219 protein-coding genes (2 of these 219 only partly in view) are annotated in these 223,959 nt (G+C 71.2%); 129 read left to right on the top strand and 90 right to left on the bottom strand.

What is annotated here, in order from left to right:
* The 3 genes from ACX27O_RS11920 to ACX27O_RS11910 form a co-directional block, all read right to left on the bottom strand.
* On the bottom strand, nucleotides 1-416 hold the 5' portion of the coding sequence (locus tag ACX27O_RS11920) for a hypothetical protein (protein ID WP_030332589.1). Its footprint begins 433 nt before the window's first position; only the first 416 of its 849 coding nucleotides appear in the window; its start codon is at nucleotides 414-416; its stop codon lies off the left edge, out of view.
* A gap of 1,190 nt (nucleotides 417-1,606) precedes the next feature.
* A complete protein-coding gene (locus tag ACX27O_RS11915) occupies nucleotides 1,607-2,032 on the bottom strand; it encodes an OsmC family protein (RefSeq protein WP_030332593.1) in 426 nt (141 codons plus the stop codon).
* Nucleotides 2,033-2,102: 70 nt separating this feature from the next.
* The gene (locus ACX27O_RS11910) at nucleotides 2,103-3,041 is read right to left on the bottom strand and encodes a serine/threonine-protein kinase (protein WP_030332595.1); all 939 of its coding nucleotides are present in this window, start codon (nucleotides 3,039-3,041) and stop codon (nucleotides 2,103-2,105) included.
* Nucleotides 3,042-3,169: 128 nt separating this feature from the next.
* Between ACX27O_RS11910 and ACX27O_RS11905 the strand changes: the two genes are divergently transcribed.
* The 3 genes from ACX27O_RS11905 to ACX27O_RS11895 all read left to right on the top strand — a co-directional run bounded on the left by ACX27O_RS11905 (nucleotide 3,170) and on the right by ACX27O_RS11895 (nucleotide 5,794).
* A complete protein-coding gene (locus ACX27O_RS11905; protein ID WP_245233643.1) occupies nucleotides 3,170-3,460 on the top strand; it encodes a hypothetical protein in 291 nt (96 codons plus the stop codon).
* A gap of 98 nt (nucleotides 3,461-3,558) precedes the next feature.
* Nucleotides 3,559-4,305, top strand: a complete 747-nt coding sequence (locus ACX27O_RS11900) for a response regulator transcription factor (RefSeq protein ID WP_400445732.1) — start codon at nucleotides 3,559-3,561, stop codon at nucleotides 4,303-4,305.
* Nucleotides 4,283-5,794, top strand: coding sequence for a sensor histidine kinase (locus tag ACX27O_RS11895; RefSeq protein WP_400445735.1), 1,512 nt, complete (start codon nucleotides 4,283-4,285; stop codon nucleotides 5,792-5,794). The genes ACX27O_RS11900 and ACX27O_RS11895 overlap by 23 nt, the downstream gene beginning before the upstream one ends.
* Nucleotides 5,795-5,806: 12 nt before the next feature.
* Here ACX27O_RS11895 and ACX27O_RS11890 read toward each other — a convergent pair whose 3' ends face one another.
* Genes ACX27O_RS11890 through ACX27O_RS11880 form a run of 3 tightly spaced genes read right to left on the bottom strand, consistent with a single transcriptional unit; the run spans nucleotide 5,807 to nucleotide 8,567 of the window.
* Nucleotides 5,807-6,931 (bottom strand): FUSC family protein, encoded by a 1,125-nt coding sequence (locus ACX27O_RS11890; protein ID WP_400445737.1) that lies wholly within the window; start codon nucleotides 6,929-6,931, stop codon nucleotides 5,807-5,809.
* A 47-nt stretch (nucleotides 6,932-6,978) separates the two neighbouring features.
* Nucleotides 6,979-7,353, bottom strand: coding sequence for a sensory rhodopsin transducer (locus ACX27O_RS11885; protein WP_030332602.1), 375 nt, complete (start codon nucleotides 7,351-7,353; stop codon nucleotides 6,979-6,981).
* Nucleotides 7,353-8,567, bottom strand: coding sequence for a D-arabinono-1,4-lactone oxidase (locus ACX27O_RS11880; protein ID WP_400445740.1), 1,215 nt, complete (start codon nucleotides 8,565-8,567; stop codon nucleotides 7,353-7,355). The genes ACX27O_RS11885 and ACX27O_RS11880 overlap by 1 nt, the downstream gene beginning before the upstream one ends.
* Nucleotides 8,568-8,635: 68 nt before the next feature.
* On the opposite strand from ACX27O_RS11880, the gene ACX27O_RS11875 reads away from it, so the two are divergent.
* From ACX27O_RS11875 to ACX27O_RS11855, 5 genes are all read left to right on the top strand, one after another.
* Nucleotides 8,636-10,477 carry a glycoside hydrolase family 15 protein gene (locus ACX27O_RS11875; RefSeq protein ID WP_458939411.1) on the top strand — a complete coding sequence of 614 codons (1,842 nt, stop codon included), beginning with the start codon at nucleotides 8,636-8,638 and terminating at the stop codon, nucleotides 10,475-10,477.
* Between the two features lie 217 nt (nucleotides 10,478-10,694).
* A complete protein-coding gene (locus ACX27O_RS11870) occupies nucleotides 10,695-10,844 on the top strand; it encodes a hypothetical protein (RefSeq protein ID WP_165947858.1) in 150 nt (49 codons plus the stop codon).
* Between the two features lie 17 nt (nucleotides 10,845-10,861).
* Complete coding sequence (locus ACX27O_RS11865; protein ID WP_210867011.1) at nucleotides 10,862-12,295, top strand: class I SAM-dependent methyltransferase; 1,434 nt, start codon at nucleotides 10,862-10,864, stop codon at nucleotides 12,293-12,295.
* Nucleotides 12,288-14,333 carry a sulfatase-like hydrolase/transferase gene (locus ACX27O_RS11860; RefSeq protein WP_210867012.1) on the top strand — a complete coding sequence of 682 codons (2,046 nt, stop codon included), beginning with the start codon at nucleotides 12,288-12,290 and terminating at the stop codon, nucleotides 14,331-14,333. Before ACX27O_RS11865 ends, ACX27O_RS11860 begins: the two co-directional genes overlap by 8 nt.
* Nucleotides 14,334-14,589: 256 nt before the next feature.
* Nucleotides 14,590-15,873: a citrate synthase gene (locus ACX27O_RS11855; protein ID WP_030332612.1), complete on the top strand. Its 1,284-nt coding sequence runs from the start codon at nucleotides 14,590-14,592 to the stop codon at nucleotides 15,871-15,873.
* A gap of 181 nt (nucleotides 15,874-16,054) precedes the next feature.
* Here ACX27O_RS11855 and ACX27O_RS11850 read toward each other — a convergent pair whose 3' ends face one another.
* A complete protein-coding gene (locus tag ACX27O_RS11850) occupies nucleotides 16,055-16,699 on the bottom strand; it encodes a maleylpyruvate isomerase N-terminal domain-containing protein (RefSeq protein ID WP_357639357.1) in 645 nt (214 codons plus the stop codon).
* Nucleotides 16,700-16,923: 224 nt separating this feature from the next.
* Complete coding sequence (locus ACX27O_RS11845; RefSeq protein WP_458939410.1) at nucleotides 16,924-18,363, bottom strand: glycosyltransferase family 4 protein; 1,440 nt, start codon at nucleotides 18,361-18,363, stop codon at nucleotides 16,924-16,926.
* A gap of 316 nt (nucleotides 18,364-18,679) precedes the next feature.
* Here ACX27O_RS11845 and glgX point away from each other — a divergent pair, with 316 nt between their 5' ends.
* The 3 genes from glgX to treZ are packed head-to-tail and all read left to right on the top strand — an operon-like array spanning nucleotide 18,680 to nucleotide 24,826.
* Nucleotides 18,680-20,797, top strand: coding sequence for a glycogen debranching protein GlgX (glgX, locus tag ACX27O_RS11840; RefSeq protein ID WP_030332618.1), 2,118 nt, complete (start codon nucleotides 18,680-18,682; stop codon nucleotides 20,795-20,797).
* Between the two features lies 1 nt (nucleotide 20,798).
* Nucleotides 20,799-23,105, top strand: a complete 2,307-nt coding sequence (gene treY, locus ACX27O_RS11835) for a malto-oligosyltrehalose synthase (RefSeq protein WP_358128733.1) — start codon at nucleotides 20,799-20,801, stop codon at nucleotides 23,103-23,105.
* Nucleotides 23,102-24,826: a malto-oligosyltrehalose trehalohydrolase gene (gene treZ / locus ACX27O_RS11830; RefSeq protein WP_458939409.1), complete on the top strand. Its 1,725-nt coding sequence runs from the start codon at nucleotides 23,102-23,104 to the stop codon at nucleotides 24,824-24,826. The genes treY and treZ overlap by 4 nt, the downstream gene beginning before the upstream one ends.
* 182 nt (nucleotides 24,827-25,008) lie before the next feature.
* Here the strand turns inward: treZ and ACX27O_RS11825 are convergent, their stop codons facing one another.
* Nucleotides 25,009-26,304, bottom strand: coding sequence for a helix-turn-helix domain-containing protein (locus tag ACX27O_RS11825; RefSeq protein WP_458939408.1), 1,296 nt, complete (start codon nucleotides 26,302-26,304; stop codon nucleotides 25,009-25,011).
* A 542-nt stretch (nucleotides 26,305-26,846) separates the two neighbouring features.
* On the opposite strand from ACX27O_RS11825, the gene ACX27O_RS11820 reads away from it, so the two are divergent.
* The 3 genes from ACX27O_RS11820 to ACX27O_RS11810 all read left to right on the top strand — a co-directional run bounded on the left by ACX27O_RS11820 (nucleotide 26,847) and on the right by ACX27O_RS11810 (nucleotide 30,713).
* Complete coding sequence (locus tag ACX27O_RS11820; RefSeq protein WP_458939407.1) at nucleotides 26,847-27,434, top strand: toll/interleukin-1 receptor domain-containing protein; 588 nt, start codon at nucleotides 26,847-26,849, stop codon at nucleotides 27,432-27,434.
* A complete protein-coding gene (locus ACX27O_RS11815; protein WP_458939406.1) occupies nucleotides 27,427-29,667 on the top strand; it encodes a hypothetical protein in 2,241 nt (746 codons plus the stop codon). The genes ACX27O_RS11820 and ACX27O_RS11815 overlap by 8 nt, the downstream gene beginning before the upstream one ends.
* Before the next feature lie 224 nt (nucleotides 29,668-29,891).
* Complete coding sequence (locus ACX27O_RS11810) at nucleotides 29,892-30,713, top strand: SPFH domain-containing protein (protein ID WP_458939405.1); 822 nt, start codon at nucleotides 29,892-29,894, stop codon at nucleotides 30,711-30,713.
* 109 nt (nucleotides 30,714-30,822) lie between these two features.
* Here the strand turns inward: ACX27O_RS11810 and ACX27O_RS11805 are convergent, their stop codons facing one another.
* Together ACX27O_RS11805 and ACX27O_RS11800 are read right to left on the bottom strand one after the other, a co-directional pair.
* Nucleotides 30,823-31,329, bottom strand: coding sequence for an NUDIX hydrolase (locus tag ACX27O_RS11805; protein ID WP_099853043.1), 507 nt, complete (start codon nucleotides 31,327-31,329; stop codon nucleotides 30,823-30,825).
* Nucleotides 31,330-31,368: 39 nt separating this feature from the next.
* Nucleotides 31,369-32,727, bottom strand: coding sequence for a hypothetical protein (locus tag ACX27O_RS11800; protein ID WP_458939404.1), 1,359 nt, complete (start codon nucleotides 32,725-32,727; stop codon nucleotides 31,369-31,371).
* A 216-nt stretch (nucleotides 32,728-32,943) separates the two neighbouring features.
* Between ACX27O_RS11800 and ACX27O_RS11795 the strand changes: the two genes are divergently transcribed.
* Nucleotides 32,944-33,105, top strand: coding sequence for a hypothetical protein (locus ACX27O_RS11795; RefSeq protein ID WP_357997029.1), 162 nt, complete (start codon nucleotides 32,944-32,946; stop codon nucleotides 33,103-33,105).
* Nucleotides 33,053-34,321 carry a helix-turn-helix domain-containing protein gene (locus ACX27O_RS11790; protein ID WP_458939403.1) on the top strand — a complete coding sequence of 423 codons (1,269 nt, stop codon included), beginning with the start codon at nucleotides 33,053-33,055 and terminating at the stop codon, nucleotides 34,319-34,321. Before ACX27O_RS11795 ends, ACX27O_RS11790 begins: the two co-directional genes overlap by 53 nt.
* Nucleotides 34,322-34,471: 150 nt before the next feature.
* Here the strand turns inward: ACX27O_RS11790 and ACX27O_RS11785 are convergent, their stop codons facing one another.
* Entirely contained in the window at nucleotides 34,472-35,263 is a 792-nt protein-coding gene (locus tag ACX27O_RS11785) for an SDR family NAD(P)-dependent oxidoreductase (RefSeq protein ID WP_458939402.1), read from the bottom strand.
* Nucleotides 35,264-35,514: 251 nt separating this feature from the next.
* A complete protein-coding gene (locus ACX27O_RS11780) occupies nucleotides 35,515-36,609 on the bottom strand; it encodes a fatty acid desaturase family protein (RefSeq protein ID WP_458939401.1) in 1,095 nt (364 codons plus the stop codon).
* 106 nt (nucleotides 36,610-36,715) lie between these two features.
* Here ACX27O_RS11780 and ACX27O_RS11775 point away from each other — a divergent pair, with 106 nt between their 5' ends.
* The 4 genes from ACX27O_RS11775 to ACX27O_RS11760 all read left to right on the top strand — a co-directional run bounded on the left by ACX27O_RS11775 (nucleotide 36,716) and on the right by ACX27O_RS11760 (nucleotide 38,556).
* Nucleotides 36,716-36,949, top strand: a complete 234-nt coding sequence (locus ACX27O_RS11775) for a hypothetical protein (protein ID WP_458939400.1) — start codon at nucleotides 36,716-36,718, stop codon at nucleotides 36,947-36,949.
* A gap of 51 nt (nucleotides 36,950-37,000) precedes the next feature.
* Complete coding sequence (locus ACX27O_RS11770; RefSeq protein WP_458939399.1) at nucleotides 37,001-37,432, top strand: phage holin family protein; 432 nt, start codon at nucleotides 37,001-37,003, stop codon at nucleotides 37,430-37,432.
* Nucleotides 37,429-37,896 (top strand): DUF3618 domain-containing protein, encoded by a 468-nt coding sequence (locus ACX27O_RS11765; protein ID WP_358128759.1) that lies wholly within the window; start codon nucleotides 37,429-37,431, stop codon nucleotides 37,894-37,896. Before ACX27O_RS11770 ends, ACX27O_RS11765 begins: the two co-directional genes overlap by 4 nt.
* A 270-nt stretch (nucleotides 37,897-38,166) precedes the next feature.
* The gene (locus ACX27O_RS11760) at nucleotides 38,167-38,556 is read left to right on the top strand and encodes a hypothetical protein (RefSeq protein ID WP_030332624.1); all 390 of its coding nucleotides are present in this window, start codon (nucleotides 38,167-38,169) and stop codon (nucleotides 38,554-38,556) included.
* Between the two features lie 268 nt (nucleotides 38,557-38,824).
* Here the strand turns inward: ACX27O_RS11760 and ACX27O_RS11755 are convergent, their stop codons facing one another.
* Both ACX27O_RS11755 and ACX27O_RS11750 read right to left on the bottom strand, forming a co-directional pair.
* Nucleotides 38,825-39,187, bottom strand: coding sequence for a nuclear transport factor 2 family protein (locus ACX27O_RS11755; protein WP_030332625.1), 363 nt, complete (start codon nucleotides 39,185-39,187; stop codon nucleotides 38,825-38,827).
* A gap of 136 nt (nucleotides 39,188-39,323) precedes the next feature.
* Complete coding sequence (locus ACX27O_RS11750; RefSeq protein WP_030332627.1) at nucleotides 39,324-39,932, bottom strand: TetR/AcrR family transcriptional regulator; 609 nt, start codon at nucleotides 39,930-39,932, stop codon at nucleotides 39,324-39,326.
* A gap of 149 nt (nucleotides 39,933-40,081) precedes the next feature.
* Here ACX27O_RS11750 and ACX27O_RS11745 point away from each other — a divergent pair, with 149 nt between their 5' ends.
* Nucleotides 40,082-40,768 (top strand): SDR family NAD(P)-dependent oxidoreductase, encoded by a 687-nt coding sequence (locus tag ACX27O_RS11745; protein ID WP_358128764.1) that lies wholly within the window; start codon nucleotides 40,082-40,084, stop codon nucleotides 40,766-40,768.
* Between the two features lie 191 nt (nucleotides 40,769-40,959).
* Here ACX27O_RS11745 and ACX27O_RS11740 read toward each other — a convergent pair whose 3' ends face one another.
* Nucleotides 40,960-41,337 (bottom strand): hypothetical protein, encoded by a 378-nt coding sequence (locus ACX27O_RS11740; protein WP_458939398.1) that lies wholly within the window; start codon nucleotides 41,335-41,337, stop codon nucleotides 40,960-40,962.
* A 79-nt stretch (nucleotides 41,338-41,416) separates the two neighbouring features.
* On the bottom strand, nucleotides 41,417-42,055 hold the full coding sequence (locus tag ACX27O_RS11735) for a TetR/AcrR family transcriptional regulator (protein ID WP_458939397.1): 639 nt from the start codon (nucleotides 42,053-42,055) through the stop codon (nucleotides 41,417-41,419).
* A gap of 61 nt (nucleotides 42,056-42,116) precedes the next feature.
* On the opposite strand from ACX27O_RS11735, the gene ACX27O_RS11730 reads away from it, so the two are divergent.
* A complete protein-coding gene (locus tag ACX27O_RS11730) occupies nucleotides 42,117-42,773 on the top strand; it encodes a class I SAM-dependent methyltransferase (protein WP_458939396.1) in 657 nt (218 codons plus the stop codon).
* Nucleotides 42,774-42,813: 40 nt separating this feature from the next.
* Here ACX27O_RS11730 and ACX27O_RS11725 read toward each other — a convergent pair whose 3' ends face one another.
* Nucleotides 42,814-43,887: a glycoside hydrolase family 43 protein gene (locus tag ACX27O_RS11725; RefSeq protein ID WP_210866887.1), complete on the bottom strand. Its 1,074-nt coding sequence runs from the start codon at nucleotides 43,885-43,887 to the stop codon at nucleotides 42,814-42,816.
* A 218-nt stretch (nucleotides 43,888-44,105) separates the two neighbouring features.
* Here ACX27O_RS11725 and ACX27O_RS11720 point away from each other — a divergent pair, with 218 nt between their 5' ends.
* Entirely contained in the window at nucleotides 44,106-44,447 is a 342-nt protein-coding gene (locus ACX27O_RS11720; protein ID WP_210866888.1) for a GlsB/YeaQ/YmgE family stress response membrane protein, read from the top strand.
* Nucleotides 44,448-44,612: 165 nt separating this feature from the next.
* Here ACX27O_RS11720 and ACX27O_RS11715 read toward each other — a convergent pair whose 3' ends face one another.
* From ACX27O_RS11715 to ACX27O_RS11705, 3 genes are all read right to left on the bottom strand, one after another.
* Entirely contained in the window at nucleotides 44,613-44,891 is a 279-nt protein-coding gene (locus ACX27O_RS11715; RefSeq protein ID WP_458939395.1) for a S41 family peptidase, read from the bottom strand.
* Nucleotides 44,806-45,498: a S41 family peptidase gene (locus ACX27O_RS11710; protein WP_458939394.1), complete on the bottom strand. Its 693-nt coding sequence runs from the start codon at nucleotides 45,496-45,498 to the stop codon at nucleotides 44,806-44,808. The genes ACX27O_RS11715 and ACX27O_RS11710 overlap by 86 nt, the downstream gene beginning before the upstream one ends.
* A gap of 63 nt (nucleotides 45,499-45,561) precedes the next feature.
* Nucleotides 45,562-46,227: a TetR/AcrR family transcriptional regulator gene (locus ACX27O_RS11705; RefSeq protein ID WP_210866889.1), complete on the bottom strand. Its 666-nt coding sequence runs from the start codon at nucleotides 46,225-46,227 to the stop codon at nucleotides 45,562-45,564.
* A gap of 102 nt (nucleotides 46,228-46,329) precedes the next feature.
* Here ACX27O_RS11705 and ACX27O_RS11700 point away from each other — a divergent pair, with 102 nt between their 5' ends.
* Nucleotides 46,330-47,244 carry an SDR family NAD(P)-dependent oxidoreductase gene (locus ACX27O_RS11700; RefSeq protein WP_357639386.1) on the top strand — a complete coding sequence of 305 codons (915 nt, stop codon included), beginning with the start codon at nucleotides 46,330-46,332 and terminating at the stop codon, nucleotides 47,242-47,244.
* Between the two features lie 74 nt (nucleotides 47,245-47,318).
* Here ACX27O_RS11700 and ACX27O_RS11695 read toward each other — a convergent pair whose 3' ends face one another.
* The 3 genes from ACX27O_RS11695 to ACX27O_RS11685 form a co-directional block, all read right to left on the bottom strand.
* Entirely contained in the window at nucleotides 47,319-47,462 is a 144-nt protein-coding gene (locus ACX27O_RS11695) for a hypothetical protein (protein WP_210858489.1), read from the bottom strand.
* Between the two features lie 59 nt (nucleotides 47,463-47,521).
* Nucleotides 47,522-50,134 (bottom strand): rifamycin-inactivating phosphotransferase, encoded by a 2,613-nt coding sequence (gene rph / locus ACX27O_RS11690; protein ID WP_210866891.1) that lies wholly within the window; start codon nucleotides 50,132-50,134, stop codon nucleotides 47,522-47,524.
* A gap of 168 nt (nucleotides 50,135-50,302) precedes the next feature.
* Nucleotides 50,303-50,998 carry a DUF4396 domain-containing protein gene (locus ACX27O_RS11685; protein WP_210866892.1) on the bottom strand — a complete coding sequence of 232 codons (696 nt, stop codon included), beginning with the start codon at nucleotides 50,996-50,998 and terminating at the stop codon, nucleotides 50,303-50,305.
* A gap of 193 nt (nucleotides 50,999-51,191) precedes the next feature.
* Between ACX27O_RS11685 and ACX27O_RS11680 the strand changes: the two genes are divergently transcribed.
* Nucleotides 51,192-51,830: a TMEM175 family protein gene (locus tag ACX27O_RS11680; RefSeq protein ID WP_210858436.1), complete on the top strand. Its 639-nt coding sequence runs from the start codon at nucleotides 51,192-51,194 to the stop codon at nucleotides 51,828-51,830.
* On the opposite strand, the gene ACX27O_RS11675 is transcribed toward ACX27O_RS11680, so the two are convergent.
* Nucleotides 51,827-52,918 (bottom strand): winged helix DNA-binding domain-containing protein, encoded by a 1,092-nt coding sequence (locus ACX27O_RS11675; RefSeq protein WP_210866893.1) that lies wholly within the window; start codon nucleotides 52,916-52,918, stop codon nucleotides 51,827-51,829. The genes ACX27O_RS11680 and ACX27O_RS11675 overlap by 4 nt on opposite strands.
* A 216-nt stretch (nucleotides 52,919-53,134) precedes the next feature.
* Between ACX27O_RS11675 and ACX27O_RS11670 the strand changes: the two genes are divergently transcribed.
* Together ACX27O_RS11670 and ACX27O_RS11665 are read left to right on the top strand one after the other, a co-directional pair.
* The gene (locus ACX27O_RS11670) at nucleotides 53,135-53,737 is read left to right on the top strand and encodes a hypothetical protein (protein ID WP_210866894.1); all 603 of its coding nucleotides are present in this window, start codon (nucleotides 53,135-53,137) and stop codon (nucleotides 53,735-53,737) included.
* A gap of 33 nt (nucleotides 53,738-53,770) precedes the next feature.
* A complete protein-coding gene (locus ACX27O_RS11665; RefSeq protein WP_357639396.1) occupies nucleotides 53,771-54,277 on the top strand; it encodes a hypothetical protein in 507 nt (168 codons plus the stop codon).
* Nucleotides 54,278-54,364: 87 nt separating this feature from the next.
* Here ACX27O_RS11665 and ACX27O_RS11660 read toward each other — a convergent pair whose 3' ends face one another.
* Complete coding sequence (locus ACX27O_RS11660) at nucleotides 54,365-55,375, bottom strand: saccharopine dehydrogenase family protein (RefSeq protein WP_357639398.1); 1,011 nt, start codon at nucleotides 55,373-55,375, stop codon at nucleotides 54,365-54,367.
* A 94-nt stretch (nucleotides 55,376-55,469) separates the two neighbouring features.
* Here ACX27O_RS11660 and ACX27O_RS11655 point away from each other — a divergent pair, with 94 nt between their 5' ends.
* On the top strand, nucleotides 55,470-56,411 hold the full coding sequence (locus tag ACX27O_RS11655) for a helix-turn-helix domain-containing protein (RefSeq protein WP_357639401.1): 942 nt from the start codon (nucleotides 55,470-55,472) through the stop codon (nucleotides 56,409-56,411).
* A gap of 30 nt (nucleotides 56,412-56,441) precedes the next feature.
* On the opposite strand, the gene ACX27O_RS11650 is transcribed toward ACX27O_RS11655, so the two are convergent.
* The 5 genes from ACX27O_RS11650 to ACX27O_RS11630 form a co-directional block, all read right to left on the bottom strand.
* On the bottom strand, nucleotides 56,442-58,508 hold the full coding sequence (locus tag ACX27O_RS11650) for an amylo-alpha-1,6-glucosidase (RefSeq protein ID WP_458939392.1): 2,067 nt from the start codon (nucleotides 58,506-58,508) through the stop codon (nucleotides 56,442-56,444).
* A 3-nt stretch (nucleotides 58,509-58,511) separates the two neighbouring features.
* A complete protein-coding gene (locus ACX27O_RS11645; protein WP_458939391.1) occupies nucleotides 58,512-58,874 on the bottom strand; it encodes an SCP2 sterol-binding domain-containing protein in 363 nt (120 codons plus the stop codon).
* 80 nt (nucleotides 58,875-58,954) lie between these two features.
* On the bottom strand, nucleotides 58,955-60,163 hold the full coding sequence (locus ACX27O_RS11640; RefSeq protein ID WP_358135952.1) for a WD40/YVTN/BNR-like repeat-containing protein: 1,209 nt from the start codon (nucleotides 60,161-60,163) through the stop codon (nucleotides 58,955-58,957).
* Nucleotides 60,150-60,686, bottom strand: coding sequence for a sigma-70 family RNA polymerase sigma factor (locus tag ACX27O_RS11635; RefSeq protein WP_210866900.1), 537 nt, complete (start codon nucleotides 60,684-60,686; stop codon nucleotides 60,150-60,152). Before ACX27O_RS11635 ends, ACX27O_RS11640 begins: the two co-directional genes overlap by 14 nt.
* Before the next feature lie 72 nt (nucleotides 60,687-60,758).
* Nucleotides 60,759-61,769 carry a carboxypeptidase-like regulatory domain-containing protein gene (locus ACX27O_RS11630; protein WP_458939390.1) on the bottom strand — a complete coding sequence of 337 codons (1,011 nt, stop codon included), beginning with the start codon at nucleotides 61,767-61,769 and terminating at the stop codon, nucleotides 60,759-60,761.
* Nucleotides 61,770-62,007: 238 nt separating this feature from the next.
* On the opposite strand from ACX27O_RS11630, the gene ACX27O_RS11625 reads away from it, so the two are divergent.
* From ACX27O_RS11625 to ACX27O_RS11615, 3 genes are all read left to right on the top strand, one after another.
* A complete protein-coding gene (locus tag ACX27O_RS11625; protein WP_458939389.1) occupies nucleotides 62,008-62,958 on the top strand; it encodes an SRPBCC family protein in 951 nt (316 codons plus the stop codon).
* A gap of 27 nt (nucleotides 62,959-62,985) precedes the next feature.
* Nucleotides 62,986-64,158 (top strand): zinc-dependent alcohol dehydrogenase, encoded by a 1,173-nt coding sequence (locus ACX27O_RS11620; RefSeq protein ID WP_030332667.1) that lies wholly within the window; start codon nucleotides 62,986-62,988, stop codon nucleotides 64,156-64,158.
* Between the two features lie 376 nt (nucleotides 64,159-64,534).
* Nucleotides 64,535-65,110: a GNAT family N-acetyltransferase gene (locus ACX27O_RS11615; RefSeq protein ID WP_458939388.1), complete on the top strand. Its 576-nt coding sequence runs from the start codon at nucleotides 64,535-64,537 to the stop codon at nucleotides 65,108-65,110.
* Here the strand turns inward: ACX27O_RS11615 and ACX27O_RS11610 are convergent.
* A complete protein-coding gene (locus ACX27O_RS11610) occupies nucleotides 65,107-66,126 on the bottom strand; it encodes a S66 peptidase family protein (RefSeq protein ID WP_358128819.1) in 1,020 nt (339 codons plus the stop codon). The genes ACX27O_RS11615 and ACX27O_RS11610 overlap by 4 nt on opposite strands.
* A 364-nt stretch (nucleotides 66,127-66,490) precedes the next feature.
* On the opposite strand from ACX27O_RS11610, the gene ACX27O_RS11605 reads away from it, so the two are divergent.
* On the top strand, nucleotides 66,491-66,877 hold the full coding sequence (locus ACX27O_RS11605; RefSeq protein WP_051708528.1) for a DUF2267 domain-containing protein: 387 nt from the start codon (nucleotides 66,491-66,493) through the stop codon (nucleotides 66,875-66,877).
* A gap of 30 nt (nucleotides 66,878-66,907) precedes the next feature.
* Here ACX27O_RS11605 and ACX27O_RS11600 read toward each other — a convergent pair whose 3' ends face one another.
* Entirely contained in the window at nucleotides 66,908-68,386 is a 1,479-nt protein-coding gene (locus ACX27O_RS11600; protein WP_357648185.1) for a glutamate--cysteine ligase, read from the bottom strand.
* Nucleotides 68,387-68,538: 152 nt separating this feature from the next.
* Between ACX27O_RS11600 and ACX27O_RS11595 the strand changes: the two genes are divergently transcribed.
* Complete coding sequence (locus ACX27O_RS11595; protein WP_030332675.1) at nucleotides 68,539-68,877, top strand: DUF3817 domain-containing protein; 339 nt, start codon at nucleotides 68,539-68,541, stop codon at nucleotides 68,875-68,877.
* Nucleotides 68,878-68,911: 34 nt separating this feature from the next.
* Here the strand turns inward: ACX27O_RS11595 and ACX27O_RS11590 are convergent, their stop codons facing one another.
* Nucleotides 68,912-69,460, bottom strand: a complete 549-nt coding sequence (locus ACX27O_RS11590) for a hypothetical protein (protein WP_030332677.1) — start codon at nucleotides 69,458-69,460, stop codon at nucleotides 68,912-68,914.
* 142 nt (nucleotides 69,461-69,602) lie between these two features.
* Here ACX27O_RS11590 and ACX27O_RS11585 point away from each other — a divergent pair, with 142 nt between their 5' ends.
* The 3 genes from ACX27O_RS11585 to ACX27O_RS11575 are packed head-to-tail and all read left to right on the top strand — an operon-like array spanning nucleotide 69,603 to nucleotide 73,621.
* The gene (locus ACX27O_RS11585; RefSeq protein ID WP_030332679.1) at nucleotides 69,603-70,727 is read left to right on the top strand and encodes a baeRF2 domain-containing protein; all 1,125 of its coding nucleotides are present in this window, start codon (nucleotides 69,603-69,605) and stop codon (nucleotides 70,725-70,727) included.
* Complete coding sequence (locus ACX27O_RS11580) at nucleotides 70,720-72,474, top strand: thiamine pyrophosphate-binding protein (RefSeq protein ID WP_210861457.1); 1,755 nt, start codon at nucleotides 70,720-70,722, stop codon at nucleotides 72,472-72,474. Before ACX27O_RS11585 ends, ACX27O_RS11580 begins: the two co-directional genes overlap by 8 nt.
* Before the next feature lie 49 nt (nucleotides 72,475-72,523).
* Nucleotides 72,524-73,621 carry an iron-containing redox enzyme family protein gene (locus tag ACX27O_RS11575; protein WP_210861455.1) on the top strand — a complete coding sequence of 366 codons (1,098 nt, stop codon included), beginning with the start codon at nucleotides 72,524-72,526 and terminating at the stop codon, nucleotides 73,619-73,621.
* A 176-nt stretch (nucleotides 73,622-73,797) separates the two neighbouring features.
* Here the strand turns inward: ACX27O_RS11575 and ACX27O_RS11570 are convergent, their stop codons facing one another.
* Nucleotides 73,798-74,028, bottom strand: coding sequence for a CDGSH iron-sulfur domain-containing protein (locus ACX27O_RS11570; protein ID WP_030332684.1), 231 nt, complete (start codon nucleotides 74,026-74,028; stop codon nucleotides 73,798-73,800).
* 145 nt (nucleotides 74,029-74,173) lie between these two features.
* On the opposite strand from ACX27O_RS11570, the gene ACX27O_RS11565 reads away from it, so the two are divergent.
* Nucleotides 74,174-75,616, top strand: coding sequence for a hypothetical protein (locus tag ACX27O_RS11565; RefSeq protein WP_374224342.1), 1,443 nt, complete (start codon nucleotides 74,174-74,176; stop codon nucleotides 75,614-75,616).
* A gap of 222 nt (nucleotides 75,617-75,838) precedes the next feature.
* On the top strand, nucleotides 75,839-76,981 hold the full coding sequence (locus ACX27O_RS11560) for a SigB/SigF/SigG family RNA polymerase sigma factor (protein ID WP_030332689.1): 1,143 nt from the start codon (nucleotides 75,839-75,841) through the stop codon (nucleotides 76,979-76,981).
* Between the two features lie 96 nt (nucleotides 76,982-77,077).
* Here the strand turns inward: ACX27O_RS11560 and ctaD are convergent, their stop codons facing one another.
* The 5 genes from ctaD to ACX27O_RS11535 form a co-directional block, all read right to left on the bottom strand.
* Complete coding sequence (gene ctaD / locus ACX27O_RS11555; RefSeq protein WP_030332691.1) at nucleotides 77,078-79,069, bottom strand: aa3-type cytochrome oxidase subunit I; 1,992 nt, start codon at nucleotides 79,067-79,069, stop codon at nucleotides 77,078-77,080.
* Between the two features lie 125 nt (nucleotides 79,070-79,194).
* Nucleotides 79,195-79,923 (bottom strand): ATP-binding protein, encoded by a 729-nt coding sequence (locus ACX27O_RS11550; RefSeq protein ID WP_210866909.1) that lies wholly within the window; start codon nucleotides 79,921-79,923, stop codon nucleotides 79,195-79,197.
* Between the two features lie 110 nt (nucleotides 79,924-80,033).
* Nucleotides 80,034-80,492, bottom strand: a complete 459-nt coding sequence (locus tag ACX27O_RS11545) for a DUF4383 domain-containing protein (RefSeq protein WP_458939387.1) — start codon at nucleotides 80,490-80,492, stop codon at nucleotides 80,034-80,036.
* 40 nt (nucleotides 80,493-80,532) lie between these two features.
* The gene (locus ACX27O_RS11540) at nucleotides 80,533-81,684 is read right to left on the bottom strand and encodes a glycosyltransferase (protein WP_458939475.1); all 1,152 of its coding nucleotides are present in this window, start codon (nucleotides 81,682-81,684) and stop codon (nucleotides 80,533-80,535) included.
* A gap of 23 nt (nucleotides 81,685-81,707) precedes the next feature.
* Nucleotides 81,708-82,691 (bottom strand): glucosyl-3-phosphoglycerate synthase, encoded by a 984-nt coding sequence (locus ACX27O_RS11535; protein WP_307857937.1) that lies wholly within the window; start codon nucleotides 82,689-82,691, stop codon nucleotides 81,708-81,710.
* Nucleotides 82,692-82,918: 227 nt separating this feature from the next.
* Between ACX27O_RS11535 and ACX27O_RS11530 the strand changes: the two genes are divergently transcribed.
* From ACX27O_RS11530 to ACX27O_RS11495, 8 genes are all read left to right on the top strand, one after another.
* Nucleotides 82,919-83,929 (top strand): Gfo/Idh/MocA family protein, encoded by a 1,011-nt coding sequence (locus tag ACX27O_RS11530; RefSeq protein WP_458939386.1) that lies wholly within the window; start codon nucleotides 82,919-82,921, stop codon nucleotides 83,927-83,929.
* Nucleotides 83,922-85,010 (top strand): zinc-dependent alcohol dehydrogenase, encoded by a 1,089-nt coding sequence (locus ACX27O_RS11525; RefSeq protein WP_030332703.1) that lies wholly within the window; start codon nucleotides 83,922-83,924, stop codon nucleotides 85,008-85,010. Before ACX27O_RS11530 ends, ACX27O_RS11525 begins: the two co-directional genes overlap by 8 nt.
* A 55-nt stretch (nucleotides 85,011-85,065) precedes the next feature.
* On the top strand, nucleotides 85,066-86,871 hold the full coding sequence (locus tag ACX27O_RS11520) for an ABC transporter ATP-binding protein (protein ID WP_387220977.1): 1,806 nt from the start codon (nucleotides 85,066-85,068) through the stop codon (nucleotides 86,869-86,871).
* A 75-nt stretch (nucleotides 86,872-86,946) separates the two neighbouring features.
* A complete protein-coding gene (gene secA2 / locus ACX27O_RS11515) occupies nucleotides 86,947-89,238 on the top strand; it encodes an accessory Sec system translocase SecA2 (RefSeq protein WP_030332707.1) in 2,292 nt (763 codons plus the stop codon).
* Nucleotides 89,239-89,418: 180 nt separating this feature from the next.
* Nucleotides 89,419-90,159, top strand: coding sequence for a GAF and ANTAR domain-containing protein (locus ACX27O_RS11510; RefSeq protein ID WP_358128832.1), 741 nt, complete (start codon nucleotides 89,419-89,421; stop codon nucleotides 90,157-90,159).
* Between the two features lie 521 nt (nucleotides 90,160-90,680).
* The gene (locus ACX27O_RS11505; protein ID WP_030332709.1) at nucleotides 90,681-91,166 is read left to right on the top strand and encodes a DUF2231 domain-containing protein; all 486 of its coding nucleotides are present in this window, start codon (nucleotides 90,681-90,683) and stop codon (nucleotides 91,164-91,166) included.
* Nucleotides 91,167-91,398: 232 nt separating this feature from the next.
* Nucleotides 91,399-91,593, top strand: a complete 195-nt coding sequence (locus tag ACX27O_RS11500; protein ID WP_030332711.1) for a helix-hairpin-helix domain-containing protein — start codon at nucleotides 91,399-91,401, stop codon at nucleotides 91,591-91,593.
* A 69-nt stretch (nucleotides 91,594-91,662) separates the two neighbouring features.
* Entirely contained in the window at nucleotides 91,663-92,421 is a 759-nt protein-coding gene (locus tag ACX27O_RS11495) for a class I SAM-dependent methyltransferase (RefSeq protein WP_458939385.1), read from the top strand.
* A 131-nt stretch (nucleotides 92,422-92,552) separates the two neighbouring features.
* On the opposite strand, the gene ACX27O_RS11490 is transcribed toward ACX27O_RS11495, so the two are convergent.
* Both ACX27O_RS11490 and ACX27O_RS11485 read right to left on the bottom strand, forming a co-directional pair.
* Nucleotides 92,553-93,503 carry a DUF3500 domain-containing protein gene (locus tag ACX27O_RS11490; RefSeq protein ID WP_458939384.1) on the bottom strand — a complete coding sequence of 317 codons (951 nt, stop codon included), beginning with the start codon at nucleotides 93,501-93,503 and terminating at the stop codon, nucleotides 92,553-92,555.
* Between the two features lie 31 nt (nucleotides 93,504-93,534).
* Nucleotides 93,535-93,882, bottom strand: coding sequence for an ankyrin repeat domain-containing protein (locus ACX27O_RS11485; protein ID WP_400446865.1), 348 nt, complete (start codon nucleotides 93,880-93,882; stop codon nucleotides 93,535-93,537).
* Nucleotides 93,883-93,991: 109 nt separating this feature from the next.
* Here ACX27O_RS11485 and ACX27O_RS11480 point away from each other — a divergent pair, with 109 nt between their 5' ends.
* From ACX27O_RS11480 to ACX27O_RS11435, 10 genes are all read left to right on the top strand, one after another.
* Complete coding sequence (locus ACX27O_RS11480) at nucleotides 93,992-94,369, top strand: signal peptidase I (protein WP_030332718.1); 378 nt, start codon at nucleotides 93,992-93,994, stop codon at nucleotides 94,367-94,369.
* Nucleotides 94,370-94,481: 112 nt separating this feature from the next.
* Nucleotides 94,482-94,937, top strand: coding sequence for a cysteine dioxygenase (locus ACX27O_RS11475; protein WP_210863130.1), 456 nt, complete (start codon nucleotides 94,482-94,484; stop codon nucleotides 94,935-94,937).
* A 41-nt stretch (nucleotides 94,938-94,978) separates the two neighbouring features.
* Nucleotides 94,979-95,467: a rhodanese-like domain-containing protein gene (locus tag ACX27O_RS11470; RefSeq protein WP_387220993.1), complete on the top strand. Its 489-nt coding sequence runs from the start codon at nucleotides 94,979-94,981 to the stop codon at nucleotides 95,465-95,467.
* Between the two features lie 49 nt (nucleotides 95,468-95,516).
* Nucleotides 95,517-96,065, top strand: a complete 549-nt coding sequence (locus ACX27O_RS11465; protein WP_387220996.1) for a winged helix-turn-helix domain-containing protein — start codon at nucleotides 95,517-95,519, stop codon at nucleotides 96,063-96,065.
* Between the two features lie 247 nt (nucleotides 96,066-96,312).
* Nucleotides 96,313-96,918 carry a winged helix-turn-helix domain-containing protein gene (locus ACX27O_RS11460; RefSeq protein ID WP_030332725.1) on the top strand — a complete coding sequence of 202 codons (606 nt, stop codon included), beginning with the start codon at nucleotides 96,313-96,315 and terminating at the stop codon, nucleotides 96,916-96,918.
* A gap of 41 nt (nucleotides 96,919-96,959) precedes the next feature.
* Nucleotides 96,960-97,622, top strand: coding sequence for a nucleoside/nucleotide kinase family protein (locus tag ACX27O_RS11455; protein ID WP_030332727.1), 663 nt, complete (start codon nucleotides 96,960-96,962; stop codon nucleotides 97,620-97,622).
* A 163-nt stretch (nucleotides 97,623-97,785) separates the two neighbouring features.
* Nucleotides 97,786-98,184, top strand: coding sequence for a TraR/DksA family transcriptional regulator (locus ACX27O_RS11450; protein ID WP_030332729.1), 399 nt, complete (start codon nucleotides 97,786-97,788; stop codon nucleotides 98,182-98,184).
* A 48-nt stretch (nucleotides 98,185-98,232) separates the two neighbouring features.
* Nucleotides 98,233-99,105, top strand: a complete 873-nt coding sequence (locus ACX27O_RS11445; RefSeq protein WP_210859558.1) for a DUF72 domain-containing protein — start codon at nucleotides 98,233-98,235, stop codon at nucleotides 99,103-99,105.
* 110 nt (nucleotides 99,106-99,215) lie between these two features.
* A complete protein-coding gene (locus ACX27O_RS11440) occupies nucleotides 99,216-99,401 on the top strand; it encodes a hypothetical protein (RefSeq protein WP_030332733.1) in 186 nt (61 codons plus the stop codon).
* Nucleotides 99,394-99,822, top strand: a complete 429-nt coding sequence (locus tag ACX27O_RS11435) for a DUF2267 domain-containing protein (protein ID WP_030332735.1) — start codon at nucleotides 99,394-99,396, stop codon at nucleotides 99,820-99,822. Before ACX27O_RS11440 ends, ACX27O_RS11435 begins: the two co-directional genes overlap by 8 nt.
* A gap of 42 nt (nucleotides 99,823-99,864) precedes the next feature.
* On the opposite strand, the gene ACX27O_RS11430 is transcribed toward ACX27O_RS11435, so the two are convergent.
* A complete protein-coding gene (locus tag ACX27O_RS11430) occupies nucleotides 99,865-100,644 on the bottom strand; it encodes a DUF72 domain-containing protein (protein ID WP_458939383.1) in 780 nt (259 codons plus the stop codon).
* Between the two features lie 157 nt (nucleotides 100,645-100,801).
* Between ACX27O_RS11430 and ACX27O_RS11425 the strand changes: the two genes are divergently transcribed.
* Together ACX27O_RS11425 and ACX27O_RS11420 are read left to right on the top strand one after the other, a co-directional pair.
* Nucleotides 100,802-101,107 (top strand): hypothetical protein, encoded by a 306-nt coding sequence (locus tag ACX27O_RS11425; RefSeq protein ID WP_030332739.1) that lies wholly within the window; start codon nucleotides 100,802-100,804, stop codon nucleotides 101,105-101,107.
* A gap of 9 nt (nucleotides 101,108-101,116) precedes the next feature.
* The gene (locus ACX27O_RS11420) at nucleotides 101,117-102,403 is read left to right on the top strand and encodes a cupin domain-containing protein (RefSeq protein WP_458939382.1); all 1,287 of its coding nucleotides are present in this window, start codon (nucleotides 101,117-101,119) and stop codon (nucleotides 102,401-102,403) included.
* A 169-nt stretch (nucleotides 102,404-102,572) separates the two neighbouring features.
* On the opposite strand, the gene ACX27O_RS11415 is transcribed toward ACX27O_RS11420, so the two are convergent.
* The 5 genes from ACX27O_RS11415 to ACX27O_RS11395 all read right to left on the bottom strand — a co-directional run bounded on the left by ACX27O_RS11415 (nucleotide 102,573) and on the right by ACX27O_RS11395 (nucleotide 107,851).
* Entirely contained in the window at nucleotides 102,573-103,235 is a 663-nt protein-coding gene (locus tag ACX27O_RS11415) for a hypothetical protein (RefSeq protein ID WP_210859554.1), read from the bottom strand.
* Nucleotides 103,232-105,910: an FtsK/SpoIIIE domain-containing protein gene (locus ACX27O_RS11410; RefSeq protein WP_210865907.1), complete on the bottom strand. Its 2,679-nt coding sequence runs from the start codon at nucleotides 105,908-105,910 to the stop codon at nucleotides 103,232-103,234. Before ACX27O_RS11410 ends, ACX27O_RS11415 begins: the two co-directional genes overlap by 4 nt.
* Complete coding sequence (locus ACX27O_RS11405; RefSeq protein WP_458939381.1) at nucleotides 105,903-107,039, bottom strand: hypothetical protein; 1,137 nt, start codon at nucleotides 107,037-107,039, stop codon at nucleotides 105,903-105,905. Before ACX27O_RS11405 ends, ACX27O_RS11410 begins: the two co-directional genes overlap by 8 nt.
* 6 nt (nucleotides 107,040-107,045) lie before the next feature.
* Nucleotides 107,046-107,306: a hypothetical protein gene (locus ACX27O_RS11400; RefSeq protein WP_030332749.1), complete on the bottom strand. Its 261-nt coding sequence runs from the start codon at nucleotides 107,304-107,306 to the stop codon at nucleotides 107,046-107,048.
* A 152-nt stretch (nucleotides 107,307-107,458) separates the two neighbouring features.
* On the bottom strand, nucleotides 107,459-107,851 hold the full coding sequence (locus ACX27O_RS11395) for a PIN domain-containing protein (RefSeq protein WP_030332751.1): 393 nt from the start codon (nucleotides 107,849-107,851) through the stop codon (nucleotides 107,459-107,461).
* A 140-nt stretch (nucleotides 107,852-107,991) separates the two neighbouring features.
* Here ACX27O_RS11395 and ACX27O_RS11390 point away from each other — a divergent pair, with 140 nt between their 5' ends.
* Genes ACX27O_RS11390 through ACX27O_RS11380 form a run of 3 tightly spaced genes read left to right on the top strand, consistent with a single transcriptional unit; the run spans nucleotide 107,992 to nucleotide 111,112 of the window.
* The gene (locus ACX27O_RS11390) at nucleotides 107,992-110,550 is read left to right on the top strand and encodes an ATP-dependent Clp protease ATP-binding subunit (protein ID WP_030332753.1); all 2,559 of its coding nucleotides are present in this window, start codon (nucleotides 107,992-107,994) and stop codon (nucleotides 110,548-110,550) included.
* Nucleotides 110,547-110,762, top strand: a complete 216-nt coding sequence (locus ACX27O_RS11385; RefSeq protein WP_030332755.1) for a hypothetical protein — start codon at nucleotides 110,547-110,549, stop codon at nucleotides 110,760-110,762. The genes ACX27O_RS11390 and ACX27O_RS11385 overlap by 4 nt, the downstream gene beginning before the upstream one ends.
* Entirely contained in the window at nucleotides 110,762-111,112 is a 351-nt protein-coding gene (locus ACX27O_RS11380) for a DUF3140 domain-containing protein (protein ID WP_030332757.1), read from the top strand. The genes ACX27O_RS11385 and ACX27O_RS11380 overlap by 1 nt, the downstream gene beginning before the upstream one ends.
* A gap of 58 nt (nucleotides 111,113-111,170) precedes the next feature.
* On the opposite strand, the gene ACX27O_RS11375 is transcribed toward ACX27O_RS11380, so the two are convergent.
* The 3 genes from ACX27O_RS11375 to ACX27O_RS11365 all read right to left on the bottom strand — a co-directional run bounded on the left by ACX27O_RS11375 (nucleotide 111,171) and on the right by ACX27O_RS11365 (nucleotide 113,153).
* Nucleotides 111,171-111,416, bottom strand: coding sequence for a hypothetical protein (locus ACX27O_RS11375; protein WP_030332759.1), 246 nt, complete (start codon nucleotides 111,414-111,416; stop codon nucleotides 111,171-111,173).
* Between the two features lie 60 nt (nucleotides 111,417-111,476).
* Nucleotides 111,477-112,457, bottom strand: coding sequence for a LysR family transcriptional regulator (locus ACX27O_RS11370; protein ID WP_030332761.1), 981 nt, complete (start codon nucleotides 112,455-112,457; stop codon nucleotides 111,477-111,479).
* An 84-nt stretch (nucleotides 112,458-112,541) separates the two neighbouring features.
* Entirely contained in the window at nucleotides 112,542-113,153 is a 612-nt protein-coding gene (locus ACX27O_RS11365) for a hemerythrin domain-containing protein (protein ID WP_030332763.1), read from the bottom strand.
* Nucleotides 113,154-113,301: 148 nt separating this feature from the next.
* Between ACX27O_RS11365 and ACX27O_RS11360 the strand changes: the two genes are divergently transcribed.
* Both ACX27O_RS11360 and ACX27O_RS11355 read left to right on the top strand, forming a co-directional pair.
* A complete protein-coding gene (locus ACX27O_RS11360; RefSeq protein WP_030332765.1) occupies nucleotides 113,302-114,630 on the top strand; it encodes a M20/M25/M40 family metallo-hydrolase in 1,329 nt (442 codons plus the stop codon).
* Nucleotides 114,631-114,688: 58 nt separating this feature from the next.
* On the top strand, nucleotides 114,689-115,351 hold the full coding sequence (locus ACX27O_RS11355; RefSeq protein ID WP_030332766.1) for a hypothetical protein: 663 nt from the start codon (nucleotides 114,689-114,691) through the stop codon (nucleotides 115,349-115,351).
* Between the two features lie 51 nt (nucleotides 115,352-115,402).
* Here the strand turns inward: ACX27O_RS11355 and ACX27O_RS11350 are convergent, their stop codons facing one another.
* From ACX27O_RS11350 to ACX27O_RS11340, 3 genes are all read right to left on the bottom strand, one after another.
* On the bottom strand, nucleotides 115,403-115,594 hold the full coding sequence (locus tag ACX27O_RS11350; RefSeq protein WP_030332768.1) for a DUF5703 family protein: 192 nt from the start codon (nucleotides 115,592-115,594) through the stop codon (nucleotides 115,403-115,405).
* Between the two features lie 189 nt (nucleotides 115,595-115,783).
* Nucleotides 115,784-116,704 (bottom strand): SseB family protein, encoded by a 921-nt coding sequence (locus ACX27O_RS11345; protein ID WP_458939380.1) that lies wholly within the window; start codon nucleotides 116,702-116,704, stop codon nucleotides 115,784-115,786.
* Nucleotides 116,701-117,120: a YbaB/EbfC family nucleoid-associated protein gene (locus tag ACX27O_RS11340; RefSeq protein ID WP_210865910.1), complete on the bottom strand. Its 420-nt coding sequence runs from the start codon at nucleotides 117,118-117,120 to the stop codon at nucleotides 116,701-116,703. The genes ACX27O_RS11345 and ACX27O_RS11340 overlap by 4 nt, the downstream gene beginning before the upstream one ends.
* 93 nt (nucleotides 117,121-117,213) lie before the next feature.
* Here ACX27O_RS11340 and ACX27O_RS11335 point away from each other — a divergent pair, with 93 nt between their 5' ends.
* From ACX27O_RS11335 to ACX27O_RS11325, 3 genes are read left to right on the top strand one after another with little or no spacing between them, the layout of a single operon-like run.
* Nucleotides 117,214-117,546: a hypothetical protein gene (locus ACX27O_RS11335; protein WP_167337304.1), complete on the top strand. Its 333-nt coding sequence runs from the start codon at nucleotides 117,214-117,216 to the stop codon at nucleotides 117,544-117,546.
* Nucleotides 117,543-118,604, top strand: a complete 1,062-nt coding sequence (locus tag ACX27O_RS11330; RefSeq protein WP_030332776.1) for a WXG100 family type VII secretion target — start codon at nucleotides 117,543-117,545, stop codon at nucleotides 118,602-118,604. The genes ACX27O_RS11335 and ACX27O_RS11330 overlap by 4 nt, the downstream gene beginning before the upstream one ends.
* A 14-nt stretch (nucleotides 118,605-118,618) precedes the next feature.
* Nucleotides 118,619-119,524, top strand: coding sequence for a hypothetical protein (locus tag ACX27O_RS11325; protein WP_458939379.1), 906 nt, complete (start codon nucleotides 118,619-118,621; stop codon nucleotides 119,522-119,524).
* Nucleotides 119,525-119,616: 92 nt separating this feature from the next.
* On the opposite strand, the gene ACX27O_RS11320 is transcribed toward ACX27O_RS11325, so the two are convergent.
* Nucleotides 119,617-120,588, bottom strand: a complete 972-nt coding sequence (locus ACX27O_RS11320) for an aldo/keto reductase (protein WP_030332779.1) — start codon at nucleotides 120,586-120,588, stop codon at nucleotides 119,617-119,619.
* 186 nt (nucleotides 120,589-120,774) lie between these two features.
* Here ACX27O_RS11320 and ACX27O_RS11315 point away from each other — a divergent pair, with 186 nt between their 5' ends.
* The 12 genes from ACX27O_RS11315 to ACX27O_RS11260 all read left to right on the top strand — a co-directional run bounded on the left by ACX27O_RS11315 (nucleotide 120,775) and on the right by ACX27O_RS11260 (nucleotide 132,644).
* The gene (locus ACX27O_RS11315; RefSeq protein ID WP_210860215.1) at nucleotides 120,775-121,827 is read left to right on the top strand and encodes an LLM class F420-dependent oxidoreductase; all 1,053 of its coding nucleotides are present in this window, start codon (nucleotides 120,775-120,777) and stop codon (nucleotides 121,825-121,827) included.
* On the top strand, nucleotides 121,824-122,660 hold the full coding sequence (locus ACX27O_RS11310; protein ID WP_210860214.1) for an undecaprenyl-diphosphate phosphatase: 837 nt from the start codon (nucleotides 121,824-121,826) through the stop codon (nucleotides 122,658-122,660). Before ACX27O_RS11315 ends, ACX27O_RS11310 begins: the two co-directional genes overlap by 4 nt.
* Nucleotides 122,661-122,839: 179 nt before the next feature.
* Complete coding sequence (locus tag ACX27O_RS11305; RefSeq protein ID WP_357639482.1) at nucleotides 122,840-124,285, top strand: sugar porter family MFS transporter; 1,446 nt, start codon at nucleotides 122,840-122,842, stop codon at nucleotides 124,283-124,285.
* 172 nt (nucleotides 124,286-124,457) lie between these two features.
* Nucleotides 124,458-124,760, top strand: coding sequence for an urease subunit gamma (locus tag ACX27O_RS11300; RefSeq protein ID WP_210860212.1), 303 nt, complete (start codon nucleotides 124,458-124,460; stop codon nucleotides 124,758-124,760).
* Nucleotides 124,761-124,770: 10 nt separating this feature from the next.
* Nucleotides 124,771-125,232 (top strand): urease subunit beta, encoded by a 462-nt coding sequence (locus ACX27O_RS11295; RefSeq protein WP_030332786.1) that lies wholly within the window; start codon nucleotides 124,771-124,773, stop codon nucleotides 125,230-125,232.
* Nucleotides 125,233-125,280: 48 nt separating this feature from the next.
* Nucleotides 125,281-126,999 (top strand): urease subunit alpha, encoded by a 1,719-nt coding sequence (locus ACX27O_RS11290; RefSeq protein ID WP_030332788.1) that lies wholly within the window; start codon nucleotides 125,281-125,283, stop codon nucleotides 126,997-126,999.
* Between the two features lie 61 nt (nucleotides 127,000-127,060).
* Complete coding sequence (locus ACX27O_RS11285) at nucleotides 127,061-127,624, top strand: urease accessory protein UreE (RefSeq protein ID WP_051708532.1); 564 nt, start codon at nucleotides 127,061-127,063, stop codon at nucleotides 127,622-127,624.
* 22 nt (nucleotides 127,625-127,646) lie between these two features.
* The gene (locus ACX27O_RS11280; RefSeq protein WP_357639487.1) at nucleotides 127,647-128,324 is read left to right on the top strand and encodes an urease accessory protein UreF; all 678 of its coding nucleotides are present in this window, start codon (nucleotides 127,647-127,649) and stop codon (nucleotides 128,322-128,324) included.
* 43 nt (nucleotides 128,325-128,367) lie between these two features.
* Nucleotides 128,368-128,997 (top strand): urease accessory protein UreG, encoded by a 630-nt coding sequence (gene ureG / locus ACX27O_RS11275; protein WP_030332796.1) that lies wholly within the window; start codon nucleotides 128,368-128,370, stop codon nucleotides 128,995-128,997.
* Entirely contained in the window at nucleotides 128,994-129,911 is a 918-nt protein-coding gene (locus tag ACX27O_RS11270; protein WP_210860805.1) for an urease accessory protein UreD, read from the top strand. Before ureG ends, ACX27O_RS11270 begins: the two co-directional genes overlap by 4 nt.
* Nucleotides 129,912-129,930: 19 nt before the next feature.
* Nucleotides 129,931-130,956: an urea transporter gene (gene yut, locus ACX27O_RS11265; protein ID WP_210860803.1), complete on the top strand. Its 1,026-nt coding sequence runs from the start codon at nucleotides 129,931-129,933 to the stop codon at nucleotides 130,954-130,956.
* A gap of 26 nt (nucleotides 130,957-130,982) precedes the next feature.
* A complete protein-coding gene (locus ACX27O_RS11260; RefSeq protein WP_358129429.1) occupies nucleotides 130,983-132,644 on the top strand; it encodes an ammonium transporter in 1,662 nt (553 codons plus the stop codon).
* 32 nt (nucleotides 132,645-132,676) lie between these two features.
* On the opposite strand, the gene ACX27O_RS11255 is transcribed toward ACX27O_RS11260, so the two are convergent.
* A complete protein-coding gene (locus tag ACX27O_RS11255) occupies nucleotides 132,677-133,396 on the bottom strand; it encodes a YoaK family protein (protein ID WP_210860798.1) in 720 nt (239 codons plus the stop codon).
* A 198-nt stretch (nucleotides 133,397-133,594) separates the two neighbouring features.
* Here ACX27O_RS11255 and ACX27O_RS11250 point away from each other — a divergent pair, with 198 nt between their 5' ends.
* The 4 genes from ACX27O_RS11250 (at nucleotide 133,595) to mshC (ending at nucleotide 137,155) form a co-directional block, all read left to right on the top strand.
* Nucleotides 133,595-134,308, top strand: coding sequence for an MSMEG_4193 family putative phosphomutase (locus ACX27O_RS11250; RefSeq protein ID WP_458939377.1), 714 nt, complete (start codon nucleotides 133,595-133,597; stop codon nucleotides 134,306-134,308).
* Nucleotides 134,309-134,453: 145 nt separating this feature from the next.
* The gene (locus ACX27O_RS11245) at nucleotides 134,454-135,035 is read left to right on the top strand and encodes a DUF3090 domain-containing protein (RefSeq protein ID WP_030332806.1); all 582 of its coding nucleotides are present in this window, start codon (nucleotides 134,454-134,456) and stop codon (nucleotides 135,033-135,035) included.
* Nucleotides 135,032-135,850, top strand: coding sequence for an SCO1664 family protein (locus ACX27O_RS11240; RefSeq protein WP_030332808.1), 819 nt, complete (start codon nucleotides 135,032-135,034; stop codon nucleotides 135,848-135,850). The genes ACX27O_RS11245 and ACX27O_RS11240 overlap by 4 nt, the downstream gene beginning before the upstream one ends.
* Before the next feature lie 66 nt (nucleotides 135,851-135,916).
* Nucleotides 135,917-137,155: a cysteine--1-D-myo-inosityl 2-amino-2-deoxy-alpha-D-glucopyranoside ligase gene (mshC, locus tag ACX27O_RS11235; RefSeq protein ID WP_357639494.1), complete on the top strand. Its 1,239-nt coding sequence runs from the start codon at nucleotides 135,917-135,919 to the stop codon at nucleotides 137,153-137,155.
* A gap of 310 nt (nucleotides 137,156-137,465) precedes the next feature.
* Here mshC and ACX27O_RS11230 read toward each other — a convergent pair whose 3' ends face one another.
* Both ACX27O_RS11230 and ACX27O_RS11225 read right to left on the bottom strand, forming a co-directional pair.
* Nucleotides 137,466-138,257: a GntR family transcriptional regulator gene (locus ACX27O_RS11230; protein ID WP_210865973.1), complete on the bottom strand. Its 792-nt coding sequence runs from the start codon at nucleotides 138,255-138,257 to the stop codon at nucleotides 137,466-137,468.
* 123 nt (nucleotides 138,258-138,380) lie between these two features.
* Nucleotides 138,381-139,250: a PAC2 family protein gene (locus ACX27O_RS11225; RefSeq protein ID WP_030332815.1), complete on the bottom strand. Its 870-nt coding sequence runs from the start codon at nucleotides 139,248-139,250 to the stop codon at nucleotides 138,381-138,383.
* A gap of 276 nt (nucleotides 139,251-139,526) precedes the next feature.
* Here ACX27O_RS11225 and metH point away from each other — a divergent pair, with 276 nt between their 5' ends.
* From metH to ACX27O_RS11195, 6 genes are all read left to right on the top strand, one after another.
* The gene (gene metH, locus ACX27O_RS11220) at nucleotides 139,527-143,027 is read left to right on the top strand and encodes a methionine synthase (RefSeq protein ID WP_458939474.1); all 3,501 of its coding nucleotides are present in this window, start codon (nucleotides 139,527-139,529) and stop codon (nucleotides 143,025-143,027) included.
* Between the two features lie 145 nt (nucleotides 143,028-143,172).
* The gene (locus ACX27O_RS11215) at nucleotides 143,173-144,798 is read left to right on the top strand and encodes a DUF885 domain-containing protein (protein ID WP_081883855.1); all 1,626 of its coding nucleotides are present in this window, start codon (nucleotides 143,173-143,175) and stop codon (nucleotides 144,796-144,798) included.
* An 85-nt stretch (nucleotides 144,799-144,883) separates the two neighbouring features.
* Complete coding sequence (locus tag ACX27O_RS11210) at nucleotides 144,884-145,207, top strand: PadR family transcriptional regulator (protein ID WP_210859510.1); 324 nt, start codon at nucleotides 144,884-144,886, stop codon at nucleotides 145,205-145,207.
* Between the two features lie 3 nt (nucleotides 145,208-145,210).
* Nucleotides 145,211-145,738 (top strand): PspC domain-containing protein, encoded by a 528-nt coding sequence (locus ACX27O_RS11205; RefSeq protein ID WP_458939376.1) that lies wholly within the window; start codon nucleotides 145,211-145,213, stop codon nucleotides 145,736-145,738.
* Nucleotides 145,739-145,814: 76 nt separating this feature from the next.
* On the top strand, nucleotides 145,815-146,591 hold the full coding sequence (locus tag ACX27O_RS11200) for an MBL fold metallo-hydrolase (RefSeq protein ID WP_247680764.1): 777 nt from the start codon (nucleotides 145,815-145,817) through the stop codon (nucleotides 146,589-146,591).
* Between the two features lie 629 nt (nucleotides 146,592-147,220).
* Nucleotides 147,221-147,433, top strand: a complete 213-nt coding sequence (locus ACX27O_RS11195) for a hypothetical protein (protein WP_210859500.1) — start codon at nucleotides 147,221-147,223, stop codon at nucleotides 147,431-147,433.
* Here the strand turns inward: ACX27O_RS11195 and ACX27O_RS11190 are convergent.
* Nucleotides 147,430-147,555: a hypothetical protein gene (locus tag ACX27O_RS11190; RefSeq protein ID WP_458939375.1), complete on the bottom strand. Its 126-nt coding sequence runs from the start codon at nucleotides 147,553-147,555 to the stop codon at nucleotides 147,430-147,432. The genes ACX27O_RS11195 and ACX27O_RS11190 overlap by 4 nt on opposite strands.
* Nucleotides 147,556-148,562: 1,007 nt before the next feature.
* On the opposite strand from ACX27O_RS11190, the gene ACX27O_RS11185 reads away from it, so the two are divergent.
* Nucleotides 148,563-149,003, top strand: a complete 441-nt coding sequence (locus tag ACX27O_RS11185) for a VOC family protein (protein ID WP_030332827.1) — start codon at nucleotides 148,563-148,565, stop codon at nucleotides 149,001-149,003.
* Between the two features lie 125 nt (nucleotides 149,004-149,128).
* Here the strand turns inward: ACX27O_RS11185 and ACX27O_RS11180 are convergent, their stop codons facing one another.
* Nucleotides 149,129-149,848 carry an SDR family oxidoreductase gene (locus ACX27O_RS11180; RefSeq protein WP_030332830.1) on the bottom strand — a complete coding sequence of 240 codons (720 nt, stop codon included), beginning with the start codon at nucleotides 149,846-149,848 and terminating at the stop codon, nucleotides 149,129-149,131.
* A 168-nt stretch (nucleotides 149,849-150,016) separates the two neighbouring features.
* Here ACX27O_RS11180 and ACX27O_RS11175 point away from each other — a divergent pair, with 168 nt between their 5' ends.
* Entirely contained in the window at nucleotides 150,017-150,922 is a 906-nt protein-coding gene (locus ACX27O_RS11175) for a LysR family transcriptional regulator (RefSeq protein WP_030332832.1), read from the top strand.
* Here ACX27O_RS11175 and ACX27O_RS11170 read toward each other — a convergent pair.
* Nucleotides 150,896-151,807: an NAD-dependent epimerase/dehydratase family protein gene (locus ACX27O_RS11170; protein WP_030332834.1), complete on the bottom strand. Its 912-nt coding sequence runs from the start codon at nucleotides 151,805-151,807 to the stop codon at nucleotides 150,896-150,898. The genes ACX27O_RS11175 and ACX27O_RS11170 overlap by 27 nt on opposite strands.
* 174 nt (nucleotides 151,808-151,981) lie before the next feature.
* Here ACX27O_RS11170 and ACX27O_RS11165 point away from each other — a divergent pair, with 174 nt between their 5' ends.
* Together ACX27O_RS11165 and ACX27O_RS11160 are read left to right on the top strand one after the other, a co-directional pair.
* Complete coding sequence (locus ACX27O_RS11165; protein ID WP_030332835.1) at nucleotides 151,982-152,566, top strand: hypothetical protein; 585 nt, start codon at nucleotides 151,982-151,984, stop codon at nucleotides 152,564-152,566.
* Between the two features lie 29 nt (nucleotides 152,567-152,595).
* Nucleotides 152,596-153,540 carry an acyltransferase domain-containing protein gene (locus ACX27O_RS11160; RefSeq protein WP_210865925.1) on the top strand — a complete coding sequence of 315 codons (945 nt, stop codon included), beginning with the start codon at nucleotides 152,596-152,598 and terminating at the stop codon, nucleotides 153,538-153,540.
* Here the strand turns inward: ACX27O_RS11160 and ACX27O_RS11155 are convergent.
* Nucleotides 153,537-153,923 (bottom strand): nuclear transport factor 2 family protein, encoded by a 387-nt coding sequence (locus tag ACX27O_RS11155; protein ID WP_458939373.1) that lies wholly within the window; start codon nucleotides 153,921-153,923, stop codon nucleotides 153,537-153,539. The two genes, ACX27O_RS11160 and ACX27O_RS11155, sit on opposite strands and share 4 nt — an antisense overlap.
* A gap of 80 nt (nucleotides 153,924-154,003) precedes the next feature.
* On the opposite strand from ACX27O_RS11155, the gene ACX27O_RS11150 reads away from it, so the two are divergent.
* Nucleotides 154,004-154,771 carry a helix-turn-helix domain-containing protein gene (locus tag ACX27O_RS11150; RefSeq protein ID WP_210865926.1) on the top strand — a complete coding sequence of 256 codons (768 nt, stop codon included), beginning with the start codon at nucleotides 154,004-154,006 and terminating at the stop codon, nucleotides 154,769-154,771.
* A 53-nt stretch (nucleotides 154,772-154,824) separates the two neighbouring features.
* Here ACX27O_RS11150 and ACX27O_RS11145 read toward each other — a convergent pair whose 3' ends face one another.
* The 3 genes from ACX27O_RS11145 to ACX27O_RS11135 all read right to left on the bottom strand — a co-directional run bounded on the left by ACX27O_RS11145 (nucleotide 154,825) and on the right by ACX27O_RS11135 (nucleotide 159,983).
* A complete protein-coding gene (locus ACX27O_RS11145) occupies nucleotides 154,825-157,656 on the bottom strand; it encodes a PQQ-dependent sugar dehydrogenase (RefSeq protein ID WP_210865927.1) in 2,832 nt (943 codons plus the stop codon).
* Between the two features lie 87 nt (nucleotides 157,657-157,743).
* Nucleotides 157,744-158,883, bottom strand: a complete 1,140-nt coding sequence (locus tag ACX27O_RS11140) for a ThuA domain-containing protein (protein ID WP_425339850.1) — start codon at nucleotides 158,881-158,883, stop codon at nucleotides 157,744-157,746.
* Nucleotides 158,884-159,320: 437 nt separating this feature from the next.
* Complete coding sequence (locus tag ACX27O_RS11135) at nucleotides 159,321-159,983, bottom strand: TetR/AcrR family transcriptional regulator (protein ID WP_081883856.1); 663 nt, start codon at nucleotides 159,981-159,983, stop codon at nucleotides 159,321-159,323.
* Nucleotides 159,984-160,090: 107 nt separating this feature from the next.
* On the opposite strand from ACX27O_RS11135, the gene ACX27O_RS11130 reads away from it, so the two are divergent.
* From ACX27O_RS11130 to ACX27O_RS11120, 3 genes are all read left to right on the top strand, one after another.
* Complete coding sequence (locus ACX27O_RS11130) at nucleotides 160,091-160,564, top strand: MarR family winged helix-turn-helix transcriptional regulator (protein WP_307857840.1); 474 nt, start codon at nucleotides 160,091-160,093, stop codon at nucleotides 160,562-160,564.
* A complete protein-coding gene (locus ACX27O_RS11125) occupies nucleotides 160,561-162,201 on the top strand; it encodes an MDR family MFS transporter (protein ID WP_030332850.1) in 1,641 nt (546 codons plus the stop codon). The genes ACX27O_RS11130 and ACX27O_RS11125 overlap by 4 nt, the downstream gene beginning before the upstream one ends.
* Before the next feature lie 104 nt (nucleotides 162,202-162,305).
* Nucleotides 162,306-163,265: a phosphatase PAP2 family protein gene (locus tag ACX27O_RS11120; RefSeq protein ID WP_458939372.1), complete on the top strand. Its 960-nt coding sequence runs from the start codon at nucleotides 162,306-162,308 to the stop codon at nucleotides 163,263-163,265.
* Here the strand turns inward: ACX27O_RS11120 and ACX27O_RS11115 are convergent.
* Entirely contained in the window at nucleotides 163,244-163,987 is a 744-nt protein-coding gene (locus tag ACX27O_RS11115; RefSeq protein ID WP_210859148.1) for an SAM-dependent methyltransferase, read from the bottom strand. The genes ACX27O_RS11120 and ACX27O_RS11115 overlap by 22 nt on opposite strands.
* A gap of 61 nt (nucleotides 163,988-164,048) precedes the next feature.
* Between ACX27O_RS11115 and mug the strand changes: the two genes are divergently transcribed.
* A complete protein-coding gene (gene mug, locus ACX27O_RS11110) occupies nucleotides 164,049-164,618 on the top strand; it encodes a G/U mismatch-specific DNA glycosylase (RefSeq protein WP_030332853.1) in 570 nt (189 codons plus the stop codon).
* Here mug and ACX27O_RS11105 read toward each other — a convergent pair.
* Nucleotides 164,615-165,121 (bottom strand): SRPBCC family protein, encoded by a 507-nt coding sequence (locus tag ACX27O_RS11105; protein WP_210865929.1) that lies wholly within the window; start codon nucleotides 165,119-165,121, stop codon nucleotides 164,615-164,617. The two genes, mug and ACX27O_RS11105, sit on opposite strands and share 4 nt — an antisense overlap.
* Nucleotides 165,118-165,480 (bottom strand): ArsR/SmtB family transcription factor, encoded by a 363-nt coding sequence (locus tag ACX27O_RS11100; protein WP_030332856.1) that lies wholly within the window; start codon nucleotides 165,478-165,480, stop codon nucleotides 165,118-165,120. The genes ACX27O_RS11105 and ACX27O_RS11100 overlap by 4 nt, the downstream gene beginning before the upstream one ends.
* Before the next feature lie 109 nt (nucleotides 165,481-165,589).
* On the opposite strand from ACX27O_RS11100, the gene ACX27O_RS11095 reads away from it, so the two are divergent.
* Nucleotides 165,590-166,690: a calcium:cation antiporter gene (locus ACX27O_RS11095; protein ID WP_030332858.1), complete on the top strand. Its 1,101-nt coding sequence runs from the start codon at nucleotides 165,590-165,592 to the stop codon at nucleotides 166,688-166,690.
* A 63-nt stretch (nucleotides 166,691-166,753) separates the two neighbouring features.
* Here ACX27O_RS11095 and ACX27O_RS11090 read toward each other — a convergent pair whose 3' ends face one another.
* Nucleotides 166,754-168,010 (bottom strand): RNA polymerase sigma factor, encoded by a 1,257-nt coding sequence (locus tag ACX27O_RS11090; RefSeq protein ID WP_210859144.1) that lies wholly within the window; start codon nucleotides 168,008-168,010, stop codon nucleotides 166,754-166,756.
* Nucleotides 168,011-168,013: 3 nt separating this feature from the next.
* Entirely contained in the window at nucleotides 168,014-168,406 is a 393-nt protein-coding gene (locus tag ACX27O_RS11085; protein WP_245233651.1) for a YciI family protein, read from the bottom strand.
* Between the two features lie 204 nt (nucleotides 168,407-168,610).
* On the opposite strand from ACX27O_RS11085, the gene ACX27O_RS11080 reads away from it, so the two are divergent.
* The 3 genes from ACX27O_RS11080 (at nucleotide 168,611) to ACX27O_RS11070 (ending at nucleotide 170,467) form a co-directional block, all read left to right on the top strand.
* Nucleotides 168,611-168,814, top strand: coding sequence for a hypothetical protein (locus ACX27O_RS11080; protein WP_358135899.1), 204 nt, complete (start codon nucleotides 168,611-168,613; stop codon nucleotides 168,812-168,814).
* Between the two features lie 138 nt (nucleotides 168,815-168,952).
* Nucleotides 168,953-169,696 (top strand): neutral zinc metallopeptidase, encoded by a 744-nt coding sequence (locus tag ACX27O_RS11075; protein ID WP_030332866.1) that lies wholly within the window; start codon nucleotides 168,953-168,955, stop codon nucleotides 169,694-169,696.
* A gap of 120 nt (nucleotides 169,697-169,816) precedes the next feature.
* Nucleotides 169,817-170,467 carry an HAD family hydrolase gene (locus ACX27O_RS11070; protein WP_030332868.1) on the top strand — a complete coding sequence of 217 codons (651 nt, stop codon included), beginning with the start codon at nucleotides 169,817-169,819 and terminating at the stop codon, nucleotides 170,465-170,467.
* Nucleotides 170,468-170,513: 46 nt separating this feature from the next.
* On the opposite strand, the gene ACX27O_RS11065 is transcribed toward ACX27O_RS11070, so the two are convergent.
* The 4 genes from ACX27O_RS11065 to ACX27O_RS11050 all read right to left on the bottom strand — a co-directional run bounded on the left by ACX27O_RS11065 (nucleotide 170,514) and on the right by ACX27O_RS11050 (nucleotide 176,003).
* Nucleotides 170,514-173,069 carry an ABC transporter permease gene (locus ACX27O_RS11065; RefSeq protein WP_030332870.1) on the bottom strand — a complete coding sequence of 852 codons (2,556 nt, stop codon included), beginning with the start codon at nucleotides 173,067-173,069 and terminating at the stop codon, nucleotides 170,514-170,516.
* On the bottom strand, nucleotides 173,069-173,836 hold the full coding sequence (locus tag ACX27O_RS11060) for an ABC transporter ATP-binding protein (RefSeq protein WP_030332873.1): 768 nt from the start codon (nucleotides 173,834-173,836) through the stop codon (nucleotides 173,069-173,071). The genes ACX27O_RS11065 and ACX27O_RS11060 overlap by 1 nt, the downstream gene beginning before the upstream one ends.
* A 360-nt stretch (nucleotides 173,837-174,196) precedes the next feature.
* Nucleotides 174,197-174,883, bottom strand: a complete 687-nt coding sequence (locus ACX27O_RS11055; RefSeq protein WP_030332874.1) for a response regulator — start codon at nucleotides 174,881-174,883, stop codon at nucleotides 174,197-174,199.
* Between the two features lie 205 nt (nucleotides 174,884-175,088).
* A complete protein-coding gene (locus ACX27O_RS11050) occupies nucleotides 175,089-176,003 on the bottom strand; it encodes a RecB family exonuclease (protein ID WP_030332877.1) in 915 nt (304 codons plus the stop codon).
* A gap of 140 nt (nucleotides 176,004-176,143) precedes the next feature.
* Here ACX27O_RS11050 and ACX27O_RS11045 point away from each other — a divergent pair, with 140 nt between their 5' ends.
* From ACX27O_RS11045 to ACX27O_RS11035, 3 genes are read left to right on the top strand one after another with little or no spacing between them, the layout of a single operon-like run.
* Entirely contained in the window at nucleotides 176,144-177,235 is a 1,092-nt protein-coding gene (locus tag ACX27O_RS11045) for a site-2 protease family protein (protein WP_036411658.1), read from the top strand.
* Nucleotides 177,232-178,233 carry a tRNA (adenine-N1)-methyltransferase gene (locus ACX27O_RS11040; RefSeq protein WP_030332881.1) on the top strand — a complete coding sequence of 334 codons (1,002 nt, stop codon included), beginning with the start codon at nucleotides 177,232-177,234 and terminating at the stop codon, nucleotides 178,231-178,233. The genes ACX27O_RS11045 and ACX27O_RS11040 overlap by 4 nt, the downstream gene beginning before the upstream one ends.
* 46 nt (nucleotides 178,234-178,279) lie before the next feature.
* Nucleotides 178,280-178,852 (top strand): hypothetical protein, encoded by a 573-nt coding sequence (locus tag ACX27O_RS11035; RefSeq protein WP_458939371.1) that lies wholly within the window; start codon nucleotides 178,280-178,282, stop codon nucleotides 178,850-178,852.
* A 48-nt stretch (nucleotides 178,853-178,900) separates the two neighbouring features.
* Here the strand turns inward: ACX27O_RS11035 and ACX27O_RS11030 are convergent, their stop codons facing one another.
* A complete protein-coding gene (locus tag ACX27O_RS11030) occupies nucleotides 178,901-179,194 on the bottom strand; it encodes a ferredoxin (RefSeq protein ID WP_030332886.1) in 294 nt (97 codons plus the stop codon).
* Between the two features lie 178 nt (nucleotides 179,195-179,372).
* On the opposite strand from ACX27O_RS11030, the gene arc reads away from it, so the two are divergent.
* On the top strand, nucleotides 179,373-181,157 hold the full coding sequence (gene arc / locus ACX27O_RS11025; protein WP_030332887.1) for a proteasome ATPase: 1,785 nt from the start codon (nucleotides 179,373-179,375) through the stop codon (nucleotides 181,155-181,157).
* A gap of 83 nt (nucleotides 181,158-181,240) precedes the next feature.
* Here the strand turns inward: arc and ACX27O_RS11020 are convergent, their stop codons facing one another.
* Entirely contained in the window at nucleotides 181,241-181,603 is a 363-nt protein-coding gene (locus ACX27O_RS11020; protein WP_167337305.1) for a GtrA family protein, read from the bottom strand.
* 159 nt (nucleotides 181,604-181,762) lie between these two features.
* Here ACX27O_RS11020 and ACX27O_RS11015 point away from each other — a divergent pair, with 159 nt between their 5' ends.
* The 10 genes from ACX27O_RS11015 to prcA all read left to right on the top strand — a co-directional run bounded on the left by ACX27O_RS11015 (nucleotide 181,763) and on the right by prcA (nucleotide 191,196).
* Nucleotides 181,763-182,296, top strand: a complete 534-nt coding sequence (locus ACX27O_RS11015) for an acyltransferase (RefSeq protein WP_030332890.1) — start codon at nucleotides 181,763-181,765, stop codon at nucleotides 182,294-182,296.
* Between the two features lie 18 nt (nucleotides 182,297-182,314).
* Nucleotides 182,315-183,415 (top strand): DegT/DnrJ/EryC1/StrS family aminotransferase, encoded by a 1,101-nt coding sequence (locus tag ACX27O_RS11010; protein WP_030332892.1) that lies wholly within the window; start codon nucleotides 182,315-182,317, stop codon nucleotides 183,413-183,415.
* Nucleotides 183,408-184,355 (top strand): Gfo/Idh/MocA family protein, encoded by a 948-nt coding sequence (locus ACX27O_RS11005; protein WP_081883858.1) that lies wholly within the window; start codon nucleotides 183,408-183,410, stop codon nucleotides 184,353-184,355. The genes ACX27O_RS11010 and ACX27O_RS11005 overlap by 8 nt, the downstream gene beginning before the upstream one ends.
* Nucleotides 184,356-184,357: 2 nt before the next feature.
* Entirely contained in the window at nucleotides 184,358-185,290 is a 933-nt protein-coding gene (locus tag ACX27O_RS11000) for a glycosyltransferase family 2 protein (protein WP_030332896.1), read from the top strand.
* Between the two features lie 57 nt (nucleotides 185,291-185,347).
* Nucleotides 185,348-186,895, top strand: a complete 1,548-nt coding sequence (locus tag ACX27O_RS10995; RefSeq protein WP_030332898.1) for a DUF2142 domain-containing protein — start codon at nucleotides 185,348-185,350, stop codon at nucleotides 186,893-186,895.
* A gap of 141 nt (nucleotides 186,896-187,036) precedes the next feature.
* Nucleotides 187,037-188,554, top strand: a complete 1,518-nt coding sequence (gene dop / locus ACX27O_RS10990) for a depupylase/deamidase Dop (protein WP_036411579.1) — start codon at nucleotides 187,037-187,039, stop codon at nucleotides 188,552-188,554.
* Nucleotides 188,555-188,658: 104 nt separating this feature from the next.
* Entirely contained in the window at nucleotides 188,659-188,874 is a 216-nt protein-coding gene (locus ACX27O_RS10985) for a ubiquitin-like protein Pup (protein ID WP_030332902.1), read from the top strand.
* 6 nt (nucleotides 188,875-188,880) lie between these two features.
* Entirely contained in the window at nucleotides 188,881-189,552 is a 672-nt protein-coding gene (locus ACX27O_RS10980; RefSeq protein ID WP_030332904.1) for an endonuclease VII domain-containing protein, read from the top strand.
* Nucleotides 189,471-190,310, top strand: coding sequence for a proteasome subunit beta (gene prcB, locus ACX27O_RS10975; protein ID WP_030332906.1), 840 nt, complete (start codon nucleotides 189,471-189,473; stop codon nucleotides 190,308-190,310). Before ACX27O_RS10980 ends, prcB begins: the two co-directional genes overlap by 82 nt.
* Nucleotides 190,311-190,374: 64 nt before the next feature.
* Nucleotides 190,375-191,196 carry a proteasome subunit alpha gene (gene prcA, locus ACX27O_RS10970; RefSeq protein WP_030332908.1) on the top strand — a complete coding sequence of 274 codons (822 nt, stop codon included), beginning with the start codon at nucleotides 190,375-190,377 and terminating at the stop codon, nucleotides 191,194-191,196.
* Nucleotides 191,197-191,257: 61 nt separating this feature from the next.
* Here prcA and ACX27O_RS10965 read toward each other — a convergent pair whose 3' ends face one another.
* Genes ACX27O_RS10965 through rfbB form a run of 6 tightly spaced genes read right to left on the bottom strand, consistent with a single transcriptional unit; the run spans nucleotide 191,258 to nucleotide 196,540 of the window.
* On the bottom strand, nucleotides 191,258-192,286 hold the full coding sequence (locus ACX27O_RS10965) for a glycosyltransferase family 2 protein (RefSeq protein ID WP_030332910.1): 1,029 nt from the start codon (nucleotides 192,284-192,286) through the stop codon (nucleotides 191,258-191,260).
* Nucleotides 192,283-193,596, bottom strand: a complete 1,314-nt coding sequence (locus tag ACX27O_RS10960; RefSeq protein ID WP_307857843.1) for a polysaccharide biosynthesis protein — start codon at nucleotides 193,594-193,596, stop codon at nucleotides 192,283-192,285. Before ACX27O_RS10960 ends, ACX27O_RS10965 begins: the two co-directional genes overlap by 4 nt.
* Nucleotides 193,593-194,294: a glycosyltransferase family 2 protein gene (locus ACX27O_RS10955; protein WP_030332914.1), complete on the bottom strand. Its 702-nt coding sequence runs from the start codon at nucleotides 194,292-194,294 to the stop codon at nucleotides 193,593-193,595. Before ACX27O_RS10955 ends, ACX27O_RS10960 begins: the two co-directional genes overlap by 4 nt.
* Nucleotides 194,287-194,658 carry a DUF2304 family protein gene (locus ACX27O_RS10950; RefSeq protein ID WP_458939370.1) on the bottom strand — a complete coding sequence of 124 codons (372 nt, stop codon included), beginning with the start codon at nucleotides 194,656-194,658 and terminating at the stop codon, nucleotides 194,287-194,289. Before ACX27O_RS10950 ends, ACX27O_RS10955 begins: the two co-directional genes overlap by 8 nt.
* Nucleotides 194,655-195,542 (bottom strand): dTDP-4-dehydrorhamnose reductase, encoded by an 888-nt coding sequence (gene rfbD / locus ACX27O_RS10945; RefSeq protein ID WP_030332918.1) that lies wholly within the window; start codon nucleotides 195,540-195,542, stop codon nucleotides 194,655-194,657. Before rfbD ends, ACX27O_RS10950 begins: the two co-directional genes overlap by 4 nt.
* Entirely contained in the window at nucleotides 195,539-196,540 is a 1,002-nt protein-coding gene (gene rfbB, locus ACX27O_RS10940) for a dTDP-glucose 4,6-dehydratase (protein WP_458939369.1), read from the bottom strand. The genes rfbD and rfbB overlap by 4 nt, the downstream gene beginning before the upstream one ends.
* Before the next feature lie 85 nt (nucleotides 196,541-196,625).
* Here rfbB and rfbA point away from each other — a divergent pair, with 85 nt between their 5' ends.
* The 4 genes from rfbA (at nucleotide 196,626) to ACX27O_RS10920 (ending at nucleotide 199,846) form a co-directional block, all read left to right on the top strand.
* Nucleotides 196,626-197,516 (top strand): glucose-1-phosphate thymidylyltransferase RfbA, encoded by an 891-nt coding sequence (rfbA, locus tag ACX27O_RS10935; RefSeq protein ID WP_210857778.1) that lies wholly within the window; start codon nucleotides 196,626-196,628, stop codon nucleotides 197,514-197,516.
* Entirely contained in the window at nucleotides 197,513-198,136 is a 624-nt protein-coding gene (rfbC, locus tag ACX27O_RS10930; protein ID WP_030332924.1) for a dTDP-4-dehydrorhamnose 3,5-epimerase, read from the top strand. Before rfbA ends, rfbC begins: the two co-directional genes overlap by 4 nt.
* Nucleotides 198,137-198,204: 68 nt before the next feature.
* Entirely contained in the window at nucleotides 198,205-199,563 is a 1,359-nt protein-coding gene (pafA, locus tag ACX27O_RS10925) for a Pup--protein ligase (RefSeq protein WP_030332925.1), read from the top strand.
* A gap of 79 nt (nucleotides 199,564-199,642) precedes the next feature.
* Nucleotides 199,643-199,846: a hypothetical protein gene (locus ACX27O_RS10920; protein WP_210857777.1), complete on the top strand. Its 204-nt coding sequence runs from the start codon at nucleotides 199,643-199,645 to the stop codon at nucleotides 199,844-199,846.
* Between the two features lie 108 nt (nucleotides 199,847-199,954).
* On the opposite strand, the gene ACX27O_RS10915 is transcribed toward ACX27O_RS10920, so the two are convergent.
* Both ACX27O_RS10915 and ACX27O_RS10910 read right to left on the bottom strand, forming a co-directional pair.
* Nucleotides 199,955-201,040, bottom strand: a complete 1,086-nt coding sequence (locus ACX27O_RS10915; protein ID WP_030332929.1) for a DUF3866 family protein — start codon at nucleotides 201,038-201,040, stop codon at nucleotides 199,955-199,957.
* Nucleotides 201,041-201,089: 49 nt separating this feature from the next.
* Nucleotides 201,090-202,094: a cation diffusion facilitator family transporter gene (locus ACX27O_RS10910; RefSeq protein ID WP_458939368.1), complete on the bottom strand. Its 1,005-nt coding sequence runs from the start codon at nucleotides 202,092-202,094 to the stop codon at nucleotides 201,090-201,092.
* A gap of 117 nt (nucleotides 202,095-202,211) precedes the next feature.
* Here ACX27O_RS10910 and ACX27O_RS10905 point away from each other — a divergent pair, with 117 nt between their 5' ends.
* The 6 genes from ACX27O_RS10905 (at nucleotide 202,212) to ACX27O_RS10880 (ending at nucleotide 207,092) form a co-directional block, all read left to right on the top strand.
* Nucleotides 202,212-203,210: a helix-turn-helix transcriptional regulator gene (locus ACX27O_RS10905; protein WP_458939367.1), complete on the top strand. Its 999-nt coding sequence runs from the start codon at nucleotides 202,212-202,214 to the stop codon at nucleotides 203,208-203,210.
* A complete protein-coding gene (locus tag ACX27O_RS10900) occupies nucleotides 203,207-204,262 on the top strand; it encodes a helix-turn-helix transcriptional regulator (RefSeq protein WP_458939366.1) in 1,056 nt (351 codons plus the stop codon). Before ACX27O_RS10905 ends, ACX27O_RS10900 begins: the two co-directional genes overlap by 4 nt.
* A 10-nt stretch (nucleotides 204,263-204,272) precedes the next feature.
* On the top strand, nucleotides 204,273-204,518 hold the full coding sequence (locus ACX27O_RS10895; protein WP_030332934.1) for a hypothetical protein: 246 nt from the start codon (nucleotides 204,273-204,275) through the stop codon (nucleotides 204,516-204,518).
* Between the two features lie 159 nt (nucleotides 204,519-204,677).
* Nucleotides 204,678-204,992, top strand: a complete 315-nt coding sequence (tatA, locus tag ACX27O_RS10890; protein WP_210860995.1) for a Sec-independent protein translocase subunit TatA — start codon at nucleotides 204,678-204,680, stop codon at nucleotides 204,990-204,992.
* Nucleotides 204,993-205,010: 18 nt separating this feature from the next.
* Nucleotides 205,011-205,961 carry a twin-arginine translocase subunit TatC gene (tatC, locus tag ACX27O_RS10885; RefSeq protein WP_030332936.1) on the top strand — a complete coding sequence of 317 codons (951 nt, stop codon included), beginning with the start codon at nucleotides 205,011-205,013 and terminating at the stop codon, nucleotides 205,959-205,961.
* Nucleotides 205,962-206,159: 198 nt separating this feature from the next.
* Nucleotides 206,160-207,092, top strand: a complete 933-nt coding sequence (locus ACX27O_RS10880) for a diacylglycerol kinase (protein ID WP_358129446.1) — start codon at nucleotides 206,160-206,162, stop codon at nucleotides 207,090-207,092.
* Here ACX27O_RS10880 and ACX27O_RS10875 read toward each other — a convergent pair.
* Nucleotides 207,055-207,972 (bottom strand): EamA family transporter, encoded by a 918-nt coding sequence (locus ACX27O_RS10875; protein WP_036411586.1) that lies wholly within the window; start codon nucleotides 207,970-207,972, stop codon nucleotides 207,055-207,057. The two genes, ACX27O_RS10880 and ACX27O_RS10875, sit on opposite strands and share 38 nt — an antisense overlap.
* Nucleotides 207,973-208,053: 81 nt before the next feature.
* Entirely contained in the window at nucleotides 208,054-208,812 is a 759-nt protein-coding gene (locus ACX27O_RS10870) for an HAD family hydrolase (protein WP_210860993.1), read from the bottom strand.
* Between the two features lie 86 nt (nucleotides 208,813-208,898).
* Between ACX27O_RS10870 and ACX27O_RS10865 the strand changes: the two genes are divergently transcribed.
* Both ACX27O_RS10865 and ACX27O_RS10860 read left to right on the top strand, forming a co-directional pair.
* A complete protein-coding gene (locus ACX27O_RS10865; protein WP_030332942.1) occupies nucleotides 208,899-211,700 on the top strand; it encodes a DEAD/DEAH box helicase in 2,802 nt (933 codons plus the stop codon).
* A gap of 166 nt (nucleotides 211,701-211,866) precedes the next feature.
* Nucleotides 211,867-212,751, top strand: a complete 885-nt coding sequence (locus tag ACX27O_RS10860) for an MHYT domain-containing protein (protein ID WP_030332944.1) — start codon at nucleotides 211,867-211,869, stop codon at nucleotides 212,749-212,751.
* Nucleotides 212,752-212,847: 96 nt separating this feature from the next.
* Here the strand turns inward: ACX27O_RS10860 and ACX27O_RS10855 are convergent, their stop codons facing one another.
* From ACX27O_RS10855 to ACX27O_RS10845, 3 genes are all read right to left on the bottom strand, one after another.
* Nucleotides 212,848-213,723, bottom strand: coding sequence for an endonuclease/exonuclease/phosphatase family protein (locus ACX27O_RS10855; protein ID WP_051708539.1), 876 nt, complete (start codon nucleotides 213,721-213,723; stop codon nucleotides 212,848-212,850).
* A 131-nt stretch (nucleotides 213,724-213,854) separates the two neighbouring features.
* A complete protein-coding gene (locus tag ACX27O_RS10850) occupies nucleotides 213,855-214,793 on the bottom strand; it encodes an NHL repeat-containing protein (protein ID WP_358129379.1) in 939 nt (312 codons plus the stop codon).
* A 159-nt stretch (nucleotides 214,794-214,952) separates the two neighbouring features.
* Complete coding sequence (locus tag ACX27O_RS10845) at nucleotides 214,953-217,286, bottom strand: beta-L-arabinofuranosidase domain-containing protein (RefSeq protein WP_030332948.1); 2,334 nt, start codon at nucleotides 217,284-217,286, stop codon at nucleotides 214,953-214,955.
* A gap of 693 nt (nucleotides 217,287-217,979) precedes the next feature.
* Between ACX27O_RS10845 and ACX27O_RS10840 the strand changes: the two genes are divergently transcribed.
* Both ACX27O_RS10840 and ACX27O_RS10835 read left to right on the top strand, forming a co-directional pair.
* Complete coding sequence (locus tag ACX27O_RS10840) at nucleotides 217,980-219,752, top strand: family 43 glycosylhydrolase (RefSeq protein ID WP_210858104.1); 1,773 nt, start codon at nucleotides 217,980-217,982, stop codon at nucleotides 219,750-219,752.
* 340 nt (nucleotides 219,753-220,092) lie between these two features.
* A complete protein-coding gene (locus ACX27O_RS10835; protein ID WP_458939365.1) occupies nucleotides 220,093-221,463 on the top strand; it encodes an endo-1,4-beta-xylanase in 1,371 nt (456 codons plus the stop codon).
* Nucleotides 221,464-221,555: 92 nt separating this feature from the next.
* On the opposite strand, the gene ACX27O_RS10830 is transcribed toward ACX27O_RS10835, so the two are convergent.
* Nucleotides 221,556-223,959: the 3' portion of a glycosyl hydrolase gene (locus ACX27O_RS10830; protein WP_458939364.1), read on the bottom strand. Its footprint extends 464 nt past the window's final position; 2,404 of the gene's 2,868 nt are visible here — the last part of the coding sequence; its start codon lies off the right edge, out of view — the gene reads right to left on this strand; the stop codon is at nucleotides 221,556-221,558.

The following is a 223,959-nucleotide window of genomic DNA, read 5'->3' as shown; positions in this document are numbered from 1 at the left end:
CGGGGCCGGCGGGGCTTGACCGGCTTCTTGGGTGTCTTGCGGACGGCGGTGGGGGTGGGTGTCGGCTTCGCCGTCGGGCTGGGCAGGACCCGGGCGGGGGCGAGGTCGCGGTCCAGTGACCGGGAGGCGCGTTCGTCGGCGATGGCGGCGCGCTCGGCCACCGCCTCGGCGAGCGGCTCGACCGTACGGGGGGTGTCGTCGTTGCCCTGGGCGGTGGCGACCGCGACGAGGCTGAGGCAGCAGGTGACACCGGTGGCCAGCGCCACCCGCACCGGGGTCGAGCCCAGCAGGGCCCGTCGTCGCGGTTCGGGAGCGCGGTGACGGCCGATCGTCCGTTCGGTTGATGCGGCGTCGTCCGGTGGGGTGGTCGGGCGCGCGTCGGTCAGCTTCTGGGCGGAGGGGTCGTCGGGATGCACCTGCCGAGGCTAAAGAGCTGAATGCTCGATGCCATAGGCCGGTACGGTGGCATGCGCCACAATTTGCCCTGATCATGATGACTTTAGCGGGCAAAAGCAGAGCGAAGCTGATCAACGTCGCGGATGCCTCCAGACGGTTATTCCCGACTTGCCGGCTGAATGCGCTCGCGGCGAGGGGCCGTCGGTCCGACGTCCGACCGCGCTCCAGGTTCCACCGAACACCCGATGCGATGCCCCCGGAAAGCCCACCGCTCCCTCGGCCGATCCTCCGGCGGCGGCGCAGCGAAGTGCCGCGATCGGCAGGCATCGGCGTGCCGCGTCACGGTGCCCCGTCACGGTGCCCCGTCACGGTGCCCCGTCACGGCGCCGCGTCATGGTGCCGCGTCATGGTGGCGCGTCATGGTGGCGCGTCATGGTGCCGCGTCATGGTGCCGCGTCACGGTGCCGCGTCATGGTGCCGCGTCACGGTGCCGGGTTGCGACACCCGGCCCCCTGGCTCGGCCCGCGGGGGTGTTCCCACTGACCGCCGTCGGTTCGCTTGGTGGTGGGGGCGGTCTCGCCGCTCGCGATGATCGTGCTCGATCCTTGTTGTAGTGGCCTCCTCGGCATGGGGAGGGGCCTGTTTCCTGGATCGGGCACGATCTTGAGGGTGCGGTGCCTCGTTCGCCCGGCGAGGCCGGCGGAGGCCGGTTTGGCCGGCGCAGGTTGGTCGCGGGTCCTGCTGGGCGGCCGGGCAAGGGTCTTGATCGACCGGTTGTTCACCATCATCGGGGTTGCCGCACGGCGCGGTGCGCCCGGGTCGGCCCAGTCAGGCTGCGCGAACGACGCAGACCGACATGATCCACTCGGCTTTCATGAAGTCGGGGTATCCCCGCCACCTGGACACCGCGACTTTCAGAAACCCGAGTCGATCAGCGGGTGATGGCCGCGGTGCCGGTCGGCGTCGTAGACGAATCGGGGTAAACCCCCCACCTGGACGCCGCGACTTTCAGAGACCCGAGTCGATCAGCGGGTGATGGCCGCGGTGCCAGTCGGCGTCGTAGACGAAGTCGCCGAGGCCCCCCGCAAGATCGTGCTCGATCCAGGAAACAGGGCCCTCAAGCAGGAACGAGGCACCTACAACCAGGATCGAGCACGATCATGCGGGGCCGACACGCGTCACGATCGTCGGGTCGGGGCCGCCCGGCGGGTCAGTGTCGGCCGTTCTCGGCCGGGGTGACGGTCAGCCGGTGTCGGCTGGCGTCGCCGCTGGAGAACGGCCAGAGCCGGTCGGCGTACTCGACCAGGTCGGCCAGTTGATCTCGGCTCAGGCCGGCCGAGGAGATCTCCGCGTGCACGTCGGCCCGGTACCGGCCGTCGTTGTCGCGTCCCAGCTTCGCCTCCGCCCGGACCTGCACGGTGTGCGCCTCGTCGGTGATCTCCCCGGCCACCTCCACCGCCGCGTGGTGCAGGCAGGAGGCGAAGGCCGCGGCCAGCAACTGTTCCGGGGTCAGCCCGGTGCAGTGCGGCGCCAGCGGTGAGGCCAGCGCTGTGGAGAGCCCGCCATCGTCGGTGCGTACGTGACCGCCCTCGGCGGTCGCTGTGGCCTCACGCAGCCAGGAACTCTGATCCGGCATCGCGTTTCTCCCGTCGCTCACCAGGCCGGCTACCCCGCCGTCGCCCGGCGAAACGCCGTGCGCCGTACGGTCAGCGCCGCGAGGGCTCGTCCACCAGTGCCACCGCCTCGGTGGCCTCCGCGGCGGCCCGTTCGGTCCACGGCGATGTCGGGGCCGGCCGTCGGGCCGTCGGGATGGTCATCGGCACGTACACCCGGGCGTCCACCGCCTCGGCCAGCAGCAGCGCCGCGACCAGGCTGCTCGGACGCTGCTCGGGGTCGTCGGCGAGGCAGGAGTGGCACAGCTCGGCGACCTCCGCCGGGAGCCCGGCGATGTCGGGCAGCGGCTCCGGCGGCTGACAGCGGCGGGCGAGGAGCAGTTCGCTGGCGGTCTCCGCGCGGTACGGCAGGCGAGCGGTCAGGCTGTAGTAGAGCAGCACGCCGAGGGCGTACATGTCGGCGGCCGGGGTGGCCGGCGTCTTCTCCAGTTGTTCGGGCGCCAGGTACGCCGGGGTGCCGAGCACCATCCCGGACGGCATCGGGTCCAGTGCGCCGGCGGCGATGGCGATGCCGAAGTCGAGCACCTTCACCCCGGCCGGGGTGAGCATGACGTTGGCGGGCTTGACGTCCCGGTGCACGATGCCCTCGGCGTGCGCGGCGGCCAGCGCGGCGGCGACCTCCGCGCAGACCCGCACCGCGATCCGCCAGTCCAGTGGCCCGGAGCGCAGGTGCACCGCGAGCGTCTCACCCTCGGCCAGCTCCATCACGATGTAGGACACCGGCCGGCCGGGCCACGTCGAGGAGGTGCCGAAGTCGTGCACGCTCGCCACGTTCGGGTGCTCCAGGCGGGCCGCCGACCGGGCCTCCGCGCGGATCCGGTCCACCGGGCCGTCCTGGTCGTCGCGACCGGGCGAGATGAGCTTCACCGCGACCGGCCGGTCGAGCACCTCGTCGTACGCCCGCCACACCTCGGACATCCCGCCCACCCCGATGCGCTGTTCGAGCCGGTACCGCCCGTCCAGCGTCCGCATCGACCACTCCTCGCCCTCGCCCCGCCGACGGCCGGGTGCTCGATCGCGGTACCCGTACTCCGAACTGGGCAAACCGAGGCCGGACGGCCCCGGGCACTCGCTGCGCCCCGGCGGCGGGGTGCGGTAGCTTGCGAGCCAGAGCCGGTGTCACCGATTGTGCCGGCACGGTCACCTGGGGGGACACCGCGATGGGCGAGGTCACCGTACGCTTCGTCGGCGGGCCCGCGGACGGCCTGGTCCGGCTGCTGCCGGCGGGGTCGGACGGCGCCCCACCCCAGCGTTGGATCATGCGGCACCCGGACGGTACGGGCCCGGTGCAGCCCGGCCCCGACCATCTCTACGAACGCGACCGGCCCGACGAGGCTGGTGGCTGGAGCATGCGTTTCGTGCGCACCGACGCCTACGGGGTGTCCGAGTGACCATGAGGCGGGGCTGACCGGTGGCGGCGGCCCGGCCGCACAGCTGGCACACAGCGTCCGCAGGGGCCCGGCACAGGCATCGTGGCCACGATGGGGGCATGGTCATGAACGGGCAGGCCGCGCCGAGCCGGATCGAGCTGCGTCGCCCCGACGGTGAACCCGTCCGGGTGCTGGTCGTCGACGACGAACCCACGCTCACCGACCTGCTGTCGATGGCCCTGCGCTACGAGGGGTGGCAGGTGCGCACCGCCGGCAGCGGCATGGCGGCGTTGAGCACCGCCCGACAGTTCCAACCGGACGCGGTGGTGCTCGACGTGATGCTGCCCGACCTGGACGGCTTCCAGGTGCTGCGCCGGCTGCGCGAGAACGCCCCGACCGTGCCGGTGCTCTTCCTGACCGCCCGCGACGCGGTCGAGGAACGCATCGCCGGGTTGACCGTCGGCGGCGACGACTACGTCACCAAACCGTTCAGCCTGGAGGAGGTGATCGCCCGGCTGCGCGCGTTGCTGCGCCGCTCCGGGCTCGCGGTCGCCGCCCGGGAGGAGGCGGTGCTGACCGTCGGTGATCTCAGCCTCGACGAGGACAGCCACGAGGTCCGCCGGGGCGGCCAGCTCGTCACCCTCACCGCCACCGAGTTCGAGCTGCTGCGCTACCTGATGCGCAACCCGCGCCGGGTGCTCAGCAAGGCGCAGATCCTGGACCGGGTGTGGAACTACGACTTCGGCGGCCAGGCCAACGTGGTGGAGCTGTACATCTCGTACCTGCGGAAGAAGATCGACGCCGGTCGGCCGCCGATGATCCACACACTGCGCGGCGCGGGCTATGTCCTCAAACCCGCCGAGTAGCCACCGCCGTCCGCTGCGCGCCGTCCGTGGCTGGCTGGCCGGGCGCTCCCTGCGTACCCGACTGGTGTTCGCCCTGCTCGCGCTGCTGGCGTTGGTCAGCGTCGCCATCGGTGGCCTGACCACCGTGGCGCTGCGGCACTTCCTCATCGACCGGCTGGACGCCCAGCTGGCCCCCGCGACGGCCATGCGGGGGGACCGGCCGGGCCGGCCGGCCTTCCCCGGCAACGGACCGGGCATCCCACCCGGGTTGCCGTCCGGCACCGTGGTCGCCGAGATCACCGACGGCCGGGTGACCAGCGCCCGGACCCTGACCAACAGCGCCTCCAACGCGTTCCCCGACCCGCGGTCCGTGCCGGTGGGGGAGGTCGCCGCGCTGGCGGACCTGCCGGTCGACACCACACCGCGCACCGTCGACCTCGGTGACCGCGGCGACTACCGGGCCGTGGCCCGGCAGTACTGGGACGGCCGGGTACGCGTCGTCGCGATCCCCCTCTCCGGCGTCCAGGAGATCGTCTGGGGGATGATCGCGGCGCAGCTCGGGGTGGCCGCGATCGGGCTGGTCATCGCCGGTGCCGCCGGGGCGTTGATCGTGCGGGCCACCCTGCGACCGCTGCACCGGGTGGCCGCCACCGCCACCCGCGTCACCGAGCTGCCCCTGGACCGTGGGGAGGTGGCGCTCGCGGTCCGGGTGCCGACCGCCGACACCGACCCACGCACCGAGGTCGGTCAGGTCGGCGCGGCGCTGAACCGGATGCTGGGCCACGTCGCCGACGCGCTCGCCGCCCGGCAGGCCAGCGAGACCCGGGTACGCCAGTTCGTCGCCGACGCCAGCCACGAACTGCGCACGCCACTCGCGGCGATCCGCGGCTACGCCGAGGTGGCCCGGCGCGGCCGCGACGAGGTACCCGCCGACGTGGCGCACGCGTTGCGCCGGGTCGAGTCGGAGAGCACCCGGATGACCAGCCTCGTCGACGACCTGCTGCTGCTGGCCCGCCTCGACACCGGCCGTCCCCTCGCTGTCGAACCGGTCGACCTGACCGCCCTGGTGGTGGACGCGGTCAGCGACGCGCACGTCGCCGGCCCCGACCACCGCTGGCAGCTCGACCTGCCCGAGGTGGCGATCCGGGTGCCCGGCGACGCCGCCCGGCTGCACCAGGTGGTGGCGAACCTGCTCACCAACGCCCGGGTGCACACCCCGCCGGGCAGCACCGTCACCACCATTTTGGCCGTCGACGGCACCGACGCCGTGCTCACCGTCGCCGACGACGGGCCGGGGGTGCCGGCGCAGCTGCAACCGGAGATCTTCGAGCGCTTCGCCCGGGGCGACAGCTCCCGGTCCCGCGCGCAGGGCAGCACCGGTCTCGGCCTCGCGATCGTCGCGGCGGTGGTGGAGGCCCACCACGGCACTGTCGGGGTGCACAGCCGTCCGGGTCGGACCGTGTTCACCGTCCGGTTGCCGAATCCCACAGCGGACGCCGAACCGGCGTGACCGGGTCGCCGGTCAGCCGGCGGCGGCCTCGCGGACCAGCCGGCGTGCCTCGTCCCGGGGCACGCCGGTGGCCCGGAGGAGGTCGTTGGCGGCGGTCCGCAGCTGGGAGACCACTATCGTCCCGGAAAAACCCAGATCCTGCCGGCAGGCCACGCCCGCCTCCCGGACGGCGTGCAGCACCCGCTCCCGGGCCCGCACCGGCTCCTGCGCGGCCACGAACTCCCGGTGCAGCAGCCGGACCGCCTCGCCGAGGTGCTCCACGGCGGCGGGCAGGGCCGCCGGCACCGGTTCCTCGTCGCGTAGGGCGGTGCCGATCCGGCGGACCAGACCGCGACTGTTGCGGAAGGCCCGCTCCATGTGCGTCACCCCGGCCCGGTAGGTGGCGATCGCCCGGCGTCGTCGCCACCGCACCGGGGAGAGCCGGACGACCTCGTCGGCGGCGGTCGTCACGGCGACGAGCTGGCGCAGTTGCGGGTCGGCGGCACGCATCCGGTCCAGCACCGCCCGCGCGCGGCCCCAGTCCGCCTCGGCCAGCGCCTGCGCCGAGGCGGTCATCTCCCGGGCGAACAGGTTCAGGGCGGGCTCGGCGGAGCGGCGCACCATCCGCATCGGGTTGAGGGGCAGCAGGACGAGCATCACGAACAGCCCCGCCGCCCCGCCGACCAGGGCGTTGATCGTTCGGGGCAGCTCCAGGTCCGGCGCGGTCGGGGTGAGGGTGGCGATGAGCACGGCGGTACCACCGGCCTGGGTCATCAGCGCGCCGGTGCCGCGTACCAGCACCGACGCGGTGATCGCCAGGAAGACGATCGCACCGGTCTGCCAGGGGCCGGTGCCGAACAGACTGATCAGCAGGTCACCCACGCCGATGCCGAGCACCACCCCGGCGACCAGCTCCAGCGCGCGGTGAGCACGGTTGCCCAGCGACGCCGCGATGACACCGACCGCCGCGGCCGGTGCGAAGGTCGGCTCCGGGTTGCCGAGCAGTTCGCGGGCCACCAGCCAGGCCAGGGCGGCAGCCACACCGGCCTGGAGCGCCACGATCAGATAGAGCCGCATCCGCTGGCGACTCTCCCGCACGGCCCGCCCGGCGCGGGTCCGCAGCCTGCCCGCCGTCCGCGTCCCGGCCGTGAGTCTCATGGCGGGGGCTACCCGGCCCGGCCCCCGACCGAACCTGCGGCGAACGGCTACGCCGGGTACGCCATCGCCGCGGTGAGGGCGACCACCCCGGGCAGCCGGGTGTCCTGGCGCAGGAACTGCACCACCACCGGGACCGGGGAGCGCAGCAGACAGCCGTACGGCCGGTCGAGCCGCACCGCCTCCGGGTCGATCAGGTCGTTGAGCCGCACGTGGCGCACCCGACGGGCGTCGACGGTGATGGCGTACGGGCCGACCGGCTCGGCGTCGGCGTAGTAGAGGTGCAGTTCGGTGTCGGCGCGGGTGTCGGTGGTGTTCAGGACGCACAGCTGGTCGAAGCTGGTGAACGCCGGCTCCGGGCCGGTGCTGGGGAACGGGATGTGCCCGCCCGGCACGACCCACAGGCGGGCCCCGATCTCGGTCATCAGCTCTCCTCCAGCAGCCGGGCGAGGTCGGGGCTGAGGAACACCCCGTCCGGGTCGAGCCGGCGGCGGGCGTCCTGGAAGTCGTCCCACCGCGGGTAGAGCGGCCGCAGGTCACGGGCAGTCATCCAGTGCTTCTTGCCCCAGTGCGGCCGGCCGCCGTACTGACGGAAGACCGCCTCCATGTCCCGGAAGTAGTCCTCGTACGGCAGCGACGTGTTCTGCAGGCAGGCGATGGTGGTGGTCGGTCGGCCGTACGCGTTGCTCAACCAGATGTCGTCGGCGGCGATGGTGCGCACCAGGACCCGCCAGCCGACGACGGTGCGGTGCCGTTGCAGGATCCGGCGTCGGACCTCGGCGAAGCAGGCCGGGAACGCCTCCGACGGCAGCATGTACTCGATCTCCTCGAACCGCAGCTCCCGTTCCCGGGGGATGGTGCGGTGGATCGGACCGGACCGGATCTCGTGGGGCGCACCCCACGGGCCGGAGTCCGGCACCCGTGGCGCGGCCCACACCCGTTCGCCGGACGTCCCGTCCGACCGGTTGAGGGTGCGGATCTGGGTCTGGTCGCTGCGCGGGTACCAGTAGAAGTCCATGTTGCGGTTGGTGTGCTGCAACTCGGCGAGGTGGTCGAGGGTCCAGTCGACGTGCGCGCACCACGCCCGACGGCGCAGCTCGTACTGCTGTTGCACGTCCAGGGTGACCTGGGTGACCACCCCGAGAGCGCCCAGCGAGAGCCGGGCCGCCGGCAGCAGGTCCGCGTTGTCGTCGGCGGAGATGTCCAGCACCTCGCCGGTGCCGGTGACCAGGCGGACGCCGACCACCTGGGTGCACAGGTTGCCGAAACCGACGCCGGTGCCGTGCGTGCCGGTGGCGGTCGCGCCGGCGATCGACTGGTAGTCCACGTCGCCGAGGTTGTCCATGGCCAGCCCGGCGTCGTACAGGCCCTCACCGAGGGCCTTGAGTTTGGTGCCCGCACAGGCCCGCGCCCGGTCGGCGTCCTCGGCGATGACACCGGCGAGCCGGTCGACGCTGAGCAGGATGTCGTCGGTGCGGGTCAGCGGGCTCGACGAGTGGCCCGACCCGACCGGCCGGATCGTCCGCCCGGACTCCCGCGCCCGGACGACCAGCTCCCGCACCGCGTCCTCGTCGGCCGGCTCGGCGAACTCCCTCGGGGTGAACGAGAGGCTGCCGGACCAGTTGACGAACTGTCGCATGCGGCGGGGTACCCACCGGCATGACCGGTAGTCGCGTTTCCGCGCCGACCCGCCGGGTAGGCAGTCGCGTGCCGGCCTTCGGCTCCGCGAGCACGCCGCCGATCGACTCGTACGCGTTCCTCTCCGACACCCACACCGGGGCGCTGATCGGCGCGGACGGCGCTGTCGACTGGTTCTGTGTGCCGCACTTCGAGGGCGACGCGGTCTTCGCCCGGCTGCTGGACCGTCGCGTCGGTGGCGCGTTCACCTTCTCCGTCGCCGCTGACGCCGCGCCGGTCCGCCGGTACCTGCCCGGCACCCTGGTGGTGGAGAGCGCGTACCGGGCCGCCGGTGGCACCGCGACCGGTCAGGACTTCCTCGCCGTCCGGACCGGCGACGAGGCGCAGCCGTTCCGCGCGGACATGCTGCTGGTGCGCCGCCTGCACGTGCGCGCCGGGTCGGTGCGGGTACGAGCCGAGGTGACACCGCGCCCCGGGTACGGTTCCCGCCCGGTGGACTGGCGGTGGGACCACGGCCAGTGGGTGGCCGCCGAGGCGGGGCTGCGGCTGCGTTCCGGGCTGTCGTTCCGGGTCGACGGCGCGACGCTGCGCGCCGAAACGGTGCTGCGCGCGGGGCAGACGGTCGACGTACTGCTCGGTTACGGCCCCGGCCGCATCGACGAGGTCGACCCGGCCGAGCTGCTGGCGCGGACCTGCCGGACCTGGCGGGAGTGGACGGACCGTACCGACTACACCGGGCGGGGCAGCGCCGAGGTGCGGCACAGCGCGGCCGTCCTGCGGGGCCTGTCGTTCGACGAGACCGGTGCGTTGCTCGCCGCGCCGACCGCCTCGCTGCCCGAGGAGATCGGCGGCGTGCGCAACTGGGACTACCGCTTCACCTGGCACCGCGACGCCGCGCTGCTGCTGCTCGCGCTGTTCCGGCTGGGTCACGCCGAGGAGGGCCGTCGTTACCTGCACTTCCTGCTCACCATGTGCGATTGTGCCGGCGAGGTTCTCACCCCCCTCGTCGGGATCCACGGGGTGACCCGCGAGGAGGCGGTGCTTGAGCACCTCGACGGGTACGCCGACTCACGGCCGGTGCGTATCGGCAACGAGGCCGCCCACCAGCTGCAGTTCGACACGTACGGGCACGTGCTCGACGCCACGCTGTCGTACCAGCAGCTCACCGGTGAGTTGACCACTGAGCAGTGGCAGGTGCTGCGCCGGCACGTGGACACCATGGCCACCCGGTGGCGGGAGCCGGACCACGGCGTCTGGGAGATCCGCGGGCCGCTGCGGCACTACGTCAACTCGAAGATGATGGCCTGGGTCTGCCTCGACCGGGGCATCCGCCTCGCCGACCTGGTCGGCGACCACGACGCCCCCGTCGAGCGGTGGCGCGGGGAGCGCGACGCCATCCACGCCGAGGTCGTCGAGCGTGGTTTCGACAGCGGCATCGGCAGCTTTGTGCTGGCGTACGACTCGACCGAACTCGACGCGTCGTTGCTGCGGATGCCCCTGGTCGGCTTCCTCTCCGGTGACGACCCACGGGTGCTGTCCACCATCGATCGCATCCGGCGGGATCTGGCCGTCGCCCCGGCGCTCATCCGCCGGTACACGGCCGACGACGGGTTGCCCGGGCAGGAGGGCGCGTTCCTGCTCTGCTGCTTCGAGCTGGTCTCGGCCCTGGTCCTGGCGGGGCGACGCGAGCAGGCCGCCGAGTTGTTCGACCAGTTGTGCGGGTACGCCGGGCCGCTCGGCCTGTACGCCGAGCAGCTCGACGCCGACGGCACCGCGTTGGGCAACCACCCGCAGGCCTTCACCCACCTGGCGTTGATCGAGGCGGCGCTGAACCTCGACGGTGCCGGCGACCGCGACGCGCTGCACGCGTGGGCGCAACGGGCGGCGCGACCGGGAACAGCCGACGGCTGACCGCGTCTCGGTGAGGTCCCAGCGCGTGTCCGCAGCGTGCCGGCGTGCCCGGCCGTCGCTGCCGCATTCTGTGCCGAGTCTGGGAGTCCGCCGATGTGGCCGCGACGGCAACGGGGACCAGCGTACGGTGATGGACAAGTCCGGCTTTCCGGGTTAAAAGCCTCATTGGTGATGACCGGGATGCCGGTGTCGAGACGGCGAGGGCAAGGAGCGATCCGTGGAACATCTGGCCTACCTGGACGCGGGGTCCGGCAGCCTGATCGTGCAGGCGGTCGTGGGCGGGGTGGCCGGCGCCGCGGTCGCCGCGAAGCTCTACTGGCGACGGCTCGTCGACCGGTTCCGCCGGCAACCCACCGACCAGCGCTGAGCAGGCCAGTCCCGACCATGGCGATCTCACCCACCGGGGTACGGCCCGAGCCGGCCTCCTTCCGCGACCCGGCCAACCGGGTCTTCCACGTCGGCGACGAGGTGCTGCGCGGGCTGGACCCCCAGGCCGCGCAGCACTGGCGGGCGTTGACCGGCAGCACGTTCTTTCCGGCGCTCGTCGCCGCGCGCAAGGTCTGCGCCACCGAGGACGCCCCGCCCACACTGGTGCCCGCCGCGACCGGAACACCGTGGGCCGCCGTGCTGCGTCACGAGCGCATCCCGTTCGTCTCCCACCCGTACGAGTGGTCGTTCAGCATGCTGCGCGACGCCGCCCTGCTGCACCTGGAGATCCTCAACGCCGCGCTCGGCGAGGGTTTCACCACCAAGGACGGCTCCGCGTACAACCTCCAGTGGCGCGGCGCCGAACCGGTCTTCATCGACATCGGCTCGTTCGAACCGGTCCGCGACGGCGAACCGTGGGCCGGCTACCGGCAGTTCTGCCAGACAGTGCTCTACCCGCTGATGCTCACGGCCCACCTGGGCGTCGACTTCCAACCCTGGCTGCGCGCCCGGGTCGACGGCATCGAGGCCGACGAGCTGCGGCCCCTGTTCACCGGTGCCCGCCGGCTGCGCCCCGGCGTGCTGACCCACCTGCACCTGCACGGGGCCATGCAGCAACGCAACGCCGCCGCCAGCACCACCGAGGTCCGCGACCAACTGCGGGCTGCCGGCTTCTCCCGGGAGTTGCTGCTCGCCACCGTCCGCGGCATCGAGAAACTGGTCCGCAAGCTGGAGCACCGCCCGGCCGGGACCCACTGGTCGGACTACCAGCGCACCTGCGGCTACACGGTGCGCGACCGGGTGGCGAAGGAGCAGTTCGTGGCCGCCTCGGTGGCTGCCGCCGGCACCCGCCCCCGCCTGGTGCTCGACCTCGGCGCCAACGACGGCCGGTACTCCCGGTTGGCGGCCGGGCACGCCGACTACGTGGTCGCCGTCGAGCAGGACCCGGCCGTCGTCGACGAGCTGTACCGCAAACTGCGCTCCGAGGGGCAGCGCCGCATCCTGCCGCTGGTGCTGGACCTGGCCGACCCCTCGCCGGGCGGCGGCTGGCGCGGCGTCGAGCGGGCCGGCTTCGCCGAGCGGGCGTCCGCCGACGTGGTGCTCGCCCTGGCCGTCGTGCACCACCTGGCGATCGGGCGCAACGTGCCGCTGCCGGAGGTCGTCGACTGGCTCGCCGGGCTGACCGCACCGGGCGGGGCGGTGGTGGTGGAGTTCGTCCACCCGGAGGACCCGATGGCGACCCGGCTGCTGGCCAACAAGCCCGCCGGCCTCTTCCCGGACTACCGCCGCGACGCCTTCGAGACGGTGCTCGCCGCCCGGGGTCGGATCACCGACCGGCTGGAGCTGCCCTCGGGCACCCGCACCCTCTACCGGACGGTGATGGGTGGCTGAACCGGCCTCCGTCGACCCGCCCGCCCTGCCGGACCCGCCGGCCGGGCGGTGGGAGCGGGGCTGGCGCGCAGAGCTGGGCCGGCTGCTGGAGATCGTCGCGCTGGTCGGTCTCGTGGTCACCCAACCCCTGCTGGACGTGCTCGGCCGCAGCCCCGACTTCTTCCTCTTCCACCGCGCCGACCCGGCCGAGATCCTGCTGCTGGTCGCCCTGGTGACGGTGGTCCCCACCGTCGCGGTGGCGCTGCTCGGGGCGCTCAGCCGACTCGCCGGCCGGACCGCCCGCGCCGTCACCCACACCGGGCTGGTCGGGCTGCTGGTCGCCGCGCTCGCCGTGCAGGTGGGCCGGCACGTGACGCCGCTTCGGGGCGTACCGCTGCTGCTGGTGGCCGTGCTGGCCGGAGCCGCCGGCGCGCTCGCGCACCGGCGGTGGCGGGCGCCGGGCCGGGTCCTGCGACTGGCCGCCGCCGGCCCGGTGGCCTTCGTGGCGCTCTTCCTGCTCGTCTCGCCCACCTCGGCGGTGGTCCTGCCGCGCGGCGACGGCGGTGCGGCAGGGACCGCGCAGGGTTCGGCCGTGCACCCACCGGTGGTCATGCTGATTCTCGACGAGCTGCCACTGGTCAGCCTGCTCGGCCCGGACGGACAGATCGACGCCGGGCGGTACCCGCACTTCGCCGAACTGGCCGGAGCCTCCACCTGGTACCGCAACTCGACAGGGGTCAGCGGGTGGACACCGAACGCGCTGCCGGCGATGCTGACCGGCCGCTACCCGGCGAAGCCCGTCGCCCCGCACTACTCGCAGTACCCGGACAACATCTTCACCGCCTTCGGCGGCCTCTACGACATCAAGGCCGAGGAGAGCATCACCCGGCTGTGCCCACCCAGCCGGTGCGAACAGCCGGTCACCCCGGAACAGGGGATGGGCGTGCTGGTCCGCGAGACCGGCAAACTGCTCGGCCGGGTCGCCGGGCCGACCGAGAGCACCGTCGACCCGGAAGACTCCTATCGCGAGCAGACCCGGGCCGAAGCCGGCCTGGACGCCGCCGAACCGGTGCCGGCCGACCCGAAGTTCCGGTGGGACAGCCTGGACGACAACCAACCGGCCCGGTTCACCAGCTTCCTGGCCGGCCTGAAGCCGACCGCCCGCCCCACCCTGCACTTCCTGCACCTGCTGATGCCGCACTCACCGTGGGCGTACCTGCCGTCCGGTGCGCGCTACGACGCCCCCGAGGACCTGCCCAACGACGGCGCCGGCTGGGTCGACCTGGCCCGGCAGCGGCACCTCGCCCAGCTCGGCTACACCGACCGGCTGATCGGCGAGACACTGCGGACGCTGCGCGCCAGCGGCCTCTACGACCAGGCGCTCGTCGTGGTGACCGCCGACCACGGGGTGAGCTTCCGCCCCGGCGCCCAGGGCCGGGGCATGGACGCCATCAAGGCCGCCGCCGGCGAGGTCGCCTGGGTGCCGACGTTCGTCAAGGAACCCCGGCAGCAGACCGGCCGGGTCGACGATCGCAACTGGGAACACGTCGACCTGCTGCCGACGGTTGCCGACGAGGCCGGCATCCGGTTGCCCTGGCGGGTCGACGGGCGCTCCGCCCGGCAGGCGCCCCGCACCGACGGTACGAAGCACTTCTACGACCGCCCCGGCGAACCGGTCACCTTCCCCGGCGGCGTACCCACCCCGCCGCCGCTGCCCACACCGCACCCTCTGGTCGGCACCGAGGTACGCGCCGGCCCGGCCGCCGGCAGCGCCCGGGTCGCCGACCTGGCCGCGTTCACCGCCACCGACCCGGACACCGGCACCCTGCCGGCGCTGGTCTGGGGCGACGTCCCGGACCGGATCCCGGACGGCACCCTGCTCGCCGTCGCCGTCAACGGTCGCGTCGGCGCGGTCGTCCCGGTGGTGCCGGCCGACCCCGGCGGACGCCGGTTCGCCGCGCTGCTCGCCGACGACAAGCTGTTCCACGCCGGCACCAACACACTCGACGTCTACCAGGTCGCGGCGGACGGTGCGCTGCGCCGCCTCACCCTGTCGTGACCTGGCCTCCGGGGTCGGCCCAGCCCGGTTACCGGGGTTGGCCCGGCCTGGTTGCCGGGGGTCGGTCCGGCCTGGCTTCCGGGTCCGGTCCGGTCCGGTCCCGGTTGGCGGGATGCCGGGTTTCCCGGCCGCCTGGTCGGGAATCGGGTGACGCATACCTCACCGCCGAACCACGGCGGGCGTTGTCCCCCGAGCCGCAATTACGGTAGAAGCGAAGGCAATTCAACGTAGATCTGCCGGCGAAGCGAGGAACCACATGACGGAAGTCAAGCTCGATCACCCCGGTGGGCAGCTGTCGATGCCGGTGCATCCTGCGGTCGAGGGCCCCGCCGGTATCGGGGTGAGCAAGCTGCTGAAGGAAACCGGGATGACCACGTACGACCCCGGTTTCGTCAACACCGCCGCTGCCTCATCCGCGATCACCTACATCGACGGCGACGCGGGCATCCTGCGTTACCGGGGGTACCCGATCGAGCAGCTGGCCGAGAAGTCCTCCTTCCTGGAGGTCTCCTACCTGCTCATCTACGGTGAGCTGCCGACCGAGCAGCAGCTGACCGAGTTCACCGAGTGGATTCGGCGCCACTCGCTGCTGCACGAGGAGATGCGTCGCTTCTTCGACGGCTTCCCCCGGGACGCCCACCCGATGGCGGTGCTCTCGTCCGCGGTGAGCGCCCTGTCCACCTTTTACCAGGACAGCCTGGACCCGTTCGACTCCGAGCACGTGGAGATCTCCACGGTCCGGCTGATGGCCAAGGTCCCCACCATCGCCTCGTACGCGTACAAGAAGTCCATCGGTCAGCCGCTGCTGTACCCGGACAACTCGCTGGGCTACGTGGACAACCTGCTGCGGATGACGTTCGGCGTGCCGGCGGAGCCGTACGAGGTCGACCCGGTGATGTCGAAGGTGCTGGACATGCTCTTCGTCCTGCACGCCGACCACGAGCAGAACTGCTCCACGTCGACAGTCCGGCTGGTCGGCTCCAGCAACGCCAACCTGTTCGCCTCGGTCTCGGCCGGCGTGAACGCGCTGTTCGGCCCCCTGCACGGCGGCGCCAACCAGGCGGTGCTGGAGATGCTCCAGCAGATCCACGCTGGCGACGACGACGTCCGGTCCTTCGTCCGCAAGGTCAAGGACAAGCAGGACGGCGTCAAGCTGATGGGCTTCGGCCACCGGGTCTACAAGAACTACGACCCGCGGGCGGCGATCGTCAAGAAGGCCGCGCAGGACGTGCTGGGCCGGATGGCCAAGCCCGACCCGCTGCTGGACATCGCCATGGAGCTGGAGGAGATCGCCCTCGCCGACGACTTCTTCGTGTCGCGTCGGCTCTACCCGAACGTGGACTTCTACACCGGTCTGATCTACAAGGCCATGGGCTTCCCGACCAAGATGTTCACTGTGCTCTTCGCGCTCGGCCGGCTGCCCGGCTGGATCGCCCAGTGGCGCGAGATGATCAACGACCCGGAGACCAAGATTGGCCGCCCGCGGCAGGTCTACGTCGGCTCCGCCGAGCGGAACTACGTCCCCTTCGGCGAGCGCTGACCCGCTCTTCGTTGCACAGCAGGCCGTCGACCCCCCGGGTCGGCGGCCTGCCGCGTTTCCGCTCTGGCCGTGCCCGATCGGCCTTGATCGACTCGGGATTCTTGAAGGCGCGGTGTTCCTCGGTCCGGGACACCCCGACTTTCAGGAAGCCGAGTCGATCACGACCGGGCACCGCCGGGAGTCAGAATGCCGAGATGTCCTGGGACCGCTCGCTGCGGCTCAGGGCGCTGATCAGCGCCGACTGACCACGGCGGCGCACCGCCAGGCGGACCAGCAGGTCCCGGACGGGGTCGAAGACGTCCGCCGGGAACTCCGGCGTGGGTACGCCGACGCTCACCGCGAGGTCGTCGGAGTGCACGACGATCTCCAGCTGGCGGGTGAGCAGGAAGTCCCCGCGCCGCAACGACCAGCCCTGCCACGGGATCGGCACGACCTCACCGGCGGCACCCCGGGAGAGCAGGTCGCCGACCACTTCCAGCGCCTGGGCGCAGCGGGCGTGCAGGTCGGCCGGTCCGCGGGCCGCGTCCGCCTCGTCGTTGCTCTCGGCGACCGACTTCTCGTCCGGGGTGCCCTCGCTGACCCACGGTGCCTGCGCGTAGTGGTCGTCCGCCGAATCCAACGTCGGTAGGTCGGTCGGCATCGGCAGCAACTCGGCGGCGCGGACCGCCTGACGTCCCAGGTGGCACGCCAGGCCACCCACCGACAGGTGTGGCAGCGCGCTCGGGTGTGACCACCGCTCGGTCACCTCGGGGCGTCGGATCAGGTCCAGCGCGACGGCGGCGGCGGTCGGAAAGGCGGCATCCAGGGCGTCGACAGCGCGAAACATCAGCACATTCTGGCAGGACCGGCCGACAGGCGCCGAGCGGCGCGGCCCGGCCCGACGGGCACCACACCCGGCGGGCCGAGCGTGATCGACTCGGCCCGACCGGCACCACACCCGACGGGCCCAGCGTGATCGACTCGGCTTTCAGGAAGTCGGGGTGTCCCCGGCACTGGGACACCCCGACTTCAAGGAAACCGAGTCGATCAACCGCAAGCAGCCAGTGTGGGTCAGCGCAGGCCGGCGGCGGCGAGCAGGTTGCCCTCGGGGAGCGCCGGAAGCGCACGGCCCTGCGACATCCGCTGCTCGGCGCGCTCGGCGGTGAACGCGGCGTCGTGCTGGATGGCGGCGGCGTAGCTGGCGGCGGTGTGCTGGGCGATCGCGGCCCAGCCGTACTGGTCGTGGACCATCCGGCGGGCGTGGCGGGCCATGGCACGGGTGCGGTCGGCGTCGGACAGCAGGGCGTGCACGGCGTCGGTCAGGCTGTCCGGGTCGTGCGGGCGGAAGGTCATCCCGGTGACACCCGGTTCGACGATCTCGGCGAGGCCACCGGTGGCGGCGACGGCGAGCGGCGCACCGGCCGCGGCGCCTTCCAGGGCGACCATGCCGAACGGCTCGTAGATGCTGGGCACGGCGAAGCAGTCGGACGCGGCCATCAGCGCCGGCAGGTCGGTGCCGCCGAGGAAGCCCGGCATGCTGACCATGCCGCCGAGGCCGCGGCGGTGCACCTCGGCCTCCAACTCGGCGCGGTACGGGCCGTCGCCGGCGATCACGGCACGCAGCCCGGGGTGCCGTTCGCGCAGCCGGGGGAGCGCGGCGATCAGGTGCTGCACGCCCTTCTCGTACACCAGGCGGCCGGCGAAGGTGACCAGCGGGCCGTCCCCGGCGAACCGGGCGCGGGCGGCGGCCACCGCGCTCGCGGGCACCCGCCAGCGGTGCGGCTCCACGCCGTTGGCGACCACGTCGACCCTCCCGGCCGGTACGCCGAACAGCGCGTTCACCTCGTCGCGCATGTACCCGGAGCAGACGATCACCCGGTTGGACTCGCTGCTGAGCCAGTGCTCGACACCGTGGATGGTGCGGTTCATCTCCTCCGGCAGCCAGCCCTGGTGCCGACCGGCCTCGGTGGCGTGGATCGTGCTGACCAGCGGGATGTCCAGGTGCTCGCGCAGCGTCATCGCGGTGTGGGCGACGAGCCAGTCGTGGGCGTGGATGACGTCGTACGAGCCGGCCTGGGTGGCGCGCAGCGCGGTGCGGGTGAGGGTGTGGTTGAAGGCCATCGTCCAGGCCAGCAGCGAGCTGGTGGCGAGGGGGAAGGTGACCGGGTCCTCGGGAGCGCGCAGGATGCGTACGCCCTCGGCGTACTCCTCCAGGGGCGCGCCCTCGCTGTGCCGGGTGACCACGGTGACCTCGTGGCCGGCGGCGGCCAGGGCCACCGACAGGGCGTGCACGTGGCGGCCGAGGCCACCGACGAGCACCGGCGGGTACTCCCAGGACAGCATGAGGATGCGGCGGGTCTGCGGGGGCACCCCGGGGCCGGACTGCGCCGGCACGACCGGGCCGGACTGCGGGCTCGGGCCGGGCTGCGCGTTGGGCCGTGAGGTGACTGTGGGCCGGTGGGCCCGGTCCTTGGTGGCAGCGAGCTGCTCGTCGACCCGCAGGGTCGTCACATCAATCTCCGTCCATGCATGGTGGTGCGCGCCGGCGTCAGTGGCGGCGGAGCGAGAGGTGTAAGGGGTGGCCGAGGGCCTGGCGGGCGCGAGCGGACGCTTGCCCCCGAACAAGGAAAGGGCATCCGGCCCAAGAACGCATCTCGAAAAGGGCCATCGTGACGGAGGACACCCGATGGTTTAGGTCGCATCAGACAGGTGGTTTCCGGGCACCGCCTGAAAGGATGGATTGGCGCGCACGGGCAGCGGGCACTACCTGCCTGCGCGCGGGGCAGCGTCGGCCGGTGCGCACATCACCATGGGTTGAGGGAGCAAGATGCAGGTCTGGCCGGGCGAGCGGTACCCCCTTGGCGCCACCTACGACGGAATGGGCACCAACTTCGCCATCTTCTCCGAGGTGGCCGAGCGGGTCGAGCTGTGCCTCTTCGACGAGTGGGACACCGGCGCGGAGCGCCGCGTCGAGCTGCGCGAGGTGGACGCCTACGTGTGGCACGCGTACCTGCCGGGCATCGAGCCGGGCCAGCGCTACGGCTACCGGGTGCACGGTCCGTACGACCCCGCGAACGGGCTGCGCTGCAACCCGAACAAGCTGCTGATCGACCCGTACGCGAAGGCCATCGACGGTGACGTGACGTGGGACCCGGCGGTCTACGACTACGACATGGACGAGCCGGAGCGGATGAACGAAACCGACTCCGCGCCGTTCATGCCGAAGTCGGTGGTGGTGAACCCGTACTTCGACTGGGGCAACGACAAGCCGCCGCGCACCCCTTACCACCACTCGGTGATCTACGAGGCGCACGTACGCGGGCTGACCATGCGCCACCCGGACATCCCGGAGGAACTGCGCGGCACGTACGCGGGCATCGCCTCCCCACCGATGATCGACTATCTGACCCGGCTCGGGGTGACGGCGATCGAGCTGATGCCGGTGCACCAGTTCATCCACGACAACCGCCTCGCCGACCTGGGGCTGCGCAACTACTGGGGTTACAACACCATCGGCTTCTTCGCCCCGCACCACGGCTACTCGGCGCTGGGCCGGCTCGGCCAGCAGGTCCAGGAGTTCCGGGGCATGGTGAAGGCGCTGCACGCGGCCGGCATCGAGGTCATCCTCGACGTGGTCTACAACCACACCGCCGAGGGCAACCACCTCGGGCCGACGCTGAGCTTCAAGGGGGTGGACGCGCCCAGCTACTACCGGCTCAGCGAGGAGGACCCCCGCTACTTCGTCGACTACACCGGCACCGGCAACAGCCTCAACGTGCGCAGCCCGCACTCCCTGCAACTGATCATGGATTCGTTGCGGTACTGGGTGACCGAGATGCACGTCGACGGCTTCCGGTTCGACCTGGCCGCCACCCTGGCCCGCGAGTTCTACGAGGTGGACCGCCTGTCCACCTTCTTCGAGGTGGTGCAGCAGGACCCGGTGGTCAGCCAGGTGAAGCTGATCGCCGAACCGTGGGACGTCGGCCCCGGCGGCTACCAGGTGGGCAACTTCCCGCCGCTGTGGACCGAGTGGAACGGCAAGTACCGCGACACCGTGCGGGACTTCTGGCGCGGTGAGCCGGCCACCCTGGCCGAGTTCGCGTCCCGCATCTCCGGCTCGGCCGACCTCTACCAGGACGACGGCCGCCGCCCGTTCCACAGCATCAACTTCGTCACCGTGCACGACGGGTTCACCCTCAACGACCTGGTGTCGTACAACGACAAGCACAACGAGGCCAACGGCGAGGACAACCGGGACGGCGAGAGCCACAACCGGTCCTGGAACTGCGGGGTCGAGGGCGACACCGACGACGAGGCGGTGCTCGCGCTGCGGGCCAAGCAGCGGCGCAACTTCCTGGCCACCCTGATGCTGTCGCAGGGCGTGCCGATGATCGGCCACGGTGACGAGCTGGGCCGCACCCAGCACGGCAACAACAACGTCTACTGCCAGGACAGCGAGCTGGCCTGGGTCGACTGGGACAACGCCGACGAGCAGCTGCTGGACTTCGTCCGCACGCTCACCGCGTTCCGCAAACGACACCAGGTGTTCCGCCGCCGCCGGTTCTTCACCGGCCTGCCGGTGGGCGGGCGCGGCATCGACGAGCCGCTGCCCGACCTGGCCTGGTACACCCCGGACGGGCGGGAGATGACCGGCGAGGACTGGGGCAACGACTTCGGCCGCTCGGTGGCGCTCTTCGTCAACGGCGAGGGCATCCGCGAGCGCGGCCAGTACGGCCAGAAGCACCACGACGCGTCGTTCCTGCTCTGCTTCAACGCCCACGACGCGCCACTGGACTTCACCATGCCCGGCAGCGAGTACGGCCAGAAGTGGGAGCGGGTGATCAGCACCGCCGAGCCGGAGCCGGACGACGCCACGGTGATCAGCGCGGGCGGCACCATCCGGGTGCCGGACCGCTCCCTCGTCGTGCTGGAGAGGATGATCTGACATGCCGGCCACCCCTCCGAAGGCCACCTACCGCGTCCAGGTCCGCCCCGGTTTCGACCTGGACGCCACCGCCGCGATCGTCGACTACCTGGCCGACCTCGGCGTCAGCCACCTCTACAGCGCCCCGCTGCTGACCGCCACCCCGGGCTCCCAGCACGGCTACGACGTGGTCGACCACCGGGCCGTCAACCCGGAGCTGGGCGGGGAGGCCGCCCGGCAGCGGCTGCTGCGCGCGCTGCGCGACAAGGGCCTCGGCCTGGTCGTCGACATCGTGCCCAACCACGCCGGGGTGGCCGTCCCGGCCGCCAACCCGGCCTGGTGGGACGTGCTGCGCCGGGGGCGCGACTCGGCGTACGCCGACTGGTTCGACATCGACTGGGACCGTGGCCGGCTGCTGCTGCCGGTGCTGGCCGACGACGCGGGCGCCCTGGACGACCTCAAGCTGGTCGACGGGGAGCTGCGCTACCACGAGCACCGCTTCCCGGTCGCCGACGGCACCGGCGACGGCACCGCGCGGGAGGTGCACGACCGGCAGCACTACGAGCTGGTGTCCTGGCGGCGCGGTGACGCCGAGCTGACGTACCGCCGGTTCTTCGCCATCGCGGGCCTGGCGGGCCTGCGGGTGGAGGACCCGGCGGTGTTCGCCGCCACCCACGAGCTGATCCTGCGCTGGGCCGCCGCCGGGGAGGTCGACGGCATCCGCGTCGACCACCCGGACGGCCTGCGCGACCCGGCCGGCTACCTGGCCCGGCTGCGGGCCGCCGCGCCGGACGCCTGGCTCGTGGTGGAGAAGATCCTGGAGTACGGCGAGGAGCTGCCGGACTGGCCGGTGGACGGCACCACCGGCTACGACGCCCTGGCCATGGCCGGTGGGCTGTTCATCGACATCGACGCCGAGGGTGACTTCACGGTGCTGGACACCCAGCTGGCCGGTCGGCGTACCTCCTGGGAGGACCTGACCCACACCACCAAGCTGGCCGCCGCCACCCAACTGCTCGCCGCCGAGCTGACCCGGCTGGCCGCTCTCGCCCCCGAGGTGCCCACCGAGCAGGCCCGCGCGGCGCTCGCCGAGCTGGCCGCCGCGTTCGACGTCTACCGGGGCTACCCGCCGCACGGCGCCCGGCACCTCGCCGCCGCCCGCTCCGAGGCCGGCCGCCGCCGCCCCGACCTTGCCGCCGCCCTGGACGCGATCACCCGCCGGCTGCGCAACCCCGACGACGAGCTGGGCATGCGGTTCCCCCAGCTCACCGGCGCGGTGATGGCCAAGGGCGTGGAGGACACCGCGTTCTACCGGTGGACCCGGTTCGTGGCGCTCAACGAGGTCGGCGACAGCCCCACCCGCTTCGGGGTGCCACCCGCGGAGTTCCACCGCTTCGCCGCCGCCCAGCAGGTCCGCTGGCCGGCCAGCATGACCACCCTCTCCACCCACGACACCAAACGCGGCGAGGACGTCCGCGCCCGCCTCGCCGTGCTCAGCGAACTGCCGGGCCGCTGGGCCGAGCAGGTCAAGACCTGGATGGAGTACGCGCCGCTGCCCGACCCGGCGTTCGCGCACCTGCTCTGGCAGACCGCCGTCGGCGCGTGGCCGATCGAACGGGAGCGGCTGCACGCGTACGTCGAGAAGGCCGCCCGGGAGGCCGGCGCCTCGACCAGCTGGGCGGACCCGAACCCGGCCTTCGAGCAGGCACTGCACGAGGTGGTCGACCGCATGTACGACGACCCGAGCCTGCACGACGAGCTGACCGAACTCGCCGCCGCGATCACCCCGGCCGGCTGGTGCAACTCCCTCGGGCAGAAGCTCATCCAGCTCACCATGCCCGGGGTGCCGGACACCTACCAGGGCACCGAGCTGTGGGACAACTCCCTCGTCGACCCCGACAACCGCCGCCCGGTCGACTTCGACGTACGCCGAGAGTTGCTGGCACGAATCGACGGCGGCTGGCGTCCCCCGATCGACACCGACGGAGCGGCGAAGCTGCTCGTCGTGTCGCGGACCCTGCGGTTGCGGCGGGCGCACCCGGAGCTGTTCACCACCTACCGACCGGTGCCCGCGCACGGGCCGTTGGGCCGGCACGCCCTGGCCTTCGACCGGGGTGGCGTGATCGCCGTGGCGACCCGCCTGCCGCTGGGCCTGGCCCGCGCCGGCGGGTGGTGCGACACAGCCCTGTCACTTCCCGTTCACGAGATGAAGGACCTGTTCACCGGGCGGGTCTACAGTGGCGGGGAGACGCCGCTGGACACTCTCCTGGCCGACTATCCCGTCGCTCTGCTGGCTCCTCCCACCGCTGCCGAGGAGGCCGTTTCATGACCGAATTCTCCGTCTGGGCACCGGACGCCACCCGGGTGCGGCTGCGCCTGGCCGGCGACACCGACCACGAGATGCGCGCCGCCGCCGACGGCTGGTGGCGGGTCGAGGTGCCCGACGCCGGCCTCGACTACTCCTTTCTGCTGAACGACGACGAAACCCCACTGCCCGACCCCCGGTCACCGTGGCAGCCTGCGGGAGTGCACGGGCCCAGCCGCCGCTACGACCATTCCGCCTTCGCGTGGACCGACAGCTCGTGGACCGGGCGGCAACTGCCCGGCAGCATCCTCTACGAGCTGCACATCGGCACCTTCACCCCGGACGGCACCTTCGACGCCGCCATCGACCGCCTCGACCACCTCGTCTCGCTCGGTGTCGACCTGATCGAACTGCTCCCGGTCAACGCCTTCAACGGCGAACACAACTGGGGGTACGACGGCGTCTGCTGGTACGCCCCACACGAGCCCTACGGCGGCCCCGACGGCCTCAAACGGTTCGTCGACGCCGCCCACGCCAAAGGGCTGGGGGTGATCCTCGACGTTGTCTACAACCATTTCGGGCCCTCCGGGGCCTACGCGCCGCAGTTCGGGCCCTACCTCGCCGAGCAGAGCAACAGTTGGGGGCGCTCGGTCAACCTGGACGGCCCGCAGTCCGACGAGGTTCGCCGCTACATCATCGACAGCGTCCTCATGTGGCTGCGCGACTACCACGTCGACGGGCTACGCCTGGACGCCGTGCACGCGCTGCCGGATTCGCGGGCGGTGCCGCTTCTGGAGGAGCTGGCGATTGAGGTCGAGGCTCTGTCGACGCACCTGGGTCGGCCGCTGTCGCTCATCGCCGAATCCGACCTCAACGACCCGCGGCTGATCACGCCTCGGGAGGCTGGTGGGTTCGGGCTGCACGCCCAGTGGAACGACGATGCGCACCACGCGCTGCACACGTTGTTGACGGGGGAGCGGCAGGGGTACTACGGCGACTTCGGCTCCCTGGAGACGCTGACGGACGTGCTGACCGGTGGGTTCTTCCACGCGGGGACCTGGTCGAGCTTCCGCAATCGGCACCATGGGCGGCCGCTGGATTCGCGGGTGCCTGGTCATCGGCTCGTGGCGTATTTGCAGAACCATGATCAGATCGGCAACCGGGCTACCGGGGATCGGATCTCCGCTTCGTTGTCGCCCGCGCTGCTGCGGGTTGGCGCTGTGCTGCTGCTGACCGCGCCGTTCACTCCCATGCTGTTCATGGGGGAGGAATGGGCGGCCTCCACGCCGTGGCAGTTCTTCACGTCGCACCCCGAGCCGGAGTTGGCGTCTGCGGTGCGGACGGGGCGGCGAAGGGAGTTCGCGTCGCACGGGTGGCCTGAGGGGGACGTGCCGGACCCGCAGGACCCGGAGACGTTCGTACGGTCGCGGTTGGACTGGGCGGAGCTGGACAAGCCTGAGCATGCTTCGATGTTGTCGTTTTACCAGCGGTTGATTGGGCTGCGGCGGTCTCTTCCTGATCTCTCGGATCCTCGGTTGAACGCGGTTTCTGTGCAGCACGGGGATCAGTTTTTGGTGATGCGGCGGGGGGACACGCTGGTCGTGGCGAACTTGGCTGGGCGTGGGCAGGGGGTGTCGTTGCCTGGGGTGGCTCGGCGGGTGCTTCTTGCCACGGGGGAGGGGGTCACCGTGATGCGGGACCGGATCGAGCTGCCTGCGGAGACTGCGGCGATTGTGGCGCTCTGACAGGCTGCTCAATTCGGATCAATCTGCGGTCGTGGCCCAAGGAGCTACTCCTAGCATGCTCACGGAATTGCCTGCATAGCCGTGCGAAATCGATCATAAGAGTGATCTGGCCGTTGTCGGCAGCGATCGATTCATATCGATCTGCTCTGCCTGGTTCCACTTCGGATCTGCTTGCCGAGCCGTCAGAACAACAGTTTCGCCGGTGACAGCGCCTCGGCCAGACGTGGCACAACATCACGAGCGGCGAGATTGTGCTGTGCCCGACTCAGTTCTTGCATCAGCCTCCGCAGATCGAGCTGGATCGTCGCGGAGTTGGCACGCGCTAAGGTTTCCAGAACCTGATCGACCTCGTGGCACGCACGCTCTGTCTCTCCGACTGCGGCGAGGGCAAGTGAATACCGGGCGGTGTAGCGTGCTCTCGCTCGGTGGGCATGTGCAGGGATTTGCGGCAGAGCGAATTCGAATAACTCGGCAGATTCCCGTGGGCGTCCGAGATCGTGCAAACACCAGGCGGTGACTAGCGTAACGGGATCGCTCAGGGTGGATGTTCCGATAATAGGGCCCTCCTCGATGTGCGGCCGACTAAGAAAATCACGCGCGCGGTCAAGTGCGCGAGAGCATTCCTCGTAGTTTCCAGCGAGCGCGTGGCCTTGGGCTTCCCGTTGTGCTGCTAGCCCGCAGACCCTCGGATTTTGCGTCTGTTCTTGCGCGAGCCTCGCCAGTTCGATGGTATTGCTTGCGTCATGGCGGTACATCGTAATCAGAGCTTGGCGGACAAGTGCGTATGCGGCGAGGTCGTGGAATTCGGCCGCTTCCGCTAGATCACAGGCATGGTCTGTCCACCACATTGCGGCATCATCATCCCCCGCTTCCTGAGCCATCCAGCCGGTGTACTCGGCAAAACGCGCAGCCAATATCAACAGGCGACTTCGCTCGTCAGGTTGCGCCTGTGGCGCCATTACCCGAAGGGCGTTGGTCTGCGCAACGAGCACCGGGATCAGCGCCGCAGGGGAGATCGTCTGTCCAAGCCGACGCGCCTCTTGGAACATCGTTAAGAACGCGGGTAAGGTCGCGCCCTCGGTATGCCGTGGACTAACCGTTGGCCGCAGATGCCAGTTGAAGACCGTCACCACTCCCGCCGAATGAAGGTCTTGTCTATGCAGGCCGGTGAATTCACTACGCCCGTCGGGGCTGAGCCCCATGGTCCAAATATCCGCAGGCCGTGCTGCGCTGAGAGTGGCGGCTGGCGGCAGTTCTTGGACGAGCGCAGCCAAAGCTCCGCCTGCCTCCAACTGTGCGTCGCATCGACGCGCAAGATCTAGGCTGGGGACCTTAAGGCCATTCTCGATCTTACTGAGGTAGCTCTTACTGTAATGGACTATCCGGCTTAGGTCAGCAAGCGATAGCCCCGCATCAATGCGCAGCTTCCGCAGTCTACTTCCGAAATGCGCGGGATCTCCCTCGATGTTGTTGTTCATATGGTCTCCCGTTTCCTAAGGGCCAGCGAGCCGGTCAACGGTTTCCGTTGATCTCACCGACGTGCAAGCTGTTAATCACGAGCGCTGAAACGAACCTAGCCGACGACCGTGATTCATTGGAAGAGTCCGGCGGCCTGAATCCCAAGGATTGGATGATCTAAGTGAAACTCCTTCGTTCAAGCCGAACCCGCTGGGTGCCCGTCGGCATCTTGACCTTCAGTGGCGCAGCGGTGGCCCTCTTGTGGCCCGAACTAACCTCTGCACTTGCGTTCGGTTGGGCGATCGCTGCAGGTGCATCCGCTTGGGGTTGTCCGCGAGACGGAAGCTGGCTGCCTCTCCTGACAAGGTTTCCCGTGTCTCCTGAAGCGGTCAACGGTCACCGGGTGGCCCCAGAATCCTCAACGGACGATCATCGAGTGATGGACCTTCGGGCAGTCAGGTCTAACGATACGGTGCACCCCAGGGTGCCTGTATGACATATAGCATCGATCGCAAATCTGAATGGTCTCGGTTCATGTGATCTAACCTCGGGGTGGGCCCAAGTGGCGAAGGTGTTTGTCAGCTACCGCAACAACGACGATCCGTCGACAGCAGTGCTCTTGGCCGAAGCCATCGACCAAAAATTTGGAGAGGGAACAGCGTTCTTCGACAGTAAATCAATCCCGCTCGGATCTGACTTTCGGTCAATTCTATGGGGGCAGCTCGCGAAATGCGTTGCGATGGTCGTCGTAGTGGGGCCCAAGTGGTTGCTTCGCGACGGGGAGCGTGGAAGGCGTATAGACCGCGAGGACGACTTTGTGCGACAGGAGATTGAATTTGCGCTGCAAATAGGCATCGGTGTCATCCCCGTCCTGGTTGGGGGAGCCGTCAGGCTGAAGGCCGGTGAGCTCCCAGCGTCGCTTAGCGCTCTAGCTGATAGGCAATACCTCACGTTCCGTCACCGAAGCATTGATCAAGACCTCACGCGCCTGTTTCGTGGTCTTCGAGAGTTTATGGTCTCCGAAAGTCCAGGTGTGAAAGTTGAGGCGAGCAGTTCCGGGCTCACATCAACCGGTATCACCTTCAATGGTGCTGTACGGGTAGGTGGAGATGTCGTCAACGGCTCAAAGTACGTGATGCGTAATGAGTGACGACGCTGCCGCTACCTCAGAGGTCCCGATTCAGGGCGGCGGCGAGACACGAAAGGCTGCCAAGTTCAGCGATTCCAGCGAAACCTCTAAAAACGTGAATGGGGGATCCGATGGCGGACCACCTACCAATGGTGTTCACGAGCCCAGCACAGGTGCACCCCTCCGGGGCGGTGAAGCGAGAGGTCGGCCTGGCGCCGCCACTGATCGACAGGAATGGCTGCAAGAAGCAGAACAGGTAATTATTCGCGGCGACCTAGTCGGCGGTGACAAGTACGTCATTTCATTCGGTCGTGCTGAAAATCTAGCCCGTATGAGTCAAATCTCGCCTCTCTTGCTCGATCGGTCCATCCATGCATTTGTTCCGCCGCGCGAGTGGAGCAGCATCCAGACTGAGTTCATGACCCGGCATGCATCCATTATGCAATCCGTCGCGGGTAGTGGGAGAACAACGCTTGCCATTCGACTTCTTGCAGAGGCAAACCACGAACCCATATACATGGTAGATTCCCACGTCAATCTTGCGCAGCTTAACGATGCAATCAGTGCCGGACGAACCAGTTCCGACGACGCCATATCCGGCGTAGGCCTCATACTTACGGAGCCTGCCGCGATGTCAAGCTTGTCCGGACGTGACCTACGGAATTTGGATCACGCGCTAATCGAGGCGAAGACTCGACTGATCATAGTCACTGGGACGGAAACTCGGCTTGATGATGAAGAGGCACTAGACTATCGGCTCCCTCCCTTCGAGCCACCCTCCCACCGTGCCATCGTCGAGAAGCATCTTCGGTGGCGCTTCGACAAGCAGGCGAACGATTTGCTTTCGCAAGAGGGTGTTCGTGAAGCTATTGATGAACTGCTACCGCCAACGCTGCCCTGTCGGCGGGCAGGTCATCTTGCTGACATCATCCATCAGATAACGAAAGACGGCACCGTCGACCTAGCTGTTCTGAGGCGAATGATGAATCGGCGCGATGTCGACAACTTCACAATCTGGATGGAAGGATTCAATGATCTCGAAGACGCTTGTTTCGCCGTAACGCTCGCGGTACTCGACGGTCTTCCGTACGAGGTTGTTTCCGATGCCTCTACGGTCCTTGCTGAAGGGCTAGAACCTGCGAAGAATAGGCGCGGGACTAAGGTGGGACGGACGGCCTCCGCCGCAAGGCTCGAAGAGTTCCGAGCGCGTACACGGAAGGTGTACTCCCGCGGGCCTTACGGGCGTTCAGTGGTCCAAGCTGTCGAGTATGCAGATCGGACCTATCCGCGACGTGTCATTGAGCATTTCTGGCAGCGGTCCGGTAGGAGTAAGGAGATGCTCGCCTGGCTGCTGGATCTCGCGGCTGGAGAGGAGCAGTCAGAACGTGTCCGGATTCGAGCGGCCACTGCTTTAGGGCTGCTCTCAATTCTAAATTTCGACTACCTTCACCATTCTATGTTCGAGCGATGGGCGGGTGATGAGAGCTATCTGCGGCGTGAGGCAGTTGCTAACGCGCTGCGGGTGCCGGCAGCGAATCCGCTCACGGCCGCTAACGTCCTGCGCCTTATCGAGACATGGCACGGATTGCAGCGGGAGCGAAGGAAACAGGCCACCGCTGCCCGTAGTTACGGGGTTAGTCTAGCTTTGAGCGATCCAACATGGCTGATCGATCGGCTCGGTAGGCTTGCAGGGTGCGGTGATCTCGACGTCACGGCAGCTGTTTCCCGGAGCTTGTCTGACCTAGCCGGGAGGGATAGTTGTGAACTATCCGGTTCTGTGCTGACGTCTCTTTGTGAGTGGCTTCCGAACTACCGGCGGGAATTTGCTGCACAAATGGCTTTTCTCCAAGCCGCGACGTCCTTGCTCACCGAGGTGCCCGATGTTCACCCAGATCTCACTCCTGAATTGTGGCCGACACTCCTCGTTTTAGCGGACCGGGATCAAGAAATTCGGAGCGAGCTTTGCCTTATGTGGGCGAGCGTGCTGCACTCCGGAAATTCTCTTGACGCTGCTACCACTCTCACTGATTGGGCTGTCATGGCGGAGAGAACTCCAGCGATGCGCCAAGTTTTAACATATCTGCTTGTGGGTGTCAGCTCGTACAGTCCTCGCGTCCGGGAGATAGTTCATCATATAGTGGATCACTGGGGGCAGGCGGACCATTTGCAGCCTTTGACGGCCACCGCCGCTGCGTTGAAGCGGCAACTTGAGCAACTCGATCTGAACACGACGAGCTCGGAGTTTTCGCTATGACAAATGGGTTTCGTCCAATCCTTCGATCTGCACTCGTTCGGCCTGGCTGGCAAAAGAACCCAGCCTTGCGCCCGGGTGTCGCGATTGTGTATTCGGATGCGGATGGCAGGGTGCAGATCCCGCAAGGCGGTGGGCGCCCCTGGGCTCGGCATTCAACCACATCTAGCTGGATCCGACACGAAGTAGACGTATCTGATCAACGTCGCATCGCCAGGCTTGGGGGTATGGACTTACCAACCGCCAGGAACGCCCATTTCTTGGAAGCGGTGGTCGATATAGGTTTCCGCGTGACGGATCCAGCCGAGATAGTCCGTCGTTATGTGACGTACGGCGCCTCTGTGATTCTCAATTATGTGAGTAGCGAGCTCAGGGCCGTCACCCGAAGTTTCGATCTTGAGGAGATTCATCTAGCCGAGGATAAATTCAACGCAGAGTTCTATCGGGATATCCCGCTTCCTGAAGGAATAACGATCTATCGTCTCAATGTGCGACTGACGCCCGACCGGACGGCTTTTGAGTATCTTGAGGATCTAAGAGGTGCGTCGCGCAGCCGCGATCTTGCGGCGGAACAACACGAACGCGCTAAGGTCGAGGCGATCCGTCTCAACGAGATCAAGCAAATCGAGCATGCTGCAGAGCTGGAAAGGCGCAAGGCTGCGTTGATTGCAATGCGCGACCTCGAGATGGATCCCTACGAATTGCTGCTCGCACATGCTGCTGAACATCCGAATGGATCTGAGAAGCTTTTTGAGATGCTTAACGAGGCTTGGAGGGCAGGGGTGGAGCAGGAGGAGGCGCGCGACACTAGATTCGCGGATCTGGTCAAGTACTTGATTGAAAGTGGCATTATGCAGGCTGTCGACATTGAGAAATTCCGTGACGATTTGACCAACCGGGTTCGCGAAGCTGCTGTCCGGAAGGGCTCCACTGGCCTAGGTTGGTCCGAGTCGTCGGTTCTTCCAGAGATGAAGTTGAAGAAGGCGCCCAGTGCCCCACCGCAAAGGTCGTCTGGCGGTGATCAATCATTCAACGGTGTCGAGCGCTGAGCTGCTCGCGCCCGAGTCTTCAGATGCAGGCATCCATAAGAAGTCCTGTCGAATATTTCTACTCTTCAGGCTGGTTGCGATGTTGCTGCCCGGATGCGATTGACCGTGCCTACCGACGATCTTTCCCCCTCTTGCCCGGAACACTCCGGCCGGCGGTGAGGTAAACCGGGGTGCATTGGCTTCGGGCTAGTCTCGCGGAGCGGGCTCTTGGAGCAACGCTGGCGGGAAGACGCTGGGCGGCAGAACCCTCTGAGAAGAAGGCGGCCCCTGTCAGTTCCTCACCGGCCAGTTCAAGCTTGTCGAGACTCGTTATTGTCCCACAATCGAACGTGAAGCTTATGATCGCGCGAGGTCGTTCCCCGGCGGGCGGTGCCCAGTCCACGACTAGTAGGTCGCCCACCTCCACGGCGACGCCCAACTCCTCGCGGACCTCGCGGGCGCACGCATCGTGTGGATACTCGCCCTCGTCGACGTAGCCGCCCGGAAAGGCCCAATAGTCGCGGTAGGTGGGTTTGACAAGCAACACGTTGTCGTCCTGGTCAGTGATGAAGGCTGCAGCGGCGGCGTAGAAGGAAGCTAGGTTCGCATACCACGTGGCGGGTTCAGTCCAGGTCACCTCGGTGACGCTAGCGGAGATGTCTGGGCGCGTTCGGCTCTAGATAGGTGTTGGCATGGCAGCGAGGGTGTGCAGGACTTCGTTGACCTGGGGCGATGCCCGCCGAGGGCTTAGCGTGGCGATGAGTTCACGGACGCGCTGTTGAACACGCTCCGACTGGATGCTCGCTGCAGGTTGCCCGATCTTTGAGGCCCAGTTGCAGGCGGCGTCGGTGTCTCCAGCGCGGGCATGAGTCATGGCGACGAGGGCGGTGTGCAGGGCGCGCGTCCGGGTGTTTTGGCCGGCAAGGGTGAGCGCCTCCGGAGCGTGTCGAAGGGCCTGCTTGTACAGGTGCAGGTCGCCCAGGCACCTCAGCGCGGCCCCGGCCAGGTGGGCGGGGCTGAAGTATCCGACCCAGCGCGGACCGGGCTCTGTGCCCGTCCGGTCGAGAGCGCGTTCAGCCTTAGTGAGGGCGAGCTGGCACGCACGTCGCTCGCCCGACTGTCCGTAGGCGGTAGCTGCGGTGGCATGCAGGCGAGCGAGGACTGCGGCGGGTGCGCGTCCGGCCCCGTCAATGGCCGCTTCGATGAGCCGCCCCGCCTCTCGGGCGTGCCCCAAGAACACAGCCTGAGTGGCCAGATTGGCCAGCAGGTGAGCACCGTAGAGGCGGTCGTCGGCGGCCTTGGCGAGCCGCAGGCCAAGCGTCACATGATGTTGCGCCATCGCGTGCTCGCCGGCGTCGTACGACATGAAGGCGAGTTGGCCGGAGAGCGTTGCCGCTGCGCGCATGAGGTCGCATCCCACGGCATCGGTGTAGGTGCCGTGCAGCATCGGCGCGACCTGACGCACCAGGAAGTCGGCCATGACGGCACGGGTGCGCGAAGAGCCGCTGCCATGACGTCGATCAAGATCGGTGAAGTGGTCCGCCAGCGCGTACAGCGATTGAACGTCGGTGGGGGTGACCTGTTGCCGGCCGCTCCGGCTGACCGCCTTGTCGGGCAGGTCATACCGCCAGCCAAGCGCCGCCTCTAGCGCTTTGCCGCTATCGAACACCCCGCTGTCCTGTTGGTTGAGGCGCTTGGTCAACCTCGTCCAGATCAGCTCGGCGGTAGCGATCGCCCCATCGACGGTCGCGGGGTAGACGCACATGCCGATGCTCTCGGCCGCGCCAAAGCCCAGCTCGGTCACGCCGACCGAACGACCGAGCTTGCGGGCTAGGGTCTCAGCCATTGCGGCCTGGACGTGCTCGCCAGGCCGCCGACCGCGCAACCACCAATAGACGCTGGCAGCGTCGTAGCGCCAAGCGCCCACATTGCGGCCGGCGTGGTTGAGCTGTCGAGCGAAGGCGGCGTGAGCGTTACCGTAGCCGGCGGCGAGTAGCAGCCCTTCGAACGCTACGTTCGTCACCGGTCGCGCCATGGTTCCGCCTCCAGGCATCAGTCAACTACCAACAGTGACGAGCCTATGGGTTGCCGAAGTCCTACGGGGACCCGCGCAACCCTGCGCAACCCACGTCCTGAGCAGCGCAACCGAGCGCATCGCTTGCCATCTGGTCCGTCGACCGGCAGCCCGCTTCGCTGATCGCAGGGGTTCTGAGTGACGGCAAACGTCACACCCCGGCCGGCGGAGGTGTCAATGCAGGGCGACGAGTCAGCGAACAAGGGTAAGCAGTCCGAGGCGGCCGAGCGGGAGGCTGCCAAGCAGCGCCTCCTCGCCCAGGCCGAGGCGGAGCGCGTACCCGTTGATGACACGACCCGCGCGGTCCCGGACCGGCGGTGGCGGCGTGACCAGCGATGACATCCCTATCGGCCGCCGGGTGGCGAGTTGGCGGATACGGCGGTCGATGACGCAGCAGATGCTCGCCGATCGGTTGCGCAGGTCGAAGAGTTGGGTGGACAAGATCGAGCGGGGTGCCCGCCCCCTGGACCGGTACTCGGTGATTCAGGAGGTGGCCCACGTCCTGCGGGTCGACCCGGAGGTGCTGCTCGGCCAGCCGCGGAGCACTCCGGCGGGCACGCCGGACGGGGTGGACGATATCCGGGCGGCGCTCGCCCGCTACGACGTCCCGCAGGCTCCACCGCAGACGGACGAGCTGCGACGGCAGGTCGGGCATGCCTGGTTGACCTACCAGCATGCGCACTACGGGCAGTTGGTGCGCCTGTTGCCGGGTCTGCTCGACGCCGCCCAGAGCGCGCGGTCGGCGGAGTTGCTGGTGCAGGCGTACCGGATCACCTCGTCGCTGCTGGTGAAGCTCGACGAGCCCGACCTGGCCTGGCTGGCCGCCGACCGCGCAATGGCCACCGCCGGCGACAACCAGATCCTGGCGGCAACAGCAGCCATCTCGGTAGCCCAGGCGCTACGCGCCGCAGCCCGAAACCACCTGGCCCTAACGGCAACCCTCACTGCGGCAAACCGCATCCTCCCACTCCCACCTCGCCGCGTTGATCATGAGGTTGACGGGCTCCGTGGAGATCAAAGTGCCCGTCAATCTCATGATCGACAGGGCGAGGGTGAGGGCGCGGGGGAGTGGGCTGTGGGTGGGACGTTGTTGGTGCAGGCCGCTCTCGCCGCCGCTGGCAGCGGCGACCACCACCGGGCGGGGGAGCTGACCGACCGGGCCATGGGCGTTGCCGCAAACCTTCGGGGGTACGACGACACGCACCGCACCAGCTTCGGGCCGATCGTCGTCGACCTGGCGCGGGTGCTGTCAGCGGCGCAACGGGGTGATGCCGACGAGGCGCTGCACAGGCACTCGGCCGCGATCCGGCGGGAGGCGTTCCGGCGGTTGCCGGCCGAGTATCGGGGCGCGTACCTGGTTGATGTCGCAGGGGCGTACCTCCAGGTGGGTGACCTGCGCGGGGCCGCTCGCGCGCTGGTGGACGCGGACAGTGTCGCGCCGGCTGAGGTTCGGTGCCGGCCTCTGGCGCGTACCGTGATCGCCGAGATCGCCCGCGCGAACCCGGCGCCGGCCGGCGTGGCGCGACTGGCGACGCTGGTCGGCCTCACCCGCTGACTGGCCGGCTACTCCGGCCCAGGACGACGGCGCGTGGCTACGCCGGGGCGTCATGATGCGCGGTCCTGACCCCGATGCCCTGCATCGCGGTCAGGACCGCAGCCCAGGTCCTGCTCGACCGGCGACGGAAGCAGCGTCGCCGCCGCGGACTCACAGAATCGTTGTCAGCACGCCTCCATCGACGCGTACCGCCGATCCGTTGATTGCGGACGCGGCGGGACTGGCGAGGAAGGTCACGGTGTTCGCGATCTCACTCGGTTCGATGAAGCGTCCCAGCAGGGAGGTCTGGTTGGCACCGATGATCGCCACTTTCAGGTCGTCCTCCAGCAGGGATTGGGCATCGGCCAGCGACTTGACCGTTTCGGCGACGCCGGCGGAATATGTGGGGCCGCCCAGCACCGAGTTGACGGTCACCGCAGTGCCCTTCGTCAGCTTCGCCAGGCCGTTACCCACTGCGAGCATCGCCGTCTTGGACGTGCCGTAGTGAAGCATGTCGGCGGGGATGTTGACGCCCGACTCGCTGCTCACGAACACGATCCGGCCCCACCCCCGATCGAGCATCGCCGGCATGAGGTGCCGCGCGAGCCGGACCCCGCTGAGCACGTTCACCTCGAAGTAGAGCCGCCATTCCTCGTCGGAAATGAGTTCGAAAGGTTTGAGCTCAAAGAGCCCGACGTTGTTGATGAGAATGTCAACGCTGGGCAGCTCGTCGCACAGCCTGTCGACGTCATCGGCAACCGAGAAGTCGGCTTGAATGCCAGTGACGGATACGCCGGGCGCCTCCCGACGCAACACGTCGACAGCCTCGGCCAGCTTTGCCGGGTCGCGGCCGTTGAGGACCACGTCGACGCCCTCGCCGGCCAGGGCCTTCGCGGTCGCGTAACCGATGCCTTGACTGGATCCGCTGATGAATGCCGTCTTGCCGCTGAGTTGCAGGTCCACGTGCTGCTCTCCTAGTGAGTGGTCGCCGACCGGTGCACCTGCCGCAAGTCGGCAGGCGCTCCTCTCGACCTTGCCGCAGACCGATGAGCATCTGATGAGTACCGCGTGAGTGGCTGACGCTGGTGTGGTCCCGCCTGAGCGCAACGCCCGACCGGTTCCCCTGGCCGGCCGAGGCAGCCGAGTGGCCAGGCGACCGCGACCCCGGCCGGCCCTCGGCAAGGCCAAGAACAGTGGCCGGAGACCAACCAGTCTCAGCGGTTGCCCGATCGCGTCGATGCGGCACCCATTGCCCGTAGGTGTGCCAGCCCTTGCGCCCAGGACTGAATGAGGCTCGTTTCGTGGTAGGCGATGTCGTGTTCCACGCAGAACCGACGGATCAGCGGCTGGGCGCGGGGGAGGTTGGGTCGGGGCATGCTGGGGAAGAGGTGGTGTTCGATCTGGTAGTTGAGCCCACCGAGGAGCGCGTCGAGGAACGGGCCACCGCGCACGTTGCGGGAGGTGAGGACCTGTCGGCGTAGGTAGTCGAGGTTGTCGGCCTCGGTGAGGATCGGCATGCCCTTGTGGTTCGGGGCGAAGGAGCTGCCCAGGTAGAGCCCGAAGAGGGCCTGGTTGACCAGGATGAACACGATCGCCTGCGGAACGCTCAAGACCAGGAAGACGGCCCCGAGGTAGCCGGCGAAATGCACGACGAGCAGGCCAGCCTCGGTGCGTCGACGCCTGAGTCCGCCGCGGCTGACGACCGCCCGGACGCTGGCGCCGTGCAGGTGCAGACCCTCCGCCAGCAGCAGCGGAAAGAACAGCGCCGCCTGGTGCCGGACGAACAGCGCCCCCAGGCCGCGTTGCGCCGCAGCCTGACCGGGGGTGAAGGACAGCGGAGTCACCACGAGGTCGGGGTCGCGGCCTTCGGTGTTCGGATTCGCATGGTGGCGGTTGTGCTTGTCAACCCACCATCCGTAACTGATCCCGGTCACCAGGTTGGCGCACACCAGGCCGACCACGTCGTTCGCCCGGCGGGAGCGGAAGATCTGCCGATGCCCGGCATCGTGACCGAGAAACGCCAGCTGCGCGAGGAGCACCGCGACGCCGGCCGCGATGGCCGTCTGCCACCACGACGACCCGAGCCGCACGAACAGCACGCCCATCAGTACGAGACAAGCCAGGATCACCGTCACCCGGGCCGCGTAGCGGCGGGGTCGTCGGTCGAGGAGGCCCGTGTTTCGGACCAGGCGGGAAAGGTCGGCGTACTCACTACCCCGGTCGCTGCGGGTGCCAAGATCCGTATCTCTCAACGTCGCCACTCCCTTGTCAGCCACGCCCATCAGCTCGTCGGCTCCGCCGTCAGCCATGACCAGGCACTCGCCCTCTCGGGTAAGTCTGCCGATCGGCTGCGAGCTTCGTTCGTCAAGTCCGACAATCAGCACCATGAGGTCACGTTGGGTTCAGGGGGTAGTCATGGCACGCAAGAAAAAGTCCACCGCGAGGCAGGCACTCATCCTTGCCTTCGCGGCCGGGACGGTGGCCGGAGCGGCGGGCATGCTCACGCTGCGACGTGCCCGGCAGGATGGTGACTTCGCGAGAGGTGACGTCGCTGGGCAGCTCGATGAGAGCATCGCTCCGCCGCTGGGCGGGCGTTTCGACGCCTCCCCTCAGGGGCCCGTGAGCGCCCGTGCGGCGCAGCACGGCTGACCTGGGCAGCGTCTGGGACCACTGCGGTGTGCGAGAGAGATGAGAGCACTGATGTCAGAACGGCCTAGCGGCAAACCCGGCGCCGCGTCTGCTGACACGCCGGTCGCGGAGTTGGTGCAGCGTGCCACCGAGCAGATCACCCGACTGGTGCGCGACGAGCTGACGATGGCACGGGCGGAGATGACCGCCAAGGGCAAACGCGCGGGCACCGGCGCGGGATTGCTCGGCGGCGGCGCGATACTCGGGATTTTCGCCGGCGGGACCGCCGTCGCCACGGTCGTGGTGCTCCTGGCCGCGGTCATGCCCGACGCTGTGGCAACCTTGATCGTCACCGTGATCCTGGCCATCGCCGCCGCCATCGCCGCCCAACGCGGTAAGAAGCAGGTCAGCCAGGCCATGCCCGCCACGCCCGCAGCCACGATGGACAGCGTGCGAGCCGACGCCGAGACGATACGTGGCGCAGCGGGTCGGAGGCGGCCATGAGCACGCCGTCCGGAAGCAGCGACCAGACCCGCCGGGACATTCAGCAGACCCGCGCGGAACTCGGCGAGACCGTAGCCGCACTGGCCGCCAAGACCGACGTCAAAACCCGTGCACGCAGCAAAGCAACCACCGCCGTCGGCGGACTGCGAGGGCGGGTCACCGAGGCCGGGCAGTCGGCGAAGACCAGAGCGACGCAGCTCGCCCGCACGGTGAGCCAGAAGGTCTCCCAGCGTGTCACCTCGGTCGAGCAGAAGTCACAGCACACCATTGGCGCGATACAAGGCTCGGCGAAAGCCGGCGCGCAGACCGCCGGCAAGGCGGAGTCGTCAGTGGTCACCTCCGCTCGCGTTATGACCACCAAGATCGGCAGCTCGGTGCGCGCGAAACCCTTGCCAGTCCTCGCCGTCACCGGCACCGCCGCGACCCTGGCGGTCCTCACCTACCGACGCCGCCGGTCCCGATAGACGATTCGATACGACGACACGCACCGCACCAGCTTCGGGCCGGTGGCCGTCGACCTGTCGCGGGTGCTGGTGGCAGCCTCGCGGGGTGATGCCGCCGAGGCGGTGCGTTTCAGCGTGCTCGTACGCAACGAGCGGGCACTCGTTGCCGGAGCGATTTAAGCGGAATCACAGAATATTTTAAGGTTAGACGACAGTGAATTAGATGCTTGACCTTTCAACTTTCCCGGTGGTAACTTCCATTGACCGAAGCCTCTGGGAAAAGAGAGATCTGTGCGACTGAAGTCCCTCGCCCTTGCCCTGTCCACCGCAGGCCTGCTGGCCACCATCCCCGCCGCGTCGGCCTCCGCCGCCGGCCCGTGGCCGAGTGAGGAGCCGTGGCCGCCCGGCAACTGCCAGCAGGGCACCTTCTGCGCCTGGCCCAACTGGGCTCCGGTGAACACCGGCCCCACGGAGACTCCGTCCCTGGTGACCACCGGCCCGTGGACCGGCAGCGCCCCGACGAAGACCTTCTACAACTACACGACCGCGAACGTCGAATTGGAATACCACCACACGTGGCAGGACGACTCGACTGTCATCACGCACTGCGCTACTCCGCGCGGCAACATTTTCTACCTTCAGGTCATCGTGACAAAGGTGAATTGGCACGGCTCCTGCTAGCCGCGTAGCGTCGGCCGCCGGTGTGGGCGCGACGGGCCACGCTCATCGACCCCACCCGGCGGCCCGGCCGCTGATGCCGCAGACGATTCAGCTCCACAGGCACTGACCATCACGGCAGCCGCCCCCGCCGCGCCAGCGTGCCGCGGATGGCCGCCAGGCGACGAACGTCCAGCCGGCGATGATGTCACGAGCGCACTCCGACCGTGGGTGCCGTCGCCAGCCGTCAAACGCCGGGCTCAGCGGCAGTGCCAGCCAACTGCGGACGTCTTTATGCTCGGATTTCCATCTCTGCCACCAACCCGTCGTTGAATCGGTAGACATGCGTGACGGTGTGATCCGCGATTGTCGCTCCGGTTTTGTTGCGGACGACCTGGTGGACGGTGACGACGATTCGCCCGTCGGCCTCCGCGACGAACGCGGTCGGCATGACGGTCGGTTCGAGCTGGTCCCATTGCCTGCGCCAGTAGGCACTCACCTCGTCGCGGCCGTGAACGAGGCCTCCCTCCCAGCCATTTGGCCACGACACATCCGGCGTCATGGCGGCCAGCAGTGCGGGGATGTCGCGCTCGTTGAATGCCGCGTAGAGGTTCGTGAGCAGCCTCTCCGACGTTGCGAGATCCGGCGACTTCATCGAGCCAGCATGGTTGGTGGACCAGACCTCAGGGAAGTCACTTCGCGGTCAGCAGAATGTGGGCGGTGGGTGGGAGCTGCTGTTCCAGGGCCCCTGCGGCCGCCGGGTGCGGTGAGCGCCGCCGACGCGGCGCGGCTCACTGACGCAGCGCGAGGGCTCGCAGGGCGATGTCGACCGAGGCGTGGAGGTCTTCGCGGCTCGCGCCGGACGCGGCGTGGACAGCGTGCCCTTCGCTGAGGGCCATCACGAACCGCGCCAGCGCGCCGGGATCCATGCCGTCCGGGAGGTCCCCCTCCTTCGCGGCGCGGGACAGTCGCTCCTCCACGGCCGCCTCGGTGGCGGCGCGGCCGGCGGCCAGGATCTCGGAGATGCGGGCGTTCTCCGGCGAGCAGGCCAGGCCACCCTGGATGGAGAGGCAGCCCGCCGGGTGGTCACGGTCGGTGAGGCCGTCGGCGCTGGCGCGCAGGAAGGCTTCGATCGAGGCGTACGCGGTGGGTTGGCCGAGTGCGGCGCGGGCGTTGGCCACCTGGGTGTCGTGGTAGCGGGCGAAGGCACGCTGGAACAGCTGTTCCTTGCTGCCGAAGGCGGCGTACAGGCTCGGCCGGTTGATGCCCATCGCGCTGGTGAGGACGCTCAGGGACGCGCCCTCGTAGCCGTGCCGCCAGAAGGCCTCGGTTGCCCGGTCGAGGACCGTCTCCTCGTCGAAGGCCCGGGGGCGTCCCACGGCGGGCGTCTCGGTGCTCATGGCGCCAGCGTACCGCTCGGTACAGATCGTGACCCGGGTCACCAACTGATCAGTACAAAACCCTGTTACGGTCATTGGCAACCGAGCGGTACAAAACCAGCGGCGGTCGCTCACAGGGCGCCCCGTGGCTGCACATGTAGGAGATAAGAATGACCGTCACGCTCATCACCGGTGGCAACAAGGGCATCGGGTTCGAGACCGCCAGGCAGCTTCTCGAACTGGGCCACACCGTCTACATCGGTGCCCGCGACGTCGAGCGGGGCGAGAAGGCCGCAGCCGAATTGGGCGCACGGTTCGTGCAGCTCGATGTCACCGACGACGCGTCGGTGAGCGGCGCGCTGGCGACTGTCGACTCGGCGGAGGGTCGACTCGACGTCCTCGTGAACAACGCGGGCATCCTCGGCGACGGCCCCGTCGACGGCCCCACCGCCCTGCGGGTGTTCGACACCAACGCGGTGGGGATCGTCCGCGTCACCGAGGCGGCACTACCCCTGCTCCGACGGTCGTCGAACCCGACGGTGGTCACCGTGTCCAGCAGCATGGGGTCCTTCTGGGCGGTCACCAACCCGGAACGGCCGGAATTCAATCTTCCGGCGGCGCTCTACGCGGCTTCCAAGTCGGCGGCGACCATGCTCACGATCCAGTACGCCAAGGCAAATCCGGGCATCAAGTTCAACGCGCTGGAGCCCGGCACCACCGCCACCGACATGACCGCCGCCCTCGGAATCGGACGGCCGGTAGCGGAGAGCGCCAGAACCGTCGTACGCCTGGCCACCCTCGGCCCCGACGGCCCGACCGGCACCTTCACCGACGAGCTCGGCCCCTTGAACTGGTAGCACGGGCAAACAGGGCCGGGGATGGTCGGCGGGGGAGTGGGCGGCCGGGGAACGGCCCTTGGGCGACACCGATGTCCGGCGTCGCTCAAGGGCCGCTCCTGCGTCAGGTCACAGTCGCGCGGTGCTCAGCAGCTGGGATCGTTGTAGCCGCCGTGGTACGTGTTCACCTGTATCTCGAACCAAGTGCTTTCCTAGGCGTTGCGACGTTGGGCGAGTGCGTCGCGGATGGCGAGAACGACGAGCGAGAGCGGCACGACCACCCAGAGCTGGAGCACCGTGTACCGGCGCAGCTCCCGGTCGATGTCGGCGCCGGCCAGTTCCGCGTCGAGGACGCCGGGTCGCATCAGCGCGAGCGCGTACAGGGACAGGGGCGCGTAGTTGAGACCCGCGCCGACCAGCCACACGCCGAGCGCTCGGCTGCCGAAGCCGGTCGACGACGCCAACAGCCAACCGCCCCACGTCACCATCAGCACCACGCCGACGAGGAACTCGGCCACGATGATCCGCCGTCGGCGGGTGGTTCCCCGGCTGCCGTGCATGTCGATGGCCGCCAGGCGACGAACGTTCATCAGAGCGATGGTGCCACCGGCGGGCAACCTCTGGTCGGGGCGTGGCGCTGGGCTGGCGAGCGACAGTGACGCCTTCCGCTCAGCCGCCGTCGGCGCAGAGTTGGGAGGTCAGGGTGGCGCGGGCCCACTCTTCCCACGCGTCCGGTGACCAGCCGCGGTCGCGGACGAAGATCAGATAGAGCTCTGGGCTGAGCACGCCGTACAGCAGGTCCGCCGCCATCTCGACGGAGAGGCCGGGGCGGGCGTCGGGCTTGCCCACCAGGGCTTCGGCTGCTGCGTACTGGACCGTGTAACGCGGATCGGCGTCGTCCGGCCACTGTGCGGCGATCTCCGGGTCGGTGGCTGCGGCGGCCGCGATCAGCGGCATGATCGGGGCGACCCGGCCCAGGATCTCGCTGGCGCCGTGCACGTGCGCGCGCAGTTGCCCGGCTGCGGTGGGCTCGGCGCACGCGGCGCGAAACCACTCACGGTCCATGGTGGCGACCGGCGCGGTGTCCCCGGCGATGGACGTGTCGACGACGTCCTTGAACAGCGTGCGCTTGTTGCGGAAGACGAAGTAGACCGTCTGGACGGCCACGCCCGCCCGGTCCGCGACCTCCTGCAGGCTCGTCGCCCCGTAACCCTGCGCGACGAACAGCTCGCGAGCCGCCTCGATGACCTTCTCGCGGGTGCGTTGTGAGCGCTCGGCCCGCTTGTCCGGCCGCTTGACCTTCTCCATGGTGCGAGCCTATCTTTAGAGTACGTCACTAGAGTTCAACTCTAATATTCTGGAGGAGACGATGTCCCAGCTCGACGCCAGCCAGAACCCGGCCACGACGCGGCGGGACCCGGAGGAGGAGGCCGTTCACCGCGCCCTGGAGGGCTACTACCGCACCGGCAAGCCGCCGTGGGACACCGGCGTGACGCCGCCCGAGTTGGTGGACCTGATCGAGGGGCACGGCGCGCTGCCGCCCGGCCGGGCTCTCGAACTCGGCTGCGGCACCGGGACCAACGCCATCTACCTCGCGCGGCACGGCTGGGAGGTGGCCGCCGTCGATCTGATCGACAGCGCCGTCGACCAGGCCAGGGAGAAGGCCGCGGCGGCGGGAGTGGCGGTACGGGTGCGGCACGGAGACGCCACCCGCCTCGACGACCTGGACGTGCCGGGCCCGTTCGACCTGTTCTTCGACCTGAGCTGCTACTGCGGAATCCCGCTGCACCGCCGCGACGCCTACGCCGCCGGGCTCACCCACCGCGCCGCTCCCGGAGCGCTGTTGCTGATGTTCGGGTACGGCCCCGAGACACTCGACAATCCGGTCTCCGAGATCACGTCATGGGCGGCGGGCGTCACCGCCGACGAACTCCGCGACAGGTTCCCCGGCTGGGCACTCATCGACGTCACGCCGGGCACCAACTCGGTGCCGACCTTCTGGTTCACGCTGCGCCGCGACGCCTAGCACCTTCCGACCGCGTGGAGCCGGCGTGCGCGTTGCGCGATCACTCGAAGAACTTGAGGCTGAACCCGGTGTCGCTGGTCGGGCCGGGCACGTTGGCGCGGCGGTAGGTGGTGTTGCCCCACCAGCAGAAGGTGCCGGTGTACCAGTACCGGTTCGCCCAGGAGTACGCCGTGCCCTTGGGTACGGCGTGGAACATCAGCGGGAACCTCGGCCCGGCGGGTGGGCTCGTGGCGATGTCGCCATTGAGCAGCACGAAGCTGTGGTGCCCGGGGCCGTTCACGTACAGGGTGGGATCCCAGCCGGCCATCATGGTGGCCCGGTTCGAGCCGAACAGGCAGCCGTTGGACTTGTACCAGTCCCACACGTACGTGGGGTCGCCGCCGGCGCGCAGTCGCAGGTCGGCCAGGCAGTACTGGTCACTCCAGCTGCCGTTGGCGGAGTAGACGATGTGCAGCTGCCCGTTCGGGTCCCTGATCGCCTCGGGGGACTCGTTGATGAACGGGTTGCCCACCACACGCTCCCAGCTCTCGCGCGGCTGGGAGATGACGTACCGGCTACCGGTCGGGGTGAGCGGGTCGCTCATCCGGCTGAGGTAGATGTTCTGCTCGACGTTGGTGTCGCCGGCCCAGCCGGACCAGACGAACCATCGCTGCCCGTTGAAGGTGAACAGGCTGCCGTCGATGGCCCACTTGCCGCCCGGCAGCGCGAGCTGCCGCTCGGACGTGTAGCCGCTGGCCGGCGACGCCGAGTGGATCACGTACATGCGGTGGGCGGTGCTGCGCCCGGCCGAGAAGTAGATGTAGTAGCGGCCACCATCGGTGACGATCTCCGGAGCCCAGACCTCACCGAGGTTGCGGCTGTCCGTCCACACCTGCCGCGCGGTCGCGGCGGCCAGCGCGTCGGGTGACGCTGCCTGCCGTACGGCGATCCCGCCGTTGAGCGACTGGACGGAGATGTAGGTGGAACCGACGCGGATCACGCTCGGGTCGGCGGCCCGGAGGCTGGTCTGCCCGGCCGCCGCCGGCCCGGCGCCGACCACTGGCAGGCCGGTGGCGAGCACGGCGGCCAACAGGGCGGCGAGGAGTCGCGGAAGGGTTCGACTGTCGGCGTTCACGATCGGGATTCCTCTCCTCGACGTGAGCTGGCCGACGGTCGGACCCGGATCGGGTCGGCCAGCCGTCGCGCACCTCAGAACGACAACGACTGATATCGATAGATTAGGCCAGGAGCCGACGAGCCGCAGCGTGGGTTGCCGGGCATGGAGCCGGCGGGGTTTCCGGGAACGTGAGAATCGGGCATGTATCTCTGCACTGCTGGAGGGGAGTGACGGCAATGCTGGTATACGGCTATCTCGGCGCGGTGCTCATCGGTGCCCTCGTCGGCCTGCTCGGACGACTCATCCTGCCGGGGAGGCAACGGATCGGCGTCGTCGCCACGTTCGTTATCGGCGTCGGCTCGGCGGTGCTGGGCACAGTGGTCGCCAAGGCGCTGCACATCGACGATGAAGCCAGCGTGCGGGTCTGGGTGCTGCGCTGGGACTGGATCGTGCTCGCGATCCAGGTCGGCGTCGCGGTCATCGCCGTGGCGCTGGCGAACATGCTCACCTTCACCCGGCTTGCCGGCGGCGACGAGACGCCCCGTCGGCGGGCCCGTCGCAGCAAGGCCAAAAGCTGAGCTGACCCCGACCAGCGCAGGGACCACCCTCGAAAGGCCGCCCCGGTTCAGATCTTCTCCGAGCATCCGCACCTGCGGCTGTTCGCCGGGAACTCGATAGCGGTCCTGGAGTGTCCGCCCCCGCCCGACTGACAGTCCCGCCGGCGCGCGTGAGCGAACAAGCGCCTATCCACTCGAGATGGCCTTGAGTGCCGCGTCGAGTGCCTGGTCCGCCGGGACGGGTACGTCGGGGATCACGCCGACGCCTTCCCAGTTGGTGCCGGTGACGCTGTTGATGGTCCGGGCGGTCGGCACGGTCACGAGGATGTGTTCGGTGACCGGGTGGCGGGCCGTCGGGTGTGCGCCGCCGCGGGTCGTCTCACCGACGACGACGGCCCGGCCGTGCGCCTGGAGGGTGTACGCCACATCCTCGCCCCCGGAGAACGTCATCGCGCTGGTGAGCACGTGGACCGGGCGGTCCACGTAGCGCGGCGCGGGAAGATGCGCGGTCGGTCCAGAACTGGCGGGTGTTGCCGGTGGACCTCTCGTAGAAGTCGTTGAGGTGCACCTGGTCGTCGCGGAAGAAGTAGCTGCACCACATCGCGGCTCCCTCCGGCGTTCCGCCGGAGCAGGCGCGCAGGTCCAGGATGAGCGCGGAGCTGAGGGCGACCAGTTGCATGGCCGCGCCGATCGCGGCGGCGCCTTCGTCGGCGTACGCGATGCGCCGCACGTCGATGAGCCCGACGTTCCCGTCCAGGTGCTCGACCCGGCGGATTCCCTGGTTCTCCGTCCTGAGGAGTGCGAGGAACGCGGCTCGCCCTCCGTCTTCGTCGGCGGCGTCCAGCGACTGCGGCTGGTCCGTCCAGAGCAACCGCAGATGCTTGTCCGGGCAGGCCTGTTGAAGGTGGGCGGTCACCGTCTCGCAGAGCGCCGGTCCCTCCAGGTCGTCGTACTCTCCTGCTGCGAGACGGCGCCGGATCGCGGCGTCGATGTCCGCGACCTTCTCAGGAAAGACGTACCCGGCCTCGATCCGGTCCAGGGCCTGTCCGATGATCTGTTCGTGTGAGGGCACGGCGGGCCACGGTAGACCGCGAACGGCCTCACGGCCATCGAATTTCGCGCTCCGACCCAGACGCTAGGAGCGCGGTAGCATGCCCACGAGCGACGTGATGATCGCGACCCGCAGGGCCGTCCGCAGGTCGACATGGTGGACCGCGAGCGCCGGCTCGGACTCGTAGACGGCGAGCAGGCTGGGCGGCGGCGAGTCGTAGGCGGACAGCGCGCCAGCGATGAGCAGGGCGTGCAGGCAGAACAGCTCGGCGGGGTCGCCGACCTCGGGCAGGTGTCGCCGGACGAGGGCGGCCATCACCGCGAGGTTGCCCAGTGAGGCCCGCTTGTGGCGGCGGACCGCCTCGACCGACACGTTGTGCTCCAGCACCCCGCCCTGCGCGCCGTAGAGATCACAAAGCACCGGCTGGGCGGCGAGTGACCGGCTGAGCACGTCGGCCATCTGCTCGGCCCGTTCCGGCGCGGACCGGCTGCTGTCGACGCCGTCGGCCAACTCCTGCTCCAGCTCGGCCAGCCAGGTTGCCGTCCGGTCGTCCATCAGGTCGAGCAGCACCGCCTCGCGGGACTCGAAATAGCGCAGCACCGCCGTCTTGGCCAGGCCGACCCGCCGGCTCAGCTCGTTGAGGGTCACCTCGGCCACCGGCATCTCGTCGAGCATCGCCGAGGTGGTCTCCAGGATCGCCCGGCGCCGGATCTCACGCTGCTCCTCGCTGCGCGCCCGCTGGAACGTCATGACACCAACCCTAACTTAGGTACCGCCGGTCCCTTGACAGTGTACCGGCGGTACCTTACCGTTTCGAGCATAAGTTACCGGCGGTACATTGGGGAGCCTGAGATGAAGTGGACCGAGCAGCAGATTCCGCGCCAGGACGGCCGGGTGGCAGTGGTCACCGGGGCCAACACCGGGCTGGGCTTCGAGACCGCCCGGCTGCTCGCCGAACGCGGCGCGTCCGTCGTGCTGGCCGTACGCGACACCGCGAAAGGCGAACGGGCTGCCGCCCGGATCAACGGCGACGTCTCCGTACGGGAACTGGACCTGACCTCGCTGGAATCGGTGCGCGCCGCCGCGGCCGGCCTGCACGCCACCCATCAGCGGATCGACCTGTTGATCAACAACGCCGGGGTGATGTACACCCCGAAGCAGACCACCAGAGACGGCTTCGAACTGCAGTTCGGCACCAACCACCTGGGCCACTTCGCCCTCACCGGACTGCTGCTCGACCTGCTGCTGCCGGTGCCCGGCTCCCGGGTGGTCACGGTCAGCAGCGTCGGTCACCGCATCCGCGCCGCCATTCACTTCGACGACCTGCAGTGGCAGCGTTCGTACAGCCGCGTCGCCGCCTACGGCCAGTCGAAGCTCGCCAACCTGATGTTCACCTACGAGTTGCAGCGCCGGCTCGCCGCGCACGGCACCACCGTCGCGGTGGCCGCACACCCCGGCGTCTCCAACACCGAGCTGGTCCGCAACGCCCCGGCGGTCGTCCGCGCGCCGATCACCTGGCTCGCCCCGGTGATCACCCAGCCCGCCGCGGCGGGCGCGCTGCCCACGCTGCGGGCCGCCACCGACCCGTCCGTCCTCGGCGGGCAGTACTACGGCCCCGACGGCCTCGGCGAGACGCGCGGCAACCCGAGACTGGTCACCTCCAGCCCCGAGTCCTACGACCTGGCCGTGCAGCAACGCCTCTGGGCCGTCTCGGAAGACCTCACCGGCGTGCGGTTCCCGCTCGGCCAGGCAGTCGCCGCAGCCTGACCGTGCCGAGGGTGCTGGCCGGCACTGCGCCGTTCGGGGAGGTGGGTCCCTGTGGAGCTGATATCACAGACGATTCAGCTCCACAGGGACCGAACGTCGCGGTGCCCGCCGGCCCGCTCGTCGCGCAGATACTGGCGCGTCCACTCCGCGAAGGTCGTGAGCGGAATGCCGAGGGCCCGCGCGTGCTCCGGGCGGGCGGGTCGCCCGATCGCGTTCATCTGTTCATGGGAGATGCCGGCACGTTCCGGCATTCCTGCGGCGATCGCCTCCTCCTCGGTCAGGACAGGATCTCGACGTACCCGTCGCTGCCGTGCACGCGGATCCGCTGCCCATCCTTGATCAGCCGGGTCGCGTCGAGCACGCTGACGACCGCCGGCAGGCCATACTCCCGCGCGATCACCGCGCCGTGCGTCATCAACCCGCCGACCTCCGTCACCAGGCCGGCGATGCCGACGAACAGGGGCGTCCAGCTGGGGTCGGTGTGGGTCGTGACGAGGATGTCACCCGCTTCGAGATCAGCCTGCGCCATGTCCAGGATGACGCGGGCGCGCCCGTCGACAGTCCCGGCGGACACCGGCACACCGACCAGCGCACCGGCCGGCACGTCGTCGCGCCGGTACGATCCGGTGATCATCTCGCCGTCCGAGGTGAGCACCCGGGGCGGGGTGAGCGCCTGGTCCGCCCGGAACGCGTCCCGCCGTCGCCGGATCAGGTCGACGTCCACCCGCTGCGACCGGACGACCTCGTGGAACTCCCCGAAGGTGAGGTAGAAGGCGTCTTCGGTAGCGGTGAGGACGCCGGCCCGTACCAGCCGCTCGGCCTCGGCCAGCAGGGCCTGCTTGTAGATGAAGTAGCGGGTGACGATGTCGTACTTCGGGTACTCCCGGTAGCCGATGAAGGTCCGTACCCGGTCGATCATCCGTTCGGTCTCGGCGGCCTTCTGCTCCCCGTCCGGCAGCGCCCGCAGGCGCGTCACCACCTCCTGCGCCTTGCGCTGCGCCTGCTGCCGGCCCTGCTCGAAGCGCCGCCGGGCGGCGCCCGGCTCGAAGAGCTTGACGTTGTCGAGGAGCACCGGCACGAGGGTGCTCGGGCGTTCGCTCCACCGCGGCCGGGTGATGTCGATCTCGCCGACGCAGCGCATCCCGTACCGGTCGAGGTACGCCTCGATGGCGGCGCGCGCCTCGGCCCCGCCGGCGACCTTCGGCAGCTCGTCGAGGAAGTCGTCGTCCGCGACGTCCTGCAGGAACGCCACCACCTCCGGGTGCGGACGGATCACGTCGGCGACGTCCAGCAACGCCAACCCCATCTCGGAGGTGATGTTGCCGGGGGCGGAGAGGGTGAGGGTGTCCGCCGCGTTCTTCTCGCCCAGCCATTCGTGCAGCCGGTCGTTGAGCCACCAGGTGGCCTCCATGCCCGCCATGATCGCCCGCATGTTCAGCGGATCGGCGAGGACCCGCTTGTGTTCCTGGAAGGCCTCCAGCAGGAAGTCGAACAGCGCCGTACCGGTCACCGTCGCGATGTCGCGCCGCAGGGTGGCGATGGACGCCTCGCTGCGCGCGATCAGCTCGGGCACGATCGCCGGATCGGCCTCGACCGACGCGCCGCCGGCCGGCAGCCTGGCCGGACCGGCACCGCTCGGGGGCGTCGTCGGAATGAAGCCGGGCCGGTCGAGGAGCGTCTCCAACGCGTCCTTCGTCAGCGGATCGGACTTCCCGACCATCTCCAGAAAATTGGCGCGGCTCGCCGGCGAGGCCAGCAGCCCGGTGGCGTCGACGAACAACCTGCCGCCGGCCTCCCGCATCTGGGCGATGGCCGTCAACTGCCACATGGACAGCCCCAGGGGCCGCATGGCGTCGGTCATCATCTGCTGGTGACCGACCGAGAGGTAGACGTGGTTCTCCTGGTCGTCGGCCTCGGGGACGGGGAACAGCGTGGTGATCGGTCGGCTCTGCACGATCTGGAAGTCGTCGTCGACCAGGCACCACTCGATATCCTGCGGACGGCCGAAGTGCGCCTCGATCCGTCGCCCGAGCCGCACCAGCCGGAGGACCTGCGCCTGCGTCAGCGCCGGCTGGTCCCGCCGCTGCGCCTCGATCGCCACCTCCCGCGTTCCGCCGCCGGGCACGGCAGCGACGGCGCGCTGTTTGACGGCGACCGACCCGGCCACCACCTCCCCGTCGCGCACCCGGAAGACGTCCGGGTTCACCAGGCCGGACACCAGGGCCTCGCCGAGGCCGAAGCTGGCGTCCACCGTCGCGACCTTCCGGTTGCCCGTCACCGGGTCCGCCGTGAACAGGATGCCCGCCGCATCCGGAAAAACCATCTTCTGTACGACGACAGCCATCTGAACCGTCCGGTGGTCGACACCGTTGCGCAGGCGGTAGATGACGGCCCGCTCGGTGAACAGCGACGCCCAGCACCGGCTGACGTGCCGCAGGATCGCCGCCGACCCCACCACGTTCAGGTAGGTGTCCTGCTGCCCGGCAAAGGACGCCGTCGGTGTGTCCTCCGCCGTCGCGCTGGAGCGCACGGCGTACGCGGCCCGATCGCCGAACCGGGCGAGCGCGCCGGTGATCGCGGCGGCCAGGTCGCCCGGGATCGCGCTCTCCTCGATGCTGCGGCGGATCGCCGCGCTGAGCGTCCGAATCGCCTCCGCGTCGTCCGGGCTCAGCCGCGACAGCTGTTCGAGCTGGTCGTCGACCGCCGGCACCTGCGCCATGACCTGCCGGAAGGCGGCTGTCGTCACGCAGAATCCGGCGGGCACCCGGATGCCGTCGACCCGGGCCAGCGCGCCCAGGTGCGCCGCCTTGCCGCCGACCACCGACACCTGCGTCTCGTCCACCTCTCGAAGATCCACCAGCGGTACCCGGTCGCCGCGGTCCTCGCCCATCGACAACACATCCACGTCGCGCCCCCGTCACCTCGTCTGTGCTGGTCCGGCCGCCGATTCTGCGCCACGACCGGGGTCTTGCGGCAAGCCCCCAGGTGCGATATACGTTAGAAGTGGCAGGGAGTGTGATCTCCTTGCCGCTTGTTTTTTGGCGGCCGATCGCGGCGCTCACTCGTCGGGGCGCGGCTCGATGCGCAGCCGTCGGCCGATCTGCCAGGAGGCGGTGGGCCAGGCCGCGACGAAGCCGGCTATCAGCCCGAGCTGACCGAGGAACCAGAACGTCGGGTTGTCGGGTCGCAGTGGTGGCTCCGGAAAGAACATGTGATGCGCGACCGTCAACCACGCGAACAACGCCGCCTCGAACACGGTGATGGTCAGCAGCTCGATCCTGCCCACGCCCGACAGCGCGTTCCCGACCTTCGCGAGGCCGCGCCCCGGCCCGGCGAAGTACCGGAAGAGCACGGCTATCGTCACCGCCGCCAGATAGTCGCCGGCGTAGCCGACCCAGAGCGGGTCCTTCGCCGGGTCGAATCTCACCGCGAACAGGGCGACCTCGGCGACGACGAAGCCGAGGGCGCAGTGGGCGCCACAGCGGGACACGTGGGTGACGACGATGCCCCGGCGGGGCCGTCGCGGTTGATCCTCCCGCCGACGCTGAGCGAACGCCTCGGGCCGGCCCCAGTTCCAGTAGAGGCGGACGGCGGCCAGGCCGACATAGAGGACGGTCACCAGCCAGACGATCTCCATGACCCTGACCGGCTGGCGGTGCCCGCGAAGATAGGTGTCGGCGAGCACGATCGCGAAACTGACCACGCCGACCGTGAGGGACGCCCACGAGAGCGCCACGAGCCACGTCGGTTGCATCCCCGCCCTCTCCGCACTCCGTTCCCAGGGCCTCCCGGAACCGAACGTGAGGGGGGATTCGCTGGCCGGCGTCGGCGGCCGAGGGCACCTCGCAGTCTGTCACGCCGTACCCGGACGGGCCGGAGGATCGGGTGTTGCGCAGGACGGCCGGCTCCGCCGACGAGAAAAGCTGACCTATAGCATAATTTTCGCCTTGCCCCCCAAAAGGGAAATTCCACGGCTAACCCGCGGTTCGGGCCGGTTACTGACCTTCAGCGACGGCGTCTTCGCGATCGCCGTGACACTTCTGGTGCTGGAGATCCAACCGCCGCATGACTTCGAGCACCTCGTCCAGGGGCTCAGGGCGCTGTGGCCGTCGTACCTGGCGTACACGCTGAGCTTCCTGCTCATCGGGCAGGTGTGGGTCAACCACCACGTGATGTTCGACCGGGTCCGGCACGTCGACCGAGGCGTCCTGTTCCTCAACACGCTGCTCCTGATGGTCATCGCGTTCCTGCCGTTCTCCACCTCACTGCTGGCCGACGCGTTGCGGGCAGAGCAGGGGCTGCGCGCGGCGGTCGTCGTCTACGGCGGCACACTGTGGACGGCGGCGGCCCTGTTCAACATCATTTGGGCTCACCTGCGCCGCGCCGGACTGCTGGACCCCGGCCTCGGCCCCTGCGGTGCGCGGGCCATCGGCCGCCGATTCCTCCTCGCGCTGGTCTGGATCGGATCCGGCGTCCTCGTCGGCGCGTTCGCGCCGATCGCCGGCGTCGTCATCATCGCCGGCTTCCTGCCCACCTACTACCTGCCCATCCGAGGCGAGTACGGCGAGGACGACCGCGCACCCTAGCTGCCGAACTCGACACCGCTGAGGGAGACGGCGCGGTACGTGGCGAGGCGTTCGGCCTGCCCGGTGACGGCCTTACGGGTGGCGTCCGACAGTCGGCGCCACGGCTGGACGGCGACCGTGAACGTCCTGCCGGACTTGCGGGGGCGCCAGGTGCCGACCAGTTCGCCGTCGACCAGGACCGCGCCCGGGCGACCCAGCACCGGCCACAACTGTTTGGCGTGGGCGCTGTCCGGCACCAGCGTCGCCCGGTCCTTGGCCTGCAGGAACAGGTCGTACGGGCCGAGCAGGCGGGTGCCGGTGCCGTCGGCCGACCCCAGCGCCTCCTCGTCCACGGCCAGCAGGGAACGCACCTCGCCGCCGACGGTCACCTCGATCACGTCGTCGGGCCAGCGTGCCTTGACATCCTTCAGCGGGGCGTCGAGATAGTCGGCCACCTGCTTCGGCGTGGCCGGGCCGAGCAGACGCAGGTACGCGCGGATGAGGTCGAACCGGTCACCCGCAGCGGACGCCTTGCGGAACCTGGTGATGCGCTCCAGGACCGGCGGTGAGGTGTCGAGCCGCAACTCCAGTCCGGCCCGCACGGCGGCGAGCCGGAACGGCATCTCGTAGAGGTGCGTGGCGTCGCACGGCCGGCAGAACCGCAGATACGGCTCGGGCAGCGCCGTGGCCAGGCGGCCGGAGACGTCCCCCTTCACCGTCGGTGTGCTGACGATGGCCCGCATCCGGGCGGCGATCTCGTCCAGCGCCGCGAGAGTGTCGATGCCGGCGGCCTTCAACGGCTTCGCGGCGTCGTAGACGCGCTTGCCCGCGTCGGCCTCGGAGAAGGGCTCGACCGCGGCCGCCACCCGCGCGATGTCGGCGCGGCGGTAGAGGTGCGGCGCGCCCCGCACGGTCCACAGCAGGACCACGTCCCGGTCGGACAGCGCCCTCACGTCGACCCCGCGCACCGCCAACGCCCACCGGGCGCCGTCCGGGCCGGTGTTCTGCACCCCGATGTCCAGCACAGCGGTGTCGGCGAGCGTGCCCTCTTCCCGGTCGAGCTGTTGGGCCCGGACCCGGAAGTTCATCACCTGGTGCCGATCGACCATGTCTGCACAGTAATTGCAGCGGCGCTTCCGATGGGTCCAGGCGCAGCCCGGCGTCCGGAGCGGGGCACACCGCCGGGACGTGCTGTCGGCGCCGGACAGACAGCGTCCCCGGGCCGGGGGAGGGGACTCCCTCCGCGCGGCGATCCGTTCGTCGCGCCACTCAGCCAGGGTGGTCTCGGAAGGCCGACACCCGGCCAGAGACAGGGAGACGACACCGTGACTCGACACCCGCCCGCGCCCGCCCCGCCACCGACCTGGGCCCGCCGGGCCGGCCACGTGGCCTGGATCGCCCCCGTGCTGGGGTTCATCCCGCTGCACGTGCCGTGGATCCTGGGCATCCCGATGTTCGCCGATCCCGACCGGTTCCGCGAGTGGTACCACGGTCGCGGCCCCGGGGTGGGGGAGTACCCCGTCGACGGGTTCCTGGGCCTGCCGGCCGGTGCGTTCTACCTGGGTCTGCTGTGCGTCCTCGCCGGACTCGGCGGGGTTCTGGCGCTGGGACTCATCAAGGACTGGGGTGTGGTCTTCCCCCGCTGGGTGCCGTGGCTGCGCGGACGTCGGGTTCCGCCGTGGGTACCGCTGACCCCGACGGTGCTGGGCTCCGCCCTGATGATCGGCTACTCGGCGACGCTGCCCTGGCAGTTCGCCGCTGACCTGTCGGACCCCGGCGGGGAGGAGATCTTCACCCCGACCGGTGTCCTGATCGGTCTCCCGCTGCTGCTGGCCTGGATGTTCGCGTTGCCGGTGGCCGGCTGGTCCTACTACCGCCGTACCCGACCTGCTGGACCTGTCGCACCACGAGGGTCGCGGGCGAATTGATCACCGATGGGACATCGGCTATCGTGCGCGTCCGTGAAGCAATCTCGTCTGACCTCCGCCCTGTTGATCCTTGCCGCCACCACGGCGCTCGCCGCCTGCGGCGACGGCGACAAGGCGACGAACGCCGGATCCACCACCCCCGCCCCGACGTCCGCAGCCCCGTCCTCGGCGGCCACCTCCGCCGCCGCCACGCCGGCCTCGTCCGCCGCGGCGGGCGGCGCGAACGACAAGCAGGTCTGCGAGTCGGTGAAGAAGGCCAACGACGAGATGCGGGCCGAGTTGGTGAAGGTCGCCACCACCGGCGACGCCTCGGCGGCGGACTTCAAGAAGATCCTGACCGAGTTGGAGCAGAAGGTGAGCGCGGTCGCCGCCACCGGCGACGGCAAGCTGGCCGATGCCCTGCGGGCCTTCGGCGCCGAGGCCGCGAAGGCCGCCGCCGCGGCGGACCCGGCGACCGCCGCCGACAACCCGGCCTTCGAGAAGGCCGGCAAGGACATCAGCACCGCGTGCAAGGCCGCCGGAATCAATGTGATCCTCTGACCGACGTAATGCGATGACGGACGGCCCCCACGCCTGAGCGGGGGCCGTCCGTCGACAACGGAGGCGATGGTCAGCCGCGGGCGGGCCTCAGTCGCTGACCGGCTCGACGCGGATGGCCGGCGACAGCGCGCGCAGGAAGTCGGGAGCGTCGAACATCTCACCGGCGGAGGCGACCCCGCTCGCCTTCGTCTGACCATCGAGGATGCGCCGGACCGCCTCCACCGCCAAGGGTGCGCTGACGGCGTAGATGTCGCGGCCACTGGCGACGACGCGGCGGCGCGCGTCGCCGCGACGGACGATGACGTCGACAGTGAACGTCTGCGCCGACCGGCCCAGCCCGTCGACAGCGACCGGCGCCGCCCCAGCAGCCAGGTCGGTGGTGGCGTCGACGGTCATGTAGGTCCGGACCTCGGGAATGACCAGGTGACGGGGGATGGTGACGACGTCGGCCATGCTGAACTCGCCGAGGACGGTGCGCCGGCCCAGCGGCGCGGGGAAGTCCCAGTCCATCCTCGGCAGCTCCCCGCCGGGGTGGTACTCCAACCGGCCCCCGGTGTAGCGGACCCGACGGCCGGCGCGGCGCTCGCGGGACACGACACCCGCGGCGACCGTCCCGGCCGTCGGGTGCCAGCTGCTCAGTCCGTACGCGACGTGCGCCTCGTCGGCCGACGTCCAGTCGCCCATGGCCGTCGTCGCGAGCAGGTCGCCGAGCCCGCCGAAGAAGGCCATCGCCGGGACCACCGCGACACCGGCAGCCCGGGCGCGCTCGGTGAAGTGCGTGAACGTGTCGAGGTTGGCCTCGATCTCTGCGGCCACGTCCACGTACGGGATCCCGGCGCGCAACGCGGCCTCGATCACCCCGGCGGCGGTCGACGCGAACGGGCCGGCGCAGTTGATGACCGCGTCCACACCGGTCAGCGCCGCGTCGAGCGAGGCCGGGTCGTCGACCGACGCCACCCGGAAGGGGAGTCCGAGAGACGCCAGCCGGCCCGCGTCGCGACCCACCGGCAACGCGTCGAACCCGCGTTCGCTCAATTCCGTCACCACGAACCGTCCGGTGTGCCCGTACGCACCGAACACCGCCACGCTGTGGCCCATCACTGCCCCCTCGAAAGATCGACTGAGCCCAGCCTTCCGCAGCGGCCCGCTACCGACCAGTGTCGGGAACGCCAACGCGCGTACAGTTTCGGACATGGCCCTTGTCGCGATCGCCGCCACCGACGGGATGCTGCACCTCGAGTTGGCGCTGGCCTGTGAGGTCTTCGCCCACGACCCCTCCGGCCTGGCCGACCCCTGGTACGACCTGATGGTCTGCGGCCCCGGCCCGGTCCGCGTCGGCCGCTTCCTGCTGGAGCCCGACGACGGGTTGGACCGTCTCACCCACGCCGACACGGTGATCATCCCGTCCGTCGAGGACGTCGACGTGGACGTACCCCCCGACCTGCTCGACGCGGTCCGCGCGGCCCACCGGGCGGGCGCCCGGATGGTTGCGCTCTGCACCGGCGCGTTCGTGCTCGCCGCCGCCGGGGTGCTCGACGGGCTGCGGGCCACCACCCACTGGGCCCACACCGACACGCTGGCCGCCCGTTATCCGCGGGTCCGGGTCGACCCGGATGTGCTCTACGTCGACAACGGCACCGTGCTCGCCTCCGCCGGCAAGGCCGCCGCGATCGACCTGTGCCTGCACCTGATCCGCCGCGACCACGGCCCGACCGTCGCCAACGCCGTCGCGCGCCGCCTGGTCGTGCCACCGCACCGCGCCGGCGGTCAGGCCCAGTACGTCACCACACCGGTACCCGCCCGCGACGACCACCCGCTCACCACCCTGTTCCCCTGGGTGCTGGCCCGCCTCGACCGGCCGCTGACAGTCGAGGACCTGGCCCGGCAGGCGAACATGAGCTCGCGCAACCTGGCCCGCCACTTCCGGTCGGCCACCGGCACCACCCCACTGTCGTGGCTGTCGACGCAGCGGATCCGCCGCGCCCAGGAGTTGCTGGAGAACACCGACGACAGCATCGACGCCATCGCCCAGGCAGCCGGCCTGGGCACCGCCACGACGTTGCGTCGACACTTCCACCGCACCGTCGGCGTCCCGCCGGACGCCTACCGGCGTACCTTCCGGGCCACCGGGTGATCCTTCAGAGCCCGCGCGCCGGCTTCGCCGTCAGCTGACCGTGCCGTCAGCGCTGGTCGGGCGTTGCCGGGCGAACGCGTCGCGCCTGCCCCACCGGCCGGGGATGTCCAGCAGCGCGATCCGCCCGAAGGTGGCGGGCAACGCCGGGTCCACGGCCAGATGGTCCTCGTGTGGGTTGATACCGAGCATGGTGCGGAGCAGCAGCATGGTCGCCCCGCTGGACCACGCCTGCGGACTGCCCGCGGTCGGGTACCGGATCGGGAACTTGGTGGTGTCACGGTCGAACCCGCCGAACGCCTCGGGCAGCCGACCCTCGAAGTAGGTGGCCGCGGACAGGATGCCCTCGGCGATGCGGGCCGCCTCGTTGCCGAACCCGTACCGGCGCAGTCCCCAGGCGATGAAGGAGTTGTCGAACGGCCAGACCGTACCGTTGTGGTAGCCGAGCGGGTTGTAGCGGCGCTGCCCGTCGGCGAACGTCCGCACACCCCAACCGGAGAAGAGCGCCGGACCCATCAGGTGCTCCACCACCCGGGGCGCCCGCTCCGGCGGCACGATGCCGCTCCACAACAGATGCCCGATGTTGGACGACAGGCTGTCCACGGCCGTGCCGTCGTGGTCGAGCGCGAGGGCGTAGAAGCCGCGGTCCTCAAGCCAGAAGTCCCGGTTGAACCGCTCGTACAGCGCCGCCGCCTCGCTCTCCAGCCGCTCGGCGTAGGCCGGATCACCCCACACGGTACGGGCCAGCCGCGCTCCTCTGATCTTGGCGTCGTAGGCGTACCCCTGGGTTTCGCAGGTCGCCCTCGGGAAGCCCGGCAGCCGCCCGTCGGCGTAGGAGATGCTGTCCCAGGAGTCCTTCCAGCACTGGTTGTCCAGGCCAGTGGCCCGGTTACGTCGCTGGTACCAGACGTAGCCGGTGGAGGTCAGGTCCGCGTACCTGTCGATCCAGGTCAGCGCCGCGCGAGCCTCCTGCTCCAACTCCAGCGCCAGCGCGGTGTCACCGCTCCACCGCTCGTACTCGTCGAGCAGCACCACGAACAGCGGCGAGGCGTCCACAGTGCCGTAGTAGGGGGAGTGCGGCTGCTCCTCGAACGCGGCGGACTCTCCGTAGCGCAACTCGTGCAGGATCCGGCCCGGGTCCTCCTCCAACACGTCGTCGGTCCGGGCGCCCTGCAACGACGCGAGAATCCGCAACGTCGGTGGGGTCAGCGACGGGGTGACGGGCAGGGTCTGCAAGCAGGTCAACAGGCTGTCGCGGCCGAACAGGGTCATGAACCAGGGCAACCCGGCCGCGGGCACGCTCGCTCCGCCGAGCGACAGCGGGGCGAAGCGCAGCGCCGCCAGGTCCACGAGGCTGCGGTGGTAGACCTGCTGGAGGCCGACGCTGTCGGTGTCCAGGGTCGGGGCCGCCGCGACCCAGTCCCGCATGCTGGTGGGCAGGGTGGAGTCGTCCGGCCGTTGGGCCCGCAGGGCGGAGCGCAGGTCGACGCCGTCCGGACGCAGCGCCAGCATGACGGCCTGCAACCGGGTCGACCACTGCTGCCCCGGGCGTAGCCGGACCGCGAACCGAAGGCCGCCCGGGTCGAACTGCGCGGGCTCACTCGCCGACACGACAACCTCACGGTGGTAGGTGCCCCGCCGGTAGCCCAGGCGCAACTCGTTCTTGCCGACCTTGGTGTAGTAGGTGCCGGCCTTCTCCTCGATGTCGAACTTGATCTCGAAGATGTCGGCGAAGTCCGCTTCCACCTCCAGGCGTACGTCGAGCGTCATGTCCTCCTCGCCGTAGTTGAAGATCGTGAGCGATTCGGTGAGGTCCGGGCCGATGCGCCGGCGCCGAATGGCTGACACGTCCGCCTCCACGTAGTCGACCGCCCGACCCGGCACCGCGAAGAACGTCACCTCGAAGTACTGGCTGTCGTCCACCGACAGCGCCGTCATGCACTCACCGTCGACGGTGAGCCGCCAGCGGGACAGGAAGCGGGTGTCGGCGGCGAAGAGGCCGACCGGAGTGCTCGGGGACGACTCCACGTCCCCGCTGGCGTCGGAGACCATGAAGGTGTTCCCGTCGATGCACGCCACGGTGCCCGCGATGTCCCTCACCGGTCACGCCCCACTGTCGGGATCGTCGGGCTGAGACCGGCCGGACGCTCGCGGAAACAGCCGCCCGATGCGCAACGCCAGAGCGAGATCACCGTCGACGATGACCTCGCCCCGGGTGATCGCCGCCAGCCCGTTCACCTCGCCCCGCGCCATCGCGTCCGCGACCTGCGCCGACACCTTGATCACCGTGGTGGCCGGACCACCGCTTTTGATCACCCGCATCTGGCCATGGTCGATGTCCAGCAGCCACTGCTCCAGACGGCCACCGTCGTGGATGTCGAACCGGACACTCCCACGGACCTTGCTGAACCGCGGATCCTGGCCGGCGACCGCCAACCGCTCGAAGAAGTCGCTGGTCTCCGACATCCCACCTCCTCGGGCGCTGGTATCAGCCGATGCCGGCTACCCGGTTCGGGTAACACCTAACGCCGGGCGGCACCAGTGGTTCAGGGAGCGAGCGAGAAGCGGGTCCAGGTGCTTCCGTCCGTGGTGACCAGGACGTGGTCCGGCTCGCCCGTCGAGCCGTCGTCGCTACCGAAGAGCCAGGCGAAGCCGGGCGCGACGCTGACCGAACCGACGAGTCGGCCGTACTCCCTGGCGACTGTGAAGTGCCGCCCGCCATCCCGGCTGACCAAGAGCCGCGCGCGGCGGTCCGGTTCGGTGCCCCCACCGGGCGTGACCGCCAGCAGGGACCCGTCCGACCCCACAGTGAGGTCGTAGTGGATCTGATTCGACAGCTCGGCACCCGTGTCCGTCCAGGTCTTCGCGCCGTCCGTGGTCCGCAACAGCCGCACCCCGCCGCCGGTGGCCGACGGTTTGGTCAAGACGTACCCTTCCCGGTCGTTCAGCCCGACCGCCGTGATCACCCCGGCGTCGTCACCCGCCTCCCAGCTGGTCCAGGTCGCGCCGCGGTCGGCGCTGCGGGCGACAGTCGAGCCCCGGCCGCTCCCCATCCGGTACGTGGCCCAGATGCTGCCGTCGGCCGCCGGATAGAGGCTGAACAGCGGACGCCACGAGGGTGCCGCAGCGGTGAGCCGGTACACCGTTCCGCTCGACGGATCCACCGCCAGCGGCTCCGCCACCGGCCCACAGCCGAACCCACAGGGCACCGGCCGAGCCGTCACCGGGAACGCCGGCACGGCAACGATCGCGGAGTTGCCGTCGCGCCAGGTGCGGCCGTAGTCGGTGGACAGGTGGGTCACCCCCGAGTCGGTGACCAGATAGGACCGCTCACCGAGGACGGAGAAGTCAGTGCCACTGCCAGGTGTCCCGGCCGCCGTGCCGGCCGCGCACCTGGTGCCCTCGAAGCGCGCCGCGTCCCAGTCCGACCAGCTGCGGCCGCCGTCGCCGGTGTACGCGAAGCGCACCACGCAGCCGTCGTGGCGCACGTCGACCCCGGAGGTCGGCCCGGTCAGCGTGAGTTGGCTGACCGACCCACCCGACGGTGGCGGCGGTTCGGCCGGCGCGGCCCGCTCCGGCCCGGACACCATCGGTACGACCGCCAGCCCGACCAGTGCGACCAACGCGGTCGCCACCACCCCGACCGACCGGCGTCGACGGGACCGGGCCGTGGCGTGCAGCTCGTCGAGAGGCGGCTGCGACACGGCCTCGGTGATCGTGTCCAGGTCGAATCCGGAGAACTTACGATTGGACATCGATCCTCCCGGCTTGGGTAGCGTCGGTTTCCCCCGTGGTGGTGTCGTCGGTGTCGGCGAGCAGCGCCGCCAGGGCGACCCGGCCCCGCGACAGCCGAGACTTCACCGTCCCGGACGACACGCCCAGCGTGGCGGCGACCTCGTCCACCGGCAGGTCGACGAGGTAGTGCAGGGCCAGCGCCTGCCGCTGCCCCTCCGGCAGCACGCGCAGCGCGGCGAGCAGGGCGAGGTGCTCCGGGGAGTGGTCGGCGACGGCCGGCGGCGGGCCGATCCGGCGCAGCAGCCCGTCCAGCACCCGACGGCGGCGGTACCGGCTGCGGGCCCAGTTCACCGCGACCCGACGCAACCACGCCTCCGGGTTGTCCAGCCCGGCGAACCGCCCCGGCGACACCAGCGCACGGGTGAACGCCTCCTGAACCGCCTCCTGCGCCTCGGTCAGGTCGCCGGTCACCGCGTACAGCTGGACCACCAGGCGCCGGAAACAGCCGGCGTACAGCTCGGAGATCAGATCGCCGTCGGACACCGCCACCCCCCTTCTCCACCACTCCCACCAACGGGCCGGGGAGAAGGTTCCGGTGGCTGGCCAGAATCCCTGTCAGTCGAGGTTGAAGTCCACCACGACCGGTGCCCGCCCGACCCGCACGGCGGTCGCGGCGTCGAAGCCGGCGGCGCCGCGGTGCCAGACCGGTGGGGCGTACGCGCAGTCGCAGCGCAGCTTCACCCGCTGCCCGGGGAGCAGGCGCAGGTCGTAACCGCTGCCCACGTCCGCCACACCGGCCAGGTCCCCGGTGGCCGCGTCGAACGCGATCACCTGGGCGTAGGTGAGCAGTTCGTCGACCCGTACCGCCCCACTGAGCGGTGTCCCGGCGGGCAGCGCCTGATTCAGGGTCGCCGTCTGCTGGGCGCGTACCCGCACCGGACGCGCCTGCTGCCGGCTGCCCACCCCACCGGACCAGACGGTCGCCAGGCCGGCGGCGGCGAACTGGACCGGCCAGTGGTACGGGCCGAGACCGGTGATCGTGTAGCGGCCGTCGTCGTCGGTGGTCGGGCCGTGGTCGCCGTACTTCGGATCCGGCACGTACGGCACCGCCATGACCCGGGCGCGGGGGACCGGCGCGCCCGTCGCCGCGTCGGTCACCACCCCGACGACGGTGCCGGGCGGGTCGAGTCGGACGTCCGGCACAGCGGTCACCGCACCGGCGCGCACCTGGACCACCCGGGCCCGCTCGCGCTCACCGGTGCCGCCGTGCCGGCCGACCCACTGCCAGCCGTGCGTCGTCGTGTCGTAGGGGCGCACCAGCAGCCGGTACCGCCCCGGTGCGACATCGCCGGTCACCAGGACACCCTGCTCGTCGGCGCAGCCCCCGTACCGCCCGAGCTGATCCTCGCCGAGGGTGACCGCCGCCAACGCCGCGGCGTCCACCGGGACGAGCGCGGCGCAGGCCCGGGGGACCGGCGCGCCGCTCGCCGCGTCGCGCACCACCGTCCGGACGCCGCCGGGCGCGGACGACCCGGGGGGAGCCGCGGCGGCCGGCGCGGCGGCCTCCACGACGAGCAGGGCGACGGCGGCGATGGCGGTCAGCTGGCGCAGGAGTGCGCGGCTCATGGGGTGTCCTTCCGACGGCGCCACGGGTGGGCCGACGGTAACCGCAGACAGTGATCCATTTCGGTCAATGTCGCCATGTCGACCGTCGCCGGTCGGGTAACCGGCCACCCCCTCCCGGATCGGACGTTCTCCCCCGAACCCGGCGCGGACGGCACCGGTACGACATAGCGTCACGGGGGCGGGACCACCGCCGCCCCCGGCAGCGGACCGGCGGCGACGCCACCTGAGAGGACCGGACATGAGTCGTGTCGACACTGTGCTCCTGCCCGAGCTGGACGGGCCGGTGCCGGCGACGTTGCCGCGCGCGCTCGGCCTGCTGAGCCTGGCCCTGGGCGTGGGCGCCCTGGCCGCGCCCGGTCCTGTCGCGCGGATGACGGGCGTGGACGACAGCCCGGCCGCCCGGTCCGTACTCCCCGCCATCGGCCTGCGGGAGTTGGGCAGCGCCGCCGGCCTGCTCAGCGGCCGCCGCCCGGCCGGTTGGGCCTGGAGTCGGGTGGCCGGCGACGCGATGGACCTCGCAGTGCTCGGGCGGGCCCTGGCCGACCGTGCTGGTGACCGCCGCCGCCGGGTCGCGCTGACCACCCTCGCCATCGCCGGCATCACCGCCGTGGACGTGCTCGCCGCCGTCCGCACCGGCCGGGCCCGACGGGCCCGCGCCCGGGTGATCCAGATGGAGATCGCGGTGACGGTGAACCGGTCGCCCGCCGAGGCGTACCGGTTCTGGCGGGACATGGAGAACCTGCCCCGGTTCATGGCGCACCTGGAATCCGTCCGCGCCGACGACCTGCGCCGCTCGCACTGGATCGCCAGGGGGCCGGCCGGGCGCCGCGTCGAGTGGGACGCCGAGATCATCGACGACCAGCCGAACAAGTCGATCACCTGGCGGTCGCTGCCGGGAAGCCGGGTGCCAAACGCCGGCCGGGTCCGGTTCGTACCCGCCCCCGGTGACCGGGGCACCGAGGTGCGGGTGGAGTTGCGCTACGCGCCGCCAGCCGGCGCGCTGGGTCGAGCGGTGGCGAAGCTCTTCGGCGAAGAACCCGAGCAGCAGGTCCGTGACGACCTGCGCCGGTTCAAGCAGGTGCTGGAGACCGGCGAGGTCGTCCGGTCCGAGGGCAGCCCCAACGGCATCTCCGTCCGCCAACAGGCCATGCAGCGTCCCGCCCAGCCGCTGCCGCCGTCGCGTCGCTGACCGTCCACGCTCCGAAAGGGACCGATAATGAAGGCCACCGCCTGGATGGGCGCCGACAGCGTCAAGGTCATCGACGTACCCGACCCGAAGATCATGAACGCCCGGGACGCGATCGTGCGGATCAGCACCACCGCGATCTGCGGCTCCGACCTGCACCTCTACCACGGCTACATTCCCGCGATGCGCAAGGGCGACATCCTCGGCCACGAGTTCATGGGCGAGGTGGTGGAGGTGGGCCCGCAGGTCCGCAACCTCGCCCCCGGCGACCGGGTGGTGGTGCCCTTCCCGATCGCCTGCGGGCACTGCGCCTCCTGCCAGCGCGGCCTCTACTCGGTCTGCGAGAACTCCAACCCGAACGCCGGCATCGCCGAGAAGATCATGGGGCACTCGCCGGCCGGCATCTTCGGCTACTCGCACCTGCTCGGCGGGTACGCGGGCGGCCAGGCCGAGTACGCCCGGGTGCCGTTCGCCGACGTCGGCCCGATCAAGGTGCCCGACGAGATCAGCGACGACCAGGCGGTCATGCTCGCCGACGTGTTCCCCACCGGCTACATGGGCGCCGAGATGTGCGACATCAAACCCGGTCAGGTGATCGCCGTCTGGGGCGCCGGGCCGGTCGGGCTGCTCGCCGCCGCCAGCGCCCGGCTGCTCGGCGCGGAGCGGGTCATCATCATCGACCGGTTCCCGTACCGGCTGCGGCTGGCCGAGAAGCACATCGGCGCCGAGACGATCAACTACGAGTCCGTCGACGTGCTGGACACGCTCAACGCGATGACCGCCGGCCGGGGCCCCGACGCGTGCATCGACGCGGTGGGCATGGAGAGCCACCACGGCAACACCGCCATGTACGCGTACGACCGGGCCAAGCAGGCCGCGCGGGTCGAGACGGAACGGCCGTTCGCCCTTCGGCAGGCGATCCTGGCCTGCCGCTCCGGAGGGGTGGTATCGGTCATCGGCGCGTACGGCGGCTTCGTCGACAAGTTCCCGATGGGCGCGTTCATGAACCGGTCGCTGGTCATGCGGACCGGCCAGTGCCACGTTCAGCGCTACACCCGACCGCTGCTGGAGCGCATCCAGCGCGGCGAGATCGACCCGAGCTTCATCGTCAGCCACCGGATGCCGCTGCGCGACGCCCCGAAGGGCTACAAGATCTTCCAGAAGAAGCAGGACGACTGTACGAAGGTGCTGCTCAAGGTCTGACCAGGCGCAGAGGTGCTGGCGGGGGAGTGCCGCTCAAGGTCTGACCAAGCGCGGAGGTGCTGGCGGGGCGGGGAAGTGCCGCGCCGCCTTTGGAGCTGATGCCGCAAACGAATCAGCCCCGGCTGGTCCGGGATCTCCTGCCGGGGGTCGAGCGGCCGGATGCGTGCAGCCGTAACGCTCCGGGCGCGTGATGCCGTCAGTGAATCAGCTCTAAAGGACCCGACCATCACCCCGGCCGCCACCCCGGGTCGCCACCTCGACCACCACCCCGACCACCACCTCGGTCGCCACCGTGGCCGCCACCTCAGGTCGTCCCCCGTCCACACGGCGCGAACGCGGGGCGCGCCTAACCACGTCGGACAGCTAGCGTGTCGCCATGGACAGTGGTGACACATCGCTGCCGGCATCGGCCGACCTCACCGTCCGGCTGCGGCCGGTTGCCGAGCCCGACCTGGCGATGTTCCGACGGTTGTGCACCGAGCCGGGCCTGATCGGTCTGGACTGGGCCGGCTTCACGGACGCCGGCGCACCGGCGCGGCGGTTCGCCGTCGACGGCTACCTCGGCGAGGACGACGGGCGGCTCATCGTCGAGGTCGAACAGGAGCGGGCCGCCGCCGGCATCGTCAGCTACACCGCGGGGTGCTACGCGGGTCGGGCGTCGTACTGGTCGATCGGTATCGTCCTGCTGCCACCGTGGCGGGGGAGGGGCATCGGCTGGCGCGCGCAGGCGCTGCTCTGCGACTACCTCTTCCAGCACACCCCGGCGCAGCGCATCCAGGCCGGCACCCACCCGGAGAACGTGGCCGAGCAGCGGGCGCTGGAAAGGGCCGGCTTCCAGTTGGAGGGCATCGTGCGGGCCAGCGAGTTCCGGGCCGGTCGGTGGCGCGACGGGTACCTCTACAGCCGGCTGCGCGACGACCCTTCCCCGTGGGACGCGGTAACCGGAGGCTAACGCGGGCGGACTCCCGGCTGCACCGTCAAGGTCCCGGCCTCGGCGTCGATGGTGGCCCGTGCGCCGAGCGGAACGGTGAGCTGCCCGTTGCCGTGTCCCAGCCGTAACCCGCCCAGGACCGGCACGCCGAGGTCGTACAGGCGGTCCTTCAGCACCGCCGCCGCGTCCCACTCACCCGGACCACCGACGCTGTTGGTGATCTGGCCGATGGCCACCCCGGCGACCCGGGACAGCACACCCACCCGGCGCAGCTCGGTCACCATCCTGTCGATGCTGTACGGAGCCTCGTCCACGTCCTCGAAGAACAGGATCGCGTCGTCGAACCTCGGGGCGTCCTCCGCGCCGAGCGAGGTGGAGATCAACGTCAGGCAGCCGCCGAGCAGGGGACCGGACGCCCGCCCGGGCACCAGGACGGGGGCTGCCGTCTCGGCCGGATCCCTGGTGATCGTGACGGGCTCGGTGGTCATCACCGCCTTGCGCAGCGCCTCGGCCGACTCGGGGCCGGTGCGGGCGTCGTTCCAGTTGACCATCGGGCCGTAGAAGGTGACCAGGCCGATCTCACGCCAGAGCTTGCCCTGGATGCTGGTGATGTCGCTGAAGCCGACGACCACCCGAGGATCCCGGCGCAGACCGGACACGTCGATCTGGTCGACGATCCGCTGGGTGCCGTACCCGCCACGGGCGGCGAAGACAGCACGAACCCCCGGGTCGTTGAGTGCGGCGTTCAGGTCGGCCAGCCGCTGCGCGTCGGTGCCGGCGAGGTAGCCGTACCTGGCGAACACGTTCGTGCCCAGCTCGACCTCCAGGCCCCAGCCGCGCAGGATCTCGATGCCGCGGGCCATGGCGGTGGGGTTGGGGGTGCCGCCGGGCGACACGACCCGGACCCGGTCACCGGGTGACAGCACCGGCGCCCGCAGGACGCGCTTCGCACCACCCGGCGCGGTCTGCGCGGACGCGGCCTCCGCCGAGCCGACGAGCGCCGCGCCACCGGCCGCCGCCGCTCCCATCCGCAGCATGCGTCGACGGGACACGGGGACCCGCGCGGACCCCTGGATCGTGGCTCGGTCTGTTCCAGAAGCGGTCACCGGCGCGTCCCCTCATCGTGATCAGACGATGTGCGAGCGGCCCCAGCCTACGACAGTCATCAGTGTGATGCGGGGTCCACAAGGGACCGAGTTCACCCCGGCGGGCGCGCGGTGCCCCGGTATTGGAGGGCACCGGTGACCCGTCCGGTTCGCGGCGGCTTGCGAGGCCTCGGGCGTCGACGGCGGGAAGTCCGGGTCCGCGCGCGACCCGTTTGTGGCCCGAGAGCGTGGGAACTCGCCCCGTTCGTCCGCAGGCGCGCCTGACGGCATGCCGACGAGACCGAAGGAGCGGGGCATGGAGTACGAGCAGATGATCGCCACGGTACGACAGCGCGCGGGCCTCGGTGAGAACGAGGCCGTCCGGTCCATCCAGGCCGTCCTGTCGGTGCTCGGTGAACGGCTCGCCGGACAGGAGGCCGACAACCTGGCGGCCCAGCTACCGGACGGACTGGACGCGTCCGTCACCCGCAATCCCCAGGGTCGCCGGTGGGACGTCGGTGAGTTTCTCAAACACGTCGGCGACCGGGAGCAGGTCGCGAACGCGGACCAGGTGCGCCAGCACGCCCAGGCGGTGTTGCGAACCGTCGCCGATGCGCTGAATGACGACGAGCGACACGACCTGTTCGCCCAGCTTCCCGGTGGCATCACCGATCTCTTCGGCGTTCCCACCCCGCGCGGCTGAGCCCCGCGCCGATCGGGCCACCCGGGGCGCTCACGGGATCGGCCACTCGTGCACCGGCCGGTTGCTGTGCATCAGGTCCACGTAGTGCCGGACCACCTCGCGCAGCGCCGCCGGCCGGTCCAGGTGGTCGGCGGTCTCCAGCCGGTGCAGTGTCTCCACCTGCCAGGTCGCCCCGTTGCGGCCGGTCAGGCAGCGCTGCTCGATGATCCCGAGCAATCGGTCGCGCTCGCCCGGGTCGAGCCCCCACCGGTCCAGGCCGTGATGCGCCATCGGCAGCAACCGGCGCAGCACCAGTTCGGTGACCGGCAGGTAGCCCAGGCCAGGCCAGAAGACCTGCGCGTCGATGCCGTGCCGGGCGCAACTGGTGAAGTTCTCCTCGGCGGCGCTGAACGACATCTGCGACCACAGTGGCCGGTCCGATTCGGCGAGGGCGCGCACCAACCCGAAGTAGAAGGCGCCGTTGGCGACGGTGTCCAGCACGGTCGGCCCGGCGGGCAGCACCCGATTCTCCACCCGCAGGTGCGGACGACCACGCGACACGTCGTACACCGGGCGGTTCCACCGGTAGACGGTGCCGTTGTGCAGGCGCAGCTCGGCCAGATTGGGCACCTCGCCGGCCGCGAGCGCCTGCGCCGGGTCCTCCGGGTCGCAGACCGGAAGCAGCGCCGGGAAGTAGCGCACGTTCTCCTCGAACAGGTCGAACACGCTGGTGATCCAGCGTTCGCCGAACCAGACGCGGGGGCGTACCCCCTGGGCTTTGATCTCTTCCGACCGGGTGTCGGTGGCCTGCTGGAACAGCGGAATGCGGGTCTCGCGCCACAGCTCCCGGCCGAAGAACAGCGGCGAGTTCGCGCCGACAGCGACCTGGATGCCGGCCACCGCCTGCGCGGCGTTCCAGTAGTCGGCGAACTGGGCCGGACTGACCTGCAGGTGGAACTGGGTGCTGGTGCAGGCCGCCTCCGGGGTGATCGTGTCGGCGGTGACCGCCAGGCGTTCCACCCCACTGATGGCGATCGGCAGATCCTCACCGCGGGCCGCGAAGATCTGCTCGTTGAGCAGCTTGTAGCGTGGATTGGCCGACAGCGTCTCGGCGGTCAGGTGCTCGGGGCGCAACGTCGGCAGGATGCCGATCATGACCATGTGCGCGCCGATCGCCCGGGCCTTCACCTCGGCGGCGTTGAGGCTGGCCCGCACGTACTCCTCGAACTCGGCGGTGCCGGTGCCGGTCAGCCGGCGCGGCGGCACGTTGATCTCGATGTTGAACTGGCCCAGCTCGGTCTGGAAGCTCTCATCGGCGATGGCCGCCAGCACGTCGGCGTTGCGCATCGCCGGGTTCGACGCCTCGTCGACGAGATTCAGCTCGATCTCGACGCCGGTCATCGGCCGGTCGAGGTCGAAACGGGACTCGCGCAGCATCTCGGCGAAGACGTCCAGGCAGCGGCGGACCTTGTCGCGATAGCGGGCCCGATCCTCCCGACTGAAGGTCCGCACGCCGACGTCCTCGCCCATGGTCACCACCCCGTCACCGCTGGTCCCCCTAACCTCGCACTGATCGGCGGGCAGGGGAAGACCCGATGGTCCTTTCCTACCCAGTCGCCCGCCCCGCCACCCCGGCCAGAGCCGACCGATAGCATTGCGGCCCGAGAGGTGGTGGCGTGCGAATGCGCGAGAAGGTGACCCGGCTGTTCGTCGCGGCGGCGATCGCCGAGGCCTGCTCCTGGCTGGCCCTGCTGGTCGGCATGCTGGTCAAGTACGGCCCGACCGACAACGAGCTGGGCGTCAAGATTTTCGGGCCGATCCACGGCGGCCTGTTCGTCGCGTACGTCGTGCTGGTGCTCGCCGTGGCCCGGCTGCACCGGTGGAGCCTGCTGGCCACGGCGGTGGCCCTGGCCAGCGCGGTGCCGCCGTTCGCCACCCTGGCCTTCGAGCGCTGGGCCCGCCGCCGCGCGATGCTCGGCGTCGACCGGCAGCCGGTCCGCGAGCCCGCCCCCGTCGGCTGAACCACCGACCGGCGGACGAGCCCGCCGGGACCGATCAGGTCAGCGCGGAGCAGGCCACCACGCCGGCCAGCAGCAGCGAGCCCACCAACGCCTGCAACAGCAGCGGTGGCCCGAGGTGCGACCAGAGCGTCGCGGTCCGTGGGGTCAGCAGCTGCCCGGTGGTGAGGTTGACGATCCGCTCGATCCGGGGCGGCAGCTCCGGGTCGCGTTGCGGGCGCACCGTGAGCTGCACCTGATCCGCCGGGTGCAGGGCGCTCTGCGGCAGGTGACCGTGCAGCTCCACCTCGCAGAGCTGACCGGCGGCGTTGCGCAGCCGCACCGGTGTGACCAGGTATTCCGGGCCCTGCTTCAGCTCCTTCCAGCGGCGTCGGGTGCCGCCGCCGCCGAAGGAGAAGAGCGAGCGCAGCAGCAGGGCGGGCAGCCGGGCGAAGGCCGCCGCGGCGAGCACCGCCACCAGCACCGGCTGACCGATGCGTACCTCCCGGGTGTAGCCGTCGAGCAGGCGGATCAGCCGCCCGGTGACGATTCGTTCCGTCGGGTACACGATCCGTCGGGTATCGAGTCCGCTGTCCATTTCCACCATCGAGAGTTCGCGTGTGTTCACAGATCGTATCGACGTCTTCGGTTGAACGACGTGAATGAAACCTGGTCACGGGCTCACGGCCGCGAGGTGACATCCCCGACGACCCGGGTAAGCGGGGGGCCGAGCTGGAAAGGGGTCGAGCATGCAGCTGTCCTTCCTGCGCCCGCTCTACGACCGTCCCGGGCCGTGGTGCTCGGTGTATCTGGACGCCTCCGCGGACACGGAGGACGCCCACCCCGCCCTGGATCTGCGCTGGCGTGCCCTGGAACGCCGCCTGGCCGAACAGGGGGCGGACGAGGCGAGCATCGCCGCGCTGGACCGGGTGGTCCGAGGTCACGACCCGATGGTCGGGGACTACGGCCTGGCGGTCTTCGCCAGTCACGGCCGGGTGGTGCTCTCCGAGTACCTGTCCGCGCCACCACTGCGCGACCTGGCCCACGTCGGCCCGCTGCCGCACGTGATGCCGCTGCTCGCCCAGCGCGGCGAGCAGGTGGCCTGGGTGCGGGTGGTCGCCGACCGGGTCGGCGCCGACGCGATGGCGGTCAGCGCCGGCGGGGTGCCCCGGCGGGCGCACGTCGCCGGCCGGGACGAGTACCCGCTGCGGCGGGCGAAGCCCGGTGGCTGGTCCCAGTCGCGCTATCAGCGGGCCGCCATGGAGGCGTGGCACCAGAACGCCGGCGACGTCACCGCGGCGACGGTGCAACTGGCTGACCGGGTCGGCGCGGACGTGGTGGTGGTGGCCGGCGACGTCCGGGCCACCGGCATGATTGCCGCCCAGATGCCGGAGCGCTGGCAGGACCTGGTGGTGCGCACCGATGCCGGGTCCCGGGCCGGCGGCGCCGACCAGACGATGTTGGACGACCTCACCGTGCAGACCATCGCGGAGATCGCCGACCAGCGGATCAGCGCCGCGCTGGACAAGTTCGGCGTGCAGGAGGACGTCGGCGGCGGCCTCGACGCGGTCGTCTCGGCCCTGCAACGCAACCAGGTGGACATGATGCTCATCGTGGACGACCCGTCGGCCAACGGTGAGCTGTGGATCGGGGCGGAACCCACCGAGATCGCCGTCGACCCGGGGCAGCTGGCCGCCATGTCGGTGGCCGACCCGCAGCGGGTACGCGCCGACGCGGCACTGGTCCGGGCGCTCGTCGGCACCGACGCGGCACTGACCGTGCTCGGCCCGGACGAGGCGCCGGACCTGACCGACGGCGTGGGCGCGGTACTGCGCTACGTCGACCCCAGCACACCGGGGCGCGGCAATGGTTGACCGGTCGGTGGCCGACGTGGTGGTCGAGCGGCTTCTGGCCTGGCGGGTGCCCCGCGCCTTCGGGTACCCGGGGGAGGCGATCGCCCCGCTGGTCGACGCGCTGGACCGCACCGGCGGGGAGCCGGCGTTCATCCCGGCCCGGCACGAGGAGACCGCCTCGTTCATGGCCACCGGGCACGCCAAGTTCACCGGCGGCATCGGGGTCTGCCTCGCCACCCAGGGGCCCAGCGCCGTCCAGCTGCTCAACGGCCTCTACGACGCCAAGCTGGACAGCAAGCCGGTGGTGGCCATCGTCGGTGAGGACATCTCCGGGCCGCTCGGCGGCGCGCACCAGGAGATCGGGCTGAGTCGGCTCTTCGCTGACGTGTGCAACCAGTTCGTCCGGTACGGTCGCCGCCCCGAGGAGGTGGGGGCGCTGCTGGACCAGGCGTTCCGGACGGCGGCGGCGACCCGCAGCCCGACCTGCGTGGTGCTGCCCCGGCAGTTGCAGGAGGCGCTGGTGCCCGACCTCCAGTCGTACAGCGCCGGGGTGATCACGGCGACCCCCGGTGAGCCGCTGGCCCGGGTGCTGCCGCACGAGGCGGACCTGGACGCCGCCGCGCAGCTGCTCAGCGGCGGCCAGCGGACCGCGATCCTGGTGGGCCAGGGTGGTCGGGACGCCGCTGCCGAGATCATCGAGATGGCCGACCGGCTCGGCGCCGGGGTGGCCACCTCACTGCTGGGCAAGCCGGTGCTCGACGAGCGGCTGCCGTTTCACACCGGGGTGCTCGGCGAGGTCGGCACACCGGCGGCGGCCGAGCTGATGGGTGGCTGCGACACCCTGCTGATGGTCGGCACCAACGACCCGTGGACCGACTACTTCCCGATGCCGGAGCAGGCGCGCACGGTGCAGATCGACATCGACGGCCGCCGGATCGGCACCCGGTACCCGGCCGACGTGCCGCTGGTCGGTGACGCCGCCGAGACCCTACGGGCGCTGCTGAGCCGGGTGCGCGGTCGGCCCGAGCAGCAGTGGCGGGCCACTGTGGAGAGTTCGGTGGACCGGTGGCGGGAGGCTGCCGCCGAGCGGGCCGCCGCCGCCGCGGACCCGGTCAACCCGCAGCTCGTCCTGCAGGAGTTGTCCGCCCGGCTGCCCGGCACCGGCGCGGTGGCTGTCGACGTCGGCTCGGTCCTCTACTGGTACGCCCGGCACCTCACCCTGCCACCCGGGGTCAACGCGCAGCTGTGCGGCACCCTCGGGTCGATGGGCTGCGCGCTGCCGTACGCGGTGGCGGCCAAGCTCGCCGCCCCGGACCAGCCGGTGGTCGCGCTGGTCGGCGACGGGGCGATGCAGCTCAACGGGCTCGCCGAGCTGATCACCGTGTCGCACCTCTGGCAGCGGTGGAGCGACCCCCGGCTGGTGGTGCTGGTGCTCAACAACCGGGACCAGAACGGGATGGGTGGCGGGCGGCAGCCGTCGTCCGACCCGACCCACCGCCGGCCCGACGTGCCGTACGCCGGCTGGGCCCGGCTGCTGGGGCTGCACGGGGTGCGGGTGGACCGTCCGGAGCTGGTCGGCGCGGCCTGGGACGAGGCCCTCGCCGCGGACCGCCCCTGCGTACTGGAGGCGGTCGTCGACCCGGCGGTGTCGCTGGCGCCGCCGGAGCCGGCGTTCGCCGACCTGCGCGGTCTGTACGCCGAGGGCGCCGCGGCCCGGAAGGTCCGCGAGCAGGTGGAGGTCACCGTGACCGCGGATGATCTCGTTTAGCGACCCTGGACCAGGGCATCAGTAGCGGCCCGACGACGCTGGAGGTCCGATGTCCGTACCCGCCGACCGCCGCTACGGTCCCGCGACCCTGCCGAGGGCGCGGGGTCCGCTCTCCACGGCGGTCATCGAAGCGCTGCGGCGTCCGCCGCACGACCTGCCGACCGATCTCGGCGTCGGCCTCGACCCGGCGGACCCGATCGTCGACGAGGACCTTCAGCTGACGCTGTTCCTCTGCTACGAGCTGCACTACCGGGGTTGGCTCGGGGTGGACGAGTCGTGGGAGTGGCAGCCGACACTGCTGGCGTTGCGGGCCCGCGGCGAACGCGTCTTCGAGGCGGCGCTGCGCCGGCTGGTCGGGGCGCCGTCGGTGCCTGCCGCCGGGGTGGCGGCCGGCCTGACCGAGCTGGTCGCGGCCGACGACGGACCGGCGCTGGCCGCGCAGCTGCAACGACGCGCCGATCTCGCCCAGTTCCGCGAGTTCGTCGCCCACCGCTCCGTGTACCACCTGCGCGAGGCGGACCCGCACAGTTGGGCGCTGCCCCGCCTCGGCGGTCCGGCCAAGGCCGCGCTCGTGGAGATCCAGACCGACGAGTACGGCAACGGGCGGCTGGACCGGATGCACGCCGAGCTGTTCCGGCGCACCCTCGACCGGCTGGGCCTGGACACCGGTTACGGCGCCCACGTCGACGTGGTGCCGGCGGTGACGTTGGCGACCAACAACCTGATGTCGCTGTTCGGGCTGCACCGACGGTTGCGCGGTGCGCTGCTCGGGCACCTGGCCGCGTTCGAGATGACCTCCTCGCTGCCCAACCGCCGCTACGGCAACGGGCTGCGCCGGCTCGGCTTCGACGAGGTGGCCACCCGCTTCTACGACGAGCACGTCGAGGCCGACGCGGTGCACGAGCAGATCGCCGCGCACGACATGTGCGGTGGCCTGGTCCGCCTGGAGCCGGCCCTCGCCTCCGACGTGCTCTTCGGCGCGGCGGCCGGGCTCGCGGTGGACCGGCTGTTCGCCGCGCACCTGCTGGACAGCTGGGCCGACGGCCGTAGCTCGCTGCGGACACCAGCCCCGCCGGACCTGCCGCCCACGGTGTCGCTTGTCGCGTTGCCCGCGGTGGCCCCGCCGTCTCCGCCCGCGCTCGTCTGATCCACACCGCCGGCTGTCGGGGTGGGGCCTGCCGCGCGGAATCCGTCCTTTGCTCTGCACCCGCCTGCGCACCACGCACGCTGCGTAACTGGCGCGTGGGCGGGTGCAGAGCAAAGGCGGCGTGACTCTGGTGTGGCCCGACCGTGCGCCTGCGCGGCGTGACGCGACGACCTGGGTCAGCGCTCGCGGGTGGTGCCCGCCCGGAAGTTGATCGCCTTGTGGGTGCCGTCGCAGAACGGCTTGAGCGCCGACTTGCCGCACCGGCACAGCGCCACCGTGCCGCGCCGCGCGTCGATGCGCTCGCCGTCCGGGGTGACCAGCGCGAAGTCGCCACGGACCAGCAGCGGTCCGTCCTCGTACGGGGTGATCGTGGCGGCGGCGGGCTCGCTGGTGTCGTCGGTGTGCATGGCCCCGGAAGTGCCCGCCCTGACCCTGCCGAAACCCGCGCGACCGAACGCCGGTGATGACCGGGGCACCCCGCTGACCAGCGGAATGTGCCGCCGGGTGGGTGATGCCCCGTTTGAACCCCATCGGGACGGGAAGCCGGGCCGCGTGGTGAGCGAACGAGGCAAGGTGGGGCCGGTGCACAAGGTGCGCAAGGGGCTCACGGCCGATGGCGCCGGTCTCGCCGGCGACCGGGTCGTGGCAGCGGGTAGTAGCGCCCGGGTGCTGGTCGCCGCCACCGCGCGGGCGCTGCGCGGGGTCGACTGCGCCGACCTCGGGCACACCGGGCCGACGTCGCGCTTCCCCGGCGCCCCCGAGCCGGTACGCCGCGCGGCCGCCACCCGCGCCGCCGGCCGGGTCGCGCTGACAGTGGCCCAGACCGACGAGGTGGACGCCGCCCGGGTGGCCCGCTGGTTCGTCGACCAGTACCCCCGGCGGCGCTACCCCGGGGTGCTGATCGGCTCCCCGCACGGCGCGGTGGCCCACCTCGCGGTGGCTCTCGGCGTGCCGTGGCTGCCCGCGGGATTCGAAATGACGGTGCACTGGTCCGAGGGTGGGGTGGACCGCCCGGCGGACGCCGCGGAGCACGGCGCGGCACTCGCCACCCGGTTGCTCGCCGGCAACGCCGACCTGCACCTGCGTCAGGTGCACTGCCCGGCCAGCCGTGGCGCGCTGACCGGGGCGACCGTGTCGCTGACCGCCGCGTGGCGGGCCCTACCGGCCGCGTACGCGACGTTTCTGGCCGACCGGCTGATGCCGGGTGCGCCGGTGCTGCTCGTCCGCGACGCGCGCACCTGGCCGGCGCTGGAGCGCGCCCCGGGGCACAGCTTCCAGGTCGGCTGCCCGGGCAGCGGGCTGGACCCGGTGGACTTCCACCCGGACAGCCACGCCCTGCGGCAGGTGCTGCGCTCCGTCGGCGGCGACGCGACCCGGTGGGAGCCACCGGAGGTGTCCGTACCGTCGGCGGACGCCGAGCACGGCGTCGACCCGGGCTTCGAGCTGGCCGCGCGGGACTGGACCGCCCAGCACCAGCACCCGCTGCACCGGGTGCTGGTGCCCCGGCCGGCGGCGCTGAGCGCGGGCGTGGCCGACCTGTACCGGCGGTGGCTGCGGCGCGCCGGCAAGACCGGTGATCGGTTGGTGGTGGAATGCGGCCGGCTGCTCGACCCGTGGCAGGTGGTGCGGGCGGGGCTGGTGCCGTACTGGTGCGAGAACGCCACCCGCCGCAGTGTCGACGAGGCCGAGTGGTGGTTGGCCGGCAGCGAGGCGTTCAGCTCGGTGGACGTGCTGCCCGAGCCGCCCGGGGTGCGCTCGCCCGCGCTGGCCGGGCTGCCGCAGTGGCTGGCCGTCGCCGGGTTCGGCCGGCGGCGTCGGGCGCTGGACCGCACCACCGCCCGGGGCTACCCGGTCACCTCGGTGCCCACCCGCCGGGCCACCGAGGTGCTGCGGGCCCAGCCGTACGACCTGCCCGCGCCGCCCCCTCTGGGGGTCGCCGAGGCGTTGGCAGTGCTCCGCGACAGCGGCGGCCACCAGGGGTTGTTGGTCTCCTGAGACGGAGGACGCCGAAACATCCTCGCGAACCCGGGGTCCCGTGATTGAGTACCTACGGAGCGGGAACATCGCTGGCTGCGACGGCCTAATTGCGCTGCGTAGAGGCGGTGTCGCCCGCTGGCATCCCAGTCACTGACCCACTTTCCGGCCCGGTGCGTGGCTCGACCACGCGCACGACCGGTTTCCCGATCCGGGCGGGGGACCTTCCTGAGGGAGGCGCGGATGTTCGGACAGACGAGCACGACCACGACCACACCACCACCCACCGATCGAGGTCTGGAGGATCTCGACGCGGCGGCGATGGCGTACGCGGCCCGGATCGCCGGGCTGCCGCCGGAGCGGCGGGGGGAGGCTCGGGACGACCTGGTGCGATTCGCGCTGCCGTTCGCCGGGCGGTTGGCCCGCCGCTACCGGGGGCGCGGAGAGCCGCTGGAAGACCTGGAGCAGGTGGCCCGGCTGGGGCTGGTCAACGCCGTCGACCGCTATGACCCGGAACGGGGCTCGTTCACCGCGTACGCCGCGATCACCATCGTGGGCGAGATCAAACGACACTTCCGGGACCGGACCTGGGGCGTGCACGTGCCCCGCCGGCTGCGGGACCTGATCCTGGAGGTGGGGCAGGCCACCGCCGCGCTCACCAGTGAGCTGTCCCGGGCCCCGTCGGTGGCCGAGCTGTCGGCCCGGCTGGAGACCCCGGAGGAGGAGATCCTCGCCGCCCTGGAGTCGGCGGCCGGCTACAGCCCGGCCTCCCTCAACGCCCCGGTGGGTGGGGAGAGCTCCGCCGAGTTCGGCGACCTGGTCGGCGAGTCGGACAACGCGTTGGAGTCGGTCGACGACCGGGTGACGGTGAGCGGCCTGCTGCACCGACTGCCCTGGCGGGAACGGCGGATCCTCGCGATGCGCTTCTACGGCAACCAGACCCAGGCGGAGATCGCCGCCCGGTTCGGCATCTCGCAGATGCACGTGTCCCGGCTGCTGTCGCGGGCGCTCACCTGGCTGCGCCAGGCGATGCTCGCCGACGCGCCGCCGCCGTGGCAGAACGGCGCCGCCGAACCCGACCCGGGCAAGACCCGGATCTCGGTCAAGCAGAACGGCGACTCGGTGGTCGTCGAGGTGGGCGGCGAGATCGACCGCGACGGCGCGGACCAGTTGCGTCGGGCCATGCTGGAGGCGGTCACCGGTCAGCCCAGCGAGGTGGTCGTCGACCTGGTCGGCGCGGGCGGCTTCGACGCCGGTGGGATCGCCGCGCTGATGGCCGGGCGGGAGGCCGCGGAGCGGACCGGGGTGCCGCTGCGGCTGACCCGGGTCCAGCCCGCGGTACGCCGTTCGCTCACCGCCGCCGGACTGGCACCGGCCCGGGACTGACCGCACCACGTACCCGCACCGCACGCACCAGGTACCCGCACAGGCGCAGGGCCGACACCCGGCTGGGTGTCGGCCCCGCTGCTCGCGTACCAGTGGTCAGTGCTCTTCGGGGTTGCCGTCGCTGTGCGGGTGCCGCCAGCGCTCGTGCGGCTTCGGCGCGTCCTCGGCGTCCTGCGGCGGGTCGCTCTGCTCGAAGCTCGGCCGGCGGACGCCCTCGGGCTCCGGCACGTCCACCGGCCGCGCGCCGGAGCGCGGCGCCGGCTGGTAGTCGGCCGCTTCGCGGGCGCCGTGCGCGCCCTCGGCGGCCGGCGACTCCGGGACGTGGTGTTCCAACCGCAGTTCGTCGCTGAACTGCTGCGGCGGTTTCGTGGTGCGTTGCGGCAGGTCGCGGCCGAGATCGGCGACGAGCGGACCGTACTTCAGGTCGAAGGCGGGGCGCTCGGAGCGGATCCGGGGCATCCGGTCGAAGTTGCGCAGCGGCGGCGGGCAGCTGGTGGCCCACTCCAGGGAGTTGCCGAAGCCCCACGGGTCGTCCACCGTCACCATCGCCCCGTACCGCCAGGACTTCCAGGCGTTGTAGATGAAGAAGAGGGTGGACAGGCCGAGGATGAACGCGAAGACGGTGGAGATCGTGTTCAGGGTGGTGAACCCGTCGGTGGGCAGGTAGTCGGCGTACCGGCGGGGCATACCCTCGTTGCCCAGCCAGTGGTGCACCAGGAAGGTGCCGTGGAAGCCGATGAACATGGTCCAGAAATGCGCCTTGCCGAGCCGCTCGTCGAGCAGCCGCCCGGTCATCTTCGGCCACCAGAAGTAGTAGCCGCCGAAGAGGGCGAAGACCACGGTGCCGAACACCACGTAGTGGAAGTGCGCCACCACGAAGTAGCTGTCGTGGGTGTGCCAGTCCACCGGCGGGCTGGCCAGCAGGACGCCGGTGAGCCCGCCGAGCAGGAAGGTGACCAGGAAGCCGATGGCGAACAGCATCGGCGTCTCGAAGGTGAGTTGCCCCTTCCACATCGTGCCGATCCAGTTGAAGAACTTCACACCGGTCGGCACCGCGATCAGGTAGCTCAGGATGCTGAAGAACGGCAGCAGCACCTGACCGGTGGCGAACATGTGGTGCGCCCACACCGTCATCGACAGCACGGTGATGGCGACGGTGGCCAGCACGATCCCGGTGTAGCCGAACAGCGGCTTGCGGGAGAACACCGGAATGATCTCGGTGATGATGCCGAAGAACGGCAACGCGATGATGTAGACCTCGGGATGGCCGAAGAACCAGAACAGGTGCTGCCAGAGCATCGGGCCGCCGGTGGCCGCGTCGTACACGTGCGCGTTGAGCAACCGGTCGGCGGAGAGCGCCAGCAGTGCGGCGGCCAGCAGCGGGAAGACGAGGATCACCAGCAGGCTGGTGAACAGCATGTTCCAGGTGAACAGCGGCATCCGGAACATGGTCATGCCGGGCGCGCGCAGGGTGAGGATCGTGGTGATCAGGTTGACCGCGCCGAGGATGGTGCCGAGCCCGGAGACGACCAGGCCGAGCACCCACATGTTCGCGCCCACCCCGGGGGAGTTCTCGACGCTGCTCAGCGGGGTGTAGGCGGTCCAGCCGAAGTCGGCCGAGCCCTGCGGTGTGATCAGCCCGCCGATCACCATCAGCCCGCCGAACAGGTACAACCAGTAGGCCAGCGCGTTGAGGCGGGGGAACGACACGTCCGGCGCGCCGATCTGGATCGGCACGATGTAGTTGCCGAACCCGAAGGCCGCGGGCGTGGCGAACAGCAGCAGCATCACCGCGCCGTGTGAGGTGAAGAGCTGGTTGTACTGCTCGGGGGAGAGGAACTGCATCCCCGGGCGGGCCAGCTCGGCCCGCATCATCATCGCCTCCAGGCCGGCCAGTATGTAGAAGCCGAAGGAGGTCAGCAGGTACAACAGGCCGATCTGCTTGTGGTCGGTGGTGGCCAGGAACTTGATCAAGGTGTTGCCGGGGATCGGTGTCCGTACCGCTCCCGGGAACCCCCCGAACCGGGCCGGTGCCAGGATCGCCGGGCCCCGATCGCGACCGGGTTCCGTGGTTACCCGCTTGGGCATGGCTGCTCACCCCGTCGTGACGGCAGAAAGGACGGGCGTGCCTACCCGACCCTCGCACCATGTAACCAGGCCAGAGCGGTAAATTCGGTCAGAACGCTGGTACCGGGCGCAAGCGCCTCGAACCGTCAGGTCGCCGGCAGCATCGCCCAGACGGCCTTGCCCTGGCCGGCCGGCACGCTGCCCCACCGCTGGGCCAGCTCCCGGACCAGCATCAGCCCGCGCCCGCCCTCGGCGCGCAGGTCCGTGCCGCCCGCCCGCGCCTGGGCGCTGCTGCCGTCCACCACCGCCAGGTGCAGGTACGGTCGGCGCAGGGTCACCGTCACCTGCATGGGCGTGCCGGCGTGCCGGACCACGTTGCCGACCAGCTCGCTGAGCACCAACGCGGCCGGGCCGGACGCGTCGGGCAGGTTCCACCGCGTGCACGCGTCGGTGACCAACTCCCGGGCCCGCCGGCAGGCCTCGGCCACCGGCTCCAGCCGGGCCCGCATCCGCGGCGCGGACGACGCGTCGGCCAACCGGGTCGCCTCCGCGCAGTCCGCGGACACCGGGAGCACCCGGCAGGTGCTCGACTCGGCCAGCCACCGCGCCGCCACCGGCGACGGGGCGCAGAGCAGCACCGGCACGGCCGGCCACTCCTCGGCCCGCCGGGCGGTCGCGGCGAACACCGACAGCGCCAGCCGGTCCTCGACGGTCACCCCGGCCATGTCGACCACCAGCGCCTCCGGCTGGTCGACGAGCGCGTCGCTGAGCATCTGATGCACCGTACGCATCGTGCCGAGGTGCAGCGGGCCGGTGAGCCGGACGACCGCCACCGGTGCCGTGGTGCGCACCTCGCAGGTGATCCCGCTCGACATCGGCGCCTCAATTCGCTGCTGGGTCGGGATCTGCCAACTACCCGACGCCGTTCCCCGTCAAACCGGACCGACGGCGGAGGCGAGACAGGTCACCCGCCGCGACCGGCCGGTCAGCGACGCGACCGGCCGGTCAGCGCACCCGATGCGATCATGACCACGCCGAGGCCCAGGTGCAGCCAGCCGTCGGCGTCGTTGACCGGTAGCACGTTCGCCCCGGTGCCCTGGTCCACCACCAGCCCGTAGAGCCACAGCACCAGGAGCACCGCGCCGCCGCCGACCAGGAACGCCCGCGCGCCGGTGACCGTCCGCGCCAGCAGCAGACCCGCCACCCCGAACGCCAGGTGCACCAGGTTGTGCAGCACCGACACCTGGAAGACACCGAACAGGTACGCGCCCGAAGCGTGGCCGGCGAAGCGCAGCGCGTCCATGCCGCTGGTGATCCCCGGCACGAAGCCGAGCACGCCGAGCAGCAGGAACAGCACCGCCACCGTCGCCGCCGCGCGCCGGACCGGCGGTTTACCGTCCGCCGGGTTGGCCCGGGCCCGGGAGTGCGCCATCGGTCCGACCATTCCCGGCTCCTCGTCGCACGGCGGGCATGAGCGCTGCCGGCTACCCGCTGCCGCTACCGACAAACCGGCTGGCCGCGCGCGCCGACTGCCGGACCCGCTCGTACAGCTCGACGTAGCGCTGCGCCATTACCGCGGGCGTGAAGCGCTGCGCGGCCACCCGCCGGCACTCGTCCGGGTCGAGCAACTCGGCGGCGAGCAGAAGATCGCCCAACTCCTCCTCGTCGGTGGTGAGCAGCCCGGTGCGACCGTGCTCGATCAGCTCCGGCAGGCAACCCCGGGCCGTCGCCACCACCGGTGTCCCCAGGGCGAGCGACTCGACGACCGCCGTGCCGCCCGGCTCCTCCCACCGCAGCGGGAACAGCGACGCGCGGGCGCTGGCCAGCAGGTCGTCGCGCTCCTGGCCGGCCACGGTGCCGACCCAGCGGACCAGGTCACCGTCGACGTGCGGGGCCACCTCGTCGAGGAAGAACCGCACGTCCGGGTTCTGCCGGGCCTCGTCGCCCGCCGCGGCCAGATCGGCCGGCCGATGGTACGGCCCGACCGGGCCGGCCAGCACCAGCGGAAGACCGACCCGGTGCGCGAGCCGGGCACCCACGTCCTGCCCCTTGCCCGGGTTGATCCGACCCAGGATGAGCAGGTGCTCGCCCTTCTCCGGCCGGCGTCGCCGGTCGGCGTCGACCGCCAGCGGGGTGGACAGGTGCACGTGCCCCACCGAGTGCTCCCGCAGCGCCAGCGGGGCGCGAGCCAGCTGCGACGCGGAGACGCCGTTGACCCGGACCCGGTCGCCGCCGTCCAGGCTGCCGTAGAGCGCCGGGTGCTTGGCCAGGTCCCAGTGCAGGGTGTGCAGGGTCGGCGGCCCCGCCGGCCCCATCGCGGCGAGGGTGGCCAGCCCGACCGCCTCGACATGATCGTGCACCAGGTCGATGTCGTCGCGGGAGTGCAGCTCACGGACCACCCCGGCCAGGTGCGCCTGGGCGATTCCACAGACCTGGTTGTACGGCCGTTGCAACGCGGCGAACTGCCCGTCGGCGAAGACCGAGACCTGCTCGTCGACCGGCAGCGTGCTGGTGCCCACCGAGGCGAGCACCACCCGTACGCCCAGTCGCCGCAGCTCCGGCACCAGGGTGGCGATCACGTTCTCGATGCCGCCGTAGCCGGGCGGTGGCACCGACAGCCACGGACCGGCGTTCATCAGCACGGTGAGGCTCTGCGCGCTCACGCGGCGGCCACCCGGCGACGGGGAACCCGGTGACGCAGTTCGGCCAACGGCGGGCGTTCCTCGATGGAAACGTCGCTGACCACGATCTCGCGGTCCAGGTTCGGCAGGGTGTCCGAACCGCCACGACGGAACTGGGTCAGCAACGCCTCCGGCGCCAACCCGGGGGTGGCCCACCCACGCCGTTGCAACCGCGACCAGGCGGTCAACATGATCTGCGCGGACATCCGACCCAGGGCGGCGGTGTCCTGGTGCCGGTGTTTGCGCTCACCGAGATCGACCTGCGCCAGCGCGTCCAGGCCGACCAGATCGAGCAGGTCGATCATCATGGCCGTCTCCACCCCGTATCCGGAGACGAACGGCACCTGGGCCAGCACGTCGCGGCGACCCGCGTACTCGCCGGCCAGCGGCTGCACGAAACCGGCCAGCTCCGGCCAGAAGAGGTTGAGCAGCGGACGGGCCATCAACTCGGTCACCCGGCCCCCACCGTCCTGTTCCACGCTGGCGGTGCCCACCAGGGGCCGGTGGTAGAAGCCCTTCACGAAGTCGACCGACGGGTCGGTCAGCAGCGGGCCGAGCAGCCCACTGACGAAGTGCGGCCGGAACTCCCGCAGGTCGGCGTCGATGAACGCCACCACGTCGCCCTCGGCGGCGGCCAGCCCGGCCCAGAGCGCGTCGCCCTTGCCGGTGAGCCGGGGCAACCCGCGGGTCATCGCATCCTGGCTGACCACCTCCGCGCCGGCGGCGCGGGCCACCTGAGCGGTCCGGTCCGTCGATCGGGAATCCACCACGATCAGCTCGTCGACCAGCGCGACCCGATCCATCAGGTGTTCGCGGATCGTCGACACGATCGCGCCGACGGTGGCCTCCTCGTTGCGCGCCGGCAGCACCACGCTGACCCGGGTCTCACCCTTGGCGCGCATCAGCCGACGGGTCGGCCAGTCCGCAGCCGACGTCGTCCGGTACGTGGCCCACGCCTCCACCACCGGTGACACGCTCGATGTCGTATCCCGCACGGGCACCCCTCCATTCGTGCGTGGAAAAACCGAATTTGGTTGTTCCCATTCCGCATCACGCGCTAACCGCTTTCCTGGCAACAGCTTGATCACAGAGGGGACGTCAGTGCGTTCCCGGGGGATGAACGTTTGATTGCGCACAGCCCAGGGGACTGCTCCCAGCGCAGCTGAAAAGTCTTCGAAGGGGTGTCGGGATGCGGAAATGCCGGGTGGGTCTGGTCGGAGCCGGCGGCGTGGCACAGCGCCACGCACGGGTGCTGGCCGGGTTCGACGACGTCGAACTGGTCGGCGTCACCGACGTCGCACCGGAGGCCGCGTCCGCGCTGGCCGCCCAGCACGGCGGACGGGCCCGCGCCGACGTCGGCGAACTGCTGGCCACCGGCCTGGACGCCGTGTACGTCTGCGTGCCTCCGTTCGCGCACGGCCCCGTCGAGGAGGCGATCATCGAGGCCGGGGTGCCGATGTTCGTGGAGAAGCCCGTCGCTGTCGACCTGGACACCGCGGAGCGGATCGCCGACCTGGTCGCGCGGCGCGGACTGCGCACCGCCGTCGGCCACCACTGGCGCTACCTGAGCGTGCTCGACCAGGCCCGCGACCTGCTCGCCGACCGCCCGGTGCGGATGGTCAGCGGCACCTGGCTGGACAAGGTGCCCCCGGTGGCGTGGTGGTCGCGGCGGGACCGCTCCGGCGGCCCGGTGGTCGAGCAGGCCGCCCACGTGCTCGACCTGATCCGCGTGCTGGCCGGCGAGGTCACCGAGGTCACCGCGTACGGCAACGGCACACCGCCGCCGGTCGACGGCGCCGACATCGACTCGGTGACCACCGCCGCACTGCGCTTCACCGACGGTGCGGTCGGCACGCTCAGCGCCGCCTGCGTCCTCGGCTGGAAGCACCGCGCCGGCCTGGAGATCCTCGCCGACGGGTTGGCCCTCGCGATCACCGAGGACGGGCTGTCGATCCGCGACGCCGACGGCGAACGACACCTCCCCGCCGACCCGGAAGCCGCCCGGGTGGCGGTGGACCGCGCCTTCGTCGACGCCGTCCGCGGCATCGGCGACGACGTGCGCGTCCCGTACGCCGAGGCCCTCGCGACCCAACGTCTGGCCCTCGCGGTGGCCGACTCGGCCCGTACCGGCACGACCGTGCGGCTCGTCACCGCGACCGCGCCGGCGGTGCTCGCCAGCGGGGTGACCGTCGATGCGTGACAAGGTCGTGGTGGTCACCGGTCCCGGCCAGGTCGATCTGGTCGACCAGGACGCCGCGCCGCTGCGTCCCGGCACGTTCCGGGTCGAGACGCTGTTCAGCGGTGTCTCCGCCGGCACCGAGCTGAGCTACGTCAAGGGCACGAACCCCTACCTGAACGTCACCTGGAACGCCGACCTGGGGCTGTTCCAGCCGGGCCCGGCCAGCACTCCCTACCCGGTGACGCGACTGGGCTACATGCAGGTCGGCCGGGTGGTGGAGAGCGAAACGCCGGCCGTCGCGGTGGGCACTGTCGGTGCCATGACGTACGGGCACCGCACCGGGTGGCTGGCCGACCCGGTCGCCGAACGGTTCGTGGCGCTGCCCGACGACCTGGACCCACTGCTCGGCGTGTACGTCGCGCACATGGGCCCGATCTGCGCCAACGGGCTGCTGCACGCCGCCGCCGACCTGCACGGCACCGACGTCCGGGCGCTCGGCGACGGGGTACGCGGCCGACGGGTCGCCGTCATCGGCGCCGGTGTCGTGGCGTTGCTGACGGCGTTGTTCGCCCGGCGCAACGGGGCCGCGTCGGTGGTGGTGCTCGACCCGACCCCGCACCGCCGGCAGGTCGCCGAGGCGCTCGGCCTGGAAACCCTCGACCCGGACGCGGACGACCCGGCGGTCGTGCTCAAGACCCGCTGGGCGCACACCGCCGGCGACCGGGGCGCCGACGTGGTGTTCCAGTGCCGGGGGCAGGCGTGGGCGTTGCACCTCGCCCTGCGCCTGCTGCGCCCCCAGGGCACCGTCATCGACCTCGCCTTCTACCAGGGCGGCGCGGACGCGGTCCGCCTCGGTGAGGAGTTCCACCACAACGGGTTGTCGCTGCGCTGCGCCCAGATCGGCCGGGTGCCGCGCGGGCTCGCACCCACCTGGGACCGCGAACGGCTCTCCGCCGAGACCATCGACCTGCTCCGGGCGTACGGCGACACGATCCGCAAGCACCTCGTCTCGGCGGTGGTGCCGTTCGACGAGGCCCCCGCCCTCCTCACCGACCTGGCCGACCGTCGCCGCCAGGAACTCCAGGTGGTGCTCGCCACCTGACCCGCCGGGCCGGAGCGCGCCCGCCCTGGTGACACGGCGGACTACCGTTCCCGGCATGAGCACCTCGACGCACCGGCCGGCCGGCGGCACCGCGACAGACCGGCCGGGCGGCGGGGCCGCCGCGGACCGGCCGGTTGGCCTGGGCGCGCTGCTGCCGTACCTGCGGGAGCACCGCGGCACCCTGGTCGTGGTGGGCGTCCTGTCGCTGGTCGGCTCGGCGGCGTCGTTGGCGCAGCCGCTGCTCACCCGGTCCGTGCTCGACCGGATCGGCGCCGAGCAGGGGGTGTCCGAGCTGGTGGCGGTGCTGGTGGCCCTCGTGGTGCTCGGCGCGGCGATCGGCGGGCTGCGCGACTACCTGCTGCAACGCACCGCCGAAGGGCTGGTGCTGGGCACCCGGCGCCGGCTGGCTGGTCACCTGCTGCGGCTGCCCATCGCCGAGTACGACCGCCGGCGCACCGGCGACCTGCTCTCCCGGGTCGGTTCGGACACCACACTGCTGCGCGCGGTCGTCACCTCCGGGCTGTTCGAGACGGTCACCGGGGCGGTGACGGTGGTCGGCGCCGGCACGGCCATGGTGCTGCTCGACCCGCTGCTGTTCGGCGTCACCCTGCTCGGGGTGGCGCTGGGGCTGGCCTTCGCCGCCACCTTCGCCCGTCGGGTCCGGGCGCTGGCCCGGACCGCCCAGGAGCGGATCGGTGAGATGACCTCGGCGGTGGAACGGGCCATCTCGGCGGCGCGGACCATCCGGGCCAGCCGCGCCGAGACCCGGGAGACGCAGACCGTCACCGGCAGCGCCCGGGAGGCGTACACGGCGGGGCTGCGGGTGGCCCGGGTGCAGGCGCTGGTCGGCCCGATCGGCTCGGTCACCGTGCAGGGCGCCTTCCTGCTGGTGCTCGGCATCGGAGGGGCGCGGGTCGCCGCCGGGGCGATCTCCGTCGGTGACCTGGTCGCGTTCGTCATGTACCTGTTCCTGCTGGCCCTGCCGCTGGGCCAGGTGCTGCGGGCGTACACCCAGTTGCAGTCCGGCCTGGGCGCCCTGCAGCGGATCGAGGAGATCCTCGCCGTGCCCGCCGAGGGCGCGGACGACCGGCCGGCGCCCGCCACCGCGACGGCGACCCCGCGCCGCCCGACCCCGATGATCGAGTTCGACCGGGTGGGCTTCGGCTACCCGGGTGGCGAGACGGTGCTGCACGAGGTCACCTTCGCGGTGCCCGCCGGCACCCGGACCGCCCTGGTCGGCCCCTCCGGCGCCGGGAAGTCCACACTGCTGGCCCTGGTCGAGCGGTTCTACGAGGTCAGCGCCGGCGCGATCCGACTCGACGGCACCGACGTGCGGGACCTGCCCCGCGACGCGCTGCGGGCCCGGCTCGGTTACGTCGAGCAGGAGGCCCCCGTGCTGGCCGGCACGCTGCGGGAGAACCTGCTGATCACCACTCCGGACGCCGCCGACGACCGGCTGCGCGAGGTCCTCGACGCTGTCAACCTGGGACACCTGGCGCAGCGCACCCCGCAGGGCCTCGGCGTGCAGGTGGGGGAGGGCGGCGTCCTGCTCTCCGGGGGTGAACGGCAGCGACTGGCCATCGCCCGCGCGCTGCTCGCCGGCCCGCCGGTGCTGCTGCTGGACGAGCCGACCAGCAACCTCGACTCCCGCAACGAGGTCGCGCTGCGCCGCGCCATCGACGCGGTGGCCGTCCGCCGGACGCTGTTGATCGTGGCGCACCGGCTCGCCACGGTGGTCGACGCCGACCAGATCGTCGTCCTCGACGGTGGCCGGGTGGTGGCCGTCGGCACCCACGCCGAACTGACCGCCACCGACCCGCTGTACCGGGAGCTCGCCAGCCACCAGCTGCTGGTCGGCTGACTCCGCCCCGGTGCCGCCGACTTGCCGGGCGGCCGGGCCGCACATGGTGCCCCGAATCGCGTACCGTTGCCGCTCATGGGTGTGTCTCAACGGTTCAAGAGCAAGTTCCGGCGGTTCCTCCAGCGCCCCGGCTCGACCGTGGATCTTGCTCCGCTGGAGAAACTGCTCCCGGCGATCGAGGCGCGCGAGGCTGAGCTCGCCGCGCTCGACGACGCCGAGCTGACCCAGGCCGCGGGTGCCGCCGCCGACTACGAGGAGATCTGCGCCGTCGGCCGCGAGGCCGCCCGCCGTGGCCTCGACCAGCGGCCGTACGACGTGCAGCTGCTGGGCGCGATGTCGCTGCTCTCCGGCAAGGTCGCCGAAATGGCCACCGGTGAGGGCAAGACACTGACCGCCACGATCGCCGCGTACGGGCACGTCCGGCTCGGCAACGGCCCGGTGCACGTGCTCACCATCAACGACTACCTGGCCCGCCGCGACGCCCAGTGGATGGAGCCGGTCTACACCCTGCTCGGCCTCACCGTCGGCTGGGTCAACGAGGCGTCCACCCCGCAGGAGCGGCGCGACGCGTACGCCTGCGACGTCACCTACGTCTCGGTCAGCGAGGCGGGCTTCGACTACCTGCGCGACCAGCTGGCCACCGACGTGGAAGACCGGGTGCAGCCCGCGCTGAGCACCGCCATCGTCGACGAGGCCGACTCGATCATGATCGATGAGGCCCGGGTGCCGATGGTCCTGGCCGGCGCGGTGCCGGGCGAGCAGGACCCGGTGCACGCCGCCGCCGCACTGGTCCGTGGCCTGCGCAAGGGCAAGCACTACACGGTCGCCGAGGACGGGCGGAGCGTGGCGTTCACCTCCGCCGGCCTGGCCGCCATCGAGGCCAAGCTCGGCATCGACCTGTACGACGAGGAGCACGTCGCGCAGCTCTCCGCTGTCAACGTGGCGCTGCACGCCCACGCCCTGCTGCACCGCGACGTGGACTACATCGTCCGGGACGGCACCGTCGAGCTGGTCGACGAGATGCGCGGCCGGGTGGCCCAGCGCCGCCGCTGGCCGGACGGCCTCCAGGCCGCTGTCGAGGCCAAGGAGGGGCTGGACGCCACCGCCGAGGGTGAGGTGCTTGGCACCATCGCCATGCAGGCGTACATCGCGCTCTACCCGAAGGTGTGCGGGATGACCGCCACCGCCGTGCACGTCGGCGACCAGCTGCGGGAGTTCTTCAACCTCGAGGTCGCGGTGATCCCGCCGAACACCCCGTGCATCCGCGAGGACGAGCCGGACCGCATCTACGCCACCCGGGCCGAGAAGGACGAGGCGCTCGTCGACGAGATCCAGCGCGCGCACGCCAAGGGACGGCCGGTGCTGGTCGGCACCCTGGACGTCAAGGAGTCCGAAGGGCTGGCCGCCGGGCTGAACGCTGCCGGCGTGCCCTGCGTCGTGCTGAACGCCAAGAACGACGACGAGGAGGCGGCGATCATCGCCGAGGCCGGCGCGTACGGCGCGGTCACCGTCTCCACCCAGATGGCCGGCCGGGGCGTCGACATCCGGCTCGGCGGCAGCGACCAGAGCGACAGGGAGCGGGTCGCCGAGCTGGGCGGGCTCTACGTGATCGGCAGCGGCCGGCACGACAGCCGCCGGGTGGACGACCAGCTGCGCGGCCGGGCCGGCCGGCAGGGCGACCCCGGTGGCTCGGTCTTCTTCGTCAGCCTGGAGGACGACCTCGTGGTCCGGCACGCCGCCGACTCGGTGCCGGCCTCGCCGCGGATGAACGCCGACGGCCTGGTGACCGACGACCAGGTCGACTACGCGGTGGAGCACGCCCAGCGGGTCGCCGAGGGCGTCAACCACGAGATCCACCGCAACACCTGGCGCTACAGCGTGGTGATCGAGCAGCAGCGCAAGGCCCTCGCCGCGCGCCGGGAGCGATTGCTGACCAGCGACGTGGCAGCGGTGATGCTGCTGGAGAAGGAGCCCGAGAAGGCCGGCGAGATGGACGAGGACCTGCTCGCCCGTGCCGCGCGGTCGATCGCGCTCTACCACCTGGACCGGCTCTGGGCCGAGCACCTGGCCGAGCTGTCGGAGGTCCGTGAGGGCGTGCACCTGCGCGCCCTGGGCCGGCTCGACCCGCTGGACGAGTTCCACCGGGCCGCGGTGCCCGCGTTCAACGACCTGATCCCGGAGATCGAGGCCCGCACCATCGCCACCTTCAACGAGACCGAATTCGATGAGGATTGGCAGCCCGACGACGGCACCCTGGTCCGGCCCACCGCCACGTGGACGTACCTGGTGCACGACAACCCGTTCGGATCCGAGCTCGACCGCCTGATCGCGTCGATCGGGCGGCGGCTCAGCGGCACCTCGCGCTGAGTTACCGGACGTCGGGGCCCCGTCGCGCCTTCCGGCGCGACAGGGGCCCCGATTTACGCCGTTTCGACCCGGGTTTCCGAGGGTAGTAGGGCTGGTCGGTCGAGTCGGGAGAGAGCAGACGATGACACAGGTGACGATGCGTGCCGGGCAGGCGCGAAACGGCACGGAGGCTGCACACCGGTGAACCTCGACACGCGGGAACCGGTGGTGCAGACACTCGGCGTCCTGGAAGCGGCCGCGCTGTTACGGGAGCTGACCGCCGGGCTGATCGCCCTGACCGACTTTGATGAGGCTCTGCTGGCCCTGGTCCGGGTCACCCGGGACGCCGTCGCCGGGGTGCGCTGGTGCGGGTTCACCGCGCTGCGGGCCGGCGAGCCGGCCGGGGTGGCCGCCTCCGACGAAGGGCTGGCCGGGCTCGACGACCTGCGACACGGTCCGGACTCGCCGGCGATGAGCGCGATCCGTCGCCGCGAGATGATCCTCGCCGCCGACCTGGACGGTGAGCCCCGCTGGCCGGCCTGGACGGCGCGCGCCCGCGACCTCGGCGTACGCGGGGTGATCTCCGCGCCGGTCGACATCGACGACCAGGTGATCGGCGCGATCAACCTGTACGCCGCCGCGCCGGACCTGTTGACCCCGCAACACCAGCTGACCGCGATGCTGCTCGCCGAACACGCCGGACTGCTGCTCGCCGCCGTCCGCGACCGCAGCCGGCAGCTCACCCTCGCAGGTGTTCGGGACGCCTCGCTCCTGCAGGACGGAGTGGTCGGCCAGGCCGTCGGCGTGATCATGACGCAGCGCGGTTGCCCGCCGGCCGAGGCCCTCGACGTGCTGCGGACCGCCGCGTCGTCACTGGACATACCGCTGCGCGAGGTGGCCGAACGGCTGGTCCGGACAGTCTCCCGCTCACGCGACACCTGACCACCCCGGCCCGGCGTCCCGCGCGGTCCCCGCATTCCGGCGTCCCCGCGTTCCGCGCGGTCCTGGCGTTCCGCGCGGTCCTGGCGTTCCGCGCGGTCCCCGCGTCCTGGCGGTCCCCGCGTCTCCGCGTCTCCGCGTCTCCGCGTCTCCGCGTCTCCGCGTCTCCGCGTCTCCGCGTCTCCGCGTCTCCGCGGTCCCGCGGTCCCGCGTCCCCGCGTCCCCGCGTCCCCGCGTCCCCGCGTCCGCGCGTCCGCGCGGTCCCCGCTTGATCGACTCGCGTTTCTTGAAGTCGGGGTGTCCGGGTCGGTGGGACGGCCCGGTTTTCTGAAACCCGAGTGGATCACTCCTGATGTCGGGGTGTCCCGGCCGCCCGGATGGCGCGGTTTTCTGAAACGCGAGTGGATCAGGGCGGGTGGTGTCCGTTCGTCCGGTCAGCGACGAGTCGGACCGTTTCGTTTCGTCTCGACCGACCCCGGGTAGCACTCTGGTCAGGTGAGCTGCGCCGACCCGGGGGAGGACCGATGCAGAGCCGGCTGCGGGTGCAGGGGCATCCGATCCAACCGATGCTGGTGACGTTCCCGCTCGGGCTGTTCGTCAGTGCCACCGTCTTCGATCTCACCGACGTCGTCGGCGGGCCCGCGTTCTTCGGCGAGGTCGGCTACTGGACGGGCATCGCCGCGCTCGTCGCTGCCGCGCTGACCGCCGTGGCCGGCATGGTCGACCTGTGGGACGTTCCGGGTGACCGTACCCGCCGCACCGCAGTCGCCTTCAATCTGGTGAACGCGGTCATGGCCGCCATGTTCCTGCTCACCTGCCTGGTCCGGTCACATTCCCCGCAGCGCGGCGCGTCGGTCGCGATCCTGGTCACCGAGCTGGTCGCGTTGGCCGTCGGCGGGGTCGGCGTGCACCTGGGCGCCCGGCTGATGCGTCAGTTCGACAGCGGCCGTGTCGAGGCTGGCGGCCTGGACGCGCTCGCCGGCTCCACCGGCGAGATCGCCCGCCCCTGACCGACCCGCCCGCCGGGACCGCCGGGCGCGTGAGCCGGGCCCCTGGTCACCCGCACGGGCGTCGAGTCACCCGCACGACGTCTGGTCACCCGCACGACGTCTGGTCACCCGCACGACGTCTGGTCATCCGCACGGCGTCTGGTCACCCCCACTGCGTCTGGTCACCCGCACGGCGTCGAGTCGCCCGCACCGGGGTCGAGCATCCGGGCGGTTTGCGGTCTACCATCCGCGGATGACCTCCTCGCTGGACACGCTGCCGAAGATCGGTGCGCCGGCCACCCGGGCCCTGCACGGCGCCGGCTACACCGCGTTGCGTCAGCTCGCGGGCGTCCCCCGGGCGGATCTGGCCAGGCTGCACGGCATGGGCCCGAAGGCGCTCGACATCCTGCAGTCCGCCCTCGAAGAGCACAGGCTCGGTCTCGGCTGAGGCACCGCCGCCGCTCAGCCGGCGGCAAATGGGTTGCCGCCCGGGTGACCGGCCGCGAGGCTGACCGCCATGACTGTCGAGCGTGACGCCGAGGACCTGATAGCGGAGGCCGCCGCGGCGCCCGTCGATGGTTGGGGCTTCGGTTGGCTGGCCGGCCGGGCCACCGAGGAACGTCCACCCTGGGGGTACGCGCGGCTCGTCGCCGACCGGATGGCGTACGCCGATGCGGCACTGGACGTGGACACCGGCGGCGGGGAGGTGCTCGCCGAGGTGCCGCGTCGACCGAGGCTGCTGACGGCGACCGAGGCGTGGCCGCCGAACGTCGAGGTCGCCCGACGGACCCTGCGTCGGATCGGTGCGTCGGTGGTGGCGGTCGCGCCGGACGGGCCGCTGCCGTTTCGCGACGCCTCGTTCGACCTGGTGGTCAGTCGGCATCCGGTGCGTACCGACTGGGTGCAGACGGCCCGGGTGCTGCGGCCGGGCGGGACGTTCCTGTCGCAGCAGATCGGGGCCGGCACCATGCGGGAGTTGAGTGAGGCGATGCTCGGGCCGTTGCCGCCGCCGGCGCAGCGCCACCCCGAGCAGGCGGCCGCCGCTGCCGAAGCCGCTGGCCTGCGGGTGGTCGACCTGCGTCGGGCCACCCTGCGGGCGACCTTCGCCGACATCGGCGCGGTGGTCTGGTTCCTGCGCAAGGTGATCTGGACGGTGCCCGGGTTCACTGTCGAGCGCTACCGCGCACCCCTGGCCAACCTGCACCGCCGCATCGTCGACGAGGGCCCCTTCGTCGCCCACGCCCACCGTTTCCTCATCGAGGCCACCCACCCCTGACCCCCCTGAACATGCGCCGATCTTGCACTTTCGGTCGCCGCAAAAGCCGCCCACCCGGACAGACCGACCACCGAAACTGCAAGATCGGCGGGAGTGGGAGTGGGAGTGGGGCGCGGGTGGGGGCGCGGGGGTCAGTGGGGGTGGGTGTGGTGGTGGGTGGCCAGGACGTCGGCGCCGAAGTCGCTGGCGGGGCGGCGCAGCACCGTGTGCGCGTGGTTGCCGTCCGCTGTGGTGTTGTCGTACTCGATCAGCAGGTCGTCGCCCTGCACCCGGTAGTAGTGCCGCCGCCCGGGTTGGGTCGGGCCGGCCCAGGCGAAGTGCAGCGCGCCGGCGTCCAGTCGGGTCGCCTCCCGGATGGCCAGCTCGGGCGGCAGCCGGTCGAGGTAGAGGGCGACCACCTGGTCGAGCAGCGCGCGGCCGGTCGGTCCGAGCCGCCGCGCCGGTACGCCGAGCGGCTCCAGCGGCCCGTCGACCCGCCCACGGGTGGCGCTGATGATGTCCGCCGGCGCCTCGTCGGCGATGATGGCGGCGGCCCGTTCGGCCGGGCCCAGCGCGTCGAGCAGGGCGCGGGCCAGGTCCTCCTCGACGCCCAGTGGGCGGGAGACCGTCCGGCCGGCGTAGCGGACGGCGGCCGGGTTGGCGCCGAAGAAGATCGGCGCGGGGGAGACCTGACCGTCCACCACTGTCATGCTCACCGACAGGTGGTGGCCTTCGAGTCGCCACGCCCAGCGGTCGTCGCGCGCCGGGTCGCCGAACACGGCCACCCAGTAGTCGGCGCTGTGCCGCCCGCGCTGCCAGCCCTCGGCCCGGTCCAGCACCTCCTCCAGGGAGATGATGGCCATGGCCTGCGCGTACGCCGAGGGGCTGAGCGCGGTGGCCAGCAGCCGGTGCGCGGCCTTGCGGGCGGTGACGTCGAGGTCGGCGAGGCAGACGCCCGGTCGGGGGCGGGGCCGGTATTCCAGCCAGCGGCGGGCCGCCTCGTCGTCGAACGAGTGCGCGGCGCGCTCGCGGGCGGCGGGGTCGAGCGCGGTCAGCAGCGCGGTGCCGGCGGCCCGCATCTGCTCCGGCAGGGGATCTTCCACCGCCCCTGTATACCGCCAGGCCGGGCCGGTGTCAGCCGACGCGCAGCAGCTCGGTCATCTCCGGCAGGTCGAAGAAGCGCGCGGTTTCGAGGGCCGACGGGTTGCCGTGTGCCGGGTCGGCGCCGGCGGCGAGCAGCGCGCGGACCGCTTCGGTGCTGCTGCGGAAGACCGCCGCGGCCAGCGCGGTCTGACCCCGGTCGTTGGCCCGGGTGTGGTCGGCGCCGCGGCTGAGCAGGGCGGCCACCGTGTCCGGGTGGGCGTGGTACGCGGCGAGGATGAGCAGCGTGTCGCCCTTGTCGTTGGTGAGGTTGACCGGCAGGCCGGCGTCGAGTTGTGCCGCCAGTTCGTCGGTGGAGCCGGCCCGGGCCAGGTCGAACATCCGGTGCGCGAACGCCAGCGTCTCGGCGTCGAGGTCCTCGGTCACCGCCCCAGGTTAGTCGCACCGCTGCTGATAGGTTGCTCGGCCGGCGCGCTGGGGGAGGGATCCGATGGGTGAGACGGTGTACGTGGGCAACGCGGGTGTCGACGGCGCCACCAACGCCGGTTGGCTGCTCGGGCATTTCGCGCCGCCGGGAGAGATCCGGCACAGCACCGACGTCGAGGTGAAGTGGGGTGTGCATCCGCCCGGGCAGGCGCGGTCGCGGTGGGCGACCGGCGAGCTGCGCACCACGCTGCTCGTCCTCGTCGAGGGGTGTTTCCGGGTGGAGCTGCCGGACCGGACGGTACGGCTGGCCGCGCCGGGCGACTACGTGGTGTGGGCTCGTGGGGTGGACCATTCCTGGTTCGCCGAGAGCGCGTCGGTGGTGTTGACAGTGCGATGGCCGTCGTTGCCGGGCTACCGGGTGGACCCGCCCGTGCTGCGCTGATCGACCCGTGGGGCTGATCGGCGTCCCAACAGGCGGAATTACCTACTAAACCTATAGGCTTTGCCGTCTAGAGTACGAGGGCACCCCGCCGAACGACCCGCGAGGAACCGCCATGACGCACCACCGTCCGGAGCCCGACCTGCTCACCGTTGCCGCCGGGTGGGCCGACCCGGCCGGCTGGCCGGTGGCGCTGCGGTTCGACCCCGCCGAGCGCTGGTACGCCCGCCTCGCCGTCACCGACGAGCACGAGGTGTGGGCGCTGAGCTGGCTGCCTGGGCAGGGCACCGACCTGCACGACCACGGCGGCTCCTCCGGAGCGTTCCGGGTGGTCGCCGGCGTGCTCACCGAGGAGACGGTCAGCGCCGGCCGACTCCGCCCCCGACTGCTGCCCGCCGGTGCCGGCCGGCGCTTCGGCCCCCGGCACGTGCACCAGGTGACCAACCGGGGCGCGGACCCGGCGGTCAGCGTGCACGTCTACCGACCGGCACTGCTGCGCATGACCCGCTACCACCTGCGGGACGGTCGGCTGCGGGTCGCCGAGATCGCCGAGGCCGGCCGGTCCTGGTAGGTCGGCGCACCGAGATCCCCTGTCACCGGAAGGAACCGAGAATGCAGATGACCGCCGAGCACTGTCCCGCCCCCGTGCCGCCGCCGGGCTCCCGGGGCATCGACGAGATCCTGGCCGTCGCCCGGGCCCGGCTGCGCCGACTGGACCCGGAGCGGGCGCACCTGGCGTACCGGAGCGGTGCGCTGCTGGTCGACATCCGCCCGGCCGCCCAGCGGGCCGCGCACGGCGTGGTGCCGGGCTCGCTCATCGTCGAGCGCAACGTGCTGGAGTGGCGCTTCGACCCGCGCTGCCCAGCCCGGCTGCCGCAGGCCGTCGACTACGACGTACCGGTGGTGATCCTCTGCCAGGAGGGTTACACCTCGTCGCTGGCCGCTGCCGCGTTGCAGGACGTCGGCCTGCACCGGGCCACCGACGTGGTCGGTGGGTTCGCGGCCTGGCGGATCGCCGGCCTGCCCGCCCTCGGCCCGACCCCCCTGCACCACCGCGCACCCCACGCGTCCCCGGTCAACGCCGGCCGGACGCGCCGCTGACCGTCACGCCACACCCGGCGTGGCGGCCCACCGCCACTCAGGAGGCACCATGTCCGTCGTCGCCATCCCCACCCGCCGCCACCCTGGGGTACGCCCGGCCCGCCCGCGCACCGGCCCGACCCTGACCATCACCCTCGACCTCGCCCCGGGGCCGCTGAGCCCGCGGCTGGCCCGGCTGGTGCAGCTGCTCGGTGAGCTGGCCGAGTCGGGGGAGGGTCAACTGCGTGCCGTGCGGGACGCCACGCTGGGGCCGCACCCGGTCCCGCCTCCCGACGCCGCCGAGCCGTCCGCCGACGAGGACCATGTCCGCATCCTGGCCGGGTCGCGGACGGTCCGCCGGGGCGACCACGTCATCGCGCTGACGCGCATCGAGTACGAGCTGCTGCTGTTCCTGGCCGAGCGGCCGCGCCGGGTCTTCACGCGCCTGCAACTGCTCTCCAGCGTCTGGGGCTACGAGCACGCGGTGGCCCGGACTGTGGACGTGCACGTCCGTCGGCTGCGCGCCAAGCTGGCCGGCTCGGAGGTGATCACCACGGTCTACGGGGTCGGTTACCGGCTGGCCGACGCGGCGGCGATCAGCGTGGACCACAGCGGCTGAGCGCTGGTCCGGCGGCACGTGACCGGCCTGGTGAACCGGTCGGGGACCCCCGTATCGGGGCATCTCGGCGACTCTGCTGTAATCATCAGGCCTCGTACGCAGAGCGAGCATCTGGCTCCGATGTGTTCGTCAATTGTCACATTCATGCAACGCAGCCGCCTCTTGACCCTCGCCCAGGCGCCGGGAAGCATCGATGAAGCGGCGTCCCGGGCCGTGGGGAGATACCCGGACCAGCCCAAGGAGGACCATGTCGGTCAGCCCCGCCTCGTCGCGCGCCGGATGGCATACGTCCCAGCCCGCGGTGCCCGGTCGACCTCCCGGCGGGCAGCGTCGCCCGGCGAACACCGCCGCGCCCGTGCTCACCGTGACGCTGTCCATCCCGCTGGCCTGTGAGGAGTCGCTGACCCCGGCGGCACGGCGGCTGCTCGAGGCCGCTCGGGAGATGCTGGAACGGGGCGAAGGCGTGATCATCGGTTCGGTCCCGGCCGAACGCCGCCCCGACCAGGCGCCCGCCGCCCGGTCGGCGGCCCGCCCGATGAGCCCGACCATTCCCGCCCTGCACATCCTCGCGTCGTCGCGCTCGGTGCTGCGCGACGACGAGCCGCTGCCGTTGACCCGGCTGGAGTTCGACCTGCTGCTGCACCTGGTCGCGCACCCGCGTCGGGTGTTCACCCGGCTGCAACTACTCAACGCCGTCTGGGGCTACGAGCACGCCGGCGTGCGTACCGTCGACGTGCACGTGCGTCGGCTGCGCGGCAAGGTCGGCGTGGACGTTCCGCTGGTCACCACCGTCTACGGCGTCGGCTACCGCCTGGCCGACGACGCCCGGGTCACCATCGACCGCACCGGCTGACCGACGTCGCCGAGCCGCCCGGCGCGGGGCAGGATGGTCCGGTGCGCATCCGCCCCATCTCGCCCGACCTGCTCGTCACCGAGCTGACCGGTCGGCTGGCCGACGCGGCCACCCGCGTCGCGAGCGCCGCCGCCGGGCCCGCGCGGCTACGGGTGGCAGTGGACGGCGCTCCCGCCGCCGGCGCCGACGAACTGGCCGCGGCGCTCGTCGACCCGCTGCGCGCCCAGGGCCACCCGGTGCTGCACGTCCGCGCCACCGACTTCCTGCGCCCGGCGTCGCTGCGCTTCGAGTTGGGCCGCACCAACCCGGACTCCTTCTACGAGGCCTGGGTCGACGAGGCCGGGCTGCGCCGCGAAGTGCTGGACCCGGCCGGTCCGGGCGGCAGCGGCCGACTGCTCCCGTCGCTCTGGGACGCCGACGCCGACCGGGCCAGCCGCGCCCGCTACGTCGACCTGGCGCCCGGCGGCGTCGTCCTGGTCAGCGGCCCCCTGCTGCTCGGCGGCGGCCTGCCCTTCGACGTGACCGTCCACCTGGAGCTGTCCCCGGCGGCACTGCGCCGGCGTACCGAAGCAGCCCAGGAGTGGGCGCTGCCGGCCTTCGACAGGTACGCCGAGGAGGTCGTCCCGGCGAGCTTCGCCGACGTGGTGGTACGCGCCGACGACCCCCGCCGACCGGCGCTCGTGGAGCCCGACCAGGACGGCTGACAACAACCGAGAATCTGTCGGTTTGCGCGGCTGATCGGGCGGGTACTCGCCCGGCTCACAGAGCGCGGGTGATCGCCCGCGCACCGAACGCGACCGTGACCGAGGCCCCGTGCCGCCGGCATCCGGTTCAGCTTGAGGCAGAGGCCCAGAAAGGCAGGCAGCGATGCTCGTCCACGACACGGTCGGTACGACCCGGTCCCAGACGGAGATCGACCAGATCCGGCAGTCGCTCCAGGCGCGCTACGACGAGCTGACCGGCGAGTACGACCAGGCGGTGCTCCAGAGCCAGGTGCTGCGGCTGGTGGAGGTCGGCGACACCGCCGGCGACGACCAGGCCGACAGCGGCACCAAGACGGCCGAGCGGGACACCGCCCAGTCCCTGTTGCGCACCATCCTCGACCGCCGCGCCCAGTACGAGCACGCCCTCGGCCGGCTCGAGGAGGGCACCTACGGCTGGTGCGAGGGCTGTTCGGCGGCGATCCCGGTGGAGCGGTTGGAGATCTTCCCGTCCGCCACCACCTGCGTGACGTGCAAGCAGACGCGCGAGCGGCGGGCGGCCTGAGCCACGCCAGCGGTTGCCGGTCGGTCCGCGACGCGATGGACTGCACCAATGGGTGACATCCTGGTGGGCACCGCGTCCTGGACCGACCGCACACTGCTGGACTCGGGGTGGTACCCGCAGACCGCAGACACCCCGGAGAAGCGGTTGGCGTACTACGCCCGGCAGTTCCCACTCGTCGAAGTGGACGCCACCTACTACTCCCCGCCGGCCGAGGCGACCGCGCGGCTGTGGGCCGAGCGCACCCCGCCCGGCTTCACCTTCAACGTCAAGGCGTTCAGCCTGCTCACCGGGCACCCCACCCGGGTCAGCGCGCTCTACAAGGACCTGCGCCCCGAGACCGACAAGAAGAACGTCTACCCCGACGACCTGCCCGCGCAGTCGTACGAGGAGGTGTGGACGCGCTTCCTGTCCGCGTTGGACCCGCTGGTAGAGGCCGGCAAACTGGGTGCGCTGCTGTTCCAGTTCCCGCCCTGGTTCACCATCAAGCGGGCCAACAAGCAGTACCTGCTGGAGGTGGCGAAGCGCTGCGCGCCCCTGCGCCCGGTGTACGAGTTCCGGCACGCCTCCTGGTTCGACGGTGACAACGCCGACGAGACCCTGGCCTTCCTGCGCGAGCACCACCTGCCGTACGTGTGCGTGGACATGCCGCAGGGCCATCGTTCGTCGCTGCCGCCGGTGCTGGCCGCCACCGCGGACCTCGCGGTGATGCGTTTCCACGGCCACAGCGACAAGTGGACCAGCAAGGACATCCACGAGAAGTTCGGCTACCACTACTCCAAGCGGGAGTTGGCCGACTGGGCGCCGAAGCTGCGCGAGCTGGCCGACGAGGCCGGGCAGACCCACGTTCTCATGAACAATTGCTACCGCGACTATGCGCAGACCAACGCGAAGACCCTCGCCGGTCTCCTCGACGTGGACTGACCTCACCCGATTCGGGTGGTGCCGCATCACCCGCCGCGCGGCGAGGGTGGACGCGTGGGTACGGCCGTCCGCGGACGGTCGACGCCGGAGACGACACGGAGGTGACGGGGATGACGGTTCGACTGGTGACGGATCGACGGCGTGGTGCCGTCCTGCACGTGGTCGGCTCGGCCGACAACGCCCGGCGAGCACCGCAGGGCAGCCCGGTGCGGGCCCGCCGTGGGCCGGCGGGGCCGCCGCGCCGCGCCGATGACCGACGGTGGGACACCACGGAACGGGGGTCGACCAATGGCTGACTCGATGATCTCGGCGTTCGAGTCCTCGCTGGACAAGACGAACATCATTCTCAAGGACATCGAGGACGCCTACGGTTGGCCGAAGGAGCGACGCAACCAGTCGTACGCGGCCCTGCGCACGGTGCTGCACCTGCTGCGCGACCGGCTGCCGGTGAACGAGAGCGTGGAGTTCGCCCAGCAGTTGCCGGTGCTGGTCCGGGGCATCTACTTCGACGGCTGGGTGCCGTCGGACGTGCCGATCAAGCTCAACCGCGACGACTTCCTCTACGAGGTGCGGCAGGGCTTCCCGTACGACGCGGAGGGTGGCCCGGAGCGGGTGACGCAGGTGGTGCTGGACACGCTGCGCCGCCACGTCACCCAGGGTGAGTGGCAGGACGTGAAGGACACCATGCCCAGGGATCTCGCGGTGATGATGCCGTGACGGCCTGACAGCGTGGGCCCGCCCGACCGTCGTCGGGCGGGCTCAGTCGTCGGTGCCGGCTGCCTCGGCAGCGGTGGGCACCCGCGACACCGGGTGCCCGGCCCGGCGGGCCAGCGCGGCGAACGCGACAGCGTCCACGACCGCCGCGCCGCCCGGATCGTTGTTGAAATAGACGTACGCCGGCTCGTCCGGGCCGAAGTCGTCGGTCAGCCGGCGCACCCAGGACCGTAGCGCGGCGCGACCATAGCGGGGCCAGGGCCGCGCCCGCCCCTCGTGCAGCCGCAGGTAGCCGAAGTCGGTGGTGCGCCAGCGGGGGGCGACCGGCCGTCCGAGCCGGTCCGCCCACACCAGCGCGGCCCGACGCCGTTCCAGCACCGCCCGGGTGGCGTCGGTCCACCAGGAGGGGTGCCGGGGCTCGACAGCGACCCGCACCTGCGCCGGGAACAGTCGCAGCGTCGCGTCCAGCGCCTCGACGTCCGCCCGCAGGTTCGGTGGGAGCTGCAGCAGCACCGGGCCGAGCCGGTCACCGAGCGCGGTGGCCCGGTCGAGGAACCGGGCCACCGGTTCCGCCGGGTCGCGCAGTCGCTTGATGTGGGTGAGGTAGCGGCTCATCTTCACCGCCACGCAGAAGTCCGCCGGGGTCCGCGCCCGCCAGGCGGCGAAGGTGTCCCGCTCGGGCAGCCGGTAGAAGGCGTTGTTGACCTCGACAGTGGCGAACCCGGCCGCGAAGTGCTCCAGCCAGAGCCGCTGGGGCAGACCCCGCGGGTAGAAACGGCCGCGCCAGTCCCGGTACTGCCAGCCGGACGTGCCCACCACGATCACCAGCCCATCCTGGCACTCTGCGCCGCCGCTCGCGAACCGCCCGTGTCGCTCCGGTTCGGCGTCTACGGTGAGGGTTAGAGAAGATCGCGCGTGGGGTACCACCCGCAGCACGACGGACCCCGGCGCACGGCGGGGCGGCACACCCGAGGGAGTACCGATGGCACTCAACGATGACGACATGCAGACCACTGGCGGCGGCGGCGTGGAGGGCCCGGCCGACGGTGGCGCGACCCCCGGTCAGCACGACGGTGGTGCTGACGGTGGCGCGGAGGGTCCCGCTGACGGTGGTGCCACCCCGGGTCAGCACGACGGTGGCGCTGACGGCAGCGCGGAGGGTCCCGCCGACGGCGGTGCCACCCCGGGTCAGCACGACGGTGGCGCCGACGGCAGCGCGGAGGGTCCCGCCGACGGCGGTGCCACCCCGGGCCAGCAGGACGGTGGCGCTGACGGCAGCGCCCGGTAGCGGCACGCCATGACGTACCTCGACCCGCCGGGCGGCCACCACGGCCGCCCGGCGGTTCCGTCCGCCGAGGCCACCGCCGCGTTGGCCCGCTGCGTCTCGGTCGAACCGGCCAAGTTCGCCGCCGCGCACTGGGGGCACACCCCGCTGCTCTCGCGCGCCGCCGACCTGCCCGACCCGTCCGGCTTCACCGACCTGCTCAGCCCCGCCGACGCCGACGAACTGCTGAGTCGGCGCGGTCTGCGTACCCCGTTCCTGCGCGTGGCCAAGGACGGCCAGTTGGTCGCGGCGTCGCGCTGGACCGGCGGCGGCGGTGCGGGCGCCGAGATCGGCGACCAGGTCCTCGACGAGCGGGTCCTGGAGCAGTACGCCTCCGGGGCCACCCTGGTGTTGCAGGGTCTGCACCGGATCTGGCCACCGCTCGTCGACTTCGCCCGCGATCTGGGCCTCGCGCTCAACCAGCCGTTGCAGATCAACGCCTACCTGACCCCGGCCGGCAGTCAGGGCTTCGCCACCCACTACGACACCCACGACGTGTTCGTGCTCCAGGTCGACGGCCGCAAGCACTGGCGCATCCACCCGCCGGTGCTGCCCGACCCGCTGGAGAAGCAGCAGTGGGGTGGCCGCGCCGACGAGGTTGCCGCCACCGCACAGGGCCCGGCCGCGCTGGACGTGGTGCTCGCCCCCGGTGACGCCCTCTACCTGCCCCGGGGGTGGCTGCACAGCGCGCAGGCGCAGGACGCCAGCTCGCTGCACCTGACCGTGGGCATCCGCGCGCTCACCCGCTACGCCCTGGTCGAGGAGTTGTTGGCGCTGGCCGCCGAGGACCAGCGGCTGCGGGCCAGCCTGCCGTTCGGCACCGACGTCGCCGACCCGGACGCCATCGAGCCGGAGCTGACCGAGACCGTGGAGGCGTTGCGGGACTGGCTGCTGCGCGCCGACCCGGGCGCGGTCGCCGCGCGGCTGCGCCAGCGCGCCTGGCCGGCCGCCCGCCCGGCGCCGATCCGGCCGCTCGCCCAGGCCGACGCGCTGGCCACCCTGGACGCCGACTCCCGGCTCACCCTGCGGCCGGGCCTGCGCTGGCAGCTGGTGCCGCACGATCCGGAGACGGTGGCGGTGCGGCTTTTCGATCGCACCATCACCCTGCCGGCGAGCTGCGAGCCGGCCGCCCGCGCCCTGCTCACCGGCACCGTCACCCGGGTCGGTGACCTGCCGGGTCTACCCGACGACGCCGACCGGGTCACCCTGGCCCGACGGCTGCTCCGCGAGGCAGTACTCGTCCCGGCTCTGACCGGCTGATCGAGCGGTCCCGGCCGTGATCGAGCGGTCCCGGCCGTGATCGACTCGCTTTTCAGGAAGTCGCGGTGTCCGGGAGGCAGGGACAGCGCGGTTTCCAGGAAGCCGAGTCGATCACGACGGGGCGCGCACGGCGGGAGGCCCCGCGCCGGCGGGACCGCCGCACGCGGGGTCAGCGGCCGAGGACCAGCAGCAGCACGGTGGTCAGCAGACCGGCACCGAAGACCACGGTGATCGGCCGGGGACCGAGCACCGCGTGCCGGCGGTCGGCCAGCACCCGCGCCGGCACCAGACCCACCAGCGGGCCGAGCAGCGTCACCACCAGCGCCAGCACCGGCAGACCGACCGCCAGGTCGCCGCCGTAGCCGACACCGAGCGCGCGGGCACCGGCACCCAGCGCGTACGCCAGCACCCCGCCGGCCACCCCGCAGAGCGCCAGCAGCGGGTTGACCGAGCCCGGCAGCTCGCCCGGCTGACCGGCCCGGTCCAGCAGGTCGCGGGCCTTGGCGAGCAGCAGCACCGGGTCGGTGGCCCCGACGCCGTTGGCCGGGGCGGGCGGGCCGCCCAGGCGACGGGCGCCGAGGCGCGAACGCACCAGCTGCCACAGGTGGGCCACCTCGGCGTCGACCCGTTCCTGCAGCTCACGGGCGGCGACCAGCTCCTCCTCGGCGCTGCGGAGCTGCTCGGCCGCGTCGGCGACGGCCCGCTCGGCGGCGGCGCACTGCCGCTCGTGCCAGGTGTGCGCCTCGGCGCGCTGTTCGCGCACCCGCGCGGTGAGGTCGGCCAGCCGCCGCAGCTGCGCCGCGTACGTCTCGCTGGTCACCGGTTCGTTCATCGTGTCGGTCCATACGGGATGATCACCTGTCCGGTGCGGTGGACCGCCCGGTCGAAGAAGAGGCCCCGCCACGGGCGGGGATACCAGTCCGGGCCGCCGGTGCCCGGGTAAAGCGAGGAACCCAGCTCCCCGCCGTGCGCGTCCAGGGCCACCCACGCGCCGATCTGGTCCGTGCGGGCGGCCGGCCCACCCAGGTCGGCGCGCATCCGGGCGACACCCCGCCACCAGGCCAGCACGTGCGTGCGCCGCTCCGGCCCGTCGTGCAGGATCCGGCGCAGCTGCTCCAGACCGGTCCGCCGACCCGCCCGGACTGCCAGCGCGCCCGCTGCCGCGTCGACTGCGAACAACAGCAGGTAGTGCGGGCTCCCCGGGCCGCCGCTGAGCCCGTCGGCCGTCTCGGCCATCAGCTCGCCGACGGTCTCCTCGTCGTACCAGGCGGCGTCGTCGGCCAGGTCGTCGTAGAGGGCGCGGGCGACCGGGTCGGCGTCCGCGTCGAGGCAGGCGATGGAGAACCGGGCGGTGCCCGGCGGGTGCTGGCGGGCCAGCGACCGGGCCGCCGCGTCCAGCACCGCGCACGCCTCGTCGACCCGGGTGCCGAGCACCGCGAGGTTGCGGCCCGGGGCGCGCGGCAGCCGCAGCGCCGCCGAGCGGGACTGCACGTCGATGATCTCGCCGAGCAGCGCCACCGGGTTACGCGGCGCGCTCCCGTCCGGCGGCGCGGCCAGCGCCCGGAAGTCCGGGGCGTCGCCCAGCCGGGGGATCGCGTCGCCGTCGAAGAGCCGGGCGGGCGCCGCGTCGGGGGCGCGCATCCGCCACAGCCGGTGCTGCAACCCGCTCCAGGTCTCCCAGTCGCTGGCGGACGGGATGCGGGCGACCTCGTTGCCCTCCACCATGCCCGACTCCGCGTTGACCACCGCGTGCCAACGCGGCAGGGACTGCGCGGCGTCGTTGCGCTCGGCGAGGATGCGCAACGCCTTGGGCAGGGCGATGCGCAGGGTGAACTGGGCGACCAGCGCGGGACGGCCCCACAGCGCCTCGATGCCCCGTACGTCCTGCGAGGCGAGGACCAGGTGGATGCCCTGGGACCGGCCGCGCCGGGCCAGGTCCTCCAGCAGGTCGGCCGCCTCCCGGGCGACCACGTCCCGGCCGGCCAGCAGCATCTGGAACTCGTCCACCACCGCGACGATGCGGGGCCAGTGCCCGGTCGGGTCGACCGCGCGCAGCTCGGCCAGCTTGGTCACCTCGTGCTTCTTGGCCGCGTCGGCGCGTCGGCGCAACTCCTCGGCGAGGAAGCGCAGCAGCGCCAGCCCGAACTCCCGGTCGGTGTTGACGTTGATGCCGACCAGGCGCATGTGCGGCAACCAGCTCGGGTCGCGCCGGCCCTGCGCGAACCGCGCGAAGGAGACCCCCTCCTTGAAATCCAGCAGGTAGAACTCCAGCTCGGCGGGGGAGTAGCGGGCCGCCAGGGCGCCGATCCAGGCGAAGATCAGGTTGGTCTTGCCGGTGCCGGACGGCCCACCGATCAGCGCGTGCGGTGGATAGTCGCCCAGCGTCACCCGCACCGGCCGGCCGTGCGGGCCCTCACCGATCGGCGCGGTCAACCCGTCGGCGGAGTCCTCCCGCCACATCAGCTCGGGCGGGGGCAGCAGGTCGGTGAAGGGGGTCGGCGGCGGGCCCGCGTTCACCCGGGCGGCCACGTCCCGGCAGGTCTCGGTGACCAGCGTCGCCGGTGGCGGTGGGTCCAGCCGGACCGGCAGCCCGGCCGAACCGCCGATCCGCGCGCCGGACGCTTCGGCCACCACCCGGGTCACCGTCGGGTCCTCCGGCAACGGCGCACCGTGCACCACCAGGTGTACGCCGCAGGCGGCGCCGGCACGCACCACCCGGTCCAGTTGCCCGCGCTCGTGCCGGTTCAGCTCCTCCCCGCCGAGCAGCACCGCCACCCGCCACGGTTCGGGTCGTCGGCCGGTCGCCGCCGCCAGTTCGCGCAGCGACGCGTACTCCCCGGCGAGGACCGTCTCGTTGATCCGGCGGATCTGCTCCACCAGGTCGTCCAGCAGCGGACCCAACCCGCCCGGGCCGACGAAGGTGAGCAGCCCCGCCGTGCCCAACGGGGCGAACCCGGCCAGACCACCGCCGAGCTGGTCCGGGTCGTACCCGATCAGTCGTACCGCCCCGGGGTCGGCGCGACCGACGGCCCGCAGCAGCAACGCGGCCACCACCGCGTCGCAGCCGGCGCGGTCGTTTCCGGAGAGGTGGACGTGCCCGGCGTCGAGCAGCGGCACCAGCGCGGGCACCGGGTCGACGCCGTCGATCCCGACCGTGCCGACCCGCAGCGCGCCGGGCGGCTCGGCCCGGCGGGCGGGCGTCGGCGCCCACCCGGCCCAGTCGGCCCCCGCGCAGCCGGGGGCCTCCTGCCGGGCCGCGTCGGCGGCCCGCCGGGCCAGCTCCGCGATCCGGGCCGAGTAGCGGGCGTCGATCTCGGCGATGCGGCGGTCGCGTTGGGCGCCCACCCGCTGCGGTACGGCGGCGGCCGCCCGCTGGACCCGGGCCAGTCGTTCCCGGCCGGCGGTCAGCTCGGCGTGGGCGGCGGACAGCCGGGTACGGGTGGCGCCGAGCGCCTCGGCGAGGGTGTCCCGGACCCGGCTGGCCAGCTGACCGCGCCGGTCAGCCATCAGAGCCCCGACGCGTCGGCGCGTCCCGCCACGGGCTGCCCGAGCGCGGGGGTGGCCCGCCGGGGCGCGGCGACAGCCCGTCCGGGCGCGGCGGCAGGCCACCGGAGCGCTGCGCGGCGGGCGTGCCCGGCCGCTGCACCGCACCGCCGGGGCGGGGAACCCCGACCGCTGGCCGTCCGGTCCCACCCGGTCGCTGCGCGCCCGCCGGTTGCCCGGTGCGCGCCGGTTGTCCCGCGTCGCCTCGCGGACCCGCGCCCGCCGGTTCTCTCGCGCCGCCGGCTTCTCTCGCGCCGCCGGCCGGCAGGTCCCGCCCGAGGCGGGCGAGCAGCAGCCCGGTCGCCACCCCGGCGGTCACCGCGGAGTCGGCGGCGTGCGGTGGCTCCCCTGAGGAGCGCGGCGGCGGCATCCGGCACACCCGGGTCAGCAGCGTCTCCAGCACCGGCGCCGGCAGCCCGGGCAGCAGGTCACGGACGCGCCCGTCCAACTCGCCGCGCAGCCGACCGAGGTCGCTGGCGCGGGGTGGGTGACCGAGCAGCTCACCGGCCAGCTCGCGCAGCAGCGGTGGCGCCAGCGCCGCCATGCCCAGCCCCACGTCGGCGGAGGCCCGGCGCAGCTCCGTGCGGAGCCGGTCCCGGTCGCCGGAGCGGACCCCACCCGCCACCCGGCGCAGCAACTCCTGGGAGTCGCCCACCCGCTCGTCGGGTTCGTCGTCGGTGCCCTCGCGCCCGCCGGTCAGCTCGGCCACCCGCACCGACCACCAGCGGCGCATCCGCACCTGCTCGGCCGGCTCCGGTGCCACGGCGGTCGGCCCGGCGGCCGGTGGCGTGTCGTGTCGGGGAGCGCGTTGCTCGGGTCGGGGGGCCGGGCCGCCGTCCGCGCCGAGCCCGATCGCCGTCAGGTAGGCCGACAGCTGCTCCTGCGCCACCCGCAGCGCGTAGCCGGCGCTCTCGGCGTGCTCGGTGGCGGCGGACAGCTCGGGCACCCCCATCGGGTTGGCCGACTCCTGTCGTACCCAGCGCAGCCGCTCCGCGGCCAGGCCGAGCTTCTCCAGCGCCTGCCCGAGCAGGGCGTGCGGGAACTCCTCGGTGGCGGCACGGACCTGCCCGCCGACATCCTCGATGATGGACATGACGGCCTACAGGGTGGAGACGTAGAGCTGCGCCTGCTCCACCGCGACAAGTGTCGCGGCGAGACACTCCTCCAGCTCCTGGCTGGCCTGGGTCAGCGAGGCCTGGGCCGCCTCGACGGTCTCGTGCCCGCTGCCCTCCAGCGCCCCGGCCAGGGTCTGCTGGGCCTCGGACAGTTTCTCGCCGGCCGCCTGCACGGCTGTCTGTCCGTCTCCGATCTGTTGGAGGGCGACATCGATGGCAGCCTTCAGCTCGGCGACGCTCGCCACGGCGAAACCTCCTGGGGGCGGGGAGATCTCCATTAGAGCCTATCGGCGGTCGGGAAAGAACATCCGCCCTGTCGGTGTTCCTGCCCGCCTGTCCGGAAGGCCCTCGGAAGTGCCGGGAGTCCGATCTGTGGGAGTCCCAGTGCGAGAATTTCTCAGTTGCTGGTCGGGTTCTCGCGAAGCCAGCGCGGCCCGTACACCTCCGCGCCCAGCGCCGTCACCCGCCCGCGCAACTCCCGGTCGGCGGTGACCACCAACCGACGACGCCGCGGCTCCGCCTCCACCAGCTCGACCACCGTGTCGTCGCCGGAGCCGGCCGCGGAGACCACCCGTACGCCCTCGGTGCCCGGCACGTCCCGCGCAGCCCCCTCGACCACCAGGACCACCTCCACCGGGGCGGGCAGCCGGGCCGGTAACCCGACGGTCGCCACCGGGGCGAGCGAGTCGCGCAAGCGGGCCGCGGCACCGGCACGGTCACGCCACCACCCGTTCGGGCGGGAGCCGACCACGTTGGCGCCATCCACGATCAGCAGCGGGGTCTCATCCATCCCGCCAGCCTGCCACCACCCGGCGGCAGTGGCCCGACGCCACTCCCGGAATGCCGGTGCACCGCCACCTGCGGCGTTTGTCGGGGCGCGCGCCGGGTAGCCCCTGCCGACCGTGCCGAGCCCTACCGCGGAGGACAGACATGATGGGACCCGGTGACATCGGCTCCGACCCGTGGGACGAATTCCTGGCCAGGTACTTCGGCCGGGGCGAGGGAGGGCGCCGACCGCCGCACCGGGTCGACATCACCCGACTGATGACGGCCGACGCCCGGGAGATGCTGGCCGACGCCGCCCGACGCGCCGCGCAACGGCACAGCAGCGACCTGGACACCGACCACCTGCTCTGGGCGGCGCTGCAACGCGAACCGCTGCGCGACCTGGTACGCCGGGCCGGGGCCGACCCGGACACCCTGCTCAACGCCCTCGGCGGAAAGGGTGACGGCGCGCCGCGCGGGGAGGTGCCGCCCAACCTGTCGTTGACCCCAGCCGCCAAGCGGGCGCTGCTCGACGCCCACCAGCTGTCCCGGGCGATGGGCGCCAACTACATCGGCCCGGAGCACATCCTGATGGCGCTGCCGCTCAACCCGGAGTCACCCGCCGGGCGGATGCTGGCCGCCGGCCGGATCCAACCCGAGTCGTTGCAGGCCGCCAACGCCGAGCGCGGGCCGATGGCCGGGCCGAAGCCGGACCGCGGCACCCCCACCCTGGACCAGTACGGGCAGGACCTCACCGACCTGGCCCGCAACGACCAGATCGACCCGGTGATCGGGCGCGCCGACGAGATCGAGCAGGCGGTGGAGATCCTGTCCCGGCGTACCAAGAACAACCCGGTGCTGATCGGCGAGGCCGGCGTCGGCAAGACCGCCATCGTCGAGGGGCTGGCCGAACGGATCTGCGACGGCGACGTACCGCAGACCCTGCTCGGCAAGCGGGTCGTCCAACTCGACCTGGCCGGCCTGGTCGCCGGCACCCGCTACCGGGGCGACTTCGAGGAGCGGCTGAAGAAGGTGATCGACGAGATCCGGGCGCACCGGGACGAGCTGATCATCTTCATGGACGAGATCCACACCCTGGTCGGTGCCGGCGGCGCCGGCAGCGAGGGCGGGATGGACGCGTCCAACATGCTCAAACCCGCCCTCGCCCGCGGTGAGTTGCGGGTGATCGGCGCGACGACGCTGGACGAGTACCGCAAGAGCATCGAGAAGGACGCCGCCCTGGCCCGACGCTTCCAGCCGGTGCTGGTGCCCGAGCCCAGCGTCGACGACACCATCGCCATCCTGCGGGGGCTGCGCGACCGGTACGAGGCCCACCACCAGGTGCGCTTCACCGACGAGGCGCTGGTCGCCGCCGCCGAGCTGTCCGACCGCTACGTCACCGACCGGTTCCTGCCGGACAAGGCGATCGACCTGATCGACCAGGCCGGCGCCCGGGTGCGGTTGCGCACCCGTACCCCCGCGTCCGACGTGCGGGAGCTGGAACAGGAGCTCGACGAGGTACGCCGGGACAAGGAACAGGCGGTCACCGACGAGCAGTACGAGCGGGCCTCCGCGCTGCGTGACCGGATCGCCGAGCTGGAACAGCAGATCCGCCAGGCCAACGGCGAGGACGGGATGTCCTCCTCGCAGGTGCCCGAGGTGGGCCCGCAGGAGATCGCCGAGGTGGTCTCCCGGGCCACCGGCATCCCGGTCAGCCAGCTCACCGAGGAGGAACGCGACCGGCTGCTGCGCCTGGAGGGTCACCTGCACCAGAAGGTCGTCGGTCAGGACGACGCGGTCACCGCGGTCGCCGAGGCCGTCCGCCGCTCCCGGGCCGGGCTGGCCGACCCGGAGCGGCCGATGGGCAGTTTCCTGTTCCTCGGCCCGACCGGTGTCGGCAAGACCGAGTTGGCGCGGGCGCTGGCCGAGGCGTTGTTCGGCGAGGCGGACCGGATGGTCCGGGTGGACATGAGCGAGTTCCAGGAACGGCACACGGTCAGTCGGCTGGTCGGCGCGCCGCCCGGATACGTCGGCTACGAGGAGGCCGGCCAGCTCACCGAGGCGGTGCGTCGCCGCCCGTACGCGGTGGTGCTGCTCGACGAGATCGAGAAGGCCCACCCGGACGTGTTCAACATCCTGCTCCAGGTGCTCGACGACGGGCGGCTCACCGACAGCCAGGGTCGCACCGTGAACTTCAAGAACACCGTACTGATCATGACGAGCAACCTCGGCTCCGAGCTGATCACCGGCGCCCAACGCTCGGTCGGCTTCGGCACCGGGGACGTGGGCAGCGAGCAGGAGAGCAACGAGCTGCGGGAGCGGCTCATGCGCCGGCTGCAGGAGAACTTCCGCCCGGAGTTCCTCAACCGCATCGACGAGGTCATCATCTTCCGCCGGCTGGAGGCCGAGCAGCTGCGCGACATCACCGCGCTGCTGCTGGAGGAGACCCGCCGCCGCATGCACGCCCAGGACCTCCAGGTGGAGTTCACCACCGCCGGCATCGACTGGCTCGCCGAGCACGGCTACCAGCCGGAGTTCGGCGCCCGCCCGCTGCGCCGGGTGATCCAGCGGGAGGTGGACAACCACCTGTCCCGGATGCTGCTGGAGTCGGCGATCTCGCCCGGACAGAAGGTCACCGTGGACGTCCGCGACGGCGCGCTCACCTTCGACGTGACAGCGGGCGAGCGGGGGTACACCGCCGCCACGACCACCCACCCGCGATGAGCGGGCCGGCGCGAAGGGACGACCACGAGGACCCGCACGAGCCCGCGGAGGCCGCGAAACCCCGGGACGAGGACGACGAGCATCCCGACCCGATCCTGGCGCCGCCCACCGCCAATCCCCGCCGGACACGGGTGCCCGCGGAGGGCCTGCATCCGAAGACCGACCAGGACGACCCGGAGACGTCCGGGCCGCCACCCGAAGAGGAGACCTGATGGTACGCGAAGCGCGGCTCGACCCCGAGGTGGAAGTGCTCTGGGAGGACTTCCACGCCGAGGTCAACGTCCCGTCGGAGCAGCTGCGGACCTGGCTGCTGACCCGGGGTTCGGGGGAGGACTCGTTCGGCCCGAACCCGAACCTCGACCTGCCCCAACCGGGCCGGGAGATCCTCAAGGTGCTCAACAAGCGCAAGGTGGACCTCACCCCGGAGGACATCGAGGTGATGCGGGAGGCGGTCGAGCGCATCCGCGAGCTGATGGACGCCAAGCCCTCGCGCGGCAACGCCGACGACACCTGGCGGCACTCCCTGCTCGACCTGGGGCACGACCCGCTCGTCGAACGCTGAACGAAGCTCACCCACGACGGTGCCGTCCCGAGCCGGGGACGGCACCGTCGCGGTGGTGCTACTGACCCTTGTCGGACTCCAGGCTGCCGATGGTCAGGCCCGCCGCGTCGGCGGCGGCGTCCCGGTCACCGCGGGTCTGGTCCTCCCGGGTGAGCAGGTTCGCGTACTCGGTCACGTCGGCCGGGTCAGGCACCGTCGGCAGGCGGCGCAGGAACGCCTCCACCGCACGGGTGGCGGCGGTGTGCGCGGCAGCCGCCTGGCGCAGCAGTTCGCGGTCGTCGGCGGGCGGGTAGAGGTCGGTCATGTCCGCCAGATACCCGGCCCACGGCGGTTCGCACCGCCAGCGGCCGGGAATACCGGCAGCTCAGCCCGGTCGGACCCCGGTGGGTTGCCGTACGCCGAACCCCGGGTTGCGCGGCAGCCAGGCCAGGTACGCCGGATGCGGCGCCAACGAGTCGACGTACGCCGCCTTCGCCGTCTCCAGCACCAGCTCCGCGCCCTGGGCGGCGGGGGAGTCCGGATGCCAGCCGAGCAGCAGCCGCCACCGCAGCGGCGTCCCGGCGAGTTGTCGGGTGACCAGGCCGCTCACCGGGCGGAACGTCGCCTGGCACAGGGCCACCGCCACGCCGGCCTCCACCAGGTCGACGCAGCCGCGGATGTCGGTCTCGTACACCTTGCGGGGGGTGAAGCCGGCGCGGGCGCAGGCGGCGGCGAAGCAGTCGGCGAAGCAGCCGTCGCCCGGCGCGGCGACCCACTGCTCGTGGCGCAGGTCCGCCAGGCGTACCTCGTCCTGCGCCGCGAGGGGATGGGTCTCCGGCAGCAGCACCAGCACCGGGTCGACGGCCACCTCCTGCCAGCTCAACCCGAACCCGGCCGACGGGCTGGCGTCGCCACACACGCCGGCCAGCGCGAAGTCCAGTCGACCGCCGGCCACCAGCTGCGCCAACTCGTCGACCGACCAGGACGCGTACGTGGTGATCTGGGCCGGCGGCTGCTCGGCGGCCAACCGGTGCACCAGCCGGCCCAGGATCGGGCTGTTCACCCCGCCGAAGCGGTAGCACGGCGGCGCGTCGCCCGCCCCGGCCAGCCGGGCGGCCTCGTCCTGCAACCCCTTCATCGCCGGCAGCAGCACCCGGGCGCGGGCCAGCACCAACTCACCGAGCGCGGTGGGCCGGGCCCCACGCCGGTCCCGGTCGAACAGCGGGCCGCCCAGCGTCCGCTCGATGCGTTGAAGCTGGGCGGTGAGCGCTGGCTGGGCCAGGCCGAGCGCCGACGCCGCCTTCGTCACACTTCCCGTCTCCGCGATCGCGCAGACCACCCGCAGGTGACGCAGCTCCAGGTTCATAGGGTGACGGTAGGACTACGGGGTCTGCTGGCGGAATAGCCCGAGCGGATCGGTGATAATGAATGCATTGCCGGCGGTCGCCGATCACTGCTCGCGCGGTGCCTCCGGCAGGTCCGCCAGGTACGTCGGGCGTCCGGTCACCGCGTCGAGGACCTTGTCCACCACCCCGACCGCCGGCTCCACGATCCGGTTCCACGGTGGGGTGGCCGGCGTGCCCGGGTGCGGTCGGGTCGGCGCGGCCTCCTCGGCGATCTCCAGCCGGTTGCCGAGCCGGATCAGCTCCTCCTCGGTGGCCACCGCGCGCAGCTCGGTGATCAACCCGCCCACCCCGTCGACGTGCCGGCGAACCCGTTCGGCGACCTCCGTCAGCGACTCGTCGGTGAGCCCCTTCAGGGCGCCGAGCAGCGCCGCATCGGCGTTGATCTCCGCGTCCACCCGCTCGGTGGCCGTCGGCAGCGCCGCCCGGACCGCCGGCAACAGGTACTGCTCCTCGGCGGACAGGTGCCGCGACAGTGCGGCGGTGAGCACCGCCAGCCCCTCCTGTGGCGTGCTGTCCGGGCCGGCCAGCTGATCCAGCAGCGCCAGCAGTTGCCGGTGCTCCCGGTCCACGATGTCGGCGATGCTGCTACCGGCGGGCCGGTAACCCTCCTCGGGCGCGGGCGTGGGCGGCAGCGGCGGCAGGGGAACAGCGGACATGGTGCCCTCCTCGACTGGCGGGCGGAAGCTCCGGCAGGGACGTACGGTCGTCGGCGGCGGTACCCGAACGCGGCCACGGCGAAACCGACCCGTCGATGCGTCCACCCGCGCCGGCCTGTCCACCGGCTCGGGCTGGTATGAAGAGGCGATGACGAGCGACGCCGCCTCCGCCCGACCCGACCCCACCGCAGAGGTCGTGGACCTCTGCCGCGACCTGCTGCGCATCGACACCACCAACACCGGTGACAACGACACCAGCGTCGGCGAGCGCCGCGCGGCCGAGTACGTGGCGGAGAAGCTCGCCGAGGTGGGCGTGGAGTCCGTCCTGCACGAGTCCGCGCCGGGCCGAGCGAACGTGGTGGCCCGCATCCCGGGCACCGACCCGAGCCGGGGCGCGCTGCTGGTGCACGGCCACCTGGACGTGGTGCCCGCCGACGCCGACGAGTGGTCGGTGGGCCCGTTCTCCGGCGAGCTGCGCGACGGCTACCTGTGGGGCCGGGGCGCGATCGACATGAAGGACTTCGACGCGATGGTGCTCGCCGTGGTCCGCCACTGGCAGCGCACCGGCGTACGGCCCCCGCGCGACATCGTGCTCGCGTACACCGCCGACGAGGAGGCCGGCAGCGACTACGGCGCGCGCTTCCTGGTGGAGAACCACCGCGACCTCTTCGACGGCTGCACCGAGGCGATCGGTGAGGTCGGCGGCTTCTCCTACTCGGTCAACGACAACCAGCGGCTCTACCTCATCGAGACCGCCGAGAAGGGCATCGACTGGCTGCGGCTGCACGCCAAGGGTCGCCCCGGGCACGGCTCGATGGTGCACGACGACAACGCCGTCACCGCGCTCGCCGAGGCGGTCGCCCGGATCGGCCGGCACCGCTTCCCGGTGGTGGTCACCGACACCGTGCGGGCCTTCCTGACCGAGGTCTCCGACCTGCTCGGCATCGAGTTGGACCCGGACGACCCGGAGACGGCCATCGCCAAGCTCGGCCCGATCGCCAACATCATCGGCGCGACCATCCGCAACACCGCCAACCCGACCCGGTTGAGCGCCGGCTACAAGGACAACGTCATCCCCGGCCGGGCCACCGCCACCATCGACTGCCGCAGCCTTCCCGGCCAGTCCGAGCTGCTGGAGCGGCAGCTGCGCGAGCTGGTCGGCCCGGACATCGCGATCGAGTACGTCCAGCGGCAACCGGCGCTGGAGACCACCTTCGACGGTGACCTGGTCGAGGCCATGTCGGCGGCCCTGCGGGCGGAGGACCCGGGGGCGCGGCCGGTTCCGTACATGCTCTCCGGGGGCACCGACGCCAAGGCGTTCTCGCAGCTCGGCATCCGCTGCTTCGGGTTCGCCCCGCTCCGGCTGCCCGCCGACCTGAACTTCTCGGCGTTGTTCCACGGCATCGACGAGCGCGTTCCGGTGGACGGACTACAGTTCGGCGTGCGGGTTCTCGACCGGTTCCTCCGCACCTGCTAGTCGTGTCCGGCCCTGTCCGCCGGCGCGCAATCTCCCCATCGTGAAGGGACTGCCCCACATGACCGACCAGCATGGTGAGCTGGACGCCGCTCTCGAGCGGGTGATCGAAGCGGCCCGCCACCACCTGGCCGCCGTACGCGCCGCCCAGGGCCGCGTCGACGACGACGACGTCTGGCAGGCGTACGTGGCGTTGAACAACGCCTCCTTCGCGTACGACGAGCGGCTGCTCGACGCCTTCGGCGAGGTGACGCCGTGGGATGTCGACTCGATCGACCCGGACGAGGCCGACGAGCGTTTCGGCGGCGGCGAGGGCGCCGAGGCCAGCGACCCGCACCCCCGGGTGATCTCGGTTCGTCAGCGTCGCGACTACCGGGTGCCGAGCGTCTCCGCGCTGCTGCGGGCGGCCGAGGCGGCCCGTCGCGAAGGCACCCCTGAGGACGACGAGCCGGCTCCGGTGGAGGGCGTCGGCGAGGCGGTGCTGGAACTGCTGCAGAGCGGTGACGGCTCGCTCGGCGCGTTGGACGTCCCCGAGTTGGAACCGCTCGACGGGGTGGTCATGGTCAGTGAGGTCGGCACCCCGGTCGACCTGGAGTCGTTCGACGACGACGACGCTGTCGGCCCGTTCCAGCCGGCGGCCGACGACCGGCTGGTCGGTCGGCTCGACGAGCACCCGTTCCTGGAGCTCGACGACGACCACGACCACGCCGGGCACCAGCACTAGGCAGGGTGCCGCCCGGGGCCGAACCCGGCCCTGGGCGGCACCGCCCGGTCGTCAGTACGACAGGCCCGGCTGCGGCTGGTTGATCCGCCGACGGCGCAGCACCACCTGGCGCGTGCCGTCGCGGTACAGCCGCACCCGGGCCAACTCCCATCCGGAGAACTCCGCCTGGATCGCCAACTGCGCCGCGGCGGTCAACCGGTCGACGTTCGGCGGCAGCCGCAGCGGCGCGTACTCGTAGTCCATGCCATCCATGCTGCCCAGCCCAGCGGCCGTTCGCCACCCCCTCCCGAGTGACCAACGACGCCCCCGGGGCGGTTCGTGCCGCCCCGTGCCCCTCTCCCGCCGATCGAGCGGTTCCGGTTGCCGGAATGGGCGAGAAGCCCGCTGTGCCACGACAGCAAGCGCAAGATCGCCGAAGAGGGCCTCGGGGCGTTAGTTCGTGGGGAGGTTGGCGCTCAGGAGAGCGGTGAGGGCTGGCGCGGCCAGGGCTACCGCCCGGGTGCTGCCCGGGTCGACCGCCAGCCCCCAGGACGGGTCCGGCCAGTCCTCGAACAACTCGACGCACGGCAGCGCGATGAACGGCACCCCGTCGCCGGTGAACGCGGCGAGCGCCCCGGGCGAGGTGAAGACCGGCAGCAGCGGCGCGCCGGTCGCGTCGCCGATGACCGCCCACGGGAAGTCGGCATCCGGCGTCGGTTCCCCGGCCAGCGGGACGCACACCGTGGCGCCGGCCAGCACGGCGAGATAGCCGGGCAGGTCACGCCGGTCGGCCGCCGCCGCGAGCACCGCCACCACCGCCGGCTCCGCCACCCCGGCGGGTGCCGCCGCAGCTGGCGTCGGCCCGGCGGGTGCCGCCTCGGCTGGTGTCGCCCCGGCGGGTGCCGCCCCGGCCGGTGTCGGCTCGGAATGGATCACAGGGACCCGTGCGGACCCGACCGGTGCGGACCCGACCGGTGCGGACCCGACCGGTGCGGGCCGGTCGGGCGTCGATCGCGTGGCCGGGCCTGGCCGGGCGGCCGGCGGCACCGCCCGGCAGGAGAGCGCGCCGGGCTCGTTGGTCAGCACCTCGGCGGCGGTACGGGTCACGAAGACACTGAGCCGTTCCAGCTGCTCCGGGGTGCGCGGCGCCTCGTACCACCAGCCCTCGTCCCCGCTCGGGCGGTGCCAGCCGAGCGCGGCCAGGCGGGCGTGGTCGGGGCCGGGGCAGACCACCCGTACCACCTGGCGGCGCACCAGCAGCCGGATCCCGCGCGGACCCGCGGTGAGCTCCAGGTCGGTGTCCCGGTCGCAGCGGGCCACGGTGTCCCGCAGCCGGGCGGCGATCTCCGGCCAGGTCGGCGACGGCGACGTCACGCCGGTGCACCCGGCAGGCGGTCGTCCAGCCGTCCGAGCCGGGCCACCGTCTCCTCCAGCCGGCCCAGCGCCGAGAAGTCTCCCGGCGTGCCGAACAGGTCGCCGAGCCCCGCGCCGAGCGCGACGTCCAACCCCTCGGTGTGCTCGTCGACGTGCGCGGAAGCGACCTCGCGAGCCCGCCGGTACGCCTCCAGCACCAGTTCGGCCACGCCCTCCGTGCCGGCGCGCAGGGCGGCGGGCGCGAGGGTGAGGCCGGTCAGCGCGCCGGTGGCGTCGACTGTCGCCGAGACCAGTCCACTCTCGTCGGCGGCGGTGCCGGACAGGTCGGCCAGATCGTCGCGGAGGCCGGCGAACCGGCGCTCGATGTCGGCGATCCGCCCGGCGAGCGCGTCGAACGCCGACGTCGGGTCCGTCATGAGATTCCTCCCCGTGGATCGTGCGACCGGGTGGTGCCCGGCGGCCGGGAGATCGTATCGTCGGTGCGCTCGACTCATGGGGGGAGGAACGGCATGGCACCGGATATCGATGTGGACGTGCTGGCGGTCCGTCGACTGGAGACAGCCGCCAAGCAGGTCGCCAGCTCGCTCGCCGCGCTGGAGGGGCAGATCGTCTCGGCCGGCGACGTGCCGTCGGACGCGTTCGGTCATCTGCCGTTCGCCAGCGACATGCTCCGCGACAAGTACACCGAGCAGGTCACCGGCGGCAAGGAGCTGTTCGCCGCCGCGAACGCCGCGTTCGGCCGGGTCGCGAAGGCGCTGGCCGACACGGTCGAGGCGTACGAGGTCAACGAACGGGACCTGGACGCCGGGTTCAAGGCCATCCAGGCGGGACTGCCCGGATGAGCGGCCCGGCTGGCAGCGCCGTTCAGCTGTGGAACGGTCTCGACAGCGCGCTCTCCGGTGTGCAGGACGCCGTCGACAGTGTCTGCCGGACCCTGGCGTGGCCGCTGATCCAGCTCGTCGACCTGGTCGACGGTGAGCCCGCCGTGTTGCGCGCGAAGGCCGCCGAGTGGGACGCGCTGGCCACCCAGGTGCGCGACCTGGCGCAGGGCCACCGCGGCACCCGGGAGTCCGCGCAGGTCGGGTGGCGCTCACCCGCCGGTGTGGCGTACGGCCAGCGGTTGGCCGATGTGGAGCAGCAGCTCCTCGACGTCGCCGAGCAGTTCGCCGCGACCGCGGAGTACCTGCGCAGTGTCGCCGACGGCCTGCAGACCGTGCACGACGTGCTCGTGGACCTCTGCGTGGAGTTCGTCAACTTCCTGCTGGTGACGCTGGTGACGGCGTTGCTGATGGCGCCGGTCACCATGGGCGCGTCCTGGGCGGCCGGGGTGGGCGTGGCCGTCACCAGGGGCCTGATCGTGGTCACCCGGATGCTGAAGGTCATCCGGCCGCTCGCGGTGCACCTGCAGAAGGTCATCCGCCTGCTCCAGCGGGTCCTGCTGTACCTGCGCAAGCTGCGGACGCACCTGGACAAGCTGGTCGACATGCAGAAGGCGCTGCGCACCGGCAAGAAGTACGCCGACAAGCGCCGCGCCGCCGGCAAGCTCGACAAGTGGCACCACAAGTTCCTCGACCCCACCAAGGGCACCTACAAGCTGGGCAAGTCCGGTTCCCCGTTCGACATGGGCGCCCTCGACCGGGCCGCCGCGTTGCGGGCGCACGGGGTCGCCGACGGCGCCCGGGTGATCGCCCGGGACTGGGCGACCAACCTGCCGTGGAACGTGCCGAACTCGGTCGTCCACGGTGTCACCTGGGGAACTGTCGCGTTGACCAGCGGGCTCTCCGTTCCCGGCAGCGAGCAGGTCGGCGACCAGATCGACCAGGCGGTGCAGAGCGGCGCGGACTGGATCGACCAGAATGTCTTCGGGCAGCCGCCGGCAGACCAGCCGGCGGGCCGCTAGGGAGGCGACGGGTGATGTCAGGGGAGCGCGGGCGGCTGGGTCGGTTCACCGACGCGGTGCTCGGCGGCGCGCGGGCCGCCCGGGACAAGGCCCGCGAGCTGCGCGACGAGTTCCGCACCAGCGACGAGCCGGAGCGCGCCCTGGTGGCGCCGCTGCTGACCGGGCAGGAGCTGCGGTACGTGGGGCTGGGGCCGGTGCGCATGTCGCAGACCCACCAGGCCGGTCGGCAGCTCGCCGACGACGTCGGCGCGGAGCTGGCCGACGCGCTCGACCCGAAGGTGCTGTTCGGGCTGCTCAACATCGTCAACCCGGTGGTCTGGGTCGACGCGGTGCTCACGCCGGTGCGGCTGGCCGCTGGTGTGCTGATGCTGCCCGGCAGCGCCGGCGTCCTCGCCGCCGGTGTGTCGGAGTCGGCAGCGCCGGAGCCGAACCTGCCGCAGCAACCCGTGCAGCGGGAGCCGATCCCGCTCACCGAGGAGCAGGAGGCGTTCCGGGCGTTGTTCCGGCTGAGCCAGTACCGTCCGCTGGCCGAGCAGCTCGCCGAGATCGCCTACCGCCGCCGGTACGTCTTCAGCGGCGACCTCGCCACCCTCGCCGGCAGCCTGCTGCTGTTCCTGGAGCGCTACAGCGGCACGCCGCTGGCGGTGACCGACACCCACCTGCACCTGCTGCGGATGGGCCCCCGCCCGGACGCCGACCGGCCCGACCGGCGTCAGCCGCGGGTGCTGTGGAGTGTGCGCCGCGACCGGGTGATCCGGGTCGACTCCGAGCGGGGTGCGAGCGGCCTCGTGCAGCTCGCCTCCACCGTCTTCTTCGACGACGGCTCGTGGATCCGGCTCACCCAGCCGGCGCTGCGCGACGACCAGTCGCGTTTCCTGACCGCGATCCAGGACCTCCCCGGCAACCGCCCGACGCCGTGACCCGGCGCGCTGATCAACGGTGACCCGGCCGGCGGGTCAGCAGTGACCCGGGGGCAGGCGAAGCCGGGATTCTCCGGCGCGTCGGGCGCCGGTCAGCCGTCGCGTTCGGGGTAGCCGACCGGCACCGCGGAGACGTCGTCCAGCGCGGTGGTGATCTCCTCGGGCAGTGTGATCCGTTCCACCTGGAGCGCGCCGAGCAGCTGCCCCACCGTCCGGGCGCCGAGGATCGGCGCTGTCACGCCGGGCCGGTCCCGGATCCACGCCAACGCCACCTCCAGCGGCGACACCCCCAGCCCACCGGCCGCGGTCGCCACCGCCTCCACGATGCTGGAGCAGCGCGGCTCCAGGTACGTGGCGACGAATGGTTCGAAGTGCGGCGACGCGGCCCGGGAGTCGGCCGGCCGGCCGTGCCGGTACTTGCCGGTGAGTACCCCCCGGCCCAACGGTGACCAGGGCAGCACGCCGAGCCCGAGCGCGTCGCACGCGGGCAGGACCTCCCGCTCCACGCCCCGCTCCAGCAGCGAGTATTCGACCTGGGACGCGACCACGGGCGCCCGCCCCGGCCAGGCGGTCTGCCAGGCGGCGGCCCGCGCGGTCTGCCAGCCGGAGAAGTTCGACACCCCCACGTAGCGGACCTTGCCGCTGGCCACCGCGTGGTCCAGGGCGGCCAGGGTCTCCTCCAGCGGGGTGTCCGGGTCGTACCCGTGCACCTGGAACAGGTCGACGTGGTCGGTGCCGAGCCGGCGCAGCGACGCGTCCAACGTCCGCAGCAGGTGCCCCCGGGAGCCGTCGCGGCGTCGGCCACTGCCGGGGCGCAACCCGGCCTTGGTGGCGATCAGCAGCTCGTCGCGGGGGACGAGGGAGCCCAGCAGCGAGCCGATCACCGACTCGGCGTCGCCGTCGCCGTACACGTCGGCGGTGTCGATCAGGTTGCCGCCGGCGTCCAGGTAACTCTTCAGCTGGGCGGCCGCATCGTCGGCGTCGGTGTCCCGGCCCCAGGTCATGGTGCCGAGCGCGAGCCGCGAAACCGCCAGCCCGCTTCGGCCGAGCGGTCGCTGTTGCATGGGTGAACCTTATTTCGAACCTGCCGCCACGGATATCCTCGCTCCCGTATCTCTGCCGGTTCTGCCGGTTCCGCCGCCCCGGGCTGCCCCGACGGAGGGGGGATCAAAGGTGTCGAGCCGGTGATCGAGGCCGTTATCGGCATTGCGTAACCTGGTGCGACCTGTGCCACGGATGGGGGAGGACCAGTGCGACTCGGGCTCAGTCTCGGATATCAGACGGCGTGGAGCACACCGGCCGACCACCTGGCGCTGGCCCAGGAGGCGGACCGGCTGGGCTATTCGGTGGTGTGGGCTGCGGAGGCGTACGGCTCCGACTCGCCCAGCATGCTGGCGTGGATGGCCGGTCAGACCGAACGGATCGACGTCGGCGCCGCGGTGATGCAGATCCCCGCCCGTACGCCGGCGGCCACCGCGATGACCGCCGCGACCATCGACGCGCTCTCCGGCGGCCGGTTCCGGCTCGGCCTGGGCGTCTCCGGCCCGCAGGTGTCGGAGGGCTGGCACGGTGTGCGGTTCGCCAAGCCGCTCGCCCGGACCCGCGAGTTCGTCGACATCGTCAAGCTGGCCATCGCCCGCAAGGAGGTGGCGTACGACGGCGAGCACTACACGCTGCCGCTGCCGGACGGCCCCGGTAAGGCGCTGCGGCTGGGCTTCCACCCACCCCGCGAGCACATACCGATCTACCTGGCCGCGGTCGGCCCGAAGAACCTGGAGCTGGCCGGCGAGATCGCCGACGGCTGGCTGGCCGTGTTCTACGCCCCGGAGTTCGCCGAGGAGCAGCTCGCCTCGGTGCGCGCCGGGCGGGCCAAGGTCGGCAAGGAGCTGGCCGGGTTCGACGTGGTGCCGTCGGTGCCCGTGGTGATCGGTGACGACGTGGCGTCCTGCGCCGAGCTGGTGCGCTGGTACGCCGCGCTCTACGTGGGCGGGATGGGCAGCCGCCAGCAGAACTTCTACAACCAGCTCGCCACCCGGATGGGCTACGGTGACGCCGCCCGCGAGGTGCAGGACCTGTACCTGGCCAAGCGGCAGCGCGACGCCGCCGCCGCGGTGCCGATGGAGTTCATCGACCGCACCTCGCTGCTCGGCCCGAAGGAGCGCGTCGCCGAGCGGATGCGCGAGTACGCCGCCGCCGGTGTCACCACGCTGTCGGTGACGCTGTTCGTGGCCGACCGGGACAGTGGGATCCAGACCCTGCGGACCGTCGCCGAGGCACTTGAACTTTCGGGAGTCGGCGAGTGACCTGGGTCGAAGCCATCGTCCTGGGCATCGTCCAGGGACTGACCGAGTTCCTTCCGGTCAGCTCGTCGGGGCATCTGCGGATCACCTCGGCGATCTTCTTCGACCGCGACGCGGGCGCGTCGTTCACAGCGGTCACCCAGCTCGGCACCGAAGCGGCCGTGTTGATCTACTTCGCGAAGGACATCTGGCGGATCACCCGGACCTGGCTGGTGGGCATCCGGGACAGGTCGGTGCGCTCCAGCCTCGACTACCGGATGGGCTGGTACGTGATCGTCGGCTCGATCCCGATCGGGCTGTTCGGGTTCCTCTTCAAGGATCAGATCAAGACGGCTGGACGCAACCTGTGGTTGGTGGCGACCACCCTGATCGTGTTCGCGTTCGTGCTGGCGTTCGCCGAGTACTGGGGGCGGCAGACCCGGACGTTGGAGAACTTCCGGATGAAGGACGGCGTCGTGATGGGTTTCGCCCAGGCCATGGCGTTGATCCCCGGGGTGTCCCGTTCCGGCGGGACGTTGACCGCCGGTCTGCTGCTCAACCTGACCCGGGAGGCGGCGGCCCGGTACTCGTTCCTGCTGGCCATCCCGGCGGTGGTGATGTCCGGCGTGTTCAGTCTCGGTGACGTCTTCGAGCCGTCCGCGCCGGGCACGTCCACCCCGTCGGTCGCGCAGATGATCGTGGCCACCATCATCGCGTTCGGCATCGGGTACGCGGCCATCGCCTGGTTGCTGCGTTACGTCGCCCACCACACCCTGTACGTCTTCGTGCTGTACCGGGTCGCGCTGGGCACCCTGGTTCTCGCGTTGCTGATGACGGGCACGATCAGCGCCACCTGATCCGCCCGCGCCCGCACCGGCCTCCGATCCCCGCAGTGGGGTCGGAGGCCGGTGCGTGTGCGGCGTCCACCGGATGCTGTCGTACTTCATTGCATTTGGGGTGAATGGTCGTAGAACGCACCTAGTCTTTCCCTGTCGGGGATGACGTCCCGGCCCAGACGCGCGGGAGAGGGGCGACGGTGACCGCCAGCGGCGCGCGGCGCGGGCGGGACCGGCCGCCACGGCGCAACCTCATCGCGGTCCTCGCGATCGTGGCGCTCTCCGGCGCGTTCTTCGGCTACGACCAGGGCGTCATCAGCGGGGCGCTGCGCGACATCCGCCAGACCTTCGACGCGAACACCTTCGCCGTCGAGGTGGCGGCGAGCTGGGTGACCCCCGGTGCGCTGGTGGGTGCGCTGCTCGGTGGTCACCTCGCGGACCGGATCGGCCGCCGGGGAGCACTGTGGGTCGCCGCCGCCGCGTTCGGGGTGGGCACCCTCGTGCAGGCGTTCGCGCCGATGATCGGGGTGATGTTCGGCGCCCGGCTGATCCTGGGTCTGGGCATCGGGGTGGCCTCGGTCGCCGGCCCGATGTACGCGGCGGAGGCGGCGCCGGAACGCATCCGGGGCAGCCTCCTGGCGCTGTACCAGTTCTCCACCACGTTCGCGATCTTCATCGGGTACCTCGCCGACGAACTGTTCGAGGCGGGCAACTCCTGGCGTTACCTGCTCGCCGCCGCGGTGCTGCTGGGGGTGGCCCTCGCCCTGGTCACCACGGTGATCCCCGACTCGGCCGTCTGGTACGTCGGGCGCGGGGACAAACGCCGGGCGGAGGCGTCGCTGAGGGCGACCGTGCCAGCGGAGAAGGTGCCCCAGCGGCTGCACGCCGTGCAGGAGAGCCTGGCGGCCGGCAAGGCGGGTTGGCGCGAGGTGCTCTCGCCCGAGTGGCGGCGTCCGTTGGCGCTGGGCGTGGGTCTGGCCCTGTTCCAGCAGTTGACCGGGATCAACGGGATCATCTACTACGCCGACGAGATCTTCTCCGCCGCCGGATTCCACACCCCGCAGGCGCAGTTGACCGCCACCACCTGGGCGATCGGCGCTGTCGACTCCCTCTTCACGCTGGTCGCCGTCGCCTTCCTGGACCGGCTGGGCCGCCGTCCACTGCTGCTGGTCGGGCTGCTGGGTATGGCGGTCTCGCTCGTGGTGGTCAGCGTCAGCTTCGCGAAGATGGATCCGGGGGCGCAGGCGGCCGGAGCGACCGGGCACCACCCCACCGACGCGGGCATCTTCCTGCTGGTCGGCGTGGTCATGTTCGTGGCGTTCTACGCGATGTCGATCGGCCCCACCGCCTGGACGGTGATCAACGAGATCTTCCCGGGCCGGATCCGGGGCCGATGTGTGGCGATCGCGTCCGCCACGCACTGGGGCACCGAGTACCTCATCACCCAGTTCTTCCTGAGCATGCTCGACGCCCTGGGGCGCTCGGGCGTGTTCGCGCTCTTCGCCGGCACCTGTGTGCTCGGCTTCCTGTTCATCTGGCGGTACCTGCCGGAGACCAGGGGCAGGACCCTCGAAGAGATCCAGCGGATGTGGCAGGCGGACGCCCGTGCTCGGCGTCCGCACCGTGCCGGCGACGGATCCCGCTGATTCGCGGCTTCTGACCCGTGACGCAGGGGCAGGGCGTACGGTCGACCCGAAGCCGCCTAAAAGGGACCTGTTGGACAAACAGCTCATTCGGGGTGACCGTCAGCGCTCCCCGGGAGACGAACCGTTCGGCGGGATGGCGGCCCCGACCGACCGTCGCAGAAGGACCAGGACAGTGCATCTGACACCACGGGAATTCGACAAGTTGACGATCCTCTCGATGGCGATGGTCGCCAACGCCCGCAAGGCCAGGGGGATCAAGCTCAATCACCCCGAGGCCGTCGCGGTCATCTGCGCCGCCGCCCTCGAGGGCGCCCGCGAGGGCAAGACCGTCGAAGAGGTCATGAACGAGGCCCGCAGCACGCTGAACGCCGACGACGTGATGCCGGGCGTGGCGGACATGGTGCCCATGATCCAGGTCGAGGCGGTCTTCACCGACGGCTCGCGACTGGTCACCGTGCACTCACCGATCCGATAGGGAGCAGGACATGGCCAACCAACATCCCGGCCCCAACTCGAAGCACGTGCGACCCATCGGCGGCTACGTGCTGAGCGACCAGCCACTGGAGTTGAACGCGGGCCGACCGGTCACCGAGGTCGTCGTCCACAACACCGGTGACCGGCCGATCCAGATCGGTTCACACTTCCACTTCTTCGAGGCCAACCGGATGCTCGCCTTCGACCGTGAGGCGGCGTTCGGGCGGCGACTGAACATCCCGGCGACGACGTCCATCCGCTTCGAGCCGGGTGACAAGAAGACGGTGCAGCTCATCCCCTTCGGCGGGCAGCAGCGCGTGTACGGCTTCAACGGCCTGGTGCAGGGGTGGAGCGGCAGTGAGTCGACCCCCAGCTACCGGCCGGACCGGACCGAGGCGATCCACAACGCCAAGACCCGCGGCTTCAAGTTCGGCCCCGAGGAGCAGGACCAGCCCAAGGGCAAGAAGAAGTAGATCGACTAACCCGCAGGGCTGCGTGCCTCGGGCAGGAGAGATGATTCGATGAGCCAGATTTCCCGGCAAGAGTATTCCGGCATGTACGGCCCCACGACGGGCGATCAGATCAGGCTCGGCGACACCGACCTGTACATCGAGATCGAGAAGGATCTCCGTGTCCTCGGCGACGAGGTGATGTACGGCGGTGGCAAGACGCTGCGCGACGGCATGGGCGTCAACAACCAGTACACCAACGCCCAGGGTGGCCTGGACCTGGTCATCACGAACGTGACCATCCTGGACGCGACCCTCGGCGTGGTGAAGGCCGACGTCGGCGTCAAGGACGGCAAGATCGCCGGCATCGGCAAGGCGGGCAACCCGAACGTGATGGACGGGGTCACCCCCGAGCTGATCACCGGTCCGGGCACCGAGGCGATCTCCGGTGAGCACCTCATCCTGACCGCCGGAGGCATCGACACGCACGTGCACCTGGTGACGCCGCTGCAGGCGTACGCCGCCCTGAGTAACGGGGTGACCACCCTGTGGGGCGGCGGGACCGGCCCGACCGACAGCACCAACGGTGTCACCATCACTCCCGGCCCGTGGAACATCCACGCGATGATGCGGGCCTTCGAGACCATCCCGATCAACATCGGTCTGATGGCGAAGGGCAACAGCACCGGCCGCGCGCCCCTGGTGGAGCAGATCATGGCCGGCGCGCCGAGCTTCAAGATCCATGAGGACTGGGGTGCGCCGCCGGCGGTGATCCGGGCCTGCCTGGACGTCGCCGACGAATTCGACGTGCAGGTCAGCATCCACACCGACACCCTCAACGAGAGCGGCTACCTGGAGGACAGCATCGCCGCGTTCGAGGGCCGGACGATCCACACCTTCCACACCGAGGGCGCCGGTGGTGGGCACGCGCCGGACGTCATCAAGGTCGCCGGTCAGATGAACGTGCTGCCGAGCTCGACCACGCCGACGGTGCCCTACGGCATCAACAGCCAGTCCGAGCTGTACGACATGATCATGGTCTGCCACAACTTCAACCCGCAGGTCCCCTCGGACGTGGCCTTCGTGGAGAGCCGGATCCGCACCGAGACCATCGCGGCCGAGGACGTCCTGCTCGACGAGGGCGTCATCTCGATGATGCAGAGCGACTCGCAGGCCATGGGCCGCGTGGGTGAGACCTGGTTGCGGACCATCCAGCTCGCCGGCCAGATGAAGACCGCCCGCGGCAAGCTCGCCGAGGACTCCAGCGCCAACGACAACTTCCGGGTGCTGCGGTACGTCGCCAAGATGACCATCAACCCGGCGATCACCCAGGGAATCTCGCACGTGCTGGGCTCGGTCACGCCGGGCAAGATGGCCGACCTCGTGCTCTGGGAGCCGGCGTTCTTCGGCACGAAGCCGAAGCTGGTCCTCAAGGGCGGCATGATCGCCTGGTCGATCATGGGTGACCCGAACGCCTCCCTGCCGACGCCGCAGCCCGTGTACTACCGGCCGTCCTTCGCCGCGTACGGCAGCCAGCTCGGCAAGACCTGCGTGACCTTCGTGTCCCGGGCCGCGCACGAAGCCGGCATCGCCGAGGAACTCGGCCTGCAACGGCAGGTCATGCCGGTGTACCGGACCCGGGGGCTCACCAAGCGGGACATGGTCCGCAACGACCGGCTGCCCACGCTCGAAGTCGACCCGGAGACCTTCGCCGTGAAGATGGACGGCGTGCACGCGACAGTGCCGCCGGCCCGGAACCTGCCTCTGAGCCAGCTCTACTTCTTCAGCTGACCCCCCCGGACGCCCGCGCCGCCGTGTGCGGCGCCGGCGCACCCATGGAAAGGAGACGCCCGTGCTCGTCGAATCGGTGCTGGGCAACATGAACGAGCCGGACTGGACACTCCGGCTGAAGGAAGCGCGCATCGACGACCTGGTCCTGGACCAGTGGGACGCCCAGAAGAGCCGGATCCGCAAGATGACCAGCTCCGGCGCGGAGCTGTCGGTGGCGCTGGCCCGGGGGGTCCGGCTGCGCGACGGCGACATCCTGGCCTGGGACGACCTGACCGCCACGGCCGTGGTGGCCCGCGTCCAGCTGGGCGAGGTGATGGTGGTCCACCTCGACCAGCTGCGCGGCGAGTCCGCCGAGCTGCTGATCCGCTCGGCCGTCGAACTCGGTCACGCGATCGGCAACCAGCACTGGCCGGCGGTGGTCAAGGGCACCCGGATGTACGTCCCGCTGACAGTGGACCGCAAGGTGATGGACTCGGTGATGCGGACCCACGCGTTCAGCGGGATCACGCACGAGTTCGTTCCGGGCACCGAGATCATCGCGTACCTCGCCCCGCACGAGTCGCGGCGGCTGTTCGGTGGCGCCGACTCGACGCCGCACTCCCACCTCCCCGCCGACCTCAACTGAGCGGGGCCGGGCGGTGCGCACCATGGCCGAGACCCTGAAGCTCCTGCAGTTCGGCGACTCGGTCTTCCCGGTCGGTGCCTTCTCCTTCTCCAACGGGCTGGAGATGGCCGTCCAGCACGGTGTCGTGCACGACCGGAGCACCCTTCAGGACTTCGTCCGGACGGTCACCCGGCTCGCCGCCACGGGGGACGGGGTGGCGCTGCTCGCCGGTCACCGGGCGGCCCGGGCCGGCGACCTCGACCGGATCCGCCAGGCCGACGAGGCCGTGCACCTGCGCAAGATCAACGAAGAGATGCGCACCATGTCGGTCCGGATGGGCCGCAAACTGGCCGAGGCCGCCACCCGGATCGTCGGGGAGACGCTGCTCAAGAAGCGGATCGACGAGTCGGCGAACGGAGTGCCGGTCACCTACCCGGTCGCGCTCGGCGTGGTCTTCGCCGACCTCGGGGTCGACGAGCAGGACGCGTTCGCGGCCCACCAGTACGGCGCGGCGTCGACGGTGCTCAGCGCGGCGATCCGGCTGATGCCGGTGGACCACCTCGACGCGCAGTCGATCCTCTTCGCGGTCAACGAGCGGGTCGCCGACGACTACCGCGAGGTGCACACCGCGAACCTCGACGACATGCAGACCTTCGGACCGCATGCCGACGTGCTGGCCGCCGCGCACCAGCACGTGCACGTGCGGATGTTCATGAGCTGAATCCGCAGTCCGCGCAAACGAACCCAGGAAGGACAGGCACCGCATGAAGTCGGCAAGTCGTATCGGAGTGGGCGGCCCGGTGGGCAGCGGCAAGACCGCGATCATCGAGGCCGTGGTGCCACGGCTCGTGGAGAACGGGCTGCGGATACTGGTGATCACGAACGACGTGGTCACCACGGAGGACGCGAAGCACGTCCGGCGGGCGCTGACCGGGGTCCTGGTCGAGGAGCGGATCATCGGGGTGGAAACCGGGGCCTGCCCGCACACGGCCGTGCGGGAGGACCCGAGCATGAACCTCGCCGCCGTGGAGGACATGGAGTCCAAGTTCCCGGACAGCGACGTGGTGCTGATCGAGAGCGGCGGTGACAACCTCACCCTGACCTTCAGCCCCGCCCTGGTGGACTTCTTCATCTACGTCATCGACGTCGCCGCCGGCGACAAGATCCCGCGCAAGAACGGCCCGGGGATCTCCAAGTCCGACATCCTCGTGATCAACAAGACCGATCTGGCGCCCTACGTGGACGCCGACCTCGACGTCATGGCCCGCGACGCGGAGCTGATGCGCAACGGCAAGCCGGTCGTCTTCACCAACTGCAAGACGGGCGAGGGCGTCGACGAGCTGGTCTCGCTGGTCCGCCGCAACGCGCTCTTCGACGCCGAAGTGGTCGCATGATCTCACTGGACAGTGCCCGTGAGCTGGCGCCGTACCAGGACCAACCGGCGCAGCTGCCGGCCGCCGCCAACGGCAAGGTCGGCATCCTGCGCCTCGGGTTCGAGCGGCGCGGGGACCGCACGATCCTGCACGACCTCTACCGGCAGTCGCCGCTGCTGGTGCAGCGCGCGCTCTACTGGGACGAGGAGATGCCGCAGCTGCCCTGCGTCATGATCCTCACCACCTCCGGGGGCGTCCTGCAGGGCGACCGCCTGCACATGGACGTCACACTGGCGGCCGGCAGCCAGGCGCACCTCACCACCCAGGCCGCCACCAAGATCCAGGAGATGGACGCGAACTACGGGACGCAGGTCCAGCGGTTCACCCTGGACGAGGACGCCTACCTGGAGTTCCTCCCGGAGCCGACGATCCCCTACCGGGCCAGCCGGTTCGCCACCGACAGCCGGGTGCGCCTGCCGGAGAGCGCCACGTTGCTCTACGGCGAGATCCTGCAACCCGGCCGCAAGTACTACCGCGACGGTGAGCTCTTCGCGTACGACCTCTTCTCCTGCTCCCTGCGGGCCGAACGCCCCGACGGCCGGCAGTTGTTCGTGGAGAAGTTCGTGGTGACCCCCCGGCAGTTCGGCGTGGAGAGGGTCGGGGTGATGGACCGCTTCCACATCTTCGGCAACGTCGTGCTGCTCACCAGCCCCGAACGGGCGGCCCGGGTCTTCGACCGGACGTCGACGCCGGTCTGGGACGAGCAGACCCCCCTGGCGAGCGCCGTCGGCCGGCTGCCGAACGACGCCGGGCTCATCTTCAAGGTGCTCGGTCAGGAGACCGAGCCGGTCCGCGCCGCGGTCCGCGCCTTCTGCGTGGCCGCCCGGGAAGAGGTGACCGGCCGGACCTTCCCGCCGGCGTTCAGCTGGCGTTGATCTGGCGAGGAGACGTTCCGTGACCGCAGTGGCGCACCGTTGGGACCGGCTCGGTGACGGCAACCCGCTTGTCGGGTTCGTCGACGCCTGCCTGCGCGGGCCGGCGCAGGTTCTGCTGCAGAACAACCCGCTCACCGGGCTGCTGGTCCTCGTCGCGGTCGCCTGGGGGGCGGTCGAGAACGGGCAGCCACGGATTTTCGGGGGAGGGGTCGTCGGCCTGCTCGTCGGCACCGCCACGGCGGTCGCCCTGCGGGTGGACGAGCCCTCCCTGCGCAAGGGACTGTTCGGCTTCAGCCCGTTCCTCACCGGCATCGCCGTGCCGACGTTCCTCGACGACCGGCCGCTGATGTGGCTCTACCTGGTGCTCGGCGCGATCGGCACGACGGTGGTCACGCTGGCCCTGAACACGATCTTCAAGACCTGGGGCCTGACCGCGTTCACCATGCCGTTCGTGCTGACGACGTGGGTGCTGCTGCTGGCCGCGTACCAGTTCGACCGCTTCACGGTGCTGACCAACCTCAAGCCGATGTTCCCCGGTGAGGGGCAGTTGACCGGTGGTCGTTTCGACTGGGACCTGATCCCCACCTTCCTGCGCGGGGTGTCCCAGGTCTTCCTGATCGACAGCTGGGTCACCGGGCTGATCATCCTGGTCGCGCTGCTGGTCAACTCCCGCTGGTCGGCGCTGTTCGCGGTGATCGGCGCGGTCGGGGCCACCCTGCTGGCGCTCTGGTTCGGCGCCGACTCGGCCTCGCTGGACAAGGGACTGTTCGGCTTCAACGCGGTGCTGACGGCGATCGCCGTGGGCGCGGTGCTGCACCGCCCCGGCGCGCTGGTGACCCTCTACACCCTCTTCGGCATCGCCCTCACGCTCTTCGTCCAGCTGGCCCTGGCGAGCGTGCTCACCCCACTCGCCATCCCGGTGCTGACCGGACCGTTCAACATCACCACCTGGCTGTTGCTGCTGCCCAAACGGCACTTCGCGCCGGTGCCCAACCACGAACGCGTCAAGGAGTCCGTCGTCACCGCGGTGCGACACACCGTCTGACGTCCCGACAGGAGAGGTGAGCCCCCATGCTCGCTCAGGAAGCGGTGAACTCGGGCGACACCGCCTGGGTGCTCGTCTGCACCGGCCTGGTGTTGTTCATGACCCCCGGCCTGGCCGCCTTCTACGGCGGTATGGTCCGCACCCGCAACGTCCTCGCGATGTTGCAGCAGAACATGATCGCGCTGGGCGTCGTCAGCCTGACCTGGGTCCTGGTGGGATACACCATCGCCTTCGGCGACGACGCGGGCAGCGGCCTCTTCGGCAACCTCGAACTCTTCGGACTGACCGACCTCAAGACCCCACCCGCACCCCACCTGCACGTGGTCGCCGGCCAGGTGACCATTCCGACGCTGGCCTTCGTCGCCTACCAGATGATGTTCGCGGTGATCACCCCCGCGCTCGTCACCGGCGCCACGGCCGGTCGGCTGAGGTTCGCCGGCTGGGTGGCGTTCCTGGCGATCTGGTCCATCGTCGTCTACGCGCCGATCGCGCACTGGCTCTGGCACCCGGACGGCTGGTTGGCCGCGTTCGGCACCCAGGACTGGGCCGGTGGAATGGTGGTGCACGCCTCGGCGGGCGCCGCCGTGCTGGGCACGTTGCTGGTCGTCGGACGCCGTCGTGGCTGGCCACGCACCGCCTCCCCACCCAACTCCATCCCGCTGACCATCCTCGGGGCGGGCATCCTGTGGTTCGGGTGGTTCGGTTTCAACGGGGGAGACGGACTCCAGGCCAACGGCCTGGCCGCCCAGGCGCTGATCAACACCCACCTGGCGGCCGCCGCCGGAATGATCGTCTGGCTGGTGGCGGAGCGGCTGAAGGACGGCCACAGCACCGTCGTCGGCGGCGTCTCCGGGGCGGTCGCCGGGCTCGCGACCGTCACCCCCGCCGCCGGGTACGTCAACACGCTCTCCGCCATCGCCATCGGCGCGATCGCCGGGTTCGTCTGCCACTTCGCGCTGCGGCTGAAGTACCTGCTGCGGCTCGACGACGCGTTGGACGTCCTCGCGGTCCACTTCGTCGGCGGCATGCTCGGCTCGCTGCTGGTCGGCTTCTTCGGCGACAGCGGTGTCAACCCGCTCGGCAAGGACGGCCTCTTCTTCGGCGGCGGCGGATCCCTGCTCTGGCACCAGGTCGTCGGCGTGGTCACCGTGGTGGTCTTCTCCTTCGTGCTCAGTTGGGCGATCGCCGCCGGCGTGCAGGCCACGCTCGGGCTGCGGGCCCGCGCCGAGGTGCAGGACAACCTCGACCACGCCCAGCAGGACGCCGACGCGTACCACCTGGGCGGTGTGGCGGGTCTCAACGGCAGCGGCGCGCCCCAGCGTCGGCGCGAACCCGAACGCGGGCGCGACGCGCAACGACCGGCCCGGCCGCCGCAGGACGCCCGACTGGTGACCGCGACGGTCAATCCGACCCTGCTGCCGACCACCCGGGAGCTACGCGACGCGCTGGTCGGCGCCGGCGCCACCGCCATCGTGCTCTTCGACGCCACGGTCTCCACCGCCGAGCCGGCCGCCCGTTCGCTGCCCCGAGGGTTCTGGCAGGACCAGGACCTCGTGGGCCGGGCCCGGGTCGAGGTGGTGGTGGAACGCGCGGCGGTGCCCGCGGTACTGGACGTGCTGGTCCGCTACGGCGCGGACCGCTCCGAGTGCTTCGTGCAGGACGTTCAGCTCGCGACGGACGTGCGCTGAACAGGTACGCCCCGGCGCGACACCGACCACCGTCACCGACCGGTACGCAGCAGCAGCGACAGGCTGGCCAGGGTCAGCGTTCCCCAGGCCGGCACCCAGAGCGGCTGTTGCTGTGCCACGGTGCCGAGGCCGCCCCCGGCGGCGTAGCAGGTCAACGCCAGCAGCCCCAGGAAGGTGCCCTGCCGGGCCCGCGATCGGCCGGTGTCCGGTCCGACCAGCCACCGTCCGATGCGTTCACCGAGCTTGGCCACCGTGCCCGACTGGTAGGTGACGGCAGTGGTGATCCCGGCGGTACGGGCGAACAGCGTCGCCAGCGCGCCCATGGCGAGACCGCCGGCGGCGGCCAGCCCGACCCGCGCCGGCCCGCCCTGCCGGCCGTAGTCGAGCAGCACGTTGAGCGCCGTCCAGAGGGCCATGGCGAGCACGGCGCAGGCGAGCCCCCGCGAGGACTGCGACCACCGGCCCGGTGCCGTTCGGACCTGCGAGACGACGCCCGTCCCGACGGCGAACGCGACCAGCGAGGCCGCGGACTCGGGCCAGGCGGCGTGTCTGCCGGCCAGGCCGATGCCCAGCAGGACGGCGTTGCCCGACTGGTTGGCGACGAAGGCCCCGTAGTGCAGGAAGGCGAAGGCGTCGACGAAGCCGGCGGTGCCGGTGGTGAGGGCGAGGACCAGCAGCGGATGGCGGAACTCCCGGTACACGTCCTGGGGGTCCGCGGTGAACGACGGCCGCGCGGATGCCGAGTCGCCCATCGCGTTGCGCACCCTCCGACAGCGGCCCCGGACACGCCAGGCACAACGCACTGTACCGAACCGGTCACGCGGCTCAGCCCGTTTCACGGCGGATCGACGGTTTCACGCCTGGTCGGCGCTCTCGCGCCGGGTCGGCCTGGGCGACGCGAACCCGGTCGGGGCGGCGGGCGACGACCCCGGTCGGGCGCAGGTCATAGGGTGGTCCCCGTGGCGACCCTCCTGCTTCTGCGACACGGCCGGACGACAGCGAACGCGGACGGCGGTCTGGCCGGCCGCCAGCCGGTCGAGTTGGACGACACCGGGCGCGCCCAGGCCAGCGCGGTCGGCGAGCGGCTGCGGCAGGTGCCGTTGGCCGCCGTGGTGACCAGCCCGCTGATCCGCTGCCGGCAGACCCTGGAGTTGGCGCTCCCGCAGGCCACCCCGGTCGTCGAGGACGGCCTGATCGAGTGCGACTACGGCAGTTGGGAGGGTCAGCCGCTGAAGAAGCTCGCCAAGGAGCCGCTCTGGCCGGTGGTGCAGCAGCACCCCAGCGCGGCCGTCTTCCCGGGCGGGGAGTCGATGGCGGCGATGGCGGCGCGGGCCGTGGCGGCGGTGCGCTCCTGGGATGCCCGGGTGAACGCCGAACACGGGCCCGAGGCGGTCTGGTTGGCCTGCAGCCACGGCGACGTGATCAAGGCCATCGTGGCGGACGCGCTCGGCGTACACCTGGACGCCTTTCAGCGGATCGTGGCCGACCCGGCGTCGGTGACGGCGATCCGGTTCACGCCGCTGCGTCCGTTTCTGGTGCGTCTCAACGACACCGGCGGCGACCTGACGGCGCTGGTGCCGCCCCCGGCCAAGCGGCGTCGGCGCGCGAGCCGGGTGGCCGACTCGGACGCGGCCGTCGGCGGCGGGGCGGGTGCGTCGCGGTGAGGCGGGTCACCACCCCACCTCCGGCCGCTGCGTCAACGCCCGCCACGCCCGGGTGCAGCCCCTGGTACGCCGGGCGCGCCGCCACTGCGGCGATTCGCGTCGGTGGGGTGCGCGGTGCCCAGGCGGGCCGGATAGGGTCGTGGGTATGACCCACCAGGTGCACGCCTTCGAACCGCCGGAGCGGTTCGTCGCCGGGACTGTCGGGCCGCCGGGGGAGCGCACGTTCTTCCTGCAGGCCCGCGGCGGCGGCAGGCTGGTCAGCGTCGCGCTGGAGAAGGTCCAGGTGTCCCTGCTCGCCGAGAAGCTGGAGGAGCTGCTCACCGAGGCGCAGCGTCGCTTCGGGGTGGACCTCCCCGAGCTGGCGCCGGTGATCGGCGACAACGAGCCGCTGGACACTCCGGTCGACGAGGAGTTCCGGGTCGGGACCCTCGGGCTGGCCTTCGACGTGGACACCGCGACCGTGGTGATCGAGGCGATCGCGGCGGGCGAGGTGGAGCCCGAGGTCGAGCTCGGCGACGAGGACGACGACGAAGACGACGAGGACGACGACGAGCCGGACGAGGACCTCGATCGCCTCCGGGTCCGGCTCACCCCGCAGGCGACCCGCCAGTTCATCGAGCGGGCCCGGCGAGTGGTCAACGCGGGCCGGCCACCGTGCCCGCTCTGCGGCCAACCGTTGGACCCCGCCGGGCACCTCTGCCCGCGGCACAACGGTTACCACCGGTGACCTCGTCCGGCCTCCAGCCTCGCCAGGACGGCGACGCCGCGCTGCGGCTGCTGCGTGACGGCGTCCTCGACCTGGAGGGTCGGCTGGTCGACGCGTCGAACACGACGCTGCGCGGCATCCTGACCCTGGACGGGATGACCGCCCGCTGCGTCTACAAGCCGGTCCGTGGCGAGCGCCCCCTCTGGGACTTTCCCGACGGCACCCTGGCCGGTCGGGAAGTCTCGGCGTACCTGGTCTCCCGGGCCACCGGGTGGGGTCTGGTGCCGCCCACCGTGCTGCGTGACGGCCCGCTCGGCCCCGGCTCCTGCCAGCTCTGGATCGACGAGCCGGAGGACGCCGAAGCGCTCGTCGGTTTCCTGCCCGCCGGGGAGCTGCCGCCGCGCTGGATCCCGATCGCCGCGGCCCGGGACGACGACGGCGCCGCGTACGCCCTGGCCCACGCCGACGACCCACGGCTGGCCCGGCTCGCGGTGCTCGACGCGGTGCTCAACAACGCCGACCGCAAGGGCGGTCACGTGCTCGTCGGCGCCGACGACCGGATCTACGGCGTGGACCACGGGGTGAGCTTCCACGTGGAGGACAAGCTGCGCACGGTGCTCTGGGGTTGGGCCGGCAAGCAGTTGCCCCCGGACGCCGTGGAGATGCTCGACGCGCTGGCCGGGCAGGTCGCCGGGCCGCTCGGCGCGGAGCTGGCCGACCACCTGACGATCAGCGAGGTGGCCGGGGTGGCCGCCCGGGTCGACCGGCTGCGCGAGACCGGCAGCTTCCCGCTGCCACCGGAGGACTGGCCGGCGATGCCCTGGCCACCCATGTGAGCCGCTGTCATCTTGATCACCCGTGGGGTGCTCCGGCGTCGTCGCCGGGCTGGCTAGGCTGATCCCATGGAGTCTTGGGCGGGACACGAGGTGCCACGGCTGCCGGGCAGGGGCGAGCCGCTGGCGTTGTACGACTCGGCGCGGCAGGGTGTCCACCCGAGTGAGCCGGCCGACGCGGGAAGCATGTACGTCTGCGGCATCACCCCGTACGACGCCACCCACCTCGGCCACGCCGCCACCATGATCACGTTCGACCTGGTGCAGCGGATGTGGCGCGACTCCGGCCGCCCGGTGCGCTACGTGCAGAACGTCACCGACATCGACGACCCGCTGCTGGAGCGGGCCGCCCGCGACGGCGAGGACTGGGTGGTCCTGGCGATGCGCGAGACGGCGCTGTTCCGGGAGGACATGGAGGCGCTGCGGATCATCCCGCCGGCGCACTACGTGGGCGCCGTCGAGTCGATCCCGGACATCGTCGAGAAGGTCGAGGTGCTGCTCAAGGACGGCGCCGCGTACCGGCTCGACGACGGCACCGGCGACGTCTACTTCGACATCTCCGCCACGCCCCGCTTCGGCTACGAGTCGAACCTGACCCGCGAGCAGATGCTGGAGATCTTCCCGGAGCGCGGCGGCGACCCCGACCGGGCCGGCAAGCGGGACCCCCTCGACCCGCTGCTGTGGCGCGGAGCCCGCGAGGGCGAGCCGTCCTGGCCGGGCGGCGAGCTGGGCCCGGGCCGCCCCGGCTGGCACATCGAGTGCGCGGTGATCGCGCTCAACCTGCTCGGCGACCGGATCGACGTGCAGGGCGGCGGCAACGACCTGCTCTTCCCGCACCACGAGGCGTCCGCCGCGCACGCCGAGCGGCTCACCGGTCAGGCGCCGTTCGCCGAGCACTACGTACACGCCGGGATGATCGGCCTGGACGGCGAGAAGATGTCCAAGTCCCGGGGCAACCTGGTCTTCGTGTCCCGGCTGCGCGCCGACAAGGTCGACCCGATGGCGATCCGGCTGGCGCTGATCTCCGGGCACTACCGCAGCGACCGTACCTGGACCGACGAGCTGCTCGCCGCCGCGTACGAGCGTCTGGACCGTTGGCGGCGGGCCGCCGCCGCGCCCGCCGGGCCGTCCGGGGCTGAGCTGCTGGCCGAGGTACGCGCCCGACTGGCCGACGACCTCGACACCCCCGGCGCGCTGGCGGTGGCCGACCGCTGGGCCGAGGCGGCCCTGGCCGGCGCCACGGACGACCCGGAGGCCCCCGCGCTCTTCGCGAACACGGTGGACGCTCTCCTGGGCATCCGCCTCTAGCCCCCCGCCCCCGGCGGCGGACACCCGCCCGCCCGCACGCCGCGCGTCGGTTGCGGGAGGATGATCGACTCGGTTTTCAGGAAGTCGCGGCGTCCCGACCAGTGCGATGCCCCGACTTCCACAAAGCCGAGTCGATCACCCCAAGACACCCGATCGATCCCGACAAGACGCCGCACAGTTAACCCAGACCGCGTTGATCATGAGGTTGGCGGGCATTTCGATCTCTGCCGGATCCGTCAACCTCATGATCGACCGGGGTGCGCGCGGGGTGCGCGCGGGGTGCGCGCGGGGTTGTGGTCCGTGGGGACCGTCAGCCCAGGATTAGGCCGGGGTCGGGTTCTGGGTCCGGGCTTGGGCCGGGGATCTTGTACTCCTCGGTGAGCGTGGTCATCGGGCCGGGCCAGGTCGCCTGGGACACCTCGATCGGCTTGCGGTGCGCGTCGTACGCGACGTGCAGCAGGTGCAGCACGGGGGTGTCGGGTCGGATCTGGAGGATCTCGGCCTCCTCCCGGCTCGGCTGGCGGGCGCTGATCGTGTCGGTGGCCGAGACGTAGCGCCGCCCGGTGGCTTCCTCGGCCTCCTGGTAGAGCGGTCGGCCGAACGCCTCGGTGCGCTCCAGGGAGGTGCCCGCGGTGTCGCGGGGCAGGAACCAGGAGGCGCCCACCTCGACGGGGGAGTCGTCGGTGCGTACGAGGTGCCGGCGGCACAGCAGGCTGGTGCCGTCGGACACGCCGAAGGCGTCGGCCACCTCGGCGGGGGCGGGGGCGGGCCCGACGGAGACGAGCTGCTGCCGGTACCGGGCGGCCAGGTCGGTGTGGTAGCCGCGGAAGCCGCCGTAGCGGCCCCGGGAGAGGCGGTTGAGTCGGCGGCGGGTGCCCCGGACGTACGTACCGGAGCCGGGTTTGGTGATCAGGATGCCCTCGACCCGCAGCTGGTCGACGGCGCGTTGCACGGTCTGCTTGGCGACGCCGAACATCTCGGCGATGGCCGGGATGGACGGCAGCCGCTCGCCCGGCCCCCAGTCGCCGCGGCGGACCTGGGCCTTGAGCTGCGCGGCGATCTGTCGGTGCGGGAACTCGGCGGCCCCGGGGTTGATCTGCACACCCGCCTCCTTGATCACATCTAGGTTCCTAGGATGCCCTAGCGGGTGTGACGGCGCCACCCCGGACACGCCAAAACGGGCCCCCGGACCACAAAGGTCCGAAGGCCCGCAGGGGAGCGGCGGCTACCAGGAACCGGCGGTGGGGCCGGCGGAACCGCCCCGGCGGCGCAGGTACTTCTCGAACTCCTGGGCGATCTCGTCACCGGTCAACGGGGTGATGCCCTCGTCGCCGACCCGTTCCTCCAGCTCGCGGACGTACTCACCCAACTCGGCGTCCTGCTCGGCGGCGCTGCGCACCCGCTGCTCCCACTCGGCGGACTCCTCGGCCAGGTCGGCCATCGGCACCGGCAGGTCGACGACCTCCTCGACCCGGTGCAGCAGGGCGAGAGTGGCCTTCGGGCAGGGCGGGTTGTTGGCGTAGTGCGGCACGTGCACCCAGAACGAGACGGCGTCCACCTCGGCGCGGGTGCACGCGTCGTGCAGCACGCCGACGATGCCGGTCGGGCCGTCGTACCGGGTGGGGGTGAGCTGGTAGCGCTCCGCGGCCTGCGCGTCGGAGGCGCTGCCGCTGATCGGCAGCGGCCGAGTGTATGGAACGTCGGCCAGTAACGCGCCGAGCAGCACCACCCGTTCCACCTCCAGGCTGTGGCAGATCTCCAGCACCTGCTCGCAGAACGTCCGCCAGCGCATGCTCGGCTCGATGCCGCGGATCAGCACCACGTCGCGGTCGGTGCCCTCCGGGCTGGCCACCATGAACCGGGTCGTCGGCCACTCCACCCGCCGGGTCTCGCCGTCGGCCATCGTGATGGTGGGCCGGCTGACCTGGAAGTCGTAGAAGTCCTCCGGATCCAACTCGGCGATCTGCCGGGCGTTCCAGACCTGCTCCAGGTGCTCGACGGCGGCGGTGGACGCGTCGGCGGCGTCGTTCCAGCCCTCGAACGCGGCGATCGCCACGGGGGACCGCAGCACCGGCAGTCCGTCGAACTCGGTCACGCCGTCACCTCACCCTGCTCGTCGCGGCTGGCGCCGGGACCGCGCCCGGTCGTCCTGCCGTGGTGCACGGTGGCGTCCCTGTTGTCCTTCACGTCCGTCAGCCTACGTGCAGGGCGGGGGCACGGCCCGTCGGCCGCGCCGGTCGGCCGCTCCGACAGCAGGTCATACCCGAACGAACCAGACAGGGTGATCCCCGTGACACAATAGGGGATCGCTCGAGGATGGTCGTGGAGTCCGGCCGAATCGCACTAACCTGAACGGGTGCGGACTTCATTGATGGATGTGCTGGCTGAGCGGGTTCTCATCGCCGACGGTGCGATGGGCACGATGCTCCAGGCCGCGGACCTCACGCTCGACGACTTCGACGGGCTCGAGGGGTGCAACGAGATCCTCAACGTCACCCGCCCGGACGTGGTGCGCGGGGTGCACGACGCCTACCTGGCCGCCGGTGCGGACTGCGTGGAGACCAACACCTTCGGCGCCAACCTCGCCAACCTCGCCGAGTACGACATCCCGCAGCGCATCCGCGAGTTGTCCGAGGCGGGCGCCCGGATCGCCCGGGAGGCCGCCGACGCGGCCAGCACCCCGCAGCGGCCCCGGTTCGTGCTCGGCTCGATCGGGCCGGGCACCAAGCTGCCCACCCTCGGGCACGCCGACTACTCGACCCTGCGCGACGCCTACCAGGAGAACGCCGCCGGTCTGATCGCTGGTGGCGCGGACGCGCTGATCATCGAGACCTGCCAGGACCTGCTCCAGGTCAAGGCGGCGGTGGTCGGGTCGAAGCGGGCGATGGCCGAGCTGGGCCAGTCGGTGCCGATCATCTGTCACGTCGCCGTGGAGACCACCGGCACGATGCTGGTCGGCAGCGAGATCGGTGCGGCCCTAGCCGCGATCGAACCGCTGGGCGTGGACCTGATCGGGCTCAACTGCTCGACCGGCCCGGCCGAGATGAGCGAGCACCTGCGGTACCTGTCGCAGCACTCCCGCATCCCGCTGTCGGTGATGCCGAACGCCGGCCTGCCGGTGTTGACCGCCGACGGGGCGTACTTCCCGCTGACTCCCGTGGAGCTGGCCGAGGCCCTGGAGCGGTTCGTCACCGAGTACGGCGTGGGGCTTGTCGGCGGCTGCTGCGGCACCACCCCGGAGCACATCCAGGTGCTGTCCGAGCGGCTGCACGGCGTGACCGCCCCGGCCCGCGAGCCCCGACACGAGGCGGGTGTGTCCTCGGTGTACCACCCGGTGCCGTTCGCCCAGGACGCGTCGGTGCTGATGGTGGGGGAGCGGACCAACGCCAACGGCTCGAAGGCGTTCCGGGAGGCGATGCTCGCCGGCGACTGGCGGGCCTGTGTGGAGATCGCCCGCAGCCAGGCGCGCGACGGCTCGCACCTGCTCGACCTCTGCGTGGACTACGTCGGCCGCGACGGCACCCAGGACATGCGGGAGCTGGCCGGCCGGTTCGCCACCGCGTCGACCCTGCCCATCATGTTGGACTCCACCGAGCCGGCGGTCGTCGAGGCCGGGCTGGAGATGCTCGGCGGGCGGTGCGTGGTCAACTCGGTGAACTTCGAGGACGGCGACGGCCCCGAGTCCCGGTACGCGCGGGTGATGCCGATCGTCCGTGAGCACGGCGCGGCGGTGGTGGCGCTGCTCATCGACGAGGAGGGCCAGGCCCGTACCCAGGAGTGGAAGGTCCGGGTCGCGGCCCGGTTGATCGACGACCTGACCGGCCGGTGGGGGATGGACCGCTCCGACATCCTAATCGACGCGCTGACCTTCCCGATCGCCACCGGGCAGGAGGAGACCCGCCGCGACGGCCTCGAGACGATCGAGGCGATCCGCGAGATCGCCCGCCGCTACCCGGGCGTCAACTTCACCCTGGGCATCTCGAACATCTCCTTCGGCCTCAACCCGGCGGCCCGGCAGGTGCTCAACTCGGTGTTCCTGCACGAGTGCGTGCAGGCCGGCCTGACCTCGGCGATCGTGCACGCCAGCAAGATCCTGCCGATGTCGAAGATCCCCGACGAGCAGCGCGAGGTCGCCCTGGACCTGGTCTACGACCGGCGCCGCGAGGGATACGACCCGGTGCAGCGGTTCCTGGAGCTCTTCGAGGGCGTCGACGTGACCAGCGCCCGGGCCAGCCGGGCCCAGGAGTTGGCCGCGCTGCCGCTGGACGAACGGCTCAAGCGGCGGATCATCGACGGTGAGCGCAACGGCCTGGAGGCCGACCTGGACGACGCGATGGCCGGCGGCCGGTCCCCGCTGTCGATCATCAACGACATCCTGCTGGACGGCATGAAGGTGGTCGGTGAGCTGTTCGGCTCCGGCCAGATGCAGCTGCCGTTCGTGCTCCAGTCCGCCGAGGTGATGAAGACCGCGGTGGCCTACCTGGAACCGCACATGGAGACCGCGGAGGACGGCGGCAAGGGCCGCATCGTGCTCGCCACAGTGCGCGGCGACGTGCACGACATCGGCAAGAACCTGGTCGACATCATCCTGTCCAACAACGGCTACGAGGTGGTGAACATCGGCATCAAGCAGCCGATCAGCGCCATCCTGGATGCCGCCGAGCAGCACCGCGCCGACGCGATCGGCATGTCCGGGCTGCTGGTGAAGAGCACCGTCATCATGAAGGAGAACCTGGCCGAGATGGCCACCCGCGGGGTCGCCGAGCGGTGGCCCGTCCTGCTGGGTGGGGCGGCGCTGACCCGCGCGTACGTCGAGGACGACCTGCGCGCGATGTTCCCCGGGCAGGTGCACTACGCGCGGGACGCGTTCGAGGGTCTGTCCCTGATGGACAGGGTGATGACCGCCAAGCGTGGCGGCGCGCCGGTGATCGACCCCGAGCGGGAGGCGGCCCTCGCGGCCCGGCGGACGCGCCGGGAACGGCAGCGCTCGGTGGTCAGCACGTCGCTGCCGGAGCTGCACGACTCCTCGGTCCGCTCCGACGTCGCCGCCGACGTGGCGGTGCCCACCCCGCCGTTCTTCGGCACCCGGGTGGTCAAGGGCGTGCCGATGGCCGACTACGCGGCACTGCTCGACGAGCGGGCCACCTTCTCCGGGCAGTGGGGCCTGCGCGGCGCCCGGGGCGGCAGCGGACCCTCCTACGAGGAGCTTGTCGAGACCGAGGGCCGCCCGCGCCTGCGGTACTGGCTGGACCGGTTGATCGCCGACCAGGTCCTTGAGGCAGCCGTGGTGTACGGCTACTTCCCGGCGTACTCCGAAGGCAATGACCTGGTGGTGCTCGACGAGAACGGGCACGCGGAGCGCGCCCGGTTCTCGTTCCCCCGGCAGCGGCAGGAGCGGCGGCTCTGCCTGGCGGACTTCTTCAAGCCCCGGGGCGAGCAGCTCGATGTGGTCGCGTTGCAACTGGTCACCGTGGGTCAGCCGGTCAGCGAGTACGCGGCGAAGCTGTTCGCCCGCAACGAGTACCGCGACTACCTGGAGGTGCACGGGCTCTCCGTGCAGCTCACCGAGGCGCTCGCCGAATACTGGCACCAGCGCATCCGCGCCGAGATGACCCTGCCCGACGGCCGCCCGCTGGGGCACGACGACCCGGCGGACCTGGCCGGCATCCTGCACAACGACTACCGGGGTTGCCGGTACGCGTTCGGCTACCCGGCCTGCCCGGACCTGGAGGACCGGGCGAAGATCATGGACCTGCTCGGGGCGGACCGGATCGGGGTCGAGCTGTCCGAGGAGTTCCAGCTGATGCCGGAGCAGGCCACCGACGCGATCGTCGTCCACCACCCGGAGGCCAACTACTTCAACGCCAAATAACGGCGCAAGTGCCCTGACCTGCATGTGAGCTCGTCCGAACGGCGGCTGAGTCATGATCATGCCGCGGTCAGATGTGCTAGTCCGTTTGCCGCGATCGATGCTGCTCGCACCACGGCAGCTGAGGCAAGGCCCTAGCATCGGCCCCATGATCGAGGACTTCGCGGGTCGGCTCCTGCGCGACATGGCCGGCCTCGACCCGTGCACAGCGGTCGTCGAGGCCGGCGAGCAGGATGTCGACGGGCTTACCGACTACAGCCCGGAGGGCCACCAGGCCCGCGCCGACCTCGCGGCCCGCGCCCTGCACGAACTCGAGACCGTGGGTGACGCACTGCCGGCCGCGACCGCGCTGCACGCCCACCTCGCCGAACGGCTGAGTGCGCGGATCGCCGTGCATGACGCCGGGGAGGACCTGCGCGAACTGCACGCGGCGGCCACCGGTCCGCTCCAGCTCATCCGCCAGGCCGTCGAGGCCGCGGTTCCGGGCCACGGCGCCGAGGGCGCGGCCTTCGAGGAGGGTTGGGCTCGTGTCTGCGCACGCCTGGCCGCGATCCCCACGGCCCTGGACGGGTACGCCCGCAGCCTCCTGCTTTCCGCGGAGCGCGGCAATGTGCCGGCCCGGCGTCAGGTGGAGCTGGTCACGCAGCGCTGTCGCACCTGGATCGACGACGATGTCGCCTTGGTGGATCGCTACGGCGATGGGCGTCAGCGGGCGTCGTTGCAGGCCGCAGCGACGGGCGCGCGAGCGGCGTACCAGAGACTGGCCGAGATGCTGACCGCAGACCTGGCACCACGGGCCGTTGAGGAGGAGGCGTTCGGTCAGCAGCGGTACGCACTCTGGGTGCGTACCTTCCTCGCGGCCCGCCCTGATCTGCGCGAGTTGTACGACTGGGGCTGGGACGAGTTCCGAGCGACAGAGGCAGAACTGATCGCGGAAGCGAAGGCCCTGGGCGGGAGCGTGCCCGAGGTGCTCGCCTGGCTCGCCAGCCCCGACGCGCCTGGCACGCTGCACAGCAGGGAGGCATTCGGCGGGTGGTTGCAGGAGCTGTTGGAGGCCACCACCGAGCGACTGGACGGCGTACATTTTGACATTCCCGCCCCGCTGCGGCGCATCGAGTCGCGGTTGACCACGTCGTCCGGTATTGCCTACATCGGGCCGTCGCGGGACGTGGCGCGGCCGGGCCGGGTCTGGTGGTCCGTCCTCGAGGACGCGACGAGTTTCCCCACCTGGTACGCGTACAGCACCGCCTATCACGAGGGCGTTCCCGGGCACCACCTCCACCTCGGCTCCGAGGTCTGCCGGGGAGGCCTCGGGCAGCGGCTGAACCTGCTCGGCGGCCTTGCCGGCAGCCAGGAGGGCTGGGCCCTGTACGCCGAGCGGTTCATGGACGAGCTCGGGCTCTACGACCAGCCGGGTGCTCGACTGGGCTATCTGTACATGCAGCTCCTGCGGGCGGCACGGGTCGTGCTCGACATCGGTCTGCACCTGCGGCTGCCGGTGCCGTCTGGTGACGGAGCAGTGTGGACGCCGGATGCTGCGCTGCAGCTGCTGCGGGACCGCTGTCATCAGGGGCCGTACGCGTCCGCCGAGCTTGCGCGTTACCTGGGCCGGCCAGGGCAGGCGCTGGCTTACAAGGTGGGTGAGCGCGTGTGGCTGGCAGGCCGCTCGTCCTTCCCCGGCGACCGGCGCGCATTCCATCGCTACGCGCTGGGGCTGGGTTCGCTGGGGCTGGATCAGTTGACGGCGGCCCTTGAGGTTGGCCGCGCGCCATAGGGCGATCGCCAGGGATCGGTCAAGTGGTGTGCGCGCCGCGCGCTTTGGCATTGTGATAGGTACCTTGCCATGACAATGTAGTGGTATGCAGCCCGATCCGAAGCTCGTTGCGTTGCGGCGCGGCCTGCTCGAACCACTCGTCCTGGCTGCCGTCGAGTCCCAGCAGCGGTACGCGGCCGAGATCCTCGCCGCTCTACAGCAGGCAGGTTTTCCCGCCCAGGAGGGCACGCTGTATCCGCTGCTGAGCAAACTCCGTCGAGACGGGCTCGTGCACCACGAGTGGCGTGAGTCGCCGTCCGGGCCACCCCGGAAGTACTTCTCCCTCACGGATGCCGGCAGGGGGCAGCTCACCGCGTTCCGCGACTACTGGGGCGAACTGACCCTCATGATCAACACGATTGGACGATGATTCATGAACGAGCCGGTATCCATCCGCCTCACCGGGTATGTCGCGGCCTTCCCCGCCACCCCCGGCGCGCGCGACGCCCTGCGGCAGTACCTCGACGACGCGCGACGCGCGCTGCGCACCGACCCGGACGCTGACGAGATCGTCCGAGACCTCGAATCAGCGATCGGCGACCGGCTGAGCGCTCGCACGGCCTCGGGCGACGACGCGGTGACCGGTGCCCGGATGACGGCGATCCTGGCCGAGCTGGGGCCGGTGAGCCCGGCACGCCCCGCGCCGCCGTCCGTCCAGGGGAGGTCGCGTGGCCGGTTCTGGTGTCGGATCAACGAGGGCAAGTGGTTCGGCGGCATCTGTCTCGGCGTCGCGGCGTACGGCGAGTTCCGTGTCGACTGGGTACGAACCGTCGTGCTGCTGCTGACCCTGGTCACCGGTGGGCTGCTCGGCGTGGCGTACCTGGTCCTGCTGCTCGTGCTGCCCGTCGTCCCGACGGTCACCGACTACGAGCGCCAACGGGACGCACCGCGATACCCGTGAACCGACAGCGCACAGCCGGAAGGGACAGTCCCGCCCGGGCATGCGGCGCCGGCCCTTCAGGTGCGACGCTGCCGGGATGCGACAGGTCACAGTGCTCGGAAGTTGCGGTGGCTTCCCCGAACCCGGCCGCGCCTGCAGCGGTTTCGCCGTGGACTGGGACGGCTACCGCTTGGTGCTGGACCTGGGCTATGCCACGCTGCCGCGGCTGCTCAGACACTGGCCGGACGGCGTGCTGGACGCTGTCGTCGTCACCCACGAGCACCCGGATCACTGCGTCGACCTGCACGGTCTGTTCAGGATGCGGTTCTACGGTCAACCCGGGGGGCCACGGCTGCCGTTGTTCTGCCCGCCCGGCGTGCTCGACCGGCTCAGCGGCTTGGAGCCCGATGTCGATCTACAGGCGGTCTTCGACCTGCACCCGTTACCCGGCGGGTACCGGGTCGGGCCGTTCGACCTGACCGGGCTGTCTCTCCCGCACTTCGTGCCCAACGCCGGCGTCCGGATCGCGGCCGACGGGATTGTCCTGGCCTACTCCGGGGACACCGGGCCGACTCCCGCGCTGGCCGAGCTGGGACATGACGCTGACCTGTTCATCGTCGAGGCGACGGACCGCGACGGCGAGACGAGCCGTCCCACCCGAAACCTGTTGACCTCCACCGAGGCTGGTCGGTGGGCTCGTCGGGCGGGCGCCCGCCGCCTGATGCTCACCCACTTCTGGCCGGGCAACGACCGGGAGGTGGCGGTGGCGGCCGCGCAGGTGGAGTTCGGCAGTGCCGTTATGGCGGCTGAGGAAGGGCTCACGCTGACGCTCGGGACGCCAGACAGCGGATGCGCCTGTCGCCGCTGCGGCTGATCAGCCCCGTTTCTGCCCATGGTCAGTCCGCATCGTCGTCATCAGTCAGGTAGCCAACGCCATCACAGGTGGGACAGGGCCCGAAAACGCTTCCCATTCCCTTGCCCATGCCCGTCGTCTTCACCATGCCCGGGAGCCGCGCGACACCACGGCATTCCGGGCATCGGCGGTGGACGCCTGTGGGGCGAGGCGGGGGTGCCTCGGTGTCCTGACCTCCTGGCTCCACCGTGCGAGGGTAGCCGTAGGGGGCTGATGGGTATCTGGACCATGCCCGGAGTCAGGGCTCGACAGGGAGTAGGTAGGCGCGCCGCGATTGTCGCTTGAAGGTCAAGGGGTCGCCGGGCCACACGGGCACCGGCAAGATGGTGGCGTGGAGACTGAGCCCGTCACAGCTGGCCGGGCGGTGTTCGTGGACGGGCTGGAGGGCTTGCCTGGCAGCTCGGGCGGCTGTCGCCTTGCCCTGACGTTGGCATGTCCGGTTCTTCTTCGTGCCGCTGACGTCTGGTGGGTTGAGGATGATGTGCTGTACGTCCAGCGCGGTGACGCCCCGGCGGTGGCGCATCGGGGTGGCCTCGAATGGCGTCGGCACTGGTAGCGCGCAGGGGCCTGGTTCCCGCTACGGTGTCGCTGTGTCTCGATTCAGCATGATGGCCCGCGTCGACATCCCCAGCGAGGTGGTCGACGCCGAAGCCTGGATCGCGCGATATCGCGAGTCGTTGACCTCAATCGCGGAGAGCGGCTGCGGCTGCTGCGTACGTGCGTGGCAAATCGAGGGACCGCAAGAGTTGGTCGACACGATCCCGCTGGTGCTCACGGCCTCGACGGAGTGGGACCGGGACTAGTCACCGCAGGGCCGCAGCTCGGCCAAGGGCCACAGGTTTGCGGCGTACTGGTCGACGTCGAACGTCAACGTGCCACGATCTCCAACGTCGGGCAGCTGGCGACCGATGTCGGTCCACTGCACTTGCCGCTCCCTCGCAGCAGCCGGGCAGACAGCACGCCGCAGCCCCCAGTTTCGCAACTGGGGCAGGATGTTAGAGCCCTGGGATGCCGTAATCGGGGGTGTCACGCTCACGGTTCGGTGGATCGTGCCTCTCCCCGTGCTCATCGGACGGCATCATTCTATCTATTTCTTCTAAGAGTTCTTGGTAGGGCGGGCGTTCCGTCGGCACCTGTGTAAATCTTATCTCCGGACCCATCAGTAATTGTTTGCCGCGCGTCGACGGTGTCTCGCCTGCGGGGACAGTGGGGTCAGGAGTGTCACCGGGAGGCGGTGGGGACTCTTCCGACGCTGAAGGCATTGAGGACAGGTTGCCAGGTTCTCTGCCCGCTGGTTCCGGTGCGTGCGCGCGGTCTTTCTCGGGTTGCGCGGTTGACCGTTGACGTGGAGACTCCCCGTCGGATCGTTTCTGTGGTCGCGGCGCTGGCGGGACATGTCGTGGCGGGACGGGTCCTGTCCCCTGTTGTTCGCTGATGTCCGGGCCTCGCTTTCTGCGCGATTCGTTCCACGCCGAGGGCATGATCGACAGGATCATCTCGATCAGGCGCAGGATGTGCGCGAGCAGCGCAGGGGTTTCCACATCACGTCCGTTCCTCCTCGCCTCTTCGGTTTGGAGGTGATAAATATGATAAGTTACGAAAATTGCTGCCAGGCTCATCAGAAGGCCGCCCGCGGTGCCTGCCAGGGCTATCCAGTCGGATATCTGCATGGATCTATTCTGCACGCCGGCCGCAACTGCCGATCTTGCGGTATCTCCCTGGTCGACAGCCCGGTTGCTGTGGCACACCAGATGCGGTGACCGCACGTCACCCGGCGAGCGTGCCGTCCGCATTCATGATCTGGTCCCGTACCAGCGGTGCGACAGCCGCGACGCGGCAGACGGTCTGCTCTGAATGTCGAAGACCGCCGGGTGGCTCCGTCCTCGGGGAGGATGCGGTCATCGTGATCGCAGCAGAGCAGGGAGATCCGGCATGGCGATCCAGCGGATGGACAACGTCCTCATCGTGGTCGAGGACCTTGACGCGGTCATCGCGTTCTTCGTCGAACTCGGCATGGAGGTGGAGGGGCGGGGGCCGGTCGAGGGGCGGTGGGTGGAGCGGGTCATCGGGATCGACGACGTCCGGCAGGAGGTGGCCATGCTGCGGACCCCGGACGGCCACGGCAAGGTCGAGTTGGCGATGTTCCACCGACCAGCGGCGATCATCACGGCACCGAGGGACGCGCCGGCGAACACGCTGGGCATTCGGCGGATCATGTTCGCCGTCGACGACATCGAGGACGTGGTAGCCCGGCTGCGCGGCCACGGCGCCGAACTGGTCGGCGAGGTGGAGCGGTACGAGGACATCTTCCGGCTCTGCTACGTCCGCGGCCCCGAGGGCATCGTCGTCGGCCTGGCCGAACAGCTCCGCTGACGCCGCCGCCGGTCGGTCCCACCCGCACTACTTCACTGTTGTCGGGGCCTCGCGAGCGGCGCAGACCACTACATCAGTGAAGTAGTGCGGCCCTTGGCGACGCCACGCCACCGCCGACGGCGGGCTCAGGAGATCAGGGTGCCGCCGTCCACCGTCACCACGGTGCCGGTGGCGTAGGTCGCCCGCAGGAGGTAGACGAACGCCTCGGCGACCTCCTCGGGCTCACCCACCCGACCGAGCGGAAGGGACTCGCTGAGCTGCGCGTACATCTGCTCTCGGGTTTCTTCGGGCAGGGAGTCCCACAGCGGTGAGCGGATCACGCCGGCGGAGACGGCGTTGACCCGGATCGGGGCGAGTTCGACGGCGAGCGCGCGGACCAGCGCGTCGATCGCCCCGGTGATGCTGGCCGCTACCGACCAGCCCGCGTTGGGCCGGTGGTTGGCGGTGCCGGTGGTGAGGGTGATCGACCCGCCGGGGCGCAGGTGCGGCAGTGCCGCGTTGACCGCCGACAGGGAGCCGAAGTAGCGCAGGTCGAAGGCGGTCCGGGCGGCGTCGAGGTCGAGGGCGTCGACGGCCATCAGCGCGAGGGGTTCCCCGGCGGTGTAGACGAGGTGGTCGAACGAGCCGAGGTCGCGGAACAGCCGGGACACCGCACCGGGATCGGTGAGGTTGGCGACGTACCCCTGGGTGGTGGTCGGCAGGGTCGTCAGGGCGCGGTCCACGCTGCGCTGGTTGCTGGAGGCGACCACGACCTGGGCGCCCTCGCGGGCGGCGCGGGCGGCGGTGGCGAGGCCGATCCCCGAGGTTCCGCCGAGTACGACGACGCGCTTGTCGATGAGGGTCATGACCGTGTCCTTCCGGGTCGGGTGGTGGAGACGGCTACCACCGTGCTCCGCCGGGAACGTCCGCGTCCAAGACCTCTTTCACCTGCTGTGATGCCCGTTGGGCATCACTCCACTCATACCCGGCGGGTATCGTGGAACCGCCCGGGGCGGCAACCGGACGGGGGTGCTGTGGACGTCGATCTGCGCAAGCTCCGCTACTTCGTGGCGGTCGCGGAGGAGCTGCACTTCGGTCGGGCCGCCGCCCGGCTGCACATCGCCCAGCCGGTCCTGTCGCGGCAGATCCGGGCGTTCGAGCACGAACTGCGCGCCGAGCTCTTCGTTCGGGACCGCCGCTCCACGGTGCTGACCGAGGCCGGTCGGCAGCTGCTGACCGACGCCCGTGCGCTGCTCGCCTCGGCGGAGGCCCTACGGCGGCGGGTGCAGCGGGCCGCCCACGGCAGGCCGACGTTCACCATCGCGTTCATGCCCGGCCTGCTCGTCACCGCCGACGCCCGCGCCATCGGCCAGCGACACCCCGACCTGGCCGTCAACGTCGTCCGGACCTCCTTCGACGACCAGGCCGACATCGTCCGTGACGGGCGCGCGGACGTCAGTTACGTCCGGCTTCCGGTCGACCAGCGCGGCCTGCGCCTGCGGCCACTGTTCAGCGAACCCCGCGTCGTCGTCCTGCCCACCGATCACCGGCTGGCCGGCAAGGAGTCGGTCGACCTCGCCGAGCTGGCCGGGGAACGGCTGTTGCAGGACCCGGACGCGGTGCCGGAGTGGCGGGACCTGCCGAACCGTCCCATCGACAGCGACCCTCGCCCTCGGCCCGCGCTGAACTCCGTCGAGGAGAAGCTGGAGCATGTCGCCGCGTACGCCGGGACGGTGATCCTGCCGCTGTCGACGGCGACGTTCTACACCAGACCGGACGTCGTCCACGTGCCCGTCGCCGACCTCGGCCCCAACCAGGTGTGCCTGGCCTGGGCCGAGGACAACCGCTCACCGCTGGTGCACGAGTTCGTCGACCTCGCGGCGCCACCACCGGGTGATCGGTGCCAAGGAGGGTCAGGCGCTCCGGAAGGTCTCGCGTAGCGCCGGGTCCAGCGGGCGGCCACTCGTCGGCTCGATGAACAGGTCGGCGAGCAGGAGATCGCCCAGGTAGGTCGGGTTCACCCCGGACTCCTTTCGGCCGAGGGCCTGCGCCGCACCGCCGAGTCGCAGGGCGGCCCGCGCCGCGCCGGCCGGCAGGCGGCCGACCCGGCGGGGCCGGCCGACCGCCGCGGCGATGCGCGCGAGCATGTCGTGCCAGCTGAGGTTCTCGTCGGCGACCGGGAGGTCCGCGCCGCTGGCCTGCTCCAGGGCGTCGACGGCGACCTCGGCCACGCTGCGCGCGGAGGCCGCGGCGCTGCCGCCGACCGGGGCGACCAGCGGGGTACGCGAGCGCGCCCACCGGTCCAGCGGACCGGCCCAGTTGGGCAGCCGGTCGCCGGCCCGACCGAAGACGAAAGGCAGTTCGAGGACGGCGACCGGCAGGCCCTCGCCGGCGGCGGCCCGCCCCTCCCGGGCCTGCTCCAGGCGACACCGGATGTACGTGTGCCGCTCGGCCAGGCGCCACTGGGGGTGGAGCCGGTCGAAGTAGGTGTAGTAGGAGCCCATCACCACACCCCGGGTGAGACCTTCCAGGCGGGCGGCGGTGAACAGGCGTACCACCGGGTCGACGTTGTCGCGGCGGAACTCCGGATAGATCGGCTTGGGCAGCGGCCGTTGCTCGTCGGTGCGGGTGGCGTACACGACACCGTCGTGACCGGCGAGCACCTGCCGCAGGTCCTCGATCGAGGCGGACCCGACATCGAGCAGATGGTCGACGCCCGGTTGGGCGGTACGCGCCACAGTTGTCGCGGCGTGGCCACGCTCCCGCAGGACGTCCACCACGTGAGCGCCGATCAGGCCGCTGCCACCCACCACGAGAATGCGCACGGTGCATCGTCCACTCTGGAACCCACTCCTTGTCAAGCGTCTGCCGCTGCGGGGGCGGCAGCCGACGGGCTGCTCCGGCGCGGGGTCGACAACCGGCGAGGATGCCGTCCACACCCCGACATTCGCCTAGATTCGAGGATGCGGGACACCATCACTGGCGAAACGGGGTTGAGGATGCCGGATCCGCGCGCTTTCTGGCTGGACGAGCAGTTCGACCGCGAGCACGGCGTCGAGGGGCGCGGCCGGTACGAGGCCGAGGTGCTGCGGCGGATCGACGACTTCGCCGACACCTGGGGCGACTTCGCGCCGGTGGCGTTCGCGGTGACGGCCTGGCGGCTGGCCACCGAGCTGTCGCCGGGCTTCGTCCGCTGGCACCGGCGGATCATCTCGGCGACCTGCGCCCGCAGCCCCTGGGACGGCAGCCTGGTCTGTGCGGTGACGGTGGCCTCCCGCTGGCCGGCCGAGCTGACCTGGACCAAGCAGTGGCAGCGCGACCGTGGTTGGCAGGACTGGCCCCAGATGTTCGGCCAGTTCACCACACCCACCGAGCAGGACCAGACGCGCCGCCCGCACCTGCGCGCGCTGCTGCAGGTGGAGGCGCCGGTCCCACTCGACGATCTGCCGCCGACGCCCGACGGTCCGGACGACGACGTCGCCGCGGCGGCACGCCGGGCCGTGGTGGTGCTGGCCCGGGAACTCAACGACCTCCTCGCGCCGATGATCGGGCAGCTCGACGCCGGAGTGCCGGCGGACTCCTGAGATGCCCGTCGGGCGGTAGGTTCGTCGGCGTGGATCTGGACGACATCGCTGCCCGGCTCGGCGTGCCCGTCGAGGAGGTCGACCGCGTGCACCGGCTCGCCGGTGACGGGCCGTCCGCCCCGTTGCCGCCGAAGGCGGACGCGCCCGCGATCCTCGACCGGCTCGCCGTGCCGCCGGACGACGCCGCCGAGATCATGGCGGGCTGGCCGGAGCCGGGCTCACCGCTGTGGACGGCGGAGCTGCGCTGGCTGCTCGACCGTTCGATCGCCGCGGTCCGCGCCGACCTCGGGGGCTACGACTGGCTGCCGCCCGGCCCGGAGCTGCCGCGCGAGCGGGGGCCCGCCTGGCGGCACCTCTACGTGTACGCGTACCTGGCCCTGGTCGACGTGGTGCGGGGGTACCACAGCGACCACGGCGTCCCCGATGCCGTGTCCTGGGTGACCCTCGCCGACCTGGGCCGCAACCTCGCCGTCGACCGACGGATGCGCGGTGACGGCTGGCCGGTCATGCAGAGCTGGCTGACGCTGCACTCGCGCGGTGGCCTCTACGAGCTGGGCCGGCTGCAGTACCAGCGCGGCGACGGCGCCCTCGGCCTGCACGTCCCCGAATCGGGGCCGTTGACCCCACAGGCGGTGACGGCGTCGCTGGACGAGGCCCGCGCGTTCTTCCCCCGGCACTTTCCCGACGAGCGCTACACGGTGTTCTCCTGCGGATCGTGGCTGCTCGACCCGCAGCTGCGGGAGTACCTTCCGGAGGACTCCAACATCCTGCGGTTCCAGCGCCGGTTCGAGCTGGAACCCCACCAGGAGTCGGAGGGGCCGGACGCCGACATCGAGATGCTGCGGTTCGGGTTCCGCACCCTGACCACGCCGCTGGACGAGCTGCCGCGCCGCACCGTGCTCCAGCGCGCGATCATCGACCACCTGCGGGACGGCGGCCACTGGCACTGGCGTCGCGGCCACTTCCCGATCTAGACGGCCGGGTTCCACCACGTCCCGTTGGCGGTCGCGTGGGCCGCCGGTTCGATGACCTCCCACGCCTCCACGATGGCCCCGTCGGCGATCCGCAGGACGTCGACCACGACGATCTCCGGCCCCGCGTCGGGTAGGCGGCGTCGCGAGTGCACCACGACGTGGTCACCGTCGGCCAGCAGGTGCAGGATGTCGACCCGCATGCCGGCGGTCGGGCCCAGCGCGGCGCGGACGGCGGCGAGCCACTGCGTCCTGGTCGAGGTCGTCGAATCCGACCGGTGGTGGATGAAGTCCTCGCTCAGGAACGAGGCGAGCGTGTCGACGTCGCCCGTGTCGACCATCCCTGCCAACGCGCGTGCGACGATGCTCTTGTTCTCGGTGGTCATGGGCGCAAGTGTTTCCCCGGCCCGGGTGGTTGTCGATGACATCGCACTTCATGGCGTCCGCACCGACGATGAGTAGGCTCATGATCGTGTATGCGGTCGGGGAACTCCTACGGCAGTGGCGCAAGCGCCGGGGGCTCAGCCAACTCGACCTGGCGATCGCCGCGGATGTCTCGGCCCGGCACGTCAGTCTGGTCGAGACCGGCAAGTCCACGCCGAGCGCCGACATGATCCTGCGGCTCGCCGACCAGCTGCACGTGCCGCTGCGTGATCGCAACCAGTTGCTGCTCGCCGCCGGCTTCGCACCCCGGTACGCGCAGCGTCCGCTCGACGACATCGCCCTGTCCGGTGCCCTCGACGCGGTCCGCCGGGTGCTGCGGGCGCACGAGCCGTATCCGGCGCTGGTCTTCGACCGCCGGTGGAACATCGTGCTGACCAACAGTGCTGTGGACCCGTTCTTCGCGTACGTGGCCCCCGACCTGTTGCGGCCACCGGTGAACCTGATCCGGCTGGGCCTGGACCCGCGCGGGCTGGCCCGCCTGGTGGTCAACCTGGCCGACGTGCGGGCGGTGTTCCGCAGCCGGATCTCGCGTCAGCTCGCCGCCGCTCCCGACGCGGAACTGGCGGCGCTCTACCACGAACTGCTGGCTCCGCTGCCGGAGGAGCCGACGGGTCAACGGGTCGACGCCGACGTGGTGATCCCGATGATCCTGCGGATCAACGGGCGCGAGCTGCGGCTGTTCTCGACCATCACCACGTTCGGCACGCCGACGGACATCACGATCGAGGAGATCGCTGTGGAGTCCTACTACCCGGCGGACGCGCAGAGCGCCGCCTACTTCACGACGTAGGGCCCGACCTGGTCGGTCACCAGGCCGGGCCCCACCGTGCACTCACCCCCCGGTCAGCCGGTGGTCAGGATGAATTTCTCCCAGGCCCCGACCGACGTACGGTTGGCGATCAGGGATCCGGCCCCGGCGTTCTCGGCGCACACGATCTGGTTGTTGACAGTGGCCCGCAGACTCACCGTCCCGTCCGTGTTGGTGATGAGCTGGAATCTCTCCCACGACCCGATCGCCGTGGCGTTGGCGACCAAAGCTGCGGCGCCCGCGTTCGTGGCCGAGACGTAGAGCCCGTTGGCGCGCGACCGCAACGCGATGTCGCCGTTGCCAGCGTCCACCCGGTCGAACTGCTCGGTGCTGCCGACGCTGGCCTTGTTGGCGATCAGCGCGGTGCTGCCGACCGCCGACACGTACTGGCTGTTGATCTGCGCCCGCAGCGTGCTCACCGGCGTGCTGCCACCGGTGCCGGTGGTGAAGGTGAACGCGTCGACATCGAACAGGTAGCCGGACCCGCCCTTGAACACCAGGTACAGCGTCGTCGACGCGGTGGGTGGGTTGCTGATCGTGCCGGACACCTCGGTGAAGGTCTCCCAGTTGCCGGTCACCGGCACCGAGACGGTGCCCAGCAGCGTGCCGGTGGCCGACCCGGCCCGTACCTCGATGGTGCCGCCGGCACCGGCCGACGACGCCCGCACGGTGATGCGGTTCGCGTTGGTCAGGTTGTACGGCTGGTACGAGATCCAGTCGTTGTTCTCGATGAACCCGGCCGTGCGGCCACCCTCGGCGTTGGTGTGGTCGGTGGCCTGGACGCCGGACTGCGCGCCGAAGTGCTCACCCTGGCGGTGCTTGGGTTGCAGGGTCTTGATGCTGTGCGTGGTGAGCCCACCGTTGTCGGTGTAGGCGGCGTCGAAGACCCCGTAGATGTTCGCGGCCGAGTCGTGCTCCCCGTCGGTCGGGACGGTGATCGAGCCGCTGCACCCGTTCTTCGAGGTGATCTGGTGGGCGTGACTGTCGTGGCCCAACGCGTACGTCAGGCTGACCTTGGAACAGTCGATCGTGCCGTCCTGCGGGTCGCTCACGCTGATCTGGTACGACACGGTGTCACCGAAGCTGAACAACTGCCCGTCGGCGGGCGACGTGAGCGTCACCGTCGGGGCCGTGTTGCCGACGGTGATGACCAGGCTCGCCGTGCCGGTCAACCCATTCGGGTCGGTGACCCTCAACGTGGGGGAGTACGTGCCGTTCGTGGTGTACGTCTTGGTGGGGTTGGCCGCCGTCGACGTGGTGCCGTCCCCGAACGTCCACAGGTAGCTCAGCGCCCCACCCTCCGGGTCCGAGCTGCCGGCCGACGAGAAGTTGACTGTCAGCGGGTTGGCCCCCGACGTCGGGTTAGCCGAGGCGACAGCGATCGGGTTGCGGTTGCCGCCGCCGATGTACTCGATCCGGAACAGCGCCTGGTTGTTCGAGCCGGTGCCGTAGTCCAGCACGTACAGCGCCCCGTCCGGGCCGAAGGCCATGTCCATGACCTGGGTGCCGGACCACGGGAAGTTGGAGATCTCCCCGCGCGAGCCGTCGGAGTTGACAGCGATCGCCTTGATCCAGCGGCGGCCGTACTCGCCGGCGAAGAACTGGCCGTTGAGTGACTGCGGGAACTTGATGCTGGAGTTCAGCGACGCGTCGTACCGGTAGACCGGTCCGCCCATCGGCGATTCGGAGCCGCTGCCGAACTCCGACGGTGAGCCGGAGTCGCCGGCGTACTTGATCCAGGCCGGCTTCGCCGCGGGCAGCGTGCCGAGGCCGGTGTTGCGGAACGAGTTGTTGGTCGGCCCGCCCGTGCAGTTGTACTTCGACTGCGACGGCCCGGACGGGAAGGTGTATTCGTTGTATGTTTCCGTGCTGGTGTTGGTGCCGGTGCAGTACGGCCAGCCGAAGTTGCCCGGCGCGGTGATGCGGTTGAACTCCACCTGACCCTGCGGGCCCCGGCTGGAGTTGGTGCTCCCCGCGTCCGGGCCGTAGTCACCGAGGTAGACCACGCCGGTGGCCTTGTCGACGCTCATCCGGAACGGGTTGCGCAGCCCCATCGCGTAGATCTCGGGGCGGGTGTTGGCCGTGCCGGGCGCGAACAGGTTGCCCGACGGGATGGTGTACGTCCCGTCCGCCTGCGGCTTGATCCGCAGCAGCTTGCCCCGCAGGTCGTTGGTGTTGCCCGCGGTGCGCTGGGCGTCGAACTGCGGGTTGCGGTTGGTCCGCTCGTCCAGTGGGGCGTAGCCGGACGACTCGAACGGGTTGGTGTCGTCGCCGGTGGTCAGGTACAGGTTGCCGGCGGCGTCGAAGTCCAGGTCACCGCCGACGTGGCAGCACTGCCCACGGTCGTTGGCGACCTGCAGCACGATCTTCTCGCTGCTCAGGTTGAGCGTGTCGTCGGAGTTGAGGGTGAACCGGGACAGCCGTAGGTGCCCCTTCCACCGGTCCCAGTCGGACTGCGAGCCGGTGGTCGGGGCGTCCCCGGACGGGGTGCTCAACGTGGGCGAGTAGTACAGGTAGACCCACCGGTTGGTGGCGAAGTTGGGGTCGACGGCGACGCCCTGCAACCCCTCCTCGTCGTGTGTGTAGACGGACAGGGTGCCGGAGACCTTGGTGTTGCCGGCCACGTCGGTCACCCGCAGCACGCCGTTTCGGGCGGTGTGCAGGACCGAGCGGTTGGGCAGCACGGCCAGGGACATGGCCTCACCCAGCTCGGCGGAGCCGGTGGCGAGCTTGACCTGTTGATAGTCGGAGGCGGGAATCACCACCGCCTGGGCGGTGGACGGTGCAGCCACAGCGAGGGCCGCGCTCGCGACGGTGAGCACCGCCGCGAAGAGCGCCCGGGGCCAGCGCCGGGGGTACGAGGGCATGATCGTCCTTTCTCGACGACCGGGGGACGGGCGCGCGGGGGCGCACCACGACCAGGTGGGGTGGTGGAGAGCGAGCGGGGGATCAGGTCAGTTGGTGGTGACCAGGTCGAACTTCTCCCACTGGCCGATGGAGGTCCGGTTGGCGATCAGCGGGGAGGACCCACCGTTGTCGGCCGCGACGTAGCGGTTGTTCACAGTGGCCCGCAGGCTCACCGTGCCGTCGGAGTTGCGGACGAGCTGGAACGTCTCCCAGGCACCGGCGGTGGCCCGGTTGGCGATCAGCGCGGAAGCGCCCGCGTTCTCGGCCGCGACGAACTGCCCGTTGCCCTTGGCGCGCAGCGCCACGTTGCCGTTGGCGAGGTTGACCAGGTCGAACCGCTCGGTGGTGCCGACCGAAGCCTTGTTGGCGATCAGCGCGGTGGTCGAGTTGGGCGCGCTCACGTACTGGTTGTTCGCGCGGGCCCGCAGGGTCGAGCCGGTGGCGGTGGGCGGCGGGGTGGTCGTACGCGGCGAGCAGTCGGCGGTCACCGAGCCCGCGGCGACCTGGAGGCCGCCGAGCAGCATCCGGGTGAAGTTCGGGTCGGTGTACGACGCCTCGGTGTGCCCGAGGCCCGTGTACCAGGCGCGTCCGCCGCCGTACGCCTTGCACCAGGTGATCGGGTGGTCGCCGTTCATGTTGCCGCCGCTGTAGGACGACTCGTCGAGGCTGGCGAGAACCCGTGCGCTGGAGCGGGGGTTGGTGCGGTAGTTGTACCACTCGTCGGAGCGGACCCAGGTGGTGCCGAGGTGCGCGGTCGACGGGTTGGTCTGGTCCTCGATCTTCACCGTGGCGTTCTGGATCGCCGGGTGCGAGTCGAACCACGCGCCGACCAGCGCGCCGTACCACGGCCAGTTGTATTCGGTGTCGGCGGCGGCGTGCACGCCGACGTACCCGCCACCGGCGGCGATGTACGACTCGAAGGCGGTCTGCTGGCTGGCGTTGAGGACGTCGCCGGTCGTCGACAGGAAGACCACCGCCTGGTACTGGGCCAGGTTGGAGGTGGTGAACTGGGCCGCGTCCTCGGTGGACGTCACGGTGAAGCCGTTGGCGGAGCCGAGCTGCTGGATCGCGGCGATGCCGTTGGGGATCGACGAGTGCCGGAAGCCGGCGGTCTTGCTGAACACCAGGACCTTGGTCAGTGGTGCCGCCGATGCGGGGGTCGGCAGGGCGACCAGGCTGGCCAGCATGACGGCCAGCCCGGTGACGAGTGCCAACAGGCGGGGACGGGAACGCATGATCTTGCTCCTCTGCTGAGCGTCGGCCCAGGCGCGCGTCACGGAGCTGTGGGCTCGCCGGGCCGAGGTTGGCGGTGGTACGGAGCCGGGCCGCCGACGCTCGGCTGAGATGGTTCGGGGTGGTGCCGTACCTGTGGGGATCGTCCTGCGGGGAGCGCGACGCTGCGCCGTGCGGGTTGCCGTGCCGGTGCTCCCCGCCCGCCGAGGGGGGAGCGTCGCTACCGCCAGCGCCAGGAGACGGCTGGCTCAGCAGTGGCGACCAGTAGCGATCGCGTCGCCGAGGTGCCCCACTTACCACAAAGGATGGTCAAGGCGCATCGACTGCTATCGCTGACGCAGTAAACCTCCGATGTCTGCGCGCCGTCAAGACCGTGCCCGTTGGCTACCACTCACTGGGCCCTGGGGGATTCTGCGGGGATCGGAGGGCGGTGCCAGGTGCCGGTGCTGGTCCGGTGGCCTCCGGGGGGCACCGCGGGCGCGGCCGCGACGAGCGCGGTCCGGACGGTTTCCGTCATCGGCTCGCCCGGGTGCTCGATCCAGTGCTGGACGGCGACCCGCAGGATGGTCAGGAAGGTCGCGGCCAGGAGGCGGGAGCGCAGTGCCACGTCGTCGCCGGTCAGCCGGCGGGCGAGTTCCGCGGCCAGCTCGCGCTCGATCGCGGCGTACGCCGCCACCTGGTGTGGGGCCAGGCCGGGGTGCGCGCGTAGCTCCCGGCGTTGGGTCAGCCAGGAGGGCTCAGAACCGCCGAAGACCTCCTCGGTGAGGCGCTCGGCTGCCCGGCTCAGGACGGTCCACGGCGCCTCGTCGACGGGCTGTTCCCGGATCAGCTCCAACAGCCGGTGCAGGCGCATGGTGTCGCCGTGGAAGAGGGCCTGCTCCTTGCTGGAGAAGTAGTTGGAGAAGGTCCGCCGGGAGACGTTGGCGGCGTCGGCGATCGCCTCGACCGTCACCGCGTCGATGCCCTCGTCGGCGGCGAGGCGGAGGGCCGCCTCGTGCAGAGCGAGGCGGGTGGCCGCCTTCTTGCGCTCCCGCAGGCCGGTCGTCTCGTCCATCGCACCGAGGGTACGTGCGGGTGAGGGACTTCTCAATGAGCAAACTTGCGCAGTGGGAAAGATCGGTAGATGCTTGCTTGAGGCAACCAACTGGGTGGGGAGCGGATGTGGAAAGCGATGCCGGTGAGCTCGGCCTTCGCCTGTACGACCTGGTCAGAAGCGTTCGACTGCTGAAACAACGCCGGGCCGACGAGCACCCGGCGATCCCGGCCGGCATGCTCGGCATGCTCGTGCAGATCGAACAGCTCTCCGGCGACTGCCACGCCCGCGACCTGGCCGAGCGCACTCGGCTGGACGCGTCGACCGTCAGCCGCTCCGTCGCGGCGCTCGTCGCGCACGGGCTGGTCGAGCGGCGGCCAGACCCGACCGACAAGCGGGCGACCATCCTGGCGGTCACCCCGGCCGGCCGTGCCGCCCTGGCCGACAGCCACCGCTGGTACGGCGAGGTGCTCGAACGGGCGCTCGCCGACTGGACTCCCGGCGAGGTGGCGGCGCTGAGTGCCGCCCTCGGCCGGTTCACCGGCGACATCGAGATCGCCCTCGGAAACAACGACAACGACAACCTGGAGGCCGCGCGATGAGCGCACCCACCATCACGGCCGGCGCTGAGCCGATGACCCATCGGCGGACCTTGGAAGCGCTCAGTGGCCTGCTGCTGGTGCTGTTTGTCGCGATGCTGAGCAGCACTGTCGTCTCGACCGCGCTACCGAAGATCATCGGAGCCCTGAACGGCTCGCAGAACCAGTACACCTGGGTGGTCACCGCGACCCTGCTCACCGCGACGGCAACCACCCCGATCTGGGGCAAACTGGCCGACCTGTTCAACAAGAAGATCCTCATCCAGGTCGCCATCGTGGTCTTCCTGGTGGGCTCGGTCGTCGCCGGCTTCTCGCAGAGCGCCGGCCAGCTCATCGCCGCCCGCGCGTTCCAGGGCATCGGGGTCGGCGGTCTGCAGGCGCTCGTCCAGGTGGCGATCGCGGCCATGATCCCGCCGCGCGAGCGCGGCCGCTACAACGGCTACCTCGGTGGTGTCATGGCCGTCGCGACGGTCGGCGGCCCACTGCTCGGCGGCCTCATCGTCGACACGTCCTGGCTCGGCTGGCGCTGGTGCTTCTTCGTCGGCGTGCCGGTGGCCGCGATCGCGCTGATCCTGCTCCAGGCCACCCTGCACCTGCCGACCGCACGGCGTGAGAATGTCAAGATCGACTACCTGGGTGCCGGCCTCATCGCCGCTGGCGTCAGCGTGCTGCTGATCTGGATCTCCTTCGTCGACGGCTCGTTCGCCTGGGCCTCCTGGCAGACCGCGGCCATGGTGGGCGGTTCGCTCATCCTGCTCGCCCTGGCGGTCTGGGTCGAGTCGCGCGCGGCCGAGCCGGTCGTCCCGCTCGGTATCGTGCGCCAGCACACCACCGCGCTGGCCATCCTCGGCAGCCTCGCGGTCGGCATGGCCATGTTCGGCGGTGCCGTCTTCCTCGGTCAGTACTTCCAGATCGGCCGCGGCTACAGCCCGACCGAGGCAGGCCTGCTCACCATCCCGATGATGGCGGGAGTCCTCGGCTCTTCCATCGTCGCGGGCCGGCTGATCACCAAGAGCGGAAAGATCAAGCCGTACATCGTCGCGGGTTCGGTCCTGCTCGTCGCCGGGTTCGCGCTGCTCGGCACCATCGACCACGAGACGTCGCTCGTCCTGGTCGGCGCCGCCATGTTCACCGTCGGCGTCGGCGTCGGCATGACCATGCAGAACCTCGTCCTCGCCGTTCAGAACACGGTCTCGCTCAAGGACATTGGCGCGGCCAGCTCCAGCGTCGCGTTCTTCCGGTCGCTCGGGGGCACCATCGGCGTCTCCGTGCTCGGCGCCGTCCTCGCACGCCGGGTCGGTGACCAGATCACCCACGACCTCACCGCCGCCGGGATCCCCGCCTCCGGCGGCTCGGGCAGCAGCAACCTCAACATCACCGCCCTGCCCGAGCAGGTCCAGGAGATCGTCCGGGCGGCGTACGGCGACGCCACCGGACACATCTTCCTCATCTCCGCCGCCATCGGGGTCGTCGGCATCATCGCCGCGCTCCTGCTCAAGCCGATCACCCTGCGGACCAGCCTCGACCTGCCGGACGCCGCCACGTCGGCGGCCGTCGCCGCCGACGCGGTCGACGGCGCTCCCGCCTTCGACCAGGTGCGCGTCGACACCACGCAGGACGGACCGACCCGGTCACGCTGACGTCGGGCCATCCGACCCGGGGCCGCCGCCGTCCTCCGACGGCGGCGGCCCCGGTCTGTTCAGCCAGGGCCGGTACGAGCGAACGTCACCGAATCGAGGGGTCTGTGGATACCGCGGAGCTGCCAGCGGCACCCGCCCGGCGAGCCGTAGCACTGCGCCGGGCCATGCGTGAGCTGGGGCTCGTCGCCACCCTGTTCCTCGTCTACAAGGCGGCGCGGGTGGCGGGGGCCGACCGGGCGTCGACAGCGGTGGGAAACGGGGAATGGATCTGGCGGGTGGAGCGTCTGTTCCACCTGCCCGACGAGGCCGCCTTCCAACGTCCCGTGCTCTCCCACGAGCTGTTGGTGCACCTGGCCAACGGCTACTACGCGTACGTGCACTTCCCCGCCACGATCAGCTGTCTGATCTGGCTGTACGTGCGACACCCCGTGCGCTATCTCTGGACGCGTCGCATGCTCGCCGGGCTCACCGCGGCCGCACTGGCGCTGCACTTCCTGGTTCCGCTGGCGCCGCCGCGACTGACCGCCCTGACCGGCATGGTGGACACCGGTAGCCGTTACGGGCCCGCCGTCTACGGCCCGCCCGACACGGACGCGTTGAGCAACCAGTACGCCGCCATGCCCTCCCTGCACGTCGGCTGGGCGCTCGCCGTCGCCGTCGCGCTCATCGCCGTGAACGGCGGGCGCCTGCGGTGGCTGTGGCTGGCGCATCCGCTCGTCACCCTGCTGGTTGTCGTGACCACGGGCAACCACTACTGGCTCGACGGCATCGTCGCGGCGGTGCTGCTCGCCGTCGTCTCCGTCGGGCTGCCGAGGCCCGCACAGCCGACCAGCCCACCCACCCGCGGGCGCGGCGCCCGGACCGGATGGCCCCGCCAGCGCCTACGGGCTCCGCACGCACCGTCTGGTCACCCACCCGCGCGAGCCGACGCCGGTGACGTCGTGAGAACGAGCGGCGCCGAACGGGCTTGTCAACCGGTCGGCTCCGGTTCTCCTGCCTGCCAGTTCAGCTCGGCCGTTCGGTCCAGACGTGACCGGGGCCGTCAGCGACCGAGGACGAGGTAGGCGAGGCCGAGGACACCTCGGTAACCGCCCACGTACTCGCGCAACCGGTCGTCGAGTTCCGCGCGGACGTCGGCCGCACGAGGATCCTCCGGGTACGCCAGCAGCCACTCCTGCCGGCCGGCCAGCCAGCTGGATTCGAAGTCGTCCCATTCCCGCTGGTCGGCGGTGCTCAGGTGCAGCAGCCGCCAGCCGCGTTCGCGGGCGGCCTCGACCAGCCCGGGGAGGGTCGCGACATCCGGGCCGAAGACCTCGGCGATCTCCGCCGTGGGGGGCCGTTCCCAGTAGGCGTCGCCGAACAGCAGTCGCCCACCGGGTCGTACCACGGCGGCGAGGGCGTCGAGGGCCGCCGCGGTGTCGCCGAAGGCGTGTGCCGAACCGATGCAGAGGACCCGGTCGGCCGGCTCCTGCCAGGCGGCCGCTTCCCCCGTCACGAACGCGACGTGCCGGTTCAGCGACCGATCCGCGGCGAGTCGCCGCCCTCGGGCGAGAACGGCGTCGTCGGTGTCGACGCCGACGCCCCGGGTCGCGACCGGGCCGGACACACCGCCGGCGGCGACCGCCCGCAGCAGCAGCTCACCCCAGCCGCAGCCGAGGTCGAGCACGCGTGAGCCGGGGCGGACGTCGAGCCGTTGCAGCAGCAGCGCGGCGTGCTCCGGTGAGAGCGGAGTGTTCCAGCGCATCCGGGCGTAGCGGCTGGCGGCGAGGTGGTCGTCGGACTGCATCGGGTCACTGTGTCAGAGCGTGCGCCGGTGCCGGCGCCGGGCGTACGGCAGGATCGGTGCCGTGGACGCGGAGCGTGCGGGGCCGCCGCGACGGCCGACCCGGCAGGAGGTGGCGGATGCCGCCGGCCGAGGTCTGCCGGACGTGATCGGCCCCGGGCTGCGCGTGCTGTTCTGCGGTTACAACCCGGGCCTCTACTCGGCCGCCGTGGGGCAGCCGTTCGCCCGCCGGGGCAGCCGCTTCTGGCCGGCCCTGCACGGGGCTGGCTTCACCGACCGCCAGCTGCGCTCCTGGGAGAGCGACGAGCTGCTGCGGCAGGGCCTGGGCATCACCAGCCTGAGCAACCGGGCCACCGCCCGCGCCGCCGAGCTGACGTCGGAGGAGCTGGTGGCCGGGGTCACCGGGTTGGCGATGAAGGCCGAGCGCTACCGGCCGCGGTGGGTGGCGATCCTCGGGGTGACCGCGTACCGGGTCGCCTTCGCCCGACCGACGGCCGTCCTGGGTCCGCGACCGGAGCCGCTCGGGCCGGCCCGGGTCTGGGTGCTGCCGAACCCCAGCGGCCTGAACGCGCACTTTCCCCTGCCGGCGCTGACCGCCGAGTTCGCCAGGCTGCGGCGGGAGCTGGACCCTTAGCCGGCCGTCGCGGCGGCCAGCCCCTGGTAGTACTGCTGCATCGCCGGGTGGTAGTCGTCGAACCGCGGGCGGGGCGAGCCGTCGCGGGAGGCGACCAGCAGGTCCAGGTAGTACTCCCAACCGGCGCCCACCTCGGCGATGCCCGCCACGCTGCTCAGGTGCTGCACGAATCGCAGCTCGGTGGTGCCGTCGGTCTCGGTCAGCGACAGCTCCAGCAGCCAGTTGCCGTGTTCGTCGATCATCGACACGGCGAGGCGCAGTGGCGGTTCACACACGTCGATGCGTACCGCACACCAGGGCTGCTGCTCCTCGTACGCCATCTGGACCTGGATGGTCCGTCCGGGCCCGGCCTCGCCCTCCCACGGGCCGAACCAGCGGGCGGTGCGCTCCGACTCGGTCAGGCTGGCCCAGACGTCCTCCACTGGGGCGCGGAAGGTCCGGGTGAGGACGAGATCGTGCCCCGTGGCGGTGCGAAACAGGCGTCCTGCGGGTGTGCGGGTCATGCCGTGTGCTCCCTTCGGTGCTCCGCCGGGCCACGGCTGCGGCGCTCTCGGCGGGTGCGATAGACCTCGGTCTCCAGCGCGTCGAGGTGCCGCTCCCAGCGGTCGACGGTGGCGAGCCCGGTGAGCCAGTCGAGCAGCGGGGCGAGCGGGCCGGGGTCGAGCCGGTAGATCCGCTGCCGTCCGACCAGCTCGTCACGGACCAGCCCGCTCTCCCGCAGCAACCGTAGGTGGCGGCTGACGGCGGGTCGGCTGATCGTGAACCGCGCGGCGATGACGCCGGCGGAGAGGGGCTCGTCGCGCAACATGCTCAGGATGCGCCGGCGTACCGGGTCGGCGATCGCGACGGCCACCTCATCCACCCCGAAAGAGTAACCTACAGGTTACGGGTTTGCTCGTTGTGGACCTCGACACGGCAGACGCTGCGTCGATGGTGGGCACATGATCACCTGGCCTGGCACTCTGTACGGCATGGCCGCCCTGCTTCGCTCCCGCCTGACCGACTGGACCTTCGCCGTACCCGTGCTCGCTCTGCTGGTGTTAGTCGCCACCTGGGGGCGGGACCTGCCCGGCCTGCTCATCGTGGTGGTCGCGGTGCTGCTGGGCGGTGCCGTGCTCGCGGCCGTGCACCACGCGGAGGTGGTCGCCCACCGGGTGGGGGAGCCGTACGGGTCACTGGTGCTCGCGGTCGCGGTCACCGTGATCGAGGTCGCCCTCATCGTCACGCTGATGATCAGCGGGCCGGAGAAGACCCAGTCGCTCGCCCGGGACACCGTCTTCGCCGCCGTCATGATCACCTGCAACGGGATCCTCGGCCTGTCCCTGTTGCTCGGGGCGCTGCGCCGCCGCGTCGCAGTGTTCAACCCGGAGGGCACCGGCGGGGCCCTGGCCACCGTGATCACCCTGGCCACCCTGAGCCTGGTCATTCCGACCTTCACCACGGCCCGGCCCGGCCCGGAGTTCAGCCCGGCCCAGCTCGCGTTCGCCGCCGTCGCCTCGCTGGCCCTCTACGGGCTGTTCGTCCTCGTGCAGACCGGTCGGCACCGCGACTACTTCCTGCCGGTCGACAGCAAGGGCAAGGTGATCGACGCGGAGGAGCACGCCAAGCCGCCGAGCACCCGGGCGGCCCTGATGAGTCTGGGACTGCTGCTGGTGGCACTGATCGCGGTGGTCGGCGACGCCAAGACCGTCTCCCCGACCATCGAGGCCGGCGTCGCCGCGGCGAACCTGCCGCACGCGTTCGTCGGTGTGATCATCGCCCTGCTGGTGTTGCTGCCGGAGACCCTGGCTGCAGCCCGCGCCGCCCGCCGCGACCGTGTGCAGATCAGCCTGAACCTCGCGCTCGGCTCGGCGATGGCCAGCATCGGCCTGACCATCCCGGTCATAGCGGTCGCCTCGATCTGGCTGGAAGGCCCGCTGCTGCTCGGCCTCGGCGGCACCCAACTCGCCCTGCTCGCGCTCACCGCGGTGACCGCCGTCCTCACCGTGGTGCCCGGCCGGGCCAACGTGTTGCAGGGCGGCGTACACCTGGTGCTGCTGGCGGCCTTCGTCTTCCTGGCCGCCAGCCCGTGACGTCTCCTGGCAGCCCCTGACGCTTCCTGGCCGCCAGCCTGTGCCCCGGCACGGCCCGCTGGTTCAGTCGGTGGGGGGCGGGTCGCCCGCGAGACGGTCCGCGCGGGCGTTCAGGTAGCGCTGCTGTGCCAGGTTCGTCGAGCGCGCCGCCGCCATCCGGTACGCCTCGCGCGCCGCGACCCGCTCACCCTCCCGCTCCCACAGGTGGGCACGGGCGGCCGGCAGTCGAGGGTCGTCGGCGAGTCGACTGTCGTCGGCCAGGTCGGCGAGCAGCGCCAACCCGGCCGGAGCGCCCCGGCTCATCGCCACCGCCACCGCGTGGTTGAGCGCCACCACCGGGTTGTCGGACATCCCGAGGAGCACCTCGTACAGGGCGGTGATCTGCGCCCAGTCGGTGGCCGCCGCGCTGGGCGCCTCGTCGTGCACCGCCGCGATGGCCGCCTGGAGCTGGTACGCCCCGACGACCCCGCGCGGCAGCGCACCGGTGATCAGCTCGACTCCTTCGGCGATCTGGTCGGCCCGCCACCGCGTGCGGTCCTGCTCGGCCATCGGCACCAGCTCGCCGTGCGCGCCGATCCGCGCCGGAGCGCGGGCGTCGGTGAGCAGCATCAACGCGAGCAGCCCGGTGACCTCGGGATCGTCGGGCAGCAGCCGGTGCACCAGGCGGGCCAAGCGGATCGCCTCGGCGGTCAGGTCGGCCCGCAGCAACCCGGGCCCGGCGGTACGGGCGTACCCCTCCGTGAAGACCAGGTAGAGCACGTGCAGCACGGCGGCGAGCCGGTCGGCGCGCTCCGGGCCGGTGGGCGGCGCGAACCGCAGTCCACTGTCGCGGATGCGCTGCTTGCCCCGGCTGATCCGCCGGGTCATCGTGGCCTCCGGCACCAGGAACGCCCGCGCCACCTCGGCGGTGCTCAACCCGCCCAGCGCACGCAGCGTGAGCGCGATCTGTGAGGCCGGCGAGAGCGCCGGATGGCAGCACAGGAACAGCAGGATGAGCGTGTCGTCGGCGTCCGCCGCCTCATGGTCGGCGGCGGGCGCGTGCCGCTGCTCGGGCAGCGTCCACCGCGCCACGGTGTCCTCCCGCCGCATCCGGGCCTGCTCGCGCCGCAGCAGGTCGGTCAGCCGGCGGGACGCCACGGTGATCAGCCATCCCCGGGGGTTGTCCGGTACGCCGTCGCGCGGCCACCCGTCGGCCGCGGCGATCAACGCCTCCTGCACCGCGTCCTCCGCGGTGTCGAAGTGCCCGAAGCGGCGGACCAGCGCGCCGAGGACCTGCGGCGCCAGTTCGCGCAGCAGGTCCTCGGTCGGGGTTTCCGGCACGTGTCAGCCGGCCAGGTCCTCGACGCCGTCGAGCACCGGTCGCACGTCCACGTACCCGCCGGGGGCGTCCGGGTCGACGAGGCCGGCGGCGATCTCGGTGGCCCGATCGAAGCTGGCGCACTCCACGATGGTGTAACCGGCGAGGACCTCCTGCGTCTCCGGGTACGGGCCGTCGGTGACCACCGGCGCTCCCTCGCGTACCTGCACCCGGCGGGCGTGTACCGGCTCGCTCAGGCCCCGGGCGTCGACCAGTTCCCCGGACTCGGCCAGCGCCTGGTGGAAGGTCTCCATGTGGTGGTGCATCGCCGCGATCTGCTCGGCCGACATCGCCGGCCGGTCGGAAGCCCGACCGGACAGCACGTCATAGTCCTGCTGCGACCCGTAGAGCAGAATCATGTACTTCACAGTGGCCCTCCTGTCTCCGGTGCCGCCCCGGCACCGTCCACCGGAAACGTCGAACCCAACCCCCGCTCCCGGACACTCCCACCCCACCCGATCTGGTGATCAAGAAGTTTGCGTCACGACACGCCGGGCGGGCTGACGCCAACCTCTTGATCACCAGTGAGCGAGGGGATGGTGGGTGGGGATTAGGTTGGTGGAATGACGGTGGTGTGGGTGGTGGTGGGGGCGTTTGTGTTGGTGGTGGGGGCGGCTTGGGCGGCGGTCGTTCGGCGGGGGCGGGTGGACTCCGCGGACGATCCGGCGGCGGGGCGGGAGGCCCGGGGTCGGCAGCACCGGTACGAGGCCGAACGGCACGGTGACCAGGGTGGCACCTGGCAGCGCGGGCGGGAGTCGAGCGGCTGACCGATCCACCTGACCGTCCGCCACGGCGACGCTCGGCGTGAACCGTCTGGGCGCGGCTTGCGTGAATCCGGTGGTGGGCGTGACGGCCGTATCGTCGGGGTACATCGCAGCCCGAGCACCGATGTCTGGGGAGGCACAGTGGCGGCACGGTTCGGACGCGACGCGCGGGGCCCGTTGGCGGGCCTGCTGATCGCCGCACTGGTCTCACTCGCCTGCGCCGGCGGTGGGCTGGTCGAGCCGGAGGCCGAGCGCCCCGGAGCGAACCCGCCGGCCGCCTCCCCGGGCCCGAGCACCACCCGGGCCGACAGCACCACCAGCATCGCCGAGTTCGAACAGGACGTCGCCGACGCGCAGGCGGTCGCCGAGCGGTACTGGGCGGCCCAGTTCAAGGAATCGGGGCAGCAGTTCCGACCGATCCGGCAGATCATTCCGTACCAGCGCGACGGCGAGGTGTCCTGCGGTGGGCAGCGGCTGCCCCGCAACAACGCGGTCTACTGCTCGCGGGGCGACTTCATCGCCTACGACGTCGCCTGGTCCGTGGCGGCGTTCCGCCAGGTCGGCGACGCGTTCGTCTTCTACCTGCTCGGGCACGAGTACGCGCACGCCATCCAGGTGCGGCTCGGCATCAACTACAGCTTCACCATCCAGCAGGAACTGCAGGCCGACTGCATGGCCGGGGCGTACCTCGGCGACTCGGTGCGCTCGGGCGCCCTGACCCTCGCCGAGGGCGACCTGGACGAGTTCCGGGAGGGGGTGGCGGCGGTCGGCGACGACCCGGACCAGCCGTGGTTCGCCGAAGGCGCGCACGGCACCGCCGAGCAACGCACCGACATGTTCTTCCGCGGCTACGAGGGTTCCCTGAAGGAGTGCGACCTGGGCTGAGTGGGTTGCCCGGGTCACTCCGACGCCCGTTGCCGCCACCGCAAACGCGCGGTGCTGGCAGGATCGCCGGTGTCGCCCACGACCCTGGAGGCTCCGCTGAGCAGCACCTACCCCGCCGCCGTGCTCTTCGACATGGACGGCACGCTGGTCGACAGCGAGAAGCTGTGGGACGTCGCGTTGCAGGAACTCGCGAAGGAGTACGGCGGGGAGCTCTCCGTCGACGCCCGCCAGTCGATCGTCGGCACCGCCATGGCCGAGTCGATGCGCATCCTGCACGACGACCTGGGGCAGCCCGAACGGGATCCGGAGATCAGCGCGGCGTGGATCAACGCCCGGATCCTGGAGCTGTTCCGCACCGGCCTGCCCTGGCAACCCGGCGCGTTCGAGCTGGTGCACGCGGTCCGCGCGGCGGGAATCCCCACCGCGCTGGTCACCTCCAGCCCCCGGGCGCTGGTCGAGATCGCCCTGGACACCCTCGGCCGGGACAACTTCGACACGGTGGTCGCCGGCGACGAGGTGGTGGCCGCCAAACCGCACCCCGAGCCCTACCTGACCGCCGCCCGGCTGCTGGGTGTGCCGATCGGGCGGTGCGTGGCGATCGAGGACTCACCGACCGGGGTGGCCAGCGCGGTCGCCGCCGGCGCGGCGGTGCTGGCCGTACCGGCGGAGGTGGCGTTGCCGAGCACTGTCGGCGTACGCCAGGTGGAGAGCCTGACCGGCGTGGACCTGGCGTTTCTCGCGGACCTGCTGGCCGACCGGGCCGCAGCCTGACGCACGAAGGGGCCCCCGCGGTGCGGGAGCCCCTTCGATTGCGGCGTCAGTCGTGGGCGATGGCGCCCAGCACGTTGATCCGAGCCGCCCGAACGGCCGGGAGCACCGCGGCCACCACGCCGATGACGGCGGCGAGACCGAGGAACACTCCCATCTGCCCCCAGGGCAGGATCAGGTCGGTGATGCCCTCGTCCTTGAGCGCCTCGACCACCGCGGCGCCGAGACCGGTGCCCACCACCACGCCGAGCAGCGCGCCGAACACCGAGATCACCACCGCCTCCACGGTGATCATCCCCATGGTCTGGGACCGGCGCAGGCCGATCGCCCGCAGCAGACCCAACTCGCGGGTCCGCTCCAGCACCGACAGGGCCAGGGTGTTGATGATGCCCAGCACGGCGATCACGATGGCCAGCGCGAGCAGGATCTGGATCATCGTGAGCAACCCGTCGAGCGAACTCGTCTGCTGCTTGATGAACGCGTCCCGGTCGGCCACCGACACCTCGGGGCTGTCCGCGAGCAACGCCTCGACCTGCGGTTGAACGTCGGAGACCCGGGTGCCCGGTGCCAGCTGGATGAAGCCCTGGATGGGCTGCGGGATGGCGAAGTTCTTCGCCGCCGCCGGAGGCAGCGTCACCGGGTTGGTCAGCTGCGACGACTCGTAGATGCCGCTGACCGTGTAGGTGCGGGCCTCGCCCCGGGTCAGCTGCACCGTCACCGTCGAGCCGACCGACCAGCCACGGGAGGTGGCCGTGTCCGAGCTGGCCAACATCTGCGTCGGCCCGATCCGGTCGATGTCACCGGCGGTCGGCTTCGCCCCGAAGATCTGCCGCAGCGACGCCGGGTCGCTGCTCGCCGCCACCCAGGTGCTCTCGCCGTCGATCTTCGCCATGTCGCCGTACTCGCCGTCGACCAGCTGCACACCGGGCAGGGCCTTGGCCTGGTCCAGCACCCCCGGGTCGAACGACGGCGGACGCGGACCGCCCTGCACGCCGGCGATCACCAGCTCGGCCTTGATGGTGTCCTGGGCGAGCGCGCTGATGCTGCCCTTGGCCGAGTCGAGGATGACAGTGACGCCGGTGACCAGCGCGATGCCGACCATCAGCGCGGCGGCGGTGATCGCCGTGCGGCGCGGGTTGCGCCCGGAGTTGAGCCGGCCCAGCTTGCCCGGCACCGACCAGGAGAAGATCGCGCCCAGCAGGCTCACCACCGGCCGGCTGATCAGCGGGGTCAGCAACGCCACCCCGATGAAGGCGAACAGCACCCCACCGAGGATGGTGGACAGCGTCTGACCGCCGGCGTTGCCGCTGAGCCCGAGGAACAGCAGCACCGCGCCGACGCCGGTGACCAGCGATCCGGCCACGGTGACCTTGGTCAACGGCCGGTCCGGGGTGGCCACGTCCTGCATGGCCGCGATCGGCGGGATCCGCGACGCCCGCAGCGCCGGCAGCAGCGCCGCCACCACGGTGATCACCAGACCGACGGCGAACGCACCGATCACCGCCGCCGCCGGCACGCCGATCCCGGCCAGGGTCAGCCCACCGGCGAACTTGCCGAACAGGAACGCCAGCAGCGCGCCCACCCCGATACCGGCCGCCAGGCCGAGCACCGACGCGATCAACCCCACCGCGATGGCCTCCAGCACCACCGAACCGATGATCTGCCGCCCGCTGGCCCCGATGGCGCGCATCAGCGCCAACTCCCGGGTCCGCTGCGCCACGATGATCGAGAACGTGTTGAGGATCAGGAAGGTGCCCACCAGCAGCGCCACCGCCGCGAAACCGAGCAGGATCTTGTTGAAGAAGGACAGGCCCTCCTTCAGGCCACCCGCGGCGTCCGCGGCCAACTGCTCGCCGGTCTTCACCTCGAAGTCCGCGCCGAGGGCACCGCTCACGTCGTCGCGCAGCGTCTCGTCGGAGACCCCGCCGGCAGCGCGTACGGTGATGTTGCTGAACACATCGGGCTCGCCGAGCATCAGCCGCTGCGCCACCGGAGTGGTGAAGAAGACCTCGTTGGCACCACCGATCGAGTCCCGGTCACCGCTGTAACCGACGACACCGACCAGGGTGAAGTCCCGCTTCTTCGACTCGAACGCGGTGAGCACGCCGACCTTCTGGCCGACCTGCACCTTCGCGGCCGTGGCCAACGCCTTGTTGATGACGATCTCGTCCTCGGCCTGCGGCGCGCGCCCCTCACGCAGCCGCAGCAGCTCGCCCTCGCCGGTCCAGTTCTCGCCCAACTGCGGCGGACCGAACGAGGTCACCACCTTGCCGTTGCTGCCGATGATCCGGGCGCCGTCGGCGGCGACGACACCGGTAGCCGACGCCACCCCCGGCACCTGCGTGACCCGGTCCACCACGGCGGCGGGCAGCGCGGCGGCCGTCTGCTCACCCTCCATCTCGTTGACCTGCACCTTCGGCTTCGCCGCGACGTTCACGTCGACGTCCGAGTAGGCGTCGGCGAAGATCGAGTCGAAGGAGCGACCCAGCGTGTCGGTGAGGACGAACGCGCCGGAGACGAACATCACCCCGAGCACCACCGCCAGGCCGGACAGGATCAGCCGGACCTTGCGGGCCAGCAGACTCTTCAGCGTCGCGCGGAACATCAGTTGCCCACCTCGGCCGGAGTGTCCAGCTTCTTCATGGTGTCCAGCACCGTCTCGGCGGTCGGCTCGATCAGCTCCGAGACGATCTCACCGTCGGCGAGGAAGACCACCCGGTCGGCGTACGCGGCGGCCGTCGGGTCGTGGGTGACCATCACGATGGTCTGGCCGTGCTCGCGCACCGAGTTACGCAGGAAGTTGAGCACCTCCGCGCCGGAGCGTGAGTCCAGGTTGCCGGTCGGCTCGTCCGCGAAGATCACCTCGGGGCGGGAGACCAGCGCCCGCGCGCACGCCACCCGCTGCTGCTGCCCACCGGAGAGCTGCGCCGGCCGGTGGTCCAGTCGATCCTTCAGTCCCACCGTCTCGATCACCGTGTCGTACCAGGCCGGGTCCGGCTTACGCCCGGCGATCGACAGTGGCAGCAGGATGTTCTCCTTGGCGGTCAGCGTCGGCAGCAGGTTGAACTGCTGGAAGATGAAGCCCACCTTGTCGCGGCGCAGCTTCGTCAGCCCCGCGTCGCCCAGCCCGGTGACAGTCGTCTCACCGATCGACACCGTCCCCCGGGTCACCGAGTCCAGACCGGCCAGGCAGTGCATCAGCGTCGACTTGCCGGAACCCGACGGGCCCATGATCGCGGTGAAGCGGCCACGTTCGAACTCGGCGCTGACCCCCCGCAGCGCGATGACCTGAGCCTCGCCGCTGCCGTACACCTTCCACACGTCGTTCGCCCGGGCCGCGGCCTGCGCCTGCTGGCCTACCGTCGCGGTCACGTCATCTACCTCTTCCGTCTGTCCGAAAACGCACGCCGCCCCCCGATGGTCCGGCGCGACCGTTCAATCATCGGTGCTTTCCTCGCCCGTCCCGTCCGACCCTGGGGGGACCCGGTGCGGATTTCCCGCTGCGGGTGCACCCCCATGTCGGATCAGGGTTGCCCCTGACATGACGACCGACAGACCGTTTTTCCCCACCCCCCCGGGCGGGCGGCAGCACCAACACTTCCGCCTGACGCCACAGGAGGGTCAACCGAACCGGGCCGTCTCCGGTCACGGTAGGTGACGGCGGCAACGCCAGCCGTCCCCCCACGGAGGGATCTTCGAGTACGCCAGGTGAGGTAGCCGGGCCGGTGCGGGCTACGCCCGGGGGCGGACCAGCCCCGACTCGTACGCCAGCACGACCGCCTGCACCCGGTCGCGCAGCCGCAGCTTGGTCAGCACGTGCCCGACGTGGGTCTTTATGGTGGTCTCGCTCACCGACAGGACCCTCGCGATCTCGGCGTTGGACAACCCCCGGGCGACCTGCACGAGCACCTCACGCTCCCGGTCGGTGAGCGCGTCGAGCGCCGCCGACGGCGTCACCGCCGGGTCGGGCAGCAGCTCCGCGAAGCGGTCCAGCAGTCGCCGCAGAATCCGAGGCGCCACCACCGCGTCGCCCCCGGCGACGGTGCGGATCGCCGCGATCAGGTCCTCGGCCGGCACGTCCTTGGCCAGGAACCCGCTGGCACCGGCCCGCAACGCGCCCACCACGTACTCGTCCAGGTCGAAGGTCGTCAGCACCAGCACCCGTACCGGTAGTCGGGCGTCGACGATCGCCCGGGTCGCCGCCACCCCGTCCATCCGGGGCATCCGGATGTCCATCAGCACGACGTCCGGCAGCAGCCGGCGGGACAACTCCACCGCCTCCACCCCGTCACCGGCCTCGGCCACCACGTCCAGGTCGCTCTCGGCGCCCAGCACCATCCGGAACCCGGTCCGCAGCAGCGGCTGGTCGTCGGCGAGCAGGATCCGCACCGGCCGCGCCGAGGGTGCCCGATCGCTCATCTCGTCTCCCGTCCCGCCGGCCTCGTGGCGCGCACCGGTCATCCTCGCCCACCGGAACCGGTGCGTCGCGGATCACCGTAGAGGCCGGCCGGTCGCCCTGTCCCGACCGATGCGGCGCCGTTGCGGTCGGTTCACCGGCGTCGGGCGCACCCCGGGGGTCGACCGGCGACGCCGCGCCGGGGCAGGCGCGTCGGTCAGCGGGCGCTCACTCGTCGGCGCCCGGCGCCACCGGGGTGGACCGGGAGTCGCGCAGCGGGTCGGCGCTCGCGGCGGCGACCGGGAACGGCGGCGGGGTGCCGCCGAAGCTGGGACACAGCGCCTGGTGGCTGCACCAGTCGCAGAGCCGGCTCGGCCGGGGCCGGAAGTCCTGCCGGGCGGTGGCCTGCTCGATCGCCCGCCACAGCGCCACCACCGTGCGTTCGAAGCGGACCAGCTCGTCGGCGTCCGGGGTGTAGTCCAACACCTCGGCGTCGCGCAGGTAGAGCAGGCGCAGCACCCGCGGCACCACCCCCCGGGTGCGCCACAGCACCAGGGCGTAGAACTTCAGCTGGAACAGCGCCCGCGCCTCGAACGCCTCCCGTGGAGCGCCACCGGTCTTGTAGTCGACCACCCGCAGCGCGCCGTCCGGGGCGACGTCGAGCCGGTCGAGGTAGCCCCGGATCAGCAGCTCCTCGTCGACCACCGCGGAGATCAGGCTCTCGCGTTCGGCCGGCTCCAACCGGGTCGGGTCCTCCACCGCGAAGTAACCCTGCAACAGCCCGGCCGCGGAGCGGAGGAACTCCACCGGGCCGGCCGGCTCCGCGTCGTCGAAGATCCCGGCCAGCTCCGGCTGCTCGGTGACCAGTCGGTCCCACTGGGGGGCCACCAGGTCACCGGCCGCCTCCGGCGTGCGGCCGGTGGCGGGCAGGTCGAACAGACGCTCCAGCACCGCGTGCACCAGCGTGCCCCGGGCCTGCTCGATGGTGGTGCGCTCGGGCAGCCGGTCGATGCTGCGGAACCGGTAGAGCAGCGGGCAGGTCTTGAAATCCGCCGCCCGCGACGGCGACAGCGAGGCCCGCACCGTCGGCGGCGCCTGCGCCGCGGGGGAGGGCTGGGGGGTGGTGACCGATTCCGCCGTCATGTCGGCAAAGGTTAGGGCACCGGTGTGACACCGACCGCCGCCCGCCCCGCACAGCGGCGGTCCGTAGCATCGTGGCGATGGAGCAGACAACCCGGCCGCCGCGCCGACCGGACCGGCGTCTCGGCCTGAACGTCGGACGGGTGTTCGGGGTGCCGTTGCACCTCAACGGCTCGATGGTCCTGCTCGCGGTGCTCATCGCGGTGCTGTACGGCGAGTTCGCCCGCCGGCAACTGGGCCTGCCGCAGCTCAGCGGCTACCTGATCGGCTTCGGGTTCGTCGTGTCGCTGCTCGGTTCGGTGCTGCTGCACGAGCTGGGCCACGCCCTCACCGCCCGCCGGTACGGCATCGGTGTGCGCGGGATCACCCTGGAGCTGCTCGGCGGCTACACCGAGATGGACCGGGACGCCCCGTCGCCCCGCGTCGACCTGCTGGTCTCGCTGGCCGGCCCGGCCGTCTCCGCAGTGCTCGGCGTCCTGGCGGTCGCCGCCACCCTCGCCCTGCCCGAGGGGACAGTGGCCCACCAGCTCGCCTTCCAGCTCGCGGTCAGCAACGTCATCGTGGCGCTGTTCAACAGCCTGCCCGGGCTGCCGCTCGACGGCGGCCGGGCGCTGCGCGCCGCCGTGTGGATGCTGACCCGCGACCGGCACCTCGGCACCGAGGTCGCCGGGTGGGCCGGCCGGATCGTCGCCGTCGGCACCGCGGCCCTGGTGCTGCTGCTCACCGTCGAGCGGCGGCTGGCGCCGCTGGCGCTGCCGCTGATGCTGCTGGTCGCCGTCACCCTCTGGCGCGGCGCCGGGCAGTCGATCCGGGCCGCCCGGGTCAGCCGCCGGTTCCCGCTGATCGACCTCGCCCGGCTGGCCCGCCCGGTCTGGCCGGTGGCCACCGGCACACCGCTGGCCGAGGCCGAGCGCAGGCGCGCCGAGAGCGGGCAGCCGAACGCCGCGCTGCTGGTCACCGACTCGACCGGTCGACCGGTGGCGCTGGTCGACCCGACCGCCGCACACGCGGTGCCGGTCGAGCGCCGACCGTGGCTGGCGGTGGACGCCGTCGCCCGGTCGCTGGGCACACTTCCCACGTTGTCGCTCGGGTGGGACGGCGAGCGGGTGATGGAGGCCGTACAGACCCACCCGGGCGCGCAGTACGTGGTGACCTCAGGCGAAGATGTCGTCGGCATTCTGCACATCGGGGACCTGGCACAGCTCCTCGAACCCAACCGGAAGATGACACCGTGACCGCAACTCCCTCCACCGTCGCCGCCGACGCCGCCACCCCGGCGCTGACACCCGTGCACCGCGGGCCGTTCCGGCCCGGCGACCGGGTCCAGCTGACCGACCCCAAGGGGCGGATGCACACCGTGACGCTGGAGCCCGGCAAGGAGTTCCACACCCACCGCGGCATCCTGGCGCACGACGCGCTGATCGGGCTCCCCGACGGCAGCGTGGTGACCACCTCCGGTGGCGGCACCGCGTTCCTGGCCCTGCGGCCGCTCCTGTCGGACTACGTGCTGTCCATGCCGCGCGGCGCCCAGGTGATCTACCCGAAGGACTCGGCGCAGATCGTCGCGATGGGTGACATCTTCCCCGGTGCGAAGGTGCTGGAGGCCGGCGCCGGCTCCGGCGCGCTGAGCTGCTCCCTGCTGCGCGCCGTCGGCACCGAGGGCGAGCTGCACTCGTTCGAGCTGCGCGACGACTTCGCCCAGATCGCCAAGCGCAACGTCGAGGCGTTCTTCAACGGGCCGCACCCCTCGTGGAACCTGCACGTCGGCGACGTCGCGCAGTGCCAGGAGACCGGCTTCGACCGGATCATCCTGGACATGCTGACCCCCTGGGAGACCCTCGACATGGTCGAGCGGGCGCTGGTGCCCGGCGGGGTGTTCATCGGCTACGTCGCCACCACACCGCAGCTCTCCGAGCTGGTGGAGGCGTTGCGCGAGCGCGGCGGCTGGACCGAGCCACGGGCCTGGGAGTCCCTGGTGCGCGACTGGCACGCCGAGGGCCTCGCCGTCCGCCCCGACCACCGGATGATCGCGCACACCGCCTTCCTGGTGTCCGCGCGCAAGCTGGCCCCGGGGGTCACCGCGCCGCCGCGTCGCCGCAAACCCAGCAAGGGCACCGAGGCGTACGCGCAGCGCCGCCAGGACCTGCGCGAGGCGGAGGCGGCCCGACAGGCCGCCGCCGCCCAGGCCGCGGGCGCTCAGGCCAACGGTACGGGGGAGATGGACAGGCCGTGACCATCGAGCGGGGTGTCGGCAGCGCCGAGCAGGGGGAGACGCTGGCATGAGCCGACCGGGCTACGGCGGTGGAGACCTCCCCGCGGTCTTTCCCGACTGGTCGCCCTACCAGGACCTGGAGTCCGCGGCGCGGGCCTACCTGCGGGACCCGGACGTCGCCCTGGAGGCGCTCGGTGGCGTGCTGCGCGGCGCGTCGGTGCTCGGCTTCACCCTGGAACGCTTCGTCAACGAGGTCAACGGGGTGTGGCAGGAGGTCGTCGTCTGTGACGGCAGCCGGCTCATCCTCTGGCACGGCGAGGACGTGCCGCCGGAGGAGGGCCCACCCGGCTCGATGACCTCGTCGCTGCGGGTGGTGCCGGTCTCCACCGTCACCGAGGTGGGCTGCCGGCGACGGCTCAGCCGCTCCGACAGCGGCGAGATCCGGGTCGACAGCATCGACGTCTACCTGCTGCTCACCTCGTTGGACGAGGCGCCGCCGAGCGAGGAGATGGCCGGCACACCCCGGCACGACGCGCTGCGGTTCGGTAAGACCCTCGACGACGGCGGGGCCGGGCAGATCGCCCGGTTGGAGGAGTTCGCGCGGTTGGTCGCCTCGGTGGTCGGCCGGCCGATGCTCTGAGGCGTACCCCTTCTGGACCCGGCCGGGCCGCGCGGCCCGGCCGGTGGGTCAGTCGTCCTCGGCCTCCGGGCCGGCGACCTCGACGCCGTCGCCGCGCACCACGTGGATGCAGTCGCCCGGACACTCCTTCGCCGAGTCGATCACCTCGAGTCGCAGGTGCGCGGGAACGTCGACCCGGCTGCCCGGCGCCATCCGCAGCTCACCGTCGACGCCCTTGACGTAGGCCAGGCCGTCGATGTCGAACTCGAAAACCTCCGGCGCGTACTGCACGCAGAGCCCGTCGCCGGTGCAGAGATCCTGGTCAACCCAGACCTGCAACTCGTCGGTCGCGACCTCGGCCACCGGTGCACCCCCCATGTTCTCCCGTCCCACGCTCCGACGGTACCCGAACGCCGGTAACGGCCCGCCAGGCCACCCTTGGCGATCAAGGTTCGGTGACGAGGGTGTTGCGTGGGACCGAATCGGCCTCATAGCGGCTAGTGTTAGGGCAGAACGTTCAAGCCCCCCGGGGAGGTGGGACGTGGCAGCACGTAGCGACGACGCGGACTCGCGCGCCGCACGGTGGGAGAAGGAAGCCCACGATCTCTCCACGCAGGTCGCGTTCCTGCAAGAGGAACTCGCCCTGGTGCGGCGCAAGTTGACCGAAAGCCCCCGACACGTCCGGCAGCTCGAAGAGCGGCTGGCGGCCACCCAGGCGCAGTTGGCGCGGCTGACCGAGAACAACGACCGGCTGGTGAGCACCCTCAAGGAGGCTCGCACGCAGATCGTGACGCTCAAGGAGGAGATCGACCGGCTCGCGCAACCGCCGAGCGGTTACGGCGTCTTCCTGGCCAAGCACGAGGACGGCACGGTGGACGTCTTCACCGGCGGCCGGAAACTACGGGTCGCGGTCTCGCCCTCGCTCGACGTGGGTGACCTGCGGCGCGGCCAGGAGGTCCTGCTCAACGACGCGCTCAACATCGTCGACGCGTTCGGCTACGAGCGGGTCGGCGAGGTGGTGATGCTCAAGGAGATCCTGGAGGGACCGAACGGCGGGCCGGGCGACCGGGCGCTGGTGGTCTCCCACTCCGACGAGGAGCGCATCGTGCACCTCGCCGAGACGCTCATCGGCTCGGCGATCCGGGCCGGCGACTCGCTCATGATCGAGCCCCGCTCGGCGTACGCGTACGAGCGGATCCCGAAGAGCGAGGTCGAGGAGCTGGTCCTGGAGGAGGTGCCCGACGTCGACTACGGCGACATCGGTGGCCTCCAGTCGCAGATCGAGCAGATCCGCGACGCGGTGGAGTTGCCGTTCCTGCACGCGGACCTGTTCCGTGAGCACCAGCTCCGCCCGCCCAAGGGCATCCTGCTCTACGGGCCGCCGGGCTGCGGCAAGACGCTCATCGCCAAGGCGGTGGCCAACTCGCTCGCCAAGAAGATCGCTGAGCGTCAGGGCAAGGAGAAGCACACCAGCTTCTTCCTCAACATCAAGGGTCCCGAGCTGCTCAACAAGTACGTCGGCGAGACCGAGCGGCACATCCGGCTGATCTTCCAGCGGGCCCGGGAGAAGGCCGGCGAGGGCACGCCGGTGATCGTGTTCTTCGACGAGATGGACTCGATCTTCCGGACCCGTGGCTCCGGTGTCTCCTCCGACGTGGAGAACACCATCGTCCCGCAGTTGCTCAGCGAGATCGACGGCGTGGAGGGCCTGGAGAACGTCATCGTCATCGGCGCCTCCAACCGGGAAGACATGATCGACCCGGCGATCCTGCGCCCCGGTCGACTCGACGTCAAAATCAAGATCGAGCGACCGGACGCCGAGGCGGCCAAGGACATCTTCTCCAAGTACATCCTCTCCGGGCTGCCCCTGCACCCGGACGACCTGGCCGAACACGGCACCGACCCCCAGGCCACCGTCGCGGCGATGATCGACGCCGTGGTGCTGCGGATGTACTCCGAGACCGAGGAGAACCGCTTCCTCGAGGTCACCTACGCCAACGGTGACAAGGAAGTCCTCTACTTCAAGGACTTCAACTCCGGCGCGATGATCCAGAACATCGTCGACCGGAGCAAGAAGATGGCCATCAAGGAGTTCCTCACCTCGGGCCGCAAGGGGCTGCGCCTGCAGCACCTGCTCGACGCCTGCGTCGACGAGTTCCGCGAGAACGAGGATCTCCCCAACACCACCAACCCCGACGACTGGGCGCGCATCTCCGGCAAGAAGGGCGAGCGGATCGTCTACATCCGCACGCTCGTCTCCGGCGGCAAGGGCGCCGAGGCCGGCCGGTCCATCGAGACCGCCAGCAACACCGGCCAGTACCTGTAGCACCAGCGTTCAACCGGGGCGACGCGTCGAAACGCGTCGCCCCGGTTGCCGTTGCGCACCCCGGCGGCGGACCGCCCGGCGCGTCAGCGCTGACCGTCGGTGAAGATCCACCTGCGGGAGACGAAGAGGTTCAGCACCGCCAGGCCGCCGGTGGTGAGCACCTTCGCGACCAGGTACGGCAGACCGGCCCAGGTCAGCCCCTGCACGAGGGCGACAGTGAGGGCCAGATTGACCAGCACCAGCAGCAGGTATCGCCACGCCTGACCGCCGACGTCGCCGGTCGAGCCGAACGACCAGGCCCGGTTCAGCCCGAAGTTGACCACGAACGCCACGGCGAAGGCGAGCACCGTGGCGAACGGAAGCCACACCCCCAGCACCCCGTGGAACAGGTAGAGCGCACTGGTGTCGGTGATCGCGCTGAGCCCGCCGACGATCAGAAAACGCACCTCGCTGCGGCGTGTCAGGCCTGCGATCGTCGCCGAGGCCGCCGCCCTCATCGCTGACCCTCGGATGCGGACCCGCCATGTGTCGTCACGGTGGAGCACGCTATCGTCTCCCCGTCCCGCGATCGCCCCGAGACCCCCCGAAGGTGTGCAGTGACCGACATGCCGAGTGTCTCCATCCACCCGACAGCCGAGGTGGAGGCCGGGGCCGAGGTCGGAGCCGGGACTCGGATCTGGCATCTGACGCACGTCCGGTCGACCGCTCGCATCGGTGCCGGCTGCACCATCGGACGCAACGTGTTCGTCGACGCGGGAGTCACCATCGGTGACCGCGTCAAGGTGCAGAACAACGTCTCGGTCTATCACGGTGTCACGCTCGAGGACGAGGTGTTCGTCGGCCCGAGCGCTGTCTTCACCAACGACCTCAACCCGCGGGCGCAGAACCCGGACTGGAAGGTCACGCCGACACTGGTCCGCACGGGGGCCTCCATCGGCGCCAACGCCACGATCGTCTGCGGCACCGAGATCGGGGAGTACGCCCTGGTGGCCGCGGGCGCCGTCGTCACCCGGGACGTGCAGCCGCACCAACTCGTGGCCGGCAACCCGGCCCGGCACCTCGGCTGGGTCAACCGCAACGGCGAGGTGGTCGCCCGCGGCGACGAGCAGCTGCCCGCCGGCGTACTCGAAGAGCGCTGAACTCACAGGAGACCCCTCATGTCTATTCCCATCACGTCGGTGGTCATCGGCCCCGAGGAAGAGGCCGCGGTCCTGTCGGTTCTGCGCTCCGGCAGGCTGGCGCAGGGCCCGATGGTCGCCGAGCTGGAGCGGTCCTTCGCGGAGCTGTGCGGTGTGCCGCACGCCGTGGCCGTCAGCAACGGCACCGTCGCCCTGGTCGCCGCTCTCGAAGCGCTCGGTCTGCAGCCCGGCGACGAGGTGATCACCACCCCCTTCAGCTTCGCGGCGACCCTGAACGCGATCCTCGAGTCCGGCGCGACGGTCCGCTTCGCCGACATCCGCGACGACTTCACCATCGACCCGGAATCGGTCAAGGCGCTGGTCAACGAACGGACCAAGGCCATCCTGCCGGTGCACCTCTACGGGCTGCCCGCCGACATGACGGCCCTCACCGCGATCGCCGACACCGCCGGGCTCGCGATCGTCGAGGACGCCGCCCAGGCGCACGGCGCCCGCGTCGGTGACCGGGCGGTCGGCTCGTTCGGCGTCGGCTGCTTCTCCATGTACGCCACCAAGAACCTGCAGTGCGGCGAAGGTGGCCTGATCACCACCTCCGACGACGCCATCGCCGACCGGCTGCGGCTGCTGCGCAACCAGGGCATGCGGGTGCGGTACCAGTACGAGGCGCCGGGGCACAACTGGCGACTGACCGACCTGCAGGCGGCCATCGCCGTGCCGCAGGTCGGCCGGCTCGCCGAGACCACCGCCCGTCGGGCCGAGAACGCCGCGAAGCTGACCGCCGGCCTCGCCGACCTGCCCGGTCTGACCACCCCGTCGGTGCCGGCGGGACGCAGCCACGTCTGGCACCAGTACACGGTGCGGATCGGCGCCGACGCGCCACTGAGCCGCGACGACCTCGGCAAGCGGCTCGACGAGCGGCAGATCGGCTACGGTCTGTACTACCCCCGCCTCATGCACCACTACGACTGCTACGTGGGTCACCCGCAGATCGGCACGGACGACACCCCTCGTGCCCTGCGCGCCGCCGAGGAGGCGCTCTCCCTTCCTGTCCACCAGCACCTGGCCAACGACGACGTCGACCAGGTGATCGAGGCCGTACGAGGTGCGTTCAATGCCTAATTTGGCGATCATCGGCGCGGGCATCATGGGCGCGAACCACGGCCGGGTGGCCCTCTCCACGCCGGACGTCACCGTCACCTCCGTCTGCGACCCCGACCCCCAGCGGGCCGCCACCCTGGCCAAGGCCATCGGCGCGCAGTACACGACCGACCTCGACGAGGCGCTGGCCGGCGTGGACGCCGTCGTCCTGGCGACCCCGAGCGAGACGCACGGCGAGTTGGGCGCACGCATCCTGCGCAGCGGCCGGGACCTGCTCGTCGAGAAGCCGATCGCGACGTCCGTCGCCGACGCGCGGAGCCTCATCGACCTCGCCGAGAAGCACGACCGCGTGCTGATGGTCGGCCACGTCGAGCGCTTCAACCCGGCGGTGACAGAACTCCTGCAACTGGTGGACGACCCACTGTCGTTGGAGATCACCCGGGTCGGCCCGTTCTCCAACCGCGCCCTCGCCGACGTCCTGCTGGACCTGATGATCCACGACGTCGACCTGGCCCGCACGGTGGCCGGCTCGGAGATCGTCGCGCACCGCGCGGCGACCCGGATCGTCCGCTCCGCCGAGCAGGACCTGGCGTTCGCCCTGCTCATGTTCGAAAACGGCATGATCGCCAACATCACCGCGAGCCGGGTCAGCCAGAACAAGATCCGCCGCGTCACCCTCACCCAGCGCAACGACTGCGTCATCGCCGACCTGCTGCGCCAGCAGGTCGAGGTGCACCGCATCGAACACTCCGAGTACCTCTCCGAGGGTGGCGTGCGCTACCGGCAGAGCGGCCGCGTCGAGATCCCCTTCCTGTCCCAGCACGGCGAACCGCTGATGCACGAGCTGCGGCACTTCGCCGACTGCGTCGTCAACCGCCGCCGACCGGTGGTCAGCGGCGAGGACGGCCTGGCCGCCCTCGAGGTGTGCCTGCAGATCCGCGACACCGCGCTGGTCGGCTGAGCATGTACAAGGGTCAGAAGATCGCCGCCGTCGTCCCGGCGTACAACGAGAGCCGGCTGATCGGCAAGACGATCACCACGATGCCCGACTTCGTGGACTTCATCGTGGTCATCAACGACTGCTCCACCGACGACACCTCCGCGCGCGCCCGCGCGGTGGGCGACCCACGGGTCGTCGTCATCGACCACGAGAAGAACACCGGCGTCGGCGGTTCGATCATGGACGGCCACGAGCGGGCCCTCCTCCTGGGCGCCGACATCAACGTCGTGATGGCCGGTGACGCCCAGATGGACCCGGCCTACCTGCCCGCGCTGCTCGACCCGATCTGCGACGACGGCTACGAGTTCACCAAGGCCAACCGCTTCTTCTCCCGCACGTCGTTCGCCGACATGCCGGCCGTACGGATGCTGGGCAGCGTCGCCCTGTCGTTCGCGACCAAGGTCGCCAGCGGCTACTGGAACCTCTTCGACCCGCAGAACGGCTACACCGCGGTCTCCCGGTCGGCCCTGCTGCGACTCAACGTCGCCGCCGTGGCCCGCGGCTACGAATTCGAGAACGACCTCCTCATCTGGCTCAACATCGCCAACGCCCGAGCCAAGGACGTACCGGTCCCCGCCAGCTACGGCGAGGAGGTGTCGACGATGCGCATCCACAAGGTCGCCCCCCGCATCGCCAGCCTCCTGTTCCGCGGCTTCTGGCGGCGGATGCTGCTCAAGCACGTCCTCGCCTCGTTCTCCGCCGTCGCGCTGCTCTTCTTCACCGGCCTGTTCCTCATCCTGTTCGGCTCCGGCTGGGGGATCTGGGTGCTGGCCGAGACGCTCGGCCCACCCGTCGCCACCACCGGCAGCGTCCTGCTCTGCGTCGGGCCGCTGCTGACCGGCATCCACATGCTGATCTCCGCGCTCACCCTCGACATCCAGTCGACGCCGGACTGACCGGCACCGGGCCCTGATCCGACCCACGCCCCCTGAAAGGCAGCGCAGAGAACCGCGATGACCGAACAACCTGCGGCCGGCGACGGCGCCGTCGCCGGCACCCGCCGGGTCTGGATCCTGGCCTTCGTCGGCTTCCTGCTGACCATCGGGGCCTGGTCGGTCGCCGCCCCCTACGACGGCACACCGGACGAGCGGGAACACATGATCCGCGCCGCCGGAGTGGCGGCGGGCGAGATCGCCCCGCCGCCGGCCGACGCCAAGAAGGGCTCAGGGGCCTTCCAGGACGTCCCCGCCGGCCTGGTCAGAGAACAGTGCTGGCAGTTCAAGCCGGCCGTCTCCGCCGCCTGCGCGGTCCCACCGGGCAGCGATGACACCCCCGTACGCGCCGGCACCGGCGCCGGTCGCTACCACCCCGTCTACTACGCCCTGGTCGGCTGGCCACTCGACCTCTGGCCGGGCTGGTCCGGGGTGCTGCTCGCCCGGTTCATCAGCGCCGGCATCGCCGCGGCGCTGCTCGCCAGCGCGTTCGTCGTGGCGGTGACCTGGTCCCGCCGCCGTCTGATGATCGCCGGGCTGCTGGTCGCCGTCACCCCGATGGCCGCCCAGATGGCCAGCGCCGTCAACCCCAACGGCGTGGAGATCGCCGCCGGCGTGGCGTTCTTCGCCGCGACCATCCCGCTGTTCCTGGACCGCCGACCCAAACCGCACCACGGGCTCCTCATCCTCGCCGGTATCAGCGGACTGCTGCTCGCCATGCTGCGGCAGACCGGGCCCCTCTGGCTGGCCGCCGCGTTCGTCGCCTTCGCCTTCCCCTGGCGGCAGAGCAACGTCGGCCGGCTGGTGCGCGAGAAGGCCGTCTGGTGGTGGGTCGGCGGCATCGCCGTGGCAGCCGTCACCGCGGTCGGCTGGGGCGTCGTGATGAAAACCTCCGACCTCGGCAAGTACGGCGGCCACGTCTACACCTACGGCCAGGCCGCCCTCGCCGAAACCGACCGGTGGCGCGGCTACCTCGACCAGATGGTCGGCGTGACCTCGTGGCTGGACACCCGAATGCCCGCGCCGATCTACCTGACCTGGCAGTTCGTCGCCGCGACACTACTGATCGGCGCGTTCGTCTTCGGCCGGCTGGTCGACCGGTGGCGGCTGCTCGTCCTGATCGTCGCCGGCACCGTGGTGCCGTCCGTGATGCAGGTGGCACTGGTCAAGCAGACCGGGTTCGTCACCCAGGGCCGCTACATGCTGCCGATGCTCGCCGGGGTGATGCTCTTCGCCGCGTACGTCTGGGAGGAACGCGGCCTCGACGCCACCCGCAGCCGGACCCTGGTCCGAATAAGCGTCATCCTGCTCCTGCCGATCCACCTCTTCGTCCTCATCCTGACGATGGTGCGGTGGCAGGACGGGCTGCCCAAATACCTGACCTTCCGCACCTTCAACCCCTTCGCCGGCGACTGGCACCCCCCGCTCGGCTCGATCACGCCCCTGCTGGCGAGCGTGCTCGGGCTGACACTGCTCGGCGTCCTCGCCTGGCGGGTCTCGATGCGCCCCCTCGACGAGGCCGACGAGACGGCGTCAGCGATCTCCGAGCCAGCCCCGGATGCTCGCTGACCGGCCGACCGGCCGACCACGCCCGGTGCGGGCGTTGCTGTCGGATTCGGACTAGGCTGGAGCGCAGGGCCGATCGAGCGGTAACGCACCGGCCGGCGGGGGCGTGGACCGGTACGTCAGCGAGCTGAAGCGGGGCGCGGCATGAGCGTACGGCGAATCATGGGCACCGAGGTCGAGTACGGCATCTCCGTGCCCGGACAGGCCGGAGCCAACCCGATGGTCACCTCGTCGCAGGTGGTCAACGCCTACGGGGCCCGCCCGGAACTCAACCGGGGCGGTCGGGCCCGGTGGGACTACGAGGAAGAGTCACCGCTGCGCGACGCCCGCGGCTTCACCTACTCCGGCGCCGCGTACGACCCCGCCGAGGCTCTCGCCGACGAAGACCTCGGCCTGGCCAACGTGATACTCACCAACGGCGCCCGGCTCTACGTGGACCACGCCCACCCCGAATACTCCACCCCGGAGGTCACCACCCCCCGCGACATCGTGCGCTGGGACAAGGCCGGCGAGCGGGTGATGGCCGAGGCGTCCCGCCGGGCCGCCACCATCCCGGGCACCCAACCGATCCACCTCTACAAGAACAACACCGACAACAAGGGCGCCAGCTACGGCGCCCACGAGAACTACCTGATGCGCCGGCAGACGCCGTTCGCCGACATCGTGGCGTACCTGACGCCGTTCTTCGTCACCCGCCAGATCGTCTGCGGCGCCGGCCGCGTCGGCATCGGCCAGGACGGCGGCCAGAGCGGCTTCCAGATCTCCCAACGCGCCGACTTCTTCGAGGTCGAGGTGGGCCTGGAAACCACCCTCAAGCGGCCCATCATCAACACCCGCGACGAGCCGCACGCCGACGCCGACAAGTACCGCCGGCTGCACGTCATCATCGGCGACGCCAACCTCTCCGAAATCTCCACCTACCTCAAGGTCGGCACCACCGCCCTGATCCTCACCATGATCGAGGAGAAGGCGCTCGGCGCCGACCTCGGCATCGCCGACCCGGTCAGCGAGCTGCGCGCCGTCAGCCACGACCCCTCACTGACGCACCGCATGCGGCTGCGCGACGGCCGCCGGCTCACCGCGCTGGACCTGCAGTGGGCCTACCTGGAGCGGGCCCGGTCCTTTGTCGAGGACCGGTACGGCACCGACGCCGACGAACAGACCGTCGACGTGCTCGACCGCTGGGAGAGCGTCCTGGACCGGCTGGGCCGGGACCCGATGCTCTGCGCCGACGAGTTGGACTGGGTGGCCAAGCTGCGGCTGCTGGAGGGCTACCGGGAGCGGGAGAAGCTCGGTTGGGGCTCGCACAAGCTCCAGCTCGTCGACCTGCAATACTCCGACGTCCGGCCGGAGAAGGGCCTCTACCACCGCCTGGTCAGCCGGGGGGCGATGAAGACGCTGCTCACCGACGACGAGACCCGTACCGCGATGACCGAGCCCCCGGAGGACACCCGGGCCTACTTCCGTGGTCGCTGCCTCGCGCAGTACGCCTCCGAGGTGGTCGCCGCGAGCTGGGACTCAGTGATCTTCGACGTGGGCCGGGAGTCGCTCGTCCGGGTGCCGATGATGGAGCCGGAGCGGGGCACCCGCGCGCACGTCGGTGCGCTGTTCGACCGCTGCGCCAGCGCCAAGGACCTGCTGGAGACGTTGACCGGGGGCTGACGACGCGCCCGGATGCCCGTCGTGTGCCGTAAGCCGGCGCGCGGCGGGCTTTTCGTCGCCCGCGCGAGGTAAGTTCATCGCAGACGATCGTGGAGGAGGCAGCAGTGGCCACTCATGACAGCGGCGGCCAGTCGCAGTCCGGCAAGTCCCGTCAGGGCGAGGAAATCGAGGACGTCACCACCGAGGCCAACCCCGAGGTGGCCGAGCGGCACGCCGAGATCACCGAGGACGTCGACGACCTCCTCGACGAGATCGACTCCGTCCTGGAAGAAAATGCAGAAGAGTTCGTGAGGGGTTATGTACAGAAAGGGGGTCAATAGGGGTAAATGTCCGATTTGACCGAGCCGCCGGGCAAGACATGCCCGCAGTGCAAGAGAGTGCTGGCCTACAGCGAGTTCCACCGTGATCGGCGCCGGGTGGACGGCATGGCCTTCTACTGCAAGGCGTGCGCCAATGCTCGGTCCGAGGCGAGCCGCCGCAAGCGGGGCGTCGGGCCGCAGAAGAAGTCGCCGACGCCCGTTGGTGAGGGGCTCAAGTGGTGTCCGGACTGCGAGCAGATCAAGCCGCTCGACGAGTTCCCCACCACCACGACCAAGGCCAGTGGCCGGTACAGCTACTGCAAGCCCTGCCACAACGCCCGCGGCAAAGAGACGGCGCAGCGGCTCTACGGCGGGACACGCGAGTACCACCTGCGGCGGAGGTACGGCGTGGGGGAGAAGGAGTTTCAGGAGCTCCTGGCCGAGCAGGGCGGGGTCTGCGCGATCTGTGGCGGCGCCGACCCGCAACATCTGGACCACGATCATCGCACCGGATGGGTGCGCGGGATACTCTGCTTCAACTGCAACGGTGGTCTTGGCCAGTTCCGTGACAGTCCCATGAGGCTGGCCAGGGCGATCACGTACCTGAGAGGAACCACGTGGCAGCGGGCTTTGATCCATCCGGGCGTCTACCAGATGTGTTCACCAACGCGGGGACGTCCTCCTTCACGACGTTTCTGAGTCGGGTGGCCCCCGAGATGCTGCCCGGTCGGCGACCGCTGCCGCCGGGCATGGCCGCCGACCTGGCGCCGCACGCGACCACCATCGTCGCCATCGCGGCCGCCGAGGGTGTGGTGATGGCGGGCGACCGGCGGGCCACCATGGGCAACCTGATCGCCCAGCGTGACATCGAGAAGGTGCACCCGGCCGACGCGTACTCGCTGGTCGGCATCGCAGGCACCGCCGGCATCGGCATCGAGCTGATGCGACTGTTCCAGGTGGAGCTGGAGCACTACGAGAAGATCGAGGGCGCGATGCTCTCGTTGGACGGCAAGGCCAACCGGTTGGCCTCGATGATCCGGGGCAACCTGGGGGCGGCCATGCAGGGGCTGGCCGTGGTGCCGCTCTTCGCCGGGTTCGACCTGGCCGCCGCCGACCCGGCGCGGGCCGGTCGGATCTTCAGCTTCGACGTGACCGGTGGCCCGTACGAGGAGACCGGCTACGACGCGATCGGGTCCGGGTCGTTGTTCGCCAAGTCCGCGTTGAAGAAGCGGTTCCGGGCCGGGTTGTCCGTCGAGGACGCGACGCGGCTGGCGGTCGAGGCGCTCTACGACGCGGCCGATGACGACACCGCGACCGGTGGGCCCGACCTGACCCGCCGGATCTACCCCGTGGTGATGACCGCGACTGCCGAGGGCACCTACCGGCTCACCGACGCCGAGACGGCGACGATCGCCGAGGGCGTGGTCGCCGGCCGGATGGAAAACCCGGGCGGCTAGGCCCGCCCGCCCACCCCCACCTGCCAGCAGTCGTCAGCACAGCCCCGTTAGGAGAACCGCCGCCGTGGCCATGCAGTTCTACGCCTCGCCCGAACAGATCATGCGTGACCGCTCCGAGTTGGCCCGTAAGGGCATCGCTCGCGGGCGCAGCGCCGTGGTCCTGAGCTACTCCGGCGGGGTGCTCTTCGTCGCGGAGAACCTCTCCAGCGCCCTGCACAAGGTCAGTGAGATCTACGACCGGATCGGCTTCGCCGCGGTCGGCCGGTACAACGAGTTCGAGAACCTGCGGCGGGCCGGCGTGCGGATGGCCGACCTGAACGGGCTCAGCTACGACCGCCGGGACGTCACCGGTCGGGCCCTGGCCAACGCGTTCGCGCAGACCCTTGGTGCGATCTTCACCGAGCAGTCGAAGCCGTTCGAGGTGGAGATCTGTGTGGCGGAGGTCGGGGCCACCCCCGCCGATGACGAGTTGTACCGGCTCACCTACGACGGTTCGGTCAATGACGAGCCGGGGCGGATGGCGATGGGTGGTCAGGCTGAGGCCATCACCGGTGTGCTGAAGTCCAACCACCGGCCGGACATGTCGCTCGGTGAGGCGGTGAAGGTCGCGGTGCAGGCGCTCAGCAGCGTCGGTGGGGAGGGCGGCGCCGCTCGGACGATCGCCGCGAACCAGCTCGAGGTGGCGGTGCTGGACCGTCAACGGGTCGGCCGGACGTTCCGGCGGATCACCGGGGCCGCGCTGACCGCGTTGCTGGACGGGAAGGCGGCACCGCCGGCGAGTGACCTGCCGGAGACGCCGAGCGTGCCGACCGGGGAGGCGGGCAAGCCGACCAGTTCGGCGGGCTCCGCGGACCTGGAGGATCGACCGGGGCAGGCCGACAGTTGATCGTGTGAGCAAGAAGCGCCGGGGTCCGCGTGAGCGGGCCCCGGCGCTGTCGTGTGGTGGGTCAGCGGCGGGGGAGCAGCGGCCGGGCGAGGGCCCAGTAGCCGGCGGCGACCGCGTTGAAGACGCCCATGCCGGGGGGTGAGTCGACGTTCGAGGGGGCGACCCGGGCGGTCATCAGCTCGGCGATCACCCCGTCGGGTACGGTCCGTTCGGCCTGGAGTTGACGGCGGCGGGCACCCACCCAGGATCTGTTGCGCCACAGCCAGCCCCAGCCGCGGGTCTTCTGCCGGGTCCAGCCACCGGCGAGCGCGGCGGCGAGCATGGCGGCTTCGGTGAGCAGCAGCATCGGGGCGAGCAGCACCAGGGTGCGGGTCTGGTAGGCGGTGAGCAGGGTGACCAGCCGGTTGCGTTCGACCAGGTAGAGCTTCAGGTCGTTGCGGGAGAACTCGTAGTGGTGGCGGACGACGGCGTCGGGGACGTACTCCAGGCGCAGGCCGCGTTGCCAGAGCCGCAGGCTCAGCTCGGTGTCCTCGTGGTAGGCGAAGTACTCTTCGGCGAAGCCGTCGAGCTCCTGCCAGCGCTGCCGGCTGATCACGAAGCAGCAGCCGCTGAGTGACGGGACTCTGGTGCGGACGGCGTGGGCGGTGGCCGGTTCGCCGTTGCCGCCGGCCCAGGACAGGCCGGTGAAGTGCAGCGGGTTGCCGGCGGTGTTGATCAGTTCGGGGGTGTCGGCGAGCCGGATGGAGGCCATCGCGGCGCCGACGCCGGGTTCGGCGGCGACCGCCACCGTCTTGGCGAGGGCGTCGGGGGCGACGATGGCGTCGGAGTTGACGAAGGCGAGCCAGTCTCCGGTGGCCTCGGCGGCGCCGATCCGGCAGCCGCCGGAGTAGCCGGTGTTCTGCTCGGGGCGGACGACGCGCACCTGGGGGAAGCCCTTGACGATGTCGATGCCGTCGCCGGTGCAACCGTTGTCGACGACGACCAGTTCGATGTCGACGTCGGTGCTGGCGAGGACGGCGTGGGCGGCGTCGACCAGGTACGGCTCGGCGCCGTAGGCGAGCATGACCGCGGTCACCTGTGGGCGGGTCATCGGATGCCTCCGGATGCGGCAGGGGCGGCGGCCTCGGCGAGCGGCCGGGTGGGGGTGGTGGGTCGGTGGGCGCCGCCGCGCAGCAGCAGTGTCGCCATGGTGGCGGCCACGATGACGGACCCGATGGTGTACGCCAACTCGACTCGCAGGGTGACCGGGGCGGGGATCAGCGTGACGGCGATCAGGGCGGCGACGCCGGCGGTCCAGGCGAGCGCCTGGGCGCGGTGCCGGTCGAGGGCGAGCAGGGCCTGGCCGAGGACCATCGCCCACAGGTAGGCGAGGGTGGCGGCGGCCAACCAGGCGAAGTCGGCGTGGCCGAGAACGCCGGGTGCGTCGAAGAGGGCGCCGACCAGCCACGGGCCGAGCAGCACGGCGCCGAGGGCGCCGGCGAGGCCGAGGGCGGTGACGATGCCGAGTGCCCGGCGCAGCAGGCTGTGGAAGCCGGCCTGGTCGCCGGTGGTGGCGGTGGTGGCCAGGCCGGGCAGTAGTGACGCCTGGAGGGAGCCGAAGACGAACAGGGGGATGCGGACCAGCACGAGGGCGCTCAGGAGCGCGCCGGCGGCTGCCGCGTCGGAGGGCGCGAGTAGTTGCACGTTGATCACGCCGATGTTCACCACGACCTGGGAGAGCAGGCTGGAGGCGGTGAGCAGGCCGAGGCCGCGCAGCAGGGTGGCCCAGGCGACCGGCGGGCCGGCGCCGATGGCGCGCAGCACCGGTGGCAGGGTGACCAGGACGCTGACCAGCGGGGCGGCGACGAGTACGAGCCCGTACCAGACGGGGGAGGTGACCCCGGCCAGCCCGAGCAGGGCGACCATGATGATGCGCAGGCCGCCGTCGATCCCGAGTTGGGTGCCGTACCAGGGGAACAGTTGCAGGCCGGAGAGGACGCCGCGGGTGGCGTAGGCGACGGCCATCGCGGCGAGTGCGCCGATGAGCACGGTGACCAGGTTGCCGTCGCCGGCGAAGAGCTTGTCGGCGAGCGGCTGGCGGCCGATGGTGACGGCGGACACCAGCACGGCGAGCAGCACGGCGGCGACGGTGACGCCGCGGGCCAGCACCGGTCCCGGGGGCAGCCCCTGGCTGTGCCGGGCGGCGACGATCCGGGCGACTTCCTGTTCGATCGGCATGAACACGCCGATGCCGAGGGTGAACACGATCGACCAGAGCACCGACAGGGCGGAGTAGTCGGCGGTGCTGAGGCTGTGGCCGGCGACCGCGAGGTGCACGTAGGAGGCGAGGCCGAGAAGGCCCAGCCCGGCACCAACAGCGATGGTGCCGGGCGGGATCAGGCGCAGCAGGCGACGGATCACCGGCGAATGAGGGCCAGCGTGAGGACGGCGAACGCGCGGCCGAGGTAGATCATCGCCCGGGCGGGGGAGTGGCTGGGTGTGCCGGCCATCCGTTTGCGCATGGCGACGGGCACCTGCCGGATGCGGTATCCGCGGCGGGCGGTGTGGACCAGGGTCTCCACGGTGTCGCCGAGGTATTCGGCCGGGTACCAGGTGGCGAACATGTCGATGACCCGCCGGTTGGCGGCGCGGAAGCCGGACGTGGTGTCGGTGAGCTTGGTGTGGGCGACCCGGGACAGCACGGCGGAGAGCATCACCATCGCCCAGCGGCGGGGGCCGCGGACGGTGTAGTCGCCCTCGCCGGCGAAGCGGGCGCCGATGACGAGGTCGTTGTCGTCGAGCAGGTCGACGAGCTTCGGCACGTACCGGGGGTCGTGCTGGCCGTCGGCGTCGATCTGGATGGCGACGTCGTAGTTGTGGTCGCGGGCGTAGCGGTAGCCCAGGCGCATGGCCCCGCCGACGCCGAGGTTGTACGGCAGTTTCGCGACTGTGGCGCCGGCGGCGGTGGCGACGGCGGCGGTGCGGTCGGTGGAGCCGTCGTCGACGACGAGCACGTCGACGCCGGGCAGTTCGCCGCGGACCTCGCCGACGACGTCGGCGATCGAACCGGACTCGTTGAGCGCCGGGATGATGATCAGTGTGCGTTTGCCGTTAACCATCGGTCGACACCAGTTCGTCACGGCCCGCCCGGTCCGCGTCGATCTCTGCGCGCAGCAGGGCGAAGTCCTCGGCCAGGGTGCGGGTCTCTTCTTCGAGTGCGCTGACCTCCCAGCTCAGGTGCACGCACACGAGCAGCAGGAAGACGATGCCGAGGAAGAGCACCAGGCTGACGCCGGAGGCGACGCCGAGGAGTTCGGCGACGTTGTCGAGCAGCCGGGGGAACAGGGACAGCGGGATCACGACGACCAGTACGGCGAGCCAGAGCATGCCGTACTTCTCGCGCAGCTGACGGCGGCGCAGCAGCTCGACGATGGTGCCGAGGAGCAGCAGGCCGGTCAGGCCGGTGACGAGGGTGAGCTTCATGCGACCTTCCACGGGGCGGGTGGAGCGGGGGAGTGGAACGCGTCAACCAGGGCGCTGTGCCAGTCCGGAAGCGGGGGCAGACCCACGGCTGCCCAGCGGCTGTGCCCTAGCACACTGTACGCAGGCCGGGGGGCGGGACGCGGATACCGGTCGCTGGTGGTGGGTCGAATGCGGTCCGGGTCCAGCCCGGCCAGCGTGAATGTGGCGCGGGCCAACCCGTACCAGGTTGTCTGCCCGGTGCAGGTGCCGTGGTAGACGCCGGGCGGCGCGTTGCCGGCCACTGCCGCGTCGGCGAGCGCGACGAGTCGTTGGGCGAGCGCGTAGGACCAGGTGGGTTGGCCGTGTTGGTCGTCGACCACGTCGAGGTGGTCGCGGTGGGCGGCGAGTTGGAGCATGGTGGCCACGAAGTTCGGGCCGTGGGCGCCGTACAGCCAGGCGGTGCGTACCACGTACCCGGTGTCGGGCAGGAGGCGCGCGACGGCCTGTTCGCCGACGAGTTTGCTGCGGCCGTACGCGTTGACCGGCGCGGTGGGCGCGTCCTCCGGGTAGGGGGTGTCCGCGTTGCCGGCGAGGACGTAGTCGGTGGAGACCTGGATCAGTCGGGTTCCGTCGGCGGCGCAGGCCGCGGCCAGGTTGGTCACGGCGCCTCCGTTGACGGCGGTCGCCGCGGCCTCGTCGGCTTCGGCGGCGTCGACGTTGGTCCAGGCCGCCGCGTTGATCACCAGGTCGTGCCCGGCGACGGCGGCGTCCACCGCCGCGCGGTCGGTGACGTTCAGGTCGGCGCGGGTGGCGGCGGTCACCTTGAGGTCGGGTCGTGCTCCCAGCACGGTGACCAGGTCCCGGCCGAGCATTCCGCCCGCGCCGGTGACGAGGATTCGGGTCATGCGGCCGGGGCGGACTTGAGGGGTTCCCACCACGTGCGGTTGTCCTGATACCAGCGGACGGTGTCAGCGAGGCCCTGGTCCAGGGTGATGCTGGGGTGGTAACCGAGCTCTTCGCTGATCTTGGTGATGTCGAGCGAGTACCGGCGGTCGTGGCCCTTGCGGTCGGTGACCGGGACGACCCGGTCCCATCCGGCGTCGCAGGCGTCCAGGAGCAGACCGGTGAGTTGCTTGTTGGTCAGTTCGGTGCCGCCGCCGATGTTGTAGACCTCGCCGGCGCGGCCCTTCTGCTGCACGAGGGCGATGCCGCGGCAGTGGTCGTGCACGTGCAGCCAGTCGCGGATGTTGCCACCGTCGCCGTAGAGGGGGACGGTGCCGCCGTCGAGGAGGTTGGTGACGAACAGCGGGATGACCTTCTCGGGGAACTGGTACGGGCCGTAGTTGTTGGAGCAGCGGGTGACGACCACGTCCATGCCGTGGGTGCGGTGGTACGACAGCGCCAGCAGGTCGGAGCCGGCCTTGGACGCCGAGTACGGCGAGTTGGGGGCCAGGGGCCAGGTCTCGGTCCAGGAGCCCTCGTCAATCGAGCCGTAGACCTCGTCGGTGGAGACGTGCACGAATCGTCCGGTGCCGTGGCGCAGCGCCGCGTCGAGCAGCGTCTGGGTGCCCAGCACGTTGGTGGTGACGAACGGCGCGGCGCCGGCGATCGAGCGGTCCACGTGTGACTCGGCGGCGAAGTGCACGATCACGTCGTGCCCGGCGACGACCTCGTCGACCACGACCGGGTCGCAGATGTCGCCCTGCACGAACCGCAGTCGCGGGTCGTCGCGGACGGGCGCGAGGTTGGCGAGGTTGCCCGAGTAGGTCAGCTTGTCCAGGACGGTCACGGCGGCCGGCTCGAGCGGCGGCACGCCGTCGGCGCCGCCGAGGGGCTTGCCCAGCAGCAGGCGGACGTACTCCGACCCGATGAATCCGGCTCCGCCGGTGACGAGGATCCTCACGGGTCCGGAAGTATACGCGACGGGTGGCGCTAAGCCCGGTATGCGACCCCCGCACAACCTGTCCGGGTGCGGCTAGGCTTCCCCGGTGCGCGGAATCCTACTTGCCGGCGGCACCGGGTCCCGGCTCTGGCCGATCACCCGGGCGGTCTCGAAGCAGCTGATGCCGGTCTTCGACAAGCCGATGATCTACTACCCGCTCTCCACCCTGGTGATGGCCGGGGTCCGGGAGATCCTGGTGATCACGACTCCGGACGACCAGGACCAGTTCCGTCGCCTGCTCGGCGACGGCAGCCAGTTCGGGCTGCGGCTGGAGTACGCCAGCCAGGAACGCCCGGAGGGCATCGCGCAGGCGTTCATCCTCGGCGCGGACTTCATCGGCGACGCGTCGGTGGCGCTGGTCCTCGGCGACAACATCTTCCACGGTGTGGGCCTGGGACGGCAGCTCGCCGACCACGGTGACCTGGTCGGCGGGCGGGTGTTCGCCTATCAGGTGGCCAACCCGCAGGAGTACGGCGTGGTCGACTTCGACGCCGATGGCCGGGTGCTCTCGATCGAGGAGAAGCCGGCCCGGCCGAAGTCCCGGTTCGCGGTGCCCGGCCTGTACTTCTACGACAACCGGGTGGTCGACATCGCGCGCAAGCTCACCCCGAGCGCGCGCGGCGAGCTGGAGATCACGGCGGTCAACGAGGCGTACCGGGAGTGGGGCGAACTGTCGGTGACGGTGCTGGATCGGGGCACCGCCTGGCTGGACACCGGCACGTTCACCTCGATGATGCAGGCCGCCGAGTTCGTCCGGGTGGTCGAGGAACGGCAGGGCCTCAAGATCGGTTGTGTCGAGGAGGTCGCCTGGCGGGCCGGCCTGATCGACGACGCGCAGCTGCGCGCGCTGGCCGAGCCGCTGACCAAGAGCGGCTACGGCGACTACCTGCTCCGGCTGCTCAGCGAGCAGGCTGAGCGCGACGGGGGTTCCTGGTGAAGATCCGGGAGTTGGGCATCGAGGGCGCCTGGGAGATCACCCCCCAGCAGCACGGTGACCCGCGTGGCATGTTCATGGAGTGGTACCGCTTCGACAAGCTCGCCGAGGCGGTGGGGCATCCGCTGCGACTGGCCCAGGCCAACCTGTCGGTGTCCGCGCGTGGCGTGGTGCGCGGCGTGCACTTCGCCGATGTCCCGCCCGGGCAGGCCAAGTACGTGACCTGTGTGCGGGGCGCGGTCCTCGACGTGATCGTGGACCTGCGGGTGGGTTCGCCGACCTTCGGCCGGTGGGAGGGCGTCCGGCTGGACGACACCGACCGTCGGGCGGTCTACCTCAGCGAGGGGCTGGGGCACGGGTTCTGCGCGTTGACCGACGACGCGACGTTGAGCTATCTCTGCTCGGCCACCTACAACCCGACCGGCGAGCACGCGGTGCACCCGCTGGACGAGGAGTTGGGCATCGAGTGGCCGGCGGAGGTTCCGTTGCTGTCCGCGCGCGACGACGCGGCGCCGACCCTCGCCCAGGCGCGCGAGCGGGGTCTGCTCCCGGAGTACGACAGCTGCCGGCGGTTCGTGGCGAGCCTCGGCCCGGACGGAATGTCGCACTCAACCGGTATGTGACAGCGCTCGGGGCACGACCTGTGGTCTGACAGTGACGAACCGGGCCCCCAGGCGGCTAATGTCACACCATGGAGCGGCGAATCTTCGGCCTCGAGACCGAGTACGGCGTCACCTGCACCTATCGCGGGCAGCGGCGGCTGTCCCCGGACGAGGTCGCGCGGTATCTGTTCCGGCGCGTGGTGTCCTGGGGTCGGTCGAGCAACGTCTTCCTGCGCAATGGGGCCCGGCTCTACCTGGACGTCGGGTCGCATCCGGAGTACGCGACACCGGAGTGCGACTCGGTGACCGATCTGGTCGCCCACGACCGGGCCGGCGAGCGGATCCTGGAGGGCCTGCTCGTCGACGCGGAGAAGCGGCTGCACGACGAGGGCATCGCGGGTGAGATCTACCTGTTCAAGAACAACACCGACTCGGCCGGCAACTCGTACGGGTGCCACGAGAACTACCTGGTCTCCCGGCACGGCGAGTTCGGCCGGCTCGCCGACGTGCTCATCCCGTTCCTGGTGACCCGGCAGTTGATCTGCGGCGCCGGCAAGGTCCTGCAGACCCCACGCGGCGCGGTCTACTGCCTCTCGCAGCGGGCCGAGCACATCTGGGAGGGCGTCTCCTCGGCGACCACCCGCAGCCGCCCGATCATCAACACCCGCGACGAGCCGCACGCCGACGCCGAGCGCTACCGGCGGCTGCACGTGATCGTCGGTGACTCCAACATGAACGAGGTCACCACGCTGCTCAAGGTCGGCACCGCCGACATCGTGCTGCGGATGATCGAGGCCGGGGTGGTGATGCGCGACCTGTCCCTGGAGAACCCGATCCGGGCCATCCGGGAGGTGTCGCACGACATCACCGGGCGGCGCAAGGTGCGGCTGGCCAACGGCAAGGAGGTCAGCGCCCTCGACATCCAGCAGGAATACCTCGCCAAGGCCACCGAGTTCGTCGAGCGGCGCGGCGGCGACCAGGCCGCCAAGCGGGTCGTCGAGCTGTGGGGGCGGGTGCTCAACGCGGTGGAGACCGGTGACCTGGAACCGGTCTCCCGGGAGATCGACTGGGTCAGCAAGCTGCGGTTGATCGAGCGCTACCAGCGCAAGCACGATCTGCCGTTGTCGCACCCCCGGGTGGCGCAGATGGACCTGGCCTACCACGACGTGCGTCGCGGCCGGGGCCTCTACGGGCTGCTGGAGCGCCGCGGTGACGTCGACCGGGTGGCCACCGACCCGGAGATCTTCGAGGCCAAGGAGACCCCGCCGCAGACCACCCGGGCCCGGCTGCGGGGCGAGTTCATCCGGCACGCCCAGGAGAAGCGCCGCGACTTCACCGTCGACTGGGTGCACCTGAAGCTCAACGACCAGGCGCAGCGCACCGTGTTGTGCAAGGACCCGTTCCGGGCGTACGACGAGCGGGTGGAGCGACTGATCGCCAGCATGTGACGGGTTACCGGCCCCGGCGGTGCGCTGCGCCGACGGGGCCGGTCGGCCCGGCGCGCCGAGCGGTTAAGCTGAGCGCGCCATGACGACTTCTGGACCTTCCGACCGTTCCGAGCGCCCCGAGCGCGGCACCGAGCGGCAGAACTGGATCGAACGCCGGCGGGAGAAGATCCGCGCCGAGATCGACCGTAACCGGCGCGGTGACTACACGGTGCCGACCTGGGTGCTGGCCCTGGCCCTGGCCCTCATCGTGGGCGGCTGGCTGGCCCTGATCTTCCTCGCCTAACCCCCAGCGCTCCGGCCCCGCGCCGTCGCCCGCGTTGATCATGAAGTTGTTGCCCCGACACGCCGAGGCGGCGGGCACTTCATGATCACCAGGGCCGGGCCGGGCCGATCAGGGGAGGAGGGTTGTGGCGTGGCGGCCGGCGGCGGCTGCGGACAGGAAGTAGGCGTGGTCGGCGTCGAGGCCACGGCCCATGGTGGACAGCGGCACGACGCTGGCCCGCAGCGCGGCGTCGAGACCGTCGGTGCCTACCCGCACGATCTTGTGCCGGGCCGCCAGGGGCGCCAGCGCCGCGTGCACCTCGGCCGCGAGCGACGGGGCCAGGTCCTCGGGCACCACCAGCTCCGCCGGGGCGAGCGCCACCCGGCCGTACGCGGTGAGGCTGTGGTGTGACACGCCCCGGTGCCGGGGACGGGGGTCGGCGTCGGAGATGCGCAACGACCCGACCGGCCGCCCGCCCAGCGTGGCGACCGCGTTGACCGCCTCGCCGACCGCGACGCCGGAGAAACCCCAGCGGGTGCCGGTGCCCAGGTTGCCGGGCCCCTGAGCCACGATCGCCAGGTCCGCGTGGAGCACGTGCCGGGCGGCGAGCAGACCGCCGTGCACTGTGGTGGCCTCCAGGTCGCCGCCGAACGCCTGCCCGACCGTGATCGTGCCGACCAGCTCGGACCGCAGCCCGGCGAGGGTGCGGGAGAACCAGGCGGGCAGCGCGCCACCGTCGGTGAGCAGGTACGCCACCCGCGCCCGCGGGGCGTCGGCCCGGATGCCGGCCAGGATCGCCGGCAGCGCCGAGTGCAGATCGGCGGTGACCACCGGCAGGCCGCCCAGGTCGTCCGCGTCGGCCAGCACGTCGCGGTGCGGGGACGCCTCCTCGTCGACACCGAGCAGGATCGGCTGCAACGGGGTGTAGCGGGCCTTCACCAGGTGCCCGGCGTCGCGGGTGTCGGCGACCTCCGGCGGGTCCGGGGGCAGCCGGTCCGGCAGGGCGACCACCAGGGCGTACCCGCCGGTGCCCAACCCCATCAGCAGCGCGCCGGCGTTGAGCAGCACCCGGTCGCCCGGCTCGGGCGTGCCGACCAGCTCCGGGTAGGCCAGCGCGCGCATCCGTGTGCCGTCGGGCAGGTCCACGTCCAGCTCCACCGCCCCGGTCCACTGCCGTCGCAGCGTCGCCACCGTCCCCGTACGCCATCGCACCATGACGGGCACGCTAGCCGCGCGGGCCCGGCGGCCCGCGCCCGGGTGCGGTTCAGGTGGACTCGGCGCCGCCGGCGTCCGGGCTCGGTCGGGCCTGGGTGTGCCGGGCGGTGCCGGTGGCCCCGGGCAGCGAGCGGGTGGGGTCGAGGAAGACGAACCGGATCTCCGGGTAGCGGCCGGTGAGCCGTCGTTCGGCCTCGTCGGCGGCGGTCTCGATCTGCGCGCCGGTGGCCTCGTCGCGGAAGTCGACCTTCGCGGCGACCAGGATGTCGTCCGGGCCGAGCTGCATGGTCAACAGGGTGTCGATGCGCTCCACCTCGGGCAGCCCGGCCAGCTCCTGCTCGATCTCGCGGCGCAGCCGTTCCGGCACGGCCCGGCCGACCAGCAGCGACAGGTTGTTGCTGGCGAGGATCCCGGCGACGGTCAGCAGCAGCAGGCCGATCAGGATCGACGCCACGCCGTCCCACACCTCGTCGCCGGTGGCGTGCGACAGACCGACGCCGAGCCCGGCCAGCACCAGACCGATCAGGGCCGCGCTGTCCTCCAGGAAGACCGCCTTGACGGTGGTGTCGGCGGTCAGCCGCAGAAACCGCCGAGGCGTGGTCCGCCAGCGTCGCGACTCGCGGCGGACCTGGCGCACCGCGCGGGCCAGGGAGATCGACTCGATGACGAACGACACAGCGAGCACGATGTACGAGATCAGGTAGTCGCCGCTGTGCTTGTGCACCAGGATCGTGGTGACGCCGTGGGTGACGGCGAAACCGGCGCCCGCGACGAACGTGAACATCGCCGCGAAGAACGCCCAGACGTAGCTCTCCTTGCCGTACCCGAAGGGGTGTCGCTGGTCGGCCGGGCGGGCGCCGCGGCGCAGCGCCTGGAAGAGCAGCACCTCGGTGGTGGTGTCGGCCACCGAGTGCGCCGCCTCGGAGAGCATCGCGGCGGATCCGGAGATCACCCCGGCGATCAGTTTGGCCACCGCGATGGCGAGGTTGGCGGCGCCGGCGACGACGACGGTGCCGACGCTCTCGCTCGCGGGCCTGGCCTCCGGTGCCGACATGAGGATCACCCTATGACCGCGGACGGCGACGCGCCGGGGGAGACCCGATCCGAACATGTGTGCGGCACGCCCGCGTGGGTGCACGGTGTGGGCGCGTCGGCTGCTAGCGTCTACCGCGTGTCGCGGACCCGCACCGAACGCCTGGTCAACCTGGTGATCTGCCTGCTGTCCACGCGACGGTTCCTGACCGCCGCGCAGATCGCCGCGACCGTGCCCGGTTACGAGCACGATCCTGACGACGCGCGCGACCACGAGGCGTTCCAGCGCAAGTTCGAACGGGACAAGGCCGAGCTGCGCGATTTGGGTGTCCCACTGGAGACCGGCACGGCGAGCGCCTTCGACGCCGAGCCCGGCTACCGGATCGCCCACCGCGAGTACGCGCTGCCCGACATCCTCCTCGAACCGGACGAGGCCGCCGCGGTCGGCATCGCCGCACGGCTGTGGCAGCACGCCGGGCTGGCCGCCGCCGCGTCGTCCGGGCTGGCCAAGCTGCGCGCCGCCGGGGTGGACGTGGACCCGCAGGCGACCCTCGGCCTGGAGCCGATGGTCACCGTCGACCCGGCGTTCGCGCCGCTGACCGCCGCCGCGCGCGACCGCCGCGAGGTGGGGTTCGACTACCGGGTGCCCGACCGCGACGCGCCCAGTCGGCGGCGACTGCAACCGTGGGGCGTCGTCTGCTGGCGCGGCCGGTGGTATGTGGTCGGCCACGACCAGGACCGGGAGGCGACCCGCTGCTTCCGGCTGTCCCGGGTCGTCGGCGCGGTCCGGGTGACCGGCGCCCCCGGCGCGTACGAGCCTCCCGCCAACGTCGACCTGATCAGCCACGTGGCCCGCTGGTCGGGTCCGGTGGAGCGCACCGGCCGGGCCACGGTGCTGGCCGCGCCGGGACGGGCCGCCGGGCTGCGCCGCTGGGCGCTGGAGGTGACCGCCGGTCCGGACGGCGACCGGCTGGTCCTGCCGTACGCGGAGCCGGACGGGTTGGCCGGTCATCTCGTCGGCTACGGCCCGGACGTGCGGGTGCTGGACCCGCCGGAGGTCCGCGAGGCGGTCATCCAACGACTCAAGGAGATCGCCGTGCGCCACGACGAGCTGGCCGTGGGCGGAGGTGCCCGGTGACCCGCCCGGCCGCCCGCACCGGTTCCCGCGCGTCCGCCGACCGGCTGGCCCGACTGCTCAACCTGGTGCCCTACCTGCTGGCCCGGCCCGGCATCGAGATCGCCGAGGCGGCCGGTGACCTGGGCGTCACCGAGCGCCAGCTCCGGGAGGACCTGGAGCTGCTCTGGGTGTGCGGGCTGCCCGGGTACGGCCCCGGTGACCTCATCGACATGGCGTTCGACGGTGACCGGGTGACCATCACCTACGACGCCGGCATCGACCGGCCGTTGCGGCTGACGCCCGACGAGGCCCTCGCTCTGGTGGTGGCGCTGCGGATGCTGGCCGAGACGCCCGGGGTGGCCAACCGGGAGGCCGTCGAACGGGCTCTGGCCAAGATCGAGGCCGCGGGCGACCTGGTGGGCGCCCCGGTGGCGGTCCGGTTGCCCGGAGACACCCCGCGGGTCGAGGCGCTGCGCGCCGCCGTCGAGGGCGGGAAGGCCCTGCGGATCACCTACTACACGGCCGCCCGGGACGAGACCACCGAGCGCGTCATCGACCCGCTGCGGATGCTCATGGTCGGCGGCCGGGCGTACGTGGAGGCGTGGTGCCGGCGTGCGGAGGCCGTCCGGCTGTTCCGCGCCGACCGGATCGACGCGACCACCGAGTTGGACGAGCCGGCCACGGTGCCGCCGCAGGCCGTGCCGCACGACCTCACCGAGGGCGTGTTCCGCCCGACGGCCGACCTGCCGCTGATCACCCTGCGGATCGGCCGGGGCGAGCGGTGGATCACCGAGTACTACCCGTGCGAGCGGGTCGAGGCCGGCGACGGCGACCAGTGGCTCGTCTCCCTGCGGGTCACCGACCTGGGCTGGGCCCGCCGGTTCGTGCTGGGTCTCGGCCCGGAGGTGACGGTGGTCGCCCCGGTCGAGTTGGCCGAGCAGGTGCGGGCGACGGCCGCCGCCGCGTTGGACGCGTACGCCGTGCCCGCGCCCCCGGCGGTGCCCCGACCGTCCGAGGTCGACGCGGAGCGCGCGCCGGCGGGCGACCCGGCGGTGGCCGGCCGCACCCAGTAGGCTGACCGCCGTGCTGATCTGGATCGTCCTCGCGGTGGTGCTGCTGCCCCTCGTGGTGCTCGCGCTGGCCGTGCGCCCGGTGCTGGCCCGGTTGCCCCAGCTGCGCCGCGCGGCCGTGGCGTTGCAGCGGCGTGCCGCCGAGGCCGAGGCGCTGCGGGACACCGCCGAGGCGCTGCAACAACGCGCCGAGGACGTCCAACGTCGGCTCGACACCACCTCCCGACGGCTCGCGGTGATCAAGGCCAAGCGCGGCTGATCGGGCCCGCACCTGGTGGTGGTTGACGGATCATCGTGGGTTGGTCAAGACTTCACCCTCCCGGCCAAACCACCACTACCCAACGGGTGGCGGGCAGCCGATCCGCACGTACGATGGGCTGCGTACCACCCCTCGGACACAGAGCGACTGGAGCTTCTCATGGGTGCCCTCAAGCCGTGGCACATCGCTGTTCTCGTGGTTGTGCTGATCCTGCTCTTCGGTGCGAAGCGGCTCCCTGACGCGGCCCGGTCGCTGGGTCGGTCGCTGCGGATCATCAAGGCCGAGACGAAGAGCCTGCAGGACGACGACCGCGACCTCGCCGAGAAGGCCGACGCGCAGGCCGCCTACCAGCCGCTGCCGCCGCACACCGGGCAGCAGGCGCCGTACGCCGGTCAGCCGCAGCAGGCCCCGTACCAGCAGGCCCCGCCGCAGCAGCCGGTCGTCGACCCGGTGCACCGCGTCCGCGACAACTGACCGAAGGGCCCCACTCCCGTGGCCTTCGCCCTGCGTAAGCGCGGCCCGAGCAGCTTCGAGCGGGCCGCCGACGGCTCGATGACGCTCATCGAGCACGTCCGCGAGCTGCGTAACCGTCTCTTCCGCGCGTCCGTGGCGATCCTCATCGGGTTCGGTCTCGGTGTGTGGTTGGCCAAGCCGGTGCTGCACCTGCTCCAGCAGCCCTACTGTGACCTCCCGCAGGCCAGATTCGTCGACGGCAAGTGCGAGTTCGTGCAGCTCGGCCCCGCCGACCTGTTCCTGCTCAACCTGAAGGTCGCGCTCTGGGTCGGGTTGATCGTGGCCGCACCGGTCTGGCTCTACCAGCTCTGGGCGTTCATCGCGCCCGGCCTGCACCGGCACGAGCGACGCTACGCGTACTTCTTCACCGCCCTCGCCGCGCCGCTGTTCGCGGCCGGTGCGGTGCTGGCGTACTTCGTCACGGCCAAGGGCCTGGAGTTCCTGCTCAGCATCTCCGACAGCGAGATCAGCACCACCCTGGAGATCACCAAGTACATCTCCTTCGTCACCAACCTGATCCTGTTGTTCGGGGTGGCGTTCGAGTTCCCGTTGATCGTGTTGATGCTCAACTTCGTGGGCATCGCCAGCGCGAAGCGGCTGCTCAGCTGGTGGCGGGTGGCGATCTTCGTGTTCTTCGCGTTCTCCGCCGTGGTCACCCCCACCCCGGACCCGTTCGGGATGACCGCGTTGGCGCTCTGCCTCTCCGCGCTCTACTTCGGCGCCGTCGGCGTCGCGTTCCTCAACGACAAGCGGCGTGGGCGGGGCAAGGAGATCTACGCCGGCATCGACGACGACGAGGTGTCGCCGTTGGAGTTCGACGCGGACCCGGTCGTGGCCGGGCAGCGGGTCGACTCGACCGCGCCGATCGGCGTACCCGAACCGGTCGCCCCTCCCGCGCCGATCGAGCGCCGCTACGACGACATGACCTGACGGCCCCGCGCCGACCGGTCCACCGACGCCGTCCCCGGGTTCCCGGGGGCGGCGTCGTCGCGTCACCTCCCGCGTCGGCGGCGGGACTGAAGGTGACGGCGGCCGCCCCGGGGAAACGGCGGGTGTCCGACCGGTACGGTGCTGCCCGTGACCGCAGACGATCACCTGCCCGCCGCCGGCGGACCGACCGACGGAGCCCTGGTCGCCGGTGAACCGGTCGACCGCGCCCCGCTCCCCGGTGGCCCGGTGGCCGTCCTCACGAACCCGACCGCGGGTCGGGGACGCTACCGGGCCCTGCTGCCCCGGCTGTTGGACGGGTTGGCCGTCGCCGGGCGGCCGATCCGGCTGCTGCCGGCGTCGAGCCCCGCCGAGGCGGAGGCGGCGTGCCGGGCCGCCGTGGCCGACGGCGCCGGCGCGCTGGTGGCGGTCGGTGGGGATGGCACCGTGCACCGGGCGTTGCAGGCGGTCGCCGGCACCGACGTGCCGTTCGGCCCGATCCCGGCCGGCACCGGCAACGACTTCGCGCTGGACACCGGTTTCCCGGCGGACCCCCTCGCGGCGGCGGTGATGATCGGCGAGGCGCTGCGCGACGGCCGCAGTCGACCCGTCGACCTGGCCCGGATGGTCGGCGTCGACGGCGTCGAGCGGTGGTACGGGGCGGTCCTCGCGGCCGGGTTCGACGCGATCGTCAACGAGCGGGCCAACCGGATGCGCTGGCCACGCGGCCCACGCCGGTACGACCTGGCGATCCTGGTCGAGCTGGCCCGGCTGCGCCCCCGCCGCTACACGCTGCGCCTCGACGGGGTGCCGCACGACCTGGACGCGGTGCTCGTGGCGGTGGGCAACTGCCCGACGTACGGCGGTGGCATGCGGATCTGCCCGGACGCGGACCCGACCGACGGGCTGCTCGACGTGGTGGTGGCGGGTCGGGTCAACCGGCGGACCCTGGTCCGGGTGAAGCCGCGCATCTATCAGGGCACCCACGTCAGCCACCCGCTGGTGCGCAGTTTCCGGGCCCGCACCGTGGAGGTGGCCGCCGAGGGCATCACCTCGTACGCCGACGGGGAACGGTCACTGGCCCTGCCGGTGACGATCAGCGCGGTTCCGGCCGCCCTGCGGCTGCTGCGTTGACCCGGACCGCGCCGATGCTCGCCGCGATGACCAGCGCGATGGCGACGCACTCCAGCACTGTCAGCGCCTGCCGCAGCACCAGCCACCCGGCGAGCGTGGCGACGGCCGGGCCGAGGCTCATCAGCACCGCGAACGTGGCGGTGGGCATCCGCCGTAGCGCCAGCAGTTCCAGGGTGTAGGGCAGCCCGGAGGCGAGCACCGCGAGGGCGGCGCCGAGCGCCAGCACCGGCGGGTCGAGCAGCACCGCGCCGCCGTCGACGATGCCCAGCGGCAGGGTGACCACCGCGGCGACGGTCAGCGCCAGGGCCAGCCCGTCCGCGCCGGGAAAGCGGCCGCCGACCCGGGCGCTCAGCACGATGTACGCGGCCCACATGGCGCCCGCGCCGAACGCGAAGGCCACCCCGACCGGGTTCAGCCGGTCGAAGCCGCCCTGCCCGAGCAGCGCCACCCCGGCCAGTGCCAACCCGGCCCAGCCCCAGCTGGCCAGGCGTCGGGCGGAGAACACCGACAACGCCAGCGGGCCGAGCACCTCAAGCGTCACCGCCGGGCCCAGCGGGATGCGTTCGATGGCCTGGTAGAACAGCGAGTTCATGCCGGCCAGCGCCAGCCCGAACGCGCCGGCCGCGAGCCAGGCCGAGCGGTCGTGTCCGCGCAGCCGGGGCCGGCACACCACGAGCAGCAGCACCGCGGCGATGGTCAGCCGCAGGGTCACCGCGCCGGCCACCCCGGTACGCGGGAAGAGCAACGCGGCCACGGCGGCGCCGAACTGCACCGACAGCGCCCCGCCGAGCACCAGCCCCACGGCGGCCACGCCACCGCGCCGGGCCGGTCGTGTCTCGCCCGAGGGTGGCGTGGGCAGCAGGGTGTCCGTCACGGGCACGACGGTAGGCGTTGCGCCCGGGCCACGGCGCGGCGGTGTCCACCTCAGTGACCAACAAGGCGCGGGTCGGGCCGGTGTCGCTCAGCCCGGCAGGGCCAGGTCGAGCACCGCGCCCAGGCCGTTCTCCCGACCCGGCTCGGCGGCCGGGAGCACCAGCACCGAGCAGCCGGCGGCCACCGCGCCGGCGTCCGCGGGTGTGTCACCGACCATCAGGGTCTGCTCCGGATCGACGCCCAGCATGCCGCAGGCCCGCCAGAAGATCGCCGGGTCGGGTTTGCACCGCCCCACCTCGTACGAGAGAACGAACGCGTCGACGAGGTCGGTCAGCCCCCAGGTGTCGAAGTGTGGCCGCAGGTCGAAGCCGATGTTGCTGACCACCGCCACCGGCACCCCGGCGTCGCGCAGCGCGGTCAGCGTGGGGGCGGTGTCGGCGTACGGTTGCCAGCCGTCGGCGGTCAGCAGCCGCTCGTAGAGCGCGTCGGCGAAGCCGTCGATGCCGGCGTCGACGGTCTCGGCCAGCCCGGTGTACGCGCCCCGGTGGGCGTGTTGGTAGAGGTCCCGGTCGGCCCACAGTTCGGCCAGTCGGGGTGGCACCCGCGCCGGCAGCGGCCCGCCGGCGCGTCCGGCGGTCAGCAGGCGGTCGGCCAGTGCGGTGGCGCGGACCCGGTCCAGGGTGACGCCGCACGCCGCCGCGGCCTCCAGCACCCACCGCTGGGAGTCCTCCACCTGGGCCAGGGTGCCGTGGAAGTCGAAGAGCACCGCCTTGACCGGGCGTCGGGACGCCCGGCGCTCGGCGGTGCCCGGCGGACTGGTCTGGGGCGGTTCGGCATGGTCCGGCACGCCGTGCACCCTACCGACCGCCCCCGACCGCCCCTCGGGACGGCCTTGTGGGGTGCTGTGACTCGGCACGCACTAATCTTGGTGCCATGTCGAGCCCCGCCGAGCGGTACGCAGCGGCGCGCCGCAAGGCCGCACAAGCCGCACAGTTTCCGGCGTTGGACGAGTTCGCCCTTGAGCTGGGGTTCGACCTCGACGACTTCCAGCGGGAGGCGTGTCAGTCGCTGGAACGGGGCAGCGGTGTGCTGGTCTGCGCTCCCACCGGCGCCGGTAAGACGGTGGTCGGGGAGTTCGCCGTCCACCTGGCGTTGCGCGGGCGACCCGACGACCCGGTGCCCGCCGCCGACGCGACGACCCCACCGGCGCGGCGCAAGTGCTTCTACACCACGCCGATCAAGGCGTTGTCCAACCAGAAGTACCACGACCTGGTCGCCCGGTACGGCGCCGAGCAGGTGGGCCTGCTGACCGGCGACAACGCGATCAACGGCGACGCGCCGGTGATCGTGATGACCACCGAGGTGCTGCGCAACATGCTCTACGCGGGCTCCAGCACCCTGCAGGGCCTCGCGTACGTCGTGATGGACGAGGTGCACTACCTGGCCGACCGGTTCCGCGGCGGGGTGTGGGAAGAGGTGATCATTCACCTGCCGGCCTCGGTCACCCTGGTCTCGTTGTCGGCGACCGTGTCCAACGCCGAGGAGTTCGCCGACTGGCTGGTCACCGTGCGCGGCGAGACCGCGGTGGTGGTCAGCGAGCACCGGCCGGTGCCGTTGTGGCAGCACATGCTGGTCGGCAAGCGGATGTTCGACCTGTTCCACGACGCCGACGCCGCGCGCAAGCACGACGTGCACCCGGAGTTGCTGCGCTACACCCGGGAGACCGTGCGGCGGCTGGAGTTGGGCGAGGGGCGCAGCGCTGGCCCCGGTGCCGGGCGTCGTGGCCCGCGCTGGCGTGGCCCGATGCGCCCCGACATCGTCGACCGGCTGGACCGGGAGGGTCTGCTGCCGGCGATCCTGTTCATCTTCAGCCGGGCCGGGTGCGCCGCCGCGGTGCAGCAGTGCCTCGCCGCCGGGTTGCGGCTCACCTCGGCGGAGGAGCGGGCCGAGATCCGCCGGGTCGTCGAGTCCCGGGTCACCGCCATTCCCGGGGAGGACCTGTCGGTCCTGGGCTACTGGGAGTGGCTGGACGGTCTGGAACGCGGCCTGGCCGCCCACCACGCGGGCATGCTGCCGGTGTTCAAGGAAGTCGTCGAGGAGCTGTTCGTCCGTGGCCTGGTCAAGGCGGTCTTCGCCACCGAGACCCTGGCGTTGGGCATCAACATGCCGGCCCGCTGCGTCGTCCTGGAACGGCTGGTGAAGTACAACGGCGAGGCGCACGTCGACCTGACCCCGGGGGAGTACACGCAGCTCACCGGGCGCGCCGGGCGCCGTGGCATCGACGTGGAGGGGCACGCCGTCGTGGTGTGGTCCCCGGAGACCGACCCGCGGCACGTGGCCGGGTTGGCGTCCACCCGCACCTACCCGCTGCGCTCCAGCTTCCGGCCGTCGTACAACATGGCCGTGAACCTGGTCGGCACTGTCGGCGCGGAGCCGGCCCGCGCTCTGCTGGAGTCGTCGTTCGCCCAGTTCCAGGCGGACCGGTCGGTGGTCGGTCTGGCCCGGCAGGTGCAGCGCAACACCGAGACCATCGAGGCGTACGGCGCGGAGGCCGCCTGCCACCACGGCGACTTCGACGAGTACTTCGCGCTGCGGGTGGCGATCGCCGAGCGGGAGAAGGCGATCGCCCGGCAGGGGCAGACCCAGCGCAAGGCCGCCGCGGTGGCCTCGTTGGAGCGGCTGCGCGTCGGTGACGTGATCCGGGTGCCGTCGGGCCGGCGGGCCGGTCTGGCGGTGGTGCTGGACCCGGCGACCGGCGGGTTCGGTGAGCCCCGGCCGCTGGTGCTCACCCAGGACCGTTGGGCCGGGCGGGTCAGCCCCGGCGACTTCACCACACCGGCCGAGGTGCTGGCCCGCATCCGGGTGCCCAAGCACTTCAACCACCGGTCACCGGCCGCCCGGCGGGATCTCGCCGCCGAGGTCAGCGGGACCGGCCTGGACCGGCACGGCGGTCGGCGCGGAGGGCGTTCGCGGCAGGTGACCGGCGAGGACCACCGGATCACCCAGCTGCGCACCGAGCTGCGCCACCACCCCTGCCACGCCTGCCCGGAGCGGGAGGAGCACGCCCGCTGGGCGGAGCGGCGTCGGCGGCTGGAGCGCGACACCGAGGAGCTGCGCCAGCGGGTCAGCGGCCGTACGGGGTCCCTCGCCCGGACGTTCGACCGGATCGTGGCGTTGCTGACCGAGCGGGGGTACCTCGCCCGCGACGGCGCGGTCACCGACGCCGGTCGGATGCTGGGCCGGATCTGGACCGAGGCGGACCTGCTGGTCGCCGAGTGCCTGCGCCGGGGGGTGTGGAACGGGCTGTCGCCGGCCGAGTTGGCCGCCGCGGTGTCGGTGGTGGTGTTCGAGGCGCGCCGTGATGTCGACGAGCGGGCGTCGCTGCCGCGCGGGCCGGTGGCCGACGCGGTGGACGAGACGCTGAAGCTGTGGGGGGAGATCGAGGCCGACGAGGCGGCGCGCGGGCTGACCGCGACCCGGGAACCGGATCTCGGGTTCGCCTGGCCGGTCTACCGGTGGGCTCGGGGTGAGGCGCTGGCCAAGGTGCTCGGCAGCGGGCACGAGATCGATGGTGAGATGCCCGCCGGTGACTTCGTTCGGTGGGCCCGACAGGTCGTCGACCTGCTCGGTCAGATTGCCGACTCCGGTGGCGCCGCAAGTGAGCTGCGCTCCACGGCGCGACAGGCTATAGCGGCGGTCAATCGGGGCGTTCTCGCTTACCACACGTCCGCCTGACAATGACGATCCGTCATTTTTCGTCGGCGAATCGACGCAGCGGACGGTTACCGCGACGGCACCTTACGAATAGCCGCCAAGGCGCTGTTGCGCCTGATCACGGCACCCCTGATCATTGCCGAGGCGTCGTGTTGACGGGCCGGTAACGAATGGGGAGAAAGCCGCCGTGGCGGAAATCAATCATTTTGAGTACGGGTGGATCACGCCCGCGTTGAGTTACGCGCTGTCCGTGCTCGGATCGATCCTCGGTCTGGTCTGCGCCGGACGCATTCGCACGGCCCGGACCGGCGGTCAGCGGGCATGGTGGGGTCTGTTGTCGGCCTGGGCGCTGGGCGGCACCGCCATCTGGGCGATGCACTTCATGGCCATGCTCGGCTTCGCTGTCGAGAACACCCGGATCCGCTACGACGTGCCGCTGACCGCGGCCAGCACGGCCATCGCCGTGGTGGCGGTCGGTATCGGCCTGGCCATCGTGGGCACCGGCCGGCTCAATCCGGTACGCCTGATCGCCGGCGGCCTCTTCACCGGTGTCGGCGTGGCCTCCATGCACTACACCGGGATGGCCGCCATGCGCCTCAACGGCAGCCTCGGCTACGACACCGTCCGGGTGGTGCTCTCGGTGGTCATCGCGGTGGTGGCGGCCACCGTCGCCCTGTGGCTCGCGATGACCGTCCGGCGGGGGGTCGTGATCTTCGCGTCCGCGCTGGTCATGGGGATCGCCGTCAACGGGATGCACTTCACCGGCATGAGCGCCCTGTCGGTGCACCGCCACGAGGGGACCGGCGAGGTGACCGGCACCGGGGTGAGCACCCTGCTGGTGCCGATCGTGCTGGCGGTGATCTTCGGGGTGGTCGGTCTGCTCTACGCGCTGCTGGCCGCTCCGACCGACGACGACCGGGCCGCCACCGCGTACCTGGACGGGCGGCGGCTCGCCGCACCGGAGGCCCCGGCGCCCACCGCCGCTCCCGATCCGGTCGGGTTGCGGGCCCGCTCCACCCTCGGCCAGCCGGGTACGCCGTTCCCGTCCCGCCGGGACACACCGCCGCGCTGACGCCGCTCGGCCCGGCCCGCGCTGACGCCGCCCGGCTCGGCCCGCGCTGACGCCGCCCGGCCCGGCCCGCGCCGTCCGCGCCGGTGCGGCGGCGGGTCAGGCCGGCCGGCGGCTGCGGCCGACGGTGAGGGTGGCCAGCAGCCCGGGGTGATCTGTCGCCTCGCGCATGGGCACCACGGTGCGACAGCAGATCGTGATGTCCGGGGTCGCCGTGATGTGTTGCAGCCGGCCGTCGTCGATGCGTTGATGGCCGGTCGGCGTGCAGGTCCGCACGTCGGGGTCGTGGCCGGCGCGCAGGTTGAGGTCGCCGGCCAGCACGGTGGGCAGGCTTCCGGCGTCGCGGCTGATCCCCGGCAGGATGACGTCGAGCAGGTGGTGGCACTGTGTGAGCGCGACGCGGTAGCCGGTGGCCGACAGGTGCGTGGTGCAGGCGAGCAGGGCGCCGTCGGCGTCGACGCAGAGCCAGGCCCGTTCCTCGGGGTCCGCGAGGTCCTGCGTCGGATGGGTTCCGGCGTACACGGTGCCCGGGCCGGCCGCTGCCCGCGCGTGGGCCAGCAGCCCGATGCCGAATCGTTGGCCGTTGCGGCAGCGGGTGTCGTCGCCGCTCGGTCGGTCACCGGCGGCCTGGAACGCGGCCACGACGGTCCGGCCGGGGTGGACGGTCTGGAACACGCGGCGCAGGACGGCAAGGTCGTTCGCGCAGATCTCGTTGAGGGTGACCAGGTCGGGCGTCTCGGCGGTGATCACCTCGGTGGCCCTGGCCAGCGCCCGGCCGGTGTAGCAACCGGCGCGGCCACTGTTGCAGAGGTTCATCTGCAGCATCCGCAGCACGGTGACCTGCGGGGCGTCGGCCGGTGCGGCGCGCAGTGCGGTCGGTCGTGCGGCTGGCGCCGCGGTCGGCAGAGCGGCGACGGCGAGGAGGCAGCCCACGGCCAGGGCGCGGCGCAGGAAACGGTTCGAACGGGCGGCCACACGGACTCCGGATGCACGAGGCGACAGTCATCGCCGAGGTGCCAGTGATCCTACTGGCGGTCCAGCCACGATGGAGATCCAGAGCGGCGGGCCGAGGGGGCACCCGCGTGGCGCGCACCCCCTCGGGTCGCTCAGTGGGCGCGGACCGCGACGACCGTGTACGGCGTGGTGGCGGTCGGTGGTGTGGTGAACCGGGCGTTGGGCAGGTAGAGCCGGCCCAACGCCGCGGCGACGGTGGTGGGCACGTCGAAGTTCGGGTCGGTGATGGTGCCGGTGAGGGTTCCGGCGGTGCCGGCGTGGTTGAGCCGGACCACAGCGATCAGGTTGAGGCGGTTCTGCACGACGTAGAGGGTGCGGCCGAGCAGCAACAGTCCGTCACCGTTGGTGAAGGTGTGCCCCGGCACGTCCACGACGGTGCTCGCGCCGGTCTCCGGGTCGACCCGGTACAGCGTGCCGGTGCTGGACTGGACGACGATCAGCGCCCGGCCGTCCGGTGTGGTGGTGATGCCGTTGAGGTTGACGCCGGTGCCGACCTGCTCGTACGCGCCGGTCAGGGTGATCGTGGTGACGGCGTCGGCGGGCGGCAGCGACCCACCGCGACCGAACGGCAGCCGGTAGAGCACCGGCCGGTTCGAGTCGGTGAAGTACGCGGCGTCGCGGGTCAGGATCACGTCGTTGACGAACGTCGGGGCGGTGGCGAGCTGATAGCGGGCCAGCACCTCGCCGGTGCGGGTGTCGAGCACGCGGGCGTCGCCGGCCGTGCCGCCGGAGACGAACAGCCGGCCACGGGCGTCGACCTTGAGACCGAGCGACGGGGTGCCGGTGGCCGCGCCGATCGTCGTGCTCCGGCCGGTGACCAGGTCGACGCGCTGGATGGCGCCGGTCGCGCGGGAGCCGAAGTAGGCGTACCGGCCGGCGGTGGCGATGCCCTCGGGCTGGAACCCGTCGGGGAGGGCGAGGACGGCCGGTGGCCGCCCGGCGGGGTGCGCCTGCGCCGGCGCGACGGCGACGGTGGCCAGCATGGCGGCGGTCAACGCGCCGACGAGTGTGGTGCGCAGGGGGCGGTTCACTGTGCTCCTTCCGGGCGGAAGCGGCACGAGCCGACACGTCCGCCGCGTTCACTGGGGCCAGGACCCTCCCCACTGTACGGCCGCTGCCGGGCGCCCGCCCGGCGTCACCGGCGCGGCCTTCGGGTGACCGCGCCGGTGAGCCCGGGGGTGGGGCGGATGTCAGGCGTTGCGGACGAGCCTCCACCGGTTGTCCGCGCTGCCGTTGTCGGAATCCTGCACGGCCTGCGCTCCCCAGGCGGTCGACCCGTTCAGGATTCCCAGCAGCTTGTTGCTGTTGACGTTGCGGATCTTGTAAGAGCCGTCGCCGTTGTCCACGAGGATCCAGCGGTGGTCGGCGGTGCCGTTGTCGGCCCACTGCAGGACCCGGGCGTTGTCCGCTGTGGACATGTTCTCCACGCCCAGGACCTTGCCGCTGTGGACGTTGCGGAACCGCACCGCGTTGCCGTCGGTCACCATCACCCAGTTGTGGTCGGCGGTGCCGCTGTCGCCCCACTGCACGGCCAGCCCGCCGTCGGCGGTGGACATGTTCTGCACGCCGAGGACCAGGCCGGTGCCGACGTTCACCAGGCGGTAGCTGCCGCCGGTGCTGCCGCCGCCGTTGGTGTTCCAGTAGACCGTGTAGTTGTAGCCGTGGGCGTCGTAGAACGGGGCGAGGTTGACGGTGGACCCGTTGGCGCTGGCGGTGAACGCGAGCGAGCTGGTGCTGGTACGCGCGATCGAGGAGACGGTCAGTGCGGGCAGGGCGCTGAGCGCGGTGTTGCCGTAGTTGCCGGCCAGCACCGTCGGGCCGTACGTGACGGCGGCGACCGAGGCGTTGTCGTTGGCGGCCCGCATGGCGACCTGCATCGGCAGTCGCACGGTGAGGGTGTCGCCGGCGGCCCAGGTGCGGGTGACGGTGGCGTAGCTGCCGGGGGTGGTGGCGACGTTCTGCACAGTGCCGTTGACGGTGATCGTCGCGCCGCTGGTCCAGGACGGGATCCGCACCCGGATGCTCCACGAGCCGCTCATCGTCCCCGACAGGGTCAGGGTGCTGGTGTCGCTGACCGGGTAGCTGGTGCTCTGGGTGACGGTGATGCCGCGCTGCGTCCAGTTGAGCACCGACGGGGTGAACAGGTTCACGCTCAGTGTGGTGCCGTTGTAGAAGTAGATGGAGTCCATCAACCTCGTGTTGATCTCCAGGCCGGTGCCCTGGCAGCACCAGAACGAGTTGTAGTCGGTGCTCCAGGTGCCGCCGCCCCAGGCCGGGCCCACCCCGCGACGCCCGCCCGGGCGCAGCGGGGTGAAGTAGGTGATGTGGCCGTGGCTGTCGGCCGGGTTCTGCCCGCCGATCAGGTGGTTGATCAGGGCGCGCTCGTAGAAGTCGAAGTAGTCGGTCCGGTTCGGGTCGAGCAGCCACAACTCCCTGGTCAGCTTGAGCATGTTGAACGTGTTGCACTGCTCGCAGGTGTCGTTGCTGAGGTAGCCGGCGATCGCGTTCGGCGCCCGGAAGTGCTCCGCCTGGCTGTTGCCGCCGATGGCGTAGGTGTGCGCGCCGACGGTGATGTTCCAGGCGTTGCTGGCGATGTCCCGGTACCGGGTGGTCCCGGTGGCCTTGTACTCGCGGGCCGCGCCGATCCACTTGGGCACCTGCGTGTTGGCGTGCAACCCGTTGAGCTGGTCCTGGTTGGCCGCGAGGGGGTTGAACACGGCGGCGTGGTCGAACCGCTGGGCGGTGGTGAGCCAGCGGGAGTCGCCGGTCTGCTGGTAGATGTCGGTGAGCACGTCGTTCATGCCACCGAACTCGGTGCCCAGCATCGACTGCATCTGGCTGGAGCTCAGTCGGCTCGTGCGGCTGTCGACCCAGCCCGCGAGGGCCAGCAGCACGGTTCGGGCCTGGGTGTTTCCGGTGTAGCGCCAGACGTCGAGCAGCCCGGCGAGGGTCTTGTGGATGCAGTAGTACGGCACGTTGCCGTTGGACAGCGTCCGGGCCTCGAGCGCGGTGAAGTCGGACTCCGGGAAGCCGGAGAGGTAACCCGCGCCGAACCCGGCGGCGGAGTTGTTGGCCTGGCACTTGGCCAGCTCGGCCACCATGTAGTTGGCCTTGTCCCGGCAGGTGGTGTCGCCCAGCACCGCGTACGCGTACGCCCAGGCGCTCAGGAAGTGCCCCTGCATGTGGGTCCGGAACGGGAAGTTCGGCGCGTCCCAGCCGCCGTTGGTGGCGGCGCCGTTGGTGGAGAGCCGGTGGTTGGCCCGGAAGTTGTAGAGCATCCGGTCGACGTCGACGAACCGGAGGTAGTTGAGCGTGCGGTTCTGGTTGTCCATCCACCGGCCTGCGGTGAGTCGGACCTGACCGGGGTCGAACGGGTACGCCGAGACGCCGATGTCGGAGCGGGCCGGGGGCACGATGGCGGCAGACGCGCTCCCGGGCGCGACGGCGGCGCCGGTCGCGGAGAGCACCACTGTGGCTCCGGCGGCCTGAAGCAGGTGGCGGCGGCTGAGGGGCGGGGGTGGCATGGGGAACCTCCAGGTGGCCGGTACGTCGGGGCCGCCATCGATGGCGGCGGGGTCGTCGGCGGTGAACTGCCGACGACGGGTGCGGTGCGGGTGGTGGGGACGCGGTCGCTGTGGACGCCGGGTGCCCACCCCTGACGCTTATCGCGGCACATCGATGTGATCGCTAACATAGTTGGTCGTTAACATGCCCGCAACCCCCGGATCGACCCGCCGGCCCGTCCGCGCGGCGACCTGGCCCGGAGGTGTCGGGCTGGAGGACCGCAAAGGTCCGAAACGGACACCGGCTGGGCGTCGGGCCAGCAAAATGTGACCCTGTGTGACGGATGGCGATGGATGAAGAGCGGGTGCCCGACCGTTGACGCCCGCCGTGTCGCTCAGTACGGTGCATCGTAAATCTTGGATGTCAACGTCGATACATCAATGCTGCGATGTGGTTACGACGGTCATCCCGCGTCTCGCAAAATTCCAGGTCAGACGGGGAGGGAGGCGTCCGACAACAGCTGTTAACGCTAACACGGCCGCCGGTCGTGCTGCTTGGCGTGCGGACAGCAGAGTCCGTTCGGGCGGCAGCCAGGACAGCGGTGGCGCGTCGAGGCGGACATCGCGCACGGCACACTCTCTGTGGGAGTAATCGTGAAGGTGCAAGATCGAACCACCACCCGGGGCAGGCGCGCCATCGCCTGGCTGGCGAGCATGGCCTGCGTCCTCGCCCTGACCCCGGGCACGGCCACTGCCGACAATCCCATCGTCCAGCACATCTACACCGCTGACCCGGCGCCGATGGTGCACGACGGTCGGGTTTACCTCTACACCGGCCACGACGAGGACGGCTCGACGTACTTCACCATGCGGGAGTGGCGGGTGTTCTCGTCGGCGGACATGGTGAACTGGACCGATCACGGCTCGCCGATGAGTTTGGCGACGTTCGCGTGGGCGGACGCCAACGCGTGGGCCGGGCAGGTCATCGCGCGTAACGGGAAGTTCTACTGGTACGTGCCGGTGCGCCAGCGCTCGAACGGGCAGATGGTCATCGGGGTGGCGGTGGCGGACAGCCCGACCGGGCCGTTCCGTGACGCGCTCGGCCGACCCCTGGTCGGCAACAACGAGATCGACCCGCACGCGTTCATCGACGACGACGGGCAGGCGTACCTGTACTGGGGAAACCCGGGATTGTGGTACGTGAGGTTGAACCCGGACATGATCTCGTTCTCCGGCAGCGCCACCCGGATTCCGTTGACGACGGCGGGGTTCGGTACCCGTACCGGCAACGCGAGTCGGCCGACGTTGTACGAGGAGGGGCCGTGGGTGTTCAAGCGCAACGGCCTGTACTACAACGTGTTCGCCGCGGAGTGCTGCTCGGAGTTCCTCGCGTACTCGACGGCGACCGGGCCGACCGGGCCGTGGACGTACCGGGGAACGATCATGCCGAGGCAGGGGGCGAGTTTCACCAACCACGCCGGGGTTATTGATTTCCAGGGCGGGTCGTACTTCTTCTATCACAACGGGGCCCTGCCCGGCGGTGGCGGTTACACCCGGTCGGTCGCGGTGGAGAAGTTCACCTACAACAGCAACGGCACGTTCCCGACGATCAACATGACCACCACCGGCGCGCCGCAGATCGGCACGTTGAACCCGTACGTGCGCCAGGAGGCCGAGACGATCGCCTGGGGTGCGGGGATCGAGACGGAGGCGTCCAGCGAGGGCGGGATGAACGTCGGCTGGATCGAGAACGGCGACTACATCAAGGTCAAAGGCGTCGCGTTCGGCGCCGGCGCGACAGCGTTCAGCGCCCGGGTCGCCTCGGCCACCAGCGGCGGCCGGATCGAGGTACGCCTCGACAGCGCCACCGGCCCGACCGTGGGCACCTGCACCGTCGGCGGCACCGGCGGCTGGCAAACCTGGACCACCACCACCTGCGCGGTCAGCGGCGCCACCGGCACCCACGACCTCTACCTCCGCTTCGCCGGCGGCAGCGGCAACCTCTTCAACATCAACTGGTGGCAGTTCAGCGGCACCGCGGGTAGCGCCAACCTGCTCACCAACGGCGACGTGGAGAACGGCACGACGGGCTGGGGTGTGCACGGCAGCGGAACGCTCGCCCGGAACACCACCGTCGCGCACGGCGGCGGCGGGTCGTTGTCGATCACCGGCCGCACCGGCGCGTGGAACGGTCCCGGTCAGGACGTGACCGCCCGGCTCACCAACGGCAAGAGCTACACCACCAACGTCTGGGTACGCGCACAGAGCGGCACCCCGTCGGCGAAGGCGACCCTGTCGCTGACCGCCGGCGGCACGACGAGCTATCTCCAGTTGACCCCGGCGGTGGGGGTGACCGTCAACGGCTGGACGCTGCTCACGGGCACCACGACCGTGTCGTGGAGCGGCACGCTGTCCAATGCCACCTTCTACGTGGAGACGGCGCAGGGCACCGACAGCTTCCTCGTCGACGACGCCTCGTTCCAGTGACCGGCGCTGCCGGAGCCGTGTTCCTGCGGCTCCGGCAGCACGCCGACGCGCCCCGCCGGCCCGACCGCGGTGACCCGGCCTCGGCCCGGCCCGTTACGACTTGACGAACGGCATGTTATCGCTCACAGTCGATGGTTGAGGGCGGCCGCACCTGTGGTTCACCGGGCGAACCTGCTGTGGCCCCTCGGAACGCGACGTCCGCCCAGGGCATGCCGGACGTCGGTTCAGGATTCCCCGCACTGCTTCCGCGACGGCGACCGCTGCTGTCGTCTCCGATGTCGCATGAGCAGATTCGGGCGCTGCGCTTCCATCACCGCACCACCACAGAGAAGGAATCCGGATGAATCACAAAAGAGCCCTGCGAGCGGCGGTGACCATCGCAGTCACCGGCGTTCTCGCCGCCGGGATGACGGTGGCACTGACCTCCACGGCCAGCGCCGGCACGACCCTGGGGGCCTCGGCGGCGGAGAAGGGTCGCTACTTCGGGGCCGCTGTCGCGACGGGCAAGCTGTCCACCAGCGTCTACACGACGATCCTGAACCGTGAGTTCAACAGTGTCGTGGCCGAGAACGAGATGAAGTGGGATGCCACCGAGCCGCAGCAGGGTCGGTTCAGCTACACCGGTGGTGATCGCCTGGTCAGTCACGCCCAGGCCAACGGCATGAGCGTTCGGGGTCACGCCCTGCTGTGGCACCAGCAGCAGCCGGGTTGGGCCCAGGGCATGTCGGGTAGCGCGTTGCGCAACGCGGCGATCAACCACGTGACCCAGGTGGCGACGCACTTCCGGGGCAAGATTCACTCGTGGGACGTGGTGAACGAGGCGTTCGCCGACGGTGGTTCGGGTGGGCGTCGGGACTCGAACCTGCAGCGCACCGGTAATGACTGGATCGAGGCGGCGTTCCGGGCGGCGCGGGCGGCGGATCCGGGTGCGAAGTTGTGTTACAACGACTACAACACCGACGGGATCAACGCGAAGTCGACGGGGATCTACAACATGGTGCGGGACTTCAAGTCCCGTGGTGTGCCGATCGACTGTGTGGGGTTCCAGTCGCACCTGGGTACCTCGCTGGCTGGTGACTACCAGGCCAACCTGCAGCGTTTCGCCGATCTCGGTGTGGACGTGCAGATCACCGAGTTGGACGTGATGACCGGTGGCAACCAGGCCAACATCTACGGCGCCGTCACCCGCGCCTGCATGAACGTCTCACGCTGCACCGGCATCACGGTCTGGGGGGTGCGGGACTGCGACTCGTGGCGTGGCTCGGACAACGCCCTGCTGTTCGACTGCAACGGCAACAAGAAGGCCGCGTACACCAACGTCCTGAACGCCCTCAACGCCGGGACCGGCATCCCGACGACCCCGCCGCCCACGACCCCGCCGCCCACCGACCCGCCGCCCACCACCCCGCCGCCGGGGACCGGGGGATGCTCGGCATCGGTGTCGCTGAACTCGTGGACCGGTGGATTCGTGGCCACCGTGAAGGTCACCGCCGGCTCCGCCGGGACCAGCGGCTGGAACGTCAGCCTCACGCTTCCGAGCGGTGCGAGTGTCACCAACACCTGGAGCGCGACGGCCAGTGGCTCCACCGGCACGGTGCGGTTCGCCAACGTGGACTACAACGGCCGGCTCGGCGCGGGCCAGGTCACCGAGTTCGGCTTCCAGGGCAACGGCAGTGGGGCCGGCATGACGCCCACCTGCACCGCGTCCTGAGACTGACTGACTGATCGCACGCGTCGGCCGGTGCGCGGGACCGATCCTGGTCCTGCGCACCGGCCGACGTCGTGTCGGGACGAACAGATCGATCAGGAGTACGGAAGCCGCAGCACCGACTGGTTCCCGATGCCCACGGTGCTCGGGTTGTTGCCGATCGCCGACCACACCTCCACCCGGACCGTGCCGTTGCTCAGCGTGCCCAACGTGCCGGTGGCCGAGGAGAGGCCGGCGTTCTGGGTGTAGTGCTCGTAGCCGGGAACCGGGTCGGTGGCGAAGTAGCGTGACGTCTCCACCCGCTCCCAGCTGCCGTTGCCGGTGAGGTCGTAGGAGATCCGCACCTGTACCCCGTTGCCGACCGCCGTCCCGGCGTCCACGAACAGGTCGAACGCCGTCTGCCCGCCGGTGTAGGCCAGGTTGAGACCGGTCGCCGTGAAGACCTGGGCGTTGGTGGGCGTACCGTCGTGGTTCCCGTTCGCCGCCGCGACCGTCGTGGTGGCCGCGCTACCGGCGGCGGCCAACCCACCACCCGGCAACAGGTACCGCGTCGGGTTGCCCGGGGTCGGCGGCGGCGTGGTCGTCGGCGGGGGGTCCGTCGGCGTCGTCGGGGGGACGCCACCGGCCGCGTTGCCACCACTCCAGGTGTACGCCCCGGTGGTTGCCGTCTTGCCGGCTCCCACGGTGAGGGCGGTGCCGTTGGAGAACGTCACAGTGATCGGTGTCGCCGTCGGGTTCGACGCCACGTAGGTGCGGGCCCCGTTGCGGGAGAAGACCGCCGACAGCGGGTGGTTGCCGGTCACGGTGGTGTCGACATTGCCCAGGGCCGCGAGGTTGCGGATCCAGTGGAAGGTGTGTGCCCGGCTCTCGCCCTCCTCCGGGGTGTAGCCCGGGTTCGCGCGCAGGTTCGCCAGCGCCGCGTCGGGGTCGCCGAGGGCCTGGAACTGCCAGAGGATGTCCTGCCACACCGTCGGTTGTCCGCCGTTGTTGCGGACCAGTTCGGCGTAGTTGGTCCGCACGTACGCCGGGTTGTTGCCCAGGTAGAGGTGGCCGCCGGTGACCGGGAGCAGGTTGATGCCCTGGATCATCTCCGGCTCGGCGCTGAACCAGGTGGCGTACGCGCCGCCGTCGCCCCAGACCATGCCGACCGTCGAGTGACCGAACGCGCTGGGGAAGTTCTGGTCGCTGACGTCGAACCAGTACTCCTGGATGGCCGCGGCCTGCGTGGTGTAGAGGAAGACGCCCGCGTCCCGGACGGCGGTGTTGCCGGTCGTCTGCCCCCACTGGATCAGGGCGCTGGCGAAGTTCATCCCCTCCGACGAGGACTCCTGGTTGTTGCCGGAGCCGAAGGACCCGTGCCCGGACGCCCAGTCGTGACCGGCGTAGATGTCGAAGTCCCGCAGGTACGGGAACCGGGTGTCGTCGCGGCGGTAGTTGTTGGCGTCCCGGATCAGCAGGTCGACCATGCCGCCGTAGCGGCTGGTGGCCGCCCAGGCCGGGTCGAACTTCGCCAGGGTCGCGGCGGCGGCGATGTAGTAGCCGTAGTGGAAGTGATGGTCGTTGAGCTCCTGGTCGGAGCCGTACGACGCCGGGTACCCGATCAGGGTGCCCCAGTTGTTGTCGTAGTAGAAGACCCGGCTGGTCTTGCCGCTGGACGCGGTGAACCAGTCGGTGAGCGTGCTGCGGATCGCGTTCAGCGCGCTGTCGCGCGTCGTGATGTCGTTGACCTGGTCGGCGATCTCGGCGATCCGCGCGGCGCGGCCCAGCCCCTTGCCGGTCCAGTAGGTGTCGTTGCCGCGTTGGTCCATCGGGTTGGCGCGGGTGGCAGCCAGGTGCCCGGTGAGCGTCGACAGGTCGGCGCCGCTGCCGTCACCGACGGCCGGCAACTCCGGCAGGATGCCCTGGAACTTCATGGCGGTGCGGAACTGGTTGACGCCGGTGAGCACCTTCATCCGGCCACGCGCCGACGGATAGGTCGGTGTGATCGCGGTGGAGCCGCTCAGCGACTTCCACTGGTGCGGGTAGAGGCTGACCACGGTCTGCGTGGCGGTGCCCTCCCGGGCGGTCGTGGTGAACGCGTACGTGGTGGTCAGGCCGCTGGTCGCCGGGTTGTATGCGTACGACACCTGGGTGCCGGTGACGTGGGCGTGCGCGTACTGGCCGTAGGTGGCGGCCAGGCTGGCGCGCTCGGTGGTGCTCGACGTCGGCGGCAGGAGGGCGACCGAGAAGTAACCGCGACCGGCCAGCGTGGATGAGATCCGGCCGGACGCCACTGTCCAGCTGGCGCCGCTGGGGGCGAACCCGACGTAGTCGTGGCCGTTGACCCGGAAGCCGATGGTGGCGCCGCTGTTGGACCAGACGTCGGGGGTGCCGGCCGTGCTGATCTGCGCGTTTCCGCCGGTGGTCTGGAAGTAGGCGAAGGGCAGGCCGTGGCCGATGGTCGCGCGCATGGTGCGCGTGCCGTCGCTCCAGTGCGGGCTGACCGTCCAGTCCGTCCAG

This window comes from Micromonospora sp. SD19 (genome assembly GCF_054462275.1).
Note: the sequence above shows the minus strand (reverse complement) of the source record. Positions and strands in the feature narration are given on the sequence as shown.

Bases quoted from the DNA above. Each gene is read 5' to 3' on its own strand.
- ACX27O_RS11055 (WP_030332874.1), bottom strand. From the start codon at position 174,883: ATGAGCGATCGGGCACCCTCGGCGCGGCCGGTGCGGATCCTGCTCGCC.
- ACX27O_RS10955 (WP_030332914.1), bottom strand. From the start codon at position 194,294: ATGGTTAACGGCAAACGCACACTGATCATCATCCCGGCGCTCAACGAG.
- ACX27O_RS11420 (WP_458939382.1), top strand. From the start codon at position 101,117: ATGACGTACCTCGACCCGCCGGGCGGCCACCACGGCCGCCCGGCGGTT.
- ACX27O_RS11755 (WP_030332625.1), bottom strand. From the start codon at position 39,187: ATGAAGTCGCCGGATCTCGCAACGTCGGAGAGGCTGCTCACGAACCTC.
- ACX27O_RS11465 (WP_387220996.1), top strand. From the start codon at position 95,517: ATGTCCGTCGTCGCCATCCCCACCCGCCGCCACCCTGGGGTACGCCCG.
- ACX27O_RS11440 (WP_030332733.1), top strand. From the start codon at position 99,216: ATGACGGTTCGACTGGTGACGGATCGACGGCGTGGTGCCGTCCTGCAC.
- ACX27O_RS11415 (WP_210859554.1), bottom strand. From the start codon at position 103,235: ATGAACGAACCGGTGACCAGCGAGACGTACGCGGCGCAGCTGCGGCGG.
- ACX27O_RS11325 (WP_458939379.1), top strand. From the start codon at position 118,619: ATGTCAGGGGAGCGCGGGCGGCTGGGTCGGTTCACCGACGCGGTGCTC.
- ACX27O_RS11005 (WP_081883858.1), top strand. From the start codon at position 183,408: ATGCCTAATTTGGCGATCATCGGCGCGGGCATCATGGGCGCGAACCAC.
- ACX27O_RS11915 (WP_030332593.1), bottom strand. From the start codon at position 2,032: ATGCCGGATCAGAGTTCCTGGCTGCGTGAGGCCACAGCGACCGCCGAG.
- ACX27O_RS11255 (WP_210860798.1), bottom strand. From the start codon at position 133,396: ATGGGCGACTCGGCATCCGCGCGGCCGTCGTTCACCGCGGACCCCCAG.
- ACX27O_RS11080 (WP_358135899.1), top strand. From the start codon at position 168,611: ATGACGGTGGTGTGGGTGGTGGTGGGGGCGTTTGTGTTGGTGGTGGGG.
- ACX27O_RS11350 (WP_030332768.1), bottom strand. From the start codon at position 115,594: ATGGACTACGAGTACGCGCCGCTGCGGCTGCCGCCGAACGTCGACCGG.
- ACX27O_RS11140 (WP_425339850.1), bottom strand. From the start codon at position 158,883: ATGCTGGCCAGCCTGGTCGCCCTGCCGACCCCCGCATCGGCGGCACCA.
- ACX27O_RS11480 (WP_030332718.1), top strand. From the start codon at position 93,992: ATGGGTGAGACGGTGTACGTGGGCAACGCGGGTGTCGACGGCGCCACC.
- ACX27O_RS11355 (WP_030332766.1), top strand. From the start codon at position 114,689: ATGACCGACCAGCATGGTGAGCTGGACGCCGCTCTCGAGCGGGTGATC.
- ACX27O_RS11620 (WP_030332667.1), top strand. From the start codon at position 62,986: ATGAAGGCCACCGCCTGGATGGGCGCCGACAGCGTCAAGGTCATCGAC.
- ACX27O_RS11880 (WP_400445740.1), bottom strand. From the start codon at position 8,567: ATGCGACAGTTCGTCAACTGGTCCGGCAGCCTCTCGTTCACCCCGAGG.
- ACX27O_RS11705 (WP_210866889.1), bottom strand. From the start codon at position 46,227: ATGACGTTCCAGCGGGCGCGCAGCGAGGAGCAGCGTGAGATCCGGCGC.
- ACX27O_RS11215 (WP_081883855.1), top strand. From the start codon at position 143,173: ATGATCGAGGACTTCGCGGGTCGGCTCCTGCGCGACATGGCCGGCCTC.
- ACX27O_RS11485 (WP_400446865.1), bottom strand. From the start codon at position 93,882: ATGTTCGACCTGGCCCGGGCCGGCTCCACCGACGAACTGGCGGCACAA.
- ACX27O_RS11200 (WP_247680764.1), top strand. From the start codon at position 145,815: ATGCGACAGGTCACAGTGCTCGGAAGTTGCGGTGGCTTCCCCGAACCC.
- ACX27O_RS11780 (WP_458939401.1), bottom strand. From the start codon at position 36,609: ATGGCTGACGGCGGAGCCGACGAGCTGATGGGCGTGGCTGACAAGGGA.
- ACX27O_RS11735 (WP_458939397.1), bottom strand. From the start codon at position 42,055: ATGGAGAAGGTCAAGCGGCCGGACAAGCGGGCCGAGCGCTCACAACGC.
- ACX27O_RS11185 (WP_030332827.1), top strand. From the start codon at position 148,563: ATGGCGATCCAGCGGATGGACAACGTCCTCATCGTGGTCGAGGACCTT.
- ACX27O_RS11570 (WP_030332684.1), bottom strand. From the start codon at position 74,028: ATGCACACCGACGACACCAGCGAGCCCGCCGCCGCCACGATCACCCCG.
- ACX27O_RS11625 (WP_458939389.1), top strand. From the start codon at position 62,008: ATGAGTCGTGTCGACACTGTGCTCCTGCCCGAGCTGGACGGGCCGGTG.
- glgX (WP_030332618.1), top strand. From the start codon at position 18,680: ATGCAGGTCTGGCCGGGCGAGCGGTACCCCCTTGGCGCCACCTACGAC.
- ACX27O_RS11720 (WP_210866888.1), top strand. From the start codon at position 44,106: ATGCTGGTATACGGCTATCTCGGCGCGGTGCTCATCGGTGCCCTCGTC.
- ACX27O_RS11365 (WP_030332763.1), bottom strand. From the start codon at position 113,153: ATGTCCGCTGTTCCCCTGCCGCCGCTGCCGCCCACGCCCGCGCCCGAG.
- ACX27O_RS11050 (WP_030332877.1), bottom strand. From the start codon at position 176,003: ATGACGGCGGAATCGGTCACCACCCCCCAGCCCTCCCCCGCGGCGCAG.
- ACX27O_RS11740 (WP_458939398.1), bottom strand. From the start codon at position 41,337: ATGAACGTTCGTCGCCTGGCGGCCATCGACATGCACGGCAGCCGGGGA.
- ACX27O_RS11865 (WP_210867011.1), top strand. From the start codon at position 10,862: ATGGCGATCTCACCCACCGGGGTACGGCCCGAGCCGGCCTCCTTCCGC.
- ACX27O_RS11385 (WP_030332755.1), top strand. From the start codon at position 110,547: ATGAGCGGGCCGGCGCGAAGGGACGACCACGAGGACCCGCACGAGCCC.
- ACX27O_RS11470 (WP_387220993.1), top strand. From the start codon at position 94,979: ATGCAGATGACCGCCGAGCACTGTCCCGCCCCCGTGCCGCCGCCGGGC.
- ACX27O_RS11855 (WP_030332612.1), top strand. From the start codon at position 14,590: ATGACGGAAGTCAAGCTCGATCACCCCGGTGGGCAGCTGTCGATGCCG.
- ACX27O_RS11885 (WP_030332602.1), bottom strand. From the start codon at position 7,353: ATGACCGAGATCGGGGCCCGCCTGTGGGTCGTGCCGGGCGGGCACATC.
- ACX27O_RS11010 (WP_030332892.1), top strand. From the start codon at position 182,315: ATGTCTATTCCCATCACGTCGGTGGTCATCGGCCCCGAGGAAGAGGCC.
- ACX27O_RS10845 (WP_030332948.1), bottom strand. From the start codon at position 217,286: ATGCCACCCCCGCCCCTCAGCCGCCGCCACCTGCTTCAGGCCGCCGGA.
- ACX27O_RS11700 (WP_357639386.1), top strand. From the start codon at position 46,330: ATGAAGTGGACCGAGCAGCAGATTCCGCGCCAGGACGGCCGGGTGGCA.
- ACX27O_RS11280 (WP_357639487.1), top strand. From the start codon at position 127,647: ATGGCCGAGACCCTGAAGCTCCTGCAGTTCGGCGACTCGGTCTTCCCG.
- mshC (WP_357639494.1), top strand. From the start codon at position 135,917: ATGGAGTCTTGGGCGGGACACGAGGTGCCACGGCTGCCGGGCAGGGGC.
- ACX27O_RS11895 (WP_400445735.1), top strand. From the start codon at position 4,283: ATGTCCTCAAACCCGCCGAGTAGCCACCGCCGTCCGCTGCGCGCCGTC.
- ACX27O_RS11500 (WP_030332711.1), top strand. From the start codon at position 91,399: ATGACCTCCTCGCTGGACACGCTGCCGAAGATCGGTGCGCCGGCCACC.
- metH (WP_458939474.1), top strand. From the start codon at position 139,527: ATGGATGTGCTGGCTGAGCGGGTTCTCATCGCCGACGGTGCGATGGGC.
- ACX27O_RS11085 (WP_245233651.1), bottom strand. From the start codon at position 168,406: ATGATTCTGCTCTACGGGTCGCAGCAGGACTATGACGTGCTGTCCGGT.
- ACX27O_RS11595 (WP_030332675.1), top strand. From the start codon at position 68,539: ATGCGCGAGAAGGTGACCCGGCTGTTCGTCGCGGCGGCGATCGCCGAG.
- ACX27O_RS11260 (WP_358129429.1), top strand. From the start codon at position 130,983: ATGCTCGCTCAGGAAGCGGTGAACTCGGGCGACACCGCCTGGGTGCTC.
- ACX27O_RS11695 (WP_210858489.1), bottom strand. From the start codon at position 47,462: ATGAACGCGATCGGGCGACCCGCCCGCCCGGAGCACGCGCGGGCCCTC.
- ACX27O_RS11270 (WP_210860805.1), top strand. From the start codon at position 128,994: ATGATCTCACTGGACAGTGCCCGTGAGCTGGCGCCGTACCAGGACCAA.
- ACX27O_RS11380 (WP_030332757.1), top strand. From the start codon at position 110,762: ATGGTACGCGAAGCGCGGCTCGACCCCGAGGTGGAAGTGCTCTGGGAG.
- ACX27O_RS11335 (WP_167337304.1), top strand. From the start codon at position 117,214: ATGGCACCGGATATCGATGTGGACGTGCTGGCGGTCCGTCGACTGGAG.
- ACX27O_RS11145 (WP_210865927.1), bottom strand. From the start codon at position 157,656: ATGCCCTCGTACCCCCGGCGCTGGCCCCGGGCGCTCTTCGCGGCGGTG.
- rph (WP_210866891.1), bottom strand. From the start codon at position 50,134: ATGGGCGAGGACCGCGGCGACCGGGTACCGCTGGTGGATCTTCGAGAG.
- ACX27O_RS11605 (WP_051708528.1), top strand. From the start codon at position 66,491: ATGGAGTACGAGCAGATGATCGCCACGGTACGACAGCGCGCGGGCCTC.
- ACX27O_RS11375 (WP_030332759.1), bottom strand. From the start codon at position 111,416: ATGACCGACCTCTACCCGCCCGCCGACGACCGCGAACTGCTGCGCCAG.
- ACX27O_RS11525 (WP_030332703.1), top strand. From the start codon at position 83,922: ATGCGTGACAAGGTCGTGGTGGTCACCGGTCCCGGCCAGGTCGATCTG.
- ACX27O_RS11585 (WP_030332679.1), top strand. From the start codon at position 69,603: ATGCAGCTGTCCTTCCTGCGCCCGCTCTACGACCGTCCCGGGCCGTGG.
- dop (WP_036411579.1), top strand. From the start codon at position 187,037: ATGAGCGTACGGCGAATCATGGGCACCGAGGTCGAGTACGGCATCTCC.
- ACX27O_RS11685 (WP_210866892.1), bottom strand. From the start codon at position 50,998: ATGCAACCGACGTGGCTCGTGGCGCTCTCGTGGGCGTCCCTCACGGTC.
- ACX27O_RS11730 (WP_458939396.1), top strand. From the start codon at position 42,117: ATGTCCCAGCTCGACGCCAGCCAGAACCCGGCCACGACGCGGCGGGAC.
- ACX27O_RS11550 (WP_210866909.1), bottom strand. From the start codon at position 79,923: ATGTCGAGCGGGATCACCTGCGAGGTGCGCACCACGGCACCGGTGGCG.
- ACX27O_RS11745 (WP_358128764.1), top strand. From the start codon at position 40,082: ATGACCGTCACGCTCATCACCGGTGGCAACAAGGGCATCGGGTTCGAG.
- ACX27O_RS11850 (WP_357639357.1), bottom strand. From the start codon at position 16,699: ATGTTTCGCGCTGTCGACGCCCTGGATGCCGCCTTTCCGACCGCCGCC.
- ACX27O_RS11320 (WP_030332779.1), bottom strand. From the start codon at position 120,588: ATGCAACAGCGACCGCTCGGCCGAAGCGGGCTGGCGGTTTCGCGGCTC.
- ACX27O_RS10835 (WP_458939365.1), top strand. From the start codon at position 220,093: ATGAATCACAAAAGAGCCCTGCGAGCGGCGGTGACCATCGCAGTCACC.
- ACX27O_RS11015 (WP_030332890.1), top strand. From the start codon at position 181,763: ATGCCGAGTGTCTCCATCCACCCGACAGCCGAGGTGGAGGCCGGGGCC.
- ctaD (WP_030332691.1), bottom strand. From the start codon at position 79,069: ATGCCCAAGCGGGTAACCACGGAACCCGGTCGCGATCGGGGCCCGGCG.
- treZ (WP_458939409.1), top strand. From the start codon at position 23,102: ATGACCGAATTCTCCGTCTGGGCACCGGACGCCACCCGGGTGCGGCTG.
- ACX27O_RS11410 (WP_210865907.1), bottom strand. From the start codon at position 105,910: ATGGCTGACCGGCGCGGTCAGCTGGCCAGCCGGGTCCGGGACACCCTC.
- ACX27O_RS11590 (WP_030332677.1), bottom strand. From the start codon at position 69,460: ATGGTGGAAATGGACAGCGGACTCGATACCCGACGGATCGTGTACCCG.
- ACX27O_RS10840 (WP_210858104.1), top strand. From the start codon at position 217,980: ATGGCCTGCGTCCTCGCCCTGACCCCGGGCACGGCCACTGCCGACAAT.
- ACX27O_RS11810 (WP_458939405.1), top strand. From the start codon at position 29,892: ATGGACTTACCAACCGCCAGGAACGCCCATTTCTTGGAAGCGGTGGTC.
- ACX27O_RS11105 (WP_210865929.1), bottom strand. From the start codon at position 165,121: ATGACCCGCACACCCGCAGGACGCCTGTTTCGCACCGCCACGGGGCAC.
- ACX27O_RS11150 (WP_210865926.1), top strand. From the start codon at position 154,004: ATGATCGTGTATGCGGTCGGGGAACTCCTACGGCAGTGGCGCAAGCGC.
- ACX27O_RS11495 (WP_458939385.1), top strand. From the start codon at position 91,663: ATGACTGTCGAGCGTGACGCCGAGGACCTGATAGCGGAGGCCGCCGCG.
- ACX27O_RS11790 (WP_458939403.1), top strand. From the start codon at position 33,053: ATGACACGACCCGCGCGGTCCCGGACCGGCGGTGGCGGCGTGACCAGC.
- ACX27O_RS11135 (WP_081883856.1), bottom strand. From the start codon at position 159,983: ATGGACGAGACGACCGGCCTGCGGGAGCGCAAGAAGGCGGCCACCCGC.
- ACX27O_RS11890 (WP_400445737.1), bottom strand. From the start codon at position 6,931: ATGAGACTCACGGCCGGGACGCGGACGGCGGGCAGGCTGCGGACCCGC.
- ACX27O_RS11775 (WP_458939400.1), top strand. From the start codon at position 36,716: ATGGCACGCAAGAAAAAGTCCACCGCGAGGCAGGCACTCATCCTTGCC.
- ACX27O_RS11180 (WP_030332830.1), bottom strand. From the start codon at position 149,848: ATGACCCTCATCGACAAGCGCGTCGTCGTACTCGGCGGAACCTCGGGG.
- ACX27O_RS11505 (WP_030332709.1), top strand. From the start codon at position 90,681: ATGCAGAGCCGGCTGCGGGTGCAGGGGCATCCGATCCAACCGATGCTG.
- ACX27O_RS11520 (WP_387220977.1), top strand. From the start codon at position 85,066: ATGAGCACCTCGACGCACCGGCCGGCCGGCGGCACCGCGACAGACCGG.
- ACX27O_RS11165 (WP_030332835.1), top strand. From the start codon at position 151,982: ATGCCGGATCCGCGCGCTTTCTGGCTGGACGAGCAGTTCGACCGCGAG.
- ACX27O_RS11675 (WP_210866893.1), bottom strand. From the start codon at position 52,918: ATGGTCGATCGGCACCAGGTGATGAACTTCCGGGTCCGGGCCCAACAG.
- ACX27O_RS11340 (WP_210865910.1), bottom strand. From the start codon at position 117,120: ATGACGGACCCGACGTCGGCGTTCGACGCGCTCGCCGGGCGGATCGCC.
- ACX27O_RS10915 (WP_030332929.1), bottom strand. From the start codon at position 201,040: ATGGTGCGATGGCGTACGGGGACGGTGGCGACGCTGCGACGGCAGTGG.
- ACX27O_RS11630 (WP_458939390.1), bottom strand. From the start codon at position 61,769: ATGAGCCGCGCACTCCTGCGCCAGCTGACCGCCATCGCCGCCGTCGCC.
- pafA (WP_030332925.1), top strand. From the start codon at position 198,205: ATGGAGCGGCGAATCTTCGGCCTCGAGACCGAGTACGGCGTCACCTGC.
- ACX27O_RS11765 (WP_358128759.1), top strand. From the start codon at position 37,429: ATGAGCACGCCGTCCGGAAGCAGCGACCAGACCCGCCGGGACATTCAG.
- ACX27O_RS11540 (WP_458939475.1), bottom strand. From the start codon at position 81,684: ATGAACGCCGGTCCGTGGCTGTCGGTGCCACCGCCCGGCTACGGCGGC.
- ACX27O_RS11600 (WP_357648185.1), bottom strand. From the start codon at position 68,386: ATGGGCGAGGACGTCGGCGTGCGGACCTTCAGTCGGGAGGATCGGGCC.
- ACX27O_RS11580 (WP_210861457.1), top strand. From the start codon at position 70,720: ATGGTTGACCGGTCGGTGGCCGACGTGGTGGTCGAGCGGCTTCTGGCC.
- ACX27O_RS11095 (WP_030332858.1), top strand. From the start codon at position 165,590: ATGGCCGCCCTGCTTCGCTCCCGCCTGACCGACTGGACCTTCGCCGTA.
- ACX27O_RS11460 (WP_030332725.1), top strand. From the start codon at position 96,313: ATGTCGGTCAGCCCCGCCTCGTCGCGCGCCGGATGGCATACGTCCCAG.
- ACX27O_RS11065 (WP_030332870.1), bottom strand. From the start codon at position 173,069: ATGTTCCGCGCGACGCTGAAGAGTCTGCTGGCCCGCAAGGTCCGGCTG.
- ACX27O_RS11575 (WP_210861455.1), top strand. From the start codon at position 72,524: ATGTCCGTACCCGCCGACCGCCGCTACGGTCCCGCGACCCTGCCGAGG.
- ACX27O_RS11640 (WP_358135952.1), bottom strand. From the start codon at position 60,163: ATGTCCAATCGTAAGTTCTCCGGATTCGACCTGGACACGATCACCGAG.
- ACX27O_RS11800 (WP_458939404.1), bottom strand. From the start codon at position 32,727: ATGGCGCGACCGGTGACGAACGTAGCGTTCGAAGGGCTGCTACTCGCC.
- ACX27O_RS11910 (WP_030332595.1), bottom strand. From the start codon at position 3,041: ATGCGGACGCTGGACGGGCGGTACCGGCTCGAACAGCGCATCGGGGTG.
- ACX27O_RS11645 (WP_458939391.1), bottom strand. From the start codon at position 58,874: ATGTCGGAGACCAGCGACTTCTTCGAGCGGTTGGCGGTCGCCGGCCAG.
- ACX27O_RS11615 (WP_458939388.1), top strand. From the start codon at position 64,535: ATGGACAGTGGTGACACATCGCTGCCGGCATCGGCCGACCTCACCGTC.
- ACX27O_RS11825 (WP_458939408.1), bottom strand. From the start codon at position 26,304: ATGAACAACAACATCGAGGGAGATCCCGCGCATTTCGGAAGTAGACTG.
- ACX27O_RS10865 (WP_030332942.1), top strand. From the start codon at position 208,899: ATGTCGAGCCCCGCCGAGCGGTACGCAGCGGCGCGCCGCAAGGCCGCA.
- ACX27O_RS11405 (WP_458939381.1), bottom strand. From the start codon at position 107,039: ATGTCCATCATCGAGGATGTCGGCGGGCAGGTCCGTGCCGCCACCGAG.
- ACX27O_RS10950 (WP_458939370.1), bottom strand. From the start codon at position 194,658: ATGAAGCTCACCCTCGTCACCGGCCTGACCGGCCTGCTGCTCCTCGGC.
- treY (WP_358128733.1), top strand. From the start codon at position 20,799: ATGCCGGCCACCCCTCCGAAGGCCACCTACCGCGTCCAGGTCCGCCCC.
- ACX27O_RS11210 (WP_210859510.1), top strand. From the start codon at position 144,884: ATGCAGCCCGATCCGAAGCTCGTTGCGTTGCGGCGCGGCCTGCTCGAA.
- ACX27O_RS10965 (WP_030332910.1), bottom strand. From the start codon at position 192,286: ATGACCCGCCCACAGGTGACCGCGGTCATGCTCGCCTACGGCGCCGAG.
- ACX27O_RS11545 (WP_458939387.1), bottom strand. From the start codon at position 80,492: ATGGTCGGACCGATGGCGCACTCCCGGGCCCGGGCCAACCCGGCGGAC.
- ACX27O_RS11290 (WP_030332788.1), top strand. From the start codon at position 125,281: ATGAGCCAGATTTCCCGGCAAGAGTATTCCGGCATGTACGGCCCCACG.
- ACX27O_RS11445 (WP_210859558.1), top strand. From the start codon at position 98,233: ATGGGTGACATCCTGGTGGGCACCGCGTCCTGGACCGACCGCACACTG.
- ACX27O_RS11560 (WP_030332689.1), top strand. From the start codon at position 75,839: ATGTTCGGACAGACGAGCACGACCACGACCACACCACCACCCACCGAT.
- ACX27O_RS10995 (WP_030332898.1), top strand. From the start codon at position 185,348: ATGACCGAACAACCTGCGGCCGGCGACGGCGCCGTCGCCGGCACCCGC.
- ACX27O_RS11370 (WP_030332761.1), bottom strand. From the start codon at position 112,457: ATGAACCTGGAGCTGCGTCACCTGCGGGTGGTCTGCGCGATCGCGGAG.
- ACX27O_RS11390 (WP_030332753.1), top strand. From the start codon at position 107,992: ATGATGGGACCCGGTGACATCGGCTCCGACCCGTGGGACGAATTCCTG.
- rfbD (WP_030332918.1), bottom strand. From the start codon at position 195,542: ATGACCCGAATCCTCGTCACCGGCGCGGGCGGAATGCTCGGCCGGGAC.
- ACX27O_RS11475 (WP_210863130.1), top strand. From the start codon at position 94,482: ATGACGCACCACCGTCCGGAGCCCGACCTGCTCACCGTTGCCGCCGGG.
- tatA (WP_210860995.1), top strand. From the start codon at position 204,678: ATGGGTGCCCTCAAGCCGTGGCACATCGCTGTTCTCGTGGTTGTGCTG.
- ACX27O_RS11155 (WP_458939373.1), bottom strand. From the start codon at position 153,923: ATGACCACCGAGAACAAGAGCATCGTCGCACGCGCGTTGGCAGGGATG.
- ACX27O_RS11245 (WP_030332806.1), top strand. From the start codon at position 134,454: ATGACCCACCAGGTGCACGCCTTCGAACCGCCGGAGCGGTTCGTCGCC.
- ACX27O_RS11610 (WP_358128819.1), bottom strand. From the start codon at position 66,126: ATGCTGCGGATGGGAGCGGCGGCGGCCGGTGGCGCGGCGCTCGTCGGC.
- ACX27O_RS10920 (WP_210857777.1), top strand. From the start codon at position 199,643: ATGACGACTTCTGGACCTTCCGACCGTTCCGAGCGCCCCGAGCGCGGC.
- ACX27O_RS11295 (WP_030332786.1), top strand. From the start codon at position 124,771: ATGGCCAACCAACATCCCGGCCCCAACTCGAAGCACGTGCGACCCATC.
- ACX27O_RS11360 (WP_030332765.1), top strand. From the start codon at position 113,302: ATGACGAGCGACGCCGCCTCCGCCCGACCCGACCCCACCGCAGAGGTC.
- ACX27O_RS11330 (WP_030332776.1), top strand. From the start codon at position 117,543: ATGAGCGGCCCGGCTGGCAGCGCCGTTCAGCTGTGGAACGGTCTCGAC.
- ACX27O_RS11795 (WP_357997029.1), top strand. From the start codon at position 32,944: ATGCAGGGCGACGAGTCAGCGAACAAGGGTAAGCAGTCCGAGGCGGCC.
- ACX27O_RS11115 (WP_210859148.1), bottom strand. From the start codon at position 163,987: ATGCAGTCCGACGACCACCTCGCCGCCAGCCGCTACGCCCGGATGCGC.
- ACX27O_RS11770 (WP_458939399.1), top strand. From the start codon at position 37,001: ATGTCAGAACGGCCTAGCGGCAAACCCGGCGCCGCGTCTGCTGACACG.
- ACX27O_RS11000 (WP_030332896.1), top strand. From the start codon at position 184,358: ATGTACAAGGGTCAGAAGATCGCCGCCGTCGTCCCGGCGTACAACGAG.
- ACX27O_RS11660 (WP_357639398.1), bottom strand. From the start codon at position 55,375: ATGGGCCACAGCGTGGCGGTGTTCGGTGCGTACGGGCACACCGGACGG.
- ureG (WP_030332796.1), top strand. From the start codon at position 128,368: ATGAAGTCGGCAAGTCGTATCGGAGTGGGCGGCCCGGTGGGCAGCGGC.
- secA2 (WP_030332707.1), top strand. From the start codon at position 86,947: ATGGGTGTGTCTCAACGGTTCAAGAGCAAGTTCCGGCGGTTCCTCCAG.
- ACX27O_RS11205 (WP_458939376.1), top strand. From the start codon at position 145,211: ATGAACGAGCCGGTATCCATCCGCCTCACCGGGTATGTCGCGGCCTTC.
- ACX27O_RS10980 (WP_030332904.1), top strand. From the start codon at position 188,881: ATGTCCGATTTGACCGAGCCGCCGGGCAAGACATGCCCGCAGTGCAAG.
- ACX27O_RS11815 (WP_458939406.1), top strand. From the start codon at position 27,427: ATGAGTGACGACGCTGCCGCTACCTCAGAGGTCCCGATTCAGGGCGGC.
- ACX27O_RS11450 (WP_030332729.1), top strand. From the start codon at position 97,786: ATGCTCGTCCACGACACGGTCGGTACGACCCGGTCCCAGACGGAGATC.
- ACX27O_RS11750 (WP_030332627.1), bottom strand. From the start codon at position 39,932: ATGAGCACCGAGACGCCCGCCGTGGGACGCCCCCGGGCCTTCGACGAG.
- ACX27O_RS11425 (WP_030332739.1), top strand. From the start codon at position 100,802: ATGGCACTCAACGATGACGACATGCAGACCACTGGCGGCGGCGGCGTG.
- ACX27O_RS11530 (WP_458939386.1), top strand. From the start codon at position 82,919: ATGCGGAAATGCCGGGTGGGTCTGGTCGGAGCCGGCGGCGTGGCACAG.
- ACX27O_RS11395 (WP_030332751.1), bottom strand. From the start codon at position 107,851: ATGGATGAGACCCCGCTGCTGATCGTGGATGGCGCCAACGTGGTCGGC.
- ACX27O_RS11900 (WP_400445732.1), top strand. From the start codon at position 3,559: ATGGTCATGAACGGGCAGGCCGCGCCGAGCCGGATCGAGCTGCGTCGC.
- ACX27O_RS10910 (WP_458939368.1), bottom strand. From the start codon at position 202,094: ATGTCGGCACCGGAGGCCAGGCCCGCGAGCGAGAGCGTCGGCACCGTC.
- ACX27O_RS11655 (WP_357639401.1), top strand. From the start codon at position 55,470: ATGGCCCTTGTCGCGATCGCCGCCACCGACGGGATGCTGCACCTCGAG.
- ACX27O_RS11435 (WP_030332735.1), top strand. From the start codon at position 99,394: ATGGCTGACTCGATGATCTCGGCGTTCGAGTCCTCGCTGGACAAGACG.
- ACX27O_RS11125 (WP_030332850.1), top strand. From the start codon at position 160,561: ATGAGCGCACCCACCATCACGGCCGGCGCTGAGCCGATGACCCATCGG.
- ACX27O_RS11035 (WP_458939371.1), top strand. From the start codon at position 178,280: ATGAGCCGACCGGGCTACGGCGGTGGAGACCTCCCCGCGGTCTTTCCC.